The sequence below is a fragment of the Micromonospora wenchangensis genome, assembly GCF_002210435.1.
GTDB lineage: Bacteria > Actinomycetota > Actinomycetes > Mycobacteriales > Micromonosporaceae > Micromonospora > Micromonospora wenchangensis.
This window is the reverse complement of the sequence record NZ_MZMV01000002.1, coordinates 1-227,590: the sequence shown is the minus strand read 5'-3', so window position 1 is coordinate 227,590 and position 227,590 is coordinate 1. Positions and strand designations below refer to the sequence as shown.

The window sequence follows — 227,590 nt, the reverse complement described above, 5'->3', positions numbered from 1 at the left end:
CAGGCGACGGCAGCGACGACGGGTTCCGGTGATCTCCCCGGTGCTGCGTCCGGCGCTCTGGTCGGCCCTGCTCGGCGCGGTCGCCGCGATGGCCCTGGCCACCCCGGTCTACGCCGACCCGGCACTGCCCAACACCGTCCCGGACACCGGTTCCCGGCCGGTGGCGACCGGCGGGCTGCGGCTGCCCGGCGCGGCGGCCCCCGGCTACCCGACCGCCGGCCAGCCCGGCGGCCCGACCACGCTGCCCGTCGGTGGCCTGCCGACCAGCCCGCTGCTGTCCCAGATCGACACCCTGACCGCGCAGAACGGCCAGCTCGCCGACCAGCTCCTCCAGCTCGAGAAGCAGCGCGACGACGCCCGCGTGCAGCTCACCGGCGTGCAGGGCGAGCTGACCCGGGCCCGGGGCGCGCTGACCGTGGCCGAGCAGCAGGCCAACGCTGTCGCCGCGAACGCCTTCAAGGCCGCCGCCGCCCTGCCGCCCGGCGAGTTCGCCCGCGACCTGCACGGGCTGAGCGTCCTGCAACGGGTCTCCCGGGGTGAGCAGGCCGACGGCGAGACCACGGCGGCGGCCGGCGAGCTCTCCCGGGCCCGTACGGCCGAGCAGGTCGCCGCCCAGGCGGTGACCGCCGCCACCGACCGGGTCCGGCGTGCCGAGGAACAGTTCGCCGCGGTGCAGAAGGCGCTGCGCGACAACGACGCCAAGATCGCCAAGCTGCGGGCCGACAACCAGGCCCAGCTCATCGCGCTGGAGAAGCAGCAGGAGGCCGCCGAGCAGAAGCTCGGGTCGGCGTACGTCGAGGGGCAGAGCAGCAGCGGCCTGAACGCCAGCCCGCAGGCGCTCGCCGCCGTGCGGTACGCGCTGGCGCAGCTCGGTGACCCGTACCTCTGGGCGGCCGAGGGCCCGGACCGGTTCGACTGCTCCGGTCTGATGTGGGCGGCCTACCGGTCGGCCGGCTACTACGACCTGCCCCGGGTCGCCCGTGACCAGTACTACGCCACCCGCGGCCGGACGGTCTCGCAGAGCGCCCTGCTCCCCGGCGACCTGCTCTTCTTCGCCTCGGGCAGCAGCTGGACGACCATCCACCACGTCGCGATGTACATCGGCAACGGGCGGATGGTGCAGGCACCGCGCAGCGGGGACGTGGTCAAGATCTCCCAGGTGCGGTGGTCCGGCCTCTACGCCTCCACCCGGGTCGTCGGCGCGGTGACCAGCCCCGGGGCCCCGGTCACCCAGCCTCCGCCGCCCACCCCGAAGCCCACCACGGCCTCGCCGAAGCCGACCACCCCCACCCCGAAGCCCACCACGGCGTCGCCGAAGCCGACCACGCCCACGCCCCGGCCGACCGGAGGGTCGACCACCGCCCCGACGAAGCCGCCGCCCACCCCGAGGCCGTCGGTCACCTCCACGCCGCCGGCCCCCACGCCGACCAGGACCGCCGACCCGACGCCGAGCCTCACCGGTTCCGGCACCCCGGACCCGGAGGACAGCGGCACGGTGGAGAGCAGCCGGTCGGCGTCCGCCCCGGCGTCGGCGGGTGCCTCGGCGAGCACCGGGAGCTGACCGGCCGGCACCGTCCCGACCGTCCCGTCGGCACTCCGGCTGTGCCGACGGGACGAGATGTGGCACGGTGACACGAGGCACATCCGGTCACCGTTCGCGGGACGCGGGTGCGAGGGTGCGCGGAGGGCGATCATGGGCGAGCAAGAGGTTCCGGTGGGGCACGTCGACCAGGGACCGGTGCCCGATCCGGCCGGGCCCGCCGCCCGCGCCGACGACGCCGGGCGGGCCACCCCGGACCCCGTCGACGCCCCGCCCCGCCCCGACCGGGTCACCAGCACCCCGGCCTGGCCCGGCCCGACCGTCGACGGCACGGCCCGCGCCACGGCCAGCGTACGTACCGTGACCGCCCCGCCCGAGGGTGACGACCTGCCGGCGGGGCCGGCGACCGCGACCACCTACCGGGCCGGCACCCCCGCCGCCGAGCCGGCCGTACCGGCCTCCCGAACACCCGAGCCGGGCGGCTCCGCCGGCGGCGGCCCGACCCCGGGCGGCCCGGTCACCGCCCCGACCTCCCGGGCATCCGACCAGGGCGATCCCGTCGGCGGCAGCCCCGCCCAGGCCGGCACGGCGAGCGTTCCCGGGCAGCGCGACGGCTCGGACGGGGGCACGGCACGGGCCAGCGTCTCCGTCCCCGGGCTCAGCCGGGTCTCCGCCGCCGAGGCGGAGGGCGCGGCGGCCGACGCGGGCACCCGGCCCGGGGACGCGGCCCCCGGGGTGTACCGGTCGACGCCGGTCAACCCGGAGCCACCCGAGCCCGCGCAGCCCCCGGAGCCGGCCCAGCCCCCGACCCCGCCGACGCCGGAGCCGGAACCCGCCCCCGAACCGTCGCCGGCCCCCACGCCCGCGCCGGCCCCGGCCCCGACGCCGGTCACTCCCGAGCCGCCGGCCCCCGGCCCGTTCCCCGCACCGGTCCCGCCGCTGCCGGGTCCTGTTCCGGTCCCACCCGGACCGGTCCCACCCGTACCGGGGCCGCCGCTGCCGCCCCCGGGCCCGGCGGTGCCCCCACCCCCACCGCCACCCGGCCCGATGCCGGCACCCCCGTTCCCCCCGCCGCCGGCCGTGCCCGGCACCCCAGCGACCTTCCGGGCCAGCGCCTCCGTCACCGTGCCCGCGACCGGCGGCACCGTCGCCCCACCCACCTCGGCACCCCCGGCCGCCAGCCTCCCGGCCTCGGCACCCCCGGCTTCCGCGCCCCCGGCCCCGGCCTCCCCCGTCTTCCGGCCGCCCGCCTCCGCACCTCCAGCCGCGACGCCCGCCGCCTCCACCCCACCGGCCTCCGCACCTCCGGCACCCTCCGCCTTCGCCCCGGCCTCCGCGCCCCCGGCAACCTCCGCCTTCACCCCGCCGACCTCCGCGCCCCCGGCAACCTCCGCCTTCACCCCGCCGGCCTCCGCGCCTGTCGCCACGGCGGGTACCGGCCGAACGGATGCCGGCAGCGCGGGAACGGGCAGTGCGGCAGCCGGTACGGCCATGCCGACGTTCCGGGCCCCGGTCGTGCCCGACCCGGTGGGTGACGGCGCGACCTCGGCGCTGCCTGTGGTACCGGCCCCCGCGCTTCCCCACTGGCCGGCGTCCGGGTCCGCACCGCGTCGTACGGCAGGCGACAGCACCCGCTCCTCCTCCGGTACGCCCTACCGGGGCGGCCCGGACCTGGCCAGCGTCGGCTACGGCGGCACCGACGGCCCGGGGCACGCCACGGTCGCCTTCCCGGCCGCCAACCCGGTGGAGAACTCCGGCTCGCTGACCGGGCACATCCTGGCCCAGGGCTGGTCCGACACGCCGGCCCCGCGATCCCGGACCACCCGGGTGGTGATCGTGCTCGCCGCCTCGCTGGGGCTGCTGGTGGCGATCAGCGTGCTGGTCGTCCTGCTCGCCAACGACGTGATGGACGGGCTGGTCGGCGGCATGCTGTCCCAGTGAGGCCGGCCGACCGGGGCCCGACGGCGCAATGCGGTGGAGGGGGCCGCCGAGCAGGTGGGGATGCCCGGAACGGGTGAGTCCGCCCACTACCGGCTCGGAGCCCACTGGCGACGTCGCCGGAGCGCCGTACACTTGTCGGGATCACTGACCCGGCGCGCGTGGCGTGCCCCTGGGCGATCTTGCGGGCGATTCGGCGGCGTTCCCATGCTGCGGCGGGCCATCGCGAAGATGCGCCCCGCTCGAAAGGCATTTCTTGACCACCTCCGTTTCCCCCGGCACCAGTCCGTCCGCCCACGACCTCCCGACCGACGACGTCACCCCGGTCACCCCCGTCGGCTTCGCCGACCTGGGCCTGCCCCGGCAGCTCGTCGACGCCCTCGCCCGTCAGGGCATCACCACCCCGTTCGAGATCCAGCGGGCCACCCTGCCCGACGCCCTCGCCGGCCGGGACGTCCTCGGCCGGGGCCAGACCGGCTCCGGCAAGACCCTCGCCTTCGGCCTGCCGATCGTCGCCCGGCTGGCCGAGCTCAACCGGGCCCGGCCGCTGCACCCGCGCGCCCTGGTCCTCGTCCCCACCCGTGAGCTGGCGATGCAGGTCAACGACGCGCTGCTGCCGCTGGGCAAGGCCGTCGGGATCTTCCTCAAGACCGCCGTCGGCGGCGTGCCGTACGACCGGCAGATCGACGCGCTGCGGCGGGGCGTCGAGATCGTCGTGGCCACCCCGGGCCGGCTCGGCGACCTGATCAACCGGGGCGTCTGCGTCCTGGACGACGTCGAGGTGACCGTCCTCGACGAGGCCGACCAGATGGCCGACATGGGGTTCCTCCCCGAGGTCACCGAGCTGCTCGCCAAGACCCCGGCGGACGCCCAGCGGCTGCTGTTCTCGGCCACCCTGGACGGTGACGTCGACGCCCTGGTCAAGCGGTTCATGACCGACCCGGTGACGCACTCCACCGCGCCGTCGACCGCCTCGGTGTCCACGATGGACCACCACCTGCTGCTGATCCCGCCGCATGACAAGTTCGCCGTGGCGGCGTCGATCGCGGCCCGGTCCGGCCGGACGATGCTCTTCGCCCGCACCCAGCTCGGTGTCGACCGGCTGGTGGAACAGCTCGGCGCGGTGGGCGTACGGGCCGGTGGGCTGCACGGCGGCAAGACCCAGCGGATGCGTACCAAGACCCTCGCCGAGTTCCGTGAGGGACGGATGGACGTGCTGGTCGCCACCGACGTGGCGGCCCGGGGCATCCACGTCGACGGGGTGTCCCTGGTGCTGCACATCGACCCGCCGAAGGACCCGAAGGACTACCTGCACCGGGCGGGGCGTACCGCGCGGGCCGGCGAGTCGGGCGCGGTGGCCACGCTGGTGCTGCCCAAGCAGCGGCGGACCACGCTGGCGATGCTGGAGAAGGCGGGCGTGGAGCCGGCCGAGACCCGGGTGCGGGCCGGCGACGCGGTGCTCGCCGAGCTGACCGGTGCCCGTGAGCCCAGCGGTGTCCCGGTCCGCGAGGAGCCCGAGCCGCGCCGGCACGGCGACCGCCCGCGCCGCTTCGGCGACCGGGACGCTCGGGGCTACGGCGACCGGGGTCACGGCGGTCGGGACGGCCGTAGCGGCTACGGCGGGGAACGGCCGCGCGGCAGCTACGGCGCGGAGCGACCGGCCCGGGAGCGGAGCTACGGCGACCAGGGCGGCGACCGGCCGACCGGGGACCGCCGCTACGGCGACCGCCCGTCCGGTGACCGCGCCGCCCGGGACGACCGCCCCACCGGCGACCGGGGCTACGGCGACCGGACCGGGGGCGGCGACCGGGGCTACCGCGAGCGCACCGGCGGCTACCGCGAGCACAGCGACCGCAGCGGCGGCGAGCGGGGCTACCGCGACCGCCCCACCGGCGGGCCCGGCTACGGCGAGCGGACCGGCGGCGGGCAGGGCTTCGGCGAGCGGACCGGCGGGGGTTACCGCGAGCGGCCGAGCGGCGAGCGCGGCTACACCGAGCGTCCCCGGACCGACCGGAGCTTCGGCGACCGGGGCGACCGGGGTTACGGCGACCGGCGCTTCGGCGAGCGCAGTGAGCCGCGCTTCGGCGACCGGGACGCCCGGGGCGAGCAGCGGTCCGGTGAGCGCCGGTTCGGCGGCGGCGACCCGCGTGGCACCGACCGTCGGGGCGGGTTCCGCACCGAGGGACGGGTCCGGGACGACCGGCCGCGTGACGACCGGCGGGGTTTCGGCGGCCGGCCGCCGGCGCGTACCCACTGATCGGACCGGGAGCGGGCCGGCCCGGCCACGGTCCCCCGCGGTTTTCCGACGCCGCCCCGGAGCACCTGCTCCGGGGCGGCGTTCGCGCATGCGCTGCCGTCGACGCCCTGCTGGCGTAACGTCCGGACCATGCCGAGGTCACTTTTCTGGAGCCGGACCGACACCGCCGGGGCCGAGCACGCCGTCCTCGACGACGGGGCCGGATTCGCCGCGCACGGGACCCAACTGGCCGTCGACCCGATCCCCTACACCTGCCGCTACCGGCTGGTGACCGGTTCGGACGGGGCCACCACCTCGCTCGCCGTGGAGGTGGAGGGGGCCGGCTGGTCGCGGAGCGTACGGCTGGAACGCGGCGCGGACGGATGGCGGGTGCGCACCGGCGAGCAGGGTGACCTCGACGCGGCGCTGCGGGCGGTCGGGCAGCCACCGGCCGGGTTGCCCGGCATCGAGGACACCGACCGGCTGCACGCGGCGCTCGACGTCGACCTGGGCGGCTCGGCCCTGTTCAACAGCCTGCCGATCCGTCGGCTGGGGTTGGCGGGGGCCGCGTCCAGCACCGAGCACCGGATCACCGTGGCGTGGGTGCTGGTGCCCAGCCTGGAGGTGGTGGCCGGCGAGCAGGTCTACACCGCGCTCGGGCCGGGGCGGGTGGGGTTCACCAGCGACACCTTCCGCACCGAGCTGGAGGTGGACGGCGAGGGGCTGGTCCGGCACTATCCCGGGCTGGCCGACCGGGCCGACCTGGGCTGACCGGGGAACCAGGCGGGCACGGCCGCGCCGGGTGTCAACCGGGCCGGCTCCCGGTGCCCGCCGGGGTCAGCCCGGCCAGCTTCCGGTGCTGAGGAACCGGTCGATGGTGGCCAGGTGCGGGGCGAGGTCGAGGCCCTGCGCGGCCACCCAGTCGTCGTCGTAGTAGGTGTCGGCGTACCGGTCGCCGGCGTCGCAGATCAGCGTCACCACCGAGCCGGGCCGCCCCTGAGCGAGCAGTTCGGCGATCAGCCCGAACGCGCCCCACAGGTTGGTGCCGGTGGAGCCGCCGACCCGCCGGCCGAGCACCGCCGAGCCGGCCCGCATGGCGGCCAGCGAGGCGGCGTCGGGCACCTGGGTCATCCGGTCGACCACCGAGGGCAGGAAGGACGCCTCGACGGTGGGTCGGCCGATCCCCTCGATCCGGGAGCCCCGGCCGGTGCGTACCGACCAGTCGGCGGCCTGCCACGCCGGGTAGAACGCCGAGTTCTCCGGGTCGACCACGCAGAGTTTGGTGGGCAGCCGCTGGTAGCGGGCGTACCGGCCGATGGTGGCGCTGGTGCCGCCGGTGCCGGCGCCGACCACGATCCAGGCGGGCACGGGGTGCCGTTCCAGGGAGAGCTGGGCGTAGATCGACTCGGCGATGTTGTTGTTGCCCCGCCAGTCGGTGGCCCGTTCGGCGTAGGTGAACTGGTCCATGAAGTGCCCGCCGCTGTCCTCGGCGAGCCAGCGCGCCTCGACCACCACCTTGGCCGGGTCGTCGACCAGGTGGCAGCGCCCGCCGTGGAACTCGATCTGGGCGATCTTCTCGGGTGAGGTGGAAGCGGGCATCACGGCGACGAACGGCAGCCCGAGCATCCGGGCGAAGTACGCCTCGGAGACCGCCGTCGAGCCGGAGGACGCCTCGATCACCGTGGTCGCCGGCCCGATCCAGCCGTTGCAGAGCCCGTAGAGGAACAGCGAGCGGGCCAGCCGGTGCTTGAGCGAGCCGGTGGGGTGCACCGACTCGTCCTTGAGGTAGAGGTCGATCCCCCACTGCCGGGGCAGCGGGAACGGCAGCAGGTGGGTGTCGGCGGACCGGTTGGCGTCGGCCTCCACGGCGGCGATCGCCTCGGTCACCCACCCCCGGCTGGCCTCGTCGCACCGGTCGAGATGAGTCACGTCGGCAACGGTACAAGCGAGGTCGGCTCGGGTTCGGGCCGGCCTGGTGCCGTTGCCGGCGCTGCCGCACCAGCCCCTCGGTCAGGAGGCCGGCGGCTCGATCGGCTGGGGCCGGTTCTCCCACTTGGTCGACAGGGCGATGCCGGTGCGGGTGGAGGCCACCCCGGGGGTACGGCTCAGCCGCACGATCAGCTGTTCCAGCTCGGCGATGGTGCCCACCCGCGCCTTGAGCAGGAAGGATTCCACTCCGGCCATGAAGTAGCAGGATTCGATCTCGGGCATCTGCCGGAACGTCTCCAGCACGTCGTCGGTGTCCCCGCCGGAGTCCTCGACGATGCCGATGAGCGCGGTCACGCCGAGGCCGATCGCCTCCGGCTCGACCTCGGCTCGGTAGGCCCGGATGACGCCGCTGGACTCCAGCTTGCCGACCCGTTCGTGCACGGCCGGCGCGGAGAGGCCGACCTGCCGGGCCAGCTCGGCGTACGACAGGCGGGCGTTACCCCGCAGTAGTTCGACGAGGCTCCGGTCGATCGCGTCCACGGAGGGTGAGCCTATCCGTTGGGGCGTAACGTCCGGCGACCGGCATCCGTTGGATCTGACAGCAGGTGACAGTTCGCAGACCGACGGTCAAGGGAGTCCCGCGCCGGTACCATTTACTAACTTCCCACTCCGTGCGTTTTTCGCGTTTGGCGGACAGGCCAGTTCGCTGGTGCTGTAATTGCCATACGTCCCTCATGACGGCTCTGGGCTCGCACCGGCCGGGGGCAGTGTGTTCAGCCGAGGGCTTCGTCGACGCGAGGAGGGGGCTGTGGACACTGGAGATCGCCTGCTGACACCGGGTGAGGTCGCCGCACTGTTTCGGGTGGACCCGAAGACTGTGACGCGGTGGGCGGCGGCCGGCCGGATAGGCAGCATCCGGACTCCAGGCGGGCATCGCCGGTTTCGGGAATCCGAGGTGCGGGCCCTGCTGGAAGGGGAGGGCATGTTGGACGAGGCGGACGACATGGGCAAGCCACGCAACGTGGGCCCGGCCGCCTCGACCGGGCCGGGTCCGGCCAATGCCGGGATGTACTGAATGGTGCGAGACGGACGAGCGGGCCGGCCGACGAGGCCGGCCCGTCGCCGCTTGAACGGCTCCGGGCGGCGCGACCTGCTCGCCGTCCGGGTCCTGCGCCAGGGCCGGCCGGCAACCACCCGCGTGTGCTGATCCCGGGGCCGGCCGGCGGTCGGGGGCGGGTCAGCGGTCGGCGGCCAGCTCGCCCGACCAGCGGCGGAACAGGGTGTGCGGCACGCCCAGGGCGTCCAGCACCTTGCCGGCGACGAAGTCGACCAGTTGCTGTGCGGTGGCGGACGCCCCCGCGCCGTAGAAGCCGGGGCTGGCCGGCAGCACCACCGCGCCGGCGTCGTGCAGCGCGATCAGGTGTTCCAGGTGGCTGCGGGTCACCGGGGTCTCCCGGGGCACCAGCACCACCGGGCGTCGTTCCTTGAGGTTGACCTCGGCGGCGCGTTGCAGCAGGTCCTTCGACAGGCCGATGGCGATGCCGGCGCAGGCCGCCGTGCTGGCCGGCACGACCGCCATGCCGCGTACCCGGTAGGAGCCGCTGCTCGGGCCGGCGGCGATGTCGCCGGCCGGCCAGTGCCGCACGTCGTCGCCGGTGAGGTCCCGGCCCAGCCAGCCGGCGAGGTCCTCGGCCCAGTGGCCGTCCCGGAACGGCCGGCCGGTCTCGTCGAGGACGGTCAGCCGGGCGGCCCGGGACACGATCAGGTCCACCGGATGCCCGGCGTCGAGCAGCCCCCGGACGACGGCCGCCGCGTAGGGGGTGCCGGACGCCCCGGAAACCCCCACCACCCATGGTTCGCGCATACGCCCAGCCTGCCTGGTGTACGCCGACCGCCGACGCCCGCCCCCGCAATCGCCCCCGTCGGCACGGTGCGGGACCGGCCGGTCGACCCACCGTCGCCGTACCGGTGGCCGGGGCCTCCGGCGGCAGGCCCCGACGGCACGTCAGCGCCGGACCTGCGATGCTGCGCACGGATGATCCACACGGTACGGGGGAGACATCGGTAATGGTCGACGAGATCCTCTGGTCGTTACGGTCGGCGTGTCCGATCCCGTCCCGGCTCTCCCCGTACGCCGACGGGGTGCAGGAGTGGTTGCTGGAGCTGCTGCCCCGGCTGGGTCTGCCGTTGGGTGCCGAGGCGCTGCACCGGCTCGACCGGGCCGGCTTCGCCAGGTACGCAGGCCGCCTCTACCCGGACGCCAGCGAGCCGGACCTGCGTACCGTGTCGGCCCTGTTCACCTGGTTCTTCCTGGTCGACGACGCCTGCGACGGGCCGGACCGGCTGCCCTCGGAGCAGATCCGGGCGCTGCGCCGCGGGACGTTGACCCTGCTGCACGACGGGCCCCGACGGCGGCACCCGGGATTCGGGGGGCCGCTGCGCCGGCTGCTGGTCGAGGCGTGGCGGATGCCCCGCCGCCGGATGCCGGCCCGCTGGCGGCTGCGGTTCGCCGACGCGGTCGGCGACCACCTGGACGGCAACTGGCGGGAGGCGGTGGCGAAGGAGAGCGGCCGGACACCCGGCGTGGCCGAGTACGTGGCGCTGCGCCGGGCCACCTCGGCGGCGTACGTGTCGTACCCGCTGATCGAGTTCGTCGGGGGCCGGGCGCTACCGGACGCGGTCTACCACCATCCGCTGCTGCGCCGGATCGGTGAACTCGGCAACGACCTGCTCTCCTGGTACAACGACCTCGCCTCGATGGAACGGGACCGGACCACCTCCGGCGGGCACAACCTGGTGCTGGCGCTCGCCGACGAGCGGAACGTGCCGGTGGAGCGGGCCGCCGAGCTGGTCGCCGACCGCTGGCGGGACACGATGACCCGGTTCCAGGTGCAGTGCGGGGCCGTCCCGTCGTTCGGCCCGGCGTTGGACGACGCCGTCGCCGCCCACCTCGACGGCATCGCGAACGCCGTCCGGGGCACCATCGACTGGACCCTGGAAAGCGCCCGCTACCCCGTCCACCCCCACCCCTGACACCCCACCCCGCCCCGCCCCCCTGCCCCGCCTCACCCCGCCCCCCGCCCCGCCTCGCCCCGGTGATCAAGAGGTTTGCGTCAAGTTTGATCTCCACGTTGACGCAAACCTCTTGATCACCTGACGCAAACCTCTTGATCACCGAGGGCAGCGGACGGGGCGGGGCGCAGAGCAGGACCAGGACCGGGCCGGGTGGCGGCGGGGCGCCGGACCCGAGACGGGTAGCGGGAGAGAGCGTGGGGTCAGGCGCGGAGGTCGAGGCGGATCACCAGGTCGAGCAGGGCGAAGACGAACAGGGCGATGCCGACGAAACCGTTGGCGGTGAAGAACGCCCGGTTGACCCGGCTCAGGTCGGTCGGGGTGACCACCACGTGCTGGTAGCCGAAGGCGACCGCGGTGAGCGCCAGCCCGATCCACCAGGGCCAGCCGAAGCCGACCAGCGCACCGAACCAGATGAACAGCGCGAACGTCACCACGTGCGCCACGGTGGAGGCGTGCAGGGCGAACCGCCGGCCGTAGCGGGCGGGGACGCTGCGTACCCCGATCCGGCGGTCGACCTCGTCGTCCTGGCAGGCGTAGATCAGGTCGAAGCCGCCGATCCACAGGCCGACGGCCGCGCCGAGCAGCCAGGCCGGCCCCGAGCCGGCGAAGGTGCCGGTGACGGCGAGCCAGGCGCCGACGGGGCCGACGGCCTGGGCGACCGCCAGAATGGCGTGCGGCCAGTCGGTGAACCGCTTGCCGTAGGGGTAGACGACCAGCGGGATCACGGCGAGCGGGGCGAGCACCAGGCAGAGCGGGTTGAGCAGGGCGGCGGCGGCGAGGAAGACCACCAGGGCGACGGCCGCGCCGGTCCAGGCCGTCCGCACGCTCACCGCCCCGGTGACCAGTTCCCGCCCGGCGGTACGCGGGTTCCGGGCGTCGATCCGCCTGTCGAGGATGCGGTTGGCGGCCATGGCGAACGTCCGCGCGCCGACCATCGCCACGGTGATCAGCAGCAGGTCTCCCCAGCGCACCCGACCACCGTTGACCTGCATCGCGGTCAGCGCCGACAGGTACGCGAACGGCAGCGCGAAGACGGAGTGCTCGATCGCGACGAGCTTGAGGAAGGACTTGACCCGGCCGGGGCGGGCGGCGGGGGCGACGGCGGTGGCCATCAGAGCCCGTACTCCTTCCAGCGCTTGTCGACCAGCGAGGTGACCTCCGGGGACATGGTCATCTCCTCCGGCCAGCCCCGGGTGTAGCCCTCGGCGGGCAGCTTGCGGGTGGCGTCGACGCCTACCTTGCCGCCCCAGAACTGCTGGTAGGAGGCGTGGTCGAGGTGGTCCACGGGGCCCTCGGTGAGCAGCAGGTCGCGGGCGTAGTCGACGTTGCCGAAGGCGCGGAACGCGACCTCGTTGTAGTCGTGCACGTCGCAGTCGGAGTCGACGATCACGATCAGCTTGGTCAGCGACATCAGGTGCGCGCCCCAGATCGCGTTCATGACCTTCTGCGCGTGCTTGGGGTAGCGCTTGTTGATCGACACGATCGCGCAGTTGTGGAACACCCCGGCGGCCGGCAGGTCGTAGTCGACGATGTCCGGGATCAGCAGCTTGAGCAGCGGTTGGAAGATCCGCTCGGTGGCCTTGCCGAGGCCGTGGTCCTCCTGTGGCGGCTTGGAGGTGACGATCGAGTGGTAGACCGGGTTGCGCTGCATGGTCATCGTCTCGACGTGCAGCACCGGGAACGGCTCGACCGGGGTGTAGAAACCGGTGTGGTCGCCGAACGGCCCCTCGGGCAGCCGCTCGCCGGGTTCGAGGTAGCCCTCCAGCACGATCTGCGCGTGCGCCGGCACCTGCAACGGGACGGTGAGGCAGTCGACCATCTCGACCCGTTCGCCGCGCAGGAACCCGGCGAACAGGTATTCGTCGATGTCACCGGGGAGCGGCGCGGAGGCGGCGTAGCTGACCACCGGGTCGCAGCCGATGGCGATGGCGACCGGCAGCCGCTGGCCGAGCCGTTCGGCGACCGCGTGGTGGGCGGTGGAGTCCTTGTGGATCTGCCAGTGCATACCGAGCGTGTTGCGGGAGTGCTGCTGGAGCCGGTAGAGCCCCAGGTTGCGCTTGCCGGTTTCCGGGTGCTTGGTGTGGGTCAGTCCGTAGTTGTGGAAGATCCCGCCGTCGCCGGGCCAGACCTGGAGGCCGGGCAGCCGGTCGAGGTCGACGTCGTCGCCGGAGTAGACCACCTCCTGGCAGGGGGCGGTCTTCACCTTGCGCGGTGGCACCGACTTGAGCTGCATGACCTTGCCGAGGCCCTCGCGGATGCCGGACCAGCCGACCGGCAGCTCCGGCTTGATCAACGCGCCGATCCGGTCGCCGATCTCGTCGAGCGAGTCGACGCCGAGCGCCATCGCCATCCGCTTCTCGGTGCCGAACAGGTTGATCGCCACCGGCATCTCACCCCGGGTGGGCCGCTCGAACAGCAGCGCCGGCCCGCCGGCCCGGACCGTCCGGGTGACCACCTCGCTGATCTCCAGCGTGGGGTCCACCGGGACGGTCACCCGCCGCAGCTCGCCCGCGCGCTCCAGCGCCGCGAGGAAGTCCTTGAGATCGGTGTACGGGAAGCCACGAGCCGCCATACGGCCAGTCTCCCGCACCCCGACCGGCAGCGCCCACGCCGGGTACGCCCCGGCGGTGTGCGCCTGCCCACCCGGACCGGCACGCCAACCCGCGCGGGCGTGCGCGTCTCTCCGGCCGGCGGCTGCTCGTTGCACGGGTGACGGCCGGTCGGGCCGCGGCGTCGGGACGGGGGCGGGGATGGGCGACGGACGGGTTCCGGCGGGCTTCACCGAGCAGCAGGCGCAGGTCGGTGACGTGGCGATCAACTACGTCCGGGGCGGGCGGGGGCCGACCCTGGTGCTGCTGCACGGCTATCCGCAGTGCTGGCGGATGTGGCGGGCGCTGCTGCCGGAGCTGGCCGCGACGTACCAGGTGGTCGCCCCCGACCTGCGCGGTTTCGGCGGCAGCGACGCCCCACCCGGCGGGTACGACAAGAAGACCGTCGCCGCCGACCTGCACGGGCTGTTGACCGGGCTGGGCCTGGCCGACGACATCCGGCTGGTCGGTCACGACGTGGGCACCATGGTCGCGTACGCCTATGCCGCCGCCCACCCGGACACGGTGTTCCGGTTGGTGCTGACCGAGGCACCGATCCCGGACGAGAGCATCTACACGTTTCCCGCGTTGAGCACGGCCGGGCCGGCGGTGTGGAACTTCGGATTCTTCAACGTCATCAACGGCCTGCCGGAGGAGTTGGTCGCCGGCCGGGAGGCACGCTGGGTGGACCGCTTCACCGACTCGATCATGGTGAACAAGGGCAGTATCGGCCCGGACGACATCGCGGAGTACGCCCGGCACCTCACCGACCCGGCCCACCTGCGGGCCAGCTTCGACTACTTCCGGGCCTTCGCGCAGGACGTCGCGGACAACGCCGCGTACCGGAAGAACCCGCTGCCGATGCCGGTGCTGGCCGTCGGCGCGGCGGCCAGCCTCGGCGGCCAGGTCGCCGAGCAGGTACGCCGCTACGCCCGCACGGTCGACGGACGGGTGGTCGACGACAGCGGCCACTGGCTGTTCGAGGAGCGCCCCGCCGAGCTGACCGCCCTGCTACTCCCCTTCCTGCACGGCTGACAGCCCTCGCTCTGGCGGGAACTGCCCGCGACAGCGAGCCCTGTCGCGCTGAAGTGCGGGTTCGCGTCCCGCATGGTGTCAACGATCCGCTGTAGCACGAGCCTGCGCCCAGTGCCCTGAGATAATCTTGTGCGCCTCGACGGCAGACGTCACCGCCAGTCCGATCTCCGCAGCCAGGACTTCGTATCGGACGTTCCACGATGGTGGCGGTTCGGGCAGATCATCCGGCACGGTGTGGGTACCCCGGATGGAGAAGACGTGGTGGACTCGTCTGACCAGCGATTCGTCGGCCAGCACGCCGTCCTCCACCAGCAGGACGAGGTCGACCAGATCCCTGACCCGGGTGGACAGCCCGGTCTCGTAGAGCCGCGTCAGGGCATGCAGCTTTTCGGCGTACTGCTGCCGCAGGTCAGCTACCCAGATCACCCGGGTGGGGATGGCGGCGAACGCCAGGTCGTCCGGCAGTTCGAGCAGCTCGACGCCGCCAAGCTCCTCGGGACGCGCCACCACGTCCAACTTGAGTGTGGCGAAGAGTTGGCCGGCAAGGCGGCCCTCGACCGGGAAACGCCAGGCCGGACGGCCGTACGCGTCGTCGCGTAGCCGGGTCGGCGCGGCGGCCGAGTAGATGAACCCGTCACCGTCAGGGTCGGTGAGCAGTGCCTCGATGAGCGCCTCGTGGAGTTCCGTTCCGTCAGCCGGGTCCGCTACCAGGCCCGGCCTTATCACCAGGTCGACATCGCGGGTCGATCGTGCAAGCCCGGGCCGTCGCAGCTCGACCGCCATCCCGCCCTTGAGTACCCAGGCATCGGTGTTCTGGTGAACGAGGCGCACCAGGAGCCGGGTGAAGGCAAGGCGACGACGGAGCCAGTTGGGGTCCCTGCCGAGCAGTCGCGCACGTTCGAGGATGCGGTTGTCGACGGCAGCACGCAGCGCGGAAGCCGTCGAGTATCTCCTGCTCATCGACCTGTCGCCGCCAGGGCGATATGCGCACCCAGCTCCGCCGTCGGACCCAACTCCGTGGCGGCGGCACGCAGACGCCGTGCAGTGGTGAGGCCCCGGCTGAGCGCCTCGGCGACAGCACCGTCGAGCCACTGTTGCTCGATCCTTGCCTGTGCGCACTCGGCAAGTGCGCGACTCGGGGTCGTCACCCGGAACCCTTCTCGATCTTCGATGTCCGCCTCGGGGGGAAGCGGTCGGTGCAGGACGATCTCCGGAGCCGAGCGTCGGAACCGCGCGGGAACCGACAGATGCACCCTGGCCGGGTCGAGATCACCAAGGTCGTGCACGGAGAGCGCGCTGGCATGACTCACCACGCCCACCGCCCCGCTCCACAGCACCCAACGGACGAGATGGTCCGCCGGATGCGCCGGCCAATCCATCAGCCGGAAAACTCCCCGGTCGACCCGCACCCAGTTGCCGTGATCAACGTGGTGTTTCTGCGCCTGATACGAGTATCCAATTTCCCGAGCCTGCGCGGCGGTGACGTAGCCGTGCTGACGGGCAGCAAGCTGGAACAGCGCTCGCCGGTTCGATGTTGACACTCGCCAAGGCTACCAACCTAAAGAAAAGATTTAGTTTCCGGTCAGGTGAAGCCGAAGAACTAAAGTTGTTTTTTATTTTCGTGCCAGCGCAAGGTGTCCGTCCTCGACGGCAGCCGGTCGGTCAGGCCGCCGGCTCCCAGGCGTACGCGGCGAGGGGCGGGTCGAGCGGGGCGCGGGTGAGCCGGTTGGCGAGGGTCGAGATGGTGTACGTCCCGACCCCGAGCACCACGTCGAGGGCGTGCCGGGGCCGGTAGCCGGCGTCGAGGAAGGCGGTCAGTTCGTCGTCCGGCACGTCACCGGCGTGGTCGAGGACGGCGAGGGTGAACCGGCGCAGCGCCGCCAGCCGGGGTTCGGGCAGCTCGGTGCCGTCGCGCAGTGCGGCGATCAGATCAGCAGCGGCACCCAGCCGGTGCAGGGTGGCGGTGTGCATCGCCACGCAGAGGTGGCACCGGTTGCGGGTGGCGACGGCCAGCACCACCACCTCCCGTTCGACGGGCGCGAGGTCGGTGGTCTCGAAGGTCGCGGAGGCGGTCAGGAACCCCTTGAGTAGTTCGGGGGATTCGGCCATCAGCCCGACCGCGCCGGGCAGGTGGCCGAGCTTCCGCTGTACGCCGACCATGGTCGGCCGGGCGGCGTCGGGCGCGGTGTCGAGGGTGTGCGTGGTGAAGCCGGGTCGGGACATGGCGGTGTACCCCTCAAGTACGATAGTCAACGTGGTTGTCCAAACAGTAAACCAGGTTGTCGAACATGTCGACTGGTGACCCCGAGCGCCGCGGTTTCGTGTTGCCGCTGCTGCTGCTCGCCGGGTTCCGCAGCCTCGTCGACGACCTGCACGCCGAGTTGGCCCGACAGGGGCACCCCGAGCTGCGACCGGCACACGGCTTCGTGCTCCAGGCCGTCGGCGTCACCGGAACCACGGCGTCCGACCTGGGCCACCGCCTCGGCGTGTCGAAGCAGGCCGCCGGCAAGACCGTCGACCGGCTGGTGACCCTCGGCTACCTGGAACGCGCCGACGACCCGGCCGACGCCCGCCGGAAGCTGATCCGGATGACCGAAAAAGGCGTCGACGGGCTGCGCCGCTCGGCGACGATCTTCGACGCGCTACGGGAGCGGTGGGTGGGCCGGCTCGGCGCGGAGCGGGTGGCCGCCCTGGAGGACGACCTGCGGGCGGTCACCCCGCCGGATTCCTTCCGACTCGACGTCCCCGGCTGGTTCGGTAGCTGAAACGCCCTCCGGGCACACCTGCCCGACGACCGACGCGGACGTCAGGAACGCGCCCGGAGTCACCGGTGGGCCGGCCTGGGCGACGGGAGTGCCCGCCGGTCGGCGGACGGTCAGTGGCGGCGGGTCTGCGCGACGAAGGCCCGCCAGGCGGCCGGGGCGAAGGTCAGCACCCCGCCGTCGCGGTCCTTGGAGTCCCGGACGTGCACCCGACCGGGCAGGTTGTCGGCGACCTCGACGCAGGCGCCGGAGTCGTTGCCGCTGCGGGTGGCCTTGCGCCACCGGGCGTCGGTCAGATCCATGGCCTCACGATCTCCTCAAGCAGGTCGATCGACTGCTGTCGGGGCAGCGCCTCACTGCGCAGAGTTTCCCATCTTCCCAGCAGGGTCGCCACCCCGTCGATGTCGTCCACCACCGTGCCACCGGTCTGCGTGTCGAGAAAGCCCACCCAGTCGCCCTCGGCCGAGCAGCCGAGGATGAACGGCCCGAAAAGGCCCGCATGCAATCCGACCGTAGCCGGCAGGACGTGCACGTTGACGTGTGGCCGGCGGGCGCACTCGACCAGGTGCCGGAGCTGACCGGCCATCACCTCGGCGCAGCCCTCGGCGAACCGGCGGAGCGCGGTCTCCTCGATCACGGCGGTGAGCTGCGGCGCGTGCTCCCGGTCGAGGATCTCCTGCCGGACGAGTCGGGCTGCCACCAACTCCTCGATCCGCTCCGCGGTGTAGCTGAGATCGAGTCGGAAGCCTGCCCGCGCGTAGTCGGCGGTCTGCAACAGGCCCGGCACCATGGTCGCGCCGAAGCAGCGTAGCTGGGTCGCCGTCCGCTCGGCCTCCAGCCACGGGCGGAACCACACCGGCTCACCGTCGCGCCGCCCCAACTCCCGCAGGGCGACGAAGAGGCCGCCGCTGTCGAACACGTCGTCGGCACGCTTCAGGTAGGCGTGGTTCGGCACGACCTGCCCCAGCTCCACCGCCGACACCGTCGACGGGGAGTAGTGCACCCGGCGGCCGAACTCCTCCTGGGTCAGGCCGGCGGTCGCCCGCGACCGGCGCAACTGGGCCCGGATCAGCTCCGCCGTCGACACCTGCTCGCTCATCCGGCACTCCTATCGGGACGGCGACCGTCCACCCGGCAGCGGACGGAATCACCGTGTCGCAGAGTAGTCATCAGGAAGCGCCCTGTCAGACCCCGCCGCTCCACAGTCCCGCCAGCATTTCCCGACCCCGCTCCAGCACCGCTCCCGAATCCCCGGCATCCAGGGGAGGTCCGGCGACGCCCGCTCACCGATTCCGGGCTCTGCAATTCGTATAACTACACTTCTAAGAACTGTAGTTATACGTTCCGCAGGCCGTGGGGCGTCGACACAGCCCGCTTCTCCGGCGGAGGATGGGCGCATGGACGACGCGTACACGGTGGGCGATCCCGACGGCCTCTCCCCGCTCCAGCGGGAGATCCGCGACGCGGTGGCCCGGGAGCTGCACGCCCAGCTCGCCCTGCGGGCCGAGCGCCTCGACCTGGCCGACGTGCCGGAGGTCGCCTACCAGGTGACCCTGGGCGTCGACCGGGTGCTCACCGGCCGGCTCACTCCACCCCGGCGTACGAGTGCAGGCCGGTGAAGAAGAAGTTCACCCCGAACAGGTTCATCAGAACGGTCAGGAAGCCGAGCACCGCGATCCAGGTCGCCACGTTGCGCCGGACGCTGGGCGTGGCGCGGGCGTGCAGGTAGCCGGCGTAGACCACCCAGGAGATGAACGCCCAGGTCTCCTTCGGGTCCCAGCCCCAGGCCCGACCCCAGGCCGCCTCGGCCCAGATCGCGCCCGCGATCACCGCGAACGTGAAGATCGGGAACGAGAAGGCGTGCAGCGCGAAGGTCAGCCGCTCCAGGTCGGCCGCCCCGGGCAGCCGCCGGGCCAGCGTGTACGGGAAGCTGCGCCGCCCCTGCTCGTAGCCGTTGCGCAGCAGGAACGACACCGCCGGCACCACGCCCAGCAGGAAGATGCCCGACGAGAAGACGATCGTCGACACGTGGATGATGAACCAGTACGACTGGAGCGCCGGCATCAGCGGCACCACCGGGACGTAGAGCTTCAGCTCGGCGAAGGCCAGCAGCAGCACCATGACCAGGGTGAGGAACAGCCCGAGCCGGCGCAGTGACGGGCGCTTCCAGAGCACCACGAGCCAGGCGGCGGTCCCGATCCAGGTGACCGTCAGCACGAACTCGTACATGTTGCCCCAGGGCATCCGGTCGGCCGCGATGCCCCGGGTGACCAGTGCGCCCAGGTGCAGTGCGGCGGCGAGGACGGTCAGCCCGGCGGCGATCCGCCCGGCCAGCCTGGCCCGCCCCGCCGACCGGCTCGGCCTGGTCGACGGCGGCGTGCCTGCGGGGGCCGTGGTCGCGGGGGCGTCGACCACCGGCCCGTCGACCTTGTCGACACCCGCGCCGCCGACGCCCGCGCCGACCAGTTCCCGCGCCGGGGTGATCCGGGCCGACACCGCGCGGACGTTACCCAGGGCGTACTCGACGGCGTGGCTGATCATCGCGACCAGGTACACCAGGATCGCGAACGTCACCAACTGGTCGGAGACTGCGGACATCACTCGACTCCCTCTCGCGCCCGCCGGTCGGGCCGCCCGTCGTCGCGTACCGCAGCGACGAGAGACGCGAACTCCTCGGCGAACCCTGGATGCTCGGTGCGCGGCAGCCCACCGGCCGACACCAAGCTACTACCGCCCGTCGGAGATCCACTGTCGGGGGGCGTAACCCGGAACCAGACCCGCCGCCGACGGCCGAACAGCGAGCCCATCAGCCCGACCAGCAGCACCACGCAGGCCCCCAGCATCAGCTCCTCGCCCGGGTCGTGCCGGACGGAGAGGGTGACGTACCGCTTGGTGCCGAGGAACTCCAGCTTGCTGCCGTCGTCCAGGGTCCACGTCTCGCCCGGGGCCAGCTTTCTGTCGCCGACCTGCTTGAGCTTGCCGTTGGTCACCTGCCGCCGGTCGAGCTGGTAGACCGAGCCGGGGATGCCGGCGTCCAACCCCAGGTTGCCCCGGTAGGCGGCCAGCACCACGGCCGGGTTGCGTTCCTCGGGGAACCGCGACGAGACGAACGGCGCGGTGTCCGGGGCGGTCGGCAGGTACAGCCCCTCGAAGGCGACCTGCTGGTTCGCGTCCCGGCGGCCGGTCGCCGGGTCGACGTTGGCGTCCGGGAAGGCGGCCACCCCCTCGCTGGTGAGGTTGGCGTCGCCGCTGGTCAGGAACGGCACCGTGCTGGTCTGGCTGCGGCCGTACCGGTCGGTGTATTTCAGGATCGGGGCGTAGCCGTGGCCCAGCAGGTAGACGTTCGCCGAGCCGAGCCGCAGCGGCGAGTTGACCGAGAAGTCGGCGGTCCGCCGGTCCGAGCCGTCCGGCCGGTCGACGGTCACCGTGGCGCGGTAGCTCTCCGGCTGCCCGGACGGCAGGAACCGGGCGTCGAAGTTGTCCAGGGTGAGGCAGAACGGCGGCAGGTCGGCGCTGTCGACGCGCGGGCCCAGCTTCGCCTCGGCGTACTGCTGGCGGGTGTTGCAGAAGGCCTCGTCGGCGACGAGCAGGCGGTTGCCGTGCCAGCCGTACCACGAGCCGAGCGCGACCCCGATCAGCACGGCGACCAGCGAGGTGTGGAACAGCAGGTTGCCGGTCTCCTTGAGGTAGCCCTTCTCGGCGGAGACCTCGTTGCCGCGCACCTGCACCCGCCACCGGCGGCGACGCAGCACGGCGGCGATGGCCTGCGGGTCGGCGGCCCCCGGCGCTTCCAGCACGGTGTGCTGCGGCAGCCGGTCCATCCGCTTGGGCGCGGCCGGCGGCCGGGCCCGCAACGCGCGCACGTGGTCGCGCATCCGGGGCAGGATGCACCCCACCAGCGAGGTGAACAGCAGCAGGTAGATGGCGGAGAACCAGACCGAGCCGAACACCTCGAACGCGCCGATCCGGTCGAGCTGCGGGGCGAGGTCCGGGTGCTCGACGAAGTACCTGTCGACGTTCTCCGGGTTGACCCCGCGCTGCGGCAGCACCGAGCCGGGGATGGCCGCGACCGCGAGCAGGAACAGCAGGATCAACGCGGTACGCATGCTGGTGAGCTGCCGCCACGAGTTGCGCAGCAGGGCCAGCAGCGGATTCGGCCGGCGGCGGGGGGCCTCGGCGGGTGGGCTGGCCGGGCGGTCCTCGACGGTCGTCATCAGATGCTCACCTCGCCGGGGCCCACGGTCGTCTGCAACCAGATCACGAAGTTCTGCCAGCCGCCGGTGACCAGCGCCAGGCCGATCAGGATCAGCAGCACCCCGCCGATCCGGGTCACCCACCTGCTGTTGCGCCGGACCGCGCGGAACACCCCGAGCAGCCGGTGGAAGCCCAACCCGAAGACCACGAATGGCAACCCCAACCCCAGGCAGTACGCCACCGCCAGCACCACCGCCCGGTCGGTCTGCCCACCGGTGGCGGCCATCCCCAGCACCGCACCCAGCGTCGGGCCGGTGCACGGCATCCAGCTCAGCGCGAACACCGCGCCGAGCACCGGCGCGCCGAGCAGCCCGGCGGCGGGCAGCCGCCGGATGCGCAGTTCCCGCTGCATGCCGGGGAGCACCCCCAGGTAGCTCAGCCCGAGCAGGACGATCAGCGCGCCGATGACGACCTGGAAGGTGCGCTCGTAGTCGAAGAAGATCCGGCCGAACCCGGCGAACAGGATCGCGGTGGCGGTGAAGACGACGGTGAACCCGGCGATGAACAGCAACGTCCCGGCCAGCACCCGGCCCTTGACCGCCGCCACCGGCCGGGCCGCCGTCCGGGTCGCCGTCGCCGTCGCCGTCGCCGTCGCCGTCGCCGTCGTGCCGTCCGCGCCGCCGGCCGGTGCCGCCCCACCGCCGTCGGGGTCGGGTCCGCCGCCGGCCGGGGTGGTCGGCCGGGCGCGGCCCTCCAGGTCGGTGCCGGCCAGCCCGGTCACGTACGACAAATAGCCGGGCATCAGCGGCAGCACGCACGGGGACAGGAAGCTGACCAGCCCGGCGAGCGCCGCCGCGCCGATGGCCAGCAGCAGCGGGCCGGACTGGGCGAGTTCGCGGAACGTCTCGCCCATCAGCGGGAACCGGTCGACGCCGGCTCTTCGGCGGCGATCCGCTCGACGATCGGGCGCAGCCCGTCGGTGGTGACGGCGGCCCGGATCACGGTGGCGATCCGGCCCTGCCGGTCCAGCACGACGGTGGCCGGGATGGTGTTCGGCGGGATGTCCAGGGCCAGCGCCAGCCGGCTGGCCGGGTCGAACAGGCTCGGGTACGTGACCCGGCCCTCCTCGAAGGCGATCGCCTTGTCCCGGCTGTCCTGCACGTTGATGCCGAGGAAGGTCACCCCGGACGCCCTGGTGGCCTGGTAGGTGGCCTCCAGGTCGTCGGCCTCGGCGCGGCAGGGCGCGCACCAGGAACCCCAGAAGTTGACCACCACCACCTGACCCCGGGCCTGGGAGACGTCGTACCGGCCGCCGGTGAGCAGGTCACCGGCGATCGTCGGGGCGGCGGACCGTTGGTCGGGGGCGCACTCGACGATGCCGCCGTTGTTGGCGCAGCGGCTCTCCTCGCTGCCGGAGGAGCAGCCGACCAGCGCCGCCCCGGCGGTGACGGCGGCGAGCAGGACGGCCAGCGGCCTCCGGAAACGCATCTCAGGCCCCCTTGGCCGTCCGGGCTGTCGCGGACATGGCGATCAGGTGGGCGGCCGGTTCGGAGTACCCGATCCCGACCACCTTCGCCCCGTCGAAGTGGAAGGAGGTGAGGCTGGCCAGCCCGCACTGCCGGCGGCGCGGGTCGTGCCAGAGCCGCTTGCGCTCGACGTAGCGGCGCAGCGTCCAGATGGGGAGCTGGTGGGAGACGATGACCGCCTCGCGCCCCTCGGCGGCCACCCGGGCGGCGTGCAGCCCGGCGAACATCCGCTCGGCGATGGCCCGGTACGCCTCGCCCCAGCTCGGGGTCACCGGGTCGCGCAGCACCCACCAGTTGCGCGGGTCGCGGAACGAGCCGTCGCCGGGCGAGACCTTCTTGCCCTCGAACCAGTTGGCGCTCTCGATCAGCCGCTCGTCCACCCCGACCGGGAGCCCGAACTGGCCGGCGATCGGCTCGGCGGTCTGCTGGGCGCGTTCCAGCGGGCTGGCCACCACGTGCACGATCTCCCGCTCGGCGACCGCCTGGGCGGCGGCCTTGGCCATCTGCACGCCCAGCTCCGACAGCCGGAAGCCGGGCAGCCGGCCGTAGAGGATCTGGTCCGGGTTGTGCACCTCGCCGTGCCGCAGCACGTGGACGACGGTCTTGCTCATTGGTGTTTACCCCCCGCTGCCTGCCGCTGCCGCTGCTGTCGCCGCGCCGGGCAGGGCGGCGGCGATGTGCTCCAGGGCGGCGTCGTCGAGCGCCGCCGACACGAACCACGACTCGAACGCGCTCGGCGGCAGGTAGACGCCGGCGGCGAGCATCGCGTGGAAGAACGCCTTGAACGCGGGCACCTGCTGGGTGCGGGCGCTGTCGTAGTCCACCACGTCGGCGTCGGTGAAGAAGATCGAGAACATGCTGCCCGCGTACGACAGGCGGTGCGGGACCCCGGCGGCGGCCAGCGCGTCGGCGGCGAGCTTGCCCACGACGGCGGCGGTGTCGTCGAGCCTGCGGTAGAGGGCGTCGTCGGCGAGCCGCAGGGTGGCCAGGCCGGCGGCGCAGGCCAGCGGGTTACCGGAGAGGGTGCCGGCCTGGTAGACCGGGCCGGCCGGGGCGAGCCGGGACATGATCTCCGCGCGCCCGCCGAAGGCCGCGGCGGGCAGTCCGCCCCCCATCACCTTCCCGTACGTCCACAGGTCGGCGTCCGACGGGTCGAGGCCGTGCCAGCCGGAGCGGGAGACCCGGAACCCGGTCATCACCTCGTCGACGATGAGCAGCGCGCCGTGGGCGTGGGCGATGGCGGCGAGCCGGGAGTTGAAGCCGTCGCGGGGGGCGACCACGCCCATGTTGCCGGCGGCGGCCTCGGTGATGACCGCTGCGATGTGCGGGCCCTGCGCGGCGAACGCCGCCTCGACGGCGGTGAGGTCGTTGTAGGGCAGCACGATGGTGTCGCCGGCCGCCGCGCCGGTGACCCCGGGCGAGTCGGGCAGGCCGAGGGTGGCGACGCCGGAGCCGGCGGCGGCGAGCAGCCCGTCGGAGTGGCCGTGGTAGCAGCCGGCGAACTTGATGATCTTGGATCGGCCGGTGAAGCCGCGGGCCAGCCGGATCGCCGACATGGTCGCCTCGGTGCCCGAGTTGACCAGCCGTACCTGCTCGACCGGGGTGCGGTCGACGATCTCGGCGGCCAGCTCCACCTCACCCGGGGTGGGGGTGCCGAAGCTGGTGCCGAGGGTGGCGGCCTCCCGCACCGCCTCGACCACCTCGGGGTGGGCGTGGCCCAGGATCAGCGGCCCCCAGGAGCAGACCAGGTCGACGTAGCGTCGCCCGTCGGCGTCGTACAGCCAGGGGCCCTCCCCCCGGACCATGAAGCGCGGGGTGCCGCCGACGGCACGGAACGCGCGCACGGGGGAGTTGACCCCGCCCGGCACGATGGCGCGGGCGCGGTCGAACAGGGCCTCGGAGGCCGGCGCGTCGGCGGGGTAACGGCCGGTGCCGGCGGAAAAGGTATCGGTCACGATGCGGCCCATTGTGTCAGCGCCGGCCGGGGAATCCGCAGCCACCCCGGGGCCGGGTTACCCGGCTCACCTCACCCGACGCCGGTGCCGGAGCTGCCGCCCGCGCGGTGGTCGGCACGGCGGATCGTCTCACCGGGCCGGGTTGGCGGGATCGCGATAGGCTGACGGCGTGGATCGTGCCGAGCTGTCCATCACGGTACACCGGACGGGCGACGAAGTGGTGCTGCGCCTGGCCGGTGAGATCGACATGCTCACCGCCGCCCAGCTGTCGACCGTCGTGAACGAGGTGCTCGCCGATCCTCCGCCGCGCATCGTGCTCGACCTGGCCGGGGTGACCTTCTGCGACTCGCAGGGGCTGGGCACGCTGGTGGTGCTCAGTCGCAAGGCCAGCCACTCCCAGTGCCTGTTGATGCTGAGCAACGTGGGCGACTTCCTGCTCCGCGTCCTCGACATCACCGGCCTCCGTTCCGCCCTGATGATCCGTAACGAGACCCCCTCCGGCTGACCGGTCAGCCGACCGGGGTGTCACGGCGGCGGAAGGCGGCGACCCCGGCCGCGCAGAGCACCCCGGCCAGCGCGGTCAGGACCAGCAGCGGGGTCACGCTCCAGCCCGCCCGCAACACCTGCGGGGTGTGCGTGAACGGCGACAGGTCCAGCAGCCACTGGCTCAGCTCCAGCACCGCGCCGAGCTGACCGAGCAGCACCGCCGACGCGAGCACCGCCCAGGCCGTCGCGGCGAACCGGGGCAGCAGCCCGTACAGCAGCACCGCCAGGCCGGCCAGCACCCAGACCGCCGGCACCTGCGCCAGGCCGGCGCCGAGCATCCGGGGCAGCTCGCCCGGCACGTCACCCACGCTGAGGCCGTAGGTCAGTCCGGCCGCCAGGCCGGTCAGCGCCAGCGCCACCACCGGCCCCAGCAGGGCGAACACCAGGTGCGAGGCGAGCCAGGCCGACCGGTGCACCCCGGCGGCCAGCACCGGCTCGACCCGCCCGGCGGCCTCCTCCGACCGCATCCGCAACGCCGCCTGGACGCCGTAGCCGGCGGCGGCCAGCCCGGCCACCCCCAGCGACGCCCCCAGGTACGCCTCGGCCAGCCCCGAGGTGCCACCCAGCCGGGCCATCACCTGCTCCAGCGCGGCGTTGCCGGCGACCGACCGGCCGGCCGACTCGGCGGCACCGCCGACGACCAGCCCGAGCAGGCCGAAGCCCACCGACCAGCCCAGCAGTTGCCCCCGGTGCAGCCGCCAGGCCAGCCCGAACGGCCCGGACAGCCCCCGCCCGGCCCGCGCCGGGCCCGGCCGCGACGGCAGCACGCCGGCACCGAGATCCCGCCGCACCGACACCGGGTACGTCACCACGGCCAGCAGCACGGTCAGCGCGACCGGCAACGCCAGCACCCACCAACGCTCCCCCGCGTAGGCGCGGATGCGCGGGGCCCAGCCCAGCGGGGAGAGCCAACTCGGCCACCCGTGGCCGGAGGTGTCCCCGACCAGGCGCAGCGCGAACGCCACCCCGAGCACCCCGACGGCGATCCCGCGTGCCCCGGCGGCGGTCTGGGTGAGCTGGGCGGCCAATCCGCCCACCGTGGCGAACACCACCCCCACCAGCGCCGCCGACAGCCCGTACGCCAGCGAGCCGGCCACCGGTAGCCCGGCGGCGGCCAGCCCGGCGGCGGTGAGCAGGCCGAGCACCAGGCTGGCCGCGTACGTCACCAGTAGCGCGGCGGTGAGCCCGGCGTGCCGGCCGAGGACTGTCGCGCCGAGCAGTTCCCGCCGACCGGCCTCCTCCTCGGTGCGGGTGTGCCGGATGACGGTGAGCAGTGCGGCCAGTCCGACGATCACCTGGAGGAAGCCGCCCCGCTGGGCGGTCAACGCGCCGATGCTGTCCCCGTAGACGGGGCCGAGCAGGGCCACCACCGACGGGTTGCGGGCGGTGCCGTCGGCGTACGCGGCCCGCTCGGCGGCGGTCGGGAACAGCGCGAGGAAGCTGCCCGCGTACGACACCGGCAGGACGGTCAGCAGCAGCACCCAGAGCGGCAGGACGATCCGGTCCCGGCGCAGGATCAGCCGGGCCAGGTGACCGGTGCCGGTGAGGGTGCTCATCGCCGTACCCCCGCCGGCTGGTCGGCGTCCGACGCGGCGGCGGGGGCCGGGGGCGTCTCGTAGTGGCGCAGGAACAGCTCCTCCAGCGTCGGCGGCTGGCTGACCAGGCTGCGCACGCCGATCTCGGTGAGCCGGCGCAGCGCGGTGTCCAGCGCGACGGTGTCGACGGCGAACCGCACCCGTCCACCGTCGACCCGCAGGTCGTGCACGCCGGGCAGGTCGGCCAGGCCGTCGACCGGGCCGGCCAGTTCGGCGTCGATCGCGGTGCGGTGCAGGTGGCGCAGCTCGGTCAGGGTGCCGGTCTCGACGTCCCGGCCGTTGCGGATGATCGTCACCCGGTCGCAGAGCGCCTCCACCTCGGCGAGGATGTGGCTGGACAGCAGCACCGTGCGGCCGTCGCGCCGGGCCCGGTCGATCCAGTGCTGGAACACCTCCTCCATCAGCGGGTCCAGCCCGGAGGTGGGTTCGTCGAGGATGAGCAGTTCGACGTCGGAGGCGAGCGCGGCGACCAGGCCGACCTTCTGCCGGTTGCCCTTGGAGTAGGTGCGCCCCTTCTTGCGGGGGTCCAGCTCGAACGACTCCAGCAGCTCGGCGCGGCGCTTCGGGTCGAGCCCGCCACGCATCCGCCCGAGCAGGTCGATCACCTCGCCGCCGGAGAGCTGCGGCCAGAGGGTGACGTCACCCGGCACGTACGCCAGGCGGCGGTGCAGCGTGACGGCGTCGCGCCACGGGTCGCCGTCGAGCAGGCGGACGGCCCCCGCGTCCGCCCGCAGCAGCCCGAGCAGTACCCGGATGGCTGTCGACTTGCCGGCGCCGTTCGGGCCGAGGAACCCGTGCACCTCGCCGGAGCGCACGGTCAGGTCGAGCCCGTCGAGGGCCCGGGTGCGGCCGAAGGTCTTCACCAGGCCGGTCACCGCTATCGGGGTTTCCATAATTCGGAAGCTACACTCGTTTCACAAAGTTGTGAAGCATGTGTCCGGTACGGCACCATCACCTGCACCGCCCCGACCCGAGGAGCACCGAGCCGATGCCTGACGACCGTCGACCCGGCCACGACGACGAGGTCCACCTCTTCGTCGAACGGATGGCGATGGCTTTTGCCGACGTCGGCTTCCCCCGGATGGCCGCCCGGGTCCTGTTCTCCGTGATGAGCGCCGACGGGCCGCTGACCGCCGCCGAGATCGGCGAGCGGCTGGGGGTCAGCGCGGCGGCCGTCTCGGGCGCGGTGCGCTACCTGACCCAGTTCGGGATGCTGGTCCGCGAGCCGGTCCCCCGCTCCCGCCGGGACCGCTACCGGATGCCGGAGAATCCCTGGTACGAGGGGACCATCACCAAGACCGGCCTCTACAAGAACTTCATCGACATCGCCGACGCGGGCGTCGACGCGCTCGGCGGCACGGCCACCCCCGGGGGCGAACGGGTCAGCGAGATGCGGGACTTCTTCTGCTTCGTCCAGGAGGAACTGGACTCGCTCGGCGAACGCTGGCGGGCCCGCCGGGTCGCCACCGGCCACGCCGAGCCGCCCGCCGCCTGACCGTCAGGCGGTGCTGCCCCAGCGGGCCTGCTCCAGGACGTCCAGGGCGCGCTGCCGGGCCTCCGGGTCGTCCTCGACCCGCAGCAGCGCGCTCGCCTCGTCGACCGCGTCGGTGAGCACCCGCCACTGGGCGTCGCGCTCCCGCACCACGTCGGACTGCGCCGCCAACTGCCGGGTCTTCACCCACAGCTCCACGAAGACCGACACCTTGGCCCGCAGCACCCACGGGTCGAACGGCTTGGTGAGGTAGTCGACCGCCCCGACCGCGTAGCCGCGCAACGCCAACTGGGCGTCCCGGTCGGCGGCGGTGAGGAAGATGATCGGCACGTGCCGGGTCCGCTCCCGGCGCTTGATGTGACTGGCCGTCTCGAAACCGTCCATGTCAGGCATCTGGGCGTCCAGCAGGATGACCGCGAAGTCGTCCACCAGCAGTTGCTTCAGCGCCGCCTCACCGCTCTCCACGGCCACCGACTGGACCGGGAGCCCCTGGAGGATCGCCTCCAGGGCCATCAGGTTCTCCCGACGGTCGTCGACCAGCAGCGCCTTGGCCGTCTGCGTCACGAATTCTCCCTATCTCGGCGGCCGCTGATCCAGGACGCCATCCGCTCGATCAGCCCGTCCAGGTCCACCGGCTTGGTGATGTAGTCGCTACCCCCGGCCGCCAGCGCCGACTCCCGGTCACCGGGCATCGCCTTCGCGGTGAGGAAGACGATGGGCAGGTCGGCGAAGCGGTGGTTGCGGCGGATCTGCCGGGTCGTCTCGTAACCGTCCTGGTCGGGCATCATGGCGTCCATCAGTACGATGTCCACCTCCGGATGCTCGGCCAGCACGCGGACCCCGTCCGCGCCGTTGTCCGAGTACAGCACGGTCATCCCGTGCAGTTCCAACGCGCTGGTCAACGCGAACACGTTGCGTACGTCGTCGTCGACGATGAGTACGGTGGCACCGTCCAACTGCCGGGTGGCCGGGGCCTCCGGCGTGGCCAGCAGCTCCATCGGCGGCATCAGCAGCGACGACGGCAGGCCCGCCCGCTCCGGCGACGGCGACTGCGGGGCCACCACCGCGTCCGGTGCCAGCACGTCCGGTACGAAGAGGGTGAACGTCGAACCCTGCCCCGGCGCGGAGGTCACCGTGATCGTGCCGCCGATCAGCCGCGCCAGGTCCCGGCTGATCGACAGGCCCAGCCCGGTGCCGCCGTACCGCCGGCTGGTGGTGCCGTCGGCCTGCTGGAACGCCTCGAAGATGATGCTCAGCTTGTCGTCGGAGATGCCGATGCCGGTGTCGATCACGGTGAAGGCGATCACCTGCCGGGCGTTGGTCAACGCCGGCACGTCGAAGACCGCGTTCTCCGCCGCCGGGGCGATCCGCAGGGTGACCGCGCCGTTGTCGGTGAACTTCACCGCGTTGGAGAGCATGTTGCGCAGGATCTGCTGCAACCGTTGGGCGTCGGTCACCAGGGCCGGCGGCAGTTCCTTGGCCACCCGCACCTGGAAGTCGAGGTTCTTCTCCTCCGCCTGCGGGGCGAACGCCTGCTCCACGTAGTTGCGGATCTCGGCGAACCGGATCTCCGTCGGCTCGACGTCCATCCGACCGGCCTCGATCTTGGACAGGTCCAGGATGTCGTCGATCAGACGCAACAGGTCCGAGCCGGAGCCGTGGATCGTCCGGGCGAACTCGATCTGCTTCGGGGTGAGGTTGCGCTCCGAGTTCTCCACCAGCAGCCGGGCCAGCAGCAGCAGCGAGTTCAGCGGCGTCCGCAGCTCGTGGCTCATGTTCGCCAGGAACTCCGACTTGTACGCCGACGCCCGGGTGAGCTGCTGGGCCTTCTCCTCCAGCCCCAGCCGGGCCAGCTCGATCTCCCGGTTCTTGGTCTCGATGTTGCCCTTCTGCTCGCTGAGCAGCTTCGCCTTGTCCTCCAGTTCGGCGTTGGTGCGCTGCAACTCCGCCGACTGGTCCTGCAACTCCAGCGCCAGCCGCTGCGACTGGGCCAGCAGTTCCTCCGTACGCCGGTTGGCCTGGATGGTGTTGACCGCGATGCCGATGGTGAGCACCAGCCGCTCCAGGAACCCCAGGTGCAGCTCCGAGAAGCGGGCCACGCTGGCGAACTCGATCACCCCGAGCAGTTCGCCCTCGAACAGGATCGGCAACACCACCAGGTCGGACGGGAGCGTGTCGGCCAGCCCGGAGCGCAGGGTGATCCGCCCGTCGGGCAGCGCGTTGAGCCGGATCGTCCGCCGGGAGAGCGCGGCCTGACCGACCAGCCCCTCACCGGGCCCGAAGGTCACGTCGTGCCCCCGCGCCACGTACCCGTACGACGCGGTCAGCCGCAGCCGCATCACCCCCTCGGAGGTGTCCGCCAGGAAGAACGCGCCGAGCTGCGCGTCGACCAGCGGGGTCACCTCCATCATGATCATGCGGCACACCTCGCCCAGGTCCCGCTGGCCCTGGAGCAGGCCACCGATGCGGGCCAGGTTGGAGTCGAGCCAGCCCTGCTCGGCGTTCTTCTTGGTGGTCTCCCGCAGGGTGACGATCATCTGGTTGATGTTGTCCTTCAGCTCGGCGACCTCGCCCTGCGCCTTGACCGCGATCCGCTGGGTCAGGTCACCCCGGGTCACCGACGTGGAGACCTGGGAGATCGCCCGGAGCTGGGTGGTCAGGGTCGAGGCGAGCTGGTTCACGTTCTCCGTGAGGTCCCGCCAGGTGCCGCTCACGCCCTTCACCTGGGCCTGGCCGCCGAGCTTGCCCTCGATGCCGACCTCGCGGCCGACCCGGGTCACCTCGTCGGCGAACGAGGAAAGCTGGTCCACCATCGTGTTCACGGTGTTCTTCAGTTCCAGGATCTCGCCCTGCGCGTCGACCGTGATCTTCTGGCCGAGGTCACCCTTGGCCACCGCCGTGGTCACCGAGGCGATGTTGCGGACCTGGGAGGTCAGGTTCGACGCCATCGAGTTCACGTTGTCGGTGAGATCGCGCCAGGTGCCGGAGACGCCCTTCACCTGCGCCTGACCGCCGAGCTTGCCCTCGGTGCCCACCTCACGCGCCACCCGGGTCACCTCGTCGGCGAACGAGGAGAGCTGGTCCACCATCGTGTTGACCGTGTTCTTCAGCTCCAGGATCTCGCCCTGCGCGTCCACGGTGATCTTCTGCGACAGGTCACCCTTCGCCACCGCCGTGGAGACCTGCGCGATGTTGCGCACCTGACTGGTCAGGTTCGACGCCATCGAGTTCACGTTGTCGGTCAGGTCCCGCCAGGTGCCGGCGACCCCGCGTACCTGGGCCTGCCCGCCGAGCTTGCCCTCGGTGCCCACCTCACGCGCCACCCGGGTCACCTCGTCGGCGAACGACGACAACTGGTCCACCATCGTGTTGACCGTGGACTTCAGCTCCAGGATCTCGCCCCGGGCGTCGACGGTGATCTTCTGGCTGAGATCGCCCTTGGCCACCGCCGTGGTCACCGAGGCGATGTTGCGGACCTGGGAGGTCAGGTTCGACGCCATCGAGTTCACGTTGTCGGTGAGATCGCGCCAGGTGCCGGAGACGCCCTTCACCTGCGCCTGACCGCCGAGCTTGCCCTCGGTGCCCACCTCACGCGCCACCCGGGTCACCTCGTCGGCGAACGAGCTGAGCTGGTCCACCATCGTGTTCACGGTGTTCTTCAGCTCCAGGATCTCGCCCTGCGCGTCGACCGTGATCTTCTGCGACAGGTCACCCTTCGCCACCGCCGTGGAGACCTGGGAGATGTTGCGGACCTGGCTGGTCAGGTTGCCGGCGAGCTGGTTGACGTTCTCCGTCAGGTCCCGCCAGGTGCCGGAGACGCCGCGTACCTGGGCCTGGCCGCCGAGCTTGCCCTCGATGCCGACCTCGCGGGCCACCCGGGTCACCTCGTCGGCGAACGAGGAGAGCTGGTCCACCATCGTGTTCACGGTGTCCTTCAGCTCCAGGATCTCGCCCTGCGCCGCCACGGTGATCTTCTGGCTCAGGTCACCCCGGGCCACCGCCGTGGAGACCTGCGCGATGTTGCGCACCTGACTGGTCAGGTTCGACGCCATCGAGTTGACGCTGTCGGTGAGGTCCTTCCAGGTGCCCGCCACGTTTGGCACGTCGGCCTGCCCACCGAGCTTGCCCTCGGTGCCCACCTCGCGCGCCACCCGGGTCACCTGCTCGGCGAACAGGCGCAACGTGTCGGTGAGCGAGTTCATCGTGTCGGCCAGCTCGGCGACCTCGCCCCGCGCCCCGACCGTGATCTTCTGCGACAGGTCGCCCCGGGCCACCGCAGTCGCCACCTGCGAGATCGACCGCACCTGGCCGGTCAGGTTCGACGCCATGGTGTTCACCGAGTCGGTGAGGTCCTTCCAGGTGCCGGCGACGCCCCGCACGTCCGCCTGACCACCCAACTTGCCCTCGGTGCCCACCTCCCGGGCCACCCGGGTCACCTCGTTGGAGAACGACGAGAGCTGCCCGACCATCGTGTTGACCGTCCGGCCGATCCGCAGGTACTCACCGCGCAGCGGGCGACCGTCGATCTCCAACGCCATGTGCTGGGAGAGGTCGCCGTCGGCCACCGCCATGATCACCCGGGCGATCTCGGTGGTCGGCCGGCCCAGGTCGTCGATGAGCGAGTTGACCGCCCGCTGGCCCTCCGCCCAGGAGCCGTCCAGGCCCTCCTCGTCCAGGCGTTCGGTCAGCCGGCCGTCCCGGCCCACCACCCGGCTGATCCGGCGCAGGTCCAGGTGCTGCCGCTCCTGGAGCGACACCACCTCGTTGAAGGCGTCCGCCACCTCACCGGCCGCGCCCGCACGCCGGGGCAGCCGCACCTTGAAGTCGCCCCGGCCGACCCGCCGCAGCGCCTCCGCCAGCTCACCGAGGAGCGCGTCATGCTCGGAAGCGGACCCGTCCGCCGTCACCGACTGTTTCGCGGTCATCATTCCTCGCTCGACTCGGAGGGCTTCCGGCGTGCCGACACGCCGACTTCCCCTCATTGTGCCCGGATCGTCGCCGGGCCCCCGGATACGACGTGCCCAGCGACGACGCGGCGTCCGCCCCGCCGCGCACCGGCATGGTCCGGCACGCGCCCGCCGGCCCGCCCGCACCGCCACCCGACGGGCCCCGCCGGGCCGACGGCGGAGGGTGACCGCCACCGGCGGATCGGTGCGGCCGGTGTGACGGTACGTGGTGCGGCTTGGCACCCGGCCGGTGGCGGTAGAGGATACGGGGGTGTCAACGGAGCCGGGGGCCGGGACAGACGCGGGACGGGACGAGCACGTCCGGCGCGTCCGGCTGCCCGCCGACAACCGCACCCCGGCCGCCGCCCGCGCCGTGGTCCGCTCCGTGCTCGCCGAAGCCGACCTCGACGAACTGCTCAACGAGGCGCTGCTGCTGACCACCGAACTCTCCACCAACGCCGTCGAACACGCCCGCACCGAACTGGACATCGAGGTCGTCGCCGACCAGATCGGCCTGACCGTCACGGTCTCCGACTTCGCCGCCGGGCCGGTCGACGAACTGGTCGTCGGCATCCGCAACGACACCGACCAGATCGGCGAGGTCTCCGCGCGGGGGCGGGGACTGCTCCTGGTCGACCACTTCGCCAGCCGCTGGGGCACCACCTACCTGCCCACCGGCAAGGGGGTGTGGTTCCGGCTCGACCGGCACGGCGACCACGGCGACGCACCACGCTCCCCGTACCCGCCACCCGGGCGGACCGACAGCGAACCGGCGACCAGCGCGCCGAGCGCCGCCGCGATGAGCGAACTCACCCAGACCCGCCCCGACCCGTACGCCGACGAACCGCTCACCGAGTTCGCCACCGACCTGCTCACCCGGGTCGCCGAGATGGTGGGCGCGGCCGGCGGGGTGATCCGGCTGGACCGGGGCGAGGGGGAGGGCCCGCAGGTGCTGGCCCGCTACGGCCGGCAACCCCGCCCCGGCAACGAGCTGTTGCGGGTGCCGCTGGCCGTGCACCGGCCGTACGTCGGGGAGCTGGAGCTGGACGCGGCACCGTCGGCGTACGCCAGGCCGCTGGCCGTCCTCGCCGCCGAACGGCTCGCGCTGCACCTGGAGAACGACCGGCTGCGCCGGGCCGACGTCCGCCGCTCGGCCTGGCTGACCTTCCTCGCCGAGGCCAGCGAACTGCTCGCCCAGTCGCTCGACGTCGACCTGACCATGGCGCTGATCCCGCAGCTGGTGGTGCCCCGGCTCGGCCAGTGGTGCGCGGTGCACACCGCCGACGAGTGGGGTCGGCTCAGGCTCGCCGCGTCCAGTCACGCCGACGAATCCGTCCTGCCCCAACTGCACAAGGTGCTGGAGGAGTCCGGGCCGGACTCGGTCCAGGCCCGGCTGCGGGAGGCGTCGCGGACCGGGTCGCAGGTGCCGCTCGGCGGGCCGATGGAGGGCTTCGCCGTGCCGCTGGTCGCCCGCAGCCAGCGCCTCGGCACCCTGGCCGTGGGGCGGCACCAGCGGCACCGGCACGACCCGGACGAGGTCGCGGTGCTGGAGGACGTCGCCCGGCGGGCCGGTCTCGCCATCGAGAACGCCCGCATCCACGCCGAACGGCGTCGGGTGGCGCAGACTCTCCAGCAGTCGCTGCTGCCGCCCGTGCTCCCGGTCGTCGAGCGCATCGGTTTCGCCGCCGAGTACGTCCCGACCGGCGACGAGGCCGAGGTCGGCGGCGACTTCTACGACGTGGTGCCGCTGCCGGACGGGCGCTGGCTGGTGGTGGTCGGCGACGTGTCCGGCAAGGGCGTGCAGGCGGCGGCGGTGACCGGGCTGGTCCGGGACGTGATCCGGGTGCTGGTTGGGGACGGCAAGCCGCTGCCCGAGGCGCTGGCCCGGCTCAACGACACGCTCGTCGAGCGGGGTGGCGGGCGGTACTGCACGCTGGCCCTGGCGGCGGTCGGGCCCGGCGACGGCGACCGGCTCGACGTCTCGTTGCACCTGGCCGGGCACGACCGGCCGGTGCTGCTGCACGGGGCCGGTGGGGCCAACTTCGTCGGCATCGGGGGGACGGCGCTCGGTCTGCTCGACTCGATCACCTCCCCGGCGGCGGAGATCGTGCTCGCGCCGGGCGACGCGCTGATCTTCTATACCGACGGGGTGACCGAGCGGCGGCGCGGCCGGGAACTCTTCGGCACCGAACGGCTCCGGGAGGCCGCCGCACCGCTGGCCGGCTACTCCGCCGACGTGGTCGCGGCCCGGCTGCGGGCCACCGCGATCAACTTCTCGGTCGAGTCGCCCCGGGACGACATCGCCATCCTGGTGCTGCGCAACGACGCCCTCTGAGCGCCGGGCGCGCCGCTGGCGGTCAGAGGCCGCCGGGGAGGCGTCCGGGGGCGAGCCGGCGGTGCGGGTCGAGGTGTTCCTTCGCCTCGCGCAGCCGGGGGATCACCGCCGCCTCACCCCACACGTCGACCTCACGACGCACCGCCGGGGGCGCGGCGACCACCACGCACCGGCCCCGGCGGGTGAACAGCACCCCACGGACGGCGGCGAGGATGCCGGCCACCCGGTCGACCGGGAGCGACCCGGGCAGCGCGGCGTGCACCACGCCCAGCCCGGCGGAGCCGCGCACGGACAGCGGGGCGCCGGCGGCGTCGCGCAGCGCGTAGACGGCGGCGTGCAGGTCGGCGGCCGGGGCCTCGACCCGCAGCGCGGTGTCGCCCGGCGCGAACGGGTAGCGCCGCCACCAGGCCGGGGCGTCCGGGGCGAGGCTTGCCGTACCGCCGAGCAGGGCGAGCAGCCGGTCGGCCCGCTCGCCCACCTCGGACCGGCCGCCCTCCAGCAGGACGGCCAGCTCACCGGCGCTGCCCCGGGGAGGCGGCGGGGCGACCCGACGGCCGGCCATCGCGGGATGGTTGGCGCGGGCCGACGCCTCGGCGGCCGACATCGGGCGACCGCCCGGCCCCGACGTCGCGCCCGCCGCCGGGGCGGCGGCCGGACGTGGCGGTGACCCGGCGGCCGGCAGGTCCAGCTCGACGGCCGCCGGATCGAGGTCGGCCGCGAGCACCGCCCGGACCAGGTCGTGCACCTCCAACGGGCTCCACACCGGCCGGGTCACCCACACCCGGCTCGGCGGCAGGGCGTGCGCGCGCAGCGTCGCCGAGACGAGCACGCCCAGCCCGCCCTGCGAGCCGCAGAGCAGCCGGCCCAGGTCGAGGCCGACCGGTGGGGCCGCGCCGGCCAGCTCGGCCGCGCTGCGCCCGGCGCTGACCAGCTCACCGTCGGCGTCCAGCCAGCGCAGGCCGACGAGCTGCTCGCAGGCGGTGCCGTGCCGGTGCCGCAGCGGGCCTGACTCGTCGGCGGCGAGCACCCCGCCGAGGGTGGCCCCGGGCGACGGCGGATCGAGGGCCAGCCGGCGGCCGGTGCGTTCCAGGGTGGCCTGCACGGCCCGCAGCGGGGTGCCGGCGCCCACCTCGACGACCGGGGAGTCCGCCGGCCGGTGGCCGACCCCGGCGAGCCGGCCGGTGTCGAGCATGATGTCGACCCGGGCCGGTGCCGCACCCCAGTCGATCTTCGTGCCGGCGCCCCGGGGGACCACCGACAGGTCGTGCCGGGCGGCGAGCCGCAGCACCTCGGCCGCCGCCCGGGGCCCACCGGGGACGGCCACCCACCGGGCGAGCCGGCCGGCGACCTCGTCGGCCGCGCCCGCGAACCGGGCGAAGGAGGGACCGCAGATCGCGGCCAACCGCTGGGTGATCTCCGTTGCACCGATCGAACCCGCTCCCGTCGACATGGCAGTCATCGTACACATGTTCTAAAGCGGCGCGTGGTGGTTCGACCGCGCGGCGGAGCGCGACGGGCCGGTAACGTGACGCCGTGACCACCGAGACCACCCCGCCCGTCGCCCGACAGGTCCGCGCGGAGCGCACCCACCACGGCGACACCGTCGTCGACGAGTACGCCTGGCTGGCCGCCAAGGACGACCCGGCGACCATCGCCCACCTCACCGCCGAGAACACCTACACGGAGCAGCGCACCGCGCACCTGGAGGCGTTACGCGGCACGCTGTTCGCCGAGACGAAACAGCGCACCCAGGAGACCGACCTGTCGGTGCCCACCCGCAAGGGCGGCCACTGGTACTACACCCGCACCGTCGAGGGCCAGCAGTACGGCGTGCACTGCCGCCGCCCGGTCCGCGACGGCGAGACCGACCCGCCGGTCAGCGCGGACGGCGCCCCGCTCGACGGCGAGGAGGTGCTGCTCGACGGCAACCAGCTCGCCGAAGGACACGACTTCTTCTCCCTCGGCGCGTTCGACGTCAGCCCCGACGGACGCTGGCTGGCCTACTCGACCGACTTCTCCGGCGACGAGCGGTTCACCCTGCGGATCAAGGACCTGAGCACCGGCGAACTGCTCGGCGACGAGGTGCCCGACACGTTCTACGGCACCGCCTGGTCGGCCGACGCCAGCGTGCTGTTCTACATCACCGTCGACGAGGCGTGGCGGCCCAACCGGGTGTGGCGGCACACCGTCGGCACCCCGTCGGGCGAGGACGTGGTGGTGCACCAGGAGGATGACGAACGGTTCTGGGTGGGCGTCGAGCTGACCCGCTCCGAGCGGTTCGTGCTGATCGACAGCACCAGCAAGGTCACCAGCGAGGTACGGGTGATCCCGGCCGACAACCCGACAGGCGAGCCGGCGGTGATCGCCCCGCGCCGGCAGGGCGTCGAATACAGCGTCGAGCACCACGGGCACCGGTTCCTGATCCTGCACAACGACGGCGCGGAGGACTTCGCGCTGGCGTACACCTCGGCGGATGCGCCCGGCGACTGGGTGCCGCTGATCCCGCACAGCCCCGGCACCCGGCTGGAGTCGGTCGACGCGTTCGCCGACCACCTGGTCGTCTCGCTGCGCAGCAACGGGCTGACCGGGCTGCGGGTGCTCCCCGTCGGCGGCGGCGACGCCCACGACATCGAGTTCCCCGAGCCGATCCACAGTGTCGGCCTGGACGCCAACCCGGAATACCGCACCCGGCAGCTCCGGTTCCGCTACACCTCGCTGGTCACCCCCGACTCGGTCTACGACTACGACCTGGTCACCCGGGAGCTGACGCTGCGCCGCCGCAAGCCGGTGCTCCCCGGGCCGGACGGCCGCGAATACGACCCGGCCGACTACGAGCAGCACCGCGAGTGGGCGCTCGCCGACGACGGCACCCGGGTGCCGATCTCGCTGGTCTGCCGCCGGGACACCCCGCGCGACGGCTCCGCCCCCGCCGTGATCTACGGGTACGGCTCGTACGAGGCCAGCATGGACCCGTGGTTCTCGATCGCCCGGCTCAGCCTGCTCGACCGGGGCGTCGTGTTCGCCGTCGCGCACATCCGGGGCGGCGGTGAACTGGGCCGCCGCTGGTACGACGAGGGCAAGCTGCTGGCCAAGAAGAACACCTTCACCGACTTCGTCGCCTGCGCCCGGCACCTGGTCAAGTCCGGCTGGACGGCGGCCGACCGGCTGGTCGCCCGGGGCGCCTCGGCCGGCGGCCTGCTGATGGGCGCGGTGGCCAATCTCGCTCCGGACGCGTTCACCGGGATCGTCGCGCAGGTGCCCTTCGTAGACGCGCTCACCTCGATCCTCGACCCGTCGCTGCCGTTGACGGTCACCGAGTGGGAGGAGTGGGGCAACCCGCTCGCCGACCCGGAGGTGTACGCGTACATGAAGTCGTACACCCCGTACGAGAACGTGGCACCCGTGGACTATCCGGCGATCCTGGCGGTGACCAGCCTCAACGACACCCGGGTGCTCTACCACGAGCCGGCCAAGTGGATCGCCCGGCTGCGGGCGGTGGCCCCGCAGGGCGACTACCTGCTCAAGACCGAGATGGGCGCCGGCCACGGCGGCCCCAGCGGCCGGTACGACGCCTGGCGCGAGGAGGCGTTCATCAACGCCTGGATCCTCGACCGGCTGGGCCGGGCCTGACCACCGTCGTCGCGCACCGGCTGGCCCCGGTCAGCCGGTGCGGAGTTCCTCGACGGCAGTGCTCGTGCGCAGGAAGAGCAGCCCGACGCCGACCGTGACCAGCACGGCGGCCAGCGCGGTCGCGCCGACCCCGGCGAGCTGACCCCACGGCAGCTCGGGTGTCACCACGGATTCGGGCACCCACACGGTGCGCAGGGCCGAGGGGTCGGCGCAGCCTGCGGCATCACCGGGGCAGACCTGGGCGGTCTGCCCCCCGTAGCTGCGTGGGCGGCCACCGGTGGTCCAGGTGAGCAGCAGGCCGACGGCGAGTGCCAGCACCGTGGCCGGTACCGCCGGGGCCAGCGCCTGCCAGGCCACCGACCGGCCGATGACGCTGCGGGGCACCCCGGAGGCGACCAGCGCCGCGTACGTCCGGCGGCGGGCGACGATCCCCTCGACCAGGGCGACGACCAGGCCACCGGCGGCCAGCGCCACCGCCACCTGGACGGCCCGGTCGACCAGGTCCATCGTGTTCAGGTAGAAGTCGTCGCTGGCGGCGAAGCTCTGGCCGATGGCCCGGTTCGCCGTCATGTCGGCGAGCATGGAGGCCCGTAGCCCGGCCGCGCCCGCCCCCACGATCACCGCCGCCAGCAGGGCGGCCAGGGTACGGCTGCCGGCCCACGGGTCGGCGGTCAACCGGCGGGCGGCCAGCAGCGTGGCCGGCCCGCGACCCCACCGGTGCAGCAGCCGCCCGGCCGTGTGCGACAGCCAGCCGGTGCCGACCACCACCCCGACCAGTGCGGCCAGCCCACCGCCGAGCATCAGCAACGGTTCCAGCACCGCCGGCGGGTCCTGATCACGGGCGGCGTACCACCGGCCGACCGGGACGAGCAGACCGTACGCGGCCACCCCGGCCGCGATCAGCAGCCCGGCCCACGGCCCCGGGGGGCGCTCCCGACGGACCCGCCGGACCACCCCGAGCGGGGTCGCGGTGACCCGGCGCAGCAGGACGACACCGGCCAGCCCGGCCAGCACCGGCAGGCCGAGCACCACCGCCGCGATCGCCGACGGTGACGGCAGCACGTCGGTGGGCAGGGGCAGCAGTCCTCGCCCGTCGGGCCGGTGCAGCAGCACCCGGCCCGCCAGGTACGTCCCCAGGCCGACCAGGGTGCCCAGCAGGCCGGCCAGTCCCGCCTCCACCGCGACCAGCGCGGCCACCTGCCCGGGGGTGGCCCCCGCCAGCCGGAACGCGGCCAGCCGCCGGTCCCGGGCCGGCGCGCCGAGCCGGACGCACTGCCCGGCCAGGGCGAGCACCGGGACGGCGAGCAGCAGCAACGCGACAGCCGTCCCGCCGCGCAGGCCGGGCTCGCGCAGCAGCGCGTTGGAGTACTGCTCGGCGTTGTTGACGCCCCGCCCGCCCGGTGGGGTGGGGACGGCCAGCACGGTGAGGGCGGCCAGCGCGGCGAGCGCGGCCAGGGCGGCGCTGAGCGCGGTGAGGACGACCCGGACGGTGTCGGTGCGGTTGCCGGCCAGGGCGAGCCGCAGCGCGACGACCGGGGTCACCTGGCGACCGCGCCGGGCCCGGCCACCGGGACGAGGGGTTCGTCCAGGCCGAGGCCGGTCGGGTCGACCACGCCGTCGCGGAGCATCACCTCGCGGTCGGCGTACGCGGCGATCCGGGGCTCGTGGGTGACCAGGACGATGGTGGTGCCCTGCTCACGGGCGAGGTGCACGAGCCGGGTGAGGACCTCCTCGCCGCCGAGCGTGTCGAGCGCGCCGGTCGGCTCGTCGGCGAAGAGCACCCGGGGCCCGGTGACCAGGGCGCGGGCGGTGGCGCAGCGCTGCTGCTGCCCGCCGGACATCGCGCCGGGGCGGACGTCGGCGAGGTGGGCGACGCCGAGCCGGTCCAGCCATTCGCGCGCCGCCCGCCCTGCTCCTCGCCGCCCCGTGCCGGCGAGGAGCAGGGGCAGGGCGACGTTCTCCGCCGCGGTCAGCTCGGGGACGAGCTGACCGAACTGGAACAACACCCCGAACTCGGTACGCCGCAGCCGGGACCGCGCCGCCTCGGGCCAGGTGTCGATCCGCTCCCCCCGCCAGTGCACCTCACCCACGTCCGGGCGCAGGATGCCGGCGAGGCAGTGCAGCAGGGTGGACTTGCCGCAGCCGCTGGGCCCGGTCACCGCGACGATCTCCCCCTCGGCGACGTCGAGGCTGACCCCGCGCAGGGCCGGGGTCGGGCCGTACGACCGGACCACGCCGTGTGCCTGGAGTCCGCTCACGGGTGCACCTCCCGGTGCCAGTCGGCGACCCGGGCCAGGGTGGTGCGCAGCCAGCGCAGGTCGGCGTCGAGATGGGCGATGACGTAGTCGACGGCGACGACGTCGGCGAGGCTGGACGCGGGCGCCGTCTTGACGGCGGTGAGTTCGCGCAGCCGCTCGGTGTGCGCCCGCGCCTGGGCGACCAGGTAGGAGCGGGCCGCGTTGAGGTCGGCGACCAGCAACGCCACCGCCACCTTGGTGAACAGCGCGCTGGTCACGTACGGCATGGGTGGCTCGACGGCGGCGAGCCAGCCGGTGAGCGCGGCCCGACCCTGGTCGGTGAGGGTGTAGGCGGTCCGGTCGGGGCCGGCCTCGCGTTCCTGGCCGGCGCTGACCACCAGGCCGTCGCGTTGCAGGCGGCCCAGGGTGGCGTAGACCTGCCCGAAGGCGAGCGGCTTGGCCCGGGGCAGCCGGGTGTCGTGGGCCCGCTTCAGCTCGTAGCCGTGCTGGCTGCCGGCAGCCAGCAACCCGAGCAGCACGTGCGACGTGGACACCGGGCTAACTATTCATTTGGCGAATAGCCGGTGTCAAGCAGCCTGGTCGATGCGGTGGCGGTCGAGCGGCCCGGCCGGGCGCAGCGGTCTCCGCCATGCCCGACCGGCGATGAGGTCAGCCCGCCCAGGCCGGGTTCCGGCCGGTCCGACCGAGCAGCCGGTCCAGCTCCGTGCCGGCCGCGTCGACCGGCACCTCCGGCCCGAACGCGCCCATCTGCCGGCCCGTCGGCCCCATCTCGTCCATGAACCGGTGCAGCGCCCCGACGCTCTCCGGCGTCGGCTCGTACGGCTGGCCGGTGGCCCGCGCCAGGTCCCAGCCGTGCACCACCAGGTCCACCACACCCATCAGGCCGATCGTCGACCGGGGCAGCCCCATCGCCGGCGCGACGCCCTCCTCGCTGGCCGGGTCCTCCCAGGCGGCCACGAGCCGGTCGGCCTCGACGGCGAACCGGTCCCGCCAGCCCGGCTCGGCCACGTGGTCGGTCTTGACCGACCAGTCCGTCTCCTGCCCGGCGGCCAGCCGCTGGAAGTTGACCGCCACGTCGTACACGTGGTTGATCAGGCCCCCGACGGTGTAGTCCGCGCACGGGGTGGGCAGGTCGAGCTGGTCGTCGCCGGTCGCCCGGACCAACGCCACGGTCCGCGGGACGGCGACGCCCAGCAGCTCACTAGTCTTCGTTGCCATACGGCCAGCGTATGAAGGTGGTCTTGAACGAATGCGACAGCCACGCGGGGACCACCGGGGCATCCTCGATCCGGCCCGGCTGCGCCGGGAGTTGCGGTTCCGGCGGCACCTGCCGGACCCCGCGCTGCGCCCCTGGGTCGAGCACTACTGGCTCGTCGACTGGGCGCTGACCACGCCGTTCACGCAGCAGGTCGTGCCGCATCCGGCGGTCAACGTGGTGTTCCGCCGCGACGCCGCCGGCCCGGAGAGCGCCGAGGTGGCCGGGGTCGGCCGCACCCTGTTCACCGTCACCCTGGCCGGCACCGGAACGGTCAGCGGCATCCAGTTCCGCCCCGGGGGTTTCCGCCCGTTCTGGGGTCGCCCGGTCGCCGGTCTCACCGACCGGCACGTCCCGCTCGACACCGACCCGGCCGCCGCCCGCGCCGCCCGGTCCGTCGGGGCCGCACCCCGCTGCGACGGTACGGACGACGAGCGCCGCTGCGCGCTGGACGCGTTCCTGCTCGGCTTCGCGCCGCAGCCCGATCCGGCGACGGCCGAGGCGATGGCCCTCGCCGAGGCGATCCGCACCGACCGTGGCGTGCTGCGGGTCGACGATCTCGCCCGCCGGCACGGCCTGTCCGTACGGCGGTTGCAGCGGCTCTTCCTGGACCACGTCGGCGTCGGCCCTAAGTGGGTTATCCGCCGCTACCGCCTTCTGGAGGCGATCGAGCAGGCCGCAACCGGGATGCCCGACTGGGCCACCCTCGCCGCCGACCTCGGCTACAGCGACCAGGCCCATCTGGCCCGCGACTTCGCCGCCGTCACCGGCCGCACCCCCACCGGCTACGCCCGCTCCCTGCGCTGAACTCCCGCCCACCCCCCAGGGTCGGCGGCTCGCATCCGGACGGCGTCGGCCCGGGGAGCGCGGAGGGTAGGCGGTCAGCGCCGCCGCCGAGTTTGTGCCCACCACGCCTGCCCGCGCGCCGGGTCGCGCAGCCCGCCCGGGTGGCGGGGCCGATGACCCCACTGCCCGGGCCGAAGGGCGTCCGCACCGGTGCCACTCGAACTTCTGCGGAGAGTTCTCGTCGTCATGGCCGCAAGAACTCTCCCCGATCGCGCGCATGCGTTGCGCACCGGCACCGCATACGCCGCCCCGGCCGGTCGTGACGGCGGCCGGGTCCCGCAGCGGCCAACCCAGCCGAGAAGGCAACGTTTAGTAACCATGGCTTCCCCTACCCATGTCCCGCCCGCATCCTTTGCTCTGCTGCCATCGACGCGACAGCTACTCACCGTGCCTGACGGCATGTCGCGACATACTTCAGGCAGTTTTCGACGTTGCAGCTCAGAGCGCTGGTGCGGATAGGGCAGCAGAGCAAAGGACGAAGAAGGGAGTTGGTAGGGATCCGCGTGCGGTTACGGTGAGCAATATCGAGCGCGGGCCCAGCCTGAGCACTATCCGTAATCACGGCAGTAGTCGGGGTCGCCCGGGCTCGGTGGCACGGTGGAGGTCGCCGGGCGACCGCACAGGGCCCGGGGAGAGAAGCCGGGGGCAACGGGCCGGGAGCAGGGGAAAGGGCCGGGAGCCGAGGCGGGGGCGACCTCGGCCCACGAGGACACCCTCAGCGGCGGCGGACCGCCACCACCGCGACGTCGTCGTGGATCTCCGGCGGGGCCAGCTCCACCAGCAGCCGCTGGCAGAAGCCGTCCAGGTCGTCGTCGACCACCGTCGCGCAGGCCGCCAACGCGGCCAGGCCGTCGTCGATGGTGGTGTCCCGCCGCTCGATCAGCCCGTCGGTGTAGAGCACCAGCGTCGCCCCGGCCGGCAGGGTGAACTCCAGGTCCTCGGGGCGCTCCGCGCGTACCCCGAGCAGCGGGGCCGACTGCTGGACGAACTCCACCCGGCCGTCCACCGTGACCAACGCCGGCAGGTGCCCGGCACTGGCCAGCCTGATCCGGCCCGTCGACGGATGCAGCAGCAGGATGCACAGGGTCGCCAACTCGTTGCGCAGCAACGTACGCATCAGCACGTTGAGCCGGTCCACGATCACCCCCGGCTGGTGCCCCTCCACCGCGTACGCCCGCATCGCGTGCCGCAACTCGGCCATCACCGTCGCCGCGTGCAGCGAGTGGCCCGCGACGTCGCCGATCGCCACCAACAGGTGCCCGTCGAGCATCACCAGCTCGTAGAAGTCCCCGCCCACCTCGGTCTGCGCGCTGGCCGGCTCGTACCGCACCGCCAGGTCGAGACCGGCCACGTCGGGCAGCCGCCGGGGCAGCAGGCTCCGCTGGAGGGTGACCGCGATCCGGTGCTCCTCGTCGTAGGAGCGCTGCGCCTCCACCGCCGAGGCGACCGCCTGGGCGAGCTGCACCAGCACCGGGGTCCGGGCGGTCTGGGTGGCGGTGGGCACCACCACGTACAGCGGGGCGCGGTCCTCCCGCAGCTTCGCGGCGGCCACCGTCACCGTGTCGTCGGCCGGCCACCGCACCAGCGCCCATCCGTCGGGGGCGTCCACCCGGACGGTCGCGCCGGTCGGCACGCCGGTGTCGTCCACCACCCACGGCACGATCTCCGGCTCCGCGCCCGGACCGGCGGCGACCCCCGCCAGGCACTCCCCGTCGAAGGTCTCCGCGACCACCGCCGCCGGGCTGCGGAAGATCTGCGCCGCACCGGCCGCCGCCTCCAACAGCAGGCGGGCGAAGGTGGACGCGGCGTGCACCGCCACGGTGGTGTCGGCCAGCCCGGTGAGCCGCTCGGCGAGCAGTTCCGCCCGCTGCCGCGCCTGGTAGTAGCGCAGCACCGCGTGCGCGGTGGCGACCAGTTCCTCCGGCTCGATCGGCTCGGCCAGGTACGCGTCCGCGCCCCGGGTCAACCCCTGGGCCCGGTCCACCACGTCGACCGCGTGCGCGGACACGTGGATCACCGGGATCGCCGGATGGTCCGCCTTGATCCGCTCGCAGACCTCGAAGCCGCTGAGATCCGGCAGCCGGACGTCGAGGACCACCAGGTCGATCGGGTCCACGCCGACCCGGGCCAGCGCCTCCGTGCCGTTCTCCGCCTCCCGCACGGTGAACCCCGCCCGGGTCAGCCAACTCACCAGCAGGTAGCGCTTGGTGGGACTGTCGTCGACCACCAGGATCGTCGCCGGGGCGCCGGCCACCTCACACTCCCGCCACGGGCAGGTCCACCGTGAAACTGCTGCCCCGGCCCGGCTCGCTGGCCAGCTCCAGGGTGCCGCCGAGCAACGTCACCAACCGCCGCGCGTACGGCAGGCCGAGGCCGGTGCCGCTGCGCCGGCTGGTCCCCGGCACCTGGTAGAACTCCTCGAAGACCCGTTCGTGCAGCTCTGCGGGGATGCCCGGCCCGGTGTCCGAGACGCACACGCGGACCCGGCCGTCGGTGCGTTCGGCGCGCATCCGCACCTCACCCCGGTCGGTGAACTTCACCGCGTTGTGCAGCAGGTTGCGCAGCACCTGGGCCAGCAGCACCTCGTCGGAACGGAGCACGGTGCCCGGGGGCGGCTCCTCCACCACCAGCTCCACCTCGGAACGCAGGGTGAGCGCACGCAGCGTGCCGCGCAACTGCCCGAAGACCGCCCGTAGGTCGACCTGCGCCCACTCCGGCTCGATCCGGCCCGCCTCCGCCTTGGCCAGGTCGAGCAGGTCGTTGACCAGGGAGAGCAGGTCGGCGGCCGAGGACCGGATCAGCTCGACCTGCTGGGCCTGCTCGTCGGTGAGCGGGTCCGACGCCGAGTCGGTCAGCAACCGCCCCAGCCCGATGATCGCGGTCACCGGGGCCCGCAGCTCGTGGCTGACGTTGGCCAGGAACCGGCTCTTCGACTCGCTCGCCGCGCGGAGCTGGGCCGACTTCTCGTCCAGCTCGGCGTAGAGCGCCACCACGCCCCGGTTGGTCTCCTCCAGCTCCTCGGAGAGCTGGGTGTAGAGCGCCATCACACCCCGGTTGGTCTCCTCCAGCTCGGCGTTCAGCACGGCCAGCTCGTCCCGCTGGCGGCGTACCTCGTCGAGGGCGGCGATGAGCTGCCCGTTCTGGGCAGCCAACTCGTCCAGGGCACTGGCCGGTGCGCTGGCACCCAGTTCGGCGCGCAGCTCCGCCAGGCGCTGCGGAGTCAGCGCCGCAGCGGTGGGCGGGACACGTCGGGACATCCTCACGACGGTATCTCCCTGCGCGTCCGCCAGCCCCAGGGTGTCCACCAACCGCGCCACCGCGCCGGACTGCGGCTCGTACCGGTTGCCCGGCAACGGGCGCAGCGGGGCGAGGTCGACGCTGAGGAACCGCCGGCCGTCCGGCTCCGTCACGCAGGAGAAGGCGACGTCCGCGCCGTCCACCGCGCGCAGCAGGTCCCGGGCCACCTCGCTGAGCGCGGTGGCGAACCGGACCTGGTCCTGGTGCTCCAGCCCGATCGCGGCGGCCACCTCCCGGCCCCGCTGACGTACGCCGAAGATGTCCTGTTCCACCCGCAACGCCATCCGCAGCAGGGGTTCGTGGGCGGTCACGACGGGGTTCTCGCGACCAGCACGCAGGCGTCGTCCCGGCGTACCCCGGCGTCACGCAGCAGGGTCGCCGCGACGACGACCGGCGCCCGCCCGAACAGCCCCGGATAGTCCTCGGCGCGCCACCGGTCCACCACCCCGTCACTCTGCATCACCAGCGTCGCGCCGGACGGGAACGGGTAGTCGTACCCGCGTACCGTCGGGCGCTGGTGACCGGCGATGCCGGGCAGCGAGACCAGCCCCCGCCGGGTGCCGTCGGGGGCCAGCACGGTCCCGGTGATGTTGCCCAGGCCGGCGTAACGCAGCAGGCCCGCCGCCGGGTCCAGCTCCGCCACCGCCAACGCGGCCCCCCGGGTGTGCGACATCGCCCGGTGCAGGTGCGTCACCACTGCGGCGGGCGGCCCGTCCGGCGCGGACCGGAAGGCGGCCACGGCCGCCTCGGCGGCGACGTTGGCCAGCGGCCCGTGCCCCAGGCCGTCGCAGACGAGCACCTGGTGCCGGCCGTCACCGGTACGCACCGCGTGGCTGTCCCCGCTGACCTGCTCGCCGGTGATCGGGCGGGTCAACCCCGCCGCCCAGGCCGGGGTGACCCCGACCTCCTTCGCCCACACCTGCACCACGAACACGGTGCCGCGTCCCGGCCGGGACCAGGCGTCGTACCAGCTGGCCTGCCGGGTGATGGCGCCCAGCCCGATGCCCAGCGTGCCGGTGGTGGAGTGGCCGTCGCGGGAGGACACGGTCAGGTCGGCCATGCCGGGGCCGGAGTCGACGGCCACCAGTTCCACCCCGGCGGCGTCGGCGGTGCGCACCGGCCGCAGCAGCAGGACGCCCTCCTGGGCGTGCTTGACCAGGTTGCTGGTCAGCTCGGCGGCGACGATGGCCAGTTCGGCGAGCCGGTTGCCGCCGAGGCCGAGCTGGCCGCCGAGGCGTTCCGCCGCGCGCCGCACGGTGCTGGCGGCGCCGCCGCTCTCCACCCGGTACCAGTGACCCGCGTCCGGGACCACCTCGTGGTTCATCGGGACCACTTGGTCACGGTGATCCGGGTGCCCTCGCCGGGGGCGGTCTGGATGTCGAAGTCGTCGACCAGCCGGCGGGAGCCGCTCAGACCGAGGCCGAGACCGCCACCGGTGGTGTAACCGTCGGTGAGGGCGAGGTCCAGGTCGGCGATGCCCGGCCCGGAGTCGGCGAAGACGATCCGCACCCCGCGCCGCCGGCCGTCCTCGACGACCGTCACCTCGGCGGTGCCGCCACCACCGTAGATGAGGGTGTTGCGGGCCAGCTCACTCGCGGCGGTGACCAGTTTCGTCTGGTCGACGAGGGAGAGCTTCGCCGCCACCGCCACGGTACGCACCAACTGACGGACCCGGACGACGTCCTCGTCGCTGCCGATCGCCTGGGTCTTCGGCCCCAGGTCGACTCCCGCGGTCATGGCGATGTCGCCGCCGTCCCGGACTCGACGCCCTCGGGGTCGTCGTCGTACCCGGGGTCGTCGTCACGGGTCGCCGCGATCAGCTCCATGCCCCGTTCCACGTTCAGCGCGGTACGGATGCCGTTGAGCGACAGGCCCAGCTCGACGAGGGTGATGGCGACCGCGGGCCGCATCCCGACGACCACCGTCTCGGCGTCGAGCACCTTGGAGATCGAGGCGATGGTGGAGAGCATACGGCCGACGAACGAGTCGACGATGTCCAGCGCGGTGATGTCGATGATGACGCCGTGGCAGCCGGTCGCCACGATCCGCTCGGCCAGGTCCTCCTGGAGGGTGACCGCCGTCTGGTCGGACATGTCGATCTGGATGGAGACCAGCAGGATGTCGCCGATCTTCAGGATCGGCACCCGTTCCATCACGCCTCCCGGCGCGGGTGGCGGCGGGACGTCTCGACCCCGGTGAGGCGCAGCACGTGCCGCAGGGCGTCGGCCAGGCTCGCCTTGGTGGCGATGTCGCCGAACTCGATGCCGAGGGCGACGATGGTCTGCGCGATCTGCGGGCGGATGCCGGAGATGATGCAGTCGGCGCCCATCAGCCGGGCCGCCACCACCGTCTTGAGGATGTGCTGGGCGACCTGGGTGTCGACCGCCGGCACGCCGGTGATGTCGATGATCGCGTACGGCGAGCCGGTGTCGACCAGGGTCTGGAGCAGTCGTTCCATCACCACCTGGGCGCGGGCCGAGTCGAGGGTGCCGACCAGCGGCACGGCGACCACGCCGTCCCAGATCTTCACCACCGGGGTGGAGAGTTCGAGCAACTGCTCGGCCTGGTCGGCGATCAGCCCCTCGCGGGTCTGCACGTAGGTCTCGAAGGTGAGCAGCCCCATCCGGTCGACCAGCCCGGTGAAGTCCAGGACGTCCCGCAACGACAGTTCGACGCCGTCGGTCTCGGCCAACTCGACCAGGACGTCCTTGAGGGCGTAGACGCTGATCGCGGTCTCGGTGGCGGTGAAGCTCTGCCGGGCCCGGCTGCGGGACAGGTCGGCGAGCACCGCCCGCAGCTCGCCCGCCGCGGGTGCCTGGAGGTCGGCCAGGCCCGCACCGCCAGCGTTGATCATGCTAGCGTGCAGTTCCTGCACCTGGAGGCGCAGCTCGGCCTGGCTCAGCCGACCACGCAGCGAGGCGGAGACGAGTTCGGTCCACCGCTGCACGACCCGCTCACCGTGCTCACTCAGCAGCCCGACGAGCCGGTCGCCCCCGTCTGCGGTCAACGCCATGGTTACCTCCTGTGAGCTGGGCCGGCCGGACTCTATCACCGGAGGCAGACCCGGTAGTTGCCGCGCGGCAAAGGAATGATCGCTCCCACCGGAACCGCTCCCGTTCTGCGTGTCCCCCCGTTCGTGGGATACCGTTCCACCGATAACAGGAGGTCTGAATGTCCCTGACGGTGCATACGGAACAGCGCGGCGACGTGGTCGTCGTGTCGGTCGCGGGCGAACTCGACATGGCGACCGCACCGCAGCTGCAGGACCAGATCACCGACCTGCTCGACAAGGGTCGCAGCCGGCTGGTGTTCGACCTGGCCGAGGTGTCGTTCTGCGACTCGACCGGGTTGTCGGTCTTCGTCCGGGCCAAGAACAGCTGCGACGAGGCCGGCGGCGTGGTCCGGCTGGCCGCCCCGCAGCGCGGCGTGCTGCGCATCCTCGAGGTCAGCGGCCTGGTCGAGGTGCTGCACACCTATCCGACGGTCGAGCAGGCCGTCGCGGGTGACCCCACCCCCGCGTCGTCCTGACCGGTTTCCTCAGCGCTCGTCCTCGATGAACCGGGGACGGGCGATCACCATGCCCGCGGTCGTCTGCACCGCCAGCGCGGCGAGCAGGAAGCCCATCGGCGCGGTCCATCCGCCGGTCGCCTCGTAGAGCACCCCGACGAGCAACGGGCCGAGCGCGGCGATCACGTAACCGGTGCTCTGCGCGAAGGCGGACAGCGCCACCGTGCCGTCGGCCGTGCGGGCCCGCAGGCCGATGGTGGTCAGGATCAGCGGGAACGCACCCTGGCCGAAGGCGAGCAGCAGCACCCAGAGCAGCGCCCCGCCCCGTGGCGCGAACGCCAGCCCCAGGTAGGCCGCCGCGGAGAAGGCGGTCAGCCCGAACACCAGCGGGCGTAGCGTGCGGAGCCGTCCGGCCAGCGTCGGCATCAGCAGGGCCACCGGCACCCCGAGCGCGGTGACCCCGGCGAGCAGCAGTCCGGCGCTCTCCGGCCGGAAGCCGGCGTCCCGGAAGAGCTGGGCCAGCCAGCCCATCACCGCGTACCCGCTGAGCGACTGCGCGCCGAAGTAGACCGCCATCGCCCAGCCGAGCCGGGTGCGGGCGGGCCGGACCCGGGTGCGGGCGGCCGGGACCGCCGTCGGGGTCGCGGCCCGTCGGGCGGCGCGGGCCCGCAGCGCCAGCGGCACCCACGGGAGTACGGCCACCGCCGCCAACGCCGCCCACACGCCGAGCCCGGCCCGCCAGGAGCCGAAGGCGTGCGCCACCGGCACGGCGGAGGCGGCGGCCATCGTCGTACCCGTGGTCAGCGCCATCGTGTACGCCCCGGTGACCAGCCCGGTCCGGTGCGGGAAGTGCTGCTTGACCAGCATCGGCAGCAGGATGTTCGCCACCGCGATGCCGGCCAGGGCGAGCGCGCTGGTGAGCACGAAGACCGTCGCCGAGCCGGTGAGCACCCGGAGCAGTTGACCGACGGTGAGCGCGAGCATCGCGACCACCAGCACCCGGGCGGCCGGCCAGCGCCGGATCAGCCACGGGGTGAGCGCGCCGAGACCGGCGAACGCGATGGTGGGCAGGGTGGTGACGAACCCGGCCATCGCTCCGGAGAGCCCGAGTCCGGTGCGTACCTCGTCGAGCAGCGCGCCGAGGCTGGTCACCGCGGCCCGCAGGTTGAGCGCGACGAGCAGCATCCCGACCAGCACCAGCGCGCCACCGGTGACCGGCGACGGGGCGCGGTGGGCCGGTCGGTGGGCGAGCGGTTCGGGCGCCGCCTCGACGGCGGGAGCGGTTGGCGGGGTCATGACCTCGAACCTACAATCATGGGATGAATTTCGGCAGCTGGTGTAACCGGTGACACCGTCGGTCGATTCCCCGCCCGTGCCCCCGCGCGGTCGGCGGGTGCAGCAGACCATCGAGCAGCTCCGGGGGCGCATCCTCGGCGGTGAGTGGCCGGTGGGCGGGCGCATCCCCACCGAGCCGCAGCTCGTGACGGCGCTCGGGGTGGGGCGCAACACCGTCCGGGAGGCCGTCCGGGCGCTGGTGCACGCCGGGGTGCTGGAGTGCCGGCAGGGCTCCGGGACGTACGTGGTGTCGACCGACGAGCTGGCCCCGGTGGTGGCCCGCCGGCTCACCGACGACCGGATGGCCGAGGTGGTCGAGGTCCGCCGGGCGTTCGAGGTCGAGGCGGCCCGGTTGGCCGCGCTGCGGCGTACCCCGGAGGACCTGGTGGCGCTCGACGGCGCGCTCGCCGCCCGGGAGGCCGCCTGGCGGTCGGGCCGGGTCGCCGGGTTCGTGGAGGCCGACGTCGCGCTGCACACGGCGGTGGTCGCCGCCGCGCACAACGGCATGCTGGCCGAGTTGTACGCCTCGGTCGGCGCGGCGCTGCGCAGCACCGTCGCGTACGTGACGGGTGACTCCCTGCAACCACAGCGGTACGTCGACCACAGCCGGCTGGTGGCCGCGATCCGGGACGGCGATCCGGGGCGGGCGGCGATCGAGGCCGGTGCTTTTCTGGAGCCCCTGTCCGGGGCATAGGTTGTCCCCGACGGAGAATCGGACGGCACAGGAGTACGGATGCTCAAGGGCTTCAAAGACTTCATCATGCGCGGCAACGTCGTCGACCTGGCGGTCGGTGTCGTCATCGGCGCCGCGTTCACGGGCGTGGTCACCCAGCTGACCAAGTCGTTCCTCGAACCACTGGTCCGGGTCGTCATCGTGTTGATCACCGGCCAGAAGGACGGCCTCAAGGGCTCGACGCCGGAGTTCCGCGGCATCCCGTTCGACTGGATCGCCTTCGTCAACGCGGCGATCACCTTCGCGTTGACGGCGGCGGCGCTGTACTTCCTCGTCGTCTACCCGATGAACCGGCTCGCCGAGCGGCGCAAGCGGGGTGAGGAGCCGCCGCCCGCCGCGCCGAGCGAGGAGGTCAAGCTGCTCACCGAGATCCGGGACGCGCTGCTCGCCGGCGGGCACGCCACCCCGGGGCAGCGCGGCGCGCTGGACGACGTGCTCGGTCGGCGTCCGGAGCCGCCCGCCCCACGCTGACCCGACCGGCGCACACCGGCCCCCGCGGAACTCCCGCGGGGGCCGCATCCTGTCGTACACATGTTCGATAGAGTCCCGCCATGGAGCAGCGTAGGCACTGGTGGAACGGCAAATGGGGACGACTGGCGCGGCGGGACGTCTTCCTCCGCGTCGACGCCGACCGGTGGCACGTGGAGCAGCGGGCCGGCGGCGCGGAGGGCGTCTCCCAGTTCTACGAGTACGGCAGCGTCGACGAGGCCGAGGAGACCGTCCGGGCCCTACTGGAGGGGACTGACGCCTGGCGGGAGTTGTCCCCGCGTCCGCCCGGCGCCTGGGGCCCGGCGGTTTAGCGGTGGGTGGGGCAGGGAACCGCCCGGGGATGGAGCAGCAGGGCATGGCAGAGCAGGCGGTCATCTCCCGGATCACCACCGGCATGCGGGTGGTCGACACGGTCGGGGTCGAGATCGGCACCGTCGACCTGGTCCAGCGGGGCGATCCCAACGCGGTGACCGTGCAGGCGTCGACCGCCGATCCGGGCGGCAGCCTGGATGAGTTGATCGAGTCGGTGGCCGTCGAGGAGCCGGACGTCCCGGCCGACCTCGCCGCCCGCCTGCTGCGCACCGGCTACCTCAAGGTCTCCACCGAACTGGCCCGCACCGGCGCGGTGTACGTGCTGGCCGACCAGATCGCCACGGTCACCGACGACGAGGTACGCCTCAGCGTCCCCGTCGGCGACCTGCCGCCGGAGGAGTGACCCGCCCCCGCCCCTCACCACCTGCGCTGGCCGGAGACGCGCTGACGGCGGCCCGGCCGGCCGCGCCGGGCGTCGGCGCGCTGGCGTCACGCAGGGATCTCAGCCGCTCGCGTGCGCCGATCGATCCCACCGACTGGGGGCAACAACCCTGTCACGCATCCTTTAGAGCTGATGGCGTAAACGAATCATCGACGACCCGGCCGCCTCGGCGCGCAAGCAACCCCGCGGGTCACCCCGGCTTCCTCAGCCACCGTCTTGAGCGGGGTGATTCAGCGCCGTCCGGCGGGGTGGGAGTAGTTGAGCCGTCAACGTCATCAGCTCGAAAGGACCCGTAGAGGTATCACCGCCCGCCGAGGACTCACCTCCAGGATGCAGCGGGATGAGGTCCGGAACGAGCCGGAAGGAGTTGGTGCCGCATGGCGGAGCAGACCACGGACGGCAGAGGGGCTGCGGAACCGAAGTCGCGGGTTCAGTATGGACCGATGTACATGGTCGTCGGGGAGCAGCGGATGCCGGCTGGCACGGCGGAGGCGCGGCAGGCGCAGTACGCGCACATGGCGGAGGTGGTCCGGCAGGCCCCGGGGTTCGTCCGTGGCTGGTGGGGGCCGGGCGAGGCGGACCAGGCGACCGGGCACGCCCTGGTGTTGTTGGACAGCCGGGAGCACGCGCTGGAGTTCGCGGCGACCGTCGAACAGTACGTGCCGGACGCGCGACTGCGGGTGGTGGCGGTCGAGGCGACCGTCAGCGCCCCGTGACCTGCCTGGACTGACCCCCGGCCACCGGGTTCCCCTCCAGTTCCTGCGGCCCCGGTAGCCCCACGGCCGGAGCCTGCGTCCGGCGCCGGAAGAGCAACAGCATCAGCCAGCCTGCCAACAGTCCCCAGAACGCCCCACCCACGCCGAGCAGGCTCACCCCCGAGGCGGTGACCACGAACGTCACCACGGCGGCCTCCCGGCTCTGTGGATCGGACGCGGGGGCGGGGGCGAGCGCCGAGGAGAGGGCACCGGCCAACGCGCCGAGCAGCGCGAGCCCGGCGACCGCCTCGATGAGCACCGGCGGGGAGAGCAGCACCAGCGTGGTCGCCGCGCCCGCGCCGAGCCCGAGCAGCGCCAGGCCGATCCCGGCGGTCACCGAGGCGATCCAGCGCCGGTCCGGATCGGGGTGGGCGTCGGGGCCGGCGGCGAGGGCGGCGGTGATCGCCGCCAGGTTGACCGCGTGCCCGCCGGTGGCGGCACCGAGCGCAGTGGCCAGCCCGGTGGTGCGCAGCGCCGGGGCGAGCGGCGGCCGGTAGCCGAAGCCGCGCAGCACCGCCGTGCCGGGCACGTTCTGCGCGGCCATGGTGACCAGGAACAGGGGCAGCGCCAGGCCGATCACGGCGGGCAGGGTGAACGCCGGTACGGTCGGCGACACCACCGGCCGCAGGTCGCCGAGGGTGACCCCCGCGCCGGTCGTGGTGAGGGCGATCACCACCGCCGCCGCCACCAGCGCGGCCGGGACCGCCCACCGGGGGGCGAACCGGTGCAGCACCAGCCAGGTCACGATCACCGGGGCGGCCAGGGCCGGCACCTCGACCAGTGCGCGTACCGGGGCGGTGCACAGCGGCAGCAGCACCCCGGCCAGCATCGCGGCCGCCACCGGGGCGGGGATGGCGGCCACCGCCCGCCCCAGGGCGGGGAAGAGGCCGGCGGTGACGATGAGCAGCCCGCACAGCGCGAACGCGCCCACGGCGGCGGGCCATCCGCCGGGGACCGGCCCGGTGGCGACCAGCAGCGCCGCGCCCGGCGTGGACCAGGCGATCGCGATCGGCATCCGGTGCCGCAGCCCGAGCCAGGTCGCACAGATCCCGGCGGCGACGCTCACCGTGAGCAGCCCGGAGGCGGCCTGCGCCTCGCTGGCACCGACCGCCCGCAGTCCGGCGAGCACGACGGTGAACGAACTGGCGAAGCCGACCACGGCGGTCACCACGCCGGCCAGCACCGGTTGCAACCGATCCCCCACCACACTCCCCCTCGCGCCCCGCCACCATCGTTCCGTTTACGGAACAGCGCCGTGTAGCACCATAGCCGGATGACCCCGCCCCGCCCAGCCCGCCGGCCCGCGCCCGAAACCGACGCCGGGGCGGTCGGCCACCGGCTGCGCGCGCTGCGGATCGAACGCGGGGTCTCCCTCTCCACGCTGGCCCGTAGCGCCGGGGTCGGGAAGGCCACCCTCTCGGCGCTGGAGAACGGCACCCGCAACCCCACCCTGGAGACGCTCTACGCGATCACCGCCCAGCTCGGCGTGCCGCTGGCGGCCGTACTCGCCGGGCCCGCCGCCACCCCGACCGTGCGGGGCACCACGGTCGTCGCCACCCTGCTGGAGTCGTTCACCGAAACCGACGCCAGTTACGAGCTGTACCGGCTGCGGGTCCGCCCCGGTGGGGAGCAGGTCTCCCCCGCCCACCAGCCCGGGGTCACCGAACACGTCACGGTCTTCGCCGGGGTGCTCCGCGCCGGCCCGCTCGACGCCCCGCTGACCGCCGCCGCCGGCGGCCACCTGCGCTGGACCTCCGACGTGCCGCACGGCTACGCCGCCCTCGGCGACGAGGAGGTCGCCGCCAGCCTGCTGCTGCGCTACCCCCGCACCTGACCCGCACCGGGCACCCGGTGCTGCACCGCCCAGAGCGCCGCCTCGGTACGCGACGCCGAGCCGGTCTTGCGCAGCAGGTTCGACACGTGCACCGTCACCGTCCGCACCGAGATGCCCAGCGCCCGCGCGGCCTGCTTGTTGGACATCCCGGCGACCAGGCAGCCCAGCACCTCGACCTCCCGGCCGGTCAGCTCGGCCTCGGGCGGGGCGGCGGCCCGGGGCGACGGCATCCGCAGGTGCTCCGGCAACGGTTCCCGGACCAGCGCCTCCAGCCCCTGGCCGGCGTGCACCGCCAGCAACTCGGTGAGCGCGTACGGGTTGCCGCCGGTGCGTTGCCAGACCCCGGCACAGACCCGCGCCGTACTCGGGCTGTCGCCGTACACCTGGGTAAGGATCTCGGCCACCTCGGCGACGCCGAGCGGGCCGAGGTGCTGGCGCACCGCGCCGCGTACCCCGCAGAGGCGGGCCAGGACGCGGCGGGTGAGGTCCGGTGCGACCGCGTCGGCCGGCGGCCGGCTCGCCACCACCAGCAGCGCCGGCAACTGCGGCGCGGTGGCCAGCTCGACGACCAGGTTGAGGCTGGCCGGGTCGAGATCGTGCAGGTCCTCCACCACCAGCACGGCCGGGCCGGCACCCACCAGCGACCGGACGGTGCGCACGGCGAGCCGGAGCAGCGTGCCGGGGGCGTACCGCTCGCGCGGCGCGGCCGGGTGCTGGGCCAACCAGGCGAGCGCGTCGGACGGCAGGTCGAGCGCCCCGACGTCGCGGACGCTGAGGACCGCCGCCAGCCAGTCGTAGGGGGCCGGGTCGTGCACCCGTGCCGTCCCGGTGAGGACCGCCGCCGGGCGGGGCGAGAGACCCTCGACGGCCGCCGCGACCAGCCGACTCTTGCCCACCCCGGCGGCTCCGGTGATGACCGTGACGGCGGGGGCCGACCGGCCCGTACCGGCCACGGTGGACCACGCCCGGTCGAGCTCGGCGAGCTCTCCGACGCGACCCACCATGGACACCGGGATCATTTCTCCCACCCTACGTACTAGTGCGTAGAGACGGAGGGAGGGTGTATCCGGCAAGCTTGTCCCATGACGCTGATCCTCCGCTCGGCCATCCTCAACGACGTCGGCCTGGTCCGCACCAACAACGAGGACTCGGCCCTCGCCGGTGAACGCCTGGTCGCGGTGGCGGACGGCATGGGTGGGCTCCCCGCCGGCGAGGTGGCCAGCGAGATCGTCATCCGCATCCTGGACGAGCTGGTCCCACCCACCGGTACGGACGAGGCCGCCGAGGCGCTGCGGGCCGTGGTCTCCACCGCCAACCGGCGCATCCGGGCGGCGATCTCCGCCGACCCGGCCCGCGAGGGCATGGGTACGACGCTGACCGCCGCCCTGCTCGCCGGGGACACCCTGGTCCTCGCGCAGGTCGGCGACTCCCGCTGCTACCTGCTGCGCGACGGGGAACTCACCCAGCTCACCCGGGACGACACCTTCGTCCAGGCGCTTGTCGACCAGGGCGCGCTCTCCCCCGACCAGGCCCGCCACCACCCGCAGCGTTCCCTGGTCACCCGGGCGGTGCAGGGGGCGGACGCACCCCCGGCGATCGGCGTGCTGACCGTGTTCGCCGGGGACCGCGTGCTGCTGTGCAGCGACGGGCTCTCCGACTACGTGGCCGACGAGGCGATCCACGGGGCGCTCGTCACCTACCAGGACCGCCGGCACTGCGGTGAGCAACTGGTGAAGCTGGCCCACCAGGCCGGCGCGCCGGACAACGTCACCGTGGTGGTCTCCGACGTGACCGAGGGTTGAACCTGGCCAACCGGGTTGCGGCCGACCGCCGGCCGGGTTGGGATGGACGGATGCTCATCCGTCGCCTGGCCGCCGAGGAACGACTGACCACCAGCTTCCCGCTCCAGGCGTACGCCTTCGAGGCGACCCCGCTGAGCCGGGAGCGGGTCGACGCGTTCCACCGCTACCTGCCGTACAACAAGGGCAACCGGACCCTGGTGGTGGAGGAGGGCGGCGAGGCCCGGGCCACCGCCAGCGCGGTGCCGATGCGGCAGAACCTGCGCGGCGCGGTGCTGCCGATGGCCGGGGTCGCCGGGATCGCCACCCACCCGCTGGCCCGCCGACAGGGGTACGTCCGCGCCCTGCTCTGCCAGCTCCTCGACGAGATGCGCGACGGCGGGCACCCGGTGACCGCGCTGTATCCGTTCCGGGCCAGCTTCTACGAACGGTTCGGCTACGTGGGGCTGCCCCGGGCGCGTACCGTCCGGTTCTCCCCGGCCGACCTGGCCCCGCTGCTGCGCGCCGAGTTGCCCGGCACGGTGGGCTGGGAGCGGATCGGCGTCGGCTATCCGCACTACCGCTCGTTCACCGAGCGGTGCCTGCGGGAGCGGCACGGTTTCGCGATCTTCCCCGACTTCCGGGACGTGGGGCTGCGGGACCGGGACGACAGGTGGCTGATCACCGCGACCGTCGACGGCAGCGTGGTCGGTGCGCTCACCTACCGGATCGACGACCACGGTGGCGAACTGGTCGGCGACGACCTGCTCGCCGCCGACCCGTACGCCCGTGCCCTGCTGTTGCAGTTCCTCGCCCGGCACGTCGACCAGGTGGAGCGGATCAGCCTCCGGGTCCCCGCCGACGACCTGCCCGAGCTGTGGCTGACCGACCTGGCCGTGCACGTCGAGGCCCGGGTGTCCCGGCCCGGTTCGCCGGCGCCGATGGCCCGCCTGCTGAGCGTGGACGCCCTGGCCGGGCTGCCCGCCGGGCCGGGCCGGGTGCGGGTGGACCTGGTCGAGGACCGCTGGCTCGCCGGCACCCACCTGCTCGACGGCGTCGACGGCCGGTTGGCGTTGGCCCCCGGCGGCGGTCCGGCGGTGACCGCCGGCGGCCCGGTGCCGACCGCGACGCTCACCGCCGCCGGGTTGTCCGCGCTGGCGTACGGGGTGCTCGACCCGGCCGAGGTGCACATCAGGGGGTTGGGTGACGTCGGCCCGGAGGCGGCGGGGGAGTTGCGGCGGCTCTTTCCCCGCGCACTGCCCTACCTGTTCGCCGACTTCTGAGCGACCGGCCCCGGTGGGGCTGCCGGGTCTGGTTGACGCGGTGCGGGGGCGGGTACGGTCCCCGGAATGCCGCAGTGGTTGCAAGCCGGGGCGTGGGGCCTGTTGGCCGGGTCCGCGCTCCTGGTCGGGGCGGCCGCCGGGTTCTTCCTGCCGGTGCCCCGCAAGGTCGTCGCGTCGATCATGGCGTTCGGTGCGGGGGTCCTGCTCTCCGCCGTCTCGTTCGAGTTGATCGCCGAGGCGCACGAGCAGGGAGGGCTGCTGCCGACCGCGGTCGGGGCGGCGGGCGGGGCGTTGGCGTACACCGGGGCCAACCTGCTCCTCGCCCGACGGGGTGCCCGGCACCGGAAACGCTCCGGCGGGGAACAACCCTCCGAGCGGGAGCAGCCCGGTTCGGGCTCGGCGATCGCGGTGGGCGCGCTGCTCGACGGCGTACCCGAGTCGGTGGTGATCGGCGCGAGCCTGCTGGCCGGCGGCCCGGTCAGCCTGGTCACGGTGGTCGCGGTCTTCCTCAGCAACGTGCCGGAGGGTCTGTCGAGCGCCGCCGGCATGCGCCGCGCCGGCCGTTCCCGCCGGTACGTCTTCGGGCTGTGGACGGCGATCGCCCTGGTCAGCGGGGTCTCCGCGCTGCTCGGCAACACCCTGCTGGGTGGTGCGCCGCCGGAGCTGCTGGCCACCATCACCGCGTTGGCCGCCGGGGCGATCCTCGCGATGATCACCGACACCATGGTCCCGGAGGCGTTCGAGGACGCCCACCTGCTGGTCGGCCTGATCACCGTGCTCGGCTTCCTGACCGCCTTCGCCCTCTCCCACGCCTGACGGACCGACGGCCGGCGGCGCGGGTCAGTAGGGGTTGCCCTGCCCGGGGACGCGGCCCCGGAGCAGGCCGGCGGCCCGGCCGGGCAGGTCGCCGACGCCGGACATCGGCGGGCCGGCGGTGTGCGCGCCGTCGGCCATCCCGGCGAACAGTTCCCGCAGCGCGGTCAACGCGTCGACCCGCGGCTGCCAGCCGAGTTCGGTCTCGGCGCGGGCGCTGGACATCAGCGGCGCGGCGAGCCCCAGCTCGACCCAGCCCGCGTCCACGGGTTGCAGCCGGCACCGCCAGGTCAGCGCGGCGGCGGCGCGCAGCACCGGGGCGGCCACCGGTACCGTCCAGCCCTTGAAGTGCCGGGCCACCAGCTCCGGGGTCAGTACCGGGTCCGCGGCGACGTTGAACGCGCCGCGCGCCTCACCGAGGACCGCGCGGGCGTACGCGTCGGCGACGTCGTCGGCGTGCACCGCCTGCATCCGCAGCCGCCGGTTGGCCGGTACGAGCGGGATCCGCCCGTACCGCAGCAGCCGTACCGGGGCCAGCGGCCCGAGGAAGTACCTGGTGATCTCGGTGCCGGCGTCCCGTTGGAAGATCAGTCCGGGGCGCAGCCGGACCACCCGCAGCCGCGGATGGGCGGCCTCGACGGTGTCCAGCACGGCCTCCACCTCGGCCTTGTCCCGGCTGTACGAGGAGCCGGGCACCCCGGTCGCCGGCCACCGTTCGCTGACCGGGTGGTCCTTCGGGCCTGGCGCGTAGGTGCCGACCGACGAGGCGTACACCAGGGCGGGCACCCCGGCCCGGACGGTGGCTTCGGTCACCGCGCGGCTGCCGCCGACGTTGGTCCGGTGCAGGGTGCGCTGGTCGTGGCTGGGCTGGATCTGCCAGGCCAGGTGCACCACGGCGTCGGCCCCCGCGAAGATCGCGGTGAGCTGGTCGACCGCACCCGGCGCGCCGATGTCGCAGGAGTGCCACCGCACCCCGGCGTAGGGCGCGCCGGGGTCGGGGCCGGGCAGCCGGCGGGCGACGCCGACCAGGTCGAGTCCCGGTTCCCGACCCAGCCGGCGCAGCACCGCCGTGCCCACGTTGCCGGTGGCCCCCACGATCACGATCCGCATGCCGGGTCCGGTACCCGCTGGGCCGTCCGCCAACCCCGCCGGGGCGGATCGGGGGTCAGCCGCCGGCCGGGGTACGGGCCGGACCGTTGTCGACCAGCTTGAACGTGCTGCGCAGCGGCGCGTCGCCCAACTCTTCGAGGATCAGGCCCCGGCTGGGCGAGAACTGGAGGAACGCCGAGTCGTTGCTGATCGCGTACGCGCCCTTGCCCTTGCTGACGATGCTGAACAGCTGCGTCCGCTTACCCGGGTCGCAGGCCGTCCCCTCGACGGTGAGCGGCGTGCCGTCGCCGGGGTTGACCGCCTGCCAGCAGGCCGGGTCGTCGTTGGCGGGGTGGCCGTCGCGCCGGCCGTACGCCTTGATCAGGTACTTGCCGTCGCCGGCCGGTGTCGGGACGAACAACTGGCGTCCGCTGTCGTCGTCGACCTCGACGAGCGCGCCGCCGTCGAGGGCCACCCCGGACTCGGTCGCCTGAACCCGGACGATGGTGACCTCCCGCTTACCGGACAGCACCCCGCCGGCACCGGCCGTGGCCGACGGCTTCCCGGCGGGTCGGGTCGGACTCGTCGACGCCGGGGGCGCGGTCGGGTCGGGTGCCGTCGTGGCGGTGGGCGTCGCCGCGTCGGAGGGCGTCGCCGACCCCGACGGAGTGGCCGACCCGGTGGCGGCGGGCGTCCCGCTGCCGTCCCCGCAGGCCATCAGCGCCCCGGAGCACGCCAGCACCGCGACCCCGGTGGCCCACTTCAGCTTCGTCATGTTGTGCTCCTCGACCGGCGACCCCGCACGGGTGCGGAGTGTCCACTGCGCTCCACCCGGACGGTGGACGCGCCACAGCATCGAACTGGACGCCGGTGACCCCCCGGCGGTTTCCCCGTACCCGGAAGAAGCAGGAATCTATCCGCGCCGCCGGCATGCCGGAGTCGCCCGCCGGACCGCGACGGGGCCGGCCCCGTCGACCGCGTCCACAGTGACCCGCATCACGTCAATGCCGTGAATCCCATCGACCATGGCCCCTGCCAAATGGCTGACCAGTGCGAATAGCGCGACCGTCCACTGTCGTCGAATCGTGGTCGGGTGCGGGTCCGGATAGACGGTAGGGTTGGCACACATCGGCGTCGACCAGTGGCGTAGGACCGCCGCTGTCTATGGCTTGACCAGGATTGGATACGACGACTTTGGCGCACAAACAGGCCGACCGCGAAGAACCGCGCCGCGCCTCAGACGACCAGGCCGCACCGACGACACCGGGTCGCCGCGCCGGTCGACCGCAGTCGATCAAACGACGCGTGATCAGGCTGGTGCTCATTCCCAGCGTCGTCGCCCTGGTGGTCTGGCTCGTCGCCTCCGGCTATCTCATCTTCCAGGGTTTCTACAACCGGCAGGTCGCGAACAGCGTCCGGCAGGTGTCGATCCCGGCGGTCTCCGCGTTGTCCTCGATCCAGCAGGAACGGCGGTTGAGCGTCAGCTACCTCACCCAGCCGTCCCGGGACCTCAGCCGGCTCATCGAGCAGCGGCAACAGACCGACCAGCGGGTGGCCGCCCTGCGCCCCGCCGCCGACTCCGCGCTGGCCGGCGCCCCGGACTCGATCGTGACCCGGTGGGAGACGCTCGCCGGCCTGCTCGACGAATTGGCGAGCGTGCGGAGCACCATCGATTCCCGGTCGGCCAACGGGACGGGTGTCTACGATTTCTACAACCGCCTGCTCGACGCCGCGACCGACCTCTTCGACACCCAGGCGAGAATCGTCCCCGACCCCGCCGCGGCCCAGGGCGGCATCGCGGCGACCGAGGCTTTCCGCGCCAGTGACCTGATGTCCCGGGCCGGTTCCACCATTGACGGCGCTTTCGGTGCCCGTACCCTCAGTCCGCAGGACCATCTCGACTTCACCAACCTGGTCGGGGCCTATCACGCCGGCCTCACCAACGTGGCCCCGCACCTCGAACCGCAAGCCCGGGAACGCTTTGCCGCGATCACCACGAGCGACTCCTGGAAGGAACTCGTCGCGGCAGAGAACGCCCTGGTCAGCAACGGGCCGTGGCGGTCCGGCGCACCGCGTGCCCTGTCGTTCAACCGGGCCCGCTGGGAAGCCCTCACCCGGCAGGTGTCCGACGATCTGATCAACCTGACCGTGGTGCAGGCCGACACCGTCTCGGCGCGCACCCTGCGCACCGGCAACACCCAGCTGTTCACCGCCTCGCTGGGCAGTCTGGTCGCCCTGCTCGTCGTCATCGCCGCGATCATCTGGGCGATCCGGCAGTCGCAGATCCTGGTGGACCGGGCGTTGTCGGTCCGCCTGGCCCAGCTCGGCCGGGACGCCGAGGCGGTGGTCGACAAGCAACTGCCGGCGATGATGGACCGGCTGCGCCGACGGGAGAAGGTCGACCTCGCCTCCGAGCTGCCCCTGCCCGATTACGGCAGCGACGAGATCGGCCGGGTGGCCGAGGTGATCAACAGGTCGTTGCAGGCGGCGGCGGGTGCCGCGGTCGACGAGGCGAAGACCCGGGCGGCCGGTATCGCGATGCTGATGGGTGTGGCCCGCCGCCCGCAGCGCCCCCTGCAACGCGGCCTGAAGGTCATCGAGGACCTCCAGAACCGGATCGGCGACGAGAAGCTGCTGGCCGAACTGTTCGACATCAACCACCAGCTCACCCAGACGCGCCGGTTCCTGGAGAACCTGGTCATCCTGGCCGGTGGTCAGATCGGCCGCCGCTTCCAGAACCCGGTGCCGGTACGCCGGGTGCTGCTGGCGGCCTTCGCGGAGGCCCAGCAGTACCAGCGCATCACCCTGCGCAGCGCGCCGGACGTGGCGATCGCCGGGCCGGCGGTGGCCGGCACCGTCCACCTGATCGCCGAGTTGCTGGACAACGCGCTGGCGTTCTCGCCGCCCGAGACCACGGTCTGGGTGACCTGCATCGAGGTCAAGCGCGGCATCGCGGTGGAGATCGAGGACGCCGGCGTGGGGATGCGGGCGGACGCGTTGGAGCGGGCGAACGAACTGCTCGCCACCGCGCCGACCCCGGACGTGACGGCGCTGAAGGACGGCGCGCAGGTCGGCCTGCACGTGGTGGCGGAGCTGGCCAAGCGGGACGGCGTCCAGGTGAGCCTGCGCGCGTCGGCGTACGGCGGCCTGCTGGCGATCGTGCTGCTGCCCGACCGGGTGATCGTCACCGAGTCGTACGCCGCCGAACTGGACCGTACCGACCCCGGTGTCCTTCCGCTCGGCACCGTCGCCTCGGTGATGTCGCGCCCCGGCGTCGGCGCGGTGCTGCCGGTCGGCGGCGGCCGGCGGGAGCTGCACCCCGCGGCCGGGGCCCGGCCCACCGCCGTGGCGACCACGGCACCGGGCGGTGCCGGGCGGACGCCGGCCGATCCCACCGGGGAGCGACACTCCGACCGCAGCGGGGGCATCATGACCGAAGTTCCGGCGCAGCGTGGCGCGGCCCGCGGTGGCTCGTCCGGCCCGCAGGTCGCCGACCGGCCGCCCCTGCCGCACCGCCGGCCGCAGCAGCACCTCGCGCCCGAGTTGCGCGACGACGGCCTGCCGGGGCAGAAGTCCGACGCCACGCCGGCTCCCGCCCGGTCACCCGAGGAGGCCCGGGACCGGTTCAGCAGGTACCAGAAGGCCTGGGCCGCCGGCCGGGCGGCGAAAAACGGGGACTCCGCCAGCAGAGACGACCAAGGCAGGAACGTATGACCCACTCGGCATCGCAGAACGATCTGACCTGGATCCTCGACGATCTGGTGGAGGTCCCTGACGTGGTCTACGCGGTTGTCCTGTCCACCGACGGGCTGATCGTGCAGAAATCCACGTCACTCCCGCAGGACGCCGGGGAGCTGTTGGCCGCCGGCGCGTCGTCCCTGCACAGCATCGCCGCGGGGATGGGCCGCCGGTTCGACAGCGGCCCGGTCCAACAGGTCATCATCGAGTACGAGGGACGCACGCTGTTCGTCGCCGCCGCCGGCCAGAACGCGCGGCTCGCGGTGCTCTGCGAGCAGTCCGTCGACATGGGCACCGTCGCGTACGAGATGAGTCGCCTGGTGACCCGCATCGGCGACTATCTCGGCTCCGAGGCCCGCCTCGACCCCGCGTTGCTCGCCGACCGACCCGGGTCGAAACCATGAGTCACGACGTGTGGGACGGCGACGACGAGGCGGAGGCCGGCCGGCTGGTGCCGTTGTACATCCTCGTCAATGGGCGGACGAGCCCCCGCAACACCAGCCTCGACCTGGCCACCCAGGTCATCGCCCTGCCGGCCGACCAGACCCGGTTGGAGCTGGAGTACCGGGAGATCCTGCACCAGTGCACGGGGTGGATCTCCATCGCCGAGATCGGCGCCTACCTGCACCGGCCGCTCGCCATCACGAAGGTGATGGTCGACGTGCTGCACGAGCAGGGGTTTCTGGACATCGGCTCACCGGCGCAGGAGAAGATCGCCGACCGGTGGCTGCTGGAAACGGTTCTCGCCGGCCTACAGCGGATATAGAAGAGGGACTGATACGCGTGGATCGGAAATCGGTGAAGGTCGTCGTGGCGGGCGGCTTCGGCACCGGCAAGACCACCCTGGTCGGCTCGGTCAGCGAGATTCCGCCACTGGTCACCGAGGAGGTCCTCACCCAGGCCAGCATCGGGGTGGACGACCTCACCGGCGTGGAGGACAAGTCCAGCACGACCGTCGCCCTGGACTTCGGGCGGATCACCATCAGCAACGACGTGGTGCTCTACCTGTTCGGCACCCCGGGTCAGGACCGGTTCTGGTTCATCTGGGACGAGTTGGCCCAGGGCGCGGTGGGGGCGATCGTGCTCGTCGACACCCGCCGGCTCGGCACCAGTTTCCCGGCCGTCGACTACTTCGAGCGTCGGGGCATCCCGTTCGTCGCCGCCGTCAACCGGTTCTTCGGTGAGTGCCCCTACACCGAGGAGGAGATCCGCGCCGCGTTGGAGCTGGACGAGACCGTGCCGCTGCTGTGGTGCGACGCCCGGGACCGGGCCTCCAGCAAGCAGGCGCTGATCGAGCTGGTGCGGCACGCCCTGTCCCGGCTGCCCGCCACCGCCTGAACGACCCGGCGGCGTGCCGGCCGGCTCCGGCCGGGCGGACCGGAGCCGGGCGTAGCGGTTCAGTCGGTGCTGCCGCCTCCCGTCGGGAGCTGCGCCAACCGCACCTTGAAGTGGCGGAGCAGAGGCGGCGAGGAGACCACCCGGTAGCCGGGAACCCGTCCGGGTTCCTTGGCGATGTCGGCGAGCACGGCGGCCACGTACTCGAAGTGGGTGTCGGTGTAGACGCGGCGCGGGATGGCCAGGCGCACCAGTTCGAAGGGGGCCGGGGTGACCAGCCGGTGCCGGTCGTCCATCCCGCCGAGGTAGAGCGAGCCCAGCTCGGCGCAGCGGATGCCGCCGTCGAGGTAGAGCTGGCAGCCGAGGGCGTGCCCGGGGAACTCCGCCGGGGACAGGTGGGGCAGCAACCGGCCGGCGTTGAGGTAGAGGGCGTGGATGCCGGCGGGTTGCACGGTGTCCACCCCGGCCTCGTTGACCAGCCGGGCCAGCCGGGCGGTGGAGGCGGCCCGCGCCCGCAGGTACGCGGGGTCGACCACCTCGCGCAGCCCCTGGGCGAGCCGTTCGAGGTCGTGGCCGGCGAGCCCGCCGTAGGTGGAGAACCCTTCGGTGGCGATCAGGTTGGCCTCGCACCTGGCGAACAGGTCGTCGTCGCGCAACCCGATGAGCCCGCCGATGGCCGACAGGCCGTCCTTCTTGAGGCTCACCACGCAGCCGTCGGCGAGCCCGAAGGCGTGGGTGGCGATCTGCCGGGGCGTCCAGTCCCGGTAGCCGGGCTCGCGCTGCCCGACCAGCCAGGCGTTCTCGGCGAACCGCGCCGCGTCCAGGAAGAACGGCACCCCGTGCGCGCGGCACAGGTCGCGGACGGCGGTGAGGTTGGCCATCGACACCGGTTGCCCGCCGAGGCCGTTGTTGGTGATCGTGATGAGGACCAGGCCGACCCGGTCCCGCTCCGGCCCGGTGAGCGTGGCGGCCAACGCGTCGAGGTCGATGTCGCCCTTGAACGGGTCCGCGCTGTCGAGGTCGAACGCGGCCGGGGAGGGCAGGTCCCGGGCCTCCGCGCCGGCCAGCGTGACGTTGGCCCGGGTGGTGTCGAAGTGGGTGTTGCTGAGGCAGAGCTGGCCCGGTTCGAGCAGGCTGGTGAAGAGCACGCGTTCGCCGGCCCGCCCCTGGTGCACGGGGAGCAGGTGCGGATAGCCGGTGAGGTCGCCCACCTCGTCGCGGAACCGGAACCAGGAGCGCGCCCCGGCGTAGGACTCGTCGCCGAGCGCGGCGGCGGCCTCCTGCGCGGCCGAGGTGGCTCCGGTGCCGGAGTCCGACAGCAGGTCGATGGTGATCTGGTCGGCGCGCAGCTCGAACGGGTTGTATCCGGCGTCCGCGAGGGCCTCCCGCCGCTGCTGCGGGTCGAGGAAGGGGATCGGTTCGACCACCTTGATCCGGTACGGGGGCAACATCTCGTAGGCGTCGACGGCCACTACTCGCTCCTCTATGGACGGTCAGGGGTGTCCCGCGCCGGCCCGGCCGGTCGGGGTGGCCAGCGCCGTGCGGTCGACGGTCAGCGGGCGGCGTACCGGCGGGGTCACCTGGTACGCCTCGGCGGACAGGTAGACGGTCACCCCCGGCCGGGGTGCGCCCAGCCGCAGCGACAGGTGCGGGATCAGCCCGACGCCGTCGCGCAGCGGCCGCCGGGCCACCGCGGCGAGCGCCCGGTCCAGCACCGTGCGGCCGAAGCCGTAGCGGTCCAGCACCGCCACCACCCGGTCGTACGCCTCCTCGTCGTCGTCGACGTAGCCGCGGATCGGCACGTAGAGGCTGTAGCCGACCGGCCGGTCGACCCCCTCGACCAGGGTGTAGCTGCCCACCAGGGGAAGGCCGGTGAACCGGGTCCGGCCGTCACCGGCCATGTCGACGAACTCGGCGAGCCGGGTGGTGTCCGCGTCGTGGACCACACCGGCCGCCCGGACGACGTCGCGCACCCCGGCGTCGTGGTGGGTCAGGTAGACCTTGACCCGGGCCTGGGCACCGTCGTGCAGGTCGAGGGCGAAGAACGTCAGCCGGTCCCGGCGACCCAACTCGCCCGGCCGGATGCCGTGGTCGAGCATCGCCCGGAAGGATCTGCCGAGCCCGAGCCGGTGCAGCGCCTCGGCGACCAGGCCCGGTGCCCGGTCGACCCCCCGCAGCTCCGGATTGAGGTAGACCTTGAACTCGGGTCGCCGGCCGTTGCGGAACACCAGTGAGCACCAGAGCGCGAAGGCGCCCTGCGGATCGTCGGCGGTGAACAGGTCGCGCACCGAATCCAGCCGGGACGTGGACAGGCCGGCCCGGTGCGCCTGCCGGTCGAGGAAGCGCCGGGTGGCGGCCGTGTTGGCCGACCTGCCGGGTGGTGCGCCCAGGGTCTCACCGAGAATCCGTACGGTCGGCGGTTCGGTGGCGCTGAAGGCGATGGAGAACTCCACCGGGGTGTGGTCGTCGGCGATGTCGGACGGCCAACGGGGCGGGGCCGACAACGGCTGTGAACCGGCTGGTCCGAGCAGGTTCTCCAGCAGTTCCACCGGCTCTGCCGAGGCGATTCCGCCGGCCTCGCACAAACGCTTCAGCTGGTCGCCCAGACGATCGGAAAGGGACACCTCGTCCATCAATTCTCTCTCCCGATCAGGCTGACGACCAAAAGAGACCTTAAGAAGCATTTCACGACAAGGTCAAGATTGATCACAACTTGCAATGACATAACGGGAGCGAGACCGGCAAATCACCTCGATTAACTACCCAGAGTCGCGTACAGGATACGTCACATGGAGTTGATAGTTGCCCTAGGGTCGCCGCTGCGGGAACGACCCGGTCGTCGCCGCCCGGCCGGGCGACAACACCCGGCACATCCACCCGACACCGGCTGTCACGCTGCGAAACCCGGCGGTCCCGCATACCCCCACCGGTGCCCGTCCGGCAGCGGACCGGGGCCGCGCCGCCGCGGCTGGCCGGGGTGGTCGACGCGGCGGAGTGGGCCTGGGTCACTGCGGGGTCCGGGGCGGTGAGCTGCCCGGACGGGGCACGCTAGCCTCTGCCGGCATGTCAGCATTCGGCAACTCGCCCAACGTCCTGTTCGCGACGACCGTGACGGCGACCCGGCGGCTGTCGCCCGGGTTCGTCCGGGTGACGCTCGGCGACGAGCGGCTGCGGGAGATGGCCCCGTACCAGCTCGACCAGCGCATCAAGATCATGTTGCCGGTCGACGGCGACTACCCGGGCGAACTGCGGGCAGGACTGCCCGAGCAGACGTGGCGACGCGAGTGGCGGTCCATTCCCGGCGGTGTGCGCCCGAGGCTGCGCAGCTACACGGCGTACCGGACCCGGCCGGCGGCGGGCGAGCTGGACCTGGACTTCTACCTGCACCAGCCGCACGGCCCGGCGAGCGGCTGGGCGGCGGCAGCCCGGCCGGGTGACCGGCTGCTCCTGTCGGGCCCGCACGTGGCGGCCGGCCAACCCGGGTACGGCGTGCAGTGGGAGCCGGGGCCGGCGACGCGGGTGCTGATCGCGGCGGACGAGACGGCGTACCCGGCGGTGCGCGGCATCCTGTCCGGCCTCGGGCCGGGCGTGCGGGCGACGGTCCTGCTGGAGGCCGGCGACGCGGCGGACGCCGCGACCCTCGACGACGTGACCGCCGGCCACCGGGTCGAGGTACGGCTGCGGGGCGACGCCCGGGGCGGGACGACGCTGACCGGGCTGGTGGCCGACTGGCTGGCCGGTCACGGCAGGGCGGCGGCGACGGCGGGAACGGACTTCTACGCCTGGGCGGCTACGGAGAGTAGCAAGATTGCTGTCTTGCGTCGGCTGTTCACCGAGGCGAACGTCGATCCGGAGCAGGTTCACACCCAGGGCTACTGGCACGACCGGCCGGCCCGCGAAGAGATCGAAGATTAGGTAATGCTAACCTAAACATCGCCGTGAGTAATCACTGTCAGTAGCCAGACGGGAACCTGCACCATGCGCACGCCGACCCCTCGAACAATCCGCCGACGACTCCTCGCCCTCACCGTCGCCTCGGCGACCGTGCTCGCCGTGGCCGCCTGCGGCTCCGACGACTCCGACCCGGCGGGCAGCGTCGGCGACACCAGAACCGTCGAACACGCACGCGGCAAGACCGCCGTGCCGGACAAGCCGACCCGGGTCGTCGTCCTCGAACCGGTCCAGCTCGACACCGCCATCGCCCTGGAGATGACCCCGGTCGGCGCGGCCGTGCTCAACGAGGCCGCCGGCGTGCCCAAGTACCTCGGCGACAAGGCCGCCGGCATCACCACCGTCGGCACCGTCCAGGAACCCAACGTGCAGAAGATCGCCGCCCTCAAGCCCGACCTGATCATCGGCACCGAGTCCCGGCACTCCGCCCTCTACGACCAGCTCACCGACGTCGCCCCCACCGTGTTCATAGCGTCCCAGGCAGACCCCTGGCAGGACAACGTCAGGTTCACCGCGACCACGCTCGGTGGCGCGGACTCCGCCGACAAGCTCCTCGCCGGCTTCCAGCAGCGGTGCGCGGACATCGCCAAGAAGTTCGGCACCGCCGGGAAGACCGCGCAGCTCATCCGCCCCCGCGACGGCGTCCTCACCCTCTACGGGCCCACCTCGTTCGCCGGCAGCGCGCTGGAGTGCGTCGGCTTCACGACCCCCGAGCGCGACTGGGAGAACTCGATCTCGGTCGACGTCTCCCCGGAACGGGTGCTGGAGGCCAAGGCCGACCACGTCTTCGTCACCACCGTCGACGTCAACGACCGCAGCACCATCCCGGCCTCGGTCACCGCCAACGCCGCCGCCTTCCCCCGCCTGCACCTCGTCGACCAGTCGTTCTGGATCACCGGGGTCGGCACGGTCGGTGGGCAGGCCGTCCTCGACGACCTCGAACGCATCCTCACCGCGTCGAGTTGACCGCCACCACACCCGCCCGCGCGGTACGGCCGACCACCGGCCGTACCGCGCGTCGCCGTACCACCTGGCGGTGGCTGGTCGGCGCGGTCGTCGTACTCGTGGGGTCGCTGGTGTTGTCGGTCTTCGTGGGCGCGAACCCGGTGCCCCCGGCGGACGTCTGGGCGGCGCTGCGGGGCGCTGGCAGCGACACCGCGCAGTACGTCGTCTGGGGGCAACGCCTACCCCGCACCCTCGCCGGGCTGCTCGTCGGTGCCGGTCTCGGGGTCGCGGGCGCGCTGATGCAGGCGTTCACCCGCAACGCGCTCGCCGAACCGGGCATCCTCGGCGTCAACGCCGGTGCCGCCGCGTTCGTCGCCGCCGGCATCGCCTTCTTCGGGATCACCTCGCCTGCCGGCTACATGTGGCTAGCCCTGCTCGGCGCGCTCCTGGTCGCCGTCGCCGTGTACGCCGTCGGCGGTGCCGCCGACCTGCGGGCCACCCCCACCCGGCTGCTGGTGACCGGGGTGGCGACCGGTGCCGTGCTCGCCGGCGTCACCACCGGGATCACCCTCACCCACCCCGACACCTTCGACCGGATGCGCGGCTGGAACGCCGGCAGCCTGCTCGAACGCGACACCGCAGTGGTGCTGCCGGTGCTGCCGCTGATCGTGGCCGGGCTGCTCGCCGCGCTGGTCGCGGCCCGCAGCCTCAACGCGCTCGCGCTCGGCCCCGACCTGGCCGCCGCCCAGGGCGTCAGCCTGGTCCGGACCCGGCTGCTCGTGCTCGGCGCGGTGACCCTGCTCGCCGGTGGGGCCAGCGCCATCGCCGGCCCCATCTCGTTCGTCGGGCTCGTCGTGCCGCACCTGGTGCGCTGGGGCGTCGGCACCGACCAGCGCCGCATCCTCGCCGGGTCGCTGCTGGCCGGCGGAATGCTGGTGCTGCTGGCCGACGTGCTCGGCCGGATCGCCGTCCTGCCGAGCGAGATGCCCGTCGGCATCGTCACCGCGTTCGTCGGTGCGCCCATGCTGATCGCGCTGGCCCGACGCCGACGGGCGACCGCGCTGTGAACCGGCCGGTCCGTCGCACCGCCGGAGGCCGCCGGCTGCTGCTCGGCACCGACCACCGGCACGTGACCGTCGGCGTACGCGAAGCCGCCGTCTGCGCCGCCGCCGCGCTCGTCGTCGCGGCGCTGGCGGTGGTCGGCCTCTGGCTGGGTGACTTCCCGCTGCGCCTCGACGAGGTGCTCGGCGTGCTCGGCGGCCGGATCGACGGACTGACCCGCACCGTCGTACTGGAGTGGCGACTGCCCCGCATCGCCGCCGCCGTCGCCTTCGGCGCGGCCCTCGGCGTCGCCGGGGCGATCTTCCAGACCATCACCCGCAACCCGCTGGCCAGCCCGGACATCATCGGCCTGGCGAACGGCTCGTTCACCGGCATGCTGATCGCCCTGCTGCTGCTCGGCGGCGGCTGGCACCTGCTGATGCTCGGCTCGCTCACCGGTGGCCTGCTCGCCGCGCTGGCGATCTACCTGCTCGCCTACCGGGACGGGCTCTCCGGGTTCCGGTTCATCGTCGTCGGGGTCGGCGTCTCCTCGATGCTCGCCGCCACCAACACCTGGCTGCTGCTCCGCGCCGACCTGGAGACGGCGCTGTTCGCCGCCGCCTGGGGTGCCGGCTCGCTCAACGCGGCCACCGCCGACGTGGTCTGGCCGGCCGCCGCGATCATCCTGGTGCTGCTGGCGGTCACCCCGCTGTGGGCGGCGGCCCTGGCCCAACTCGAACTGGGCGACGACGTCGCCGCCGCCAGCGGAGTCGCGGTCGACCGCCACCGCGCCGTCCTCGTGGTCATCGCGGTCGCCCTGGTCAGTGCGGTCACCACCGTCGCCGGCCCGATCTCGTTCGTCGCCCTGGCCGCACCGCAGATCGCCCGCCGGCTCGTCAGGGCACCCGGACTGCCGCTCGCCGCCACCGCCGGGGTCGGGGCGCTGCTGCTGCTCGGTGCCGACCTGGTCGCCCAGCACGTGATCCCGCTGACCGTGCCGGTGGGGGTGGTCACTGTCACCCTCGGCGGCGCGTACCTGCTCTGGCTGCTCGTCCACGAGATCAGGAGGACCCGATGGTCGACCAGATGACCGCGCGGCTACGGGCCGAACACGTCACCCTCCGGTACGACCAGCGGACCGTCAGCGCCGACCTGTCGTTCGCCGTGCCCGACGGCTCGTTCACCGTGCTCATCGGGCCCAACGCGTGCGGCAAGTCGACGCTCCTGCGGGCGCTGTCCGGGCTGCTCCGCCCCGCCGAGGGCCGGGTCACGCTCGACGGATCGGACCTGGTCACCCTGCCGGCGAAGGAACGCGCCCGGCGGATCGCGCTGCTGCCGCAGACCATGACCGCGCCCGAGGGGATCACCGTCCGCGAACTGGTCGGCCGGGGCCGCTACGCCCACCAGCGGGTGCTGCGCCGCTTCTCCCACGCCGACGAGGAGGCCGTCGAGTCGGCGCTCGACTCCACCGGCACCACCGACCTGGCCGACCGGCGGGTCGACGAACTCTCCGGCGGGCAACGCCAGCGCGCGTGGATCGCCATGGTGCTCGCCCAGGAGACGCCCCTCGTCCTGCTCGACGAGCCCACCACCTACCTGGACGTGGCACACCAGATCGACGTACTCAACGTGCTGCACCGCCTGGTCACCCGGGGACGCACCGTGGTGGCCGTGCTGCACGACCTCAACCACGCCGCCCGATACGCCACCCACCTGGTGGCGATGCGCGACGGCCGGATCGTGGCCGAGGGGCACCCGGCGTCGACGGTCGGCGCCGGGCTCGTCGCCGAGGTGTTCGGGATGCCGAACCAGGTGGTCCCCGACCCGGTCACCGGAGCGCCCATGGTCGTACCGGCCGACACCCGGGAACCGGCCGTCGGCTGAGGTGCGCGACCGCCGCCCGGCCGTCGGGGCTGCCCGCAGGCGTACCCGACCCGGAGGACGTGGTCGGGTAACCTGTGGGCCGACGGGCCGCTAGCTCAATGGCAGAGCTGAGGACTTTTAATCCTTAGGTTCAGGGTTCGAGTCCCTGGCGGCCCACCGCATAACGTGATGTCGCTGTTGACCTGCGCTTCCGTGGTCCGCATGACCGGGACATGGCCTCGTAAGTAAGGGTTCTGCCCTTTTTGCTGGATTGGTCATGGCAGGGACGGGCCATGTATAGCCTGAGCTATAGTTGTCCCGTGACCAATGGGCCAGCCCACCGCTGGGCGATCAGGACGACGGGCGATGTCCGTGATTGGTTACGGGCCCTGCGTCAGACCGACCCGGCGGCGTACCGGTCAGTGAACGCAGCGATCGACATGCTCGCCGAGACCGGTCCGGGTCTGGGGCGTCCGCTGGTCGACACTCTTCGGGGTTCGAGCATCAGCAACCTCAAGGAGCTGCGGCCGAGATCCGGCCGCGACGTCGCCATCCGGCTTCTGTTCGTCTTTGATCCATGGTCACAGGCGGTGCTGTTGGTCGCCGGCAACAAGGCCGGAGACTGGACGCGGTGGTACGAGAACGCGATCCCGATCGCCGAGGTCGCCTACGAGGGTTGGCTAGCCTTCGAGAGGAAACGGAGGGAGGGCTGATGGTCGACTTCCATGACTGGGACGACATCCGCGCCGAGTTGCACGACGGGGACGACGACGCGCTCGACGCCGAACGTGCCCGCACCGAGGCGTGGGTAGGCGCGTTCCACCTCGCCGAGGAGCGCAAGCGTCTCGGTCTCACCCAGCGGCAGGTGGCCGAGCTGATGGGAGTCACGCCCGGTCGGGTGAGCCAGATCGAAAACGGCGACCTGGACGCCAACGAGGTGGCGACCCTCAGCCGGTACGCACGAGCGCTCGGTGCCCGGATGCGGATCATCTTCGACTACGGCAGCGACCTCCGTCAGATCGCCTGAACCCCGCGAGCCTCAGCCGACATCACGTACGACGAGGCGAGTCGTTCCGGCGAACCGCACGGGTCGGCAAGCCGAGGTCATCGAGCGCCGTTCGACGCCCGCAGGCTGGGCAGACCTAGGGGCAGCGGGTTGCCGGCGATCGTGACGGTGTGGTTCGCATGGTGGTGCCTCCGCCCCATCACCTGAACTGACAAACAGGCCCTCATCGCCTTTCGCGTTCACCCCTTACAACCGCCCTGTGCCGGGCTGGGGCTTGGCGGCCGACCAGACGCAGCCCGACTCCCGGGGCGGCGGCCCGCCGTCCGTCCCGGGAGCGACCACGGTCCGGTCAACGCCACTGCATGAGATTGTTGACGATCTCGGGCGTGATCCGGGTAGCGATGTTGTTGGCGAGGCTGGGCCCGGTGGCGTACGGGTTGGTGGTGAGGATCGCCGCGACCGTGATGGGTGGGCAGTCGCCACAGGGGGGCGGCGGCGGCGGGCACGGGCATGGTTTCACCAGTACCGGTGGCCGGGGGCACAGCTCGTCCCAGTCCGTTGCGGAGAACAGCGCCGACACCGGCGGCTGGGCGAAATAGATCGGGCTGCCGTCCTGCCCACTGGTGAAGGGGTGCCGGACGTAGAGGAAGTTCGCGTCCTCGGCGCGGACGGAGTCGCTGCTGGTCCACTGCCCGGGCCGGTCGGACGGATATCCCTGGGTCGTCGTGCACGACCCGGTCGTGGTTTGTGTCGGGTAGCCCAGGCCGAACCAGCCGGTCCTGGTGCCGACCGTGCAGTTGAGCCGGGCCGCCCCGTAGTCGTGGGCCGGATCTCCCCCACCCGGGGCGTTGGAACGCCCGGTCCAGCCCACTGGCGCGAACAACTGGACGGCGGCGCACGAACCGAACGGCGCGTTGCTGCCATCGGAGCCCGGGTACGCCACGATGTTGGGACGCCACGTGCCGCCCGGACCGGTGTGCAGGCAGTGGCCAGCAGACGCGACCGTACGTTCACTGATCATGAAGCCCGTGCACTGGCCACCGGGGAACGTCAACCGGACGGTGGCGCTGGCCGGATACCCGGTGGTCGGGCTGACCGGTGTCCGTGTGTCGGGACCGAAGATCGCGGCGGACGCCGGACTCCCCGGAGGTGCCGCAGCACCGACAACCACCGCGACAAGGGCTATCAGCAACCATCTCTTTTTCACCATGGCTCTCCTCTGGCCGGGCGGGGGTGTTCCCCTTGTCCACCAGGCTGCGCCGACGCGACGTGTCCGGCCGATTCCCGGAAGCCCCCGGACGACGATCAGCACGAAGAGCCCATCGGCGCGATGAGGCCCGATCCGCCGAGTTCCACTGTGGACGTACGCTATGCTCTCCGCTCGGGCTGGCCCGGGCCGGGCGGTGCAGGCACCGGAGGCACCCGTCGAGGCCCCCGACAGACCCGGGTTGACCTGCGGCGACTCCGCACCACGGCGGGCGGGTCCGCGCCCGCCGCCCACCCCGGAAGGACCGAGGCAGATGTACGACGCCATCGTGATCGGTGCCCGCTGCTCGGGCGCGTCCACCGCGCTGCTGCTCGCCCGGCAGGGCCACCGGGTGCTGGTGGTGGACCGCGCCTCGTTCCCCAGCGACGTCATCTCGACACACTTCCTCTGGCCGCACGGGATGTCCTACCTGAACCGGTGGGGGTTGTTGGACGAGGTCCTCGCGGTCACCCCGGCGCACACCACGGTCGAGGTGGTCAACGACGGCATCTCGCTGACCGGTTCGGTGCCGGTCGAGCTGCTCCGGGAGTACTTCCGGGACCTGCACGGCGACGACTCGGGCGTGGTGCAGAGCTACGCCTCGGTGCGGCGTCGGGTGCTCGACCAGATCCTCGTCGACGCGGCGGCCGGGGCCGGCGCCGAGGTGCGCACCGGGTTCACCGTCCGTGAGCTGGTCGTGGAGGACGGGCAGGTGGTCGGCGTACGGGGGCGGGGAGCCGACGGGGAGCAGGTCGAGGAGCGGGCCCGGATCGTGGTCGGTGCCGACGGCCGGAACTCGTTCGTCGCCCGTACCCTCGGGTTGCCGAAGTTCGACGAGCGGCCCCGCTGCACCTTCGCGTACTGGAGCTACTGGTCGGGTTTCGACCTCGGCCCGGCGCAGCTGCACCGGCGCGGCCGGCTGGCGTGCGCGGTGGTGCCGACGAACTTCGACCAGAACATGGTGCTGGTCTGGGGGCCGAGCGAGTGGTCGCGGGAGTTCCGCGCCGACGTGCCGGGCAACTACCAGCGGACGCTGGACTTCGTCAGCCCGGAGTTGGGCGAGACGGTACGGGCCAGGGGGGTCCGCGAGGAACGCATCTACGGCACCCTGGACCAGTCGGCCTTCCTGCGACCGCTGCACGGGCCCGGCTGGGTGCTGGTCGGTGACGCCGAGTCGGCCAAGGACCAGTGCACCGCGATCGGCATGACCCACGCCTTCCGCGACGCGGAACTGGTCAGCGCCGCGCTGGACCGGTGGCTGCGCGGCGCGGTGTCGATCGACGAGGCGATGGCCGCCTACGAGGGCCGTCGCCGCAGCCAGAACGCCGCCGCCTACCACGACTACGTCTGTACGCTGGCCGAGATGCGGCCGTACCGGCACGACGAGTTGCAGTTGTTCGTCGCGTTGCGGGGTAACCAGCAGGAGACCGACCGGTTCATCGCCACGCACGCCGACGTCGCCCCGGTGTCGGAGTTCTTCCAGGCGTCGAATCTCTTCCTGCTCAACGACGCCGCGAAGGAGTCGTCGGCCGACCACGCGGTGTTCGCCGACTTCGCCGGGACGTCCCGCTCGTACCAGCAGAACCTGTTCGCCTGATGACTCACCCGGGAGACGGCACCGTGACCATCGAGCTGGACCAGCGTGACGACGGCGAACTGATCGGGATCATCCTGGCGGCGGCCCGGCGCGGAGACGTGGCGACCATGGCGCGTACGGCGTCGGAGGTCTCCGAGATGACCCGCAACTGGGCCACCCACATCCCGTGGGACGACTTCGCCGCACTCGACGGTGCCGACGACGAGCTGGCCCGGGTCGTCGCGGACCTGACGGAGATGTGGGAGCCGGCCCACCTGCGCAACCCCGTCGACCCCGACGAGGAGTACGCGCTGGACAAGAACGCGTACGACTTCTACCGGCCCGCCGGGCGCAACCTGCTGACCCGTACCGAGGACTTCTACGACTGGGTGCAGGCCCGCCGCCGTACCGAGACGTGGCAGTACTCCCGGGTGCTGGAGGCGGCGCCGGACAGCGTCGCCCAGATCACCAACGACCTGGGCCGGCGGGCCCGGGGCATCAACTTCAACTCGCAGGACTACCTGTCGTTCAACACCCACCCGGGGATCCGGGAGGCGGCGGCGAAGGCGATGCACGACTACGGGCCGCACAGTGCCGGCTCGCCGATGGTGCTCGGCAACACCCGCATCTCCGACGACCTGGAGGCGGCCCTCGGCGACCTGGTCGGGCTGGAGCACGTGACGCTCTTCCCGACCGGCTGGGCGGCCGGTTTCGGGGCGGTCGTCGGCCTGGTCCGGCAGTCCGACCACATCCTGATCGACCGGCTCGCCCACTCCTGCCTCCAGCAGGGGGCACGGGCGGCGACCCGCAACGTGGTCCGCTACGAGCATCTCAACGTCGAGGCGGTCCGCCGGCACCTGGCCGGTATCCGGGCCACCGACAGCCGCAACGGCATCCTGGTGGTCACCGACGGCCTCTTCTCCGTGGACGCCGACTGGCCGGACCTGGTCACCCTGCAACAGGTCTGCCGGGAGTACGACGCCACGCTGCTGGTCGACGTGGCACACGACCTGGGCTCGATGGGGCCGGGCGGCACGGGCGTGCTGGGGATGCAGGGCCTGCTCGGTGCGGTCGACATCGTGATGGGGGCGTTCTCCAAGACGTTCTGCTCCAACGGCGGCTTCGTGGCGTCCCGGTCACCGGCCCTCAAGCAGTACGTGAAGATGTTCGGCGGTTCGCACTTCTTCTCCAACGCCCTCTCCCCGGTGCAGACCGCGGTGGTGCGGGAGGCCGCCCGGATCATCAGGTCGGCCGAGGGGGACGCGCTGCGGGCGCGGCTCTTCACGGCGATCCACGCGCTGCGCGACGAGCTGACCGGGCGGGGCCTGACCTGCATGGGTGAGCCGTCCCCGATCGTGCCCCTGCTGATCGGCAACGAGAAGCTGGCCCGGACGGCGAACCGGCTGCTCTTCGACCGGGGGGTGCTGGCGTTCATGGTCGAGTTCCCGGTGACCCCGACCGGGTCGTCGCGGTTCCGGCTCCAGGTGCAGGCCGGGCACCGGCCCGAGGAGGCGCGCGAGGCGGCCCGGATCATCGACGGTGCGCTCGCCGACTCGCGGGCCTACCTCTCCAGCGCGTTCGGCAGCGCGCCCCGCTGACGGGCGCGCTACCGCTGCGGGCCCGTCCACAATGGCGTAACGTGTCGATCCGGTCGCCGTGCGGAGGTGAGGGGCGTGCCACCACGCAGACCCAGACGGAGCAGGGGCCAGCGCAGACCGGAACCGCCGCAGCAGGCGACGGCCCCGCCCCGGGAAGCGGTCACGCCGCCGCAAGGAGCCGAGCCGCCGGAAGCAGCCAGGCCCCGGGAGGCGGCTACGCCGCAGCCGGCGGGACCGCAGCCGGGGCCGGCCGCACCGTCGGCGGACGGGCAGCCGGATGTCGCCGCCGACCGGTCCACCCGGCGCAAGCTGCTGCTGGCGGCGGGCGGGGCGGCGGCCAGCGCGGTGATCGGCACGGTGATCGGCGCGGTCGCCAACCGGATCACCTCGGCGGAGCAGGCGGTACGCGACGACCGCGCGGTCGAGCAGGCAAAACGGGCCGACGCCCGGCGGAAGCCGCCGATCGCGACCAACGCCTACTACTACGACCGCTCCGACGAACCGGTGCTCTGGGTCCTGGCCACGCCGCTGACCGGCGACCAGCGGCAGCGGCTCCTCTCCCGGTCGCTGCCGGCCGAGGGTGAGGTCGCGGACACCTTCCCGGACGTCGTGTACGGGGTGGTGCGCTTCACCGACGAGCGGCTGACCCGGGTGCTCACCCGGCTCCGCGTCTCCGCGGTCGGCCAGTGGACCGGCCCGGTGTTCGTCAGGCAGATCCGCGCGCGGGTGCTCAAGCGTTCCGCGCCGCTGTCCGGCGCTCTCCTCCTGCGGGGGAGCCAGGGCGACGGGGAACCGCTGAGCATCGGTTTCGACCTGGACGAGCCGGAGAGCGTCGCCCGGGTGATCGATCCGCGGGACGAGACGCTCGGTGCGGCCTACGTGGACCGCCGCGCGCTGACCCTCGCCCCGGGTGAACCGGTCACCATCGACGTCCAGGCGTACACCGACCGGTCGTACTGCGAATGGGTCATCGAGCTGGAACTCGACCTCGGCGGTGAGAGCCGCGTCCAGGTGGTCGACGACCACGGTCGGCCGTTCCGCAGCACCGGCCTGGCCGCCCGCTACCAGGACCGGTACCACGCGAGCCTGCTTGACGGCTGGACCGCGGACGGCGCCGGACCGCCGGTGTGGAAACTGTGAACACCGGCCGGCGGCGGACCGCCCTGCTCGTGGTCGTCCTGATCCTGCCCGCCCTGCTGGCCTTCGGGGTGGTCCGGTTGCTCGGGGCGCGGGACGGGACGGGACACCGGGCCGCCCCGCCCCCGCCGTCGGGCCCGGCCAGCCCGTCCGACGCGGTCGGCATCGGCCCGGTCCTCGACGTGAGCGCCCGGATCACCGGCACCGAGGACGGCACCGAACTGACGTTCCTGACCACCCGGGCCCGCGCCGAGGCGGGACCGCCGGCTGCGGTCACGGACTGTCGGCGGTTCGCCGAGTGGGCGCAGCGCGACGGCGGCATCCCGGTGGGTGTCACCCCGGTGCACGCCCTGTCGGTACACGCGCGGCGCACCCTCGACATCGGTGGTGTGGCCGTGGCGGCGGTGTCGGTCACCGACGTCGACCTGTCGGGCGGGGACGGTCCCTGGGTCGAGTTGGCCTGCCGGGACGACGCCCCGGCCCCGGCCACCACCCCTTCCGGCAGCGGACGGCCGGCGGGGACGTGGCAGGGGGACCCGGACCGGCCGCGCGTCCTCGTCGCCGGGCAGACGATCGAGCTGCCGGCCCCGCTGGGCCCGCCGTACGACGGCGGCGAGGTGTTCCCGCACGGCACGGTCGACTACCAACTCCGGGTACGGATGGAGGTCGACGGGGTGGTCGAGGAGCACCGGCTGCGCAACGGTGACGTGCCCTTCCGGTGCTGTGGACGGGTCACCCACATGGGTTTCCAGGCGGCCCGCTACGAGTGGCGGGTGTCGCCCGCGCGCTCGCTGCGGTACTGCGCCGAGCTGCGGTGGACCGGGCAGCCCCCACCGCCGAAGTGTGAACTCAGGCGCGGCTGAGCCGGACCTGACGCAGCCGTACCGGCTCCGGCAGCCGGAGTGTCGCTGTTGACGTGGACCGGGTGACGTGGTGTGCTCCCTGCGTTAGCGCTAACGACAATCATAATCATTATCAGCATGAGGAGCACCCATGTCTCTCACCGTGCCATCCGCCCTGCTGGAAGCCGCCGAGGCGGGCCCCGTCGACGACCGGGACTTCGTCGCCTGCGTCCGGGAATCGCTGCCGTACGCCTGGCAGACCGTGAGCCGGGTCGTCGCCGACCTGGAGTCGTCAGGCGCCGACCGGGCGGACAACGTCGTACCGCCGCCCGGGGACGCGGAGCGGGGGCAGTTGCTGCGCGCGATGGCCAGCGACGCCATCCGGGCCAGCCTGGAACGCCACTTCGGGGTGAAGCTGGCGTTCCAGAACTGCCACCGGGTCGCCGCGTTCCGTCCCGCGGCGGTCGACTCGGAGCCCTACCGCCGGTTCGTCTCCACCCGGGGTCAGCTCCTGAACCAGTCGCCCGAGCTGCGCAACTGCTGACCCGCCGCCCGGGTGCGCCGGACCGGGAAGAACCCACCCGGTCCGGCGCACCCGGTGACGCGGGGCCGGGCCCGGGTCGTCAGCGGGCGCACTCCGCGCAGGTGCCGAAGATCTCGAAGGTGTGCCCGACCTCGGTGAAACCGTGCTGGGCGGCGACCTGGTCGGCCCACCGCTCGACCGCCGGCCCGGCCACCTCGACCGTGCTGCCGCACCGGCGGCAGACCAGGTGGTGGTGGTGCCGGCTCTGGCTGCACCGGCGGAACAACTGCTCACCGCCGGGCAGCCGGGTGGAGTCGATCTCCTGGGCGTCGACGAGCAGTTGCAGGGTGCGGTAGACCGTGGTCAACCCGACCCGGGCCTTGCGGGCCACCAGCATCTGGTGCAGTTGCTGCGCGGTGTGGAAACCGTCGACCTCGCGCAGCAGCGCCAGCACCTCGCCGCGCTGACGCGTGTTCCGGGTCACGTTCGGCATCGCCTGGGTCACCGTACCGCCGTCTCCGCTCGTCGCCCCGGCCCCGCCCGGCGGCCGTCGCTGCTTCCCGCCCCCGCCGGTCCACGCGGAGGCCGTACCCATTATGCGCTGCGGATACGGGCACCCCACCGCCCGTGGTGGGCCCGGGACGACGACCGCCGGGGGCGGGTCAGGCCACGGCCGCGACCGTGGTGAGGGCCACGTGCCGCGACCGGGCGGCCACCGCCAGCTCGGTGGCCGGCACCAGCTCGTACTCGGGCACCCCGGCGCGCAGCACGGTGAGCAGCTTCTGCCCGGTCACGGTGCAGGCCCGGCCCCGCGCCGCGAGCAGCGCCGGCACGTCCGCGAACGAGCCGGTCGCCACCACCGCGCCGGCCACCCGGAGGGTGGCCAGGCCCTCGGCGGCCAGCACCGCCTCGACGGCGTCCGGGTCGTCGCCGGTGAGCACCACCGAACGGGCGTCGGCCACCACCGCGTACGCCGGGTCACCGGTCGGGCCGATCACCGAACCGACCCGGAAGTCGCCGGTGTTCAGCCGGCAGGTGACCGTCACACCGTGCCGGGCGGCCAGCTCCACGGCCCCGGAGTGCAGCACCTTCGCGCCGGCCCGCGCCATGGTCACCACGTCGGCGTACGCCAGGGTCGGCAGCAGTCGCGCCGCCGGGACCTGCCGGGGATCGGCGTCGTAGACGCCCTCCACGTCGGAGTGGATGTCGCAGCCCGGCAGCCGCAGCGCGGCGGCGACCGCGACGGCGGACAGGTCGGAGCTGTTCTTGCCCAGCCAGGTGGGGCGCTGAAGGGCGTCGGCCGCCTGACCACCGGGCAGCACCAGCGCGTCGGCGGCGGCCAGGTGCCCGTGCAGGTAGACCGGGTCGACGCCGGTGAGCGCGGCGGCCTGCCCACCCGCCGGGCTGCTGGCCAGGCCGATGTGGTGCGGCGGCAGCAGTTCGGCGCGCAGACCGGCGCGTTCCAGCGCGATCCGCAGCAGGGCCGCGCCGACCGTGTCGGCCAACGGCAGCAGGCCGAGCAGGGCCGGGCTGCTGACCTCGGGGTGCAGTTCGGTGGCGAGGCGACGCAGTTCCTCGGTGGCCCCGGGCATCCCGCTGGTTACCACCACCAGTTTCTCGCCGTCACGGACCCGCCCAGCGAGGTGGGCGGCGACGGTGTGGAAGTGCTCCGGACCGGCGAAGCTGGAACCGCCGAACTTGACCACCCGAACCCGGCTCACCGGACCCCCCTCGCCACCAGCACCTCGGCGATCTGCACCGCGTTCAGCGCGGCACCGATCCGCAGGTTGTCCGCCACCAGCCAGAACGCCACCCGGTTCGGGTGCTCCGGGTCGACCCGGATCCGCCCGACGTGCACCAGGTCGGCGTCGTCGAGGGTGCGCGGGGTCGGCGGCCGGTCGGCCCACACCCGGACCTCCGGCTCGCCGGCCAGCAGCGCGGCCAGCTCACCGGCGTCGACCGGCGCGTCGCAGTCCACCACCACGGTCTCGCTGTGCCCGTTGAGCACCGGCACCCGGACGCAGGTGGCGGTCACGTCCAGCGTCGGGTCGCGGAGGATCTTGCGGCTCTCCTGCCGCATCTTCTGCTCCTCCAGCGTGAACCCGTCGGCGAGCAGGGTGTCGATAAGCGGGATCACGTTGTACGCCAGCGGCACCCCGAACGCCTCGACCGGGCCGGTCCGGGTCGGGTCGTCGGTCGCGGCGGCGGCCTGGGCGCGCAGTTCCGCCATCCCCCGGTTACCCCGGCCGGAGGCCGCCTGGTAGGTGCTGACGGTGACCCGCCGCAGGCCGTACCGCCGGCGCAGCGGGGCGAGCAGGCGCACCAGGGGAATGGTGGAGCAGTTCGGGTTGGCGATGATGCCGCTGTCCGGCCGCCGGTCCAGCACGTCCGGGTTGACCTGCGGCACCACCAGCGGCACGTCCGCCGCCATCCGGAACGCGTTGGTGTTGTCGATGACCAGTGCGCCCTGGGCGGCGGCGCGACGGGCGTGCCGTTCGCTGGTCCCGGTGCCGGCGGAGAAGAACGCCAGCCGTACGCCGGAGAAGTCGTACCGGTCGAGGTCGTGGACGGTGGCGGTGCCGCCCGGCACGTCGATGCGCTGCCCGGCGGAGCGCGCCGACGCCACCGGCACGCACTCGCCGACCGGGAAGCCCCGCTGGACGAGCAGGTCGATCAGGGTACGGCCCACCGCGCCGGTGGCCCCGACGACGGCGATCGGCACCGCGGCGCCGGTGGCGGCCCGCGGGTCGGTCTCGGGCAGAGCGGGGGTGTCGGTGGAGGATGTCACGTCAGCCCTGCTTTCGAAGGACGGAGTGGGGTGACCCGGCCTCGTCGACGGTCACCAGAGGAGTGGGTGCCCCGGCCGCCACCGGCACCTCGGCCGGTGCGGGCACCTCGGCCGGTGCGGGCACCTCGGGCCCGGCCGACGCGTCGCCGGGCGCGGGGTCCGGCCGGCGGGCGGCCAGCGGTTGCCAGCGCAGCGTCACCCCGAGGCTGGACAGCACGATCAGCACGATGCCGACGATCTCGGCCAGGGTGGGCCGGTGGGCGTAGACGACGACGTCGCAGACGATCGCCACCGCCGGGTTCACGAACGCCACCACCGCGATGGTGGAGCTGGGCAGGTGCGGAACGGCGGAGTAGAGCAGGTGGTAGAGCACGCCGGTGTGGAACACCCCGAGCACCGCCAGCCAGATCCAACTGCTCGCGCCCGGCGCCGGCAGCGCCGCGAAACGGACGAACGGCAGCAGCAGCGGAATGCCGATCAGCACCTGGATCAGTGCGGTGATCTGCGGCCGTACCCCCTTGAGCTGCTTCGCGGCGATGGTGGCCAGGGCGTAGAGGACGGCGGCGGCCAGCGCGTTGAGGATGCCCAGAAGCTGCCGGGAGTCCAGCCCTTCGCCGCGCAGCGCCGTCCACAGTTCGGTGGTCAGCACCAGCCCGACGAAGGCCAGCACCACCCAGCCGACGTTGGCCCGGGTGAGCCGTTCCTTGAACAGCAGCGCGCCGAGGAACAGCACGTAGAACGGCTGGGTGTGGTAGACGACGGTGGTGATGGTGATCGACGTCTGCTCGAACGAGGAGAACAGGAACACCCAGTTGAACACCAGGCAGACCCCGCCACCGGCGGCGAGCAGCAGGTTGCGCCGGGTCAGCCCGGTGTCGCGGAAGTAGCCGCCGACCAGGCAGGCCACGGCGAGGGCGACCGCGCCCAGCACGCACCTGGCGAAGACCACGTTGAACGCCGGCTGCCCGGATTCGAGGACGAACACCCCGATCGTGCCCCAGCCCGCCATCGCGACGATGATCTGGACCATCGGTGTCCTGCTGCTGCGGTGGTTCTCCATGGTGTCCCTTCCGGTTGCGGTCGCCGCCCCCTCGGCTGCGGCCGTGCTCAGGCGAACGGCGGGGCGTACATCAGGCCGCCGCGCGTCCACAGGTCGTTGAGGCCGCGGGGCACGTCGAGACCGCTGGCCGCGCCGAAGCTGCGGTCGTACACCTCGCCGTAGTTGCCGACCTGGCCGACGGCGTCGCCGATCCAGGTCCGCGGCAGGCCGAGCGTGTCGCCGAGGTGGGCCTGCGCGTCCAGCAGCGCCGACGCCGCGCCCTGGCCGACGGTGGCCGAGGTCAGGCCCTCCTCCTCGGCGGCGATCAACGCGAAGATGATCCAGCGGACCGTCTTGAGCCAGTGCGAGTCACCGTCGGCGACCGCCGGGCCCATCGGCTCGCGGGAGATCAGCTCGGGCAGGACGACGTGCGCGTCGGGGTCCGGCAGCCGGGTCTTCTCGGCCGCGAGCACCACCCCGTCGCAGACGTACGCGTCGACCGCGCCGTCGCGGTAGCCGACGAGCGCGTCCGCCGCGTCCGGGTACGGCACCACCTCGACCTCGGCGCCCAGCGGCGCGTAGTAGCGGGCGAGGCTGGCGGCGCTGCTGGTGCCGCCGAGTACCCCGATCCGGCGTCCGGCGAGCTGCGCGGCGGCGGTGACGCCGGCCGACCGGGGCACCAGGAACGCCCCGCCGTCATAGCAGGTGGTGGCGACGAAGGTGGCCCCGAAACCGGCCTCCCGGCTCACCGTCCAGGTGGCGTTGCAGGTGAGCAGGTCGATGTCGTCGCCGGCCAGGGCGGGCATCCGCTGGTCCGGGGTCAGCGGCACGAACTCGACCGCGTTGGCGTCACCGAGCACGGCGGCGGCCACCGCACGGGCGGTGTCCACGTCCAGGCCCTGCCACCGGCCGTCGGTGTCGGGGGCGGACAGGCCACGGATGCCGGTGCTCACCCCGGCGCGTACCGCGCCGTGGCGGCGGACCCGGTCGAGGCGGGCGGTCGTGCTGGTCAGGACCGAGGTCATCGGGTCTCCCTGTCAACGGGCCGGGCTCAGGGCCGGCGTGGTCGGCTCGGTGGTCGGGGTGTCGAAGCGGCGCTGGTTGAAGGCGAGCATGTCGATCAGTTCGGCCGAGCCGAGGTCGGCGGCGTGGCCGGTGGCGGGCCGCAGCGGCATCCGGCCGGTCCGGGTCCAGCGCAGCGTCCCGTCGGGGTCGACCCGGCTGCGGGCCTGGTTCGCGTTCTCCGGGTGCAGGCAGAACGGCACGTCGAGCAGGCCGGTGCCGAACGCCTCGGCGAGGGCGGTACCGGGCTCCGGGTGCAGGTCGAGCACGGCCTCGACGAGCAGCCGCGCCTCCGCGTACGCCGGGGAGGCGGCCGGGTCGAAGGACCGCCGGGCCGGTGCGGCGCAGCCGGCCGCCTGGGTGGCGGCGAACTCCAGTGCGGCGACGTTCTCCGCGACGGTGGGGATGCGGAACGCCTCGGCCGAGGTCTTGACGATCAGCCGGGCGGCCCCGCCGGCAACGGCGAGCCGGACGCTCTCCGCCAGGATCGCGGCGGCACCGGCCGGCGTGCGGGGGAACAGCCCCATGAACGTGTAGACCACCAGGTGCACGTCGCAGTCCGGCAGGAACTCGGCGGCCAGGTGCCGCAGGGCAAGCAGCGCGTCCAGGTCCTGACCGGGGTTGGTCTGCTGGGCGAAGCTGAGCGACAGGCTGCGTACCCCGTGCCGCCGGAAGAACAGGCCCTCCAGGATGCCCAGCGCGACGAGCAGGGACGGCGGGCAGAGCTGGCCGAGCATGCAGCCGGCGAAGCTCTCCAGGTGGGCGCCCCGTCCGTCGCCCACGCTGGCGAGCAGTTCGCAGCAGGCCGCCCACTCGTCGATCGCCGCCCGCAGCGGCACCCGGCTGTAGGGCAGGCAGTACGAGACGGGCCCGCCCTCGGTGGCGTCGAGGCCGGCGTCGAGCAGGGCGTGGAAGATGCCCAGCGGCAGCGCCGAGCCGTGTCGTACCTGGACCGGGAAGTCGTCGGCGGCGATGTCCTCCAGCATCGCCCGGGTCATCACCGCCCCGTGCGCGACCAGCGGATAGCCGTTGAGGTCGTGGCCGTGCACCAGGGCGCGGGCGGCGCTGGCGTGGTCGCCGACCCGGGTGAAGCTGTCCAGGGTGAGGGTGCCGGCGGTGGTGGCCCGGGCGGCGCGGACGGCGAGCAGGCCGCCGCGCATCTGTTCGGTGGTGGCGAAGCCCATCCTGGGCTGCACCACCAACCGACCGGCGGCCTGGTTGTCGGCCACGTACGACGCGAACCGTCCCCGGGTCACACCGGGCTCGCGGCCAGGTGCGGACGGGCGTGCAGGGTGCGCAGGTGGGCGCGGAAGTCGTCGACGGCCCGGTCGCCGACGAAGACGCCGGTGTACCCGGCTTCGAGCAGGGCGGGCACGTGCCGTTCGTCGGCGGACCCGGCGACGCCGAGGTTGCCGCCGATCACGACGGGGGTGGTGCGGTCGTGCCGGCGCAGCCGGCGGACCAGTTGCTCGCCCTCGACCGCGCCGTGCCCGTTGACGGTGCTGACCACGACCAGGTCGGGCAGGTGCCGTAGGTGGGCGGCGACGAGTTCGTCGATCGGCGTGCAGGCGCCGAGGTTGACCACCCGGAAGCCGTGCTCCTCCAGCAGCAGGTGGAGGTAGACCAGGTTCCAGGTGTGCGAGTCGGAGGGAATGGTGGACAGGACAGCGACCGGTGCGTTGGCCGTTGAGAGGCGCATGCCGAACTCCAGGACACTTCGCTAGCGGAAAATCGTCACGGAAAATGGGCACGGCTGGGTCGCCGCAGCCTCCGGGCGGAAGCTCGGCGTAATGTGCCGTTCCATGGTCAGAGAAAGATGATCTGGCTAGCGCAGGCCCGCCATTGCATTGAACACCGCAACTCCCCGTAAGTGGGTGTCTCACACATCTGTCGGTCGCCGAGTCTAGGACGCGACCAGAACCCTGACAAGCAATGTCCCGGTTGACTTCCGACGGGTCGCCGGCCTTGGACACGGACGGTAGCCAAATCGCCACCGGCATCCCGGGCGCGACCCGCCCGCGCCGCCCACGGGCCGCTTCCGACCAGCACCGCCCGCCCGACAGACCCCCACCCACCGTGGCTCAGGGTGACCGGGACAATCTATCCCTGCGTTCCATATCCTGGGAAGCAGCCGGCGGACACGCCCACCGCGCACGGCGACCACCCCGCTGGAGTGATCCAGGTCATTCCCGTCGCCACCCACTCCCCCGCCGCTCACCCGGGGGAGCCTGATCGTCGATCCGACACGTGTTCGGCCCGGTCGATGACGACCCACGGGGTCGGACACCCGCCGTCGCCGATATCCTTCCCACAATTCGGGACACTTGAACAGGTCAATTGATAACTAGGGGTTACGGATGGCGGCGATCGGCACCCCGCCGGTGGCCTGGGGATAGATAAGGCACGATGGGTCACTGCACACGGTTACGGAGTGACCCCGGCCCACCGAGATGCGTTGCACGGCCCCCGCGACCGACCTATGGTCTACCCGCACGCCTGATCGACAGTGATCATTGCGGCACTCATAGTCACCGGCACCGCCGCGTCACGGGGGTTCCCCGCACCGCGCAGCCGGCGGACGTCCTGGTCGTCGTCGACCGTTCCCGTGCCGTCGCCGCCATTGTGGCGGTGACTCGGCACGCCCTCGCCGAGGAGGTTTCCGTGTTGGGTGCGAAAGGCCATCGCGAATTGTTCGCGGTGCACGGTGAAATCGAGGTGAACGCCACCGGGCAGCACATCTACGAGGTGGTCAGCGACCTGCCCGCCAGCGGTCGGTGGAGCCCGGAATGCCGGGGCGGGAAATGGATCTCCGGCACCCCCGGCGCGGTCGGTGCGGTGTTCCGGGGCGACAACGTGCGCAGCGACGACGTGGTGCCCTGGGCGCCCGTGGTCCGGGGCGAGTGGCAGACCACCGCCGAGGTGGTACGCGCCGCACCCGGCCGGATGTTCGCCTGGGCCATGCGCAACAGCGCCGGCGAACGGCAGGAAAGCGTCTGGTCGTACGAGATCAACGCCGTCCCGGGCGGCGGCAGCCTGCTCATCCACCGGTTCCGGATGGGCGAGGCGACCGAGGGCATCCGGGGCATCACCGCCGGCCTCGACGCCGAGGCCACCGAGCGGTTCTTCACCCAGTGGACCGACAAGCTGCGCGGCGACATCGAGCTGACCCTCGCGCGGCTGAAGACCTACATCGAACAGTCCTCCGGAGGACGGTAGCCATGCTGCTGCAACGCGTCGCCAACCAGGGAATCCGACTCGGCACGGTGTTCGACCGGGCACTCGCCCGGCACCCCGCCAACCTGCTCATCCTCGACCACGACCTGGACGTCGCCCCGGAACTCGGCCGCCGGATCGCCATGGCCGAGCTCGCGGACCTCGTCGACGACCTCGCCTCCCGGCTGTGGGCGGCGCGTATCCGCCCCGGCGACCGGGTGGTCGTCCACAAGTCGGACGGGTTCGACATCCCGCTGCTCGCCGTCGCCGTCGCCCGCATCGGCGCGGTACCGGTGCTGCTCTCCCCCAAGCTGGACGGCGCGACGGTCGCCGAGCTGCTGCGCCGGGCCGCCCCGGCCTACCTGCTCACCGACGAGACGAAGCTGACCGGCAGCCTGCCCGAGGGCGTCGGCGAGCTGGCCGACGGGGTGCTGCTCGCCGCCGGCACCCACCCGGCGGGCACCGCGCTGGCCGAGCTGGCCGGCGCACCCCGGGTCGCGCCGGTGACCATGCCCGCCGACCATCCGTCGCTGGTCACCCACACCTCCGGCACCACCGGCATCCCCAAGATGGCGGTACACACCGGGTGGTCGCTCCAGGCCCGGTACCGGCCGCAGGCCACCATCGCCGCGCTGGTCCGCCGCCGGGAACCGCTGCTGCTGCACGTGTCGTTCGTGCACTCCCGGGCGATCAGCGCGATGACGCTGGCGCTGTCGCGCGGCGTACCGCTGATCGTGCTCGCCGACGACGACCCGGCGCGCGCCGCCGAACTGCTCACCCGGTTCCGGCCCGGCGTGATCGAGGCGCACCCCAACTCGTTCCTGCGCTGGGAGGAACTGGCCGACGACCCGCGCCGGCCGCTGGCCAGCGTCCGCTACTTCAGCAGCACGTTCGACGCGATCCACCCGCGCACCATCCGCCGGATGCTCGCCGCCTCCGACCACCGCAACCCGAAGTTCGCCCAGCTCTACGGCCAGAGCGAGACCGGCCCGGTGGTCGGCCGGACGTACAGCAGGCGGTGGGAGCCGGAGCACGACGGACGCTGCGTCGGCGTGCCGTTCCCCGGGATGACCGACATCCGGGTGGTGTCGGTCGACGGCCGCCCCCCGACCCGGGAGTCGCCGGGGCGGATCGAGGCCCGCAGCGACGGGCGGGCGATCACCTTCCTCGGCGAGCCGGAACGCTACGCGGCCCAGGTCGAGGGCGGCTGGTGGAAGATGGGCGACGTCGGCTACCGCACCCGGTGGGGCTGCCTGCACCTGCTCGACCGTGAGGTCGACGTGGTGCCCGGCTTCGGCAGCACACTGGTCGCCGAGGACCACCTGCTGGCCCGGATGGGCGACCTCACCGAAGTGATCATCGTGGGCACCGAGGGCCGGCCGGTGCCGGTGGTCTGCACCCGCGACGACAAGCCCCTCGACCTCGACGCCTGGCAGGCGGCGGCCCGGGGGTTGCCGCCGATGGCCGACCCGGTGCACCGCCGGCTGGCCGACCTGCCGCACACCGCCACCACCAAGATCAAGCGGCTGGAGCTGGCCCGGGCGCTCGTCGCCGAAGGTGTCGGTCGGTGAGCACCGTCGGCACCGCCCTGGTCACCGGCGCGGCCGGCGGGATCGGCGCCGAGGTGGCTCGGGCACTGGCCCGCCGTGGCACCCCGGTCGCCGCCGTCGACAGCGACGCCGACCGGCTGCGGGCCACCGTGGACGAGGCCCGTTCCGCCGGGCTGCCGCTGACCGCGTACCCGGTCGACGTCCGCTCGGGTGCGGCGGTACGCGACCTGGTGGACACCGTCGAACGGACACTCGGACCGATCGACGCGCTGGTCAACGCCGCCGGGGTGCTGCGCCCCGGCGAGGCCCGCACGCTGACCGAGGAGGACTGGCAGCTCACCTTCGCGGTCAACGCGACAGGGGTGTTCCACACCTGCCGGGCGGTGGCCGACCGGATGGTGCCCCGACGGCGCGGCACCATCGTCACCGTCGCCTCCAACGCCGCCGGCACCGCCCGCGCCGGCATGTCGGCGTACGGGGCGTCCAAGGCGGCGGCCACCGCGTTCACCAAGGCGCTCGGGCTGGAACTCGCCGGGTACGGCATCCGGTGCAACGTGGTGGCCCCCGGCTCCACCGACACCCCGATGCTGGCCGCGCTGCTGCCCGACGACGCCGCCCGACGCTCCACCATCGGCGGGGTGCCGGAGGCGTACCGGGTGGGCATTCCGCTCGGCCGGATCGCCGACCCGGCCGACATCGCCGCCGCCGTGCTGTTCCTCATCTCCGACGACGCCCGGCACATCACCATGCAGCACCTGACCGTCGACGGCGGCGCCACGCTCGGCGTCTGAGCCCGACCGAGGAGGCAACCGTGGGCATCCCGGACACCATCCGGTACGACCTGCCCGAACTGCCCCGCAACACCGTCGGCTGGGTGCCCGACCCGGCCCGCGCGGTGCTGCTCGTCCACGACATGCAGGGCTACTTCCTGCGCCCGTTCCCGCCCGACGCGCAGCCGGGCCGGGCCCTGCGGCACAACGCGGCCCGGCTGCGGGCCCGCTGCGCCGAGCTGGGGGTGCCGGTGGCGTACACCGCGCAGCCGGGTTCGATGACCCCCCTCCAGCGGGGCCTGCTCGCCGACTTCTGGGGGCCGGGGATGACCGCCGAGCCGCAGCAGCGCCGGGTCGACCCGGCACTGGCCCCCGCCGTCGGGGACTGGGTGTTCACCAAGTGGCGGTACAGCGCGTTCCACCGCACCGACCTGCTGGACCGCATCCGCGCCGCCGGCCGTGACCAGCTCGTCGTCTGCGGCGTGTACGCGCACGTCGGCGTGCTGGCCACCGCCTGCGACGCGTTCTCGCACGACATCGAGACGTTCGTCGCCGCCGACGCGGTGGCCGACTTCACGGCCGACGACCACCGGATGGCCCTGACCTACGCGGCGAACCGGTGCGCCGTGGTCGCCGACACCGACACCCTGCTCGCCGCGCTGTCCGTCACCACCGCCGCCCACGCCTGACCGCAGGCCGGGCCACCCACCCACCCGCCCGTCCCGACCGGCCGGCCCCTGCGCCGGCCGGTCGGCCACCCACCACCACGAGAGGAGGCGACCGATGTCCGCGGAGCACCGACCACCGTCGTCCGACCCGGTCACGCTGCCCCCCGCCGACCGGGCCGGGTGCCACGGACCGTTCGCCCTGCTGCACCGGCCGTACGCGCACGAGTACGGCTGGGTCGACGTGCTCGCCGGGCCGGTCGCCCCGGTCGACCGGCTGGCCGAACTGCCCCTGCCCGGACCCGCCGGTTCCCCGGCCGGTGAGGACCTGCTGGTGCTGATCCCCTACCGGCAGCTCGCCGAGCGGGGGTTCGACGCCCCCGACGACGGCACCCCGCTGCTGGCGATGCGGGTCGACCAGCAGGAGGTGCTGCCGCTGGCCGAGGTGCTGCGGCGCATCCCCGACGGCGAGATCCCGGTCGGCCCCGGCGACTACGACCTGTCCGACGCCGCGTACGCCGGGCTGGTGCGCGCGGTGCTCGACGCCGAGATCGGCAGCGGCCAGGGGGCCAACTTCGTCCTCAAGCGCACCTGGATCGCCGACCTGGGCGGGGACCCGCTGACCGCCGCGCTGCGGTTGTTCCGTCGGCTGCTCGCGGCGGAGAACGGCGCGTACTGGACGTTCCTGGTGCACACCGGCGACCGGACGCTGGTCGGGGCGAGTCCGGAGCGGCACGTCAGCCTGGCCGGCGGGCGGGCCGTGATGAACCCGATCAGCGGCACCTACCGGTACCCGGAGTCCGGGCCGACCCTGCCCGGCGTGCTCGACTTCCTCGCCACTTCCAAGGAGACGGCCGAGCTGTTCATGGTCGTCGACGAGGAACTGAAGATGATGGCCCGGATCTGCCCGGACGGCGCCCGGGTCCGGGGCCCGTACCTGCGGGAGATGGCCCGGCTCGCGCACACCGAGTACCTGGTCGAGGGGGGCACCGACGCGGACGTGCGGGACGTGCTGCGGGAAACGATGTTCGCCCCGACCGTGGTCGGCAGCCCGTTGCAGAACGCGACCCGGGTGATCGGCCGGTACGAGCCGACGGGCCGCGCCTACTACAGCGGCGCGCTGGCCCTGATCGGCCACGACCGGGACGGCCGCCGGACGTTGGACTCGACGATCGTGATCCGGACCGCCGACATCGACTCCGGTGGCCGGCTGCGCCTGTCGGTCGGTGCGACGCTGGTGCGCGACTCGGACCCGGTGGCGGAGGCGGCGGAGACCCGGGCGAAGGCCGCCGGCCTGCTGACCGCCCTGCACGCCCAGCCGGCCGGTGGACTGGCCGGCCATCCGGGGGTACGCCGGGCGCTGCGGCAACGCAACGAGCGGGTCGGCCGGTTCTGGTTGGCGTCCGACCAGCCCGACGCCGGGGGCCCGAACCGGGCCGGCGACGCCGATCCGGTGCTCGACGGCCGGCGGGTGCTGGTGGTCGACGCCGAGGACACCTTCGCCGTCATGCTCGGCCAGCAACTGCGCTCACTGGGGCTGGACGTGACGGTACGCCGGCACGACGAGCCGTTCACCGTCGACGCGTACGACCTGGTGGTGCTGGGGCCCGGTCCGGGTGACCCGCGTGACGGCGCCGATGCGAGGGTGCGGCTGCTGCGGGACACGATCGGCACGCTGCTGGCGGGTCGCCGCCCGTTCCTCGCCGTGTGCCTGAGCCACCAGGTGCTGTGCGACCTGCTGGGCATCCCCCTGCACCGGCTGCCGGTGCCCAACCAGGGGGTGCAGAAGGAGATCCGGCTGTTCGGCGTGCCACACCGGGTCGCCTTCTACAACACCTTCACCGGGCGCTGCCCCACCTCGCTGCTGCCGCAGGGGCGGCACGCCGAGACGGTGCAGGTGAGCCGGGACCCGGCGACCGGCGAGGTGCACGCCCTTCGGGCGGCCGGGTTCGCCTCGGTGCAGTTCCATCCGGAGTCGATCCTGACCGAGGACGGGGTGGGCATCCTGCGGGAACTGCTGCGCGTCCTGCCGCAGCCGGGGGCGGGACGCACGTATTCGGCCGTCGGCGTCGACTCCCGAAGCTAACCAGGACGTGTACTATCCAGGTTATGCGGATGAGCGAGCAGGTCGAGTGGGGGCTACACTGCTGCCTCACCCTCGCCTGGATCGGCGGCGAACACCCGATGCCCGCCGTCCGGCTCGCCGAGTGGTTCGAGCTGCCCCCGGCCTACCTCACCAAGTGCCTCCAGGCCCTGACCAGGGCCGGCATCCTCCAGTCGGTGCCCGGCGCGCGCGGCGGGTTCCGGCTCGCCCGCCAACCGGCGGACGTGACCGTGATGGACGTGACGGTGGCGATCGAGGGGGCCGACAACCCGTTCCGGTGCACCGAGATCCGCCAGCGCGGCGCGGGGGTCGACCCCTCCGCGCCGGAGTTCCGCACCCCCTGCGCGATCAGCACCGTCATGCACCGCGCCGACCTGGCCTGGCGGCGCGAGCTGGCCGGTCACACCCTGGCCGACCTGCTCGCCTCGGCACCGGCGGAGGCGGCCGAACGCACCCGTCGCCGCTACGCGCTGCTGCGCGGCTGACGCCCCGCCCACCCCCTCCGCGGCCGCCGACCGACCGTCGGCCCGCGCACCCGCCGGCCACCGGTCCACCCGCGACCGGCCGGAGGCCACCCGCGCCCGCACCACCGGCCGCCGGGCCGGACCGACCCCCCGCCGCCCGCACCCGGTGGTCGTCCACACCCGAATCCCCGTGCCCGGCGCGCTCCGCCGCGCCGCCGCATGCCGTCCCGCATCCCGGAGACCTCATGTCCCACCTGCACACCCGTACCGGCCCGGGGCCGGACACCGCCGCCGGGCCCGGCCGGGGCCTGCGCTTCACCCTGATCCTCGCGGCCGGCACCTTCGCCGTCGGCACGGACGCGTTCGTGGTCGCCGGACTGCTCCCCGACATGGCCGCCGCGCTGCGGGTCTCCACCGCCGCCGCCGGGCAGTCGGTGACGGTCTTCGCCATCTCGTACGCCGTCCTCGCCCCGGTGCTGTCCACGCTGACCGCCCGGCTGCCACGCCGCACCCTGCTCGTCGCCGCGTTGCTGGTGCTCGCCGCCGGCAACCTGCTCTCGGCCGCCGCCGAAACGCTGCCGGTGCTGATCGTCGGGCGGATCGTCGCCGCCGCCGGTGCCGCCGCGTACACCCCGAACGCGGGTGCGGCCGGCGCCTCCCTGGTCCCCCCGGCGCTGCGCGGGCGGGCGCTGGCGGTGGTGATCGGCGGGCTCACCGTCGCCACCGCGCTGGGCGTCCCGTTGGGCGGGCTGACCGGCCGGTGGCTCGGCTGGCGGGCCGCACTCGTCGCGGTGGCCCTGCTGGCGCTGGCCGTGGCGGTGGCCGTCCGGCTGGCGATGCCCGCGCTACCCGGCGCGGCGGCGGTGCCGCTGCGCGCCCGGCTGACCGCGCTGCGCCAACCGGCCGTGCTCGCCGTACTGCCGCTCACCGTGATCGGCATGGCCGCCTGCTACACGGTGTACGCCTTCGCGGTGCCCACCCTCGGCGCGCTCGGCGTCGGCGCGTACCAGGTCAACCTGATGCTGCTGCTCTACGGGCTGGGCGCGGTCGCCGGCAACGTCGCTTCCGGCTACGCCACCGACCGGTGGGGTGCGGTGCCGGTGCTGGTGGTCGGGTACGCCGCGATGGTCGTCGCGCTGGGCGTGCTCGGCGCGCTCAGCACCGCCGGGTCCGCGCCGATCCTCCTGGTCGGACTGCTGGTCGCTGCGTGGGGCGCGGCGAGTTGGTGCCAGACCCCGGCGCAGCAGCACCGGTTGATCGCCGCCGCGCCGCAGCAGGCCCCGCTGGTGGTGTCGCTGAACTCGTCGGCCATCTATCTCGGCATCGGCCTGGGCACCACCGCCGGCGGTGCGGCCCTCACCTCCGGCGTGCCCACCATGTACGCCCTCGGCGCGGCCGGGGCGGTGCTGGCCCTGCTGGTGCTCCACCTCGGACAGCGGATCACCAGGCGTACCCCGGCGGTGGCGTCGTGACCGGCGCGACCGGGCCCGGCCGGGGCCCCACCACCCGACCGACGCCGGGCGTGGGCAGGTCGACCCCGCCGGTGCCCCGGTCCGGCGCGACGGACACCACGACCGCCGCGTACGTGGACCGCCCCGGGCCCGCCGGGACGATCCGGGTCGGCCCGCTGCCCGCACCCGAACCGACGCCGACCGAGGTGCTGGTCAGGGTCGAGGCGAGCCCGGTGAACCGGGTCGACACGTTCGTCCGCTCCGGCGCGTTCCGTACCCCGCTGACCTTTCCGTTCGTCATCGGGCGGGACCTGGCCGGCACGGTGCTGCGGGTCGGCGCGGCCGTCACCGGTTTCGCCCCGGGGGACCGGGTGTGGTGCAACAGCATGGGTCACGCCGGCCGGCCCGGTGCCGCCGCCGGGCGGGTGGCGGTGCCCGCCGACCGGCTCTACCCGGTGCCCGCCGGGGTGGACCCGTTGACCGCGGTGGCGGTGGCGCACCCGGCGGCCACCGCCTACCTCGGTCTGGTCACCCACGCCCGGGTCCGGCCGGGCGAGACGGTGCTGGTGATCGGCGCGGGCGGCAACGTGGGCAGCGCCGCGGTCACCCTGGCCCGCGCCGCCGGGGCCCGGGTGGTGGCCACCGCGCACCCCCGCGACGCCGACCACTGCGCCGGCCTCGGCGCGGAGCCGGTGGTCGACTACCGGGACGCCGACTGGGCCGCGCAGGTCCGCCGGGCCTGCCCGTCCGGGGTGGACGTGGTGCTCGACGCCGCCGGGGTCAACGACCTGACCAGCACCGTCGGCCTGCTCGCCCCCCGGGGCCGGGTGCTGGTGCTGGCCGGCCTGGGCACCACCCCGACGCTGCCCGCCGGTGAGCTGTACCTGCGTGACGGCGCGGTGCTGGGCTTCGTGATCTCACACGCCACCGTCGCCGAACTGGCCGACGCGGCGCGGGCGATCAACGCGTTGCTCGCGGACGGCCGGCTGCGGGCCCGCACCGTCGAGACGCTCCCGCTGACCGCCGCCGCCGAGGCGCACCGCCGCGCCGAGGACGGCCTGCACGGGGTCCGCACCCTCCTGCTGCCCACCCCACCCTGACCGCCACCGGGCCGGCCGGGCCGGTGGCTGCCAGGGGTGGCGGACCGGGTCGGCCGGCCCGTCGTGCGGCCGGCCCGGGACGGCGGTCAGCGGCGCAGGCCCATGCCGGCGTAGCCGTGGGAGATCCGCTCCCGGGGTTCCCCGTCGGGTCGCCACTCGGCCACCCGCACCAGCCCCGGATCGACCAGGTCGTAGCCGTCGAAGAAGCGCAGCACGTCGGCGTGCGGGCGGGGCACCAGCGGGGCGCTGCTGCGTTGGTAGACCGCCCGCCCCTGCTGGGTGGGCAGCGGCGGGGCCCCGTCGGTGGTGAGATGGGAGACCACCAGCGGGCTACCGGGGGCGGTCGCGTCCCGCAGCCGGGCGACGGCGTCCCACGGCTGCTCGGCGTCGGTGACGAAGTGCAGCACCGCCACCAGCAGCACGGCCACCGGGCGGTCGAGGTCGATCGCCGCCCGGACGTCGGGGTGGGTCAGCAGTTCGTCGGGCCGGCGCAGGTCACCGTGGACGACGGTGGTCCGTCCGTCGGCCGGCAGCAGCCGCCGGGCGTGCGTGACGGCGACCTCGTCGTAGTCGACGTAGACCACCGCCGAGTCGGGGGCGACCTGACGGACGATCTCGTGCACGTTGCCCTGGGTGGGCAGCCCGGCACCGATGTCGAGGAACTGGCGTACGCCCAGCTCGGCGGCGTGCCGGACGGCCCGGCGCAGGAAGTGCCGGTTGGCCTGGGCGGCGATCCCGGTGTCCGGGAAGATCCGCAGGATCTGCTCGGCGGCGGCCCGGTCGGCGGCGAAGTTGTGGCACCCACCGAGGTAGTAGTCGTACATCCTGGCCACGTTCGGCCCCTGCTCGGCGTCGGTCGGCGCGGTCACCGGCCCTCTCCCTCCACTCGCGTCGTCGCTGCGGGACGGCCCACCGCCGGGCGGCGGGCACCCCGCGCCCTGATGTCTAGCACCCGGGGCTACGACATGTTGACCCCCCGTGTCGGCGAGCCGGCTGCACGCGACCGTCACCTGCCGGTATGACGGTGACACCGACTGTCGGCGAGGAGGCATCCGATGAACACTGCCCGGGAGACCGTGGAGGTGGACCCGGCCCTGTTCCGGGCCGTGTACGACTCACCCGCCTCACTGCCGGGGCGGCACCGCTGGACCACCCCGGAACACGACGTACGCCGGCTGGAGAAGCTGCTCGGGATGCCGGCGCAGAGCATCGGCGCGCCCCTGTGGGTCAGCGGCGACGAGCCGGACTGCCCCAAGTGCGGACGCCGGACCACCTGGCTGGACATCGTCGCCTCGGCCCTCAAGGGCGTGCACGACCCGCTGATGATCGCCACGGTGATCCTCGGTGACCGCCGGTACGTCAACACCGAGATCCCGGACGCGATCGCCGGGGTGCACTGCCTCGACTGTCACACCCCGGTCACCGGCCTGCGCAGCTTCAAGTGCCACAACTGGGCGTACGCCTTCGAGGAGCTGGCGGTGGTGCGGGAGCGGATGCGGGGCGGGTCAGGCCCGGCGGGCGGGCCGCCGGCCGGGCGGTGACGGCGGTTCCGGCCCCGGGTCGGGCACCTGCGGCAGGGGCCGGGTGACCGCCGCCGCGCCGGTGACCGTGACCGCCTCCCCGGCGTGCCGCAGGTCGAGCGTCGTCTCCGGGTCGGCGTCGGGCAGCTCGTAGCGGGCCCCGTCGCGGGTCAGCGTGACCCGCAGCCGGTGCCCGTGCCAGCGCAGGTGGAAGGCGAGCCGGTCGATCCGGGCCGGCAGCCGGGGGTCGAACGAGAGCACGCCGGTGTCGTCACGCAGTCCGCCGAAGCCCTCCACCGCCGCCGTCCACGCCCCGGCCAGGGCCGCCAGGTGCAGCCCGTCGCTCGTCTTGTCGCCGAGGTCGGCGAGGTCGTGCAGGGCCGCCTCGGCGAACAGGTCGTACGCCAGGTCGAGGTGGCCCAGTTCGGCGGCGAGCACCGCCTGGGAGCCGGCGGACAGCGACGAGTCGCGGACGGTGCGGGCCTGGTAGTAGGCGAAGTTGCGGGCCTTGTCCTCGGCGGTGAACTCCCCCGGGCAGCGTTGCATGGCCAGCACCAGGTCGGCCTGCTTGACCACCTGCCGCCGGTACAGCTCCAGGTAGGGGTAGTGCAGCAGCAGCGGGTAGTCGTCGTCGGTCGTCGCCGCGAAGTCCCACTCGGGTTGCTCGGTGAAGCCCGCCGCCTGCTGGTGCACGCCGCGCTTGCGGTCGTACGGCAGGTGCACGGCGTCGGCGGCGGCCCGCCAGGCGGCGGTCTCGGCCGGGTCGACGCCGAGCGCGGCGGCCCGCTCCGGGTGCCGTCCGGCGGCGTCGGCGGCGCCCAGCAGGTTGCGCCGGACCATCAGGTTGGTGAAGACGTTGTCGTCGACCAGGGCGGCGTACTCGTCGGGGCCGGTGACCCCGGTGACGTGGAACGCGCCGTCGTCGGACCAGTGGCCGTAGCCGGCCCACAGCCGGGCCGTCTCCACCAGCAGTTCCAGCCCGGTGTCGGCGAGGAACTCCTGGTCACCGGTGACCGTGACGTAGCGCAGCACCGCGTCGGCGATGTCGGCGTTGACGTGCAGGGCGGCGGTGCCGGCCGGCCAGTAGCCGGAGCACTCCCGGCCGCCGATGGTCCGCCAGGGGAAGGTGGCCCCGGTCAGCCGCAGCTCGGCGGCCCGTTCCCGGGCCTGCGGCAGGTGGGCGTGCCGCCAGCGCAGCGCGCCCCGGGCCACCTCGGGCAGCAGGTACGTCAGCACCGGCAGCACGTAGCTCTCGGTGTCCCACAGCACGTGCCCGTCGTAGCCGTTGCCGGTGAGCCCCTTCGCCGCGATGGTCCGGTCGCCGTCGGCCCGGCCCGCCTGGAGCAGGTGGAACACCGAGAACCTGACGGCCTGCTGGAGTTCCGGGTCGCCGTCGATCTCCACGTCGGCGGTGCGCCACCGCTCGTCGAGCACGGCCCGCTGGTCGGCCAGGAGCGCGTCGAACCCGTGCCGGTGGGCGGCGTCGGCCTCGGCGGTGACCAGGTCGGCCAGTTCGTCGGGGGTGCTGTCGTCGACCGGCGCGCACTCGTACGCGGCGTACTTGGTCAGTCGGAGCCGCTGCCCGGGGGTGAGCCGCCCTTCGAGGGTCGTCCGCAGCCGGTCCGGGGTGTGGTCGTCGCCGTCGGTGAAGCCCGCCGGCGCGTCCGTCCCGTGGGTGACCGCGACGGCGACCCGTTGGGCGCTGCGGTCGGTGCGGTGCACCAGCACGCCCCGGTGGCCGTCGGGGCGGTGCAGTTCGGCGTCGAGCGGGTCGTGCACGATCGAGGCGGCCCGGGGGTCGTCGGCCCGTTCGGGCACCCGCTCGTTGGCGAGCACGTCCGAGCAGACCCGGATCTCGACCGGCCGGTCGTCCAACGGTTCGACCTCGTAGCGGACGGCGGCGACGGCGTGCCGGGGCAGCGAGACCAGCCGGGTGCTGCGGACCCGTACCCCGTGCCCGGCCGGTGAGATCCACTCGGTGTGCCGTTCCACCACGCCGGCCCGCAGGTCGAGGGTGCGTTCGTGGGCGCGGACGGTGCCGGTGCGCAGGTCGAGGGGTTCGCCGGCCACCCAGAGCCGGATCAGGGCGGCGTTGGGCGCGCTGATCACGGTGTCGCTCTCCTGCGGGAAGGCGTACCCGTCCTCGGGGTAGCTCTGTCGCCGCCGTTCGTGGAACCCGTTGAGGTAGCTGCCCGGCATGCCGTAGGGCTGGCCCTCGTCGAGGGTGCCCCGCCAGCCCACCCAGCCGTTGGACAGGGCGAAGACCGACTCGGTCTCGCCGAGCCGGTCCAGGTCGGTGGCGGTCCGCCGGATCTGCCAGGTCTGGTCCATCTGCACGGCGGGGAGGTACCCGGTGGTGGTGGGCGGCCAATCGCGGGGACCGCTGTGAACTCGCTGTGACGGGGGCGGGCATCCGCCCCGGCATCGCGCACCATGTGACCGGTCCACCCGGTTCCTACACCTCGATGGGACTAAAAGGGGTATGACACTTTGGTGAGGTGAGCAATGATTCAGATGATTACCACAGACATTCCCGATATCAGCGAGGAGTGGTACCGCGACGTCGTCGACGTGGCCGATGCCGCCCCGGCCCCGGTGCAGTGGTTCGCGGTGCACTTCACCGAGGCGGTGATCCTGCTGCTCGGCCTGATGCTGGTGGCCGTCGCCGTGCCCCGGCTGCGCCGTGCCGACCCGTGGGGCCGGGCCCTCGCCCTGGTCGCGCCGGCCACCGTCGTCCTGGCGTACGGGTGCAGCGAGCTGCTCAAGTCGCTGATCGACGAGGAGCGGCCCTGCCGGGGGGCGGTCACCATCCTGGCCGCACCGTGCCCGCCGACAGGTGACTGGTCCTTCCCGAGCAACCACGCCACGATCGCCGGGGCGCTGGCCACCGCCGTGCTGCTGCTGTCCCCCCGGTGGGGTCTGCTGGCCGCCCCGCTGGCGCTGCTCGCCGCGTCCTCCCGGGTCTTCGTGGGCGTGCACTACCCGCACGACGTCCTCGCCGGCCTGCTGCTCGGCCTGGCGGTGACCCTGCTGGTCAGCCTCCCGGCGGCCCGGCCCCTCGCCGAGATGCTGCGCCGGCACTCCGGTCCGGCCACCCGGGAGGTCGACCGGGGTCAGCGGGTCGGCTGAGCGGGATCAGCCGGTCAGCAGGAGCGTCGCGCAGGTGCCGGCGACCAGGAACGGCCCGAACGGCAGGTGGCTCGACCACCCGACCCGGCGGCTGGCCAGCAGCACCACCCCGACCAGCGCCGACAGCAGGAAGGTCAGCACCAGCCCGGTCACCACCGCACCCCACCCCTGCCAGCCGAGCAACGCCCCCACCCCGAGCGCCAGTTTGGCGTCGCCGAGGCCGAAGCCCCGCCGGCCGAGCAGCAGTGTGGTGGTGGCGAAGGCCAGACCGAGCGCCACCCCGGCGGTCACCGCCCGCAGCCACGCCCCGGCACCCGCCCCGGCCGCCACGGCCACCCCGAGCAATGCCCAGGTGCCGACGGCGGCGGGCCAGGTGAGCCGGTCCGGCAGCCGGTGCACCGCCAGATCCACCAGCACGAGCGGGATCGCGCAGCCGAGCCACCAGGCCAGCGCGACCCGCTCGGCCACCGGGCCGTCGACCAGCGCCAGCACCGCCACGGCCACCACCAGCAGCGCCTCGACCAGGAACGGCGCGGCGCCGACCCGGCCCGCGCAGTCCGGGCAGCGGGCCGTCGGCCCGAGCGCCGGCAACGGCCGGTCCAGCCCGACCGCGACGCCGCAGCCGTCGCATCCGACCCGGTCGGCCACCCCCGGGGGTACGGCGTACCGGGCGACCGCGAGCCGCAGCACCGGTACGACCGTCAGCAGCCCGGCCAGTCGCCGGACAGCGGTCACGGAGCGTGACGGCCGGACGGGGTCGACGTAACGGTCCGATATCAGGTCGGCGTCCCCAGTGGAGACCTGAGCGTCCCCCGCCCCGCCGGGCGCTTCCGGGACATCGACGGCGACCTTCGGGGAACGGATCGGACCAGCCCGCTCGACCCGTCCCATATCCTCCGGCGACGCAGGGTGTTCGCCGACCGGACCGACCCGGTCGGCGGACACCGACCCGCGATCGGCGGGCACCGGTGACACCGGCCGGACACCCTGGACATCGTCCACCTTCGGTCACTCCTGCCCATCACGGTGAGTGCTCGGATGAATTGCCTCTGTTGCATCGGCGCACGTCAGCCTATGCTCGCCCCTTGGGTACGACGCAACCCCGAGCAGCCGCGTCGGACGCCAGACCCCACCCATTCGCAGAAGATCCGCACAGGTAAATGCCGCAGCACCCGGAACTGTCCGATCGACATCATCCCGGAGTACCGCCGCATGCCCGGAGGCCGCCACGATCGTCGCCACCGGGCGCCACCGAGGAGGGCACGGCAATGCGTACAGGGCGATCGCGCCACTGGACCAGCTGCCTCGTCGTCGCCGTGGTGGCCGCCCTCGCCGGCTGCGCCGACCCGCCGGAGACCACCTCCGCCCCCGCCCCCCGACCGGCCAGCGACGACCGCACACCCACCGAGGCGGAGCAGGCGGCCGGACGGGCCGCGCTGGCCGCGTACGCCGGATATCTGGAGGCCTCCCGGGAGGCGAGCCGGGACAGCGATCCCCGCCATCCGAAGCTGACCCGGTTCCTGGGCGATCCGCTGCTCACCCGGGTCCGGGTGGCGATCGACGACGCCCGCCGGCACGGCGCGGTCCGCACCGGGACGTTGAAGTCGGAGCCCTCCGTCACCTCGGTCAGCCTCGACGGCGACCCGCCGACCGTGGAGATCCAGGACTGCCTGGACGCCACCGGCTACCGGCTGGTCTACCGCAAGGACAACCGGGTGGTGCCCGGCTCGGCCGGCACCCGGCACCTGGCGACCGCCACCGCGACCCGCTACCCGGACGGCCGCTGGCTGATCAACTCCGGTGCCGCCCACGAGGACCAGCCATGTTGACCCGGGAAGGAACGCCCGTGCCGACCCATTGCGCCACCCTGCCCCCGGCCGGCCCCGAGCCCGCCGCCCCCCGTCTGCTCCGACCCGTCGGCGGCGTGCCCCGCCGGGTGCTCGCCGGCCTGCTGCTGGCCGTGCTGGTCGCCGTGGCCGCGCCACCGGCCCCGGTGCAGGCCGCCGGCCCGGGGGTGGAGTGCCCGCCGGGCCAGAACGACTGCAGCGTCTGGGACGACGACCCGGGCACCCCCGGTGACCCGGGCGGTGGCACCGGGCCGGGCAGCCCGAACAGCCCCGGCGCGGCCCCGAAGTGCCAGTGGAACGGCAAGCCGCTGCCCTGCTACAACCCGAACCTCGGCTGGTTCGACAACTCCAGCGGCTGCTACTACAAGGTCGCCGAGCCGCAGGAGGAGGCCCCCGAGGGTCAGGTGTGGTACGTCCAGACCTGCAACGGCGGTGACCTGGGCGCGCAGTCGATGGTGCTGCTCGACGGGCCGCCGCCCGGGTTCGGCACCCCGCCCGACCCGGAGGAACTGGCCCGGCGGGCGCTCGCCTCGATCAGCCTGCTGCCGCCCCGGGCGTCGGTCGCCCCCCGGCGCAGCCTCGGCCCCGGCCTGGTCGGTCTGCCGGTCTGGATGTGGGCCAGCAGCGGCCGGAACTACTTCGGCCCGCTCCACGCGTCGGCCAGCGACCGGGGACTGACCGTACGGATCACCGCCCAGGTCCAGCGGATCGTGTGGGACATGGGCAACGGCAGGAAGATCACCTGCAAGGGGCCCGGCACGCCGTACAAGTCGACCGGCCCGAACGCCGGCAAGAAGTCCCCGACCTGCGGCTACGACGGCTATCCCAAGGTCGGCAACTACCGGGTCAGCGCCACCACGTTCTGGAACGTGCACTGGGAGGGCGGTGGCCGCAGCGGCGACATCGCACAGACCCGGACCAGCGGCGTCGTCGACATCCAGATCAAGGAACTCCAGGTGGTGACCCGATGAGCGCCCCGCACGCCACGGTTTTGCGAGCCCCGCAGTCGCGAACGGAGATCGTCCAGTGAGCGCGAGGAGTGAGCCGGTTTTGCGAGCCCCGCAGTCGCGAACGGAGATCGTCCAGTGAGTCTGGCCACCCGCGATGGAGTTCCGGTGGATGCGCCGATCGCCCCGCCCAAGGTGGTCCGGCAGCGCCGTACCCGGCCCGGCCTGCTCGGGCTCGCCGTGCTGCTGATCGCGTTGGGCGGCCTCGGCGCGGCCTTCGCGGTCACCTCGGTGCGGGCCACCGGCAGCTACCTGGCCATCGCCCGACCGGTCGAGGTGGGTCGCATCCTGACCGCCGACGACCTGGTCAGCGTGCAGGTCTCCGGGGGTGCCGGGCTGTCCCCGGTGCCGACGAAGAAGCGCGACGAGGTGGTCGGCAAGCGGGCCGCCGTGTCGCTGGTCCCCGGGTCGCTGCTCACCATGGCGCAGCTCACCGACGCCCCGCTGCTCGGCCAGGGGCAGCAGCAGATCGCGCTGGGCCTGGAGCCGAGCAAGGTGCCGGCCCGCAAGCTGCACCCCGGCGACAAGGTGCTGCTGGTCAGCACCCCGGACGAGGACTCCGACAACTCGCCGTCGTCCACCCGGTTCACCGCCACGGTGATCGACACCCTCACCCCGGAGAACGACGACGTGGTGATCTACCTGGCGCTCGCCGTCCGGGACGTCCCGGCGGTGGTGGTGCTGGCCGCGCAGGAGCGGATCGCCCTCGTGCTGACCGAGGCGGCCTGACCATGGCCATCATCGCGCTGGTCTCGGCGAAGGGGTCGCCCGGCGTCACCACCACGGCGCTGGCCTGCACCCTGAGCTGGCACCGGCGGCTGGTGCTCGCCGAGTGCGACCCGGCCGGCGGCTCGGTGCTCGCCGGTTTCCTGGGCGGTCAGCTCGACGGGCCGCGCGGCATCGGCGAGCTGGCCGTGGGTGAGCTGCGCGACGGCAGCCTGGAGTCGACGTTCTGGTCGCAACTGGTCGACCTGGACGCGCCGAGGCGGGAGCGGCTGCTGCTGCCCGGCGTGGTGGACCCGGCGCAGGCCGGCAGCGTCGCCCCGCTGTGGCAACGGTTCGCCGACTTCTTCCGCACCCTGGAGAAGGGCCGTCCCGGCTACGACGTGATCGTCGACTGTGGACGCCTCCAGGTCTTCGGGCCGCCCTGGCCGCTGCTGCGCGCCGCCGACGTGGTGCTGCTGGTGACCCGGGCCCAGCTACCCGGGCTCTCCGGCACCCGGTCGATGATCCGGGCCATCGAACGGGACTTCACCCACCACCGGGTGCCTCCGGGCACGCTGCGGCTGGTGGTGGTCGGCGACGGGCACGGCAAGGCCGAGATCGGCAAGGCGTTGGGGGTGCCGGTGATCGCCCGGTTGCCGGAGGACCCACGTACCGCGCAGGCGCTCAGCTTCGGCGGCACGGTCCGCGCCGGACGGCCGCTGATGCGCGCGGCGGCCGGATTGGAGGCCCCGGTACGGGAGATCCTGGAGCAACGGCGGGCCCGGTTGGCCTGGCCGGCCCCGGCGCAGGGGGTGCCGGATGCGGTTTGAACCGGTCTCCCACGACCCGCGCACCCCGCCGCCGGGGGTCACCTCGACGATGCCGCCGCTGGCCCCGGTGAACGGCAGGCACTACGCCCCCGCCCCGGCGACGCCGCCGGCCGCCGCCCCACCGACGCCCGCGCCGACCGCGCCACCCCGGCCGAAGGTGGACTTCGCGGTGGTCCGCGAACTGCGCCGGGAGCTGAGTGAACGGCTGACCCAGTGGCAGCGCGGCCGGGAGTTCGACGCCGACGCCGAGGAGGTCGAGCGCGCCCGGCTCGCCGTCGCCGTGGTCTCCGGTTACGCCGACGCGGTACGCCGGGCCGGCACCCCGCTCAGCGCGGACGAGGAACGGACCCTGCTCGACCAGGTGACCGCCGAACTGGTCGGGCTGGGCCGGCTGCAGACCCTGCTGGTTGACGACACCATCGAGGAGGTGCACATCCTCGGCTGCGACCAGGTGCGCATCACCCGGCACGGCGGTGGCGTCGACTGGGGTGAGCCGATCGCCGACAGCGACGACGAGCTGGTGGAGATCCTCCAGGCGGCGGCCCGGCGGGCCGGCGCCACCGAGCGGTCGCTGTCCACCTCGAAGCCGACGCTGGACCTGCAACTGCCCGACGGCAGCCGGTTGGCGGCGGTGTTCCTGGTCAGCCACCGCCCCTACGCGGTGATCCGTAAGCACAACACGCTCGACGTCAGCCTCGACGACCTGGCCGGCAGCCGCCCCGACCTGGACGAGATGATCGACCCGCTGCTGCGCGACTTCCTCCGGGCGTCCATGCGGGCCGGGTTGAACATCATGGTCGCCGGGCTGGCCGGGGCCGGCAAGACCACTGTCATCCGGGCGTTGATGGACGAGATCCCGCCCGACGAGCCGTACGTGCTGCTGGAGGAGAGCCGGGAGCTGCTGCCGGCCCGGCGCGGGGACAAACACCGGGCGGTGATGAGCTTCGAGGCCCGGGAGGGGCACGGCGAACGCGGCCTGGACGGTCGACCCGCCGGTGAGGTGAGCATCGCCGACCTGATCCCGGTGTCGCTGCGGATGGGCGTGCTGCGGATCATCGTCGGTGAGGTCCGGTCCCGGGAGATCGTGCCGATGCTCCAGGCGATGACCACCAGCCGTGGGTCCATGTGCACCATCCACGCCCGCACCCCGGCCGGGGTGAGCGAGCGGATCATCGAGCTGGCCCTGGCGCACGGCCGGGAGATGACCGTCGACCAGGCCCGCCGGATGGCCGGCAACGCCCTCGACCTGATCGTGTACGTCACCGTCGAGGACGAGACCGCGATCGGCGGACGCAAGCACCGGTTCGTCTCCCACGTCGAGGAGGTGATCGGCGTCGGCGACGCCAACCGGATCACCACCACCACCGTCTTCGGGCCCGGCCCCGACGGTCGGGCCGTCCCCCGCCACCTGCCGGAACGGGTCCGTGGGCAACTGCTGCGGGTCGGCTACGACGCCCGGCTGCTGTCCCGCTTCATCGAGGCCGGCGCGGGCGCGTGGCGTCGGCCCCGGCACAGCCGCCTCGCCCCGGCGGTGCGCCGATGAGCACCGTCGAACTGCTCGCGGTGGTCTCCGGCGCGGCCTGCGTCGGCGGGATCGTGCTGGCCGTGGTGGCACTGTTCGGCACTACCAAACCGACCCGTCCGGCGCGGAGTTCGACCACCGGGCTGCGCCGGCTCTGGCTCGGCTCCGGCACCAACCGGAGGGACCAGCGGACGCACCAGATGACGTTGGGCGCGGCGGCGGTGGCGGGGGCGCTGGCGTTCCTGCTGACCGGGCTGCCGGTGGTGGGGTTGATCGTGGCGGTGGCGGTGCCGGGGGTGCCCTGGCTGTTCGCGGTGGGCCGGGCCGAGGAGCGGGCGATCACCCGGATCGAGGCGGTCGGCGAGTGGACCCGCCGGCTCAAGGACGTCTCCAACACCGGGCAGGGCCTCCAGCAGGCGATCGTCACCACCATCGCCACCGTCCCGGAGGAGATCCAGGAGGAGGTACGGCTGCTCGCCGCCCGCCTCCAGGCCGGCTGGACGGCCCGGTCCGCCCTGCTGGCGTTCGCCGACGAGATCGGTGACCCGGTCTGCGACCAGGTGGTCGCCGCGCTGATCCTGCACCTGACCGACCGGGGCGAGCGCCTCGGCGACGTGCTCGGTTCCATCGCGTCGGCCGCCTCCGCCGAGGTGGCCACCCGGCGCGAGGTGGAGGCCAAGCGCACCCAGCCCCGGTTCGCGGTCCGCTTCCTCACCGGGATGACCCTGGCCGTGCTGGCGTACGGGCTGGTCAACACCGAGTACGTCAGGCCGTACGGGACGTTCTTCGGCCAGCTGCTGATGGCGGTGCTCGCCACGGCGTTCATCGCCCTGCTGGCCTGGGTACGCGCGATGAGCCAGCCCCCGCCGCCGCCCCGGTTCCTGCCGAGGCCCGACCCGGCGGAGGTGGTCGCGTGACGCTCAACTGGCAGCTCACCATCGCGGTGCTGGGCGGGGCGACCATCGGTCTCGGCCTGTTCCTGCTGGTCCGGGAGGCGTTGCCGGCCTCCCCGGCGCTCGGCCCGGCGCTGCGCCGGCTGCACCAGCCCGCGGGCACCGCCGTCACCGCCGGACGCGGGCCGGACTGGCTGGGGGGCTTCGCCCGCTGGCTGCGCCCGCCGCACAGCCAGCTCGCCCTGCTCGACCAGACCCCCGAGCAGTACACGATGTCGATCCTGCTCTCCGCGCTGGTCGGGTTGGCCACCCCGACGGTGGCGGGGGCGCTGCTCTTCCTGGCCGGGGTGAGCATGCCGGTGGTCGTACCGGTGCTGGGCAGTCTGGGGTTGGCGCTGGTCTGCGCGCTGCTCGCGCACCGGTCGGTGCTGGCCAAGGCGGAAACCGCCCGGGAGGAGTTCCGCGCGGCGGTCTGCACCTACCTGGACCTGGTGGCGTTGCAGTTGTCGGCGGCGCACGGCCCGGTGCAGTCGCTGGAACGCGCGGCGGCGGTCTGCGACGGCTGGGTCTTCGCCCGCATCCGGGAGTCGCTGCGGATCGCCCAGATGCAGATGCACTCGCCCTGGGACGAGTTGCAGGAGCTGGCCGAGAAGATCGGCATACCGGAGCTGGGCGACGTCGGGGCGATCATGCGGTCCTCCGGCAGCGAGGGCGCCCAGGTGCACGAGACGCTGCGCAGCCGCGCCGAGTCGCTCCGGGACCAGATCCGCACCGACAACCTGGCCCGCGCCGAGGGCGTCACCAGCCGGCTGGACATTCCCGGCTCGCTGCTGGTCTTCGTGCTGCTGGCGTTCATCCTCTATCCGTTCGTCGCCCGCCTCTGAGTAATCCGCCCTCCCCAAGGAGTCCCGCCATGCACCTCGTCACCTTCCTCTACGTGGCCACCACGGCCCGCCTGGCCGAGCTACGCCGCGAGGCGGAGCGGGGCGACAGCCCAGTCCCGACCGCCGTGATCATCGCCGGCCTGGTCGCCGCCGGCATCGCCGTCACCGTCCTGGTCAAAGAGAAGGCCGAGACCTGGATGAACGGCATCCCGACCAAGTGACCCGCGTCCCCCTGGTCGGCGCGTGCCGGGACCGGACGGCCCCCACCGCCCGGTTCCGGCGCGCACCCCTGCGCGCACCCGACGCCGGCCGTGCCGTGCCGGCCCGGCTCCGTGCCGCCGGCTGGGCCGCCCGTCGCCGGCTCACCGACGGGGGTACGGACCGGGGGGCCAACCCCGTGGAACTGGCCGTGGTGATGCCGGCGGTGCTGGTGCTGCTCTTCGGCTCCATCCAGATCGCCGCCTGGTTCGTGGCCCGGTCGACGGCGATGCACGCCGCCCAGAGCGGGGTGAACGCGCAACGGGTCCTGGAGGCGCCGGCCGGGGCGGGGGAGGCCCGCGCCAAACACTTCCTGGGTGCCGCCGGGGACTGGCTGGTCGGCGCGCGGACCACCTGCGCCACCACCGCGACCGAGGTGACCTGCACGGTCACCGGGAAATCCCTGAGCGTCATCCCGGCCGTCCGGTTCGACGTGCGGCAGACCGCCCACGGCACCGTCGAACGGTGGACGAACCCGTGACCGGCCACCCGCCCCCGCGCACCTGGCGAACCTGGCGTGACCTGCTGACCCGGCCCGCCCGGGGGGAGCGGGCCATGGCCCACGCCCCGCGGTCCGGCTGCCCCGCCGAGACGGTCGTGCACGCCGGGCGCACCCCGGGCGACGTGCCGGCCGACCGTGCTGCGGGGCGTACCCGGGGGTCGGTGTCGGTGGAGGTGGCGGTGCTGGCCCCGGCGTTCCTGGCGCTGCTGATGCTGGCCGGGGTAGCCGGTCGGGTCGCGGTCGCCGACGAGGCGGTGGAGGCGGCGGCGCACGACGCCGCGCGGGCCGCCTCGATCGTCCGCGACGCCGGCACGGCGGAGAGCGCCGCCCGGTCGGCCGCCCGCCGGCAGCTCGACTGGCGGGGCCTCAACTGCGCCAGCGCACCCCAGGTCACGGTCTGGGGTTCCACCCGCAACTCCGACCACACGTCGCTGGGCGCGGCGTTCCGCAGCGAACTCGGCGAGCCGGCGAGCGTCTGGGTCCGGGTGAGCTGCACGGTCTCGTTCGCCGGGATGCGCTTCCCCGGCCTGCCGATGGGCGACAGGCGGGTCGAGGCCACGTTCGGCTCCCCGCTGGACCGCTACCGGAGCCGGCAGTGACCGCCCGCCCCACCGGCGACGAGGGCCGGATCAGCCTGTTCCTGGCCGTCGCCATGATCGGCGTGCTGGCGGTCATCGGCGTCGCGTACGACGGCGCGGGTCAGCTGCGTACCCTGCAACGCGCCGACGACCTGGCCGCCGAGGCGGCCCGCAGCGGCGGCCAGGTGATCGACCGGGCCGCCGCGATCGAGGGCCGGCCCAAGGTGATCGACGAGCCGGGTGCCCGCGCGGCCGTCACGCAGTACCTGCGGGGCAACTCCGACGTGACCGGGCAGCAGGTCAGCTTCCCGGTGGTGGCCGGCGAGAAGCAGATCCGGGTACGCGTCACCGTCGTCTACCGCCGGCACCTGCTCGGCCTGATCGGCATGGACCGCACCGTCACCGTGGCCGGCGAGGCGACCGCCCGCACCCTCACCGACCGACCATGAACCCGCTGGCCCGGCGGACCCGTCGGCCCACGCACCCGGTGCCCCCGCACCGGCAGACCGTAGGAAGGAGGGCAGCATGACCACACCGCGTGGTTCCACCGCCCGACGAACCGGCCAGTTGCTCACCGGCTTCGGGTCGCTGGTGGTCCTGGTGGCGTTGCTGGTCGGCGCGCCGGTGGCGCTGCTCGCCTTCGCCGGCAACCCGCTGCCCGACCACCTGCCCACCCTCACCGAGATCGGCACCGTACTGACCAGCCGGGACGACGGTCAGCTCTTCATCCGGGCGCTCGCGCTGGTCGGCTGGTTCGGCTGGGCGACGTTCGCCTTCTCGGTGCTGGTGGAGATCGGTGCCCAGGTGACCCGCCGGCAGACGCCCCGGCTACCCGGTATGCGCCGGCAGCAGCGGGCGGCGGCGGCCCTGCTGGGCTCCGTCGCGCTGATCATCGCGGCGAGTCCGGCGGCGAGCGCGGCGGTGACGCTGACCCACCCGATGCCGGCCGCCGCCGGCACCGGGGTGGCGACGACGCTGGACGCCTCGCGTACCGGCCTGGGGGCCGCCCCCAGCGCCGGCATCGGCGGTGCCGCCCTCGGTGCCGTCCCCGGCACCGGTCTCGGTCCCGTGCCCGGTGCCGACAAGCCGGCCGCGAAGCCGGTCTACCGGGTGGCCCGGGGCGACTACCTGGGCGAGGTGGCCGAACGCTACCTGGACGACTTCGACCGCTACCCCGAGGTGGCCCGGCTCAACGACCTGCACGACGCCGACCGGATCAGGCCGGGTCAGCTCATCAGGCTCCCCACCGAGGCCGACGACACCGGTGCCCGACGGCACGCCAGCGGCCACCTCGTCCCGGGTACGCCCCGCAAGCCGTCGCCGCGCCCGCCCGCCACCACCCCCGGCGGCCAGGCCGACCCGCAGCACCAGGGTGCGCCTTCCACCCCGGGCAAGCCGACCGGACCCGCCGCCCCGAAGCCGACCGGTCCGGCCACCCCGAAGCCGGGGAAGATCGGGCCGGCCACGCCGCAGACCGCCACCCCGCAGACCGCCCAACCGCCCGCCGAACGACCGGTCGGGGTGCCACCGGCGATGGCCGCCGGGGCGTCCCGGGCCACTCCGGCCGACACGATCAACAGGCCGCTGGCCGTGTCGGCGGTACTGGCCGTGGCGAGCATCGTCGGCGCGCAGATCGGTGCGGTGCTCGGCCTGCGTCGCCGCCCCGTCCGGGTGACCGCCGGCCGCACCTCGGCCGCCCGGATCGCCGCCGCCCGGACGTCCACCACCGGTCGCACCCCGGGCCGCTCGATGGGCAGCCGCGCCTCCGCCGCCCGGGACCTGGTAACCGGCCGCCACCGCCGCGACTGACCCGATTCCCCTTCGCCCCCCACTCGCCCCACCCCGGCCAGCTCCCCCCGACAGGGTTCGCCCGACAGGGTTCGCCCGACAGGCTCGCCCCGGTGATCAAGAGGTTTGCGTCAAGTTGGAGATCGACTTTGACGCAAACCTCTTGATCAACACTGTGGGTGGGGTGGGGTAGGGGGACGACGGGAGGGTGGGGTTAGGGGAGGCGGGTTTGGAGGGTGCCGTCTACCACGCGGGTGGGGAGGATCTGCTGGTCGGTGGCGGACGGGCCGTGGACGACCTCGCCGCCGTTGAGCCGGAACGCCGAGCCGTGCCAGGGGCAGACCACGCAGGCGTGTCCGTCGATCTCCTGCACCTCGCCCTCGCCGAGCGGGCCGCTCTGGTGCGGGCAGCGCTCCAACATGACGGTGACCTCGTCGCCGTGCCGGTAGAGGATCACCGAGACGTCGTCCACCTCGCGGGTCACCAGCTTGCGTTGCGGCAGCCCGGCCAGGTCGGCCACCGGCCGCCACCCGTCGCCCATCCGGTGCAGCTCGGAGACGCTCTGGCTGACCTGCGCCCCCTGCTTGTACGCCAGGTGCCCGCCGAGGTACGCCCCGGCGCTCGCCGCGCCCAGCCCCAGGTAGGCCAGGGCCCGCCCGACGCCGTGCCGGCCGGTCAACCGGGCCGCGAGGGAGCCGGCATAGAGGGTCAGGCCGACGGTGTTGGCGGCGGCGTGGACCAGCCCCACCCGGCGCTGGTCCCGGGAGAGTTCCGCCCAGTCGTTGAGCCCGGCCACGGCGGCGGGAACCGCGCTCACGGTGCCCAGCGCGACCAGCGTGGTGGCCGCCCGACGCTGGCCGGGGAGCAGGTCGACCACTGCGGCGCTGATCCAGGCACCCACCGGCACCTGCACCATCGCCGGGTGCAGCGGATGGCCCAGGAAGACGCCGTGCAGCAGGTCGCGTACCCGCTGCAGGCGCAGGGTCGCCTGGACGGCACGCTGCAACCGGTCGCCGGTGCGGTCCAGCGCGGTGGCCTGTTCGAGTTTCGTCATCAACGCTCGCACCCTGTCCGACTTCCCGGCTGACCGGGTCGCAAACCGGGCGACCGGCACCAATCCGGTGTTCCCCGGCTCGATCGACCCAACGGCGGCCAGGTAGCGGTACCGACGCCGCCCGGACACCGCACCATCGCCCCACCAGCGTCGACGGACGGACCCGGGGAGGCCGCGCCAGCGGACGGGGTCAGGACGATCCCCGCGCTCGGGCCCAGCCGAGGAATCGGGCCGTCAGGTTCTCGGGGACGACGTGCCCGTTGAGCTGGGAGAGTTGCGCACCTGCCTCCGCCATCAGGGTGCTCAGGTAGACGAGCAGGCCGGTCCGGTCCTCGCGGTACTCCACCAGCAGGGCGAGCCGGGCGGGTTGGCACGGCCACTCCGCGCCGCAGCCCCGGCACCGCCACAGCGGGCGCATCGGCAGGTGCGGTCGGCCCGCCCGGCTCACGCCGACACCCCACGCCGCAGGCCCAGCCGGAACAGCCGCAGGCCCCGCCGGAACAGCAGCCACCAGGACGGAAGCCACCCGGACGGAAGCCACCCGGACGAGAGCCGCCCGGATGACGACCGCCCAGACAGGGGCCGTCCGGACAGGGACCGCCCGGACAGGGACCGTCCGAACGGGGGCCACTCGGACGAGGACCGCCAGAACACGGGCCGCCAGAACACGGGCCGCCAGAACACGGGCCGCCAGAACACGGGCCGCCGGGACAGCAGGAGCCAGGGCAGCAGCCGCCCGGACGGGTCCAGGCAGGACGGAGGCCGTCCGGACGGGCGACGGCGACGGGTCGGGGCCTCCGGTCGGCGGTGTGGTCGGCTGTGGTGCGGGCAGCGGTGTCGCACTGTGGTCTCCTTCCGGGTGGATCGGGGCCGCCCCACCCGTCCTCGATGGGGCGGCCCCGGGCTGGACGTCGACCACCGGGTTCCCTCACCTCCACCGGTCGCGCCGCCCTCCGCCACAGCCTGTCTCTTCGTGGTCGGACAGATACACCGCGTAGGCGTATGGTAAGCGGAAATCTGAGACGTCCAATGGAGGAGTCGTGAACGATGCGCTGCGCGCGGCACTCAACGAAACCGGCTACACCGCCGAATCTCTCGCCGAGCGGGTCGGTGTCGATCCCAAGACGGTGGGTCGCTGGCTGAGTGAGGGGCGGATACCACATGCCCGGCACCGGGTGGCCGCAGCGGAGGCGCTCCGGCGGGACATCGTGGACATCTGGCCGGACACTTCAAGACGTCGTGAGCCGGTGTGGTTCCGTCCCTGGCAGGAGATCGAACGCGACGCGCTGTCGCTGCGCTCATTCGAGTCCACCGTGGTTCCCGGCCTGCTCCAGACCGAGGCGTACGCCCGGGCCGTCCTGCTCGGGGCCGGCACCCTGCCCCGGGGCGACGTCGACAGGCACCTCACGGCCCGGCTCGCCCGCCAGTCCATCCTGAAACGCGACGATCCGCCGCAGCTCACGGTGGTGCTCGACGAGACGGTCCTGCACCGGCCGGTCGGCGGCCGGCAGACCATGCACGATCAACTGCTCGCCCTCGCCACGGCCTGCGACCAACCGCACGTCCGGGTGCACGTCGTGCCGGCCACCGTCGGCGAGTACGCCGGCCTCAACGGGCCCTTCGTGATCGCCACCAACCCGGAGCACCGGATGGCCGGCTACCTCGACAACCAGCTACAGGGGCAGGTGATTAGCGATCTCGATGACCTCGCCGCCATGATGACAGCGTGGGAGAACGTGCGCGGCGAGGCGTTGTCCCACCGGCAGTCCGTCGATCTGATCACGAAGGTGGCCCAGACATGGAACTGAACCAGGCCCGCTGGCGCAAGAGCACCCGCAGCAGCGGCAACGGCGGAAACTGCGTCGAGGTGGCCGGCAACCTGCCCGGGTTGATCGCCGTACGCGACTCCAAGGACCCCGCCGGCCCCGCCCTGACCTTCACCCCCACCGCCTGGCGCTCGTTCCTCGCCCGGGTCGCCGACCGCCCCTGACCCACCCCGTCCCGCCCCACCGTCGCGCCCGTCGCCCGGTCACGGAGATCCGCTCGACGGCGGCCAGGTAGCGGCATCACCCTGCCCCGGACACCGCAACACCGCCCCACCAGCGCCAGCCCCCGCCGGCCCCCGCGCGCCCCGCGCGTGCGGGATGCTGGGGGGATGGCGGTGCATGTTGTCCGGGACGGGGCGGTGACCACGGTGATCCTCGACCGGGCAGCGTCCCGCAACGCCGTCGACGGGCCGACCGCGCGGGCGCTCGCCGACGCGTTCCGCGCGTTCGAGGCCGACCCGGACGCCCGGGTCGCGGTGCTGTGGGGCGCGGGCGGCACGTTCTGCTCGGGTGCCGACCTCAAGGCCATCGGCACGCCGAGCGGCAACCGGGTCGAGCCCGACGGCGACGGCCCGATGGGTCCGACCCGGATGGCACTGTCCAAGCCGGTCATCGCGGCGATCTCCGGGTACGCGGTGGCCGGCGGCCTGGAACTGGCGCTCTGGTGCGATCTGCGGGTCGCCGAGTCGGACGCGGTGCTCGGGGTGTTCTGCCGACGCTGGGGGGTGCCGCTGATCGACGGGGGCACCGTACGGCTGCCCCGGCTGATCGGCCAGAGCCGGGCGATGGACCTGATCCTCACCGGCCGTCCGGTGCCCGCCGACGAGGCGTACGCGATGGGGTTGGTGAACCGGGTGGTCGCGCCGGGTGAGGCACGGGCGGCGGCCGAGCGGCTGGCCGCCGAGATCGCCGGGCACCCGCAGACCTGCCTGCGCAACGACCGGGCGTCGGTGCTGGCCGGGGCCGACCGGCCCGAGCCGGAGGCGCTCGCCACCGAACTCGCCTACGGGATGGACTCGCTCGCGGCCGACGCGCGGGCCGGCGCGGCCCGGTTCGCCGCCGGGGCCGGCCGCCACGGCGAGTGACCCGGCCCGCACCGCAACCACCCGCCAGCCGGCCCGCACCGACCGGAAGCGCCAGCCGGCCCGCATCGACCGGAAGCGCCGCCCGGCCCGCACCGACCGGGAGCGCCGCCCGGCCGGAACCGGGCGGCGCGGTGGCTCAGCCCAGGTCGTCCAGGGCGCTCTGGATGGCCCGGTGGAACGTCGGGTACGCGTAGATCATGTGCCTGAGCTGGCTGACCGGTACGGCCGCGTGCACCGCCACCACCAGCGCCGAGAGCACCTCGCCGCCGGCCGGGCCGACCGAGGTCGCCCCGATCAGCACCCCCTGGTCGGCGTCGGCGATCACCTTGATGAAGCCGCCCGGCTCGCTCTTGTGGATCCAGCCCCGGGTGGACGACGACAGCTCGGTGAACCCGACCTGCACGTTGATGCCCCGCTCGCGGGCCTGCCGTTCGGTGAGCCCGACCGCGCCCACCTCGGGGTCGGTGAAGGTGACCCGGGGCAGCGCCCGGTAGTCGGCGCGGGGCACGGTGCCGGCGGCACCGCTCGGGCCGGCCGCGCCCATCGACCCTCCGACGGCGCTGGCCGCGCCCATCGCACCGCCGACCACGCTGGCGGTGCCGCTGGCGTCGGGACCGGCCTGGGCCCGCCGGACCCGGTCGAGCACGTCGGCGACCACGATCGACGCCTGGTACATGGCGATGTGGGTGAACGCGCCCTCGCCGGTGACGTCGCCGACCGCCCATATCCCGTCGGTGACGTGCATCCGGTCGTCCACCGGCAGGTAGCGCTGCCCGGCGTCGATCCCGACGGTGTCCAGCCCCAGCTCGTCCAGGTGGGCCCGGCGGCCGGTGACCACCAGGAGCTGGTCGGCGCTGAACGACCGGTCGCCGGCGTGCACGGTGAACGTGTCGCCGTCGTGGTCGATCCGCTCGGCCTTCACCTCGGTGGCGATCTGCACCCCGTCGGCGCGCAACGCGGCGGCGGCCACCTCGGACGATTCGGGTTCCTCAAGGGCGAGGATCCGGCCGGACGCCTCCAGCACGGTCACCCGGACCCCGAACCGGGCGAAGACCTGCGCCAGCTCGACCCCGATCGCCCCACCACCGAGGACCAGCAGGCTCGCCGGCAGCTCCGCCACCTCGATCGCCTGGTGGTTCGTCCAGTACGGGGTGTCGGCCAGCCCGTCGATCGGCGCGATCGAGGGGCGGGTGCCGGTGCCGAGGACGATGCCGTGCCGGGCCTGGAACACCTGGTCGCCGACCCGGACCCGGCCGGGGCCGTCCAGCCGGCCGCTGCCGCGCAGGAAGCGGCCGCCCTTGCCGGTGAACCGGTCCACGGCGGCCCGGTCGTTCCAGGTGTCGGTGGCCTCCTCCCGGATGCGTTTCGCCACCGGGGCCCAGTCGGCCCGGACCTGCGCCGACCCGGCCAGCCCGTCGACCCGTCGCGCCTCGGCCAGGGCGTTCGCCGCCCTGATCATCATCTTGCTCGGGATGCAGCCCCAGTACGGGCACTCCCCGCCGACCAGGTCCCGTTCGACGCCGACGACGCTGAGGCCGGCCTCGGCGAGTCGCCCGGCCACCTCCTCGCCGCCCACGCCGAGCCCGACCACGACCACGTCCACCAGTTCCGGCTCTGCCATCCCGCCAGCATTCCGCACGGTCCGGGCCCCGGCCACCGCTCCACCCCGGAATTCCCGCCCCGGTGCACCGACCGCCCCGGGTCAGCGACCGGACCGTACCGGCGAGCCAGGCCGGGTCAGCGGAGCCAGACCGGGTCGGCCCCGGGCACCTCCAGCGGTGGCGGGTAGTCGAGGGTGCGGCGTACCTCGGGGGGCAGCCGCCACGGCTGGTGCACGGCCTTGCCGGCCACTGCCGCCAGCTCGGGCACCCAGCGCCGCACGTACCCGCCGTCGGGGTCGTAGCGTTCGGCCTGGCGGACGGGGTTGAGTCCCCGGTAGGGGCGGCTGTCGTTGCCGGTGCCGGCCACCCACTGCCAGTTGCCGGAGTTGTCGGGCACGTCGCCGTCGAGCAGCCAGCGGGAGAAGACCGCGAGGCCGGGCCGCCAGTCGAGGCCGAGCACCTTGGTCAGGTAGCCGGCGGTGATCAGCCGGGCCCGGTTGTGCATCCAGCCCTCGGCGTGCAGTTGGCGCATGCCGGCGTCCACGATCGGCATCCCGGTGCGGCCGTCGGTCCAGGCGTCCAGCGCCGCCGCGTCGTACCGCCAGTCCTCGGTGGCCCCGCGCCGGTACGCCTTCGCCGCGATCTCCGGGAAGGCGGCGGTGACCTGGTGGTAGAAGTCCCGCCAGCAGAGCTGCCTGACGAACGGGTGCCCCCGGTCGTCGGCCCGGTTCGCCACCGTCAGCGGGGAGAGGCAGCCGAACCGCAGGTACGGGCTGAGCCGGGAGGTCTCGTCGGCGGCCAGGTCGTCGTGGATGTCGTCGTACCGGGGGAGGGTGGGCAACCACCGGGTGAGCCGGCGCTGCCCGACGGACTCGCCGCCGACCGCGGCGTCCGGCGACTCCCCCTGCGGCGTCGCCGGCAGCCGACCGACCGCGATCCCGTCGGGCAGCGTGACCCGCCGGGGCGCGGCCAGTTCCTCCCGCCACCGCGCCCCCGACCAGACCCGGTGGTAGGGCGTGAACACCCGGTAGTGGTCGCCGCCGCCGGGCCGCAGCTCCCCCGGTTCGACGACGGTCACCCCGGGGAACAGCCGCAGGAACATCCGGTGCCTGTCGCACTCGGCGCGCAGCCGCCGTTCCCGGCGGTGGGCGTAGCGGCTGACGTCGGCGGACAGCCCGATCCCCTCGGCGTCGACCTCGCGGGCGAGCCGGATCGTCTCGGCGACCGGGTCGCCCCGGCGGATCACCAGGTCACCGCCGAGCGTGCGCAGGGTGTCCCGCAGTTCGGCGAGGCACTGGTGCAGGAAGCGGTTGCGGTTGGGCGAGTGGCCGGCCAGCGCCGGGTCGAGGACGTACAGCGGCACCACCCGGTCGAACGCGGCGCAGGCCGTCGCCAGGGCCGGGTGGTCGTGCACCCGCAGGTCGCGGGTGAACAGCACGACCGCCGTACGGCCGCTCACGACACCGCCGGGCCGGGCACCACGACCGGGGTGCCGGTACGGGTGAGCAGTGCCTTCGCCGCCACCGCGAGCCGTCGCCGCTGGGGCACCACGGCCCGCCTGGCGAACACGTCGTAGTCCTGGGCGGTGACCTCGTCGAGGATGCCGCCGTAGAGGGCGTAGGCGGTGCGCATGCACGCCTGGGAGGCGGGGGCGAGCAGGGTGATGCCGGGCGCGGCGGCGGCGTAGTGGGCCTGGGCGCGGGTCACCTCGTACTCGACGAGGTCACGGATGCGGTCGGTGCTGCGACCGGCAGCCCGCGCGGCGAGCAGGTCCTCGCGGGTGACGTTGAACTTGGCCAGATCCTCGTCGGGCAGGTAGGTGCGGCCCCGGTCGAGGTCCTCGGCGACGTCCCGGATGAAGTTGGTGAGCTGGAAGGCGAACCCGAGCTGGCGGGCCGGCTCCCGGGCGGCGGCCGGGTCGGAGCTGCCGAGGATGGGCAGCATCATGGTGCCGATGACCGCCGCCGACCCCTCCATGTAGTCGAGCAGGTCGTCGTAGGTCGGGTACGCCATGACGGTCAGGTCCATCGCCATGCTGCGCAGGAACGACGCGAAGTCGGCGCGGTCCAGGTCGAACACGGCGATGGTGTGCAGCACCGCCGGCAGCAGCGGGTCGTCGACCGGTTCGCCGTGCAGGCCGGCGACGAAGCGGGAACTCCAGGCGTCCAGGAGGGCGGCGCGTTCGGCGGGTGGCAGGTCCTCGGTGCGGTCGACGATCTCGTCGGCGTAGCGGGTGAATCCGTACAGGGCGTGCACGTGCCGCCGTTTCCAAGCGGGGAGCAGCCGGGTGGCGAGATAGTAGGTGCGGCCGTGGTGTCTGTGCAGCTCCTGGGAGCGGGCATAGGCGGCGGTGAGATCGGTGTCCACCCGGGCCTCCTCGGATTCGACGCAGCAATCGACGCAACTCGTAACCCTAGGGTACGCTCCCCCACATGGCCAACGACGCAGTTGCGGGTAATGCGCTCCGCGTCGCGCCGGCTCAGCCGGGAGCGACGGACGATCCGGTCCGCGGCGTACTGGCCGCATACGCCCGTGACCTGGTCAACGGCGTCGACGAGACCCTGTCGGCGTTCCTCGCCCGCGAGGTCGACGCGCTGACCGAGATCGACGCAGCGATGGGTGGTTTCGCCGCGACGGCACGCGACTGCGCGCTGGCCGGCGGCAAGCGGGTACGCCCGACCTTCGCCTACTGGGGCTGGCGGGGGGTGGTGGGCGGCGACGAGCCGCTGCCCACGGTGCTGCCCGCGCTCGCCGCCCTGGAACTGCTGCACACCTTCGCCCTGGTGCACGACGACGTGATGGACGCCTCCGACACCCGGCGCGGCCTGCCCACCGCGCACCGGGCCGCCGCCGAGCGGCACGTCACCGCCGGCCACACCGGCGACCCGCACCGGTTCGGCGAGTCGGTCGCCGTCCTCATCGGCGACCTCTGCCTGGTCTGGGCCGACCGGCTGCTCGCCCACGCCACCGTGCCGCCGTCCCGGCTGATGGAGGTGCGACGCTGCTACGACCAGATGCGCGTCGAAACCATCGCCGGGCAGTACCTCGACGTGCTCGGCGAGAACGACGCGGCGAACTGGTCGGTCGACCGGGCGCTGCGGGTGGCCCGCTACAAGACCGCCAGCTACACCGTGCAGCGTCCCCTGCTGTTCGGCGCCTGCCTGGCCGGCACCGACGCCGACGCGCCGCTGATCGCCGCGTACACCAGGTACGGGCTGGCGGTCGGCGAGGCGTTCCAACTCCGCGACGACCTGCTCGGCGTCTACGGTGACCCGGCCACCACCGGCAAGCCGGCCGGCGACGACCTGCGTACCGGCAAGCCGACCACGCTGCTGATGCTCGCCCGGCAGCTCGCCACCGGCAGCCAGCGGCGGGCGTTGGAGCGGGCCGGCAACGCCGTCGGCGGTCGGGAGCTGGCCCGGCTGGCCGACCTCGTGGCCGACACCGGGGCGGTCGCCCGGGTGGAGAGCATGATCTCCGACCGGATCGCCGACGCGCTGGCCGCGCTGGAGACCGCGTCGATCGACGAGACCGCGCGCACCGCGCTGACCGGTCTCGCCACCGCCGCCACCATGCGGCGGGCATGATGGGCAACTTCGTGAAGGAGGTGGTCGCGTGCGGACCGTGACGGGACGTACGGACCGGGTGGTGGTCGTGGGCGCGGGCCTGGGCGGGCTGGCGTGCGCGCTGCACCTGGCCGGCAGCGGCCGGCAGGTGACCGTGCTGGAACGCGAACCGGTGCCGGGCGGGCGGGCCGGGCGGCTCAGCGTCGACGGCTACGAGTTCGACACCGGCCCCACCGTGCTCACCATGCCCGACCTGATCGCCGAGGCGCTCGGCGCGGTCGGCGAGGAACTGCACGACTGGCTCGACCTGACCCCGCTCGACCCCGCCTACCGGGCCTACTACCCGGACGGCTCCACCCTGGACGTGATCACCGACACCACCCGGATGGCGGCCGAGATCTCCCGGGTCTGCGGCCCCCGCGAGGCCGACGGCTACCTGCGGTTCGTCGAGTACGCCCGCAACCTGTGGAACTGGGAGCGGGCCGACTTCATCGACCGCAACCTGGACGCCCCGACCGACCTGCTCACCGGCAACCTGCTGAAGTTGCTGACCAACGGGGCGTTCCGCCGGCTCCAGACCAAGATCAACCAGTTCTTCTCCGACCCCCGCACCCAGCGGATCTTCTCGTTCCAGGCGATGTACGCCGGGCTCGCACCGCACGACGCGCTGGCCATCTACAGCGTCATCGCCTACCTCGACTCGGTGGCCGGGGTCTACTTCCCGCGCGGCGGCATCCACGCCGTCTCCAGGGGGATGGCCGGCGCGGCCGAGAAGCACGGCGTGCAGATCCGCTACGACACCACGGTCAGCCGGGTGGAGACCGTCAACGGCCGGGCCACCGGCGTGGTGACCGCCGACGGCGAACTCGTCCCGGCCGACGTGGTGGTGCTCAACCCGGACCTGCCTGTCGCCTACCGCGACCTGCTGCCCGAGGGCCGACGCCGGAAGCTGACCTACTCGCCGTCCTGCGTCGTCCTGCACGTCGGATCGACGCAGGGGTATGGGAAGATCGCTCATCACAACATCCATTTCGGACGGTCGTGGAAGGGCACCTTCGACGAGGTGATCGGGCGCGGCGAGCTGATGACCGACCCGTCGCTGCTGGTCACCAACCCGAGCCGGACCGACCCGTCGGTCGCCCCGGCCGGCCGGCACACCTACTACGTGCTGGCCCCGGTGCCCAACCTCGACCGGGCCCCGTTCGACTGGCGGGGCGACCTGAGCCGGCGCTACGCCGACCAGCTCGTCACCACCCTGGAGGAACGCGGGTACGTCGGGTTCGGCGCCGGCATCGAGGTGTTGCGTACGATCACCCCCGCCGAGTGGGAGGAGCAGGGAATGGCCGCCGGTACGCCGTTCGCCGCCGCGCACAGCCTCTTCCAGACCGGGCCGTTCCGCCCGTCCAACCTGCACCGCAGCCTGCCCAACGTCGTCTTCACCGGCTCCGGCACCCAGCCCGGCGTGGGCGTGCCGATGGTGCTGATCTCCGGCAAGCTCGCCGCCAACCGCATCACCGGCGCGGGTCGGTGACCGCGTGAAATCCCGGGAGGGCCACCTCGTCGAGCTGGTCGACGACACCGGCCAGGTGCTCGGCGAGGCCACCGTCGCCGCCGCCCACCAGGCGCCCGGACGGCTGCACCGGGCCTTCTCGGTGCTGCTGGTCGACCCGGACGGCCGGGTGCTCCTGCAACAACGGGCCCCGGTCAAGACCCGGTTCCCGCTGCGCTGGGCCAACTCCTGCTGCGGGCACCCGCTGCCGGGCGAGTCCCTGGCCGAGGCGGCCAACCGCCGGCTCGCCGAGGAGCTGGGCACCGGGCCGGTGTCGTTGACCGAGGTCGGCGTCTACCTCTACTACGCCGAGGACCCGGCCACCGGTCGGGTCGAGTTCGAGTACGACCACGTGCTCCGGGCCGACGTGCCGGACGACCTGCCCCTCGGACCCGACCCCGACGAGGTGGCCGAACTGCGCTGGGCCGACCCCACCCGGTTGATGACCGAGATCGAGGCCGACCCGCGCACGTACTCCCCCTGGCTCGGCGGGGTGGTGAGCCGACTGCTCCACCCGACCCCGACCGGCCCCGACGCCCCCACCGGCGGTCCCCGTACCGCCTCCGCCACCCCGTCCGGCCACCGGGTGCACGACGCGTCGGAGCGGTCGGGTGGTCGATGAGCCGCTGAGCGCGGGGGCCGTGGCACGCCGGCTGGGTGTGGCGGTCACCACGCTGCGCACCTGGCACCAGCGCTACGGCCTCGGCCCCAGCCAGCACGTCCCGGGCCACCACCGGCGCTACACGCCTGCCGACCTGGCCCGCCTGGAGATCATGCGCAAGCTCACCGCCGAGGGGGTCACCCCGGCGGAGGCGGCCCGCTGGGCGAAACAGACTCCGGTCGTCCCCGGTCCCGGGGGCGCCCCCCGGCTGCGGGCGGGTGCCGGCCGCGACGGCGGCGGGCAGACCATCCCGGTCGGCCGGGCCGGCCCGGCGGCCCGGGGACTCGCCCGCGCCGCCATGCGGCTGGACGCGGAGGTGATCAGCGACACGATCTCGCACGCCCTGGCCGCCGACGGGGTCGTCGCCACCTGGGAGGGACTGCTCCGGCCGGTGCTGGCCGGCATCGGGGAACGGCACGTCGCCACCGCCGGGCTGATCGACGTGGAACACCTGGTGTCCCGGTGCGTCTCCGAGGCGTTCGCGGCCGTCGCCCGGTCCGGCCGGGCCACCGGGCCGGCCCGCATCCTGCTCTCCTGCGCCGACGAGGAACAGCACACCCTGCCGCTGGAGGCGCTCGCCGCGGCGCTCGCCGAGGCGGGGGTGACCTACCGGATGCTCGGGGCCCGGGTGCCGGCGGCGGCGCTGGTCGAGGCGGTCAACCGGACCGGGCCGGCGGCCGTGGTGGTCTGGTCGCACACCCGGCCGACCGCCGACCCGGCGCAGCTTTCCGCACTGCTCGCGGTGCCCCGCCGGCCGCTGCTGGTGCTCGCCGCCGGGCCGGGCTGGCGGGCCGACATGCTGCCCGCCGGGGTGGTCCGCCCGGTCGACCTGGCCGAGGCGGTCTCGCTCGCGCTGGCCGTGCGGGACTCGCTGGACCAGTCGACGGGGGCCGACCGGGCCTGACACATTTCGCTTTCGTGAACTACCGTCGGGGCCGTCCGCGTACCCCATCCCCCGGAGTGACGATGCGTTCACGCCCCGTTCTGGCGGTCGCCCTCGGCCTGCTCCTGCTGGTCGCCGGCTGCGGCGACCAGCACCGGAACGTCCGGCCGGCAGCGGCGCCCGCCCCGACCACCACCGCACCGGAGCCGGCACACAGCCCGTCCCCGAAGCCGTTGCCCACCACCAAGCCGAAGCCCCGGCTCCGGCCGAAGCCCAAGACGCTCCCCGCCGGGCTGCGCAAGGCGACCGGGGTACGCGCCGTCGCGTTGACCTTCGACGACGGCCCCGACCCGACCTGGACGCCCCGGGTGCTCAACCAGCTCCGGGCGAACAAGGTGAAGGCGACGTTCTGCGTGGTCGGCACCCAGGTGCGCAAGCACCCGGAGCTGGTGGCCCGGATCGTCCGGGAGGGGCACCAGCTCTGCAACCACAGCTGGCACCACGACGTCGACCTGGGCCGCCGGCCGGTCGCCGACATCCGGGCCGACCTGGTACGCACCAACCAGGCCATCACCAAGGCCGTCCCGGGCGCGAAGGTACCGTTCTACCGTCAGCCCGGTGGCCGCTGGACGCCGGAGGTGGTGCAGGTCGCCAAGGAACTCGGCATGCGGTCGCTGCACTGGACCGTCGACCCCCAGGACTGGGCGAAACCCTCCGCCGGGATCATCTCCGGGCGGATCAGGAGCGCCTCCCGCCCCGGTGCGGTGGTGCTGATGCACGACGGCGGGGGTGACCGGAGCCGCACCCTGAGCGCGGTGCCGCACGTCATCGGCGACCTCAAGCGCCGATTCGGCATCGCACCACCTCGCTGACCTGCTACTTTGCCGGGCCGCACCCCGGCGGGCATACCGGTTTGGCCGACCGCCGGGGCATGGCATATGCTTCTCATGCCTCCGGCGGGGCCGGATGGGAGCAAGTCCGCTTGAAGTTGCGAGTGTGCAATGATGGCGGGGCCGCCCTCATCGTCTAGCGGCCCAGGACGCCGCCCTTTCAAGGCGGTAGCACGGGTTCGAATCCCGTTGGGGGCACGATCCGGCCCAGCCGGAGGCAACAGAGCAAGGTCCTGTGGAGCAGTTGGAGTGCTCGCCGCCCTGTCAAGGCGGAGGTCGCGGGTTCAAGTCCCGTCAGGACCGCCAGCGCCGACGCCGCGTGTACCAATGCGCGGCGTTCTGCGTATCGGGACGCGGCACCCTGTCGGCGGAAACCCCGCCCTCCGGGTACCATGACCCGAAGTACCAGGCCAGGTAGCTCAGTTGGTACGAGCGTCCGACTGAAAATCGGAAGGTCGGCGGTTCGACCCCGCCCCTGGCCACATAGCCTTTCGCCGGGCTACAGAGAGCGGTGACCTGCGGAAACGCGGTCACCGTTTTCGTGTGTCCGGGCCCTGTCCGGCATCGACCACCGCCGTGGCCCGCCCACCCCGGGACATCCAGGAGCCTCGCTGGGTCGGGGGCGCCCACTGACCGGAAAGAGCCGGTACGGGGCGCTGCGCAGCGCACCCCCAGCCGGTATGGTCCGGGCCTATGGGACAGCAGAAGCCAGATCCGGAGGGCGTCCATCAGGACGTCGACCGGTACTCGCTGCGCTGCACCCTCCTCGTCCCCGCCCCGGCGGAGCAGGCGTTCGCGGTCTTCACCGGCTCGCTGGCCGACTGGTGGGTCCGCGAGTACACCTGGTCCGGGCCGGCGGCGCTGGCCGAGCTGGGGATGGAACCCCGGGCCGGCGGCATGCTCTACGAGATCGGCCCGTACGGCTTCCGGGGCGACTGGGGGCGGGTGCTCACCTGGGACCCGCCACGTCGGCTCGTCTTCACCTGGCAACTCGGCCCCGACCGGGTGCCGGTGCCCGATCCGGCGCGGGCCAGCGAGGTGGAGGTGCTGTTCCTGCCGGACGAGTCCGGGCGGACCCGCATCGAGCTGGAGCACCGCCACTTCGACAGGCACGGTGAGGCCGCCGAGGGCTACCGCGCGGCGTTGACCGCCGGCTGGCACGAGCTGCTCGGCCGCTACCTGGACACCGTCACCCGGACCGCCCCCGACCCGCACTGAGCGACGCCGCGCAGCCGGGGTCCACCAGCGCCACGCGGGCGGGCCGGGCCGGTCAGCGGGGCGGGCCGCGCAGCGGCGTCCGGCCGGTCGGGCGGTCCACCGGATCGGGGCCACCGAGGTCGGCGCGGTGGCCGGCCGCCGCGCCCGCGCCGAATCCGGAGCCGGCGAGCCGGCGGGTCGGCGCGGTCCGCAGCCGGGGGTAGACCTCGGCGACCCGACGGGCCACCCGGTCCGAGCGGTCGGCCAGCACCAGCGCCACCGACGGGGTGCCGCGTTCCGCCGCCGCGCCCGCCTCGGCGGCCCGCAGCCGCTCGGCGACCACCCGGGCGAAGCCGGCCAGCCAGGAGCGGCGGAAGGCGGCCGGCTGCTCACCGGGCGGCACGGCGGTGCCGGCGAGCCCGTGCGCGGCCTGCACGAGCAGCGAGGTGAACAGCAGGTCGACCCGTTCCAGGTCGCTGGCGAAGCCGAACAGGTGCAGCGTGAACCCGCTGCCGTCCGGTCGGCGTACGCAACGGCAGCGCAGCGGGTCGGCCACCGCCGCGAGCAGCCCCGCCTTGTCCCTGGCGTACGGGGCGACGACGTCGACCACCCGGTCGCCGACCGGGTCGGTGGTGGGGTCGCGGGCGGCCAGCAGGGCCCGGTCGACGCCGTACCGGGCGATCAACTCGGTGGCCTTGGCGGTGAACGCGGCCGACTCGGCGGGGGTGCAGGCCGGGTCCTCGGCCTGGGCCAGGAGCTTGCGCACCTTGCTGAGCATCGCCTCGGACATGCGTCACTGGTACCACAGAAGGTTCACCGCCCTGTCACAGCGGGATCGGAGATCGACAGATATCATCGCCACTCACCGCACCCTGTCCGCGACTCAGGGTCTCCCTCTTCCCCTGGAGGCACCGCCATGACATCCCGGCCCGCCCGACTGACCGCGCTCGTCGCCACCCTGCCCCTGTTCTGGTTCGGCACACCCGCGCAGGCCGCCGGGGAGACGAACCTCTCCGCGTCGGCCGCCACCTGCTACGGCGGAGCGGTCCGCTCGTACTTCCAGGTCGGCGGGTGGGGCGGGGACGCCGGGCCGTACAAGGCGAGCACCAGGTGCAAGGACGTCAACGTCAGGAACAGCAGCGAGTTCGGCACCGAGGCGTGCGTGGTCTTCATCGACAAGACCAACAAGTGCAACTACCTCACCTACCTGCCGGCGAAGTCGGACTGGATCACCGTCGCCACCAACGTGCGCGACGGCGCGAACTTCAAGGTCCGCTTCACCAACCTGCGCTACGAGTACGAGCCGCTGGTGGCGTACCACGCGTACTGAGTCCCGCCGCCGGCCCTGCCACCACCGACGGGCGGTGGGGCCGGGCGGGTCAGCCGGCCCGGCTGCGCAGGGTCGCCACCGCCGAGCCGGCGAGGGTGAGCAGGCAGTCCGGCAGTTGCCCGTCGGCGACCGCCGCCCCGAACAGCGCCTCGCCGGTGTCGGCGTCGTGGTTGGCGTACGCGCTGACGAACCGGGCCACCCAGCGGGTGTCGTACCCCGCCTCGTCGATGCCGGGGAAGTCCAGCGCGCACGTGCCGGGCGGCGGCGGGTCACCGACCATCGTCGCGGCCAGGGTCCAGGCGACCGTGTACGCCCCGGCGAGCCCCGACCGGTCCACCACGGCGTCGAATGTGCCGACCACGGCGGCGCCGTCCCCGGTCAGCGCCGAATGGAGTACGGCGGTAGCGTCGGCGAGCGTCTGATCCGGTACGTCGGTCACCTGCGGCACAGTAGGACGCCAGGTCAAGCGGGCGGGCACCGGAAACGGTGACCACCTGCCGGGACAGCGTGACGCAGCGTGCGTTGCACTGTCGGGCCGACGACGAGGGCCGCCTCCCTGGTCCCACGGTCCCCGCCGGCACGCTATGGTGCGCACCGGACCTGCGCCGGAGGAAGGACCACCATGCTCGTAACCCGCGGCCCGCGCGCGGCCATCCTGGCGGCCTGTGCGTCGTTGCTGCTCGCCGTCAGCGCGTGCGGGACGACCGACAAGCCCGAGGAGGCGGCCACCCCGCAGGTGCGTCTGTACGGCACCGACGGCAACATGCAGAACTCCTTCGCCGCCGAGCTGAAGGACCGGGCCGACCTCGTCGACGGCATGAAGGGCACCACCCCGCTCACGCCGCTCAGCGACGACTTCAAGCAGCGGCTGCGCACCGTCGACTCGAAGCTGACCGACTACCTCTACGCGGCGGAGTCGTACGACGCGGTCATGATCAGCGCGCTGGCCGCCCAGCTCGCCGGCAGCACCGATCCGGCCGACATCGCCAAGCAGATCGTCGGGGTGACCACCAACGGCCAGCGCTGCACGGACGCGGCGAGCTGCCTGGCCCTGGCCCGGGACGGTCAGGACATCGAGTACCGCGGCCCGTCGCTGAACCGGGCCGGCTTCACCGATCTCGGTGAGCCGGCCACCGCCAGCTACGCCACCCTGCACTTCGACAACCAGAAGATCAACGACGCGAAGACCGAGTTCGTCGGCGCCGGGGACGAGTCCGGGGTGAGCACCAAGGCCGCCCCGAAGCCGAAGAAGCAGCGGGGCGGGCGCAACGACCGCAGCGACGGCTCCCCGCTGATCCTCGGTGGCCTGCTGCCCAAGACCGGCGACCTGGCCCTGGCCTATCCGCCGCTGGCCGCCGGCGTGGCGCTGGCGATCAGGGAGATCAACGCCGCGGGCGGGGTGCTCGGCGACCCGGTGACCTGGTTCGACGGTGACGACGGCACCAACCCGGCCGTCGCCAAGGCCACCGTGGCCTCGCACGTCAAGAACAAGGTGCAGGTCATCATCGGTGCCGCCGCGTCGGGGATCTCCGCCGCCGTGCTGCCGGACGTGGTGGCGGCCGGCAAGATCCTGTTCTCGCCGTCCAACACCGACGCGGGGTTGAGCCAGGCCGACGACAAGGGCCTCTACTTCCGGACCGCCCCGCCGGACAGCCTCCAGGGCCGGGCGCTGGCCGACGTGATCCTCCGCGACGGCCCGCACAGGATCGTGGTGGTGGCCCGCAAGGACTCCTACGGCGAGGGTCTCCAGGAGACCGTCCGCGCCGAGCTGGAGCGGGCCGGCTTCGGCAGCGACCGGGTGAAGCTGCTCACCTACGAGCCGCCGGCCGACGCCAAGGCCCCGCCCGTCGACTTCGGCAGCCTGGCCGGCGAGATCAAGAACTACAAGCCGGAGGCGGTGCTGGTCATCGGCTTCGGTGAATCCGCCGGGCTGATCAAGGCGCTGGCCGACGCGGGCGTACCGATCCGGCACTGACCCGACGGTGGGGCGGCACCGGCTCCGGTGCCGCCCGTTCCGGCTCACCGGGGCCGGCGACGCTCCAGGAAGTCGGTCATCCGGCGGTGCTTCTCCTCGTCCTCGAAGAGCACCGCCTGGCTGACCAGGTCGAGCTGCGGGTGGGCACCGGGCGGGGCGTCCACCGCGAGCTTGGTCAGCCGCAACGCCAGTGCGGAACCCTTCGCCATCTCGTCGAGCAGCCCGTGCGCGGTGGGCAGCAGCTCGGTCGGCTCGGCCACCACCCGGTTGACCAGGCCGATCCGCAGCGCCTCGTCGGCGTCGATTCGGCGGCCGGTGAACAGCAGTTCCTTGGCCAGACCCTCGCCGACCAGGGCCGGCAACCGGTGGGTCGCCCCCGCGCCGGCCAGGATGCCCAGTCGCACCTCCGGCTGCCCGAAGACCGCCCGTGCCGTGCACACCCGCAGGTCGCAGGCGTACGCCAGTTCCGCGCCGCCGCCCAGCGCGGGGCCGTCCACGGCCGCCACGCTCGGCATCGGCAGCGCCCGGAGCCGGGCGAAGGCCGCCGAGTTGATCGCGGCGAGCGCGTCCAGCCGGCCCCGCTCGCGGAGTTGACCGATGTCGGCCCCGCCGGCGAAGAGCCCGTCGGTGCCACCGGTGAGCAGCAGCAGCCGGGGCCGGGCCTCCAGCGCGGCGCAGACGTCGTGCAGCGCGCCGATCAGGTCGGCGTCGATGGCGTTGCGTTTCTCCGGCCGGTCCAGCGTCACCACCACCCGGTCGGGCAGCTCCTCCACCCGTAGCCCGCTCACTGCCGGCGACCGTCCTTCCACGTGTAGAAGCCCTGGCCGGACTTCTTGCCGAGCTTCCCGTCGGCGACCATCTCGACCAGCAGCGGCGGTGGGGCGAACCGGTCACCGTAGGCGGCCTGGAGGGTGCGGGCGATGTCCAGCCGCACGTCCAGCCCGACGAGGTCGGTCAGCTCCAACGGGCCGACCGGGTGCCGGTAGCCGAGCACCATCGCCTTGTCCACGTCGGCCGGTGCGGCCACCCCGTCGGCGACCATCCGGATCGCCTCCAGGCCGAGGGTCACCCCGAGCCGGGAGGTGGCGAAGCCGGGCAGGTCGCGTACGACGACGGGGTCCTTGCCCAGCCGGCCGGCGAGCGTGACGGCCGCCGCGGTGGTCTCCGGTGCGGTGGCCGCGCCGACCACCACCTCCAGCAGGGCCATCGCCCAGACCGGGTTGAAGAAGTGCAGCCCGAGGAAGGACTCCGGCCGGGTCAGCCCCTCGGCCAGCTCACCGATGGGGATGCTGGAGGTGTTGCTGCCCAGCAGCGCCGGGCGCAGCCGTTCGGCCTCGGCGAGCACCGACCGCTTCAGGTCGGGCCGCTCGGGCACCGCCTCGACGACCACCTCCGGTGCCGGGGCGACCTCGGCGAGCGCCCCCCGCAGGGTGATCCGGTCCCGCTGCGCGGCGGCCTCGGCGGCACCGAGCTTCCCCCGCTGCACCGCCCACGCGCACAGCTCGTCGAGGCGGGTGGCGGCGGCCTCGGCCCGCCCCCGGTCCACCTCGACCAGTTCGACCGCGTAGCCCGCGCCGGCCGCCACGTAGGCGATGCCGAGCCCCATCGTGCCGGCCCCGACGACGACAAGACGACTCATGGACGCTCCCTCACTGCGTACGGCGGCGTGCGGGGTCTCCGACATGCCCTGCCGCTCGCTCCGCTGGCTCATGGGTGCGACCCTATGCAGCACCGTTCCCGGCGGCATGCGTGGGGGACCGCCGCACCGGGTACAGACGGCCCCAACGTCAAGGGAAGGAACCAGTCGACATGAGCCAGGCACCGGAGACCGTGGACAGCGGCACCACCGACGGCACGGCGGTCGTGGAGACGCGCGGCGACGAGCGCGTCGACCTGCTCCGCGCCGACACCAACAACGACGGCAAGACCGACGTGTGGGTGGTGGACACCGACGGCGACGGCCGGGCGGACCTGTTCCAGTTCGACACCGACGGCGACGGCAAGGTCGACATCACCATGGTCGACATCGACGAGGACGGCACCCCGGACGAGGTGGTCGACGGCGACGGCGGCCTCCCCCCGGAGCAGCTCCCGCCGACCGTCCAGGTCTGACGCGGGCGCGGGGGCCCGACCGGGCCCCCGCTCACCGCCCGGCGGCCAACCGCAGGGTGGCCAGATAGTACGGGGCGTCGCGGTCGTCCACGTCGGTCAGCCGCCATCCGGTGCCCCGGACCAGCTCGGCCAGTTCCTCGGCGGAGCAGACCAGGTAGTCGAACCACTCCGTGCCGAGTTCGCGGTAGCGCAGCCGCAGCCGCAGTTGCCCGCCGAGCCGCCCCCGCCGCCGGTTGTGCTCGTGGTAGCCGGTGTGCACCGGGTCGGTGGTGCCGTACGGGTCGGTGCCGTGCGCGATGACCTGCGCGCCCGGCCGGGCCAGGGCGGCCAGCGCGGCGAGGAACGCCGGTGCCCGCTCCCGCCCCTCGAACAGCCCCAGGTTGTTGCCGAGCAGCAGGAACGTGTCGTAGCGCCGGCCGTCGGCGACGTGCTCGTCAACGGTGCCGAGGACGAGGTCCCGGACGCCCCGGTGCCGGCTGACCCGCAGCGCCCCGGGCGAGGTGTCCAGCCCGGTGACGGGGATGCCGCGTTCCTGGAGCACCAGCGCGATCCGCCCGCCCCCGACGCCGACGTCCAGGGTGGCGCCCCGGGTCCGGTCCACGGCCCGGTGGTCGTACGGCTGCCAGTGTTCCGGCCCGTCCAGGTAGTGCGCGGCGGGGGCCCCGTTGACCAGTCCGTCGTCCCGCTCGATGATCTCGATGACCGGTCGGGGCAGCCGCCCGCCGACCAGCGGCCGGGGGCCGATCCCGGTGTGCACCGCGTACGCGTCGCGCAGCAGTTCTCCGAACACGTCGCCGAGTCGAGGTTCTCCGGTCACGACCTGCACGGTATCCGGGTCCGTCCGCCGTATCCTGGGCGGCGTGACCGACCTGGACCGCCTGGCGGCGGAGAAGTACGTCCTGCTGACGACGTTCCGCAAGGACGGCCGTGCGGTGTCCACCCCGGTCTGGGCGGTCCGCGACGACGACACGCTGGCGGTCTGGACGGTCGCCGACTCGGGCAAGGTCAAGCGGATCAGGCGGGACGGCACGGTGACGGTGGCCCCGTGCGACGTGCGGGGCCGTCCGCTGGGTGAGGCGGTGCCGGGTCACGCGGTGCTCTGCGGCCCGCAGGAGAGCGGCCGGGTACGCGACCTGCTCAAGCGCAAGTACCGGCTGCTGGGGCGGTTGACCCTGCTCGGCAGCCGGCTGCGCCGGGGCGAGGCGGGCACCGTCGGCATCCGGATCAGCCTGACCGACCCGCCGGGCTGACCGCTCCGGCCGGCGGGGCCCGCCGGAGCGGTCCGGGGGTGGGGACGACTCAGGGGCGGTGGTACGTCGCTGCTGCGACGTCCGCCCGCCCCTGAGGTCCGTAACGTTCTGACCGGGTCAGTCCCCCTGGCGCTGCTGGGGGATCTGGCCCTGTAGCAACGCCCGCACCTCCGACTCACGGTACCGACGGTGTCCGCCCAGGGTTCGGATCGCGCTGAGCTTCCCCGCCTTGGCCCACCGGGTCACCGTCTTCGGGTCGACACGGAACATCGACGCCACCTCGGCCGGCGTGAGTAGCGGCTCTGGTTCGTGCGTTCGCGATGCCATCGGTCACTCCTCCACATGGATAGACATCGGCCGGGGTCCCGCCGGCCGACGCGTCTCCCATGGTCCGGCTAGTCCCCGATGTCCGACATGGGCCGAACGGCCGAAGGTCCCTAGACGGACGGATGAACCATGCCCGATTTATCTGACTTTTACACGGCAGAAAGTACCTTATTCGGACTCATGATCACGGTTCGTGATGCGTCAACTACGAGCGTGACTCATAATTGACAGCGCGAATGGGCGGTATCCGGTCAATTGCACCGCTCCAGCAACTGGATCGCGCGCCACCGCGCGACCAACCGGTCGTACGCCGCCGACGCCTCGTCCGTCTCGCCCCGGGAGAGCCCGGCCAGACCGCCCGCCACCAGCTCCGGCGAGTCGTCCGCGGCCAGCGTCTCGTCGGAGAGCAGCTGCACCAGGCCGCCGTAGTCCAACTCGACCACCGAGCGGGGGTGGAACTCCTCCAGCCACCGGGCGGCCTCCTCGACCGCCTCGGTGATCGGCGCGGCACCTATCGACTTCCTGAGCACCGCCAGCGCCCGCGAGGCCCGTCGGCGGGCCTTGGAGATCTCCGTGCGGTAGCGCAGCGCCCGCCGGTCCGGCCGGGTGACCAGCTCCCGCTCGCCCGCCTCGACCAGCACGAACCACCGCAGCGGCACGCCCCAGGTGGCGATCTGCTCGTGCAGTCGGGGCACCCCGTGCTCCAGCACCCGGGCGCCGCTGCGCCAGTCCTCCACCACGGTCTTGGCCTGCCCGGCCAGGACCGGCGGGACGAACGCGTCGGCGATCACCGACGGCACCCCTTCCCGGGCGCTCAGGGCCGCCTCGGCCACCCGGACCCGCAGGTTCCACGGGCAGACCAGCAGCGCGTCGTCGACCTCCAGCACGTACGCCTCGTCGGGCAGGTCGGGCAGTCGCGTCCAGCCCGCGCCGAGCGCCGCGATGACCGCGCTCCGTTGCCGGCCCGGCCCCTCCAACGGGGCCACCGCCCGCCCCTCCCGCACGTAGCGCCGCCAGTACGACTGACGGTCCCGGTCGAAGGCGGTCAGCGGCTCGTACACGCGCAGGTAAGAAGCGAAGAGCGACGGCACCGCGCGATCCTCCCACGAAACCCCGTGCCGGTGCCGCTGCCGTCGGACGCGACCGGAACGCCACCGACGGGCGACTCCCGGACGTCCAGGTCGCGCGACGTGGACGACGGCACGGTTCCCGACCGATATTAGGCTGACCAGCGCCGGCAGCATCCCCGCCGGCCGACCAGGTCCGCGCCTCACAAGGGCGCACACCGACACAGGAGCGAGCCATGGGCGTATTCGTGAGCACCGACGACCCCGGACCGGCCGGTCACGAGCAGGTCGTCTTCTGCCAGGACAGGCAGAGCGGCCTCAAGGCGATCATCGGCATCTACTCGACCGCGCTGGGGCCCGCGCTGGGCGGCACCCGCTTCTACCCGTACGCCAGCGAGGAGGCGGCGCTGGCCGACGTGCTGGACCTCTCGCGCGGGATGGCGTACAAGAATGCGCTGGCGGGGCTGGACCTGGGCGGCGGCAAGGCGGTCATCTGGGGCGATCCGGACCAGGTCAAGAGCGAGGCGCTGCTACGCGCGTACGCGCGGTTCGTGCAGTCCCTGGGCGGGCGCTACTACACCGCCTGCGACGTGGGCACCTACGTGGCCGACATGGACGTGATCGCACGGGAGACCCGGTACGTCACCGGCCGCAGCGTGGAGCACGGCGGGGCGGGTGACTCCTCGGTCCTCACCGCCTGGGGCGTCTTCCAGGGGATGCGGGCCGCCGCCGAGCACGTCTGGGGCAGCCCCAGCCTGCGTGGACGCCGGGTCGGGGTGGCCGGGCTGGGCAAGGTCGGCAGGCACCTGACCGGGCACCTGGTCGACGACGGGGCCGAGGTGGTGGCGACCGACGTCGACCCGCGGGCGCTGGAGTGGGCGCGGACCAACCATCCCGGGGTCGCCCTGGTCGCCGACACCGCCGCGCTGGTCGCCGCCGACATCGACGTGTACGCCCCGTGCGCGCTGGGCGGCGCCCTGAACGACGACTCCGTGCCGGCCCTGCGGGCCCGGGTGGTCGCCGGCGCGGCCAACAACCAGCTCGCCCATCCCGGCATCGAGAAGCTCCTCGCCGACCGGGGCATCCTCTACGCCCCCGACTACGTGGTCAACGCCGGTGGGGTCATCCAGGTCGCGGACGAGATCGAGGGCTTCAACTTCGACCGGGCCAAGCTGCGGGCCACCCGGATCTTCGACACCACCCGGCAGATCCTCCGGCTGGCCGACGACGAGGGGGTGCCCCCGGCGGTGGCCGCCGACCGGCTGGCCGAGCGCCGGATGGCCGACGTGGGTCGGCTGCGCGCCATCCACCTGGGCTGAGCGCACGTCCCGGGCGCGGCGACGGTCCGCGCCCGGGACGCCACCGGCCGTACCGGCCCGGTTCCGGAGGGCCGCCGGCACCGGCTGGCACAGCACGCGGTAACGTGGCCTTTCGCGGCTTTTCTAGCGGTTTGACCGGTGTCATGAGCAGTCCAACGCTGACCCCTTACCGGGTACACTCGGTGACTGCCGGGTGACTGCGACGCGCAGGGCCGGCAGACGGTAACCCGAGGTGCCGAACGGTGGCATCCCCATGTACCGTAAGAGCCACGAGAGATGCCTGACGTCATCGGGGCCCGCCTTCGGGCTGCCCCGCATTCTGTGCGAGGGGGTCGAGCCATGGGGCGCGGCCGTGCTAAGGCCAAGCAGACGAAGGTGGCGCGGGAGTTGAAGTACCACTCCCCGAACACCGACCTCACCGCCTTGCAGCGCGAACTGGCGGGTGCTGGTGGGAAGTCTGAGCAGCACTTCGACGACGACTACAAAGAGTATGTCGACGACGACGATGAGGATCATGCGGACGACGACCCGGACCCCTGGGCTCCTCCGACCCGCTGACCTCCGGTCACACTGAGCACGCGGCAACTCTCCGCGTGCTCACGCATGTGCCCGACCAGAGCAGCGTGACCACCGACGATCAGGGACCCCGCCCTCCCGGAGCACACTCCGGCCGGTCGGCGTGGTCCCTGATCGGGGTGGCCGTGGCCGTCACCGTACGGCGAGGCCGGTCACCCTCCGCTCAGCGCGGCCGGTTGTTCCAGTTGTAGAAGGTCGGGATGTTCTCGAAGTGGTTCCAGGCGCAGACCGCGCCGGCACCCTCCGCGCCGGACACCTCCGCCCGGTGACGACGGGCGGCCTCGGCCTCGTGGAGCAGGGCGGAGAGTCCGCCAGCGGCCTCCCGCACCCGGTCGGCGACCTGGTCCGGGCCGGTCCCGACCCGCTCAGTCGGCCGGTGACTCGTGGTCTCGGGCATGCTCCAACACTCCCTCCAGTAGGCGGATCTTGCTGTTGCGGCAGTGCTCGGTCTCCGTACCGTCGAACCGCCCCTGCTCGAAGTAGCGGTTGGCCGCGTGGCCACCGCCGCAGAAGCCGAAGTACGGGCAGGACGACCGGCACGCCTCGACGCCGGTGAGGAACTCACCCACCCAGCCCGTGCCCGCCGCCCCGGCCAGGATCTCGGCCAGCGGGGTGGCCAGCACGTTGCCGCTGCTGAAGTCGCCGTAGCGGGCGTCGGTGAAGCCGGCCAGCTCGGGAGAGAGCACGGTGACCGAGCCGTCGTACCCGATCGTCGGGATCGGGTCGAGCTGCCGGGGCAGCAGGTCGCCCTCCGCACCGGCCAGCACCGCCGCCGCGTACCGCAGCGACCACTCGACCTCCCGCAGGTGCACCCGGGGCGCCCGCCGCCAGGCCGCCACCAGCTCCGCCCAGAACGCGGTCACCGCCGCCGCGTCGTGCGCGTTGCTGCGGGTGTTGACCCCCTCGGTCTCCTCGATGTTCAGCCCGAGCACGTCACAACCCAGGTCGAGGAAGTAGTCGTACAGCTCGGTGGCGAGCCCCGGCGTCGGCCGGCTCACCACCGCCAGCGCCGAGAACGGCAGGCCGTGCCGGCGCAGCGCCGCGACCCCCCTGACGATCCGGTCGTACGCCGGCCGGCCGGCCCGGGTCACCCGGTCGCCGTTACGGGCGGCCGGGCCGTCCACGCTCACGCTCACCCGAACCCCGTGCGCGGCGAAGAACGCGCACCAGGCGTCGTCGATCAGGGTGGCGTTGGTCTGCACGTGGTGTTCCACCCCGGCCGGGAACGCGGCGATCAGCGCCGCCAGGTGCTCCCGGCCGGCGGCGAGCGGCTCACCGCCGTGCCACACCACCGAGAACCGGCCCCGCGCCGCCCACGGGGTCACCGCGGCGGCGACCGCCTCGGCCACCGGCACCGGCATCCGCCGGTCGGCCGCCCGGTGCGGCAGGTAGCAGTACGCGCAGTCCAGGTTGCACAGCGTCGTCGGCTGCATCACCACGTACGACGGGACCGCCGCGATCCCCCGCATGCCCGTCACGGACCGGCACCGAGCAGCCATCGACCCTCCTCCCCGTGCCCGAAGTGTCCTTCAGGCTAGGCGGCGACGGCCGCTCGGGTGAACCCCCGACCAGGCATCCGGCCGAGCGGCCCCGCCGATCAACCCCGGGTGTGCTGGCCGATCATCTGCACGTTGCCGGTGCCCTCGATGATCTCGCCGGCCTGCCAGGCGTCCACGCCCCGGCCGGCGAGGGTGGCCAGCGCGCGGTCGGCGTCCTCGGCGGAGACGATGGCGAACATGCCGACGCCCATGTTGAACGTCGACTCCATCTCCGGGTCCTCGATCCGGCCCTTGGACTGGATCAGGTCGAAGATCGGCTGCGGCTTCCAGGTGGCCCGGTTGACCACCGCGTCGACGTGCTCGGGCAGCACCCGGACCAGGTTGCCGGGGATGCCGCCGCCGGTGACGTGGGCGATCGAGCGCACCTCCGCCTCGGTGATCAGCTTCAGGCAGTCCTGCGCGTAGATCTTGGTCGGGGTGAGCAGCTCCTCGCCGAGCGTGCGCTGCCGGCCGAAGTCGTCGATCACCACGTCGAGCCGCATCCGGCCGGCGCCGAGCAGCACGTGCCGGACCAGTGAGTAGCCGTTGGAGTGCAGGCCGGACGAGCGCATCGCGATCACCACGTCGCCCACCTCGACCCGGTCCGGGCTGAGGATCTCGCTCTCCTCGACCACGCCGACCCCGGTGGCGGAGACGTCGTACTCGTCGGGACGCAGCACGCCCGGGTGCTCGGCGGTCTCGCCACCGAGCAGGGCGCAGCCGGCGTACCGGCAACCGTCGGCGATGCCCGCGCCGATCTCGGCGACCCGGTCCGGCACGACCTCGCCGGTGGCGATGTAGTCGAGCAGGAACAGCGGCTCGGCCCCGCACGCCACCAGGTCGTCGACGACCATCGCGACCAGGTCGATGCCGATCGTGTCGTGGATGTCGAGCTGCTGGGCGATGACCAGCTTGGTGCCCACCCCGTCGGTGGAGGACGCCAGGATCGGGTTCTTGTACTTCTTGGTGTCCAGCCGGAACAGGCCCGCGAAGCCGCCCAGGTCACCCATGACCTCCGGCCGCCGGGTCTCCTTCACCTTGGACTTGAGCAGCTCGACCGCCCGGTCCCCCGCCTCGATCGACACCCCGGCGTCGGCGTACGAGACCGAGCGTTTGCGGGTGGTGCGGCCGGTCCCCGCCGTCCAGGGCTGGCGGTCGCCACCGGCGCCGCTCGGGCTGCTTCCTGCGCCGCTGCGCTCGGACACGTAGGTCACGGTTCTCCCCTTTGTGGTTCTCGGTGCCGCGCCGACGGTGGCCGGACGACCCCGGTGTGCTACGGGCGGTGGGCGGTCGCGCCGCCCGGAGTGGCGACGAGCGGTGTGTGCTGCTCGGAGGCGGTGTCCGGGGCGTCGGCGACCCGCCGGCCCACCCCTTCGAGCACGTGCTTGCCGATCAGGTTCCCGGCCGGCAGGTCGATCGGGTACTCCCCGTCGAAACAGGCCCGGCAGAGCCTGCTCCTGGGCTGTTCGGTCGCGGCGATGAGACCGGGGAGCGAGACGTAACCGAGGGTGTCGGCACCGATCGAACGCCGGATGCCCTCGTTGTCCAACCCGTTGGCCAGCAGTTCGGCCCGGGTGGCGAAGTCGATGCCGTAGAAGCACGGCCAGTTCACCGGCGGGGAGGAGATCCGGACGTGGACCTCCAGCGCGCCCGCCTCGCGGAGCATCCGGACGATCGCCCGCTGGGTGTTGCCGCGCACGATCGAGTCGTCGACCACGACCAGCCGCTTGCCCCGCACGTTCTCCCGCAGCGGGTTGAGCTTGAGCCGTACGCCGAGCTGGCGGAGGGTCTGCGACGGCTGGATGAAGGTGCGCCCGACGTACGGGTTCTTCATCAGGCCGGCGCCGTAGGTGATGCCGGACGCCTCGGCGTAACCGATGGCGGCCGGCGTGCCCGACTCGGGCACCGGGATCACCAGGTCGGCCTCGACCGGGTGCTCCTTGGCGAGTTGCCGGCCGATCTGCACCCGCGCGGCGTGCACGTTACGGCCGGCGATGGTGGCGTCCGGGCGGGCGATGTAGACGTACTCGAAGAGGCAGCCCTTGGGCTCCGGCGCGGCGAACCGGCTGGACCGCAGGCCCTCCTCGTCGATCGCGATCAGCTCGCCCGGCTCGACCTCCCGGACCACGCTCGCGCCGACGATGTCCAACGCGGCGGTCTCGCTGGCCACCACCCAGCCCCGTTCCAGCCGGCCGAGCACCAGCGGGCGGACGCCGTGCGGGTCGCGGGCGGCGTAGAGGGTCGACTCGTCCATGAAGACGAAGCTGAACGCGCCGCGCAGCTGCGGCAGCACCTCCAGCGCGGCGGCCTCCACCGACAGGTCGGGGCGACCGGCCAGCAGCATGGTCACCAGGGAGGTGTCGTTGGTGGCCCCGTCGTCGAGCAGGCCGCGCTCGGCGACCTCCTTCTGCAACTCGGCGGTGTTGACCAGGTTGCCGTTGTGCGCCAGGGCGATCGTGGTGCCGGAGGTGGTCGACCGGATGGTCGGCTGGGCGTTTTCCCAGGTCGAGCCGCCGGTGGTGGAGTAACGCGCGTGCCCGATCGCCAGGTGGCCGCGCAGGCTCTTCAGCGTCGGCTCGTCGAACACCTGGGCCACCAGGCCCAGGTCCTTGTAGACCACCACTCCCGAGCCGTCGCTCACCGCGATGCCGGCGGCCTCCTGGCCACGGTGCTGGAGTGCGTAGAGTCCGAAATAGGTGAGGTTGGCGACCTCTTCACCCGGGGCCCAGACGCCGAAGACGCCGCAGGCGTCCTGGGGGCCGGGTCGCTGGGGGTCAAGGTCGTGGCTCAGCCGGCCATCGCCTCGGGGCACTGCCGCTCCCTCATGCTGGTCTGGACTGGCCTGGCGGAGCCGGGGGCTGCTCCGCGCCTTTCGGCCCTGGACCACTGTCGTCGCCTGACAGTGTACGCGAACACGAGTCGATACAGAAAGTCACGATCCGCCTCCACCCCGTCACCCCTTCGGGCGGAACGGTGCAGCTAGAGCGGCAGATGGTCGGCGAGATCCGCCCGGTTTCCACTCACCTGTACGCGACCGTCCGTGACCGCCCGCGCCCACGACAGCCGTCCGGTGGCCAGCGCCAGCCAGGTGTCCGGCGTCATCTCCACCACGTTCGGCGGGGTGCCGCGGGTGTGTCGGGGCCCCGGGACGCACTGAACTGCACCGTAAGGTGGGACACGCACCTCCACCGATCGGCCGGGGGCACGCTCCGCGAGGGCGGTCAGAAGGGTACGGACCGCCTCGCGGTACACCTGCCGTTCGGGCGTACGCCCCTCATCGAGCGCCGTCAGCGCCGCCAGCACCACGGCGGACTTAATGTGCGGAGAGGACACGACGGGACGATACGACCCGGGGCCGCCGAGCGCCACGCTGGCCCCTGGGTCGCGCCGATCCGGTCAGACAAGGCATAGTTGCCGACGGCGTATTCGTACCGTGATGATCCCCGGCCCCCGCCGGGGAGGTCAGACCGGAAGGCGGTGGACGTGTCAACACACCGACGTGCCTGGACGCAGCGGGCCGGTGTGGTCGTAGCGCTGGTGGCCGGCGCCCTGCTCACCGTCCCCGCCACACCCGCTTTCGCCGCTCCGAGCGTCAACAACGTGTCGGCGTCCCCGAGCTCCGTCGAGGCCGGGAAGACCACGCGGGTCAACTACTCGCTCACCGTGGGTGACGGCTCCCCGGTCGACGTCTCCGTCACCTCCAGCAACGGCAAGCTCCGCTGCGTCGACGGTTGCAGTCGCAACAAGGTCGACCAGAGCGGCGGCTCCAGCGCCAGCTTCGCCCTCGCCGACGACGCCTCGAACGGCTCCGCCACGATCACCGTGAAGGCCGTCGACGCCAACGGCGCCGAGAACTCGGCCAGCACGACCGTGACCCTGGTGGCCAAGGCCGCGCCGCAGACCACCGCGCCGCAGGACAAGCCGACTGTCAAGTCGATCTCCGGCAAGGTGGTCGTGGCGGCCACCGGCGACGCGGTGCCCAACGCGGTGGTGGGGCTGGAGGACTCGACCGGCAAGCAGTTCAACACCACCAGCGACGGCAGCGGCAACTTCCGGATCACCGGGTCTAGCTCCAACCCGATCGCGCCCGGCTCGATGGTGCTCGGGGCCAGCAAGGACGGCGTCGTCGCCACCAAGCCGATCAGCGCGGGGGCCGGGCAGAGCCTGAGCAACCAGCGGATCAGCCTGGCGTTGAAGGTCGAGGTGAGCCCGAGCGCCACCCCGTCGACCTCCGTCGAGCCGACCCCCTCGGAGGAGACGACCGAGGAGACCACCGAGGAGACGACCGAACCGACCGGCGGGCAGCAGCAGGCCGCGTCGCAGGACGACGACAGCGGGTTCGGCTCCTTCCTGATCATCCTGCTCGGCGGTCTGCTGGTGGCGGCCGGCGTCGGCACCATCGTGCTGCTCTGGATCCGCCGCAAGAACGCCGACGACGACGGGAACGGACCGGCCGGCGCCGCCGCGGCCGGTGACGTCCCCGGCCCCCGGAGCCCACGCGGCACCGACGACCAGACCCGGGTGGTCAACCGGGTCGGTGCCGGCCCCGACCCGACGATGGTCGGCAGTTCCGCGCTGAGCGACGCGCCGACGATGTTGCAACGACCTGTCGTCGACGACGTCCCGCCGGACCCGTACGGTGCGCCACCGCAGCCCTACGGCGCACCGCAGGACAACTGGGCCGGCGCCGGCGGCTACGCCGACGAGCCCGGCGGCCAGGGTGGCTACGGCGGCCAGCCGGGCGGCTACGGTGCCGCACCCGCCTCCGGCGGCGGCTACGGCGCGGCCGGAGCGGCGGGTGCCGCCGCAGGCGCGTACGGCGCGGCGAACCCGGCCGGCGGTGGCTACGGCAACGCGCCGTCCTCCGGGGGTGGCTACGGTGCCGCGCCCGCCTCGGGCGGCGGCTACGACAACGCGCCCGCCTCCGGGGGTGGCTACGGCAACGCCCCCGCCTCGGGCGGCGGCTACGGCAACGCGCCCGCCTCCGGCGGCGGATACGGCGGTCGGGACTACGGCGCGACGGCCGGTGCCGGCTACCCGGCGCAGGAGCAGGCCGGCGGCTACGGCGGCGACCAGCGCTACGACGAGCCCACCGGCCGGTACACCGGCGACAGCACCTCGTACGCGCCGGCTGCCGACCCGTACCCGACGAGCACCTACCAGCCGGAGCCGGACGCGTACGGCCAGCCGGGCGCGGGCGGCTACGGCCAGTCCGAGCAGGGCGGCTACGGCCGGGGTGCCGAGCCGACAGGTGGTTACGCCGGCGGTGGCTACGGCCAGCAGGCCGGGTACGACGCCGGCCCGGCCCAGGGTTACGGCGGCGGCCAGCGCGGCGGCTACGACCAGCCGACCGGTGCCCACCAGGGCGGCCAGCACGGTGGCTACGACCAGCAGGCCGGATACGACCAGCCGGCAGGTGCCCACCAGAGCGGCTACGACCAGCGCGGCGGCGGCTACGACCAGCGGGGTGGTGCCCACCAGGGCGGGTACGACCAGCCGGGCGGCTACGACCAGCGCGGCGGCGGGTACGACCAGCAGCCCGGTGGCTACGGCTCCCCGCAGGGCGGCTACGGCCAGTCCGGTGGCTACGGCGGTGAGCAGCCGCAGGGCGGCTACGGCCAGGAACCTCCGCAGCAGCGCACCGGCGGCTACGACCAGCAGGGCTACGACCAGCAGGGTGGCTACTACGGCGAGCAGGGTCAGCCCGGCCGCGACCAGCCCCCGTCCGGTCGGGGCCGGCCGGACGGCCCGCCCCCGGAGCGTGGCGGACGCCGCCTCGACTGGCTGGACGACTGACCCGCACCGGCGACAGTGAACGACCGTGGGCCGCCCCGACGCGCATCGGGGCGGCCCACGGTCGTCGCGGGACGGGTCAGGTCGGCACGGGTCCGTGCAGGCAGGGTCGGGTCGGTCGTCGCGGGCCGGGTCAGCCGGCTGAGAAGACGCCCTGGCGGAGGACCGGCACCACGGTCGAGACGTCCCGCTGGACGGCCGCCTCGACGTCCCCGGCGAAGCCGCTCTCGATCAGCTCCCGGCCGGAGACGCAGCCGCGTACCGCCGCCGGCACGTCCGGGGTGCTGGCCAGGGCGGCGAGCGCCATCGCCGCCTCCACGGACAGCCCACCGGGCACCCCGGAGACGGCATCCAGCACACTCGCCGCGCCCAGCAGGTCCTCCACCGAGGGGCGCAGGGTGCCGTCCGGCCAGCGTTCACCGGCGGCGATCACCCCGACCGGGGCGTCCGTCGTGCCGTACCCCCGGTGGTGCAGCCACCGCCCGACGGCGCGGGCGTTGCGCAGGCAGGCCGCGACCACCGGCCGGCCGGTGGCGCTGGCGGCGGCGCTGATCGCGGAGCCGTTCGGCGACGGCAGCACCAGGTCGGCGACGACGGGCGCGCTGGCCAGGGCCGCCGGGGACAGCGACCACGGATGCGCGGTGGTGGTCTGCCGACGACCCACCGCCGCCACCGCGCCGACGCGTACCGCGTAGTCGGCCGCCTGCTCGCCCCAGGGGAACGGGTGGACCCGCACCCCCCGGGCGACCGCGACCTCGACGGCGGTGGTGAACGAGAGCACGTCCACCACCACCAGTACGGCACAGACCCGGCCGAGTTCCGCCGCCCCGGTCAGCCCCCAGTCGAAGCGGGCACCCGATCCGGGTTGGACGTGGACGGCCGAGGCCACCGCCTCAGCGCTGATCGGGCGTCGGGCGCTGCCCGTCACCCTCGCCGGTGTCGGAGGTCGCCGCGTCGGCCTGCGGAGCGGGCCCGGTCGCCGGCACGTCGGCCGGCCCGGCGGGGGCGTCCGACGTCGGCGCGGTCGCCGCCGGGGCGTCCGGTGCCGGCGTGGAGCCCGCGGAGTCGTCCGACGCGCTGGCGCGGGCCTCCGGGTCGTCTGGCACCGGGCCCGTCGACGTGGGCCCACCCGACACCGGGGCACCGGTCGTCGGGGCGGCCACCGCCTCGGCGGCCGGGTCGTCCGCGTCCGCCGGCTGCTGCCGTTGCGGCACGTCGACCGGCTGCGTGGCGGTGGCCGGCGCGATCGTGGTGGTGCCCGTCCGGACCGCCTCGACCTGCACCTGGGCCGCCTCCGGCCCGCCGAAGAGCCGGGGCAGGGTCGCGGTGTACGCGGCCCGCAGCTCGTCCAGACCGATCCGGAACTGGCCGTGCACGTCCAGAGCGCCGCCCGCCGGGTCGGTCACGCCGATCTGCTCCCACGGCACGCCCCGCTCGTCGCAGAGGGCGGTGAACGCCTTCTCGTGCCCCCGGGGCACGGTCACCAGCGCCCGGCCGGCGGACTCGCTGAACAGGAAGACGAACGGCAGCGAACCGTCGGCGAACCGCTCCGGCACGCCGATCCGGACCCCGACGCCCCGACGCAGGCTCGACTCGACCAGGCTCTGGGCCAGGCCGCCGTCGGACAGGTCGTGCGCGGAGCTGAGGTGACCCACCCGGGCCGCCTCGGCCATCAGCTCGGCGAGCTGACGCTCCCGGCCCAGGTCGACCTGCGGCGGCATGCCGCCGAGGTGCTCGTGCGTCACCCAGGCCCACTCCGAGCCGGACAGCTCCACGTGCGTGTCGCCGAGCAGGTAGACCTGGTCGTGGTCGCCGTTGGCCCGGGGGACGAAGCCCATCGGCACCCGGTCGGCCACGTTGTCCAGCACGCCCAGCACGCCGACCACCGGGGTCGGGTGGATGGCGGCGGCACCGGTCTGGTTGTAGAAGCTGACGTTGCCACCGGTCACCGGGATGCCCAGTTCCAGGCAGCCGTCCGCCAGGCCCCGGACGGCCTCGGCGAACTGCCACATCACGCCCGGGTCCTCCGGGGAGCCGAAGTTGAGGCAGTTGGTCACGGCGATCGGCTTCGCGCCGGTCACCGCCACGTTCCGGTACGCCTCGGCGAGCGCCAGCTTCGTCCCCTGGTAGGGGTCGAGGCGGGCGTACCGGCCGTTGCCGTCGACGGAGAGGGCGACCCCGAGGCCGGTGCTCTCGTCGATCCGGATCACGCCGGAGTCCTCCGGCTGGGCCAGCACGGTGTTGCCCAGCACGTACCTGTCGTACTGCTCGGTGACCCAGGTCTTGTCGGCCAGGTTCGGCGAGGCGATCATGCGCAGCAGGGTCTCCCGCAGCGCGTCCGGGTTGCTCGGCCGGGGCAGCGTCTCGGCCCGGTCGGCCTGGAGCAGGATCAGGTCGGCCGGCTCCCGCATCGGGCGGGCGTAGACGGGGCCGTCGTCGACCAGCGAGCCCGGCGGCACGTCGACCACCACGTGGTCGTTCCAGGTGACCAGCAGCCGGCCCGGCCGGCCGTCGGGCGCGGGCGGGGTGACCTCACCGATCGCGGTGGCCAGCACGCCCCACTTCTCGGCGGTCTTGAGCACCGCCTCCAGCTTGTCCGGGGTGACCACCAGCAGCATCCGCTCCTGGGACTCGCTGGCCAGGATCTCGTGCGGCTCCATCGACGGCTCGCGCAGCGGGACCCGCTCCAGCCAGACCCGCATCCCGGTGCCGGCGGACGCGGCGGTCTCGGTGAGCGCGCAGGTCAGGCCCGCGCCGCCGAGATCCTGGATGCCGACGACCAGCTCGGCGTCGTACAGCTCCAGGCACGCCTCGATCAGCAGCTTCTCGATGAACGGGTCACCGACCTGCACCGACGGGCGGCGCTGTTCGCTGCCCTCGTCGAAGGTGGCGCTGGCCAGCACCGACACGCCGCCGATGCCGTCCCGGCCGGTCTTCGCGCCGAGCAGCACCACGACGTTGCCGGGGCCGGCGGCGTCCTTCTTCTGCAACCGGTCGACCGGCAGCACGCCGAGGCAGAGCGCGTTGAGCAGCGGGTTGCCCTGGTAGCACGGGTCGAAGACCAGCTCACCGCCGATGTTGGGCAGGCCGAGGCAGTTGCCGTAGCCGCCGACGCCGGCCACCACGCCGGGCAGCACCCGGGCGGTGTCGGGGTGGTCGGCGGCACCGAACCGCAGCGGGTCCATCACCGCGACCGGGCGGGCGCCCATCGCGAGGATGTCCCGGACGATGCCACCGACGCCGGTCGCCGCGCCCTGGTAGGGCTCGACGAAGCTCGGGTGGTTGTGCGACTCGACCTTGAAGGTGACGGCAAGCGTGTCGGAGACCCGGACGACGCCCGCGTTCTCCCCGATGCCGGCGAGCAGCCGGTCGCTGGGCGGGGCCTTCTCGCCGAACTGGCGCAGGTGCACCTTGCTCGACTTGTAGGAGCAGTGCTCGCTCCACATGATCGAGTACATGGCCAGCTCGGCCTGGGTGGGGCGGCGGCCGAGGATGTGCCGGATCCGGTCGTACTCGTCGTCGCGCAGGCCCAGCTCGGCGTACGGCTGGAGTTCGTCGCCGGTGCCGGCGGCCCGCTGCACGGTGTCCACGCCGTCGGCCCAGTCGGTGGCCGGCGTCGGACCGCTGTGCCGGCCGGCGTCGGCCGGCGGCGCGACAGCCGCGTGCGGTTCCGCCGGGGCGACGCCCGCGGCTGCCCGAACGGCCGGGTCCTGGTGGGTGGTCATGACCTCTCCTCGCTGCGCTCGTACCCGCCGGTGGGGCGGTGGAGCCGACCGATGTTGCCGCCGAGCACCGTCACGCCGGTGTCCCCACCAGGTGCTTGAGCACCGAGGTGAAGAAGCCGAGGCCGTCCAGGGAGGGGCCGGTGAGCGCCTCGACCGCGTGCTCGGGGTGGGGCATGATGCCGACCACGTTGCCGGCGGCGTTGGTGATCGCGGCGATGTCCCGCTGCGAGCCGTTGGGGTTGCCGCCGACGTAGCGGGCGACGATCCGCCCCTCGGCCTCCAGCGCGTCGAGGGTGGCGGTATCGGCCACGTAGCAGCCCTCGCCGTTCTTGACCGGGATGAGGATCTCCTGGCCGGGCTGGAAGGTGTTCGTCCAGGCGGTGCCGACCGACTCGATGCGCAGGACCTGGTCGCGGTTGCGGAAGTGCAGGTGCTGGTTGCGGGTGAGCGCGCCGGGCAGCAGGTGGGCCTCGCAGAGGATCTGGAAGCCGTTGCAGATGCCGAGCACCGGCAGGCCGCCCCGGGCGGCGTCGACCAGGGTCTCCATCACCGGGGCGAACCGGGCGATGGCCCCGCAGCGCAGGTAGTCGCCGTAGGAGAAGCCACCGGGGAGGACGACGGCGTCCACCCCGTGCAGCTCGGGGTCACCGTGCCAGAGCCGGACCGGCTCCGCGCCGGCGATCCGCACGGCGCGGGCGGCGTCCCCGTCGTCCAACGAGCCGGGGAAGGTCACCACTCCGACGCGGGCGGTCACGAGTTCGCGTCCGCGGTCTCGTCGGCCTCGACCCGGACCGTGAAGTCCTCGATGACGGGGTTGGCGAGCAGCTTGTCGGCGATCTCCCGGGCCCGGTCCAGGTCCGGTTCGCCGGTGAACTCGATCTCGATCCGCCTGCCGATGCGGACGGAGGCGACGTCACCGACGCCGAGCCGCGGCAGCGCGTTTGCGACGGCCTGGCCCTGAGGATCGAGGATCTCGGGCTTGAGCATGACGTCGACGACGACGCGAGGCACTGGGCACTCCTGACTGTGTACGCAGTTGGGTGCCGGCCCACTACGGGCGAGCGCAGCCAGCGTACCTGGCAGATTCCGGTCCGGACGCACCGGCCGGGCGCAGTTCAGGCAGTGATCGACATTACCGCCCGCGGGGACGTGTGGTCGAGATCCGTTCGTTGCCGCTCTGATACGGATTTGTTGCCGATCGTCGCCGCGTCGCTCCGACACACCCTACCTGAGCAGGCAATACGCGGCTCAACGCCAGATTTGCGACCGGTATCCGACAAACAGGGACGAGCACATCCGGGTCATTCCTGTCACATTGGTTGATCTCGATGGTGGTCTTGTGAAGCCGCTCACCGCCCCCTAGCCTCTATCGTCAACCGTCGATGTCTGGTCGGCGTCCCCGAAGGGCCACCCCCGCCCCGACGCCCGACCCCGCCCGGCCACCCCGGGCCCCACCCCCGAAGGAGTCCCCCAGATGCGTCTCCGCTCCACGCTCGCGGTGCTCACCACCGCCCTCGCCGGTGTCCTCGTCGCCGCCTCCGGGGCCACCGCCGCCCCGGCCGGCCCGCAGCCGATCATCGGCGGGAGCACCGTCTCCTCCGCCCCCTGGGCCGCCGCGGTCTTCAGCAACGGGTCGTTCACCTGCTCCGGCAGCGTCATCTCCGCCCAGTGGGTGCTCACCGCCCGGCACTGCGTCAGCGGCACCATGTCCGTCCGGGTCGGCAGCGTCTACTACGCCTCGGGCGGCACCACCCGCACCGTGAGCGCCTCCTACACCCGCAACGACCTCGCCCTGCTGCGGCTGTCCAGCACGGTCAGCACCACCGCGGTCAGCCTGGCCAGCAGCAACCCGCCGGTCGGCTCCACCAACACCATCTACGGCTGGGGCATGACCTGCTACAGCGGCTGCGGGGCGTCCAGCCAGCTCAAGACCGCCTCGGTGCAGGTGACCAGCACCAACGCCACCGACGCGTACGGCGGGCAGGCGATCCGCAGCACCCGGATCAACGGCAACGCGTGGCGCGGCGACTCGGGCGGCCCGCAGTTCTACAACGGCCGGCAGGTCGGGGTCGCCTCCACCGCCGACGGGTCGAGCATCCAGAACTACGGCAGCGTCGCGTACAACCGGGCCTGGATCACCTCGACGGCCGGTGTCTGACGGTTACCACCGCAGGCGGTGCGGATGGCCGGTCGCGTGCCGGCCGTCCGCGCCGCCTGGTTTTGCAGCATCCGACCAGGTGCGTACGGCACGCTTCGACGCCGTACCGCTGCTGACAGCATCGGAACCGTGCTGGTCGTGACGACGGATCAACTGCCCGGCTACGAGATCCGCCAGATCCTCGGCGAAGTGGTGTCGTCGATGGCGCGGACCCGGAACCCGTACCGCGAGGGGGTCAAGAACCTGCGCGGTGGCGCGTACGACCCGATGGCCCCGGACAACCTCACCCGCTGGCGCACCGACTCGGTGGCCCGGCTCGGCGAGGAGGCCCTGCGTATCGGGGCCAACGCCGTGGTGGGGATGCGCTTCGACAGCCGGGACTGCGGCGAGATGTGGATGGAGATCTGCGCCTACGGCACGGCGGTGATCGTGGTACCCAAGGTCCCCGACGTCATGCCGCACGACCAGCCCCTGGTCGCCGCCGAGACCGCACACGACCCCGGGTTCACCGAGGCCCCCGGTGGCATCGCCGAACCGGCGAGCGCCCCCAACCTCTCCTCCGCCGCCGAAACCCCCACCCGGGACTCCTGACCCGCCTCCACCCGGCTTCCGCCCACCCTCTCGGCTCCGGTGATCAAGAGCTTTACGCCAATTCGATCTTCATTGGTGACGCAAACCTCTTGATCACGGGGGCGAGCCGACGCCCGGCCACGCCTGCGGGGCGTGATCAAGAGGTTTGGGACTGGTTGATCTTCATTGGTGACGCAAAGCTCTTGATCACCGGGGCAAGGGTGGGCGGGGCGGGCGGGGGAACGCGCGGGGCGGAGGCGGTTAGAGGATGGGGGGTGGGGAGTAGGTGGCGGCTTCGGGGTGGGTGGTGACGACCGTGGTGATGCGGCGGGTGATCGCGTCCACCTGAGCCTGGGCGGCGCCGGTGAAGGTCGTCGGGTCGGCGACCAGGGTGTCGATCTCGCCGCGGGTGAGGCCGAGGCGGGAGTCGGCGGCCAGCCGGTCGAACAGGTCGTTGTCGGGGGCGCCCTTCTCGCGCATCGCGAGGGCCACGGCGACCGCGTGCTCCTTGATCACCTCGTGGGCGACCTCCCGACCGACGCCCCGGCGCACCGCCGCGACCAGGATCCTGGTGGTGGCCAGGAAGGGCAGGAAGCGCTCCAGCTCCCGGCTGATCACCGCCGGGTACGCCCCGAACTCGTCGAGCACGGTGAGGAAGGTCTGGAACAACCCGTCGGCGGCGAAGAAGGCGTCCGGCAGGGCCACCCGGCGGACCACCGAGCAGGAGACGTCCCCCTCGTTCCACTGGTCGCCGGCCAGCTCGCCGACCATCGACAGATAACCCCGGATGATCACCGCGAAGCCGTTCACCCGCTCCGACGAGCGGGTGTTCATCTTGTGCGGCATCGCGCTGGAGCCCACCTGGCCCGGCTTGAAGCCCTCGGTCGCCAGCTCCTGACCGACCATCAGCCGGATCGTGGTCGCCAGCGACGACGGCGCGGCGGCCACCTGCGCGAGCGCGGCGAGCACGTCGAAGTCCAGCGAACGCGGGTAGACCTGCCCGACGCTGTCCAGCACCCGGGAGAAGCCGAGGTGACCGGCGACCCGACGCTCCAGCTCGGCGACCTTCTCCGCGTCGCCGTCGAAGAGGTCGAGCTGGTCGGCGGCGGTGCCCACCGGTCCCTTGATGCCGCGCAGCGGATAGCGGCCGATCAGGTCCTCCAGCCGCTCGTACGCGATGAGCAGTTCCTCCGCCGCCGAGGCGAAGCGCTTGCCCAGCGTGGTGGCCTGCGCGGCGACGTTGTGCGAACGGCCGGTCAGCACCAGGCCGGAGTGCTCGTGGGCGAGCCAGGCCAGCCGGGCCAGCGCGGCGACCACCCGGTCGCGGATCAGCTCCAGCGAGGCGCGCACCTGGAGCTGCTCGACGTTCTCGGTGAGGTCCCGGGAGGTCATCCCCTTGTGCACGTGCTCGTGCCCGGCGAGCGCGCTGAACTCCTCGATCCGGGCCTTCACGTCGTGCCTGGTGACCCGCTCCCGCTCGGCGATCGAGGCCAGGTCGACCTGGTCGACCACCCGCTCGTACGCCTCGACCACGCCGTCGGGCACCGCCACGCCGAGGTCCCGCTGGGCGCGGAGCACGGCGAGCCAGAGCCGCCGCTCCATCCGCACCTTCTCCTCCGGGGACCAGAGGGCGACCAGTTCGGGTGAGGCGTACCGGTGGGCGAGCACGTTCGGGATCGTCACGTACCCCATTGTCCGCCACCACGCCGCGACGACCTCGACCGGGCCGGCGGCCCCGCCCGGGGCGTACCCACCGGTCGCACCGGCACCCGACCCGCGCTCCACCTCAGCCGGCACCCTCGGGCCGACCGGTCAGCGCCCGCCACAACCCCGCGCACGCCTCCTGCTCGGTGTCGCAGGTCAGGCGGACGTCGTACACCCCGCGTTCGTACGCCCCGATCTCCCACCGCCCGTCGGCGGAGCGGCGGAGGAACCAGAAGTCGGGTGGCAGGGGAACGTGCTCGTGTACCCCCTCCAGTTCGAAGGCGTCCGGGGAGATCCCGGTCGCGAAGAGGGCGTTACGCAGCTCGTGCCGGTCCACGGTGACCTCCAGGGTGCGTCAACAGGCCGGCCGGGCCGGGCACGACAGGAACCGACCGGGTCGCGGCGGCGACGGATCAGCACACCGGGGCGGTACGCGGTCCGCCGCCCCGCCCACTCTGACGCGGCACGGTGTCGGCCGCGCACGGCGGGGTGCTCCCCCCGAGATACTCCTCGACGATGACGTGGTGGTCGAGGAGCCACTGCACGGTGAGCAGGTTGCCGGCCTCCGGCACGTACGCCGGGTTGAGCTGGAACTGGGTGCCCATGCCGGGTTGGGCGAACCAGGGGGCGATCGGGCCGGAGTCCACGTCGAAGGGCGTCAGCACGCAGTAGGTGTGGTAGTTCGCCAGGGGCGCGGCGGGCGTGGTGGCCGGCGGGGTGGGCGGGGTGTTCAGGCTCTGCGGGGCGAGGGAGCGGGAGCTGAACGGGGTGCCGAGCGGGGCCAGGAAGCTGCCACCGGTGAAGCCGAACCGGTCGAGCCGGTAGCCGGGCAGCATGGTCTGCCGTTGCTTCACCGGTTTGCCGTCGGGGCCGAGGAAGAAGCCGTTCTCGGGCGGGAAGACCAGCGTCGTGCCGGCCCCGTTCACCGTGTAGTTGCCGATCCACTGCGCTTCGGTCTGCGCACCGAACCGCCGGTAGCCGGCGAGCAGCGGGCCGACCGGGCTCTCCGTCGGCAGCACGGCCGGCCCGAGCAGCCGGTTGTCGTCGTAGAACCGGGTGGTCTGCGGGGCGTCCGGCGGCAGGCCGGGCCGGCACAGGCCCGGTGTGTCGGGCGGCGGCTGCGGGGTGCGGGGTCGGCTGTGCTCGGCGCGGGCGGTGGGCTGCCCGCCGTGGCCGGAGCGGTCGCCGTCCGCCCCCGGAGAGCCGGAGCGGTTGCCCTCCGACCCCCGGGAGGCGTCGTCGACGAGCGTGGCGGCCCGGGGCGTGCTGCCCGGCGTACCGGCCGACGGGGCGGCCCCGGGGATGAGGGCCAGGGCCGCGCTGGAGAGCACGGCGAGAAGCCAACGGCTGCGTTTCACCACAAACCTCCCAGAACAGGACGAGTAGCGCCCTCATCCTGCGGAGGTCAGCACGTAAAAGTGAGACTTTGGGTGGTTCGTCCCCCGATGGGGGCCGCCGGGGTCAGCGCTCCAGGATGGCGGTGACGCCCTGCCCGCCGGCCGCGCAGATCGAGATCAGCCCCCGACCGCCGCCCTTCTCGGCGAGCAGCTTCGCCAGGGTCGCCACGATCCGGCCCCCGGTGGCGGCGAACGGGTGCCCGGCGGCCAGCGACGAGCCGGTGACGTTGAGCCGGTCCCGGTCGATCGCGCCCAGCGGGGCGTCCCGGCCCAACCGGTCCTTGCCGAACTCCGGCGACTCCCAGGCCGCCAGGGTGGCCAGCACCTGCGACGCGAACGCCTCGTGGAGCTCGTAGAAGTCGAAGTCCTGGAGGGTCAGCCCGGCCCGGTCCAGCATCCGGGGCACCGCGTACGCGGGGGCCATCAGCAGCCCCTCGTCGCCGTGCACGAAGTCCACCGCCGCCGTCTCCGACCAGGAGAACCAGGCCAGCACGGGCAACTGGTGCTCGCGCGCCCACTGCTCGGAGGCGAGCAGCACGGTGGACGCGCCGTCGGTCAGCGGGGACGAGTTGCCGGCGGTCATGGTGGCCTGCTCGGCGTCCGGGCCCCGGGTGCCGAAGACCGGCCGGAGCGCGCCGAGCTTGTCCAGGCTGGTGTCGGGCCGGAGGTTCTGGTCCCGGGTCAGCCCCAGGTACGGCGTCATCAGGTCGTCGAAGAACCCCCGCTCGTACGCGGCGGCGAGGCGCTGGTGCGAGCGCAGCGCCAGCTCGTCCTGCGCCTGCCTGTCGATCTGCCAGCGCAGCGCCGTCCGGGCGGCGTGCTCGCCCATGGACAGTCCGGTGCGGGGCTCGGCGTTGCGCGGCAGTTCGGGCCGGAACGGCTGGTGCGGGCGGAGCTTCGCGGCGATTTTCAGCCGCTCGCCCAGGGTCCTGGCACTGTTGAGCTTCAGCAGGGTGCGGCGCATGTCCTCGTTGATCGCCAACGGCGCGTCGGAGGTGGTGTCGACCCCACCGGCGATGCCCACGTCGAGCTGCCCGAGGGCGATCTTGTTGGCGACCAGGATGGCCGCCTCCAGGCCGGTGCCGCACGCCTGCTGGATGTCGTACGCCGGGGTGTGCGGGTCGAGCTTCGAGCCGAGCACCACCTCCCGGGTCAGGTTGAAGTCCTTCGCGTGCTTGAGCACCGCCCCGGCCACCACCTCGCCGACCCGCTGCCCGGCCAGCCCGAACCGGGCGACCAGCCCGTCCAGCGCCGCGCCGAGCAGGTCGGCGTTGGACGCGCTGGCGTAGCGGGAGTTGGACCGGGCGAAGGGGATGCGGTTGCCGCCGATGACCGCGACCCGCCGGATGCTCTGCACGATCCCGCCTCCGTTTCAGGACTTGCCCACAACCTACTGGCCAGTAGGCTACGCCTATGACCGACAGGTACGCGAGCTTCGTCCAATCGGGGGCCGGCCGCGCGCTGGTCAAGCGCCTCGGGCTGCCCGACCCACCCCGACTGCGCCGGCACACCCCCGGCGACCCGCTGCTGCCCGGCCCGGTCCTGCTCGGCGCGGCCACCGGCGGCCGGCTCGCCGACCCGGTCGCCGCCCTGCTCACCGCCGCCGGGGTCGACGTGCGCACCGCAACCGGCACCACCCCACCCGCCGCCGGGCACGACGACTCCGCCGCAGCCGACGGACCCGCCGACCCGGCCGGTCGGGACGAGCGGGCCGGCAACGGCGGCGCACCGGCCGGGAGCGGGACGCCCGCCCGGTTCGGCGCCCTGGTCTACGACGCCACAGGCATCACCGACTCCACCGGCCTGCGCCAGCTCTACGACTTCTTCCACCCGCAGGCCCGCTCGGTGCTGCCCAGCGGTCGGGTGATCGTGCTGGGCACCCCGCCGGCCGAGTGCGGCCCGGCCCGGGAGGCCACCGCGCAGCGGGCCCTGGAGGGGCTGACCCGCAGCATCGGCAAGGAGTTCGGTCGCGGTGTCACCGCCCAACTGGTGTACGTCACCCCGGACGGGGACGCCGGCACCACGACCAGCCTGGAGGCGACCCTGCGGTTCCTGCTCTCCGGCCGGTCGGCGTACGTCTCGGGGCAGGTGGTCCGGGTCGGCACCGGGCCGGCCGCCGTCCCGGCGGACTGGGACCGGCCGCTGGCCGGGCAGGTCGTGCTGGTCACCGGCGCGGCCCGGGGCATCGGCGCGGCGGTAGCCCGGGTGCTGGCCCGCGACGGCGCGCAGGTCGTCGCGCTGGACGTCCCGGCGGCCGGCGACGCCCTCGCGGCGGTCGCCAACGAGATCGGCGGCACCGCCGTACAGCTCGACCTGACCGGCGCGGACGCCCCCACCCGGCTCGCCGACCACCTGGCCGACCGGCACGGCCGGGTCGACGTGGTGGTGCACAACGCCGGCATCACCCGCGACAAGACGCTGGGTCGGATGGACGCCGACCGGTGGGACGCGGTGCTCGACGTCAACCTCTCCAGCCAGGAACGGATCAACGACGTGCTGCTGGAGCGGGGGTTGATCCCCGAGGGGGGCCGGCTGGTCGCCGTCTCGTCGATCGCCGGGATCGCCGGCAACCGGGGGCAGACCAACTACGCGACCAGCAAGGCCGGGGTGATCGGCCTGGTCGACGCGCTCGCCCCGGCGCTGGCCGGGCGGGGGATCAGCGTCAACGCGGTCGCACCCGGGTTCATCGAGACCCGTCTGACCGCCCGCATCCCGCTGGTGATCCGGGAGGCGGGTCGCCGGATGAACAGCCTGGCCCAGGGCGGCCTGCCGGTGGACGTCGCCGAGACGATCGGCTGGTTGGCGTGGCCGGCCTCGGTGGCGGTCAGCGGTAACGTGGTCCGGGTCTGCGGCCAGAGTCTGCTGGGGGCGTGATGGCACGGCGCAGGAACCGGCCCGAGGAGTCGGGCGACGGCGAACTGTCGGTCGGCGACCTGATCGAGGGGCCGACCGAGGTCATCTCACCGGCCGCGCTGGCCGCCGCCCGCGCCGCCGGCCCGGGACCGGACCGCAGCGTCGACGAGACCCACGACCTGTCGGCGTACGCCGGCCGGGACCTGACCTCCACAGCCGACACGGCCGGCACCGAGGACCTGACGGACCGGTCGGGCGACCACCACGGCGGGCCGGCGGTGCGGCCCCGGGTGGTGCTGCCGGGGCTCCCCCGACCGGGTGCGCTCCGCCGGCGGGCGCTGCGCGACGCGCTGCCCGGGATCGGCCGCGCCCGCCGGCCGGACGCCGCGCCCCCGGTCGAGCTGGCCGTCGCCGGGGTCACCGTGGACCGGGCCCACCTCGCGGAGTACGACCGGGTGTGCGGTTTCCGGTTGGCCGACACGCTGCCGGCGACCTACCCGCACGTGCTGGGGTTCCCGCTGGCGCTGCGGTTGATGACCCTGCCGGAGTTCCCGTTCCCGCTGGCCGGGGTGGTGCACGTGGGCAACCGGATCACCGTCCACCGGCCGGTTCCGGCCGACGTGCCGTGGGACTTCGTCGCGTACGCCGAGAACCTGCGGCCGCACGCCCGGGGTCGGCAGGTCGACGTCGTCCTGGTCGGCTCGGTCGACGGTGCGGAGGTGTGGCGCGGGGTGTCGACGTACCTGGGCCGGGAGCGTGGGGCCGGCGGGGGTGCCGGGCGCGACCCGGGTGAGCGGCCCGCGCCGCCGGCCGCCACCGCGCACTGGCGGCTCACCCCCCGGGTGGGTACGGACTACGCCCGGGTGTCCGGGGACCACAACCCGATCCACACCTCCCGGCTGGGGGCGCGGCTGTTCGGTTTCCCCCGGCCGATCGCGCACGGCATGTGGAGCAAGGCCCGCTGCCTGGCCGCGCTGGAGAGCCGGCTGCCGGAGGCGTACACGGTCGAGGTGGGGTTCAAGCTGCCGGTGCCGCTGCCCTCGACGGTGGCGTTCAGCGCCGTGCCGGGGTGGGACTTCGCCCTGCACGACGCCCGGACCGGCCGCCCGCACCTGGTGGGCACCGTCCGCTGAGGCCGCCCGGCCCCCGTCCCGGCACGGGGGCCGGGCGGCGCCGTGCCGGAACGCACAGCGCCGGTCGGCTGCTGCGCCGAAACCACCGGTTGCGCAGCACTTCTTCGTGAGCTAAGTTGTTCTCAGATCGAGTAATTCTCAACCTGAGAGGGACGCCGTGAACGAGCAGGACTTCCTCGCCGGGTACGACCCCAGCGCCTACCCCGCGACCGCGATCACCGTGGACGTGGTGGCGCTGACCATCCGCGAGGGCGCGCTGCACCTGCTGCTGATCCGGCGTGGCCAGCCCCCGTACCAGGGGCACTGGGCGCTGCCCGGCGGGTTCGTCCAGCCCGACGAGGACCTCGCCACCGGGGCCCGCCGGGAACTCGCCGAGGAGACCGGCCTCGGCGGCGACCGGCTGCGCCGCGTCCACCTGGAACAACTCGCCAGCTACGGCGCGCCGGACCGGGACCCCCGGATGCGGATCGTCTCCGTCGCCCACCTCGCCTTCGCCCCCGACCTGCCCGACCCGGTCGCCGACAGCGACGCCGACGAGGCCGGGTGGTTGCCGGTCACCGCCCTGCCCAGCCGGCAGCTCGCCTTCGACCACGCCCGGATCGTCGACGACGGCCTGGAACGGGCCCGCTCCAAGCTGGAGTACACCCCGCTGGCCACCCGCTTCCTCGGCCCCGAGTTCACCATCGCCGAGCTGCGCGGCGTCTACGAGACGGTCTGGGGGCACCCGCTGCACGCCGGCAACTTCCACCGCAAGGTGCTCTCCGTCCCCGGCTTCGTCGAGAGCACCGGCGGCAGCACCGAACGCGGCGGCGCCCGGGGCGGTCCCCGGGCCCGGCTCTACCGGTCAGGCGACGCCCGACTGCTGCACCCGGCGCTGCTGCGCCCCGCCCGGGAGGAGACCGTCAGGTGAGGACCGACGAGGCGATCCGGCTGGTCGCGGCGGCCCGCACCGACACCGACCTGTTCGGCGTCGACGCCCCGGCCCGGCGCTACCGCGAGCTGGTCGCGGCCCTGCACCCCGACCGGCTGGGCGCGCTCGACGCCCGGGTACGCGCCGCGGCCACCGACGCCTTCGTCCAGGTCACCACCCGCTGGCAGGCGACCGGCACCGCCGACCCGGCGACGGTCGTGCTCGGCGGGTACCCGCTCGGGGCGCTCGCCCACGCCGGTGACCTCGCCGACCTCTACGACGTCGGGGCGGACCGGCTGCTCAAGCTGCCCCGCGACCCGGCCGACAACGACCTGATGGCCCGCGAGGCGTACGCGCTGCGGCAGATCGAGGACCGCGGCGACCCGCGCCACCTGCCGTACGTGCCCCGGCTGGTGGACAGCTTCCGGCACCGCGACGCCGCCAGCGGGGCGGAACGCCGGATCAGCGTGCTCGCCGCCGTACCGGGGCTGCACGACCTCGACGCGGTACGCCGGGCGTACCCCGACGGGCTGGACGCCCGGGACGCGGCCTGGATGTGGCGGCGGCTGCTGGTCGCCCTCGGCCTGGCCCACCGGGCCGGCGTGGTGCACGGCGCGGTGCTCCCCCGGCACGTGCTGATCGAGCCGGACGCGCACGGCGTGGTGCTCGTCGACTGGTGCTTCTCCGCCGTCGACGGCGGCACCGTCCCGGCGCTGGTCCCCGGCCACGAGGACTGGTACCCGCCGGAGGTCACCGCACGGCGACCCGCCGGCCCCGGCACCGACCTGGCGATGGCCGCGGCGTGCATGAGCTGGCTGATGGGCGACCGCGCCCCCCGTGAACTGCGCGCCTTCGCCGACGGCTGCCGCCGCCCGGCGCTGGCCGCCCGACCCGACGACGCCTGGCGACTGCTCGGCGAACTCGACGAGGTGCTCGACCGGCTCTACGGGCCGCGCACCTTCCGACCGTTCACCCTCAACCCCTAGGGAGGCTGCCATGGGCAGCGGAATCTGGTCCACCGACGTGTACGACGCCGCCGACCGCTACCGGAAGAAGAAGGGCAAGAGCGCCTTCTCCTACAGCGACGGCGGGGCCCGGACCGTGCACCCGGCGCTCGACCCGCGCGGCGCGGTGCGGGAGAGCCGGGACTCGGCCGAGCACCCGCAGTCGACACCCATCGCGGTGCTGTTCGACGTGACCGGCTCGATGGGGCACGTGCCCCGCACCCTCCAGGCCAAGCTGCCGCAACTGCTCGGGCTGCTGCTGCGCCAGGGCTACGCCCGCGACCCGCAGGTGCTGTTCGGCGCGATCGGCGACGCCACCTGCGACCGGGTGCCGTTGCAGGTGGGGCAGTTCGAGTCGGACAACCGGATGGACGACGACCTCGGCCGGATCGTGCTGGAGGGTGGCGGCGGCGGTCAGATGACCGAGTCGTACGAGCTGGCGATGTACTTCATGGCCCGGCACACGGTCACCGACAGTTGGGAGAAGCGGGGCCGGCGCGGCTACCTGTTCATCATCGGCGACGAGCTGGCGTACCCCCGGGTGAGCCGGCGGGAGGTGAGCCGGCTGATCGGCGACGACCTCGGCGAGGACGTGCCGCTGCGGCAGATCGTCGACGAGGTGACCCGCCGCTGGGACACCTACTACCTGCTCCCCGCCGGCAGCCACTACGCCGGCAACGCCAAGGTGCTCGACTTCTGGCGGGACCTGCTCGGGCAGCGTGCCGTCGTCCTCGACGACCTGGACGCGGTCTGCGAGACCATCGCGCTCACCGTCGGCCTCGGCGAGCAGGCCATCGACCTCGACGAGGGGCTGCGCGACCTGGACCGGGCCGGCTCCACCGCCGGCCGAACCGTGTCCAAGGCGCTGGCCCCGCTGGGCGGCGGCCGGCGGGCCGAGGTCTCCACGCTGCCGGCCACGTCGCGCCGGGCCGGTGGGGTGACCCGGCTGTGACCGCCCTCCCCGACCCCGGACAGCCCGGCCGGCACGTGATCGTGGTCGACCTCGGTTACGGCGACGCCGGCAAGGGCACCGTCGTGGACTGGCTCTGCGCGACCCGCCACGTGCACACCGTGGTGCGGTTCAACGGGGGTGCGCAGGCCGCCCACAACGTGGTGCTGCCCGACGGCAGGCACCACACGTTCGCCCAGTTCGGGGCGGGGACGTTCCGTCCGGGGGTGCGTACCCACCTGGCCCGGCAGCAGGTGGTGGACCCGCTGGCGCTGGCCGCCGAGGCCGACCACCTCGCCTCGGTCGGGGTGCCCGACGCCCTCGACCGGCTGACCGTCGACGGGGAGGCGCTGCTGGCCACGCCGTACCACCGGGCCGCGAACCGGCTCCGGGAGATCGCCCGGGGGGCCGCCCGGCACGGCTCCTGCGGGCTGGGGGTGGGCGAGTCCGTCCGGTACGGGCTCGCCCACCCCGACGAGGCGCCCCGGGTGGCCGACTGCCGGGACCGGGAGCTGCTGCGCCGCCGGCTCACCGCCCTGCGGGACCGGTTGACCGCCGAACTCGGCCCGCTGGACGCCCCGCCGGTGGCGGACTGCCTGCCGGCGTTCACCGCCTTCGCCGACCGGGTGGCGATCGTCGACCGGTCGTACCTGGCCGGGGTGCTGCGGGCGGGGACGGTGGTGTTCGAGGGGGCGCAGGGGGTGCTGCTGGACGAATGGCACGGCTTCCACCCGTACACCACCTGGAGCACCACCACCTTCGCCAACGCCGAGACGCTGCTCGCCGAGGCGGGGGCGGCCGGGTCGGCGTACCGGCTGGGGGTGGTGCGGACGGTGACCACCCGGCACGGGCCCGGTCCGCTGGTCACCGAGGACCGGACGCTGCCGTTGACCGACCCGCGCAACCCGACCAACCCGTGGCAGGGCCGGTTCCGGTTCGGTCACTTCGACGCCGTCGCCCACCGGTACGCCCTGGACGTGGCCGGCGGGGTGGACGGCCTCGCCCTCACCCACCTCGACCTGACCCGCCCCGACCCGGCCCGCCCGGCGTTGAAGCTGTGCCGCCGCTACGACGGGACCGACCGGTTGCGCCCCGGCCCGCCCGGTGACCTGGAGCGGCAGGCGGCCCTCACCGCCCGCCTGCTGACCACCCGCCCGGTGTACGACGCCCCGCCGACCGACTGGCCGGCGGCGGTGTCCGAGGCGCTGGCCGCCCCGGTGGTGCTCACCTCGCACGGCCCCACCGCCGCCGACAAGCGGGAGCACGGCAGGTCGGCCGCCGACCCGCTGCCGGCTCCCCAGGAGGTGGGCTGAGCCGGGGCGGCGGCCTGATCCGGCGACTGGGCCCCCGACCGGGGGCCCAGCGTCGAGCATGAGGGCATGCAGTCGGTGCTCGACCTGCTCCACCACACCGTCACCTCACCCTGGGTGTACCTGGTGATCTTCGTGGTGACCGCGGTCGACGCGTTCTTCCCGGCGGTGCCCGGCGAGACCGTCCTGATCACCGCCGGGGTGTTCGCGGCAAGCGGCCACCCGAACCTGGTGGCCGTGATCGCGGTGGCGGCCCTCGGCGCGCTCGTCGGCGACCACGTGTCGTACGGCATCGGCCGGGGCGGCGGCGCGGAGCGGCTGGCCCGGCTACCCGACGGCAGCCGCCGCCGCAGCGGCTCGGACTGGGCCCGGCGGGCGGTGGACCGGCGGGGCGGCTCGATCCTCACCACCTCCCGCTTCGTGCCCGGCGGCCGGACCGCCGTCACCCTGACCATGGGTGCCGTCCGGTATCCGCTGCTGCGCTTCCTGGTGTTCGACGCCGTCGCCGCCGCCGTCTGGAGCCTGTACTGCGGGCTGCTCGGCTACTTCGGCGGGCTGGCCTTCGAGCGCGATCCGGTCCGGGGGCTGCTCGTCGGCGTCGGGCTCTCGCTGGCCGTCACCGGGTTGTTGGAGCTGGTCCGTTGGCTGCGCCTGCGGGCCCGCCGCCGCGCCGCCGCCCACCGCTGACCCCTCGGAGCCGGGACCGGCGGGCGGGGGCGGTCAGTCCGCCGGGGGTCGCCAGGTGACGCCGTCGAGGAGCTGGGCCGCGCCGAGCCAGGCGACGTTCATCATCCGGGTGGCGGTCTTCTCCGGTTCGGCCTCGGGGTGGTCGGCGAGCCAGTCGGCCAGTGACTCGCTCGCACCGACCAGGGCGTACGCGACGACCTCCAGCTCGGTCGCGGCGACCTCCCGGCCCCGGGCCCGCAGCGCGTGGTCGAGCATCCCGGCGACCACGTCGACCAGCCGGGCGCGCATCGCGGCCAGCTCGGCGGCGAACGGTTGGGAGCCCCGGGCCTGCCGGTAGAGCACGGCCCAGCCGTCGCGGTGCGCCCCGACGAAGCCGAAGAAGGCCCGCAGGCCGCGCCAGAGCCGCTGGTCGGGCGGGAGGTCCGGGGCGGCGGCCCCGGCGATCGCCAGCACCATCCGGGCGGTCTCCCGGTGCAGGCAGGCGATGAAGAGTTCCTCCTTGGTGCCGAGGTAGGCGTAGACCATCGGCTTGGAGATGCCCGCGTCCTCGGCGATCTCGTCCATGCTGGCGGCGTGGAAGCCGCGCCGGGAGAAGACCTTGACCGCCGCGTCGAGCATCTGCTGCTCGCGTACGGCCCGGGGGAGGCGCTTGAAGCTCGGCGTGCTGGACACCCTTGCGAGCATACCTACTCGTGCGTAAGGTTACGCCAGAGTAACCAGAACCGGTCCGTCCCGAGAGGTGCACCTACCATGACTGACTTCGACCCGGCCAACTTCGCCCACTACGGCCCGAAGGAGTTCGCCCAGCTGGTCAAGTCCACCCCGGACGACAAGATCGCCGAGGTGATGTCCGGCGACCTGCGCGGCAAGGTGCTCAGCGAGGTCTTCAGCCGGATGCCGCAGATCTTCCGCGCCGACCGGGCCGGCGCCACCAACGCGGTCATCCACTGGAACATCACCGGCCGCCCCGACAGTGGCGCCGACACCTACGAGATCGTCATCGAGAACGGCACCTGCACCGTCTCGGAGACCCCCACCCGCGACCCGAAGCTCACCCTCAGCATGGGCCCGGTCGAGTTCCTGAGGATCGTCTCCGGCGGGGCCAACCCGGTGATGATGTTCATGACCGGCAAGCTCAAGGCCAAGGGTGACCTGGGCCTGGCCGCCAACATCGCCAACCTGTTCGACATCCCCAAGGCCTGATGATGGCCGAGTTCTCGCTCGACCTGAACGAGGAACAGCGGGACCTGCGGGACTGGGTGCACGGCTTCGCCGCCGAGGTCGTGCGCCCGGCCGCCGCCGAGTGGGACGCCCGGGAGGAGACCCCCTGGCCGGTCATCCAGGAGGCGGCGAAGATCGGCCTGTACGGCTTCGAGTTCCTCGCCACCTGCTGGGCCGACCCCACCGGGCTGTCCCTGCCGATCGCCAGTGAGGAACTCTTCTGGGGCGACGCCGGCATCGGGCTGAGCATCTTCGGCAGCTCGCTCGCCGTCGCCGCCATCTACGGCACCGGCACCCCCGACCAGATGGTCGAATGGGTGCCGCAGTGCTTCGGCACCGTCGACGCCCCCGCCGTCGCCGCGTTCTGCACCACTGAACCGGAGGCCGGCTCCGACGTCGCGGCCATCCGCACCCGCGCCGTCCACGACGAGGCCACCGACGAGTGGGTGCTGAGCGGGCAGAAGGCGTACGCCACCAACGGCGGAATCGCCGGGGTGCACGTGGTCACCGCCTCCGTCGCGCCCGAGCTGGGCTCGCGCGGGCAGGCCGCGTTCGTCGTACCGCCGGGGACGGCCGGGCTGCACGCGACCCGGAAGCTGAAGAAGCTGGGGCTGCGCGCCTCGCACACCGCCGACGTCTTCCTCGACGACGTCCGGGTGCCCGGACGCTGCCTGCTCGGCGGGAAGGACGCGCTGGACGAACGGCTGGCCCGCGCCCGGTCCGGCCAACGGGCCAGCGGCCAGGCCGCGATGCGCACCTTCGAGCTGTCCCGGCCGACCGTCGGCGCGCAGGCGCTCGGCGTCGCCCGCGCCGCCTACGAGTACGCCCTCGACTACGCGAAGGACCGGGTCCAGTTCGGCCGGCCGATCATCTCCAACCAGGCCGTCGCGTTCGCCCTGGCCGACATGAAGATGGAGATCGACGCCGCCCGGCTGCTGGTCTGGCGGGCGGCCTGGATGGGCCGCAACAACCGGCCGTTCACCGCCGGCGAGGGCTCGATGTCCAAGCTCAAGGCGGGCGAGGTGGCCGTCGCGGTGACCGACCGGGCCGTGCAGCTCCTCGGCGGGGCCGGCTTCCTGCGCGACCACCCGGTCGAACGCTGGTACCGGGACGCCAAGATCTACACCATCTTCGAGGGCACCTCCGAGATCCAACGGCTGGTCATCTCCCGCGCCATCTCCGGCGTCCAGATCCGCTGACCGTCGCCACCGGTCGACCGCCCGGTCACCGCCCGTCCACCACGGGCGACGCCGACTGGGCGGTCGGCCGGCCACGACGCATGATCGGAAAGGAATCCCTGGTGAGGGCCCCGGCCGGCCCCACGTCGTACCCCGAAGGAGGTCGCCGGATGGACCTGCCGTTCATCGTGGCCACACTGACCAGGCGGGGACTGCTCACCCCCGGGCACCCCGTCCGGGTCGCCTCGCAACTCGCCGCGCTACGCCAGTGGGGCTGGGGCATGGCCGGCGAACTGCGGCAGGCCGCCGCCCGCGACCCGGGCCGGGTCGCCGTCGTCGACGAGCACGGCCACGAACTCACCTACCGGGAACTGCTCGACCGGGCCGAACGGCTCGCCCGGTCGATGCGCAGCGTGCTCGGCGTACAGGCCGGGGACCGGGTCGGGCTGCTGTGCCGCAACCACCACGGGCTCATCGAGGGCATCGTCGCCGCCACCCTGATCGGCGCCGACGCGGTGCTGGTCAACAGCGGACTGTCCGCCGCACAGCTCGCCACCGTCGCCGAGGAGCAACGGCTGCGGGTACTGGTGCACGACACCGAGTTCGCCGAGCGGGTCCTCGCCGTCCCCGCCGAGGTGCACCGGGTCGACGAGGCCGACCTCGACGCCCTGGTCGCCGCCGCGCTCCCCGGCGACCGGCTCACCCCGCCCGCCCACGACGGCCGGACCATCGTGCTGACCTCCGGCACCACCGGCACACCCAAGGGGGCCCGCCGGCCCGTCCCGAACGGCTTCGGCCCGCTGGTGTCCATCATCGACCGCATCCCGCTGCACACCCACGACACCGTGCTGATCGCCGCCCCGATCTTCCACACCTGGGGGTACGCGGCCCTCCAGGTCGCCTTCGCGCTGCGCGCCACCATCGTGCTGCACCGCCGGTTCGACCCGGCCGCCACGCTGGCCGCGCTCGTGACGCACCGGTGCCAGGCGCTGTTCGCCGTACCGGTGATGGTGCAGCGCCTGCTCGACGTGCCGCCGCCGGAGCCCCGGCCGGCGCTGAAGGTGGTCGCGGTCAGCGGCTCGGCGCTGCCCGGCGGCCTCACCACCCGGTTCATGGACACCTACGGCGACGTCCTCTACAACCTGTACGGCTCGACGGAGGTCTCCTGGGCCGCCATCGCCGGCCCCGCCGAGCTGCGCCGGGCCCCCACCACCGCCGGTCGCCCCCCGCACGGCACCCGCCTGGAGATCGTCGACGACGACGGGAAACCGGTGCCGGCCGGGCGGGTCGGCCGGATCCTCGTCGGTAACGAGATGCTGTTCGAGGGCTACACCTCAGGGGCCCGCCGGGAGACCCACGACGGGCTGCTCGACACCGGTGACCTCGGCCGGGTCGACGCCGACGGGCTGCTCTTCGTCGACGGCCGCGCCGACGACATGATCGTCTCCGGCGGAGAGAACGTGTTCCCGTCCGAGCTGGAGGACCTGCTCGCCCGGCTGCCGCAGGTACGCGAGGCCGCCGTGCTCGGCGTGCCGGACCCGCAGTACGGGCAACGGCTGGCCGCGTTCCTCGCCCTGCACCCCGGCGAGACCCTCGACCCCGAGGCGGTACGCGAGTACGTCCGGCGCTACCTGGCCCGGTTCTCCGTACCCCGGGACGTGGTCTTCGTGAAGTACCTGCCCCGCAACGCCACCGGCAAGGTGCTCACCCGGGAACTCCGCCGCTACTACGGCTGATCCGCCGGCGACGCCCGGTTCCGGGTGGACGATCACCAGCACCGACCGCCCATCGGGTCATCGCCGCCGCGCCGTCCCTGCTCTGACTGTGAGCGGTCGGGCCGGCGGGGCTCGTCAGTCGGGGACGGTGATCCGGCCGTCGATCGCGGTGGCGGCGATGTCGTTGCGGTGGTGCGAGCCGGCCAGCTCGATGCCGCGTACCAGGGCGTAGGCGGCGTCGCGGGCGGCGGTCAGGTCCGGCCCGGTGGCCGTGCCGCAGAGGACCCGGCCGCCGGCGGAGAGCAACGCGCCGTCGGCGGCCCGGCGGGCGGTGCCGGCATGGATGACGCCCGGATGGTCGGCGCCGGTGATCACGTCACCGGTACGCGGGGTCGCCGGATACCCCTCGGCGGCCACCACCACCGTGACGGCCGCACCGTCCCGCCACCGCAGCGGCGGGTGCGCGGCCAGCGTGCCCGTCGCGGCGGCGTGCAGCAGCCCGCCCAGCGGGGTCTCCAGCAGCGCCAGCACTACCTGGGTCTCCGGGTCGCCGAAGCGGGCGTTGAACTCGATCACCCGGGGGCCGGCGGCGGTGAGTGCCAGCCCCACGTAGAGCAGCCCCGCGAAGGGGGTGCCCCGGCGGCGCATCTCGGCAAGCGTCGGGTGGACCACGTCGGCCAGCACCTCGTCGACCAGGCCCGGCGGTGCCCACGGCAGCGGCGCGTACGCCCCCATGCCGCCGGTGTTCGGGCCGCTGTCGCCGTCGCCGGCCCGCTTGAAGTCCTGCGCCGGCAGCAGTGGCACGGCGGCCTCGCCGTCGGTCACCACGAACAGGGAGACCTCGGGGCCGGAAAGGTACTCCTCGATCACCACCCGGCCGCACTCCTGCGCGTGCCGCAGCGCGACGTCCCGGTCGTCGGTGACCACCACGCCCTTGCCGGCGGCCAGCCCGTCGTTCTTCACCACGTACGGCGTGCCGAACTCGTCAAGCGCCCGCCCGACGCTCTCCGCGTCCGTGCAGGTGTACGCGCGGGCGGTCGGCACCCCGGCCGCCGTCATGACCTCCTTGGCGAAGGTCTTGGAGCCCTCCAACCGGGCCGCCTCGGCCGACGGCCCGAACGCGGGGACGCCCTTGGCGCGTACCGCGTCGGCCACCCCGGCGACCAGCGGTGCCTCCGGCCCGATCACCACCAGGTCGGCACCGACCTCCACCGCCAACCCGGCCACCGCGGCGGGATCGACCGGATCGACCTGCCGCAGCTCCGCCACACCCGCGATCCCCGGGTTACCGGGTGCCGCGAACAGGACCTCGACCGCCGGATCCTCGACCAACCCCAGCGCGAGCGCATGCTCCCGCCCGCCACCACCCAGAAGAAGTACGCGCACGGCGACGAATCCTACCCACCACCCCCACCCTCCCCCGCCCCTCCCCTTCCCACCCAGCTCCCCTCCCCACCGCGCCTCGCCCCGCCCGCCTTACCCCGGTGATCAAGAGGTTTGCGTCACGTTGAAGATCGACTTTGACGCGAACCTCTTGATCAACTGACGCAAACCTCTTGATCACCGGCCGAGGAGGGGTGCTGAGGATGGGGGCGAAGGGATGGGGGCGGGAAGAGGCGGGTGGGGTGGGCGGGTCGGCGTGCCGCGTCGAAGGCCCTACCGCAGCGGGCGGGAGCGGGTGAGGGCCATGGCCTGACGGACGGTGTGTGGGATGTAGTCCGGGCGCAGCGCATCCGACCAGGTGAACCGGAGCACCCGCCAACCCGCGTTGACCAGGCGGTTCTGCCGGCGACGGTCGGCGAACAGGGCCTCCGGGGTGCCGTGTGGGCCCGCCCCGTCGGCCTCGGCGATCAACCGCGCCGCCCGCCACCCGAGGTCACCGATGCCGAGCAGGTGACCGTCGCCGTCCCGGACCTCCTGTTGCAGCACGTCGGGCGGGACTCCGCCGTCGACGCAGCGCAGCCGCGACCAGGTCTCCAGCGGTGACTGGGCGCGACCGTCCACCTCGGCGAGGTGACTGCGGGCGGCCGGGGCACCCCGGCGGCCCCGGACGATCGCCGGCGCGGTGGCCAGGTCCTCCGGGGTGACGAGCCCCCGGTTCAGTGCCGAGTCGAGCACGGACACCGCCGGGTACCGGTCGAGCCGGAGAATCATGTCCGTCACCGTGCGCAACGGCGAGGTCGTGGGAACGCCGGCCACGTCGACGACGTCGCCCGGGGCCACGGTGAACTGGTGGACGACGAGCATGGGGTCGGTGTGCCGTTGCGGCCGGGGCCGGTCCACCGGCACCGACACGTGGACGGCGGATTGGCGTGGCCCGGCGATCTCGTGCAGCGCGAGGGCGCTGTCGAGGACGGCGAAGGCCCCGGGGCCTAGGCTCGTCACCGCCGCCCGGATGCGGGCCCGCCGGGCGAGCGCGTCCGGTGGCTGCCCGGCGGGGGCGTAGCAGCCACGGGACAGCCGCGTCCACCGCCCGGAGCGGCAGAGTTGCCGGACGTGGTGCCGGGTCAGCCCGGCCGCGAGGGCCTGCGACATGGTGACCATGCCGTCCTGCCCGAGGGCGACCCGACGGAGAATTTCGAGCGGCATCACCCCGCCACCCTCACGCCCTACCCGCCCCCACTTCCACCCCTGTGGATAACCCTGTGGACAACCCCCGGATTTCCACAGGCGATCAAGAGGTTCGCGTCACCGGAGGGCGAATCCGTGACGCAAACCTCTTGATCACCGGGGCACAGCGGGAGCGGGGCGCGGGAAGCGGGGGAGGGCGGAGGGGGATCGTCAGGGGAGGAGAGGGTGGCGGACGACGTTCTCCTCGCGGCCGGGGCCCACGCCCACCACGCTGACCCGGGTGCCGGTGATCTCCTCGATACGGGCGATGTAGCGGCGGGCGTTCTCCGGCAGCTCGTCCTCGGTGCGGGCCTTGCTGATGTCCTCCCACCAACCGTCGTGCTCTTCGTAGATCGGGGTGGCGTGGTGGAAGTCGGTCTGCGTCATCGGCATGTCGTCGAACCGCTCGCCGTTGATCTCGTACCCGACGCAGAGCGGGACCTTGGGCAGGCCGGTGAGCACGTCCAGCTTCGTGACGACCAGGTCGGTGACGCCGTTGAGGCGGCACGCGTACCGGGCCACGACGGCGTCGAACCAGCCGCAGCGGCGTTCCCGGCCGGTGGTGGTGCCGTACTCGTGGCCGACCTTGCGCAGGTGCTGGCCGTTGTCGTCGAACAGCTCGGTCGGGAACGGGCCCGACCCCACCCGCGTGGTGTACGCCTTGCTCACCGCGATCACCCGGTTGATCGCGGTCGGTGGGATGCCGGCCCCCACGCACGCCCCGCCGGCCGTCGGGTTCGACGAGGTCACGAAGGGGTACGTGCCGTGGTCCATGTCGAGCATGGTGGCCTGGGCACCCTCCAGCAGCACCGTCTCGCCCCGGTCCAGGGCGTCCCAGAGCATCACCCGGGTCTCGGCGATGTACGGCCGCAGCCGCTCGGCGTACCGCAGGTACTCCTCGACGGTCTCGTCGACGTCGATCGCCTTGCGGTTGTAGACCTTGAACAGCAGCTGGTTCTTCTCGCGCAGCGCGAGTTCCAGCTTCTTGCGCAGGATGCCCGGGTCGAGCAGGTCCTGGAGCCGGATGCCCATCCGGGCGACCTTGTCGCCGTACGCCGGGCCGATGCCGCGACCGGTGGTGCCGATCCGGGACGAGCCGAGGTAGCGCTCCACCACCCGGTCCAGCGCCCGGTGGTGCGGCATGATCAGGTGCGCGTCGCCGGAGATCCGCAGCCGGGACACGTCGACCCCCCGCTCGGCGAGCCCGTCGATCTCGGCGAGCAGCACCTTCGGGTCGACCACCACCCCGTTGCCGATGACGATCATCGCGCTCGGGGAGAGCGCGCCTGACGGCATCAGGTGCAGCGCGTACTTCTGGCCGTCCGGCGTGATCACCGTGTGGCCGGCGTTGTTGCCGCCGGAGTAGCGCACGACGTAGTCGACCCGCTCACCCAGCAGGTCGGTAACCTTGCCCTTGCCCTCGTCGCCCCACTGAGCACCGATGAGCACGATCGCTGGCATCTTTTCCGCCTCCAGAAGGCTCGGGTGCCAGGTGGCGACCGGTTGGCGAGCCCGGGGTGTCAGGCTAACAAGTAGAAACGGCGTGGCCGGCAGGGGTTCACGTCGCGAGGCAGGAGGCCCGGAGTGTACGACGTGGTGCTGCTCACCCTCGGCTCCGAGCGGGACGCTCCCGGTGGGGGCTGCGGCGACGGCGACGCCTGCTGCGGCGGTGCTCCCGAGGCCACCGGGAAACCGGCCGGCCCGCCGGACGGACAGCGCTGCGAGACGCCCCGCGTACCGGTGCTGGCCTGCGCGGACGCGCTGACCGCGCGGGGCGCCCGGGTGGAGACCGTCGTCGCCCGCTCCGACGCCGAGGTCGACGAGGTGCTGGCCCGGCTGGACGCCCCGGCCCGCCCCGACGGCCTCGCCTGGCCCGACCCGGACAGCAAGGTCCGACTCGTCGTCGCCGTCGCCAGCGACGCCCAGTTGCGCGCCGTCGTGCGTCGGCTCGTCCGCCGGTACGCCCCACCGCCCAGCCGCCGTCCCGCCGAGCTGGCCGGCGACCGTACGGTGCCCGACCTGCCGCCGGTGGGCGTACTCCCGCTCGATCCGGCCCGGGGTGGCCCGCACCGGGACCTGGCCGCGCAGCTCGGCCTGCCCCGGGACCCGGCGGCGGTGGCGGCGGCCGTGCTCGACGGCGGGGTACGCCGGCTCGACCTGCTGCGTAACGACGGCGGTTCGGTGACCCTGGACGGGGCGCTGCTCGGTGCCGCCGACGAGGCGGGCCGCCCGCTGCACTGGCGTGGCCGGGTCGAGGTGGACGACGCGGTGCTCTCCGACGGTGCGGACCCGATCCTGGCCTGCGCGATCGGCAACGCCGGCGGCTACGCCACCCTCGACTCGCTGCCGCTGCTCACCGCCCCCGATCCGGCCGACGGTCGGGTGGAGGTCGCGGTGGTCGTTCCCGTGCCGACGCGCCCGAGGTTGGGTAGGAAGAAGAAGATCCGGTACGAGGTCCGGCGGGCCCGGGGCCGGGCGGTGGCGGTGATCCCCCGGGACGAGCGGGTGCCCTTCCTCGACGACGGGGTCGAGGGTGAACTGAGCCGCAAGCGGTCCTGGTGGACCGAGCCCGGGGCCTGGGCGGTCTTCACCGGCTGACCGCTCCCCACGTCCGTCACCCGGCGTAACGGGAACGGGACGGCCTATCCTCGGCGGAAGGAGTGGGGAGGATCCGTGGTGGACGACAACGCCGACCGGGCCGGACAGCCCGGCCAGCAGCCGGGGCCGGAGCGGGACATCGAACCATTCTGGCCGCCCGACCCCGTCGAGCCGGTGCCGCACTGGGCCGCCGAGCCCACGCCGGTCTACCCGCCGACGGCGTACCCGTCGCTCGCGGCGGAGGTCGCGCCCCTGCCGCCCGACGGCGGCTGGACCCCGCCCGGTGACGGCTGGGTGCCCGACCTGCCGGACCCGACCCCGTCGACCCACCTTCCCCCTCGGTACGACGACTCCCCGAGATACGACGACTCTTCCCGCTACGACCCTCCTCCCGGCTACGACCCTGACGGGTACGCCGTCCCGGCGGATCGTGGCGGTGCGGGCCGGGCGACCGCGTCGGCCGGTGGAACGGGGCCGGGCCGGAGCGGGCGGGTGGATCTCGACCTGCCCTTCACGTTGGACCCGTCGCTCGCCGGCCCCCCGGCACCGCCGGCCGGGGCCGGTCGCGGGGTCGGACCGTCCACGCCGGCGGCTCCGACGCCCCCGCCGAACAGCCCGCCGAACAGCCCGTCGCACCCCGCCCCACCATCCCCTCCGCGCAACGGGAGCGTCGTGGCCCACGGAGATGACCCGAGCGAGTTGAATCTTGGAAGATTCGGGCCCCCGACGGGGCCGAGATCCTCCAAGATCCAGGAGGCCGACCCGGCGGTCGTGGCGGCGGTGCCGGCGCAGTCCACGGGGCGCGGCGAGTCACCCTGGGCGTTGCCGCCCCAGCGGCTCTCCACCGGGACCGACGAGCCCGACCGGCCCACCGGTCCGGCCACCGCACCGGTACGCGGGACCGACCACCCAGCGGCAGCGGCACCTGGATTTGTCGGGCCCCACCCGGCACCCGTCGGACCGCCACCGCCCCCTCCGGCCGCCGCCGGCCCCGAACAGTTCCGCCCCGGGGACACCGGTCCGGACCGACCGGAACCGACGGACCCCGGCGGCCCCGGGCTGCCCACCCAGCCGGCACCCGGCCTGTCACTGCCCGAGCCGCCGGCACCCGCCCTCCCACTGCCTGAACAGCCGGCACCTGACCTGTCGCTGCCCGAGCCGTGGGAACCCGGCCTGTCGCTGCCCGAACAGCCGGTCCACGGGTACCCGGCACCGGGACAGCAACCCGGAGCCGGCGAGCCGGTGCCCGGACCGCCGCAGGCAACAGGGCAACAGGCCGCACCGCCGCAGGCAGAAGGACAGCAGGCCGGACCGCAGCAGGCGACGGGTCTGCCGGTTGCGGGACCGCAACCGGCAGCGGAACCACCCGCACCGGGGCAGCAGGTGACCGGCGGGTGGTACCGGTCGTCCTGGCCGGAGCCGTCGGCCCCCGGCGGGACGCCTCCGACGCCGACGCCCGCGCCGGTCTATCCCGATCCGCTCTCCCCGGCCGGCTACCCCGAGATGGGGTGGTCGCCGGAGAGCGGGATCGCGCCGACCGCCGAGGACTTCGCCCGCCGCCGGCAGATCCGGCCGGCCGAGCCGATCGCCACGATGGGCGTGCGGGCCATGGTCAACAGGATCGGCCTGGTGAAGCTCCCCCCGGGGCAGCACGAGCAGGAGGTGAAGCGGGACATCGAGATGGTGCGCCGCAACTTCGGCGGGCTGCGCCAGGTGACGGTGGTCAATCCCAAGGGTGGGGCCGGCAAGACGGTGGCCATCCTGCTGCTCGCGATGACCTTCGGGCAGAAGCGCGGGGGTTACGTGCTGGCCTGGGACAACAACGAGACCCAGGGCACCCTGGGGATGCGGGCGCAGCAGGACTTCCACTCCCGTACGGTGCGCGACATGCTGCGGGACCTCGGGCAGTTCCAGGGGCCGCACGGCCGGATCGGCGACCTGTCGCAGTACGTCCGCTCGCAGGGCGAGGGGATGTTCGACGTGCTCGCCTCGGACGAGTCGGCCACCGGGGGCGAGATGCTGACGGCGGCGGCGTTCGCCGAGATCCGCGAGGTGGTGAGCCGGTTCTACAAATTGATCTTCGTGGACACCGGGAACAACGTCCGGGCACAGAACTGGCAGGCCGCGATGGATGCCACCGACCAGTTGGTGGTCACCATGTCGGCCCGTAACGACTCGGCGGAGACGGCCGCCCGGATGCTCGACCACCTGGAGCAGAGCGGCCGGCACCGGCTGGTCCGGCAGGCGGTGACGGTGGTGTCGATGCCCCCGTCACGCAAGGAGATCGACCTGCCGGCCATCCAGGAGCACTTCGCCGCCCGGACGAGGGCGGTGCTGCTCGCGCCGTACGAGCGGTTGATCGACACCGGCGAGCCGATCCGGTACGGCGGGCTCTCCTCGGCCACCCGGGACGCCTGGCTGAAGATCGCGGCAGCGGTGGCCGAGGGCCTCTGACCCGTCGGCCGGTCCGCCCCGACGACCGTCGGGGCGGACCGGAGACGCGCCGGTCAGGCGCTGGCGAGGGCGTCCCCGGCGGCCGGGTCACAGTCGCGGAGGAACTGGGCGCAGCGGGCGGCCTCGTCCGCCTCGCCGATCTCCCCGGCGGCCCGGGACAGGACGTAAAGGCAGCGCAGGAAGCCCCGGTTCGGGGTGTGCGACCAGGGGACCGGGCCGTGCCCCTTCCAGCCGCTGCGTCGCAGCTGGTCCAGGCCACGGTGGTAGCCGGTGCGGGCGTACGCGTACGCCGCGACCACCTGGCCGCCGTCCAGGGCCCGGGTGGCCAGCGCCGCCCAGGCCGCACTGTGCGTCGGGAAGCGGGCCGCGACCTCGGCGTACGCCTCGTCGGTGCCCTGCTCTGCGGCGGCGGCCAGCGCCGCGTCCGCGTCGTCGTGCGCGGACAGGAGAGTGGCCGGAGGCTCAGGCAACAGGTTCTGCATCGCCCCATTCAACCCGCTTCGCCCCGCGGGGCGCGAGGGGGTCGGGTGGGTACGCTGACTGAACGGTGGAGGTCTACGTCACGTCGGGACCCTACCGGGTGAACCCTCGGCCCTGTCGGGTGAACCCTCGGCCGACCGTACCGGCCCTGCGGCCCATGCCATCCGAAGATATTTTCCACTACAACTATTGGTCCGGAGCCTCCCCAGGACCCGGTTACGCAGGAGCCCGGCGGCCTCGGTCGCCGGGCTCCTGTCGTCGGTACCCCTGCCCCGGTGCGCGGTGGCGGGGTGGGGGCAGGATGGCGGGGTGCCCACCCCACCTCCGGCGGACGTCATCGCGCCGCACGACACCAGTCATGACGAGATCGAGACCCGGGCCGAGTTCGACAGGCACCTGGCCGCCGACAGCCTCGCCGGGCTGACCGTGCAGGGGCTCCGCCTCGACCTCGACCCGGTTCCCGACCTCACCGCCACCGACGTGGCCGGCACCCTCTTCGTGGGTTGCCGGTTCGCCGGCCGGGAGGTCGGCGCGGACCTGGTCCGGCGCGGCGCGAACGTGGTGCCGCCCTTCTCCGGCCTGCCGTACCCGACCCAGCCGGCCCACCTCTACACCCCTACCGACCTGGCCGAAGGGTTCGCCACCGCCGGGTTCGCCGGGATGTACGACACCCGGGTGTACGACCACTTCCGCGCCCACGGTGGCGCGCTGCCGGACGTGAAGGAGGCACTCGGCCAGCGGCTGCACGACCACGGCGTGGACAACGCCCTGGCCGACGCGACCCGGACCTGGCTCGCCACCCACGGGCCGCAGTCGGTGGTGGGGGTGATGGGCGGGCACGCGGTGCCGCGCGGCAGTGTGCCGTACCGGATGGCGGCGGTGCTGGGCTGGGAGCTGGCGCGGGCCGACCGGCTGGTGGTGACCGGCGGCGGCCCCGGGGTGATGGAGGCGGCCAACCTGGGCGCGTTCCTGTCGGCCTGGCCGGCGCAGGAGCTGAACACGGCGATCGACCTGCTGGCGGTGGCCCCCGACTTCACCGACCACGACCGGTACACGGCCGCCGCGCTGGCCGTGCGGGACCGCTACGCGGCGACCGTGCCGCAGCAGCGCGGCCCCGGGCTGGACTGGGCCCGTTCCGGCGGGCTGGCCATCCCCACCTGGCTGTACGGGCACGAACCGGCGAACCTGTTCGCCGGGCGGATCGCCAAGTACTTCTCCAACGCCATCCGGGAGGACACCATCCTGCGGCTGGCCCGGGGCGGGATCGTCTTCGCGCCCGGCCGGGCCGGCACCGTGCAGGAGGTGTTCCAGGCGGCCACGAAGACGTACTACGGCACGGACGGGGCGAGCGGCGCGTACGTCTTCCTCGACCGGGCGTACTGGACCCGGGAGCTGCCGATCGAGTCGCTGCTGCGGCCGTTGTTCGCCGGTTCGCCCTTCGGCGACCTGTCCGGCAGCATCCACCTCACCGACGACGTACGGGAGGCCGTCCGGGTGCTCACCGCGACGGCCTGACGCCCGGCCCGGCCGGCCGGGCGCGACGGCGACGGCCGGCACCCCGGGTGGGGAGCCGGCCGTCGACGGGGTACGTCAGGGTCACTTCATCCGGGTGCCGGTGGAGCGCAGGTGCTCGCACGCCTCGACGACCCGGGCGGCGAGACCGGCCTCGGCCAGCTTGCCCCAGGTACGCGGGTCGTACTGCTTCTTGTTGCCGACCTCGCCGTCGATCTTGAGTACGCCGTCGTAGTTGCGGAACATGTGGTCCGCGACGGGCCGGGTGAAGGCGTACTGGGTGTCGGTGTCGATGTTCATCTTCACCACGCCGTAGTCGAGCGCCTCCCGGATCTCCTCCAGCAGCGAGCCGGAGCCGCCGTGGAAGACCAGGCTGAGCGGCTTGTCCTTGCCGTACTTGGCGCCGACCGCCTCCTGGATCTGGTTGAGGATCTCCGGCCGGAGCTTGACGTTGCCCGGCTTGTAGACGCCGTGCACGTTGCCGAAGGTCAGCGCCGCCATGTAGCGGCCCTTCTCGCCCAGGCCGAGCGCCTCGACCATGGCCAGGCCGTCCTCGACGGTGGTGTAGAGCTTGTCGTTGATGGCGTTCTCGACGCCGTCCTCCTCGCCACCGACGACGCCGACCTCGATCTCCAGGACGATCTTGCCCTTGGCGGCCTCGTCGAGGAGCTGGGCGGCGATCTCCAGGTTCTCCGCCACCGGCACGGCCGAGCCGTCCCACATGTGCGACTGGAACAGCGGCTCCTGGCCGCCCTTCACCCGCTCCTGGGAGATGGCCATCAGCGGCCGGACGAACCCGTCCAGCTTGTCCTTCGGGCAGTGGTCGGTGTGCAGCGCGATGTTGACCGGGTACTTCTTGGCCACCTCGTGCGCGTACGCGGCGAACGCCACCGCGCCGGTCACCATGTCCTTGACCGACGGGCCGGACAGGTACTCCGCGCCACCGGTGGACACCTGGATGATGCCGTCGCTCTCCGCGTCGGCGAAGCCCTTCAGCGCCGCGTTCAGGGTCTGCGACGAGGTCACGTTGATCGCGGGGTACGCGTACCGGCCGGCCTTGGCCCGGTCCAGCATCTCCGCGTAAGCCTCGGGGGAAGCGATGGGCATGTGAAACGCTCCTTACTTACCGCTCTCGGCCGCGCTGGCCGCTGTCTTCCGTCGGTGCGCCGGACCGCGCTGTCCACCGTCGGCAGTATCCCGTAGGAGGCGTCGGCGGACACAACCGCCCCGGTGACCGTCCACCGCCCGGCCTCACCGGGCCTCCCGGCCGTCCGGCACGGCGACGCTGATCAGCCAGGTCACCACGGCCATCACGATGGCCCCCCAGAAGGCCGGCCAGAAACCGTCCACCCGGAACGACAGGTCGACCGCGCGCGCGATCCGGTCGGTCAGCAGGAACAGCAGGGCGTTCACCACCAGCGCGAACAGCCCGAGGGTGAGCAGGTAGAACACGCAACCGACCACCTTGATCACCGGTTTGAGCACCGCGTTGACCGCACCGAAGATCAGCGCCACCACCAGCAGGGTGAACACGGTGTTCGCGCCGTTGCGCCCGGAGACGTCGACCCCGGGCACGATCAGCGTGGTGACCCACAGCGCGATCGCCGTGATCACCAACCGGATCAGGAAGCCCACCGGCCCATCCTGACACCGCCAGGCGTCCCCGGTGGGACGTTCCCGCGTTCCCGCGCCCAGCGGGCGACCTCCGCCACCAGCCCGTACGGTGGGGTGGACAGGCCGCCGCAACCAGGGAGGGACGATGGGTCAGCCCGACGAGGAGTTCACCCCGAGCGACCACCTCGACCCGCAGGAACGCGACCTGGAGGCCGAGCCGGCCGACGCGGTCGAGCAGGCCGCCGTGATCGGCCCGGACGAGACCGACGCCGAGCCGCACCGGGGCTTGGAGGTCGCCGACTGGGACGCCATGGAGCAGGCCCGGGTGGTCACCGCCGACGAGGACGACTACCGCTGACGGTGCGGCCCGGCCTCCGACGGCGGGCGGCCACGGGAAATGAGGACGACGCCGGATCGACCACGCTGGGATCATGGGCGCGTGCTGCTCACCCTGACCACCACCCACGAACCGGCGACCGACCTCGGTTACCTACTGGTCAAGCACCCCGACCGGGTGCAGGAGTTCGACCTGCCGACGGGCACCGCGCACGTGTTCTACCCGGAGGCGACGGCGCAGCGGTGCACGGCCGCCCTGCTGGTCGAGGTCGATCCGCAGCGCCTCGGGGTGGGTCGGCGGCGGGCGGCGTCCACCCCGGAGAGTTTCACCCTCGGGCAGTACGTCAACGACCGCGCCTACGCCGCGTCCAGTCTGCTCTCCTCGGCCCTGTCGACGGTGTTCCGCTCCGCGCTGCGCGGGGTGTCGCGGGACCGTCCGGAGCTGGCCGGCTCGGCGATCCCGCTGAGCATCCGGGTGCCGGTGCTGCGCTGCCGGGGCGGCGCGGACCTGGCGGTACGACTGTTCACCCCGCTCGGCTGGACGGTCACCGCAGCCCCGCTCCCGCTCGACGAGCAGCACCCCGAATGGGGTGACAGCCGGTACGTCGACCTCTGCCTGACCGGCACGGTCCGGCTCGCCGACGCCCTCAACCACCTGTACGTCCTGCTGCCGGTGCTGGACGACGCCAAGCACTACTGGGTCGCCCCGGACGAGATCGACAAGCTACTGCGGGCCGGGGCGGGCTGGTTGGCCGACCACCCGGAACGGGCGCTGATCACCAGGCGTTACCTGGCGCACCGGCGGGCGTTGGCCGGGCAGGCGATGGCCCGGCTGGCCGAGTTGCGGCTGGCCGACGTACCCGTGCCGGACGACAGTGTCGACGGGGTCACCGGCCCGGCGGACGGCGCGACGCCGGTCGCCGACCCCAGGCGGGCGTCCCTGGCGGTACGACGGCGCGAGGCGGTGCTCGCCGCGCTGGCGGCCAGCGGGGCGACCCGGGTGGTGGACCTGGGGTGCGGCGGTGGCGCGCTGCTCACCGGACTGCTCGCCGACCGGCGTTACACCGAGGTGGTGGGGGTGGACGTCTCCACCCAGGCGCTGACCGTGGCCGCCCGCCGGCTGCGGCTGGACCGGCTGCCCCAGCGGCAGCAGGACCGGGTCCGGCTGTGGCAGTCGGCGCTGACCTACCGGGACGACCGGTTGCGCGGCTACGACGCGGCGGTGCTGATGGAGGTCGTCGAGCACCTGGACCCGGCCCGGCTGCCCGCGCTGGAGGACGCCGTGCTGGGTCACGCCCGACCGGGAACGCTCGTGGTGACCACCCCGAACGCGGAGTACAACGTGCGTTACGAGGGGCTGCCGGCGGGCCGGTTCCGGCACCCCGACCACCGGTTCGAGTGGACCCGTGCCGAGTTCGCGGCGTGGGTCGACCGGGTGGCCGCCGACCACGGTTACACGGCCACGATCAGCGGGGTCGGTGACCACGACCCCGAGCTGGGCCACCCCACCCAGCTCGCCGTCCTCACCGCCGTGGCCAGCCGGGAGACGACCCGATGAGCATCCTCGACATTCCCGAACTCGCCCTGGTGGCGTTGGTCGGCGTCTCCGGCTCGGGCAAGTCCACCTTCGCTGCCCGGCACTTCGCGCCGAGTCAGGTGCTCGCCTCGGACGCGTTCCGGGCGATGGTCGCCGACGACGAGAACGACCAGTCCGCCTCCGCCGACGCGTTCGGGGCGCTGCACCACGTGGCGGGGGTCCGGCTGCGGCGGGGCCGGCTCACCGTGGTCGACGCGACGAACCTCCAGCCGCACGCCCGCGCCGGGCTGGTCAGGGTGGCCCGGGACCACGACGTGCTCCCGGTGGCGATCGTGCTGGACGTGCCGGAGGCGTTGGCCTGGGAACGGACCCTGTCCCGCGCCGACCGGACGCACGGCCGGCAGGTGCTGGCCCGGATGCAGCGGGACCTGCGCCGGTCGTACGGGCAACTGGAGCGGGAGGGGTTCCGCAGGGTGCACGTGCTGCGCGGGGTCGAGGAGATCGACGCCGCGCGGATCCGGCTGGAGAAGCTGTTCAACGACCGGCGGGAGCTGACCGGGCCGTTCGACATCGTCGGTGACGTGCACGGATGCCGGGCGGAACTGGAGGCGCTGCTGACGCGGCTGGGCTTCGTGCTGCACCGCGACGACGCGGGTCGCCCGGTGGACGCGTTGCACCCGGCTGGTCGTACCGCCGTCTTCGTGGGTGACCTGGTGGACCGCGGCCCGGACTCGCCCGGCGTGCTGCGCCTGGTGATGGGCATGGTGGCGGCCGGGCACGCGATCTGCGTGCCGGGCAACCACGAGCACAAGCTGCTGCGCAAGCTGCGTGGCCAGGACGTCAAGCTCACCCACGGCCTGGCCGAGACGATGGCACAGCTCGACGCCGAGGACCCGGCGTTCGTGGCCGGGGCGGCGACCTTCATCGACGGGCTGGTCAGCCACTTCGTGCTGGACGGCGGCCGGCTGGTGGTGGCGCACGCCGGCCTGAAGGAGGCCTACCACGGCCGCGCGTCGGGCCGGGTCCGCTCGTTCGCGCTCTGGGGCGAGACCACCGGCGAGACCGACGAGTACGGCCTGCCGGTGCGCTACCCGTGGGCGCGCGACTACCGGGGTGCGGCGATGGTGGTGTACGGGCACACCCCGACCCCGACCCCGGAGTGGGTCAACAACACCATCTGCGTCGATACCGGTTGCGTCTTCGGCGGGAAGCTCACCGCGCTGCGCTATCCCGAGCGGGAGCTGGTCGCGGTCGACGCCCAGCGGGAGTGGTACGCCCCGGCGCGGCCACTGTTCGACACCCCGACCCGCCCGGACACGGTGCTCGACCTGGCCGACGTGACCGGGCGGCGGCACCTGGAGCACGCCTACGGCACGCTGACCGTGCCGGCGGAGAACGCCGCCGCCGCGCTGGAGGTGATGAGCCGGTTCGCGGTGGACCCGGCCCGGCTGGTCTGGTTGCCGCCGACGATGGCCCCGTGTTCGACGTCGACCGTGCCGGGGTTCCTGGAGCACCCGACGCAGGCGTTCGACGACTACCGGTCGGCCGGCGTGCAGCGGGTGGTGTGCGAGGAGAAGCACATGGGTTCCCGGGCGGTGGTGCTGGTCGAGCGGGAGGCGGGCCGGTTCGGCGGTGGGGTGGTGCACACCCGTACCGGCCGGCCGTTCTTCGGTCCGCCACTGGACGGGGAACTGCTCGACCGGGTCCGGGCGGCGGTCGGCGCAGCCGGGTTGTGGGACGAGTTGGGCACCGACCGGCTGCTGCTGGACTGCGAGCTGCTGCCCTGGTCGGCGAAGGCGGGCGGGCTGATCCGCGAGCAGTTCGCCGGGGTCGGGGCGGCCGGGCGGGCGGCGCTGCCGGCGGCCCTCGCCGCGCTGGACACGGCGGCGGCCCGGGGCCTGCCGGTGGCCGCGCTGCGGGACCGGATGGCGGCCCGACGGGCGGAGGTCGACGGCTACTCGGCGGCCTACCGCGCGTACGTGGCACCCACCGACGGGCTGCGCGGGATGACCCTGGCGCCGTTCGCGGTGCTGGCCGGGGCGACGGTGACCTTCACCGACCGGGACCACGGGTGGCATCTGGCGTTGGCCGACCGGCTCTGCGCGGCCGACCCGGAGTTCTTCACGCCGACCCGCCGGCAGGTGGTGGAGTTGGACGACGAGGCGGCGGTGGCGGCGGCCACCGGGTGGTGGTCGACGCTGACCGCGGCCGGCGGCGAGGGGATGGTGGTCAAGCCGTACGCCGGTCCGGCCGCCCGGTCGGCGCGCGGTTCGCTGCTCCAGCCGGGGATCAAGTGCCGGGGCCGGGAGTACCTGCGGATCATCTACGGTCCCGGCTACACCGATCCGGCCCAGCTCACCGCGCTGCGTCGCCGTTCGCTGGGGCGCAAGCGGGGGCTGGCGCTGCGCGAGCACGCGCTCGGCCTGGCCGCCCTGGACGCCTACGCCGCCGACGCGCCGCTGTGGCGTCGGCACGAGCTGGTCTTCGCGATCCTCGCCTGCGAGTCGGAGCCGGTCGACCCCCGGCTCTGACCGCCCCGCCCACGGCGGGACGGCCGGGCGGGGTGGGCCTTCGGGGTGGATCCGTCAGCCGTTCGGCCCATTCTGCCGCCACCCGTCGGCGTGGGACGCCCCGACGGGGACGAACTCCTTAGGCTGCGGCGACCGCCGTAGCACTTCCTCGGGACAGGATCCGCTGATGCGCAAGCACGCGACGCGCCGTTGGCTGGCCGGACTCGCTGTGGTGGGCGCGTGTGTCGCCGCCTCCGCAGCTCCCGCGCCGGCCGCCCCCGCCAGCCCCGGGGCCTCCCCCGACGCGGTGGTGACGGCCGGGTTCACCACGTCCGCCAACAACGTCACCCTGGCCCCGGGTGGGCCCGGTCGGACGGTGGTGCTGCGGGTGCCGGGCGACAGACTCCGGGACAGCTACACCATCACCGTCGACTACGGCGCGGTCGACGCGTTCGCCGAGGTGAGCGGTCCCGCCGCCCCGGCCTGCACCCGCGCCGGCACCGTGCTGACCTGCCTGGCCTACGAGGAGGACGCACCGGACCTGCTCTCGTTGTCGGTACGCCCGCGTGCGGGTGCCCCGGTGGGTCGACAGGGTCTGCTCCGGTTCACCGTGGCCACCGGCAGATCGGGTACGAGCACCACCACGTCGACCGTCCTCGTGGGCGAGGGGGTCGACCTGGTGGCGGGTCCCGCGGTGACGTTGACCGGTGGTCCCGGTGCCAGGCTGCCGGTGGGGCTGTCGGTCGGCAACCAGGGGCAGGAGACCGCCCGGGGCGCGGTGCTCCTCGTGTCGGCGATGTACGGCCTCACCCCGTCGCAGCGCTACCGGAACTGCCGTTACGGCAGCAGGGGCGGCCTGAGCAACTGGACGCCGAACCTGTTCGTGTGCACCTTCGACGACGAGATCGCGCCGGGCCGGGTGTTCCGGATCGGCGGCGGTTTCGGTGTCACCGTGCCCGGCGACGTCTCGGCACCGAACACCCAGACCGGCACCGCCACCTGGTTCACCCCGCAGGACTGGGCGGACCAGCAGCCCAGGTACACGCTCGACCAGCAGGGCACCGGTGAGGTGTTGCGGCTGGAGCAGGTCGCTACCCGACTGCCCGTCGGCGCGTCCCGGGCACCGCAGACCGACGTCGACCCGGCCGACGACGACACCGCCATCGAGTTGACCGTCACCGGCGACCAGCGGGCCGACCTGGCAGCCGACGAGGTGCGGATCACCGCCAAGGTGGGCGAGACCGTGCCGGTCACGATCGGTTACACCAACCGGGGGCCGGCCTCGTCGTCCAACGGCGGTCGCGACTTCTACACGATCGTCAAGCTGACCGTGCCGAAGGGCGTCACCGCCGTGAAGGTGCCCAAGAACTGCCTCGACGCCGACATCCAGGACGAGGAGGGCGGCCGGCCGGGTGCCCGCGCCTACCTCTGCTACCAGTACGACGTCGTCCGCAAGGGCGGGAAGGTGGCCCTGCCGTTCTCGTTCCGGATCGACCGGGCGGGTGCCCTGACCGGCCGGACCGAACTGCTCTACGGCCCGACGGCCACGACGGACCTGGACCCGCGCAACGACACCGCGAAGATCCTGGTCAACGCCGGCTCGGGTGGGCAGGGCGGGGACGACGGCACGCTGCCGATCACCGGTTCCCCGACCGTCCTGGTCGCCGGCGTCGGCGGGGTGCTGCTGCTGGCCGGGGTGGGCAGCTACCTGGTGGCGCGGCGTCGCCGGGCCCGCTTCGTGGCCTGACCGGGCGGGTGGCGGCGATATCCCGGTCGAAGGGGCGCGTGCCGCGACCGGCGGTTCGTGGGCTCGGTATGGTGTGTGGCCGTGGACACAGGTGAGAAGACGAGGGTGGTCGCCCAGACGGTCGCGCTGAACCCGCTCGACCCCAAGGATCTGCTCCAGACCTTCGGTCTGATCGGCGTGTGGGTGATCCTCTTCGCCGAGACCGGTCTGCTGGTGGGGTTCTTCTTCCCCGGTGACTCACTGCTCTTCCTGGCCGGGGTCGCCGCCTCGCCGGTGGCCGACGCGATCTTCGGCGACGGCACCCGGCTCTCCCTGGCGGGGCTGCTGATCGGTGGGCCGGTCTGCGCGATCGTCGGGGCGCAGCTCGGGCACTGGCTCGGCGCCCGGTACGGCCGGCGGATGTTCGACCGCCCCAACTCCCGCCTCTTCAAGAAGGAGTACGTGGAGAAGGCGGAGTACTACTTCCAGAAGTTCGGCCCGGCCAAGGCCGTCGTGCTGGCCCGGTTCATCCCGATCGTGCGGACGTTCCTCAACCCGGTGGCCGGGGTGCTCGGCATGCCGGCGAAGCAGTTCTTCCTCTGGAACGTCGTCGGCGCGATCCTCTGGGTGGACGGCATCCTGCTGATCGGCTACCTGCTCGCCGACCGGATCTACAACGCCATCGGCGACAAGATCGACAGGTACATCCTGCCGGTCGTCGCGCTGATCATCCTGCTCTCGGTGCTGCCGATCTTCTTCGAGTTCCTCCGCGACCGCAGGGCGCGTCGGCGGGGTGAGGCCGTGGCCGTGATCACCGCCGCGACCGCGGTCGGCGCGGTGGAGGCCGTCCGGGACGCCGTCGAGCACCACCACGACCAGCCCCGGCAGCCGCACCCCGGGCAGCCCTCCGGCGGCGCGCAGCCGTACGGCCAGCAGCCCGGCCACGACCAGCGGTTCCCGCCGCAGACCTACGGGCAGCGCCCGCCGCGCGACGGCGGGCGGTACCCGGAACACGGGCAGGACCGCTGAACGGCGGACGACCAACGGCCGGCCCTCGGGGAGAGGACCGGCCGTTGCGTACGCGTACGCCACCGCGGGCACGGTGGTGGATCAGCAAACTGACCGGTGACGGACAGCCGTCACCACCCGATGGCGCCACCCCTGGCCCGCCATCGGACGCCGCCCCTGGACGGGACGAACGGGTGCAGTCAGCGGGCCTTCTTGGTGGCCCGCTTGCGCGGCGGCGTGAGGAGGTCGGCGATCGTGGCGATCGCCGACGGCACCAGCCGGTAGTAGGCCCACACACCACGCTTCTCCCGCTCCAGCAAGCCGGCCTCGGTGAGGATGCGGAGGTGGTGGCTGACCGTCGGCTGCGAGAGGCCGAGCGGCGCGGTGAGGTCACACACGCACGCTTCGCCCTCGGGCGCCGACTGGATCAGGCTGAGCAGCCGCAGCCGGGCGGGGTCGGCGAGGGCCTTGAGGACCCCCGCCAGCCGCTCGGCGTCGGCGCGTTCGATCGGCTCGCCGGCAAGCGGCGAGATCTGAGGCATGGTCATTTCAGCCAACGCAGTTCCCACGTATTCCATCCTTCCACCAGCAGCATCGATCCGCCTGCATATCAGCAGATCCGAATCGGCAAATTTTTACGCCACAAGGCCGAGGTCAGCCAACGTGTAGGCCGCCCGATACGGCAGTCCGGCGGCACGTACGACGTCGCTGGCGCCACGGTCGACGATCACCGCCACGCCCACGACCTCCGCCCCGGCCTCGCGTAGAGCTTCGACGGCCGTCAACACGCTGCCGCCCGTCGTCGAGGTGTCCTCCACCGCCAGTACCCGCCGGCCGGCCACCTCAGGACCCTCGATCCGCCGTTGGAGACCGTGCGCCTTGCCGGCCTTGCGGACGACGAAGGCGTCCAGGGGTCGATCGGTCTCTGCGGCGGCGTGCAACATCGAGATGCCGATCGGATCGGCACCCAGGGTCAACCCACCGACCGCGTCGTAATTCCAGTCGGCGGTCAGCTCCCGCATCACCCGACCGACCAGGGGAGCGGCCCGGTGATGGAGAGTCACGCGACGCAGATCGACGTACCACTCCGCCTCCCGCCCTGAGGAGAGCACGACCCGGCCATGGACCACAGCCAGGTCAGTGATGAATTTACGCAGGTCGTCGTGGTCCCCCATGGCGATAGAGGGTACTGCTCAAGTCTGTGGGTCGTGTGTGCGGCCCACCCGGACCGACCATGCGGGCGCTCGATGACTGGCGATGGACGGCTACGCTGCGCGATCGCACCGGCAGAGTTGCGCTGCCCCGCCGGGCCACCGGCGCGTCGGCCGACGCCGCCGTCCGGTCACCGCCCGGCCGGGTCGACCTGCCCGCGCCGGTCCCGGAAGGCACCGCGCAGCAGCCGACGCGGCACGTGCCGCAGGCTCGCCACTGCCAGCTTGTACTTCCAGTCCGGAACGCTTACGGTTTTGCCTTTTCGCAGGTCACGAAGGGCTTCGGCGACCACGTCGTCGGCCTTGAGCCAGATCCACCGCGGCATGGCGGACATGTCGATGCCGGTGCGTTCGTGGTAGCCGGTGCGGGTGTAGCCGGGGCAGAGCGCCATCACGTGCACCCCCGCCGCGCGGGCCGACTGCCCGATCGATTCGCTGAAACTGGTGACCCATGCCTTGCTGGCCGGATAGGTGGAGCCCGGCATCACCGGGCCGAAGGCAGCGACCGAAGAGACATTTATCACTGTCCCATTACCGCGCCCCGTCATGGGCCCGAGCGCGGCGTGGGTCAGCCGCAGTACGGCGTGCACGTTCAACCGCAGCAGCCGCGTCTCGTCGGCGACGGTGGACCGCAGAAACGGCTGGTTGAGGCTCAGTCCGGCATTGTTGACGAGCAGGTCCACCGGGTCGCCGGTGGCCAGTCGCCGTTCCACCCGGGCGCATCCGTCGTCGGTGGACAGATCGGCGGAGATGACTTCCGTCCGGTTGCCGTACCGGCCGGTCAGCTCGGCGGCGGTGGCGTCGAGCCGGGCGGTGTCCCGGGCCACCAGGACCAGGTCCCAGCCCTCGGCGGCGAGTTGCCGGGCGAAGGCCGCGCCGATGCCGGCGGTGGCACCGGTGATCAAAGCGCACCGGCCGGGCACGGGTCGGTCGACGGTCACGATTGCTCCTCGGCGGGACGACGGACCACATCAGGCCCGGACGCGGTCGACCCGGCACCGGGATCAGGTCGCGGCTCGGTCGGCACGGCACCCGGCGGCGCGGTCGGCACGACACCCGGCGGCGCAGTCGGCACGGCACCCGGGGCGGCTGCGGACCCGGACGCGGACCCGGGCCAGGACGGCACCGGCGCGACGGCGGCGGGGCCGGGCTCCGGCGGCGGCGCCGTCACCGGGGACGGGTAGGGCGCGGCGGTGAACACGGCGGGCCCGGGTCCGGGGCGCGCCGGCCGCCGGCCGGTGAACCAGGTGTTCGCCGGCGGCAGGGCCAGCAGCACGGCCACCGCGAGGTAGCCGAGGGCCTGGGCCGCCGAGACGCCCGCGTTCACCGGCACCCACCACGAGGGGTAGGCGTCGTCGAGGATGGTGAAGAGGTCCGCCACCCCCTGGTCACCGCTGCCCAGCCGCAGCGGCCTGACCCGCTGGCCGACCAGCACGGCCAGGGCGCACCCTCCGGCGAGCAGGCCCAGCCCGCAGACCACCCAGACGCCGACCCGGGCCGCCCGACGCCGGGCGAGCAGCCCGCCGGCGAGGCCGACCAGCAGCAGCGCCACCAGCACCGTCAACACCGCCGCGCCGACCGTGCCGAGCCGCAGCAGCCGGACCAGCCCGTCGACGTCGCCCGGGTCGGCGGCGGTACCGGCGGCGGCGCCCCGGAACCGGTCGACCGTGCCGCCCAGGGCGAGCAGGCCGGTGACGGCGTAGACCCCGGCGGCGAGCGCCATCAGCCCGAGCAGCGCCGCCGCCACGGTGACCACCGGCGGGCGACGGTCCGGCACCTGATCCGGGTACGACACGACGATTCCCTCCGGTAGGCGTCGGTGTGCAACCTACTCGGAGGGAATCGTCGGTGTCGCTGTTACGCGCCCGTCAACTGCCGGCGGGGCGCTGCGGGTCGTCCGGGCCGCTGCCTCCGGTGGGCCGGTCGGGTTCCCCACCCGACGGCGGCGACCAGGACGGGCCGTCGGACGACTGCGGCTGGTCCGGCACGCCGGGGGTGGCCGACGACGGGCCGGGCTGACCCGGGGTCGACGACGGGCCGGGGGTGCCGGGCTGACCGGGCGCACCGGGCTGGGGGTAGTCCGGGGTCGCCGGGTAGCCGGGGGTGGGCGGGTAGCCGGGCGCGGCCGGGTAGGCGGCACCCGGGACCGGCGGCTCCCAGCCCGCCTTGGGCTTGCGGAAGAACTCGTTGGACTGCGGCAGGGCGAGCAGGATCAGCGCCGCCAGCAGGGCGAGCAGGCTGACCACCCCGAGCAGGGTGCTGACCGGGTTGTACCAGGACGGCAGCACCGCGTTCATGCTGCGTTCCAGTTCGTCGGCGCTCGGCGCGTTCCCGGAGGTGGAGCCGGTGGAGCCGCTGAAACCCGCGGCACCGTTGACCAGCCCACCGCCGACGCAGCAGACCATGATGCCGCCGACCACCCAGGTGGCGATCCGGCTGCCGTTCTTCCCCCGGTTGTTGAAGATCGCCAGGACGACCAGGGCGAGCGCGATCAGCAGCAGGACGGCGGACGCGCCGACGGCGAAGACCACGACGGCGGTGCCGAGGCCCTCGACCTCGCTCGCGGTCCCCTCGAAGGCGTCCTCGAACGCCTGGCGCAGCTTCCCGCTGATCGCGAGGGTCAGGATCAGCCCGATCAGTTGGAGCACCGCGAAGAACATCAGCAGGTAGCTGGAGAGCGTCACCAGACCCGGACGGGTCCGGGCGGGCGTGCTGTGGGAATCGACCATGATTCTCCTTCCTAGATCACCGCACCACGGTAACGTCCGCAGTCCCGTCGCACCGGGTACGACGGAGCCGTACCCGCTGGTCGAACCGCCGAATCACCGGCCGCGTCACGACTGGCGGACCAACCGGCGGTGTTCGGCGGTCACCACGGCGAGCAGGAGCAGGTCCACCGCGAGCCCGGTCACCGCGTCGAACTGGTTGACCGTGAAGTTGAAGATCTGCCCGAACAGCAGGTCGACCAGGAGCGCCAGCTTGAACAGCCGGAACGCGGCCCGCCGGTCGTTGCGGAGCAGGAACGCGGCGCGGATGCTCAGCACCCCGGCGACCACCGCCGAGGCGGACACCCCCAGCACCGCGCCCCACTCGCCGGCCTGGTCCAGTTCCCCGGTCACCCCCTCGGTGGCCACCGCCACCACCGTCGCCACCGGCTCGACGACCAGGTAGGCCACCACCAGCAGGACCACCCAGCGCTGGGCGGTCAGCCGGATCAGCGCGTCGCGCAGCCGGTGCGCCCAGGGCTGCCAGAACCGCCGCGGCGGTGGTTCCCGGCGCGGCACCACGTCCAGCAGCGCGGAAACCGCCGACTCGACCTCCGGGCCGGCACCCCGGACCAGCCGCAGGGTGGCCACCCGCCGCCGGTCGGTGAGCCCCCGGCCGACGCCGCCGACGATCACGTCCAACGCGTTCGCCACCCGTTCGCCGGGGGTCAGGCGCATCCGTTCGCGCAGCGCCTGGGTGATCACCACCAGCAGGGCGAAGACGGCGTAGATGATCCCGGCGGCCGGCCGGTAGAAGTAGTCGGTGCCGGCGGTGACGAACTTGCCGACCTCGTCGATGAACAGCCCGAAGCCGATCCCGGCGAGCACCGCCCCGGTCATCCGGGCGGCTCCGCCGAGGAAGACCAGCGCGACGCCCAGGCCGACGGTCATCAGCAGGCCACCCCAGAGCACGTGCGCGATGTGCAGGCCGCCGCCACCGAGTTGCGGGTAGCCGGTCGCCCGCAGGAACGCCCTGGTGACCAGCACCGTCGCCACCCCGGACAGCACGAACGCCTGGAGGTACGCCGCAGCGTCCACCGCACGCGGTGGCAGCCGGCGGCGCGACGACGGTGACATCGTTCCGAGGCTAGTAGCCGCGCCACTCGCTACGGGCGTAGTCGAGCACCCTGGGGCGCAACAGGGTGGAGGCGGGCACGTCCAGCCGGCCCCGGTCGGCGGGGAAGGCCGCCGCCGCCCGCAGCACCGCCGGGTCGAGGAAGCGCAACCGGGGCGCGTCGGCCGGCAGCTCCAGCGGCGGCGGGGTGCCGCCCGGAACGGCGAGCACGAACCCCCAGTCACCGAACGACGGCACGTCGACGTGGTACGGCACGGTGGCGAAACCGGCCTCGCGGATCGACGCCTCGATCGACCAGTACGACCGGGGCGCGAAGTACGGCGACCCGGACTGCACCACCAGCCGGGCGCCCTCGGCGAGCACCGAACGGATCAACGCGTAGAACTCGACGGTGTAGAGCTTGGCGGTGGCCGTCTCGTCCGGGTCGGGCAGGTCGGCGACGACCACGTCGAAGCGTTCGCCGGCGGTCCGCAGCCAGCCGAACGCGTCGGTGTTGAGCACCCGGACCCGGGGGTCGTCGAGGGAGCCGCCGTTGAGCGCGCGTAGCTGCGGCTCGGAGCGGGCCAGCGCCACCACCGCCGGGTCGAGGTCGACCACGGTCACCCGGCGCACGTCCGGGTAACGCAGGATCTCGCGGACGGCGAGGCCGTCGCCGGCACCGAGGACCAGCACCTCACCGCGCGGACCGCGCATCGCCGGGTGCACCAGCGCCTCGTGGTAGCGGTACTCGTCGATCGAGCTGAACTGGAGGTCGCCGTTGAGGAACAGCCGCAGGTCGGTGTCGGGGTGGCCGATCTCGCGTACCGACCTGGTCAGCACGATCTCCTGGTAGCGGGAACGTTCGGCGTGCACCACCGGGTCCCGGTAGAGCTGCTGGCGGCTGGTCACCTCGAAGTCGGCGGCGGTGACCCAGGCGTACCCCAGGCAGAGGGCGACCACGACGGAGCCGACGCCCAGCACGAGCCGGGCCCGGCGGCTCAGCTCGGCGCGGAACACCGTGCAGACCAGAGCCAGGCCGGCCACCGCGTTCACCGCGCCGACCACCAGCGCGCCCTTGAGCTGGCCGAAGACGGGGATCAGCAGGAACGGGAAGGCGAGCCCACCGAGCAGCGCGCCGACGTAGTCGGCGGCGAACAGGTCGGCGACCGCGCTGCCGGCGGCCTGCTCGCGGATGCGTTGCAGCATCACCATCAGCAGCGGGATCTCCGCGCCGATCAGCAGACCCAGCACGAACGCGGTGCCGACCAGCGCCGGACCGTACAGGTCGAGCCAGGCGAACGCGGCGTAGAGGCCGAGCACCGACAGGCCGCCGAGCAGGGCCAGGGTCAGCTCGATCACCGCGAACGCGGCGGCGGCCCGGGGTTGCAACGGCTTGGCGACCAGCGCACCGATCCCCATCGCGAAGACCATCACGCCGAGCACGATCGACGCCTGCCCGACCGTGTCGCCGATCAGGTAGCTGCCGAGCGCGACCAGGGCCAGCTCGTACACCAGGCCGCAGGCGGCGCAGACGAAGACCGCGAGCAGCACCGACGCGCGGGCCAGCCGCCAGCGCGGCCGGACCGCCGGAGTGTCGTCGAGCGTGGTCACCGCGCCCCCCGGGTACGCCCGGCCGGTGTCGCCGCCCGCTGCCGGCCACGCTGGACGAACCCGACGGTGATCAGCAGCGCGGCGACCAGCAGCAGGCCGGCGGTGGCGAGCAGCCAGCCCCAGCGGTCCCGCCAGAAGTCGCTCCCGGCGTCCGGCAGCGCGCCGGCCGGCGCGGCCGGGTCGGCGGACGGGGTGGCGGCGGGCGGGGCGACCCCGGCCTCGGCGACCAGCAGCGGCAGGGTCACCGCGGCCCGGCAGATCGCCCAGCCGGGATCGTCGACGAACGTGTCCGTGTCCAGCCCGAACCGGTCCAGCCCGGCGTCGACCGCCCACAGGTCGGCCCGGTCGAGGTCGTCGGAGCCGGAGACGGTGACGGTCGCCCAGTCGTTGCTCTCGCTGCTGGACGAGGTGTACATGATCCGGGCCCGGACCTCCACCCACCGGGGGCAGCGGGCGTCCCCGGTCACCGGCACCCCGTCGCCGAGGTTGGAGCCGACGCTGACCTCCGCGCCGGACGACCGCTCCAGCCGCCAGCCGTAGCAGATGCCCTGACTCTCGGCCGCCTGCACCAGTAGCGGCACGGTGTCGGCGCGTTCGTCGGCCGCCGGGCCGGGCACGGTGGTGCCGCCGGAGTCCCGGTTGAGGATGCTGCTGCCCACGCAGACCAGCACCGTCGCACCGAGGACGAGCCAGACGACCCAGGCGCCCGCGTTCTGCTTCGCCTTCGCCGGCTGCTTCGCCGTGGTCATCAGCTGATGGCGGCGGCGATGATCGCGCCGGTGGCGAGGTGCACCACCGCCGACACCCAGACCGCCGGGTGCGGCTGCGGGTCGACCAGCAGCGTGCCCAGCTTGCCCGGGGTCAACGCGTCGAGCAGTACGAACGCCAGGGCCATGATGACCAGGCCGACGATCCCGTACGCGGCGGAACCGACCAGGCCGAGCAGGAAGTCGTCCTCGCTGGCGGCGATCGCGGCCACCACGATGATGCCGACGCCGGCCAGGTTCGAGGTGAGCAGCAGCGCGGCGTTCCGGTTCCGTTCGGTCCAGATCAGCTCGTGGAGCTTGCCCGGGGTGGCCACGTCGACCAGCACATAGCCGACGGCCATCAGGACGACACCGACCACCCCGTAGGCGAGGGTGACCAGCAGGTCGGTGACCAGGTTCTGCACAGCGTGCTCCAGGGGTTCGTTCGGTCGGGGTCGGTACGCGTCACTTGCCGGAGCCGGGGCCGCCACCGCGAACCGTGCTGCCCCGTCCCCAACCCCAGTGGTTGCCCACCGTCGAGTGGTACCGCGGGTAGGCGGTGCGCATCCGTTCCAGCAGGATCAGCGAGCCGGCGGCGATCGGCAGGATCACCAGCGAGTCGTCGTCGTAGCGCAGGTAGACGCCGCTGCCGTCGACGTACTGGTCGGCCGGCTTCCAGGCGTCGGTGACGTCCTTGGCCACCTGGCTCGGGGTCCGGTTCGAGGTGTACGCGATGGCGTCCCGCCCGATGTCCCGGCTCGCCGCCCGGGTGTAGCGGTCCTCGATGTAGCCCCGGGGCGAGAAGTTGCCGTAGAAGATCGCGAAGGCGGCGACCAACGCGCCGACGACCGCGAAGGCCACCCCCACCACGAACCAGCGTCGGTACGTCACGGTGCCTCCTTCTTTCGCGACTGCGGGGCTCGCAGAACCGGCTGTGGGGCTCGCAGAACCGGCTGGGGGGTGCGCGGGAGCGTCACCACCGTCTCGGTCAGGACCAGTTCGTTGGTCTGGGGGTACGCGTGCCAGGTGCGCCAGCCCACCGTCCCGTCCGGCGCGTCGGGGCGTACGGCCAGCGCGGTGACCGCGTCCGGGTCCCCGGGGAACACCCCGACCAGGGCGTACGGGTCGTCGGCCAGGTCGGCGCGGAGCGCGGCGATCCGGGTGTGCAGCTCTCCCTCGGCGGGGCGCAGCACGGTGGCGGTGAACCGGTAGCCGCCCGCCTCGTCGTGCAGGTCGCCGGGCAGGTGCGGGGGTCGACCGGGCAGGCAGGCGACCGTCTCGACCAGTCCGTCCGCCCCGCCGGGCCACCCGGGGGCGGTCGTGTCGGCACCAGCGGCCGGCACGGCGAGGACGACCTGGTGGGACGCGCCGAGCAGGCGCAGCCGCAGCCGGACGTCACCGGGCAGGGTCAGGTCACGGACGTGCAGGGCGGGGCGTTCCGGGCCACCGAGCGCCAGGCTCAGGTCGGCGGCGCACGTGTCGACGTACGGGGTGTCCAGGCTGACCAGCACGATCAGGACCCCACCGGGCCGGACTGCGGGTACACCATCACGTCCGTGCGGTGCAGCCGCTCGCCCCGGCCCACCTCCCAGCCGGCCTCCCCGTACGCCTCGAAGGAGAGCCGCTCGCCGCCCTGGCCCCGGTAGTCCTGGTAGCGGACGGTGCCGTACGGGTCGAGGCCGGTGCTGCCGGTGGCCGAGTAGCGGGCCTGGCCGGACTCCTCCCAGGAGTAGCGGCGGCCGGCGAAGTCGAGGGTGGGTGCGCCCGGGGTGATCGTCGCGGCCGGCTCGGCCGTCCAGAGCACCAGTTCCAGGTCCGGGTCCTCCTCGACGGAGAGCCAGCGCTTGTCGCCCTCGACGGTGTCCAGCAGGTGCTCGGCCCAGCTCCACCCGCCCTCGACCAGGTGCACCGAGCCCCGGACCGCGTAGGAGACGCCGCGGATCTCGACGATGTCGCCGGGCTTGAGCTTGCGGGGGTCGCCGCGCAGCGCGTCGGAGTCGGTGTCGCGGAACGGGTCCTTCGCCGGCGTCGGGCGGTTCGGCTTACGGCTCCGGCTGAACGCCACCGCCGCCACCACGATCCCGGCGACCCCGATCAGACATCCCAACGTCGCCACGACGTACGCGACCGAACCGTTCACCCCGACCACCTCCCCAAGTGCGTCGGCGGAGACGGTAACAACCCCGCGCACCCCGCGCACCTGGGGAAACTCAGCGAATTCTGAGTAAGCGGTCAGCTACTGAGCGTCCCCTTCGGGGTGTGGGCCGGCCAGCCGGTCCGCCGCGTACCCGCGCAGGCTGGTGGTGCCCATCGTGCAGCCGGTGAACGTGGTGAACTCGCCGTCGTCGTCGCCCAGCGCCGCCCAGGCGTCCCGGGCCGCCGCCGGGTCGACCCGCTCCAGCAGCGTCGCCGCGTACGCCCGCCCCGCCGGCGAACCGTGCCGCAGCAGCCAGTCGACCTGCTCGCGGGCCTGTCGGGGGCGCTGCGCGAACGCCTCCTCGACCCGCCGGTACGCCTCGGTCGCCGGCAGCAGCGTGCCGGCGAACCCCACCCCGCCGAAGGCGACGGTGTCCGCCCCGGCGAGTTCCCGCACGGCGGCGTCCAGCTCCGGATCGCCGCTCTTCTTCCGCATCCCGAACATGCTCCCTTCCTTTCCCCACCCCACCCCCGCACTACCCCACCCACCCCACCGCGCCCCGCACTCAGCCCCGCCCAACCGCAGTGATCAAGAGGTTTGCGTCACCGGAGAGCGCTCCCCTGACGCAAACCTCTTGATCGTCGGGGCGGGAGGGCCGGGGCAGAGGGCGATCAAGAGGTTGGCGTCAGGGGAGGGCGCTCTCGTGACGCGAATCTCTTGATCACCGGGGCGGGAGGGGCGGGGCGGGGGGTCGGCGGGGCGGGGCAGCGGTGGATGGGCCGGCCCCGCCGGGGTGGCGGGGCCGGGCCGGTGGGTCACTGTCAGGCGGCGGTGACGGTGAGGCCGTCCTTGTCGTCGGACAGGTCGACCCGCACCGTGTCGCCGTCCCGGACCACGCCACCCAGCAGGGCCTTGGCGAGTTGGTCGCCGATGGCCGACTGGACCAGGCGGCGCAGCGGCCGGGCACCGTAGATCGGGTCGTACCCGTGCTCGGCGAGCCAGGTCCGGGCGGCTTCGCTGACGTCCAGCGCCAGCCGGCGGTCGGCGAGCCGACGGCGCAGCCGGTCGAGCTGGATGTCGACGATCGACCGCAGGTCGTCCCCGCGCAGCGCGGCGAAGACCACGATGTCGTCGAGCCGGTTGAGGAACTCCGGCTTGAAGTGCGAGCGGACCACCGCGAGCACTCCCTCGCGGCGCTGCTCGTCGGTGAGCGTCAGGTCGCTGATCACCGACGACCCCAGGTTGGAGGTGAGGATCAGGATCGCGTTGCGGAAGTCGACCGTACGACCCTGACCGTCGGTGAGCCGGCCGTCGTCGAGCACCTGGAGCAGGATGTCGAAGACGTCCGGGTGGGCCTTCTCCACCTCGTCCAGCAGGATCACCGAGTACGGCCGGCGACGCACCGCCTCGGTGAGCTGCCCGCCCTCCTCGTAGCCGACGTAGCCGGGCGGGGCACCGACCAGGCGGGCGACGGAGTGCTTCTCGCCGTACTCGCTCATGTCGATGCGGACCATGGCCCGCTCGTCGTCGAACAGGAACTCGGCGAGCGCCTTGGCCAGCTCGGTCTTGCCGACGCCGGTCGGGCCGAGGAACAGGAAGCTGCCGGTGGGGCGGTCCGGGTCGGCGACGCCGGCCCGCGCCCGGCGTACCGCGTCGGAGACGGCACCGACGGCCTCGGCCTGGCCGACGACGCGGCTGCCCAGCGACTCCTCCATCCGCAGCAGCTTGGCGGTCTCGCCCTCGAGCAGCCGGCCGGCGGGGATGCCCGTCCAGGAGGCGACGACGGCGGCGATGTCGTCCGCCCCGACCTCCTCCTTGAGCATCGCGCCGTCGGCCTGGAGCCGGGCCAGTTCCTCCTCCGCCGTCGCCAGGTCGGCCTTGAGCGCCGGAATCCGGCCGTAGCGCAGCTCGGCGGCGCGTTCCAGCTCGCCGTCGCGTTCGGCCCGCTCGGCCTCGCCGCCGAGGCGTTCCAGCTCCTCCTTGGCGGTGGAGAGCTTGGTGATGTGGCTCTTTTCGGTCTGCCAGCGCTCGGACAGCGCGGTGAGCTGCTCACGCTTGTCGGCCAGCTCCTTGCGCAGCCGGTCCAGCCGCTCGGCGGAGGCGGCGTCGGGCTCCTTGGCCAGCGCCATCTCCTCGATCTCCAGCCGGCGCACCGCCCGCTCGATCTCGTCCACCTCGACCGGCCGGGAGTCGATTTCCATCCGGAGCCGGGACGCGGACTCGTCGACCAGGTCGATCGCCTTGTCCGGCAGGAACCGGTCGGTGATGTACCGGTCGGACAGCGACGCGGCGGCGACCAGGGCGGCGTCGGTGATCCGGACGCCGTGGTGCACCTCGTAGCGCTCCTTGAGGCCACGCAGGATGCCGATGGTGTCCTCGATGGTCGGCTCGCCGACCAGCACCGGCTGGAACCGGCGCTCCAGGGCCGGGTCCTTCTCGATGTGCTCGCGGTACTCGTCGAGGGTGGTCGCGCCGACCATCCGCAGCTCACCCCGGGCGAGCATCGGCTTGAGCATGTTGCCGGCGTCCATCGAGCCCTCGCCCTTGCCCGCGCCGACCACCGTGTGCAGCTCGTCGAGGAAGGTGATGACCTGCCCGTTCGAGTTCTTGATCTCCTCCAGGACGGACTTCAGCCGCTCCTCGAACTGCCCCCGGTACTGCGCACCGGCGACCATCGCGCCGAGGTCGAGCGAGACCAGCTTCTTGTCCCGCAGCGACTCCGGCACGTCGCCGGCCACGATCCGCTGGGCCAGGCCCTCGACGATCGCGGTCTTGCCGACGCCGGGCTCGCCGATCAGCACCGGGTTGTTCTTGGTACGCCGGGAGAGCACCTGGATCACCCGACGGATCTCCGAATCCCGCCCGATCACCGGGTCGATCTTGCCGTCCCGGGCGCTGGCGGTGAGGTCGACGCCGTACTTGGCAAGCGCCTGGTAGGTCTGCTCCGGGTCGGCGGTGGTGACCCGCCGGTCCCCGCCGCGCACCGTCGGGAACGCGGCGACCAGGTTCTCCTCGGTGGCCCCGGCGGTCTTCAGCGCGTTGGACACCGCGCCGCCCACCCGGGCCAGGCCGGCGAGCAGGTGCTCGGTGGAGGTGTACTCGTCGCCGAGCGGCCGGGCGATCTGCTCGGCGGCGCCGATGGCGTTGACGAACTCGCGGGCGAGGGTGGGCTCGGCGATGCTGGACCCACGGGCGGCGGGCAGCGCGTCGACCGAGCGCTGCGCGACCCGGCGCAGCTCGGCGGGGTCGGCACCCACGGCGCGCAGCAGGCCGGCGGCGGTGGAGCCGTCGGTGTCGAGCAGGGCCAGCAGCAGGTGCCAGGGTTCCACGGTGGCGTGACCACGCTGGTTGGCCAGCGCGACCGCACCGGTGATGGTTTCGCGGCTCTTAGTGGTGAGTCGTTCCGTGTTCATGGGCTCCCCCGGGATCGGCGTGTCCACTAGTAAGAGACACCACCAGAGTTGAGCCTATTCCGCTCAACTCTGCCAACGTGGCGTGGGTCACATTCTTCGCCGGGACGCCCGATCTCGCCCCAACGTCGGTACCGCGACGGGGGTGTCGCGGGCGGGGGGCTCGCGAGCAGGGCAGACGTCCGACAGGCCGAGGTGGAGGGCAGGGTATAGCCTCTCGTCCGTGCGAGTACGTGTCGAACAGACCGCCCTACCGGGAATCGGTGTCCGTCATGACCTGATGACGGAGTCCGGCCGCCGGCTCGGGGTGGTCTCCCACCGCAATGGCCGCCGCGACCTGGTCCTCTACGACCCAGACGACCCCGACTCCTGTCAGCACGACATCCCGCTGACCGACGACGAGGCCGAGGCACTGGCCGACATCCTCGGCGCGTCGCTGATGCTGGGTCAGCTTTCCGGCCTGCGCGAGCAGGCGGCCGGGCTGCTCACCGAGCAGATCGCCATCCCGGCCGGGTCGAAGTACGTCAACAAGCGGCTCGGTGACACCAAGGCACGCACCCGTACCAGCGCCTCGATCGTGGCGGTGCTCCGGCAGGGCGAGGTCAACGTCTCGCCCGATCCCACCTTCCGCTTCGCGGCCGGTGACGTGGTGGTCGTGGTCGGTACCCGACAGGGTCTCGACGGGGTGACCGCCATCCTCGCCGACAGTGACCCGGACGGCTGAGGCGGATGCACGAAACCACAACTCTACTGGTCGAGGTCGGCGCGCTCCTCCTGCTGCTCGGGCTGCTCGGTCGGCTCAGCCGCCGGTTCGGCGTCTCCCCCATCCCGCTCTACCTGCTCGCCGGCCTCGCGTTCGGCCACGGCGGTCTGCTGCCGCTGGCCGCGAGCGAGGAGTTCTTCGCCGTCGGCGCCGAGATCGGCGTCATCCTGCTGCTGGTCATGCTCGGCCTGGAATACAGCGCCAACGAACTGGTCGGCAACCTGCGCTCGGCGGCCCCGGCCGGCCTGATCGACGCGGTCCTCAACGCCCTGCCCGGGTTCGGCTTCGCGCTGCTGCTCGGCTGGGGCTGGGTGGCGGCCGTGGTGCTCGGCGGCATCACCTGGATCTCGTCCTCCGGGGTGATCGCCAAGGTGCTCGGCGACCTCGGCCGGGTCGGTAACCGGGAAACCCCGGTCATCCTCTCCGTGCTGGTCATCGAGGACCTGGCGATGGCGCTCTACCTGCCGCTGGTGACCGCGCTGCTGGCCGGCGTGGGCCTGGTCAAGGGCGGGATGGCGCTGGGCATCGCGGTGCTCACCGTGGTGGTCGTGCTGGTCGTCGCCATCCGCTTCGGTCACCTGATCTCCGCCGCCCTGTCGGCGAAGGACCCGGAGGCGCTGCTGCTCGGGGTGCTCGGCCTGACCCTGCTGGTGGCCGGGATCGCCGCCCGGCTCCAGGTCTCCGCCGCCGTCGGGGCGTTCCTGGTCGGCATCGCCCTGTCCGGGCCGGTGGCGCACCACGCCACCGAGCTGCTCTCCCCGCTGCGGGACCTGTTCGCCGCCGTCTTCTTCGTCTTCTTCGGCCTGGTCACCGACCCCCGGGACATGCCGCCGGTGCTGCTGCCCGCGTTGCTGCTGGCCGTCGTCACCATGGGGACGAAGCTGGTCACCGGCTACCTGGCGGCCCGGCGGGCCGGGATCGCCGAGCCCGGCCGTTGGCGGGCCGGTTTCGCCCTGATGCCGCGCGGTGAGTTCTCCATCGTCATCGCCGGTCTCGCGGTCGCCGCCGGCACCGTCGAACCCAAGCTGGCCGCGCTCGCCACGGCGTACGTGCTGATCACCGTGGTCACCGGCCCGATGCTCGCCCGGCTGCCCGACATGCCCTGGTTCAAGCAGCGGCTCCGGCGCAGGATCGCCGCCCGCCAGCCCCGGCCGGTGCCCGCCACGGATTGAGTTTCGCCTGGCCAGGCCGACCGCACGGGTCGGCCTGGCCAGGGCATCCGTTGCCGAATTGCTTCCCGGCAGGTCTTCCGCCGGCCGGGTGGCGGCGGCTAGCGTTGCGCCCCAGCAGGCCAGGGGCTCGCGGGCGGACGGAGGCATCCCGCGGGCGTGAGCGGGAAGGTTGCCGGGTGAGCGCGCACGGTCCGACGTTCCGCGGCTTCGCCAACCCCGTCGACCCGTCACCGGCGGAGTTGCGGGCCTGGGCGTACCAACCCGACTCGGTGCCGTTGACCTCGCTGCCCCAGGACTGGGACCTGCTGGTGGCGGGTGACCACCTGGTGCTCACCCTCTTCGAGCTGGCCCGGGACCCGGCCTGCCCGGCCCGCCGCTTCGCCCTGCACTGCCTCTACATCTACGCCGCCGACGGCATCCGGACGAAGTTCCGCGCCCATCCCCGGCGTCGGTTCCGCAAGCTAATGGAGCAGGCCGAGCGCGACGGCGACGAGTTGGTGCGCAACTGGGCGCACAACAGCCGGATGCTGCTGGCCCGGCAGGAACTCTTCACCTACCACGACTGGTGCGAGGGCGGCCTGGTCCGGGACAACCGCCGCCTCGGCTGACGTCGCGGTCCGCGCCGGGCCCGGCCCACTGCGCCCGTACGGCGAACGGGCCGGGACCCCCCGTGGGTCCCGGCCCGCACGTCGGCGGATCGTCAGCGTGGCGATCCGCCCTGGTTGCGACGCTTCGGCTCGGCCTGCCCCCGGTCCGCCCCGGCGGCGTTCCGGTCGGCGAACCTGCCGTCCTTCACCGTGTCGGAGAACTTGCCCCGGGTGACCCGGTCGAACTTCTCCCGGACGTTCTCGGCCACCCTGTCGAGCCGCTCCTCCGTCTGCCGGGCTACCTTTTTCGCCGATTCCGCCACGGTTCCCCCCGCCGTCGGAGTCCGGATTGGTCCGCTTACGCCTGATTCACAGGTTAACGGGACAGCCCTGCCCCCGGCGGGGGAATGCATGAACCCCGCTGGCCAGAGTCCCGCCTCGAAGAGATTCCCCCAGACACGCCGAATAGCGGCATCCTGTCGACGGGATGCCGCTATTCGCGCCCAGAAGTGTTGATCATGTCGGTCCGGTGCGGCGGGGACGCCAGACCACCAGAGCCGTCGAGGTGCGGCTGGTGGGCACCAGGTCGCCCCGGGAGAACCCGCTGGCCAGCGTCTCCAGCTCGGCGATCCGCCGGTACGCGGCGTCCAGCTCCGCCTCCAGCCGGGCCACCCGCTGCTGGGCCTGCTCCACCAGGCGTTCCAGCCCGATGATCCGCTTCACCCCGGCCAGGTTGACACCCTCGTCCTGGCTGAGCCGCTGCACCTCGCGCAGCAGGACGACGTCCCGCACGCTGTACCGTCGACCGCCACCGGCCGCCCGGCCGGCCTGCACCAGGCCGAGCCGGTCGTACTGGCGCAGCGTCTGCGGGTGCATTCCCGCCATCCGTGCCGCAACCGAGATCATCAGCACCTTGGCCTCGTAGGCAGGGTCACCCGAACCGACGAACCCGTCCGACATCCCACTCACCTCCGCACCCGTCCACCGGTCAACCGACCCGACGCACCCGCGCGTCGAGATGTTCCCGGGCCGCCGGCGGTGTCGCGTCGGCGAACGACTCCAGCGCCGCCCGCGCCTCGTCCGACACCGTCGCCGGCACCACCACGTCCAGCGTGACCAACAGGTCGCCGGCCCGCCCGTCCCGTCGAACGACACCCTTGCCCCGGGCCCGCAGCACCCGCCCGGACGGGGTGCCCGGCGGGACGCGCAGGGTCACCGCGCCGTCCAGCGTGGGCACCCGCAGGTCGGTGCCGAGCACCGCCTCGGCGAAGGTGATCGGCACGGCCAGCGTCAGGTCGTCACCGGTACGCCCGAACAGGTCGTCCGGCCGGACCTTCACCTGCACGAACAGGTCGCCCGCCGGCCCACCGCGTTGCCCCGGCTCGCCCCGCCCGGCCAGCCTGATCCGCTGGCCGTCGGCCACCCCGGCGGGGAACCGGACGGTGAGCGTGCGGGTCTTGGTGACCCCGCCGGTGCCCTGGCACTCGGGGCACTTCTCCTCGACGACCGTCCCGACGCCCTGGCAGTTGCGGCACGGCTCGGAGAAGCTGAACGACCCCTGGTCCCGGTTGGTCACCCCGGCACCGTGGCAGACCGGGCAGGCCGTCGGCTGGGTGCCCGGCTTCGCGCCGTTGCCGTGGCAGGTGTCGCAGACCCCGGGCGCGCGCAACGTCAACGGCAGGGTGACACCCCGGACGGCGTCGCCGAAGTCGAGCGCGACCTCGGCCTCCACGTCCCGGCCCCGGGCCGGGCCGCGCGCCCGGGTCGGGCCGGCGCCACCGCCGCCGGAGAAGATCGAACTGAACAGGTCGGTGAAGCCGCCGCCACCGAACCGGCTGTCCCCGCCGGCACCGCCGCCGAACAGGTCGGAGACGTCGAACGGGGCCCCACCGGGCTGACCCGCGCCGCGGGCGCCCCGCCGGAACGCGCCCGAGCCGAACAGCGAGCGCATCTCGTCGTACTCGCGGCGTTTGGCATCGTCGCCGAGCACCGCGTACGCCTCGGAGACGGCCTTGAACCGTTCCTCGGCCTTCGGGTCACCGGGGTTGTGGTCCGGGTGCGACTCCCGGGCCAGTTTCCGGTACGACTTCTTGATCTCGTCTGAGGAGGCGGACTTCTCCACGCCCAACGTGGCGTAGAAGTCCTTCTCGATCCAGTCCTTGGAACTCACCGGTCCACCCCCTTCCGTGAGATGTGGCCCGGTCGCCCCGCCCGCCTCGGAAGGCGGGCGGGGCGACCGGATGGCCGTGCACTATTCCGGGTCGGCGACCGCGACCATGGCCGGCCGCAGCAGCCGCTCGCCGAGCAGGTAACCCCGACGCATCACCTGCACGCAGGTGGGCTCGTCGACGTCCGGTGAGGTCTGGTGCGCGACCGCCTCGTGCCGGGTCGGGTCGAACGGGTCGCCCTGCTCGCCGAAGGGCGTCAGGCCGAACTTGCCCAGCGCCGTGGTGAGCTGCTCGGCCACCGTGCCGAACGGCCCGACCAGGTCGCCGTGTTCCCGGGCCCGGTCCAGGTCGTCCAGGATGGGCAGCAGCGCGGCGAGCACCGAGCCGGTCGCCTGCTCCTGGACCACGCCCCGGTCCCGGTCCACCCGCTTGCGGTAGTTGGCGTACTCCGCCGACACCCGTTGCAGGTCCCGGGTCCGCTCGTCCAGCTCGGCCCGGAGTGCTTCCAGCTCGGCACCGAGCGGGGAGCCCGTGGCGCTGCCATCGACCGGCTGCGCGGGGGCGTCCACCACCGGCGGACCGGTCGGTGCCGGGTCGTCGAGGGTGGTGGCCTCCGCCTCGATCTCGTCGACCACCACCTCGGACTCCTCGACCAGCCCCTCGGCCGGGACGTCGGCCCCGGCGTCGGCGGCGGCGGGCGTCTCCTCGGTCTTGCCGAGCTTGCGGTTGTCCCGGATGACGACCCGCGGCCCGTCGTCGGCGGGCGCGGAGCCACCCGGCGTCGACCCGGAGGTGCCCGGGTCGGCGGCTCGTGGCTTCTCCGTCATACGACTACCTCGTTCCCTGTGCGGTGGCGCGGACCGTCACTTCTTGTCCTCGTCCACGATCTCCGCGTCGACCACGTCGTCCGGGCCGCCCGCCTTCGGGGCCCCGGCGGCACCGGCGGCACCCGCGCCGGCTCCGGCACCCGCGCCCGCACCGGCCGCGCCCGGCTGCTCCCCCTGCTCGGCCTGCTGCGAGTAGAGCAGCGAACCGGCCTGCTGGGAGACCTGGGCGAGCCGCTCGTGGGCCGCCTTGATCTTCTCGATGTCCTGGCCGCCGAGCGCGCCGCGCAGCTCACCGAGGGCCTCGTTGAGCTGCTCCCGGTTCTCCGTGGGCAGCTTGTCGCCGCTCTCGGCGAGAAACTTCTCGGTCTGCCACTGGAGCGCCTCGGCCACGTTGCGGGTCTCGGCCTCCTCCCGGCGACGCTTGTCGTCGTCGGCGTGCTCCTCGGCGTCCCGGCGCATCCGCTCGATGTCGTCCTTCGGCAGCGAGGAGCCGCCGGTGATCGTCATCTTCTGTTCCTTGCCGGTGCCCAGGTCCTTGGCGTGCACGTTGACGATGCCGTTGGCGTCGATGTCGAAGGTGACCTCGATCTGCGGCACGCCGCGCGGCGCCGGCGGGAGGCCGGTCAGCTCGAAGGTGCCGAGCTTCTTGTTGTACGCCGCGATCTCCCGCTCGCCCTGGAACACCTGGATCAGCACCGACGGCTGGTTGTCGTCGGCCGTGGTGAAGACCTCGGAGCGCTTGGTCGGGATGGTGGTGTTGCGCTCGATGAGCTTGGTGAAGATGCCGCCCTTGGTCTCGATGCCCAGGCTCAGCGGGGTCACGTCGAGCAGCAGGACGTCCTTGACCTCGCCCTTGAGCACGCCGGCCTGCAGGGCCGCGCCGACGGCGACGACCTCGTCCGGGTTGACGCCCTTGTTCGGGTCGCGGCCGGTGAGCTGCTTGACCAGGTCGGTCACGGCCGGCATCCGGGTGGAGCCGCCGACCAGGATCACGTGGTCGACGTCGGCGATCTTGATGCCGGCGTCCTTCACGGCCTGCTCGAACGGGCCCTTGCAGCGGTCCAGCAGGTCCTGCGTCATCCGCTGGAACTCGGCGCGGCTGAGCGTGACGTCCAGGTGCAGCGGGCCGGCCGACCCGGCGGTGATGTACGGCAGGTTGATGTTGGTGGTGGTCGCCGCCGACAGCTCGATCTTGGCCTTCTCGGCCGCCTCGCGGAGCCGCTGCAGCGCCATCTTGTCCTGGCCCAGGTCGATGCCGTGCTCGCCCCGGAACGTCTTCACCAGGTGGTCGATGATCCGCTGGTCCCAGTCGTCGCCGCCGAGCTGGTTGTCACCGCTGGTCGACTTGACCTCGACGACGCCCTCGGCCAGCTCCAGCAGGGACACGTCGAAGGTGCCGCCACCGAGGTCGAAGACCAGGACGGTCTGCTCCTTGGAGCCCTTGTCCAGCCCGTACGCCAGGGCCGCCGCGGTCGGCTCGTTGACGATCCGCAGCACGTTGAAGCCGGCGATCTCGCCGGCCTCCTTGGTGGCCTGGCGCTGGCCGTCGTTGAAGTAGGCGGGCACGGTGATCACCGCGTCGGTGATCTGCTCGCCCAGGTAGGCCTCGGCGTCCCGCTTGAGCTTCATCAGCGTGCGCGCCGAGATCTCCTGCGGGGTGTACTTCTTGCCGTCGATGTCGACGGTCCAGTTGGTGCCGATCTCCCGCTTGACCGAGCGGATGGTCCGGTCCGGGTTGGTCACCGCCTGGCGCTTGGCGACCTCACCGACGAGCACCTCGCCGTTGCGGGCGAACGCGACGATCGACGGGGTCGTCCGCGAGCCCTCAGCGTTGGCGATGACGGTGGGCTCACCGCCCTCGAGAACGCTGACGCAGGAGTTCGTCGTGCCGAGGTCGATACCGACCGCACGTGCCATCTTCGCTTCCTCGCTTCGTAACGGGTGGGCAGGTCAGAGGGCCTACCCGGCGGGCCGCCCGGAGCGGCCGCACCACAAGTTGAGTGAACTTGACTCAATAGTGCCACGCGATCGCCAAAGCGCAAGTCGAGTTGAGCCGACCCGACGCAACCTGACCGTTACTACCCTCCGGTTGTCTCTGTTGCATCGGTCGGGCACGCTTTAGCGGTGACGACGCACGGCGATCCCGCCACCCGGTCCGGCGCGCCCACCGTCGCCGCCCGCACCGGGTCGTCGGAGACCGACGAGACGCCGCCCGGCCCCACCGGAGACGGCCTGCCCGCCGCCCTCACCGGCCTGCGGGCCGCGATCGGCGCGGCCCGGTTCCCGCTGGCGCTGCCCTCGGCCGAGCCGGCGCGGCACACCGGCCGGGCGCTGACCGACCAGCTCGACGACTACCTGCTGCCCCGGCTGGCCCGGCTCGACGCCCCGCTGCTCGTGGTGGTCGGCGGCTCCACCGGCGCGGGCAAGTCCACCCTGGTCAACAGCCTGGTCCAGGCCCGGGTGAGCGCCGCCGGGGTGCTGCGCCCCACCACCCGCTCCCCGGTGCTGGTCTGCAACCCCGCCGACGCCGCCTGGTTCCGCCAGGGCGAGCTGCTGCCCGGCCTGACCCGCACCAACGAGCCCAGCGAGGACCCGGGCACCCTGCACCTGGTCACCGCCCCCGCGCTCGCGCCGGGGCTGGCCTTCCTCGACGCCCCCGACATCGACTCGGTGGTCGACGCCAACCGCGCCCTCGCCGGCCAACTGCTCGCCGCCGCCGACCTCTGGCTCTTCGTCACCACCGCCGCCCGGTACGCCGACGCCGTCCCGTGGGAGCTGCTGCGCACCGCCCGCTCCCGGGGGGCGTCGATCGCCATGGTGCTCGACCGGGTGCCCCCCGAGGCCGCCGACGAGATCGCCGCCCACCTGTCCGAGATGCTCGCCGCCCAGGAGTTGGGCGCGGCGCCGCTGTTCGTCCTGCCCGAGACCTGGGTCGACGGCCAGGGCCTGCTGCCCGACCGGGTGACCGCGCCGCTGGGCGGCTGGTTCGCCCGGCTCGCCGCCGACGCCGAGGCCCGCGCCGCCGTGGTCCGGCAGACCCTCGACGGCGCGCTCGCCTCCCTGCACCCCACGGTCGAGGCGCTCGCCGACGCCGCCGACGAGCAGGTGGCCGCCGCCGACGCGCTGGACGACCGGGTCCGGGCCGCCTACCAGGGCGCGCACCGCACCGTGGCCGAGGGGATGAAGGACGGCCGGCTGCTGCGTGGCGAGGTGCTCGCCCGCTGGCAGGAGTTCGTCGGCACCGGCGAGTTCTTCCGGACCCTGGAGGCCCGGATCGGCCGGCTGCGCGACCGGCTCGTCGCCGCGGTCACCGGCCGGCCCGCCACCCCCGCCACCGAGCTGCGCAACGCCATCGAGTCGCAACTGGTCACCCTGCTGCGCGGGGTCGCCGCCGAGGCGGCGGAGCACACGTACACGGCCTGGAAGGCGCACCCGGCCGGGGCCGCGCTGCTCGAACCGCCGCTCGCGCACGCCTCGGCCGACCTGCCCGAACGGGCCGAACGGCTGGTCCGGGACTGGCAGCGGGCCGTGCTGGAGCTGGTCCGGGAGGAGGGCGGCGACCGGCGGTTCGTGGCCCGTACGGCCGCGTACGCGGTCAACGCCACCGGGCTGGCCGTGATGATCGCCGTCTTCGCCTCCACCGCGTTCATCCCCACCGGTCTGGAGGTGGCCACCGGGGCGGGCACCACCGTCGCCGCGCAGGCCGTGCTCCAGGCGATCTTCGGCGACCAGGCGGTGCGTACCCTCGCCGCGAAGGCCCGGGGCGACCTGCTGGAGCGGGTCCGCGCGCTGCTCGACGAGGAGGCGGCCCGCTACCTGGCCCGCACCGACGCCGCCCGGCCCGGTCCGGAGGTCGCCGCCGGCCTGCGCCGGGCCGCCGCCCGGGTCGAGGTGGCCCGGCACCGCAGCGGCCTCGCCGACCAGGCCGGCCCGGCGCTACCGACCCCGACCCCGACCCCCGAGGACGGCACCCGGTGACCAACATCGTCGGCCGGATGCGCGAGGCGCTCCGGGGTGACCAGCGTGTCGACGCCGATGCCCTGGTGGCCCGGCTCGACGCGGTGCGCCGCTTCCTCGACGCGGTCGACGGCGAGGTGCCCGACACCCGGCTGGTCGGCGCGCACACCCTGGTCGAGCGGGCAGGTACCCGGCTGTCGCTGTCCCGGGACCACACCGTCGTGGCGCTGGCCGGGGCCACCGGCAGCGGCAAGTCCAGCCTGTTCAACGCCCTGGCCCAGCTGGAACTCTCCCCGGTCGGGGTGCGCCGGCCCACCACCGGCGTCGCGCACGCCTGCGTGTGGGGGCCGCTGGACGGCGGCAACCGGCTGCTCGACTGGGTGGGTGTGCTGCCCCGGCACCGGTTCGTCCGGGAGAGCGCGCTGGACGGCGACGACGAGTCCGCCCTGCACGGGTTGATCCTGCTCGACCTGCCCGACTTCGACTCGGTGCAGCGGTCCCACCGGCTGGAGGTGGACCGCCTGCTCGGCCTGGTCGACCTGGTGGTCTGGGTGGTCGACCCACAGAAGTACGCCGACCGGGTGATCCACACGAGCTACCTGCGCGAGTTCCACAGGCACCGGGACGTGACGGTGGTGGTGCTCAACCAGGCCGACCGGCTGCCCCCGGCCGAGCTGCCCCGGGTGCTGGCGGACCTGCGTCGGCTGCTCGACGTCGACGGGCTCGACGGGGTGCCGCTGCTGGCCACCACGGCGGTCGAGCCGGAGGGGATGACCGGGCTGCGGGAGGCGCTGGAACGGGCGGTGTCGGACCGGCAGGCCGCGCTGCGCCGGCTCTGGGGCGACGCCGACACGGTGACGGCCGCGCTGGGGGAACTGGTCGCCGTCGAGGCCCCCGGGCACACCCCGGACGCGGAGACGATCCGCACCCTGGACCGGGCGCTGGCCGACGCGGCCGGGGTGCCCACGGTGACGGGGGCGGTCGAGGGGGCGTACCGGCAGCGGGCCGGTGCCGCGACCGGCTGGCCGCTGGTCCGCGGCTGGCGGCGGCTGCGACCCGATCCGCTGCGCCGGCTGCACCTGCCCGGCCCGGCGACCGACCCGCAGCAGCCGGCGCAGGCCCCGCTCGCGGCGACCTCGGTGCCCGAACCGACGGCCGCCCAGCAGTCCGCCCTCGGGCTGGCCATCCGCGCGGTCGGCGACCGTTCCGGCGGAAGCCTGCCCGCCCCCTGGCCGGCAGCGGTGACCGCCGCCGCCCGGTCCCGCCTGGCCGACCTGCCGGACGCGCTGGACGCGGCGGTCGCCGGCACCGACCTGGGCATGGAACGCCGGCCGCTGTGGTGGCGGCTGGTGGGCGGCGTCCAGTGGCTGGTCACCCTCGCCGCCGTGGTCGGGCTGGGTTGGCTGGTGCTCGGGTACGCGCTGCGCGCCCTCGGGCTGCCGGCGCTGGACTACCCCCGGGTGGGCGAGACGCCGCTGCCCACAGTGCTGCTGCTCGGCGGGTTGCTCGCCGGTCTGCTGGTGGCGGCGGTGACCGGGCCGGTGATCCGGTGGGCGGCCCGGCGGGCCCGCCAACGGGCCGAGGGGCGGCTCACCGAGGAGGTCGCCCGGGTCGGCGCGGAGTACGTCCTCACCCCCGTGCGGGACCTCGTCGACAGGTACGCCCTCGCCCGCCGCGCCTGGCAGGACGCCGCCGGCTGAATCCCGGCGGGGCAGGCCCGGCGTCCATCGACGGACGCCCGGCCACCGGCCGGTGAACGCGGACGTCGGCACGGGTGTCCGGGGCGGCGCGGCGGCGTAGGGTCGTGCCATGGCCACGCCACAGACCCCCTACGACGCGGTGCTGTCCGCCGCCCGCGACGTGACCAGGCTGGACTGCGCGCTCGACGCCGAGATGCTCGGCACGGCGCTGCTGGGCAGCGTCTACGCGATCGCCGAGACCGACCGGGAAACGGCGGTCCGGGAGTTCGTCTCCGGTTTCCTCGCCGCCACCTCCCGCCGCCGCACGGCCGCCGCCACCACCATCCGGCAGGTCTTCGCCGCGCTGGTCCCGACCGCCGAGGGCGCGGCGAAGGTCCGCCCCGGCGCGCAGGCCCCGGCCTGGGCCGGCCAGCTCGGCCGGGTGCACCTCACCGGCACCTGGTCCTACGGCGACGTGTACGGCGACCAGACCTCCTACCTGGCCACCTTCGCCTACGACGACGAGTCGGGTGGCCCGGAGCACGCCCTGGTCGCGCTGGTCGACCACAACATCGGCATCACCAAGGACGTCTTCGTCGGCGGTCCGGCCGAACGCATCCTCGCGCAGGTCCGGCAGATGTGCGCCGACGACGACCTGACCTGGTTCCGGGAGGAGGACCCGGCCCGGATGCACGGCGAGGTGGGCCGCCACCTGGAGATCACCGACGACCTCGGCGACCTGCCCGCCGAGGGTTCGCTCGCCACCGACCGGGCGCTGGTCGGGGCGCGGCTGGCGGTGTTGCCGCAGGCGAGCGCCGACACCACCGGCTGGCCCACCGAACCGCTCTCCACCGACGAGCGCACCGCGCTGGTCCGGGCCTTCCTGGCGGCCCCCGAGGCGGCCCGGTACGGGCTGAACACCCTCGACGGCGATGCCGAGCTGGCCTCGCTGCACTTCTGCCTCGGCCTGCTCTTCGACCACTCGGCGAGCTTCCCGGACGCCGACCCGCTGCGCTGGAGCCCGGCGGTGGCCGGGCTGTTCCTGCTCGACTGGGTGCACCGGCGGGCGGTGCTGGACATGGACGACGCGGCGATGCTGCCCCGGGTGCTGCGCGCCTGGACGGCGTTCGCGGCGCGGCGACGGGGGCTGCCCGAGCGGGCCGTCACCCAGACCGACGAGGCGATCGAGGAACTGGTGCCGGAGTTCGCCAGGCTCTATTCGACAGGTGAGCGGCGCAGCCCGGCGACGGCGGCGGTGGCCCAGTTGATGGCCGACGGCGTCGACCCGGACGACCTGGTCGCGCTGGACGCCTGGATCGAGGCCAACCGGCAGCGCCTCGGCGACGACACCCCCTGACCGGCCGGCCGCCGGTCAGGGTTCGACCAGGGCCAGCCGGCCGGGGGCGACGTCGAGGCGGACGCGCTGGCCCCAGCGCAGCGTCAACCGGTCGGTCTCCAGGCCGTCGGCGAAGGCCACCAGGCCGTCGGACTCGGCGGTCAGCTCCAGCGTGTCGGTGCCGTCGAGGCGGCCGGCGACCAGGTCGGCCCCGGTGACCGGGGACGGCCACGCCTCCCGGACGAACCAGCACAGCGCCGGTTCCTGCGGGGCGGGGAGCGCGACGGCGGCCGGTCGACCCCTGGCGATCGAGGCGCACCAGCCGGTCGCCCCGGTGCCGGTGCCGACGACCACCCCGGAGGACGACTGCCGCTCCCGGCGGGGTCGGCCGTCGGAGGTCACGTCGAGCAGGTAGCGGGCCGACTGGTGGGAGGGGTGCCCGACGTACACCTCGTTGAGGCCGACCAGTTCCTGACCGTCGTCGAGGGTGGCCCGGACCATGGCCCGGTGCCGCAGCGGCGCGGCCCCGGCCGCCACCGCCGGCAGCAGGGCGGCCACCTGGTCGCCGGTGCACCGGACCAGCACCCCGGCGTTGCGGCCCGGCTCCGGGTCGACGCCGACGACGGGTTGCCCGCCGAGGTACTTCGCCACGTTGGCGACCAGTCCGTCCGGCCCGACGGCGACGACGACGTCCTCCGGCCCGAACAGGAACCGGGGCAGGTCGTCCCGGTTCACCGTGCCGCGTCGCCAGTCGGCGGGGACGGCCGCCGCGACGGCGGTCAGCGCCGCCTGGAGGGCCTCGTGCCGGTCCACCACCTCGGCCAGGTCCCGCCCCCGGGCGCGCAGGTACCACTGGGCGGCCGCCCGGGTGCCGTGCCGGGCGAGCAGTTCGTCCAGCTCGCTGGGGCGGCGCACGACCACCACCCGGGGGGCCAGGGTGGCGCTCACCGGTCGCCCGCCCCGGTCGGGCCGGTGAGCGTCCCGGTCGGGCCGGTGAGCGTTCCGGTCGGGCCGGTGAGCCGGCCGAGCAGGTCGGCGAGCAGGTCAGGGGTGACCGTGAGCTGGCCGATCGGGGGGAGCTGACCGGCGAGTTCCCGGACGGTGAGGGCCTGCAGGACGGCCGGCGGCAGTTCGGCGTACGTGGCCAGCTTCGCCGCCTCCGCCTCGGCCTCGGCGGCGCCGACGGCGCGTACCGTCTCGGCCTTGGCCAGGGCGAGCGTCCGTTCCTTGTCGGCGGCACCGGCGGCGAGCAGGCGTTCCTTCTCCGCCTCGGCGGTGGCGAGCACCCGGGCCCGCTCGGCGGCGGCGGTGTTGGCGACCTGTTCCCGTTCCGCCTTGCCGTGGGCGCCGGCCAGTTCGGCGGCGGCGTCGAGTTCGGCCCGGCGACGGGCGTTCGCCCCGTGCTGCTCGACGAGCTGCTGTTCCCGACGGGCCAGTTCGATCTTGTTCTGGAGTTCGTTCTCGGCGATGCCGCGTTCCTACTCGACGGCCTGGGCCCGGCGCGCGTACGTGGCCCGGTCGGCCTGCACCTGCACGGCCTCCCGGGTGGGGGTCTGCAGGGCGCGTTCCAGTTCCGGTTCGGGCCGGACGGCGACGACCCGGGCGCTGACCACGGCGACGCCGATGTCGGCGAGCCGGGGCTCGGTGCCGAGCGCGGCGGAGACCGCCTCCCGTACGGGTGCCACGGTGGTCAGCGCCTCGGCCAGCGGCACCCGGGCGAGCAGGTCGAGGGCGGGTTGCTGGGCCAGCTCGGCCAGCAGCGTGGCCACCTGGTCGAGGGGGCGGGAGCGGGCCCGGCCGGTGCGCGGGTCGACCGAGAAGTCGAGCCGGGCGGCGGCGAGCGCCGGGTCGGCCACCCGGTAGGTCACGGTAGCCTGGACGGTGATGTCGGCGAAGTCACCGGTACGGGCGTGGAAGAGCAGCGGCAGTTCCCGGTCGTCCACCGGCACCTCGCTCAGCACGGCGGTCAGCGGCCGGTACCAGAACGACTGGCCGGTCCCCTCCCGCCGGACCCGGCCGGCGACGTGCAGCCGTACCCAGTTGGTAGGTGTCCCGCGCAGGTGGCGCAGGAAGAGTCGTCGCGTCACGTCGGCCATGGCTTCACCCTCCCCTTTTTCGTCGCTACGACGATAACCGCTCTGCTAAGTTATCGTCAAGGTGGTGATAAAACGATGACCGACTACCCGCCCTTCGCCGTGACGGTGGACCTGGTGGTGCTCACCGTGCGCGCCGACGCGTTGCACCTGCTGCTCGTCCGCCGGGGCGTCCCGCCGGACCGGGACCGGTGGGCACTGCCGGGCGGCTTCGTCCACGTCGACGAGGACCTGCCCGACGCCGCCGCCCGGGAGCTGACCGAGGAGACCGGACTACCGGAGCCGGTCGGCCACCTGGAACAGCTCGGCACGTACGGCCGACCCGGCCGCGACCCGCGCGGACGGGTGGTCACCGTGGCCTGGCTGGCGCTGCTGCCCGACCTGCCCACCCCGGTGGCCGGCTCGGACGCCGCCTTGGCCGAGTGGGTGCCGGTCACCCGGATCACCCCCGGTCAGCTCGCCTTCGACCACGACCTGATCGTCGCCGACGGCCTGGAACGGGCCCGCGCGAAACTGGAGTACACCCCGCTGGCCAGCGCCTTCTGCCCGCCCGAGTTCACCGTGGCCCAACTGCGGGCGGTCTACGAGACGGTCTGGGGAACCCGGCTGGACCCGCGCAACTTCCACCGCAAGGTCACCGGCACCCCCGGCTTCGTCAGCCCCGTCGGCCGGGCCACCGAGGGCGAACGGGGGCGACCCGCCCAACTGTTCCGCCGGGGGCCGGCGACCCGGCTCCACCCGCCCATGCTCCGTCCCGAGCCCTGACGACCCCCGCACACCGGCCGGGCCGACAGCGGCTCAGGACAGCGCCGCGAAGACCAGCCCGGCCACCAGGGCACCCACCAGCCCGCCGGCCACGACCTGCGCGACGGTGTGGTCGCGCAGCCGGACCCGGGACCAGCCGACCAGGCCGAGCAGCGGAACGGCCGGCAGCAGCCGGGGGCCGAAGGTGAGCACCAGCACCACCAGCGTGCCGGCGGCCACCGCCGAGTGGATCGACATCTTCCACCAGTGGCTGACCGACACCGCCACCACCAGACCGACCACCCCGGTGGCGACCAGCGCCAGCACCGGGCGCGGCGCACCGAGCGCCGCGAGCAGGGCCAGCCCGGCGGCGGCCGACACCAGGCCGAACAGCAGCGGCACCCGGCGCTGCTCACGCCGACCGATGTGGTGGTCGGTGAACCGGCCCCGCCGTACCCCGCTGAGGACGTACGCGAACGGGATGACGGCGGCGAAGACCGTGGCCAGCAGCCCCCAGGCCAGCCCCCGTACGCCACCCGCGCCGTGCCAGCCGATCACCACGGTCAGCCCGGTGACCAGCACGGCCGGCGCGGTCACCTCGGTCACCCACCGGGCCACCCGGGTAGCCGCCCCCACCGGCCCGACGGGAACCGGATCGCCGGAGGACGGGACGTCGCGGGTCGGGGAGGGTCCGGGGTCGCCCGCCGGCCGGTCCCCGCCCTCGTCGCGCGTACTCAGCGTTCCGCCCCCGCATGTCGTGCCGACCGGTCCGTCGCGCCGGGGGGTGGCCGGCCGTCGGCGTCCGCACCGCGGGCGGTTCAGCCGGCGTCGTTCGTCACCGTACCGTCCGGGTCGGTGCCGTCGTGGCCGGTCGGCGCGGGTACCGCGGGCGTCTGCGGCGTGGGGGCCGGGGTGGCCGGCGGGCGGGCGGCCGGGGTCGACGCACCCACGGGTGGCGCTCCGACGCGCGGCACGCGGCGCACCTCGTCCGGCGGCCGGACGGGACGGGGGGCGCGGGTCGGGACGGCCGTCACGGTGGGCCGGGGGCGCGGGGTGGGGACCACGGTGACCGTGACGGTGGGGCACGGTCCGACCGTGGGCCCCGGCGTCGGGTCGGGTTCCAGGGTCGACGTCGGGCCGGGGGTCGGCTCGGGCGTGGGTACCGGCGTGGGGGTGTCGGAGGGGGCCGAGGTCGGCGACGGGTCCGGTGGCGGTTCGGAGAAGGTGGCCGTCGGCTCGACGCTCGGTTCGGCGCTCGGGCTCGGTTCGGCGCTCGGCGAGGGGGTGGGAGCGGGGTGGACCGGGGTGGCCGGCGCGTGCGTCCGGGGGACGGGACGGGGGGTCGCGGCGGGGGCCGCCGGGGGCGGCGCGGGACGGCGGGTGACGCCGGTGCCGTCGTCACCCGGGGTGGGGGCCGGCGTGGGTGGCGGGGGCGCGCCGGTCGGGACGGTCGGCGGCAGGGCCGGCTGGCCGGTGGCGGGCACCGGGACGACGACCGGCCCGACCGACGGGGTGGGCAGGAACGGGGTGCCGCCGTCCGGCAGCGCGGTGCTGCCCACGGTGGCGGAGCCGGCGCTGATCGCGGCGAGGACCGGCATGGAGGCGGCCCCGGCGAGCAGGGCGACGGTGAACAGGTAGCCCCGGTGCGGCCCGCCCAGGCCCGGGGCCCGGTGGACGCCGATCATCCGCCGGTAGCTGCCGCCGCCGGCCCGGTGCCGCCCGAGGAGGGGGACCGGAGGACCGTCACCTGGCTGGGACACCGCACACTCCCTCGTCGACCTGGACGTGTTCGCCGGTGGGCAGCACGGATCAGAACGGACATTATTCGCCAAACGCCCACCGATACCGGTCAGCTTGACCCAGTGACGCCCAGTTCACCAGGCACCACAGCGTGTCGACACACAAAAAGTCCGTCACCCGACCGGCACACCGCGACCGCTTGACCGGGCGATGACAAAAAAGTCCACGGGTCACCAAGCGGACATGTCGCCACCAGCGGGAGGGCCATACTGTGGGGCCGCTCACCTCCTCTGCAATCATTCAGGCACGACGGCAACGCAGCCGCCCTCCGCGTACCCGTGGCAGGCGTGGCTGGTGGCCGACGCTCCCGAACCGGGTTCGACCCATGGATCCGGCTCAGGTCGTGCGGCAACCCCCACCGGGGCTAGGCACGACCGCCAGGAACCAGTCCGGCAACAGCCGGGCCGGCGCACGTTGTGCGCGGACGGGTGACCCCCCGGCTCGGGCACAGACACGACAGGGAGAGACGGATGGCAAAGGGCGACCCTGCGGTCTCCAGCCGCGGCCGGCGAGCCGCACCCCGGTCCCGGCGGGCCACGACCGGCGAGCCGGAACTCGTACAGCTGCTCACCCCGGCCGGCGAGCGGATCGAGAGCGCGACCGGCCCGGACGGCACCGAGTACCGCGTCGACTTCACCGACGAGGAGTACCGCGGCCTCTACCGCGACCTGGTGCTGGTCCGCAAGCTCGACGCCGAGGCGACCGCGTTGCAGCGGCAGGGCGAGCTGGGCCTGTGGGCCTCGCTGCTCGGCCAGGAGGCGGCCCAGGTCGGCTCCGGGCGGGCGCTGCGCAGCCAGGACATGGCCTTCCCGACCTACCGGGAGCACGGCGTCCTCTACTGCCGGGGCATCGACCCGATCATGCCGCTCGGCCTGTTCCGCGGCGTCGACCAGGGCGGCTGGGACCCGAACGAGTTCAAGTTCAACATGTACACGATCGTCATCGGGGCGCAGACCCTGCACGCGACCGGGTACGCGATGGGCGTCCACATGGACGGCAGGACCGGCACCGAGGACGGCGAGGCGGTGATCGCCTACTTCGGCGACGGCGCGACCAGCCAGGGCGACGTCAACGAGGCGTTCGTCTGGGCCAGCGTCTTCAACGCCCCGCTGGTGTTCTTCTGCCAGAACAACCAGTACGCCATCTCCGAGCCGCTGGAGCGGCAGACCCGGGTCCCGCTCTACCGGCGGGCCGGCGGTTTCGGCTTTCCCGGCGTCCGGGTCGACGGCAACGACGTGCTCGCCTCGTACGCGGTGACCCGGCACGCGCTGGACAACGCCCGGCTCGGCCAGGGCCCCAGCCTGATCGAGGCGTACACGTACCGGATGGGGGCGCACACCACCTCCGACGACCCGACCCGCTACCGGATCGCCAGCGAGGTCGAGGCCTGGCAGGCCAAGGACCCGATCGCCCGGATGAAGGCGTTCCTCGACCGGCAGCAACTCGCCGACGAGGCGTTCTTCGCCGAGGTCGACGAGCAGGCCCGCGCCGAGGCGGTGCACCTACGCGAACGGGTGCTGAACCTGCCCGACCCGCAGCCGGTCAGCATGTTCGACCACGTCTACCCGCACGGCTCGCCCGAGTTGGACGCCCAGCGGGCCCAGTTCAGCAGGTACCTGGAGTCGTTCGAGGGGAGCGCGCACTGATGGCCACCGAGACGCTCACCATGGGCAAGGCCCTCAACACCGGCCTTCGCCGCGCCCTGGAGAACGACCCGAAGGTCGTCATCATGGGCGAGGACGTCGGCAAGCTCGGCGGCGTCTTCCGGATCACCGACGGCCTCCAGAAGGACTTCGGCGACCAGCGGGTGATCGACACACCGCTGGCCGAGTCCGGCATCATCGGCACCGCCGTCGGCCTGGCCATCCGGGGCTTCCGGCCGATCTGCGAGATCCAGTTCGACGGCTTCGTCTACCCGGCGTACGACCAGATCGTGTCGCAGGTGGCCAAGATGCACTACCGCTCGCAGGGCAAGGTCACCATCCCGATGGTGATCCGGATCCCCTACGGCGGCGGCATCGGCGCGGTCGAGCACCACTCCGAGTCGCCGGAGGCGTACTTCGCGCACACCGCCGGGCTGAAGGTGGTGACCTGCGCCAACCCGCAGGACGCGTACGTGATGATCCAGCAGGCCATCGCCTCCGACGACCCGATCGTCTTCCTGGAGCCCAAGCGCCGCTACTGGGAGAAGGGGCCGGTCGACCTGGACGCCCCGCTGTCCGGGGCGTACCCGCTGCACGCCGCCCGGGTGGTGCGGCCGGGCACCGACGCGACAGTGCTCGCGTACGGCCCGATGGTGCGCACCGCGCTGGACGCGGCGACCGCCGCCGCCGAGGACGGCCGGGAGGTGGAGGTCGTCGACCTGCGTACGCTCTCCCCGCTGGACCTGACCGCCGCGTACGAGTCGGTGCGGCGCACCGGGCGGTGCGTGGTCGTCCACGAGGCCCCGGGCAACCTGGGGCTGGGCTCGGAGATCGCGGCGCGGATCACCGAGGAGTGCTTCTACTCCCTGGAGTCCCCGGTGCTGCGGGTCACCGGCTTCGACACCCCCTACCCGGCCAGCCGGGTGGAGGAGGAGTACCTGCCCGACCTCGACCGGGTGCTCGACGCCGTCGACCGCACCTTCGGCTGGTGAGCGCGATGTCCCGGATCAAGGAGTTCAACCTGCCCGACCTGGGCGAGGGGCTGACCGAGGGCGAGATCCTCGCCTGGCTGGTCAAGGTGGGCGACGTCATCGAGCTGAACCAGCCGATCGTCGAGGTGGAGACGGCCAAGGCGGCCGTGGAGATCCCGGCGAAGTGGGCCGGCGAGGTGCGCTCGATCTTCCACCCGGAGGGGAGCACGGTCGAGGTCGGCACCCCGATCATCGCGATCGACACCGACCCCGGTGCCGGCCCGGTGCCGGAGTCGACGACCTCCGCCGCCACGTCCGACCTGCCCACCCCCTCGGCCGCCTCCCTGGCCGCAGTCCAGGTGGCCCCGCCCGAGGGCATGGTCGAGCCCGGCCTGATCGGCGGCGTAACCCCGGGCGGCCGCACCGCCGTCCTGGTCGGCTACGGCCCCCGCACCACCCCCGCCAAACGCCGCCCCCGCAAACCCCCCGCCCCCACCCGCGCCGATCATGGAGTTGTGGTGGGGGGCAAAAACCTCCCTGTCACCGCAAAGCCGGCACCACAAGTCCATGATCGACCGAGGGTGGGTGGCCCGGTGCTGGCGAAGCCGCCGGTGCGTAAGGTCGCCAAGGATCTCGGGGTGGACCTGGCCGCGCTGGTGGGGTCGGGGCCGTTGGGGTCGATCACGCGGGAGGACGTCCAGCGGGCGGTGGCCGGGAGCACGGCGGTGGCCGAGCCACTGGCAGCGGCACCGGTCACCTCGGGCGCCAGCTTCGGCGCGGACCGCGAGCAGCGCATCCCGGTCAAGGGGGTACGCCGGCTGACCGCCGAGAACATGTCCCGCTCGGCGTTCACCGCCCCGCACGTCACGGAGTTCCTGACCGTGGACGTGACCCGGACGATGAAGGCGCTGGACCGGCTGCGCGGGCGGCGGGAGTGGCGCGACGTGCGGGTCTCGCCGTTGCTGCTGGTCGCCAAGGCGGTGCTGCTGGCGGTCCGGCGACACCCGATGGTCAACTCGACCTGGGCCGGCGACGAGATCGTGGTCAAGGAGTACGTCAACCTGGGCATCGCGGCGGCCACCGAGCGCGGCCTGATCGTGCCGAACATCAAGGACGCGGGTCGACTCACGCTGCGTGAGCTGGCGGATGCGCTGACGGGTCTGGTGCAGACGGCCAAGGCGGGGAAGACCTCCCCGGCGGACATGTCCGGCGGCACCCTGACGATCACCAACGTCGGGGTGTTCGGAGTGGACACCGGCACCCCGATCCTGCCGCCTGGCGAGTCGGCGATCCTGGCCTTCGGCGCGGTCCGTGAGCTGCCGTGGGTCCACAAGGGCAAGGTCAGGCCGCGTCAGGTGACCACCCTGGGGCTCTCCTTCGACCACCGGATCATCGACGGCGAGCTGGGGTCGAAGTTCCTGCGGGACATCGGGGACTTCCTCGCCGACCCGGAGGCGGCGTTGCTCGCCTGGACCTGACCTGTGACGTCCGGCGACGGCCGGTGTGCCCTGGGTGAACGCCCGGCACACCGGCCGTTGCCGTTGGGGGAAGAAAGAGTGGCCCAGATCGCTCTTTGACCTACGATCCTTAGGCCCGTGTTGCAGCTCACCTAATAATCGATGGCGATCGCCGCCCGATGGGTGTTCAATGGACTCATCAGGGGCTGACAACCGAATAGCCGGAGGAGAGACCACCATGAGCATGATCGAGCGAATCCGCACCCGTCGTGACGCCAACCGTCGGGCCCGCGCCATCGAGCACGCGCTGCGCTCCGCCAACTCGCCGGCGGTCCGCGAGGAGATCCTCGCGATCGCCCAGCGTCACATGAGCTGACCCGGCACCTACTTTCCTCTCCCTCCTCCAGATCGATGACCCGCCCGGGCCCCGGGCGGGTCATCGGCGTTCCGAACCCGCTGAGACCGGGATTCCACCTCGCCACGACGCCCGGTACGGTGGTTCCGGTCGCCACCCGCCGACCCGGACACCGATCGCGACGAATGGAAGCCGATCGACACCGTCCGGCGACGCGGAGTGACGGCCGGTGCTGCATGGGGGCCGCGCGCGCGTACCGGATACCGTGCGGGGAGACCGCACGGCCGAACCGCCGGGCACCGGCGACACGGCCGACCGGACGGACGGCATCGGCGGCCGACATGTGATGGAGGAGGCGCACCCATGACGTCCGAGGGCCAGCACCGTCCCGGCCAGGAGCCGGGCGAGGCGCCGCCGGGCTCCGGTGGACCGGCGCCGTACGGCGACCGGCAGCCCCAGCAGGACCAGGGGTACGGCGTCCCCGCCACCCCCGACCTCGGCTGGGCCCCACCACCCCCCACCGGCCGGGCCAACCCGCCCGGTCCGTCCTGGCCGGCACCCGACCAGCCGGCGGCGTGGGGCGGCGCGCAGGTTCCGCAGCAGTCCGAGCCGACCGAGGCGTGGACGCCACCGGCCGGCGCGGCACCGCCCACCGAGGCGTGGACCCCACCGACCGGCCCGCCGCAGCCCGCCTGGGCCGGGCAGCCCGAGCAGCCCGCCTGGGCCGCCGCGCCCGCGCCGGCCGCCGGCAAGCCCGACTCCTCCGCACAGCCTGGTTGGGCACCGTCATCCGAGCCCGGCTGGGCGCAGGCCGAGCAGCCCGCACCGGCCTGGGCGCAGCCCGAGGCCGGAGCCCGGGGCGCCGCCCGGGTGCCGCAGCCGGCCAACCCGGCCGCCGGTGGCTGGTCCCCACCGGCCGACCCCGCCCCCACCTCTCCCGCCGGCTGGTCCGGTCAGGACGCCGCAGCACGGGAGGCGACCCCGGGCACCAACGGCTGGGGCACCGCCCCCGCACCGCAGCAGGACGACCCGGCCCGCTCCGGCGGCTGGCCGGCCGACGACCGCGCCGACGCCGACCGGGGCAATGCCGACCGGGGCAATGCCGGTCAGGGCAACGGCTGGCCGGCCGACGACCGGGCCGGGGCCGACCCGGCGCGGGGTGGCTGGCCGGCCGGCCCGCAGGACGGGACCGGCAACTCCGGCGGCTGGTCCACCCGTGGGCCGTCCCGCCCCGACGAGGCGCACCGCCCCGCCGGCCGGGCCTCGGTGCCCGTACCGGCCCCGGCGGAGCCCCCGAACCAGCCGGCGGCCTGGCCGCAGCCGGAAGCCGGCGCGCAGGCCGTGGGCAACGCCCCGGGTGCCGAGGGCCGGTCCACCGAGGACGATCCGTCCCGCTCGGGTGGCTGGGCCGCGAACCGGCCCGGCCCGGACGACGCCGGCCGCTCCGGTGACTGGCCGAACGGCACGCGGGACGACCGGCAGCCACAGTGGGGCGCGCCGGACGAGCCCGCCACGGCCCGCTGGGAGGGTCAGCGCGAGCAGGCCACCCCCGACGGCTGGCCGGGCGGCGCTCCCGCCCGCGCCGACCAGTCGCGTCAGGACGACCCGGCGTCGGGTCAGGAGTGGCCGGCACCGACCGCGCAGCGGGGTGCGGCCTCCGTACCGTCGCCGGAGCGCCCGGAGTCCGGGGCCGCCTGGGCGGCACCGGAGCAGCCCGCGCGCACGTCCGCGCCGGACGGTCCGCCCGCCTGGGCCGGCAACGACCACCAGCAGCCGCCGTGGCCCGGGGCCGAACGCCCGGTCGTGCCGGAGGGTGAGCCGTGGGCACCCGAGCAGGCGTGGGGTCGCGCCGAGCCCGCCGGCCAGCCGGCCGAGGGCGGCTGGGAGCCCCGCCGTGGCGACGACCAGCCGATCTACCAGCCGGGGCCCGCACCCGGCATCTCCCCGGCCAACAAGGTGCCGCTCCCGCCGCAGGAGCAGCGCGTTCCGGGGGCCAGCCTGGCCGCCGCGCCGCCTGCCGACTACGTGCCGCCGGCCCCGTTCGGGGGCCCCGGCGACCAGCAGCCGCACGGCCGCGAGGCCGCCGGTTGGGGTGCGCCGGAGCAGCCGCAGTTGCCGGCCGGCCCGGCACTGCCCGCGCAGCGGCTCGCGCCCGAGTCCGAGGGTGCCGGCCGCGCCCCGGTGCCGACGGCCGACGCCGGTGAGCCCGGTGCGGTCGGCCGCGCCTCCGCCAGCGCCTCGGTGCCGACGGCCAGCCGGGTCGCACCCCCGAGCGACCAGGCGGCACATCCGGCCGCCCCGGTCGTTCCGCAACCCCGGGTGTACGGCCGACCGGCCCGCCCGGAGCCGCCGGAGGAGGCCGACGAGCACGACCCCCGCCGGCCCGAGCAGCACGACGCCCGGTTCGCCGACCAGGACCGCGCCCGGTTCGACGGCCCCGAGCAGCCCCGCTTCGACGACCAGGACCGGACCCGGTTCGACGGTCCCCGCTTCGACGACCAGGAGCGGCAGCACGGCTTCGGCGGTGACGCGCCGTCGTCCGCGCCGCCGGCCGCCCCGCCCGTGTTCGGCGGCGGCATCCCCGCCTTCGCCGACCCGGCGGGCAGCAACCGCCCGATGAACGGCACCCGTCCGCACGGTCCGGCGGACCGGCCGGCCGAGCCGTTCGGGGCCGGCCCGACAAGCGGCGCACCGGCCGGTGCCGCACCGGTGCCGGGGTACGGCCACCCGGCGCACGACCCGGCCCACGGTGGGTACGCCTCCCCGTTCCCGCCCGCCGGGCAGCAGTTCGGGCCGGCCGGGCAGCCGTCCGGCTCCACGGGTTGGCCGGGTGAGCCGGAGCAGGAGCAGGGGCGTTTCGACGCGTTCAAGCCGGAGGCCGAGCCGGAGCAGAAGGCCGAGCAGCCCACGCCGAAGGTACGCAACGGGCGGGTGCTCGCCCTGGTGCTGATCGCGGCGGTGCTGATCCTGGCCGTCCCGCTGGGTCTGCTGATGCTGCTCGGCAAGATCGGCTCGGACGACGACAAGCCGGCCCCGTTCAACCCGGCCGTCGGCTCCTGCGTCAAGCAGTCCGGTAACGGCGCGAGCGCGGCGAAGTGTGACGAGCAGGGTGCCTTCACGGTCGTCTCCAAGGTGGACGCCAAGGAGAAGTGCACCGACCCGACCCAGCCGCACGTGGTGTTGCAGGGCGGCGGGGTCGACCGGGTGCTCTGCCTCAAGCCGGCCGGCCAGTAACGGCGTACCGACGGCGGGGGCCCGGGTGGACCGGGTCCCCGCCGTCGGTGTTTCGGGCCGTGCGGACTGGGCAGTCTAAGAGGACATTGACGTAGCCCGAGGAGGTCACCCCATGGCAGGCAACGAGAACGAGGTCAACCGCAGCGCCCGCAGCGGCCGCTTCGTCACGGAGGGCACCACCGAGCGGGACCCCCGGCACACGACCACGGAGCAGGTCGGCAACGGCGGGGAGCAGGAGGTCAACCGCAGCGCGAGCACCGGCCGGTTCGTCACGGAGACCACCGCCGAGCTGCACCCGTCGACGACCGAGACCCAGCACGTCTGACCGACCGGCCCACCACTGCCCTCCGCACCGGCGCGGGGGGCAGTGTCATGTTCGGGCACCGAGCTGCACGCACGGGGTACGCGCGCTGGCCAGGACGCTGCGGTTGTCGGCGGCGGTGATGTCGACGGTAACCGACACGCAGCCCCTCGTGGTTCGCAGCACGTTGCCGAACACGCTGTACACCTGACTTTTGATCATGAACGGGTAGTCGAACCGGCTGGCCGCGCCGTCGACGGGGCGGGTGGCGGCCAGCCGGATGGTCGCCCCGGTGGGCACCCGCTCGGTGGAGACGAACAGCGGCCAGGCCGCCCGGCAGCGCGGGGAGTAGCGCAGGGTCAGGTTGCCGTAGGTCGGCCGGGTCGGGTCGGGGTCGGGCACCGGGACGGTCTCCGCGCTGACCGCGTCCACCTGGCAGCGTTCCTCCTGCGGGTCCGCACCGTCGGGGACAGGTGTGCCGGCGCCGGCTGCGGCGTCGGTGGGTGCCGGACCGGACGCGTCGACCGCCCGCTCCGCGGGTCGGTCCGTCCGGGGCTCCCGGTCGGCGAGCATCGGCACGACCGAGCCGACGACGAGCACGGTGACCCCGGCCGCCGCGACCAGGGCCCACCGGGGCACCGGTGTACGCCGGGGCGGTGACTGCGGAACCTCCGGTGTGGACCGTCCCGGCGGTTCACCTGCCGACCCGTCGGGGGCCGGCGCGGCGGGCTGGTCCAGTGCGGCCTCCCGGTGCCACCGGTCCCGCCAGGCCGCCTCGTCGCCGCCGCAGGCCCGGACGAAGGCCAGGGTCAGTTCCAGCGACGGCAGGCGGGTGCCGGACAGCACCCCCGCCAACGCGGTGTGCGAGTAGTGGGCGGTCGCCGACATCCTGCGCAGTGACGGCTGCCCGGCAGCGCGCCGGAGCCGGGCGAGATCAGCGACGAACTGGTGGTGCCGGGCTTCGCCGGAAACCTGCTCGCCGACTCGTCCGCTTCGACCCGTCATGGACCCTCCCCTGCGTGTAAACCCTGGTGTCAACGCACGTCAAGCCAGTGCTTTACAGGCGGGTGCCACGACAGGATCGACCCCGGAGCAGCCACCCGCCGGATAGGTGCCGGTGAATATGATCTCACGGCGAGTGTCGGGCCTGACACGCATCCGTTCGGCTCGAAATCGACGTTCGCCCCGGGGATACCGGACCGCACGGACCACCGTCCGACGGGTACGCCGCACCACTTCCGGTGCGGCGCCGACCTCTCGACAGGAGAACCGCGTGTACCAGCCGAACGGCTCGAACCCCCCGGGTCGCACATCCCGCCGGGCACTGCCGAGACTCGCCGTACGGGTCCTCGCCGCCTGCGGCGTCACGGCGATGGTCCTGGTGGGCACGGCCGCACCGTCGTTCGCCGGCATCACCGGCTACAGCGTCGCCGGTACGGGCGGCGCCGGCCTGATGGTGCGCACCAGCCCGTACGACGCCGGTGCCGGCTCGGTGGCCCTCCTCGCCGACGGGACCCGCTTCACGGCCGAGTGCGCGGTGCGTGGGCGCAACATCTCCGGCAACTCCGTCTGGCACCGGATCAGCTCCCCGGCCAGCGGCTGGATCAGCGACTACTACACCAACACGCCGGGGTTCAACCAGTACCTGCCCGGTGAGCCGGAGTGCTCCACCACCCCGCCGCCCACCGGCACCCGCGAGGACCGGGCACTGGCCTGGGCCCGGTCGGTCATCGGCCAGGCGTACACCAACGGGGACCTGGGCGACTCCAACCACGCGTGGGACGGCTGGTGCGACAACTTCGTCGGGCACGCCTACGGTCGGGCCGCCAGCGGCTACGCCTCGGCCATCGTGCACTACAACTCGCTGTACTCGCGTGGCCTGATCCGCACCACGGGCACCCCACCGGCCGGCGCACTGGTCTTCTACGCCGCTGCGCCGATCAACGGGAACTACGGCCACGTGATGCTCTCCGAGGGCAACGGCAGCTACATCACCTCGGCGGCCACCGTCCGTCGCGTCGACCTGAGCTGGCCCAACGCGCCGTACCTCGGCTGGTCCTACGCCGACCCGGAGTGGACCGGGCGCTGACGCCCCATCCCACCCGGCTCCCCTTCCGGTCGTCCGCTGAAAGGATCCTGATGCGTCTCCCCCTTCCCACCCGCGCGGCCCGGCGTGCCCTGCGCCTGGCCCTCGGCCTGACGCTGGTCGCCACCGTCGGCGTCGGCGTCATGCCCAGCCCCGCCACCGCCGCACCCGCCGCCACCGGCCCGGCCGCCCAGGCCGCGCCCGCCCCCCGCCCGGCCGACCAGGCCAAGCCGGCCAGTGTCGGTGGCCCCGCCATCGGCGCGAAGGCGAGCCGGGTCGGCGTCAACGCGGTCGGTATCGACCTGTGCGCCCAGGTGGCGTACGCCGCCGGCTTCCGGAACAACCCGCTGGTCACCGCCGTGGCCGTGGCGATGGCCGAGTCCTCCTGCAACCCGTCGGCGGTCGGCAGCAACGGCCCCACCACCGGCTGCTCGAACGGTTCGCTGGACCGGGGGCTGTGGCAGATCAACAACTGCTACCACCCCACCGTCACCGACAGTTGCGCCTACAACGCCCAGTGCAACGCCAACGCCGCCTACAGCATCTCCAGCGGTGGCAGCAACTGGCAGCCCTGGTCGACGTACAACAACGGGGCGTACGCCGGCTACCTGTCCGCCGCGCAGGCGGCGGTGGCCCGCCTGGGTGGTGGCCCCGGCGACCCGCCGCCCGGCGTGACCGGCACGATCCTGGCCAACCCGTCGCTCAACATCCGCACCGGGCCCGGCACCACCTACGGCATCGCCGGCTCCGTCTCCTACGGCGCGACGGTGAACATCGCCTGCTACACCTTCGGCGAGTACGTCAGCGGCGGCTACTGGCCGTCGTCCACCTGGGACCGGATCACCAACCCGGCGACGGGCGTGACCGGCTACGTGGCCGACACCTGGGTCAACACCACCTACGACGTGAAGACGATGGTCGGTCGCTGCTGACCGTCCCGTCCGGGGCCGCGCGGGTGGGGTCCGACCCTCCCGCGCGGCTCCGCCGTGACCGCCCTCTTGCCCTTCCCGCTGGCGCGGCGGCCGCACCCCGCCGGGCGTGGCGGCGGCGACCCATGCCTCACCTGGAGAGCGGTATTCCTGACAGTCATATTTGTGGATCTTGTGTCGGGTTTGTGGGTTGTGGGTGGGGTAGGTGACGGCGCATGCCGTTGTTCCGTTGGAGTTT

General features: G+C 73.5%; 218 protein-coding genes, 4 tRNA genes and 1 pseudogene (1 of these 223 cut by a window edge). 117 read left to right on the top strand and 106 right to left on the bottom strand.

The genetic code is table 11. From position 1 onward, the window contains the following. From B5D80_RS02410 to B5D80_RS02395, 4 genes are all read left to right on the top strand, one after another. Positions 1-1,561, top strand: partial view of a C40 family peptidase gene (locus tag B5D80_RS02410; RefSeq protein WP_088642072.1) — the 3' portion only. Its footprint begins 17 nt before the window's first position; 1,561 of the gene's 1,578 nt are visible here — the last part of the coding sequence; the start codon falls outside the window, past its left edge; the stop codon is at positions 1,559-1,561. Between the two features lie 132 nt (positions 1,562-1,693). Beyond that, positions 1,694-3,481, top strand: a complete 1,788-nt coding sequence (locus tag B5D80_RS34080; RefSeq protein WP_144081541.1) for a hypothetical protein — start codon at positions 1,694-1,696, stop codon at positions 3,479-3,481. A gap of 253 nt (positions 3,482-3,734) precedes the next feature. Beyond that, entirely contained in the window at positions 3,735-5,735 is a 2,001-nt protein-coding gene (locus B5D80_RS02400) for a DEAD/DEAH box helicase (RefSeq protein ID WP_088642070.1), read from the top strand. 129 nt (positions 5,736-5,864) lie between these two features. Then, positions 5,865-6,485, top strand: a complete 621-nt coding sequence (locus B5D80_RS02395; RefSeq protein WP_088642069.1) for a putative glycolipid-binding domain-containing protein — start codon at positions 5,865-5,867, stop codon at positions 6,483-6,485. Between the two features lie 66 nt (positions 6,486-6,551). Here B5D80_RS02395 and cds1 read toward each other — a convergent pair whose 3' ends face one another. Together cds1 and B5D80_RS02385 are read right to left on the bottom strand one after the other, a co-directional pair. Beyond that, positions 6,552-7,643, bottom strand: a complete 1,092-nt coding sequence (gene cds1 / locus B5D80_RS02390) for an L-cysteine desulfhydrase Cds1 (protein WP_088642068.1) — start codon at positions 7,641-7,643, stop codon at positions 6,552-6,554. An 81-nt stretch (positions 7,644-7,724) separates the two neighbouring features. Continuing rightward, positions 7,725-8,183, bottom strand: coding sequence for an Lrp/AsnC family transcriptional regulator (locus B5D80_RS02385; RefSeq protein ID WP_088642067.1), 459 nt, complete (start codon positions 8,181-8,183; stop codon positions 7,725-7,727). A gap of 268 nt (positions 8,184-8,451) precedes the next feature. Here B5D80_RS02385 and B5D80_RS02380 point away from each other — a divergent pair, with 268 nt between their 5' ends. Continuing rightward, a complete protein-coding gene (locus B5D80_RS02380) occupies positions 8,452-8,718 on the top strand; it encodes a BldC family transcriptional regulator (RefSeq protein WP_084261470.1) in 267 nt (88 codons plus the stop codon). A gap of 162 nt (positions 8,719-8,880) precedes the next feature. Here B5D80_RS02380 and B5D80_RS02375 read toward each other — a convergent pair whose 3' ends face one another. Continuing rightward, a complete protein-coding gene (locus B5D80_RS02375; RefSeq protein WP_088642066.1) occupies positions 8,881-9,507 on the bottom strand; it encodes a UbiX family flavin prenyltransferase in 627 nt (208 codons plus the stop codon). A gap of 203 nt (positions 9,508-9,710) precedes the next feature. On the opposite strand from B5D80_RS02375, the gene B5D80_RS02370 reads away from it, so the two are divergent. After that, positions 9,711-10,676 (top strand): terpene synthase family protein, encoded by a 966-nt coding sequence (locus B5D80_RS02370; protein WP_088642065.1) that lies wholly within the window; start codon positions 9,711-9,713, stop codon positions 10,674-10,676. Between the two features lie 242 nt (positions 10,677-10,918). Here the strand turns inward: B5D80_RS02370 and mqnP are convergent, their stop codons facing one another. Both mqnP and B5D80_RS02360 read right to left on the bottom strand, forming a co-directional pair. After that, a complete protein-coding gene (mqnP, locus tag B5D80_RS02365; RefSeq protein ID WP_088642064.1) occupies positions 10,919-11,830 on the bottom strand; it encodes a menaquinone biosynthesis prenyltransferase MqnP in 912 nt (303 codons plus the stop codon). Beyond that, a complete protein-coding gene (locus B5D80_RS02360) occupies positions 11,830-13,290 on the bottom strand; it encodes a menaquinone biosynthesis decarboxylase (protein WP_088642063.1) in 1,461 nt (486 codons plus the stop codon). The genes mqnP and B5D80_RS02360 overlap by 1 nt, the downstream gene beginning before the upstream one ends. A 178-nt stretch (positions 13,291-13,468) precedes the next feature. Between B5D80_RS02360 and B5D80_RS02355 the strand changes: the two genes are divergently transcribed. Beyond that, positions 13,469-14,341 carry an alpha/beta fold hydrolase gene (locus B5D80_RS02355; RefSeq protein WP_088642062.1) on the top strand — a complete coding sequence of 291 codons (873 nt, stop codon included), beginning with the start codon at positions 13,469-13,471 and terminating at the stop codon, positions 14,339-14,341. A 78-nt stretch (positions 14,342-14,419) separates the two neighbouring features. Here the strand turns inward: B5D80_RS02355 and B5D80_RS02350 are convergent, their stop codons facing one another. The 3 genes from B5D80_RS02350 to B5D80_RS02340 all read right to left on the bottom strand — a co-directional run bounded on the left by B5D80_RS02350 (position 14,420) and on the right by B5D80_RS02340 (position 16,594). After that, the gene (locus tag B5D80_RS02350; protein ID WP_088642061.1) at positions 14,420-15,301 is read right to left on the bottom strand and encodes a nucleotidyl transferase AbiEii/AbiGii toxin family protein; all 882 of its coding nucleotides are present in this window, start codon (positions 15,299-15,301) and stop codon (positions 14,420-14,422) included. Continuing rightward, a complete protein-coding gene (locus tag B5D80_RS02345) occupies positions 15,298-15,882 on the bottom strand; it encodes a type IV toxin-antitoxin system AbiEi family antitoxin domain-containing protein (RefSeq protein ID WP_088642060.1) in 585 nt (194 codons plus the stop codon). The genes B5D80_RS02350 and B5D80_RS02345 overlap by 4 nt, the downstream gene beginning before the upstream one ends. Before the next feature lie 121 nt (positions 15,883-16,003). Next, on the bottom strand, positions 16,004-16,594 hold the full coding sequence (locus tag B5D80_RS02340) for a carboxymuconolactone decarboxylase family protein (RefSeq protein WP_245854169.1): 591 nt from the start codon (positions 16,592-16,594) through the stop codon (positions 16,004-16,006). 35 nt (positions 16,595-16,629) lie between these two features. On the opposite strand from B5D80_RS02340, the gene B5D80_RS02335 reads away from it, so the two are divergent. After that, positions 16,630-17,106 carry a MarR family winged helix-turn-helix transcriptional regulator gene (locus B5D80_RS02335; RefSeq protein WP_088642058.1) on the top strand — a complete coding sequence of 159 codons (477 nt, stop codon included), beginning with the start codon at positions 16,630-16,632 and terminating at the stop codon, positions 17,104-17,106. A 110-nt stretch (positions 17,107-17,216) separates the two neighbouring features. Here B5D80_RS02335 and B5D80_RS02330 read toward each other — a convergent pair whose 3' ends face one another. Continuing rightward, positions 17,217-17,405 carry a DUF397 domain-containing protein gene (locus B5D80_RS02330; RefSeq protein WP_088642057.1) on the bottom strand — a complete coding sequence of 63 codons (189 nt, stop codon included), beginning with the start codon at positions 17,403-17,405 and terminating at the stop codon, positions 17,217-17,219. After that, positions 17,396-18,202: a helix-turn-helix domain-containing protein gene (locus B5D80_RS02325; RefSeq protein ID WP_088642056.1), complete on the bottom strand. Its 807-nt coding sequence runs from the start codon at positions 18,200-18,202 to the stop codon at positions 17,396-17,398. Before B5D80_RS02325 ends, B5D80_RS02330 begins: the two co-directional genes overlap by 10 nt. A 298-nt stretch (positions 18,203-18,500) precedes the next feature. Here B5D80_RS02325 and B5D80_RS02320 point away from each other — a divergent pair, with 298 nt between their 5' ends. Next, a complete protein-coding gene (locus B5D80_RS02320) occupies positions 18,501-18,722 on the top strand; it encodes a hypothetical protein (RefSeq protein ID WP_088642055.1) in 222 nt (73 codons plus the stop codon). On the opposite strand, the gene ccsB is transcribed toward B5D80_RS02320, so the two are convergent. The 6 genes from ccsB to hemL are packed head-to-tail and all read right to left on the bottom strand — an operon-like array spanning position 18,688 to position 24,778. Next, entirely contained in the window at positions 18,688-19,701 is a 1,014-nt protein-coding gene (ccsB, locus tag B5D80_RS02315; RefSeq protein WP_088642054.1) for a c-type cytochrome biogenesis protein CcsB, read from the bottom strand. The genes B5D80_RS02320 and ccsB overlap by 35 nt on opposite strands. After that, on the bottom strand, positions 19,701-21,317 hold the full coding sequence (resB, locus tag B5D80_RS02310) for a cytochrome c biogenesis protein ResB (RefSeq protein ID WP_088642053.1): 1,617 nt from the start codon (positions 21,315-21,317) through the stop codon (positions 19,701-19,703). Before resB ends, ccsB begins: the two co-directional genes overlap by 1 nt. Then, positions 21,317-22,210: a cytochrome c biogenesis CcdA family protein gene (locus tag B5D80_RS02305; protein WP_088642052.1), complete on the bottom strand. Its 894-nt coding sequence runs from the start codon at positions 22,208-22,210 to the stop codon at positions 21,317-21,319. Before B5D80_RS02305 ends, resB begins: the two co-directional genes overlap by 1 nt. Beyond that, positions 22,210-22,785, bottom strand: a complete 576-nt coding sequence (locus B5D80_RS02300) for a TlpA family protein disulfide reductase (RefSeq protein WP_088642051.1) — start codon at positions 22,783-22,785, stop codon at positions 22,210-22,212. The genes B5D80_RS02305 and B5D80_RS02300 overlap by 1 nt, the downstream gene beginning before the upstream one ends. Position 22,786: 1 nt before the next feature. Then, positions 22,787-23,434, bottom strand: coding sequence for a histidine phosphatase family protein (locus B5D80_RS02295; protein ID WP_088642050.1), 648 nt, complete (start codon positions 23,432-23,434; stop codon positions 22,787-22,789). A gap of 6 nt (positions 23,435-23,440) precedes the next feature. Next, positions 23,441-24,778 carry a glutamate-1-semialdehyde 2,1-aminomutase gene (gene hemL, locus B5D80_RS02290; RefSeq protein WP_088642105.1) on the bottom strand — a complete coding sequence of 446 codons (1,338 nt, stop codon included), beginning with the start codon at positions 24,776-24,778 and terminating at the stop codon, positions 23,441-23,443. Positions 24,779-24,947: 169 nt separating this feature from the next. On the opposite strand from hemL, the gene B5D80_RS02285 reads away from it, so the two are divergent. Further along, the gene (locus B5D80_RS02285; protein WP_088642049.1) at positions 24,948-25,283 is read left to right on the top strand and encodes an STAS domain-containing protein; all 336 of its coding nucleotides are present in this window, start codon (positions 24,948-24,950) and stop codon (positions 25,281-25,283) included. 4 nt (positions 25,284-25,287) lie between these two features. Here the strand turns inward: B5D80_RS02285 and B5D80_RS02280 are convergent, their stop codons facing one another. Continuing rightward, entirely contained in the window at positions 25,288-26,880 is a 1,593-nt protein-coding gene (locus tag B5D80_RS02280) for an ABC transporter permease (RefSeq protein WP_088642048.1), read from the bottom strand. Then, on the bottom strand, positions 26,877-27,812 hold the full coding sequence (locus tag B5D80_RS02275; protein WP_088642047.1) for an ABC transporter ATP-binding protein: 936 nt from the start codon (positions 27,810-27,812) through the stop codon (positions 26,877-26,879). The genes B5D80_RS02280 and B5D80_RS02275 overlap by 4 nt, the downstream gene beginning before the upstream one ends. 95 nt (positions 27,813-27,907) lie before the next feature. Here B5D80_RS02275 and B5D80_RS02270 point away from each other — a divergent pair, with 95 nt between their 5' ends. After that, the gene (locus tag B5D80_RS02270) at positions 27,908-28,414 is read left to right on the top strand and encodes a GbsR/MarR family transcriptional regulator (RefSeq protein ID WP_088642046.1); all 507 of its coding nucleotides are present in this window, start codon (positions 27,908-27,910) and stop codon (positions 28,412-28,414) included. A gap of 3 nt (positions 28,415-28,417) precedes the next feature. Here B5D80_RS02270 and B5D80_RS02265 read toward each other — a convergent pair whose 3' ends face one another. Continuing rightward, complete coding sequence (locus tag B5D80_RS02265; protein ID WP_088642045.1) at positions 28,418-28,975, bottom strand: response regulator; 558 nt, start codon at positions 28,973-28,975, stop codon at positions 28,418-28,420. Further along, entirely contained in the window at positions 28,972-33,339 is a 4,368-nt protein-coding gene (locus B5D80_RS02260) for a HAMP domain-containing protein (protein WP_088642044.1), read from the bottom strand. Before B5D80_RS02260 ends, B5D80_RS02265 begins: the two co-directional genes overlap by 4 nt. Positions 33,340-33,628: 289 nt before the next feature. Here B5D80_RS02260 and B5D80_RS02255 point away from each other — a divergent pair, with 289 nt between their 5' ends. Continuing rightward, on the top strand, positions 33,629-35,692 hold the full coding sequence (locus B5D80_RS02255; RefSeq protein WP_088642043.1) for a SpoIIE family protein phosphatase: 2,064 nt from the start codon (positions 33,629-33,631) through the stop codon (positions 35,690-35,692). A 22-nt stretch (positions 35,693-35,714) separates the two neighbouring features. Here the strand turns inward: B5D80_RS02255 and B5D80_RS02250 are convergent, their stop codons facing one another. Beyond that, complete coding sequence (locus tag B5D80_RS02250) at positions 35,715-37,142, bottom strand: FAD-binding oxidoreductase (protein WP_245854168.1); 1,428 nt, start codon at positions 37,140-37,142, stop codon at positions 35,715-35,717. An 83-nt stretch (positions 37,143-37,225) separates the two neighbouring features. Here B5D80_RS02250 and B5D80_RS02245 point away from each other — a divergent pair, with 83 nt between their 5' ends. After that, positions 37,226-39,322, top strand: a complete 2,097-nt coding sequence (locus B5D80_RS02245; RefSeq protein ID WP_088642041.1) for a S9 family peptidase — start codon at positions 37,226-37,228, stop codon at positions 39,320-39,322. 30 nt (positions 39,323-39,352) lie between these two features. Here the strand turns inward: B5D80_RS02245 and B5D80_RS02240 are convergent, their stop codons facing one another. From B5D80_RS02240 to B5D80_RS02225, 4 genes are all read right to left on the bottom strand, one after another. After that, positions 39,353-40,864 (bottom strand): FtsX-like permease family protein, encoded by a 1,512-nt coding sequence (locus B5D80_RS02240; protein WP_088642040.1) that lies wholly within the window; start codon positions 40,862-40,864, stop codon positions 39,353-39,355. Beyond that, entirely contained in the window at positions 40,861-41,580 is a 720-nt protein-coding gene (locus tag B5D80_RS02235; protein WP_088642039.1) for an ABC transporter ATP-binding protein, read from the bottom strand. The genes B5D80_RS02240 and B5D80_RS02235 overlap by 4 nt, the downstream gene beginning before the upstream one ends. Continuing rightward, on the bottom strand, positions 41,577-42,113 hold the full coding sequence (locus B5D80_RS02230) for a PadR family transcriptional regulator (RefSeq protein ID WP_088642038.1): 537 nt from the start codon (positions 42,111-42,113) through the stop codon (positions 41,577-41,579). Before B5D80_RS02230 ends, B5D80_RS02235 begins: the two co-directional genes overlap by 4 nt. 115 nt (positions 42,114-42,228) lie before the next feature. Beyond that, the gene (locus B5D80_RS02225) at positions 42,229-42,798 is read right to left on the bottom strand and encodes a TIGR03086 family metal-binding protein (protein ID WP_088642037.1); all 570 of its coding nucleotides are present in this window, start codon (positions 42,796-42,798) and stop codon (positions 42,229-42,231) included. Positions 42,799-42,829: 31 nt separating this feature from the next. Between B5D80_RS02225 and B5D80_RS02220 the strand changes: the two genes are divergently transcribed. Next, positions 42,830-43,642, top strand: coding sequence for a helix-turn-helix domain-containing protein (locus tag B5D80_RS02220; RefSeq protein ID WP_088642036.1), 813 nt, complete (start codon positions 42,830-42,832; stop codon positions 43,640-43,642). 754 nt (positions 43,643-44,396) lie between these two features. Here the strand turns inward: B5D80_RS02220 and B5D80_RS02215 are convergent. Genes B5D80_RS02215 through B5D80_RS02190 form a run of 6 tightly spaced genes read right to left on the bottom strand, consistent with a single transcriptional unit; the run spans position 44,397 to position 49,991 of the window. Then, a complete protein-coding gene (locus B5D80_RS02215) occupies positions 44,397-45,935 on the bottom strand; it encodes a SpoIIE family protein phosphatase (protein ID WP_088642035.1) in 1,539 nt (512 codons plus the stop codon). A 1-nt stretch (position 45,936) separates the two neighbouring features. Then, positions 45,937-47,262, bottom strand: coding sequence for an ATP-binding protein (locus tag B5D80_RS02210; RefSeq protein ID WP_088642104.1), 1,326 nt, complete (start codon positions 47,260-47,262; stop codon positions 45,937-45,939). Between the two features lie 23 nt (positions 47,263-47,285). Next, the gene (locus B5D80_RS02205; RefSeq protein WP_088642103.1) at positions 47,286-48,302 is read right to left on the bottom strand and encodes a SpoIIE family protein phosphatase; all 1,017 of its coding nucleotides are present in this window, start codon (positions 48,300-48,302) and stop codon (positions 47,286-47,288) included. Beyond that, a complete protein-coding gene (locus B5D80_RS02200) occupies positions 48,299-48,715 on the bottom strand; it encodes an anti-sigma regulatory factor (RefSeq protein WP_088642034.1) in 417 nt (138 codons plus the stop codon). The genes B5D80_RS02205 and B5D80_RS02200 overlap by 4 nt, the downstream gene beginning before the upstream one ends. Continuing rightward, positions 48,712-49,131 (bottom strand): STAS domain-containing protein, encoded by a 420-nt coding sequence (locus B5D80_RS02195; protein ID WP_088642033.1) that lies wholly within the window; start codon positions 49,129-49,131, stop codon positions 48,712-48,714. The genes B5D80_RS02200 and B5D80_RS02195 overlap by 4 nt, the downstream gene beginning before the upstream one ends. Continuing rightward, positions 49,131-49,991 carry an STAS domain-containing protein gene (locus tag B5D80_RS02190; protein ID WP_088642032.1) on the bottom strand — a complete coding sequence of 287 codons (861 nt, stop codon included), beginning with the start codon at positions 49,989-49,991 and terminating at the stop codon, positions 49,131-49,133. The genes B5D80_RS02195 and B5D80_RS02190 overlap by 1 nt, the downstream gene beginning before the upstream one ends. A gap of 158 nt (positions 49,992-50,149) precedes the next feature. Here B5D80_RS02190 and B5D80_RS02185 point away from each other — a divergent pair, with 158 nt between their 5' ends. Beyond that, on the top strand, positions 50,150-50,506 hold the full coding sequence (locus B5D80_RS02185; RefSeq protein ID WP_088642031.1) for an STAS domain-containing protein: 357 nt from the start codon (positions 50,150-50,152) through the stop codon (positions 50,504-50,506). A gap of 9 nt (positions 50,507-50,515) precedes the next feature. Here B5D80_RS02185 and B5D80_RS02180 read toward each other — a convergent pair whose 3' ends face one another. Next, entirely contained in the window at positions 50,516-51,670 is a 1,155-nt protein-coding gene (locus tag B5D80_RS02180) for an MFS transporter (protein ID WP_245854175.1), read from the bottom strand. 160 nt (positions 51,671-51,830) lie between these two features. Here B5D80_RS02180 and B5D80_RS02175 point away from each other — a divergent pair, with 160 nt between their 5' ends. The 5 genes from B5D80_RS02175 to B5D80_RS02155 all read left to right on the top strand — a co-directional run bounded on the left by B5D80_RS02175 (position 51,831) and on the right by B5D80_RS02155 (position 54,512). Then, a complete protein-coding gene (locus B5D80_RS02175) occupies positions 51,831-52,514 on the top strand; it encodes a FadR/GntR family transcriptional regulator (RefSeq protein WP_088642029.1) in 684 nt (227 codons plus the stop codon). Positions 52,515-52,553: 39 nt separating this feature from the next. Further along, entirely contained in the window at positions 52,554-53,024 is a 471-nt protein-coding gene (mscL, locus tag B5D80_RS02170) for a large conductance mechanosensitive channel protein MscL (protein ID WP_088642028.1), read from the top strand. A gap of 80 nt (positions 53,025-53,104) precedes the next feature. Beyond that, on the top strand, positions 53,105-53,353 hold the full coding sequence (locus B5D80_RS02165) for a hypothetical protein (RefSeq protein ID WP_088642027.1): 249 nt from the start codon (positions 53,105-53,107) through the stop codon (positions 53,351-53,353). A 44-nt stretch (positions 53,354-53,397) separates the two neighbouring features. Further along, on the top strand, positions 53,398-53,757 hold the full coding sequence (locus B5D80_RS02160) for a hypothetical protein (RefSeq protein ID WP_088642102.1): 360 nt from the start codon (positions 53,398-53,400) through the stop codon (positions 53,755-53,757). A 482-nt stretch (positions 53,758-54,239) separates the two neighbouring features. After that, complete coding sequence (locus B5D80_RS02155) at positions 54,240-54,512, top strand: hypothetical protein (protein ID WP_144081540.1); 273 nt, start codon at positions 54,240-54,242, stop codon at positions 54,510-54,512. Here B5D80_RS02155 and B5D80_RS02150 read toward each other — a convergent pair. Further along, positions 54,499-55,755 (bottom strand): benzoate/H(+) symporter BenE family transporter, encoded by a 1,257-nt coding sequence (locus B5D80_RS02150; RefSeq protein WP_088642025.1) that lies wholly within the window; start codon positions 55,753-55,755, stop codon positions 54,499-54,501. The genes B5D80_RS02155 and B5D80_RS02150 overlap by 14 nt on opposite strands. A 69-nt stretch (positions 55,756-55,824) precedes the next feature. Between B5D80_RS02150 and B5D80_RS02145 the strand changes: the two genes are divergently transcribed. Then, a complete protein-coding gene (locus B5D80_RS02145) occupies positions 55,825-56,385 on the top strand; it encodes a helix-turn-helix domain-containing protein (protein ID WP_088642024.1) in 561 nt (186 codons plus the stop codon). On the opposite strand, the gene B5D80_RS02140 is transcribed toward B5D80_RS02145, so the two are convergent. Continuing rightward, the gene (locus B5D80_RS02140; RefSeq protein WP_088642023.1) at positions 56,370-57,404 is read right to left on the bottom strand and encodes a response regulator transcription factor; all 1,035 of its coding nucleotides are present in this window, start codon (positions 57,402-57,404) and stop codon (positions 56,370-56,372) included. The two genes, B5D80_RS02145 and B5D80_RS02140, sit on opposite strands and share 16 nt — an antisense overlap. 63 nt (positions 57,405-57,467) lie before the next feature. Here B5D80_RS02140 and B5D80_RS02135 point away from each other — a divergent pair, with 63 nt between their 5' ends. The 3 genes from B5D80_RS02135 (at position 57,468) to B5D80_RS02125 (ending at position 60,262) form a co-directional block, all read left to right on the top strand. Further along, positions 57,468-58,187 carry a PP2C family protein-serine/threonine phosphatase gene (locus tag B5D80_RS02135; protein WP_088642022.1) on the top strand — a complete coding sequence of 240 codons (720 nt, stop codon included), beginning with the start codon at positions 57,468-57,470 and terminating at the stop codon, positions 58,185-58,187. 50 nt (positions 58,188-58,237) lie between these two features. Further along, positions 58,238-59,446 (top strand): GNAT family N-acetyltransferase, encoded by a 1,209-nt coding sequence (locus B5D80_RS02130; protein ID WP_088642021.1) that lies wholly within the window; start codon positions 58,238-58,240, stop codon positions 59,444-59,446. A 66-nt stretch (positions 59,447-59,512) separates the two neighbouring features. Continuing rightward, on the top strand, positions 59,513-60,262 hold the full coding sequence (locus B5D80_RS02125; RefSeq protein WP_088642020.1) for a ZIP family metal transporter: 750 nt from the start codon (positions 59,513-59,515) through the stop codon (positions 60,260-60,262). A 24-nt stretch (positions 60,263-60,286) separates the two neighbouring features. On the opposite strand, the gene B5D80_RS02120 is transcribed toward B5D80_RS02125, so the two are convergent. Then, positions 60,287-61,369, bottom strand: a complete 1,083-nt coding sequence (locus B5D80_RS02120; RefSeq protein ID WP_088642019.1) for an NAD-dependent epimerase/dehydratase family protein — start codon at positions 61,367-61,369, stop codon at positions 60,287-60,289. A gap of 55 nt (positions 61,370-61,424) precedes the next feature. After that, on the bottom strand, positions 61,425-62,123 hold the full coding sequence (locus B5D80_RS02115) for a hypothetical protein (protein ID WP_088642018.1): 699 nt from the start codon (positions 62,121-62,123) through the stop codon (positions 61,425-61,427). Between the two features lie 530 nt (positions 62,124-62,653). Here B5D80_RS02115 and B5D80_RS02110 point away from each other — a divergent pair. Genes B5D80_RS02110 through B5D80_RS02095 form a run of 4 tightly spaced genes read left to right on the top strand, consistent with a single transcriptional unit; the run spans position 62,654 to position 66,424 of the window. Next, the gene (locus tag B5D80_RS02110; RefSeq protein ID WP_245854167.1) at positions 62,654-65,062 is read left to right on the top strand and encodes a sensor histidine kinase; all 2,409 of its coding nucleotides are present in this window, start codon (positions 62,654-62,656) and stop codon (positions 65,060-65,062) included. Next, a complete protein-coding gene (locus B5D80_RS02105) occupies positions 65,059-65,490 on the top strand; it encodes a roadblock/LC7 domain-containing protein (RefSeq protein ID WP_088642017.1) in 432 nt (143 codons plus the stop codon). The genes B5D80_RS02110 and B5D80_RS02105 overlap by 4 nt, the downstream gene beginning before the upstream one ends. After that, positions 65,487-65,852, top strand: coding sequence for a DUF742 domain-containing protein (locus B5D80_RS02100; RefSeq protein WP_088642016.1), 366 nt, complete (start codon positions 65,487-65,489; stop codon positions 65,850-65,852). Before B5D80_RS02105 ends, B5D80_RS02100 begins: the two co-directional genes overlap by 4 nt. An 11-nt stretch (positions 65,853-65,863) precedes the next feature. Beyond that, positions 65,864-66,424, top strand: coding sequence for a GTP-binding protein (locus tag B5D80_RS02095; protein WP_169733023.1), 561 nt, complete (start codon positions 65,864-65,866; stop codon positions 66,422-66,424). Positions 66,425-66,483: 59 nt separating this feature from the next. Here B5D80_RS02095 and B5D80_RS02090 read toward each other — a convergent pair whose 3' ends face one another. Beyond that, entirely contained in the window at positions 66,484-67,893 is a 1,410-nt protein-coding gene (locus B5D80_RS02090; RefSeq protein ID WP_245854163.1) for a tryptophanase, read from the bottom strand. Between the two features lie 21 nt (positions 67,894-67,914). Further along, positions 67,915-69,054: a tryptophan dimethylallyltransferase family protein gene (locus B5D80_RS02085; RefSeq protein ID WP_088642015.1), complete on the bottom strand. Its 1,140-nt coding sequence runs from the start codon at positions 69,052-69,054 to the stop codon at positions 67,915-67,917. Positions 69,055-69,484: 430 nt separating this feature from the next. Between B5D80_RS02085 and B5D80_RS02080 the strand changes: the two genes are divergently transcribed. The 8 genes from B5D80_RS02080 to B5D80_RS02045 all read left to right on the top strand — a co-directional run bounded on the left by B5D80_RS02080 (position 69,485) and on the right by B5D80_RS02045 (position 75,248). Then, positions 69,485-70,336, top strand: coding sequence for a siderophore-interacting protein (locus tag B5D80_RS02080; protein ID WP_088642014.1), 852 nt, complete (start codon positions 69,485-69,487; stop codon positions 70,334-70,336). A gap of 63 nt (positions 70,337-70,399) precedes the next feature. Then, on the top strand, positions 70,400-71,338 hold the full coding sequence (locus B5D80_RS02075; RefSeq protein WP_088642013.1) for an ABC transporter substrate-binding protein: 939 nt from the start codon (positions 70,400-70,402) through the stop codon (positions 71,336-71,338). Next, positions 71,335-72,384: a FecCD family ABC transporter permease gene (locus tag B5D80_RS02070; RefSeq protein WP_088642012.1), complete on the top strand. Its 1,050-nt coding sequence runs from the start codon at positions 71,335-71,337 to the stop codon at positions 72,382-72,384. Before B5D80_RS02075 ends, B5D80_RS02070 begins: the two co-directional genes overlap by 4 nt. Next, complete coding sequence (locus B5D80_RS02065) at positions 72,381-73,448, top strand: FecCD family ABC transporter permease (RefSeq protein WP_211291357.1); 1,068 nt, start codon at positions 72,381-72,383, stop codon at positions 73,446-73,448. Before B5D80_RS02070 ends, B5D80_RS02065 begins: the two co-directional genes overlap by 4 nt. Continuing rightward, on the top strand, positions 73,445-74,242 hold the full coding sequence (locus tag B5D80_RS02060) for an ABC transporter ATP-binding protein (protein ID WP_088642097.1): 798 nt from the start codon (positions 73,445-73,447) through the stop codon (positions 74,240-74,242). The genes B5D80_RS02065 and B5D80_RS02060 overlap by 4 nt, the downstream gene beginning before the upstream one ends. An 84-nt stretch (positions 74,243-74,326) precedes the next feature. Beyond that, a tRNA-Lys gene (locus B5D80_RS02055) sits at positions 74,327-74,398 on the top strand. A gap of 143 nt (positions 74,399-74,541) precedes the next feature. Continuing rightward, positions 74,542-74,934: a type II toxin-antitoxin system RelE/ParE family toxin gene (locus tag B5D80_RS02050; protein WP_176734081.1), complete on the top strand. Its 393-nt coding sequence runs from the start codon at positions 74,542-74,544 to the stop codon at positions 74,932-74,934. Continuing rightward, complete coding sequence (locus B5D80_RS02045) at positions 74,934-75,248, top strand: transcriptional regulator (protein WP_088642010.1); 315 nt, start codon at positions 74,934-74,936, stop codon at positions 75,246-75,248. The genes B5D80_RS02050 and B5D80_RS02045 overlap by 1 nt, the downstream gene beginning before the upstream one ends. 328 nt (positions 75,249-75,576) lie before the next feature. On the opposite strand, the gene B5D80_RS02040 is transcribed toward B5D80_RS02045, so the two are convergent. Next, positions 75,577-76,437 carry a trypsin-like serine peptidase gene (locus tag B5D80_RS02040; protein WP_342747070.1) on the bottom strand — a complete coding sequence of 287 codons (861 nt, stop codon included), beginning with the start codon at positions 76,435-76,437 and terminating at the stop codon, positions 75,577-75,579. A 310-nt stretch (positions 76,438-76,747) separates the two neighbouring features. Here B5D80_RS02040 and B5D80_RS02035 point away from each other — a divergent pair, with 310 nt between their 5' ends. The 5 genes from B5D80_RS02035 to B5D80_RS02015 all read left to right on the top strand — a co-directional run bounded on the left by B5D80_RS02035 (position 76,748) and on the right by B5D80_RS02015 (position 82,170). Then, a complete protein-coding gene (locus B5D80_RS02035; RefSeq protein WP_088642009.1) occupies positions 76,748-78,070 on the top strand; it encodes an NAD(P)/FAD-dependent oxidoreductase in 1,323 nt (440 codons plus the stop codon). Positions 78,071-78,093: 23 nt separating this feature from the next. Then, positions 78,094-79,647, top strand: coding sequence for an aminotransferase class I/II-fold pyridoxal phosphate-dependent enzyme (locus B5D80_RS02030; RefSeq protein ID WP_245854160.1), 1,554 nt, complete (start codon positions 78,094-78,096; stop codon positions 79,645-79,647). 75 nt (positions 79,648-79,722) lie between these two features. Further along, positions 79,723-80,787, top strand: coding sequence for a hypothetical protein (locus tag B5D80_RS02025; protein WP_144081539.1), 1,065 nt, complete (start codon positions 79,723-79,725; stop codon positions 80,785-80,787). Further along, on the top strand, positions 80,775-81,647 hold the full coding sequence (locus B5D80_RS02020; RefSeq protein WP_144081538.1) for a hypothetical protein: 873 nt from the start codon (positions 80,775-80,777) through the stop codon (positions 81,645-81,647). The genes B5D80_RS02025 and B5D80_RS02020 overlap by 13 nt, the downstream gene beginning before the upstream one ends. A gap of 130 nt (positions 81,648-81,777) precedes the next feature. Continuing rightward, on the top strand, positions 81,778-82,170 hold the full coding sequence (locus tag B5D80_RS02015; RefSeq protein WP_088642005.1) for an SCO5389 family protein: 393 nt from the start codon (positions 81,778-81,780) through the stop codon (positions 82,168-82,170). 79 nt (positions 82,171-82,249) lie between these two features. On the opposite strand, the gene B5D80_RS02010 is transcribed toward B5D80_RS02015, so the two are convergent. The 7 genes from B5D80_RS02010 to B5D80_RS01980 all read right to left on the bottom strand — a co-directional run bounded on the left by B5D80_RS02010 (position 82,250) and on the right by B5D80_RS01980 (position 88,737). Next, positions 82,250-82,642 carry a Fur family transcriptional regulator gene (locus B5D80_RS02010; RefSeq protein WP_211291356.1) on the bottom strand — a complete coding sequence of 131 codons (393 nt, stop codon included), beginning with the start codon at positions 82,640-82,642 and terminating at the stop codon, positions 82,250-82,252. A 169-nt stretch (positions 82,643-82,811) separates the two neighbouring features. Further along, positions 82,812-83,870, bottom strand: a complete 1,059-nt coding sequence (locus B5D80_RS32700) for an amino acid kinase family protein (RefSeq protein ID WP_158224100.1) — start codon at positions 83,868-83,870, stop codon at positions 82,812-82,814. Beyond that, complete coding sequence (locus tag B5D80_RS02000) at positions 83,867-84,937, bottom strand: aspartate-semialdehyde dehydrogenase (RefSeq protein WP_245854159.1); 1,071 nt, start codon at positions 84,935-84,937, stop codon at positions 83,867-83,869. Before B5D80_RS02000 ends, B5D80_RS32700 begins: the two co-directional genes overlap by 4 nt. A 1-nt stretch (position 84,938) precedes the next feature. After that, positions 84,939-85,967: a DMT family transporter gene (locus tag B5D80_RS01995; RefSeq protein WP_211291355.1), complete on the bottom strand. Its 1,029-nt coding sequence runs from the start codon at positions 85,965-85,967 to the stop codon at positions 84,939-84,941. 77 nt (positions 85,968-86,044) lie between these two features. Continuing rightward, a complete protein-coding gene (locus B5D80_RS01990) occupies positions 86,045-87,001 on the bottom strand; it encodes an amino acid ABC transporter substrate-binding protein (RefSeq protein ID WP_088642003.1) in 957 nt (318 codons plus the stop codon). A 12-nt stretch (positions 87,002-87,013) separates the two neighbouring features. Next, positions 87,014-88,294: a methylaspartate mutase gene (locus tag B5D80_RS01985; protein ID WP_088642002.1), complete on the bottom strand. Its 1,281-nt coding sequence runs from the start codon at positions 88,292-88,294 to the stop codon at positions 87,014-87,016. Beyond that, positions 88,291-88,737, bottom strand: a complete 447-nt coding sequence (locus B5D80_RS01980) for a cobalamin B12-binding domain-containing protein (RefSeq protein WP_088642001.1) — start codon at positions 88,735-88,737, stop codon at positions 88,291-88,293. The genes B5D80_RS01985 and B5D80_RS01980 overlap by 4 nt, the downstream gene beginning before the upstream one ends. A 707-nt stretch (positions 88,738-89,444) precedes the next feature. On the opposite strand from B5D80_RS01980, the gene B5D80_RS34705 reads away from it, so the two are divergent. The 8 genes from B5D80_RS34705 (at position 89,445) to B5D80_RS01940 (ending at position 98,355) form a co-directional block, all read left to right on the top strand. Further along, positions 89,445-90,254, top strand: coding sequence for an SRPBCC family protein (locus B5D80_RS34705; RefSeq protein WP_088642000.1), 810 nt, complete (start codon positions 89,445-89,447; stop codon positions 90,252-90,254). A 2-nt stretch (positions 90,255-90,256) separates the two neighbouring features. Further along, the gene (locus B5D80_RS01970; RefSeq protein WP_088641999.1) at positions 90,257-91,822 is read left to right on the top strand and encodes a class I adenylate-forming enzyme family protein; all 1,566 of its coding nucleotides are present in this window, start codon (positions 90,257-90,259) and stop codon (positions 91,820-91,822) included. Next, complete coding sequence (locus B5D80_RS01965; protein ID WP_088641998.1) at positions 91,819-92,592, top strand: 2,3-dihydro-2,3-dihydroxybenzoate dehydrogenase; 774 nt, start codon at positions 91,819-91,821, stop codon at positions 92,590-92,592. The genes B5D80_RS01970 and B5D80_RS01965 overlap by 4 nt, the downstream gene beginning before the upstream one ends. 20 nt (positions 92,593-92,612) lie before the next feature. Next, complete coding sequence (locus tag B5D80_RS01960; RefSeq protein ID WP_281253430.1) at positions 92,613-93,260, top strand: isochorismatase family protein; 648 nt, start codon at positions 92,613-92,615, stop codon at positions 93,258-93,260. A 94-nt stretch (positions 93,261-93,354) separates the two neighbouring features. After that, on the top strand, positions 93,355-95,322 hold the full coding sequence (locus tag B5D80_RS01955) for a chorismate-binding protein (protein WP_088641997.1): 1,968 nt from the start codon (positions 93,355-93,357) through the stop codon (positions 95,320-95,322). 29 nt (positions 95,323-95,351) lie between these two features. After that, positions 95,352-95,825, top strand: a complete 474-nt coding sequence (locus B5D80_RS01950; protein ID WP_204958567.1) for an RrF2 family transcriptional regulator — start codon at positions 95,352-95,354, stop codon at positions 95,823-95,825. A 224-nt stretch (positions 95,826-96,049) separates the two neighbouring features. Next, complete coding sequence (locus B5D80_RS01945) at positions 96,050-97,276, top strand: MFS transporter (protein ID WP_088641995.1); 1,227 nt, start codon at positions 96,050-96,052, stop codon at positions 97,274-97,276. Then, the gene (locus B5D80_RS01940) at positions 97,273-98,355 is read left to right on the top strand and encodes an NADPH:quinone reductase (RefSeq protein ID WP_245854155.1); all 1,083 of its coding nucleotides are present in this window, start codon (positions 97,273-97,275) and stop codon (positions 98,353-98,355) included. Before B5D80_RS01945 ends, B5D80_RS01940 begins: the two co-directional genes overlap by 4 nt. An 86-nt stretch (positions 98,356-98,441) precedes the next feature. On the opposite strand, the gene B5D80_RS01935 is transcribed toward B5D80_RS01940, so the two are convergent. Further along, on the bottom strand, positions 98,442-99,224 hold the full coding sequence (locus tag B5D80_RS01935; protein WP_245854154.1) for an SAM-dependent methyltransferase: 783 nt from the start codon (positions 99,222-99,224) through the stop codon (positions 98,442-98,444). A 186-nt stretch (positions 99,225-99,410) separates the two neighbouring features. Between B5D80_RS01935 and B5D80_RS01930 the strand changes: the two genes are divergently transcribed. After that, positions 99,411-99,896: a hypothetical protein gene (locus B5D80_RS01930; protein ID WP_088641993.1), complete on the top strand. Its 486-nt coding sequence runs from the start codon at positions 99,411-99,413 to the stop codon at positions 99,894-99,896. Here the strand turns inward: B5D80_RS01930 and B5D80_RS01925 are convergent. Further along, positions 99,861-102,206: a glycoside hydrolase family 65 protein gene (locus B5D80_RS01925; RefSeq protein WP_088641992.1), complete on the bottom strand. Its 2,346-nt coding sequence runs from the start codon at positions 102,204-102,206 to the stop codon at positions 99,861-99,863. The two genes, B5D80_RS01930 and B5D80_RS01925, sit on opposite strands and share 36 nt — an antisense overlap. 183 nt (positions 102,207-102,389) lie before the next feature. On the opposite strand from B5D80_RS01925, the gene B5D80_RS01920 reads away from it, so the two are divergent. Then, positions 102,390-103,004, top strand: a complete 615-nt coding sequence (locus B5D80_RS01920; protein WP_245854153.1) for a phosphatase PAP2 family protein — start codon at positions 102,390-102,392, stop codon at positions 103,002-103,004. Positions 103,005-103,010: 6 nt separating this feature from the next. Here the strand turns inward: B5D80_RS01920 and B5D80_RS01915 are convergent, their stop codons facing one another. Next, complete coding sequence (locus B5D80_RS01915) at positions 103,011-103,739, bottom strand: prepilin peptidase (RefSeq protein WP_245854152.1); 729 nt, start codon at positions 103,737-103,739, stop codon at positions 103,011-103,013. A gap of 533 nt (positions 103,740-104,272) precedes the next feature. Here B5D80_RS01915 and B5D80_RS01910 point away from each other — a divergent pair. From B5D80_RS01910 to B5D80_RS01855, 12 genes are all read left to right on the top strand, one after another. After that, positions 104,273-104,833, top strand: a complete 561-nt coding sequence (locus B5D80_RS01910) for a hypothetical protein (RefSeq protein WP_088641989.1) — start codon at positions 104,273-104,275, stop codon at positions 104,831-104,833. A 17-nt stretch (positions 104,834-104,850) separates the two neighbouring features. Continuing rightward, positions 104,851-105,822: a hypothetical protein gene (locus B5D80_RS01905; protein ID WP_425437140.1), complete on the top strand. Its 972-nt coding sequence runs from the start codon at positions 104,851-104,853 to the stop codon at positions 105,820-105,822. A 114-nt stretch (positions 105,823-105,936) separates the two neighbouring features. Next, positions 105,937-106,587, top strand: a complete 651-nt coding sequence (locus B5D80_RS01900; RefSeq protein ID WP_088641988.1) for an SAF domain-containing protein — start codon at positions 105,937-105,939, stop codon at positions 106,585-106,587. Positions 106,588-106,589: 2 nt separating this feature from the next. Beyond that, positions 106,590-107,393 (top strand): CpaE/TadZ family protein, encoded by an 804-nt coding sequence (locus B5D80_RS01895; protein ID WP_088641987.1) that lies wholly within the window; start codon positions 106,590-106,592, stop codon positions 107,391-107,393. Continuing rightward, on the top strand, positions 107,383-108,936 hold the full coding sequence (locus tag B5D80_RS01890) for a TadA family conjugal transfer-associated ATPase (RefSeq protein WP_088641986.1): 1,554 nt from the start codon (positions 107,383-107,385) through the stop codon (positions 108,934-108,936). Before B5D80_RS01895 ends, B5D80_RS01890 begins: the two co-directional genes overlap by 11 nt. Then, on the top strand, positions 108,933-109,832 hold the full coding sequence (locus B5D80_RS01885) for a type II secretion system F family protein (RefSeq protein WP_088642090.1): 900 nt from the start codon (positions 108,933-108,935) through the stop codon (positions 109,830-109,832). Before B5D80_RS01890 ends, B5D80_RS01885 begins: the two co-directional genes overlap by 4 nt. After that, positions 109,829-110,692 carry a type II secretion system F family protein gene (locus tag B5D80_RS01880; RefSeq protein WP_088641985.1) on the top strand — a complete coding sequence of 288 codons (864 nt, stop codon included), beginning with the start codon at positions 109,829-109,831 and terminating at the stop codon, positions 110,690-110,692. Before B5D80_RS01885 ends, B5D80_RS01880 begins: the two co-directional genes overlap by 4 nt. 29 nt (positions 110,693-110,721) lie before the next feature. Beyond that, entirely contained in the window at positions 110,722-110,913 is a 192-nt protein-coding gene (locus B5D80_RS01875; protein WP_088641984.1) for a hypothetical protein, read from the top strand. Positions 110,914-110,981: 68 nt separating this feature from the next. Next, complete coding sequence (locus tag B5D80_RS01870) at positions 110,982-111,431, top strand: TadE family protein (protein ID WP_425437146.1); 450 nt, start codon at positions 110,982-110,984, stop codon at positions 111,429-111,431. 143 nt (positions 111,432-111,574) lie between these two features. Further along, complete coding sequence (locus tag B5D80_RS01865) at positions 111,575-112,051, top strand: TadE/TadG family type IV pilus assembly protein (RefSeq protein ID WP_245854172.1); 477 nt, start codon at positions 111,575-111,577, stop codon at positions 112,049-112,051. A 53-nt stretch (positions 112,052-112,104) separates the two neighbouring features. Further along, positions 112,105-112,479, top strand: a complete 375-nt coding sequence (locus B5D80_RS01860) for a hypothetical protein (protein WP_088642087.1) — start codon at positions 112,105-112,107, stop codon at positions 112,477-112,479. 76 nt (positions 112,480-112,555) lie between these two features. Continuing rightward, positions 112,556-113,839, top strand: coding sequence for a LysM peptidoglycan-binding domain-containing protein (locus B5D80_RS01855; RefSeq protein WP_088641983.1), 1,284 nt, complete (start codon positions 112,556-112,558; stop codon positions 113,837-113,839). 193 nt (positions 113,840-114,032) lie between these two features. On the opposite strand, the gene B5D80_RS01850 is transcribed toward B5D80_RS01855, so the two are convergent. Both B5D80_RS01850 and B5D80_RS01845 read right to left on the bottom strand, forming a co-directional pair. Continuing rightward, on the bottom strand, positions 114,033-114,872 hold the full coding sequence (locus B5D80_RS01850) for a Rieske (2Fe-2S) protein (RefSeq protein WP_245854150.1): 840 nt from the start codon (positions 114,870-114,872) through the stop codon (positions 114,033-114,035). Between the two features lie 190 nt (positions 114,873-115,062). Beyond that, positions 115,063-115,320 carry a flavin reductase gene (locus tag B5D80_RS01845; protein WP_308447882.1) on the bottom strand — a complete coding sequence of 86 codons (258 nt, stop codon included), beginning with the start codon at positions 115,318-115,320 and terminating at the stop codon, positions 115,063-115,065. Positions 115,321-115,912: 592 nt separating this feature from the next. On the opposite strand from B5D80_RS01845, the gene B5D80_RS01835 reads away from it, so the two are divergent. The 3 genes from B5D80_RS01835 (at position 115,913) to B5D80_RS01825 (ending at position 117,783) form a co-directional block, all read left to right on the top strand. After that, positions 115,913-116,680: a helix-turn-helix domain-containing protein gene (locus B5D80_RS01835; protein ID WP_088641980.1), complete on the top strand. Its 768-nt coding sequence runs from the start codon at positions 115,913-115,915 to the stop codon at positions 116,678-116,680. After that, a complete protein-coding gene (locus tag B5D80_RS01830; protein ID WP_088641979.1) occupies positions 116,671-116,862 on the top strand; it encodes a DUF397 domain-containing protein in 192 nt (63 codons plus the stop codon). The genes B5D80_RS01835 and B5D80_RS01830 overlap by 10 nt, the downstream gene beginning before the upstream one ends. Before the next feature lie 165 nt (positions 116,863-117,027). Continuing rightward, positions 117,028-117,783, top strand: a complete 756-nt coding sequence (locus tag B5D80_RS01825) for a crotonase/enoyl-CoA hydratase family protein (RefSeq protein WP_088641978.1) — start codon at positions 117,028-117,030, stop codon at positions 117,781-117,783. A gap of 136 nt (positions 117,784-117,919) precedes the next feature. Here B5D80_RS01825 and B5D80_RS01820 read toward each other — a convergent pair whose 3' ends face one another. The 3 genes from B5D80_RS01820 to B5D80_RS01810 form a co-directional block, all read right to left on the bottom strand. Then, entirely contained in the window at positions 117,920-119,404 is a 1,485-nt protein-coding gene (locus B5D80_RS01820) for a dihydrolipoyl dehydrogenase family protein (RefSeq protein WP_088641977.1), read from the bottom strand. 116 nt (positions 119,405-119,520) lie between these two features. Beyond that, entirely contained in the window at positions 119,521-120,843 is a 1,323-nt protein-coding gene (locus tag B5D80_RS01815) for a cryptochrome/photolyase family protein (RefSeq protein ID WP_088641976.1), read from the bottom strand. After that, positions 120,840-121,751: a phytoene/squalene synthase family protein gene (locus B5D80_RS01810; protein WP_088641975.1), complete on the bottom strand. Its 912-nt coding sequence runs from the start codon at positions 121,749-121,751 to the stop codon at positions 120,840-120,842. Before B5D80_RS01810 ends, B5D80_RS01815 begins: the two co-directional genes overlap by 4 nt. Before the next feature lie 65 nt (positions 121,752-121,816). On the opposite strand from B5D80_RS01810, the gene B5D80_RS01805 reads away from it, so the two are divergent. The 9 genes from B5D80_RS01805 to B5D80_RS01765 all read left to right on the top strand — a co-directional run bounded on the left by B5D80_RS01805 (position 121,817) and on the right by B5D80_RS01765 (position 128,151). Then, positions 121,817-122,971, top strand: coding sequence for a polyprenyl synthetase family protein (locus tag B5D80_RS01805; RefSeq protein ID WP_088641974.1), 1,155 nt, complete (start codon positions 121,817-121,819; stop codon positions 122,969-122,971). Positions 122,972-122,999: 28 nt separating this feature from the next. Continuing rightward, entirely contained in the window at positions 123,000-124,481 is a 1,482-nt protein-coding gene (gene crtI, locus B5D80_RS01800; protein WP_088641973.1) for a phytoene desaturase family protein, read from the top strand. A 4-nt stretch (positions 124,482-124,485) separates the two neighbouring features. Next, entirely contained in the window at positions 124,486-125,121 is a 636-nt protein-coding gene (gene idi / locus B5D80_RS01795; RefSeq protein ID WP_088641972.1) for an isopentenyl-diphosphate Delta-isomerase, read from the top strand. Then, entirely contained in the window at positions 125,111-126,064 is a 954-nt protein-coding gene (locus B5D80_RS01790) for a MerR family transcriptional regulator (protein WP_088641971.1), read from the top strand. The genes idi and B5D80_RS01790 overlap by 11 nt, the downstream gene beginning before the upstream one ends. Positions 126,065-126,126: 62 nt before the next feature. Continuing rightward, positions 126,127-126,915 (top strand): polysaccharide deacetylase family protein, encoded by a 789-nt coding sequence (locus B5D80_RS01785; RefSeq protein WP_088641970.1) that lies wholly within the window; start codon positions 126,127-126,129, stop codon positions 126,913-126,915. 143 nt (positions 126,916-127,058) lie between these two features. Continuing rightward, a tRNA-Glu gene (locus tag B5D80_RS01780) sits at positions 127,059-127,131 on the top strand. A gap of 31 nt (positions 127,132-127,162) precedes the next feature. Continuing rightward, a tRNA-Asp gene (locus B5D80_RS01775) sits at positions 127,163-127,239 on the top strand. Between the two features lie 102 nt (positions 127,240-127,341). Beyond that, positions 127,342-127,415 (top strand) — tRNA-Phe (locus B5D80_RS01770). Between the two features lie 211 nt (positions 127,416-127,626). Continuing rightward, entirely contained in the window at positions 127,627-128,151 is a 525-nt protein-coding gene (locus B5D80_RS01765; RefSeq protein WP_088641969.1) for an SRPBCC family protein, read from the top strand. A 52-nt stretch (positions 128,152-128,203) separates the two neighbouring features. On the opposite strand, the gene B5D80_RS01760 is transcribed toward B5D80_RS01765, so the two are convergent. Then, positions 128,204-128,920 carry a DUF2786 domain-containing protein gene (locus B5D80_RS01760; protein ID WP_088641968.1) on the bottom strand — a complete coding sequence of 239 codons (717 nt, stop codon included), beginning with the start codon at positions 128,918-128,920 and terminating at the stop codon, positions 128,204-128,206. Positions 128,921-129,046: 126 nt separating this feature from the next. Between B5D80_RS01760 and B5D80_RS01755 the strand changes: the two genes are divergently transcribed. After that, positions 129,047-129,460, top strand: a complete 414-nt coding sequence (locus B5D80_RS01755; RefSeq protein WP_088641967.1) for a hypothetical protein — start codon at positions 129,047-129,049, stop codon at positions 129,458-129,460. Between the two features lie 49 nt (positions 129,461-129,509). Here B5D80_RS01755 and B5D80_RS01750 read toward each other — a convergent pair whose 3' ends face one another. Next, positions 129,510-129,899, bottom strand: coding sequence for a hypothetical protein (locus B5D80_RS01750; protein WP_088642085.1), 390 nt, complete (start codon positions 129,897-129,899; stop codon positions 129,510-129,512). Positions 129,900-130,082: 183 nt separating this feature from the next. Here B5D80_RS01750 and B5D80_RS01745 point away from each other — a divergent pair, with 183 nt between their 5' ends. Further along, complete coding sequence (locus B5D80_RS01745) at positions 130,083-131,435, top strand: ABC transporter substrate-binding protein (protein ID WP_088641966.1); 1,353 nt, start codon at positions 130,083-130,085, stop codon at positions 131,433-131,435. A gap of 44 nt (positions 131,436-131,479) precedes the next feature. Here the strand turns inward: B5D80_RS01745 and B5D80_RS01740 are convergent, their stop codons facing one another. Then, entirely contained in the window at positions 131,480-132,223 is a 744-nt protein-coding gene (locus B5D80_RS01740) for an enoyl-CoA hydratase/isomerase family protein (protein ID WP_088641965.1), read from the bottom strand. Then, positions 132,220-133,074: a 3-hydroxyacyl-CoA dehydrogenase family protein gene (locus B5D80_RS01735; protein WP_088641964.1), complete on the bottom strand. Its 855-nt coding sequence runs from the start codon at positions 133,072-133,074 to the stop codon at positions 132,220-132,222. Before B5D80_RS01735 ends, B5D80_RS01740 begins: the two co-directional genes overlap by 4 nt. 170 nt (positions 133,075-133,244) lie before the next feature. On the opposite strand from B5D80_RS01735, the gene B5D80_RS01730 reads away from it, so the two are divergent. Further along, on the top strand, positions 133,245-133,547 hold the full coding sequence (locus B5D80_RS01730) for a hypothetical protein (protein WP_088641963.1): 303 nt from the start codon (positions 133,245-133,247) through the stop codon (positions 133,545-133,547). Positions 133,548-133,578: 31 nt separating this feature from the next. Here B5D80_RS01730 and B5D80_RS01725 read toward each other — a convergent pair whose 3' ends face one another. After that, on the bottom strand, positions 133,579-134,364 hold the full coding sequence (locus B5D80_RS01725) for a class I SAM-dependent methyltransferase (protein WP_088642084.1): 786 nt from the start codon (positions 134,362-134,364) through the stop codon (positions 133,579-133,581). A 43-nt stretch (positions 134,365-134,407) separates the two neighbouring features. Between B5D80_RS01725 and B5D80_RS01720 the strand changes: the two genes are divergently transcribed. Beyond that, the gene (locus tag B5D80_RS01720; protein WP_088641962.1) at positions 134,408-134,797 is read left to right on the top strand and encodes a PPOX class F420-dependent oxidoreductase; all 390 of its coding nucleotides are present in this window, start codon (positions 134,408-134,410) and stop codon (positions 134,795-134,797) included. A gap of 117 nt (positions 134,798-134,914) precedes the next feature. On the opposite strand, the gene B5D80_RS01715 is transcribed toward B5D80_RS01720, so the two are convergent. Next, a complete protein-coding gene (locus B5D80_RS01715) occupies positions 134,915-135,124 on the bottom strand; it encodes a BldC family transcriptional regulator (protein WP_007073996.1) in 210 nt (69 codons plus the stop codon). A 251-nt stretch (positions 135,125-135,375) separates the two neighbouring features. Continuing rightward, positions 135,376-136,215 carry a DUF8083 family protein gene (locus tag B5D80_RS01710; protein ID WP_088641961.1) on the bottom strand — a complete coding sequence of 280 codons (840 nt, stop codon included), beginning with the start codon at positions 136,213-136,215 and terminating at the stop codon, positions 135,376-135,378. A gap of 212 nt (positions 136,216-136,427) precedes the next feature. Between B5D80_RS01710 and B5D80_RS01705 the strand changes: the two genes are divergently transcribed. Further along, positions 136,428-137,510, top strand: a complete 1,083-nt coding sequence (locus tag B5D80_RS01705) for a Glu/Leu/Phe/Val family dehydrogenase (protein ID WP_088641960.1) — start codon at positions 136,428-136,430, stop codon at positions 137,508-137,510. Between the two features lie 339 nt (positions 137,511-137,849). Beyond that, positions 137,850-138,068 carry a DUF3073 domain-containing protein gene (locus B5D80_RS01700; protein ID WP_088641959.1) on the top strand — a complete coding sequence of 73 codons (219 nt, stop codon included), beginning with the start codon at positions 137,850-137,852 and terminating at the stop codon, positions 138,066-138,068. A gap of 181 nt (positions 138,069-138,249) precedes the next feature. Here the strand turns inward: B5D80_RS01700 and amcA are convergent, their stop codons facing one another. From amcA to B5D80_RS01675, 5 genes are all read right to left on the bottom strand, one after another. After that, positions 138,250-138,483, bottom strand: coding sequence for a multiple cyclophane-containing RiPP AmcA (gene amcA / locus B5D80_RS01695; protein WP_088641958.1), 234 nt, complete (start codon positions 138,481-138,483; stop codon positions 138,250-138,252). Beyond that, positions 138,452-139,555 (bottom strand): cyclophane-forming radical SAM peptide maturase AmcB, encoded by a 1,104-nt coding sequence (gene amcB, locus B5D80_RS01690; RefSeq protein ID WP_342747069.1) that lies wholly within the window; start codon positions 139,553-139,555, stop codon positions 138,452-138,454. The genes amcA and amcB overlap by 32 nt, the downstream gene beginning before the upstream one ends. A 128-nt stretch (positions 139,556-139,683) precedes the next feature. After that, a complete protein-coding gene (gene purM, locus B5D80_RS01685) occupies positions 139,684-140,838 on the bottom strand; it encodes a phosphoribosylformylglycinamidine cyclo-ligase (RefSeq protein ID WP_088641956.1) in 1,155 nt (384 codons plus the stop codon). Between the two features lie 59 nt (positions 140,839-140,897). Next, positions 140,898-142,436, bottom strand: a complete 1,539-nt coding sequence (gene purF / locus B5D80_RS01680) for an amidophosphoribosyltransferase (protein ID WP_088641955.1) — start codon at positions 142,434-142,436, stop codon at positions 140,898-140,900. A gap of 167 nt (positions 142,437-142,603) precedes the next feature. After that, entirely contained in the window at positions 142,604-142,927 is a 324-nt protein-coding gene (locus tag B5D80_RS01675) for a sterol carrier family protein (RefSeq protein ID WP_425437145.1), read from the bottom strand. A gap of 180 nt (positions 142,928-143,107) precedes the next feature. Between B5D80_RS01675 and B5D80_RS01670 the strand changes: the two genes are divergently transcribed. Further along, positions 143,108-145,420: a carboxypeptidase-like regulatory domain-containing protein gene (locus tag B5D80_RS01670; RefSeq protein ID WP_088642083.1), complete on the top strand. Its 2,313-nt coding sequence runs from the start codon at positions 143,108-143,110 to the stop codon at positions 145,418-145,420. Between the two features lie 130 nt (positions 145,421-145,550). Here the strand turns inward: B5D80_RS01670 and B5D80_RS01665 are convergent, their stop codons facing one another. The 4 genes from B5D80_RS01665 to purS form a co-directional block, all read right to left on the bottom strand. Beyond that, positions 145,551-146,306 (bottom strand): 2-phosphosulfolactate phosphatase, encoded by a 756-nt coding sequence (locus tag B5D80_RS01665; RefSeq protein WP_088642082.1) that lies wholly within the window; start codon positions 146,304-146,306, stop codon positions 145,551-145,553. Between the two features lie 4 nt (positions 146,307-146,310). Continuing rightward, on the bottom strand, positions 146,311-149,142 hold the full coding sequence (gene purL, locus B5D80_RS01660) for a phosphoribosylformylglycinamidine synthase subunit PurL (protein ID WP_088641953.1): 2,832 nt from the start codon (positions 149,140-149,142) through the stop codon (positions 146,311-146,313). A gap of 70 nt (positions 149,143-149,212) precedes the next feature. Further along, positions 149,213-149,896, bottom strand: coding sequence for a phosphoribosylformylglycinamidine synthase subunit PurQ (purQ, locus tag B5D80_RS01655; RefSeq protein WP_088641952.1), 684 nt, complete (start codon positions 149,894-149,896; stop codon positions 149,213-149,215). Beyond that, positions 149,893-150,153, bottom strand: coding sequence for a phosphoribosylformylglycinamidine synthase subunit PurS (purS, locus tag B5D80_RS01650; protein WP_088641951.1), 261 nt, complete (start codon positions 150,151-150,153; stop codon positions 149,893-149,895). The genes purQ and purS overlap by 4 nt, the downstream gene beginning before the upstream one ends. Positions 150,154-150,616: 463 nt before the next feature. Between purS and B5D80_RS01645 the strand changes: the two genes are divergently transcribed. Continuing rightward, complete coding sequence (locus B5D80_RS01645; RefSeq protein WP_088641950.1) at positions 150,617-151,300, top strand: S1 family peptidase; 684 nt, start codon at positions 150,617-150,619, stop codon at positions 151,298-151,300. 24 nt (positions 151,301-151,324) lie between these two features. Further along, positions 151,325-151,891, top strand: coding sequence for a YbjQ family protein (locus B5D80_RS01640; protein ID WP_088641949.1), 567 nt, complete (start codon positions 151,325-151,327; stop codon positions 151,889-151,891). Between the two features lie 240 nt (positions 151,892-152,131). Here B5D80_RS01640 and purB read toward each other — a convergent pair whose 3' ends face one another. The 4 genes from purB to B5D80_RS01620 all read right to left on the bottom strand — a co-directional run bounded on the left by purB (position 152,132) and on the right by B5D80_RS01620 (position 156,328). After that, the gene (purB, locus tag B5D80_RS01635) at positions 152,132-153,562 is read right to left on the bottom strand and encodes an adenylosuccinate lyase (protein ID WP_088642081.1); all 1,431 of its coding nucleotides are present in this window, start codon (positions 153,560-153,562) and stop codon (positions 152,132-152,134) included. A 94-nt stretch (positions 153,563-153,656) separates the two neighbouring features. Then, positions 153,657-153,911, bottom strand: coding sequence for a hypothetical protein (locus B5D80_RS01630; RefSeq protein ID WP_088641948.1), 255 nt, complete (start codon positions 153,909-153,911; stop codon positions 153,657-153,659). 76 nt (positions 153,912-153,987) lie between these two features. Then, positions 153,988-154,932 carry a TNT domain-containing protein gene (locus B5D80_RS01625; protein WP_144081536.1) on the bottom strand — a complete coding sequence of 315 codons (945 nt, stop codon included), beginning with the start codon at positions 154,930-154,932 and terminating at the stop codon, positions 153,988-153,990. A gap of 103 nt (positions 154,933-155,035) precedes the next feature. After that, a complete protein-coding gene (locus B5D80_RS01620) occupies positions 155,036-156,328 on the bottom strand; it encodes an acetyl-CoA C-acetyltransferase (protein WP_088641946.1) in 1,293 nt (430 codons plus the stop codon). Between the two features lie 56 nt (positions 156,329-156,384). Here B5D80_RS01620 and B5D80_RS01615 point away from each other — a divergent pair, with 56 nt between their 5' ends. The 7 genes from B5D80_RS01615 (at position 156,385) to B5D80_RS01585 (ending at position 163,817) form a co-directional block, all read left to right on the top strand. Continuing rightward, positions 156,385-157,845: a 3-oxoacyl-ACP reductase gene (locus B5D80_RS01615; protein WP_088641945.1), complete on the top strand. Its 1,461-nt coding sequence runs from the start codon at positions 156,385-156,387 to the stop codon at positions 157,843-157,845. Beyond that, positions 157,845-158,957: a MaoC/PaaZ C-terminal domain-containing protein gene (locus B5D80_RS01610; RefSeq protein WP_088642080.1), complete on the top strand. Its 1,113-nt coding sequence runs from the start codon at positions 157,845-157,847 to the stop codon at positions 158,955-158,957. The genes B5D80_RS01615 and B5D80_RS01610 overlap by 1 nt, the downstream gene beginning before the upstream one ends. A gap of 157 nt (positions 158,958-159,114) precedes the next feature. Further along, positions 159,115-159,867: an NUDIX hydrolase gene (locus B5D80_RS01605; RefSeq protein WP_088641944.1), complete on the top strand. Its 753-nt coding sequence runs from the start codon at positions 159,115-159,117 to the stop codon at positions 159,865-159,867. After that, complete coding sequence (locus B5D80_RS01600) at positions 159,864-160,853, top strand: serine/threonine protein kinase (RefSeq protein WP_088641943.1); 990 nt, start codon at positions 159,864-159,866, stop codon at positions 160,851-160,853. Before B5D80_RS01605 ends, B5D80_RS01600 begins: the two co-directional genes overlap by 4 nt. A 10-nt stretch (positions 160,854-160,863) precedes the next feature. Then, complete coding sequence (locus B5D80_RS01595; protein ID WP_088641942.1) at positions 160,864-161,823, top strand: hypothetical protein; 960 nt, start codon at positions 160,864-160,866, stop codon at positions 161,821-161,823. Further along, positions 161,820-163,133 carry an adenylosuccinate synthetase gene (locus B5D80_RS01590; RefSeq protein ID WP_088641941.1) on the top strand — a complete coding sequence of 438 codons (1,314 nt, stop codon included), beginning with the start codon at positions 161,820-161,822 and terminating at the stop codon, positions 163,131-163,133. Before B5D80_RS01595 ends, B5D80_RS01590 begins: the two co-directional genes overlap by 4 nt. A 66-nt stretch (positions 163,134-163,199) precedes the next feature. Next, a complete protein-coding gene (locus B5D80_RS01585; protein ID WP_088641940.1) occupies positions 163,200-163,817 on the top strand; it encodes a DedA family protein in 618 nt (205 codons plus the stop codon). Positions 163,818-163,850: 33 nt separating this feature from the next. On the opposite strand, the gene B5D80_RS01580 is transcribed toward B5D80_RS01585, so the two are convergent. Beyond that, positions 163,851-164,489 (bottom strand): TetR/AcrR family transcriptional regulator, encoded by a 639-nt coding sequence (locus B5D80_RS01580; protein WP_211291353.1) that lies wholly within the window; start codon positions 164,487-164,489, stop codon positions 163,851-163,853. A gap of 78 nt (positions 164,490-164,567) precedes the next feature. Here B5D80_RS01580 and B5D80_RS01575 point away from each other — a divergent pair, with 78 nt between their 5' ends. The 3 genes from B5D80_RS01575 (at position 164,568) to B5D80_RS01565 (ending at position 167,952) form a co-directional block, all read left to right on the top strand. After that, entirely contained in the window at positions 164,568-165,020 is a 453-nt protein-coding gene (locus B5D80_RS01575; protein ID WP_088641938.1) for an SCP2 sterol-binding domain-containing protein, read from the top strand. Between the two features lie 2 nt (positions 165,021-165,022). Beyond that, complete coding sequence (locus B5D80_RS01570; RefSeq protein WP_088641937.1) at positions 165,023-166,237, top strand: acyl-CoA dehydrogenase family protein; 1,215 nt, start codon at positions 165,023-165,025, stop codon at positions 166,235-166,237. Between the two features lie 149 nt (positions 166,238-166,386). Then, positions 166,387-167,952, top strand: coding sequence for an AMP-binding protein (locus B5D80_RS01565; RefSeq protein ID WP_088641936.1), 1,566 nt, complete (start codon positions 166,387-166,389; stop codon positions 167,950-167,952). A gap of 114 nt (positions 167,953-168,066) precedes the next feature. On the opposite strand, the gene purD is transcribed toward B5D80_RS01565, so the two are convergent. The 3 genes from purD to B5D80_RS01550 all read right to left on the bottom strand — a co-directional run bounded on the left by purD (position 168,067) and on the right by B5D80_RS01550 (position 172,002). After that, a complete protein-coding gene (gene purD / locus B5D80_RS01560; RefSeq protein WP_088641935.1) occupies positions 168,067-169,317 on the bottom strand; it encodes a phosphoribosylamine--glycine ligase in 1,251 nt (416 codons plus the stop codon). A 270-nt stretch (positions 169,318-169,587) separates the two neighbouring features. Beyond that, positions 169,588-170,520, bottom strand: a complete 933-nt coding sequence (locus tag B5D80_RS01555; protein ID WP_088641934.1) for a type IV toxin-antitoxin system AbiEi family antitoxin domain-containing protein — start codon at positions 170,518-170,520, stop codon at positions 169,588-169,590. A gap of 192 nt (positions 170,521-170,712) precedes the next feature. Continuing rightward, entirely contained in the window at positions 170,713-172,002 is a 1,290-nt protein-coding gene (locus B5D80_RS01550; RefSeq protein WP_088641933.1) for an adenylosuccinate synthase, read from the bottom strand. Positions 172,003-172,125: 123 nt separating this feature from the next. Here B5D80_RS01550 and B5D80_RS01545 point away from each other — a divergent pair, with 123 nt between their 5' ends. Together B5D80_RS01545 and B5D80_RS35025 are read left to right on the top strand one after the other, a co-directional pair. Further along, the gene (locus B5D80_RS01545) at positions 172,126-173,139 is read left to right on the top strand and encodes a diacylglycerol kinase family protein (protein WP_088641932.1); all 1,014 of its coding nucleotides are present in this window, start codon (positions 172,126-172,128) and stop codon (positions 173,137-173,139) included. 1,332 nt (positions 173,140-174,471) lie between these two features. Further along, positions 174,472-175,593, top strand: a pseudogene (locus B5D80_RS35025) (MinD/ParA family ATP-binding protein); the annotation flags it as partial. Positions 175,594-175,646: 53 nt separating this feature from the next. Here the strand turns inward: B5D80_RS35025 and B5D80_RS01535 are convergent. Next, positions 175,647-176,075: a DUF3151 domain-containing protein gene (locus B5D80_RS01535; protein ID WP_088641930.1), complete on the bottom strand. Its 429-nt coding sequence runs from the start codon at positions 176,073-176,075 to the stop codon at positions 175,647-175,649. A gap of 307 nt (positions 176,076-176,382) precedes the next feature. On the opposite strand from B5D80_RS01535, the gene B5D80_RS01530 reads away from it, so the two are divergent. Further along, positions 176,383-177,588, top strand: a complete 1,206-nt coding sequence (locus B5D80_RS01530) for an LOG family protein (protein ID WP_211291352.1) — start codon at positions 176,383-176,385, stop codon at positions 177,586-177,588. Positions 177,589-177,669: 81 nt separating this feature from the next. Here the strand turns inward: B5D80_RS01530 and fbaA are convergent, their stop codons facing one another. Then, entirely contained in the window at positions 177,670-178,692 is a 1,023-nt protein-coding gene (fbaA, locus tag B5D80_RS01525; RefSeq protein ID WP_088641929.1) for a class II fructose-bisphosphate aldolase, read from the bottom strand. A 144-nt stretch (positions 178,693-178,836) separates the two neighbouring features. Continuing rightward, entirely contained in the window at positions 178,837-179,220 is a 384-nt protein-coding gene (locus tag B5D80_RS01520; RefSeq protein WP_088641928.1) for a phage holin family protein, read from the bottom strand. A 124-nt stretch (positions 179,221-179,344) separates the two neighbouring features. On the opposite strand from B5D80_RS01520, the gene B5D80_RS01515 reads away from it, so the two are divergent. From B5D80_RS01515 to B5D80_RS01495, 5 genes are all read left to right on the top strand, one after another. Continuing rightward, on the top strand, positions 179,345-179,557 hold the full coding sequence (locus B5D80_RS01515; RefSeq protein WP_088641927.1) for a hypothetical protein: 213 nt from the start codon (positions 179,345-179,347) through the stop codon (positions 179,555-179,557). Positions 179,558-179,638: 81 nt separating this feature from the next. Beyond that, positions 179,639-181,093 (top strand): 3' terminal RNA ribose 2'-O-methyltransferase Hen1, encoded by a 1,455-nt coding sequence (locus tag B5D80_RS01510; RefSeq protein ID WP_088641926.1) that lies wholly within the window; start codon positions 179,639-179,641, stop codon positions 181,091-181,093. Further along, positions 181,090-183,603 carry a polynucleotide kinase-phosphatase gene (locus B5D80_RS01505; RefSeq protein ID WP_088641925.1) on the top strand — a complete coding sequence of 838 codons (2,514 nt, stop codon included), beginning with the start codon at positions 181,090-181,092 and terminating at the stop codon, positions 183,601-183,603. Before B5D80_RS01510 ends, B5D80_RS01505 begins: the two co-directional genes overlap by 4 nt. Before the next feature lie 166 nt (positions 183,604-183,769). Beyond that, the gene (locus tag B5D80_RS01500) at positions 183,770-185,329 is read left to right on the top strand and encodes an LPXTG cell wall anchor domain-containing protein (RefSeq protein ID WP_144081534.1); all 1,560 of its coding nucleotides are present in this window, start codon (positions 183,770-183,772) and stop codon (positions 185,327-185,329) included. Positions 185,330-185,404: 75 nt separating this feature from the next. Then, the gene (locus tag B5D80_RS01495; RefSeq protein ID WP_211291351.1) at positions 185,405-186,337 is read left to right on the top strand and encodes a VTT domain-containing protein; all 933 of its coding nucleotides are present in this window, start codon (positions 185,405-185,407) and stop codon (positions 186,335-186,337) included. Between the two features lie 179 nt (positions 186,338-186,516). Here the strand turns inward: B5D80_RS01495 and B5D80_RS01490 are convergent, their stop codons facing one another. The 14 genes from B5D80_RS01490 to clpB form a co-directional block, all read right to left on the bottom strand. Then, positions 186,517-186,894, bottom strand: a complete 378-nt coding sequence (locus B5D80_RS01490; RefSeq protein ID WP_007454255.1) for an ArsR/SmtB family transcription factor — start codon at positions 186,892-186,894, stop codon at positions 186,517-186,519. A gap of 57 nt (positions 186,895-186,951) precedes the next feature. After that, a complete protein-coding gene (pyrE, locus tag B5D80_RS01485; protein ID WP_088641922.1) occupies positions 186,952-187,491 on the bottom strand; it encodes an orotate phosphoribosyltransferase in 540 nt (179 codons plus the stop codon). A gap of 167 nt (positions 187,492-187,658) precedes the next feature. Beyond that, positions 187,659-188,468 (bottom strand): SDR family NAD(P)-dependent oxidoreductase, encoded by an 810-nt coding sequence (locus B5D80_RS01480; RefSeq protein WP_088641921.1) that lies wholly within the window; start codon positions 188,466-188,468, stop codon positions 187,659-187,661. Next, entirely contained in the window at positions 188,465-189,322 is an 858-nt protein-coding gene (locus B5D80_RS35020; RefSeq protein ID WP_425437139.1) for a hypothetical protein, read from the bottom strand. The genes B5D80_RS01480 and B5D80_RS35020 overlap by 4 nt, the downstream gene beginning before the upstream one ends. Before the next feature lie 73 nt (positions 189,323-189,395). Then, the gene (locus B5D80_RS01470; RefSeq protein WP_211291350.1) at positions 189,396-190,256 is read right to left on the bottom strand and encodes a hypothetical protein; all 861 of its coding nucleotides are present in this window, start codon (positions 190,254-190,256) and stop codon (positions 189,396-189,398) included. Positions 190,257-190,361: 105 nt separating this feature from the next. Continuing rightward, positions 190,362-191,345 carry a hypothetical protein gene (locus B5D80_RS01465; RefSeq protein ID WP_169733022.1) on the bottom strand — a complete coding sequence of 328 codons (984 nt, stop codon included), beginning with the start codon at positions 191,343-191,345 and terminating at the stop codon, positions 190,362-190,364. 34 nt (positions 191,346-191,379) lie between these two features. Continuing rightward, positions 191,380-192,957, bottom strand: a complete 1,578-nt coding sequence (locus tag B5D80_RS01460; RefSeq protein WP_088641919.1) for a polyamine aminopropyltransferase — start codon at positions 192,955-192,957, stop codon at positions 191,380-191,382. Further along, positions 192,954-193,706: a hypothetical protein gene (locus B5D80_RS01455; protein ID WP_088641918.1), complete on the bottom strand. Its 753-nt coding sequence runs from the start codon at positions 193,704-193,706 to the stop codon at positions 192,954-192,956. Before B5D80_RS01455 ends, B5D80_RS01460 begins: the two co-directional genes overlap by 4 nt. Continuing rightward, positions 193,706-194,128, bottom strand: a complete 423-nt coding sequence (locus B5D80_RS01450) for a DUF350 domain-containing protein (protein WP_088641917.1) — start codon at positions 194,126-194,128, stop codon at positions 193,706-193,708. Before B5D80_RS01450 ends, B5D80_RS01455 begins: the two co-directional genes overlap by 1 nt. Positions 194,129-194,168: 40 nt before the next feature. After that, complete coding sequence (locus B5D80_RS01445) at positions 194,169-194,594, bottom strand: DUF4247 domain-containing protein (RefSeq protein ID WP_088641916.1); 426 nt, start codon at positions 194,592-194,594, stop codon at positions 194,169-194,171. After that, positions 194,591-195,214 carry a DUF2617 family protein gene (locus B5D80_RS01440; protein WP_088641915.1) on the bottom strand — a complete coding sequence of 208 codons (624 nt, stop codon included), beginning with the start codon at positions 195,212-195,214 and terminating at the stop codon, positions 194,591-194,593. Before B5D80_RS01440 ends, B5D80_RS01445 begins: the two co-directional genes overlap by 4 nt. 2 nt (positions 195,215-195,216) lie before the next feature. After that, entirely contained in the window at positions 195,217-195,843 is a 627-nt protein-coding gene (locus tag B5D80_RS01435; RefSeq protein ID WP_088642078.1) for a DUF4178 domain-containing protein, read from the bottom strand. A 96-nt stretch (positions 195,844-195,939) separates the two neighbouring features. Further along, positions 195,940-196,344 carry a hypothetical protein gene (locus B5D80_RS01430; RefSeq protein WP_088641914.1) on the bottom strand — a complete coding sequence of 135 codons (405 nt, stop codon included), beginning with the start codon at positions 196,342-196,344 and terminating at the stop codon, positions 195,940-195,942. A gap of 317 nt (positions 196,345-196,661) precedes the next feature. Continuing rightward, complete coding sequence (clpB, locus tag B5D80_RS01425; RefSeq protein ID WP_088641913.1) at positions 196,662-199,253, bottom strand: ATP-dependent chaperone ClpB; 2,592 nt, start codon at positions 199,251-199,253, stop codon at positions 196,662-196,664. Positions 199,254-199,473: 220 nt separating this feature from the next. On the opposite strand from clpB, the gene B5D80_RS01420 reads away from it, so the two are divergent. From B5D80_RS01420 to B5D80_RS01410, 3 genes are all read left to right on the top strand, one after another. Continuing rightward, positions 199,474-199,974, top strand: coding sequence for a cation:proton antiporter regulatory subunit (locus B5D80_RS01420; protein WP_088641912.1), 501 nt, complete (start codon positions 199,474-199,476; stop codon positions 199,972-199,974). A gap of 5 nt (positions 199,975-199,979) precedes the next feature. Beyond that, on the top strand, positions 199,980-201,185 hold the full coding sequence (locus B5D80_RS01415) for a cation:proton antiporter (RefSeq protein ID WP_088641911.1): 1,206 nt from the start codon (positions 199,980-199,982) through the stop codon (positions 201,183-201,185). A 176-nt stretch (positions 201,186-201,361) separates the two neighbouring features. Next, entirely contained in the window at positions 201,362-201,793 is a 432-nt protein-coding gene (locus tag B5D80_RS01410) for a hypothetical protein (protein WP_088641910.1), read from the top strand. A gap of 92 nt (positions 201,794-201,885) precedes the next feature. On the opposite strand, the gene B5D80_RS01405 is transcribed toward B5D80_RS01410, so the two are convergent. The 5 genes from B5D80_RS01405 to dnaK form a co-directional block, all read right to left on the bottom strand. Beyond that, on the bottom strand, positions 201,886-202,041 hold the full coding sequence (locus B5D80_RS01405) for a hypothetical protein (protein ID WP_425437138.1): 156 nt from the start codon (positions 202,039-202,041) through the stop codon (positions 201,886-201,888). 247 nt (positions 202,042-202,288) lie between these two features. Then, on the bottom strand, positions 202,289-202,732 hold the full coding sequence (locus B5D80_RS01400) for a heat shock protein transcriptional repressor HspR (protein WP_088641908.1): 444 nt from the start codon (positions 202,730-202,732) through the stop codon (positions 202,289-202,291). Between the two features lie 28 nt (positions 202,733-202,760). Then, complete coding sequence (gene dnaJ / locus B5D80_RS01395) at positions 202,761-203,942, bottom strand: molecular chaperone DnaJ (RefSeq protein WP_088641907.1); 1,182 nt, start codon at positions 203,940-203,942, stop codon at positions 202,761-202,763. A gap of 81 nt (positions 203,943-204,023) precedes the next feature. Further along, positions 204,024-204,767, bottom strand: a complete 744-nt coding sequence (grpE, locus tag B5D80_RS01390) for a nucleotide exchange factor GrpE (protein WP_088641906.1) — start codon at positions 204,765-204,767, stop codon at positions 204,024-204,026. 36 nt (positions 204,768-204,803) lie between these two features. Next, a complete protein-coding gene (gene dnaK / locus B5D80_RS01385; RefSeq protein WP_088641905.1) occupies positions 204,804-206,684 on the bottom strand; it encodes a molecular chaperone DnaK in 1,881 nt (626 codons plus the stop codon). 207 nt (positions 206,685-206,891) lie between these two features. On the opposite strand from dnaK, the gene B5D80_RS01380 reads away from it, so the two are divergent. From B5D80_RS01380 to B5D80_RS01370, 3 genes are all read left to right on the top strand, one after another. Next, positions 206,892-208,745 (top strand): GTPase domain-containing protein, encoded by a 1,854-nt coding sequence (locus B5D80_RS01380; RefSeq protein ID WP_088641904.1) that lies wholly within the window; start codon positions 206,892-206,894, stop codon positions 208,743-208,745. A 17-nt stretch (positions 208,746-208,762) separates the two neighbouring features. After that, the gene (locus tag B5D80_RS01375) at positions 208,763-210,424 is read left to right on the top strand and encodes a GTPase (RefSeq protein WP_088642077.1); all 1,662 of its coding nucleotides are present in this window, start codon (positions 208,763-208,765) and stop codon (positions 210,422-210,424) included. A 109-nt stretch (positions 210,425-210,533) separates the two neighbouring features. Next, complete coding sequence (locus tag B5D80_RS01370) at positions 210,534-211,760, top strand: hypothetical protein (protein ID WP_088641903.1); 1,227 nt, start codon at positions 210,534-210,536, stop codon at positions 211,758-211,760. A 15-nt stretch (positions 211,761-211,775) separates the two neighbouring features. On the opposite strand, the gene B5D80_RS01365 is transcribed toward B5D80_RS01370, so the two are convergent. The 3 genes from B5D80_RS01365 to B5D80_RS34070 form a co-directional block, all read right to left on the bottom strand. Then, positions 211,776-212,687 (bottom strand): hypothetical protein, encoded by a 912-nt coding sequence (locus tag B5D80_RS01365; RefSeq protein ID WP_088641902.1) that lies wholly within the window; start codon positions 212,685-212,687, stop codon positions 211,776-211,778. After that, the gene (locus B5D80_RS34075; protein ID WP_245854148.1) at positions 212,684-213,025 is read right to left on the bottom strand and encodes a hypothetical protein; all 342 of its coding nucleotides are present in this window, start codon (positions 213,023-213,025) and stop codon (positions 212,684-212,686) included. Before B5D80_RS34075 ends, B5D80_RS01365 begins: the two co-directional genes overlap by 4 nt. 192 nt (positions 213,026-213,217) lie before the next feature. Further along, positions 213,218-213,835 carry an SPFH domain-containing protein gene (locus tag B5D80_RS34070; RefSeq protein WP_245854147.1) on the bottom strand — a complete coding sequence of 206 codons (618 nt, stop codon included), beginning with the start codon at positions 213,833-213,835 and terminating at the stop codon, positions 213,218-213,220. Between the two features lie 75 nt (positions 213,836-213,910). On the opposite strand from B5D80_RS34070, the gene B5D80_RS01355 reads away from it, so the two are divergent. Next, positions 213,911-214,597 carry an NUDIX hydrolase gene (locus B5D80_RS01355; protein WP_088641901.1) on the top strand — a complete coding sequence of 229 codons (687 nt, stop codon included), beginning with the start codon at positions 213,911-213,913 and terminating at the stop codon, positions 214,595-214,597. Positions 214,598-214,630: 33 nt separating this feature from the next. On the opposite strand, the gene B5D80_RS01350 is transcribed toward B5D80_RS01355, so the two are convergent. Both B5D80_RS01350 and B5D80_RS33255 read right to left on the bottom strand, forming a co-directional pair. Then, positions 214,631-215,212 carry a phosphatase PAP2 family protein gene (locus tag B5D80_RS01350; protein WP_088641900.1) on the bottom strand — a complete coding sequence of 194 codons (582 nt, stop codon included), beginning with the start codon at positions 215,210-215,212 and terminating at the stop codon, positions 214,631-214,633. 182 nt (positions 215,213-215,394) lie between these two features. Next, on the bottom strand, positions 215,395-216,336 hold the full coding sequence (locus B5D80_RS33255) for a hypothetical protein (RefSeq protein ID WP_088641899.1): 942 nt from the start codon (positions 216,334-216,336) through the stop codon (positions 215,395-215,397). Positions 216,337-216,846: 510 nt separating this feature from the next. Here B5D80_RS33255 and pdhA point away from each other — a divergent pair. From pdhA to B5D80_RS01320, 6 genes are all read left to right on the top strand, one after another. Beyond that, positions 216,847-218,022: a pyruvate dehydrogenase (acetyl-transferring) E1 component subunit alpha gene (gene pdhA / locus B5D80_RS01340; protein WP_088641898.1), complete on the top strand. Its 1,176-nt coding sequence runs from the start codon at positions 216,847-216,849 to the stop codon at positions 218,020-218,022. Further along, positions 218,022-219,011 carry an alpha-ketoacid dehydrogenase subunit beta gene (locus B5D80_RS01335; protein ID WP_088641897.1) on the top strand — a complete coding sequence of 330 codons (990 nt, stop codon included), beginning with the start codon at positions 218,022-218,024 and terminating at the stop codon, positions 219,009-219,011. The genes pdhA and B5D80_RS01335 overlap by 1 nt, the downstream gene beginning before the upstream one ends. A 5-nt stretch (positions 219,012-219,016) precedes the next feature. Beyond that, on the top strand, positions 219,017-220,468 hold the full coding sequence (locus tag B5D80_RS01330; protein WP_088642076.1) for a dihydrolipoamide acetyltransferase family protein: 1,452 nt from the start codon (positions 219,017-219,019) through the stop codon (positions 220,466-220,468). A 217-nt stretch (positions 220,469-220,685) separates the two neighbouring features. After that, positions 220,686-220,823: a hypothetical protein gene (locus tag B5D80_RS33605; protein WP_168222356.1), complete on the top strand. Its 138-nt coding sequence runs from the start codon at positions 220,686-220,688 to the stop codon at positions 220,821-220,823. A gap of 342 nt (positions 220,824-221,165) precedes the next feature. Beyond that, positions 221,166-224,036 carry a hypothetical protein gene (locus B5D80_RS33250; protein WP_088641896.1) on the top strand — a complete coding sequence of 957 codons (2,871 nt, stop codon included), beginning with the start codon at positions 221,166-221,168 and terminating at the stop codon, positions 224,034-224,036. A 112-nt stretch (positions 224,037-224,148) separates the two neighbouring features. After that, the gene (locus B5D80_RS01320) at positions 224,149-224,361 is read left to right on the top strand and encodes a hypothetical protein (RefSeq protein WP_088641895.1); all 213 of its coding nucleotides are present in this window, start codon (positions 224,149-224,151) and stop codon (positions 224,359-224,361) included. Positions 224,362-224,406: 45 nt separating this feature from the next. Here the strand turns inward: B5D80_RS01320 and B5D80_RS01315 are convergent, their stop codons facing one another. Continuing rightward, positions 224,407-225,342, bottom strand: coding sequence for a DUF2690 domain-containing protein (locus tag B5D80_RS01315; RefSeq protein WP_088641894.1), 936 nt, complete (start codon positions 225,340-225,342; stop codon positions 224,407-224,409). 268 nt (positions 225,343-225,610) lie between these two features. On the opposite strand from B5D80_RS01315, the gene B5D80_RS01310 reads away from it, so the two are divergent. Together B5D80_RS01310 and B5D80_RS32685 are read left to right on the top strand one after the other, a co-directional pair. Beyond that, positions 225,611-226,426 carry a hypothetical protein gene (locus B5D80_RS01310; protein WP_088641893.1) on the top strand — a complete coding sequence of 272 codons (816 nt, stop codon included), beginning with the start codon at positions 225,611-225,613 and terminating at the stop codon, positions 226,424-226,426. Between the two features lie 50 nt (positions 226,427-226,476). Then, positions 226,477-227,355 (top strand): transglycosylase SLT domain-containing protein, encoded by an 879-nt coding sequence (locus tag B5D80_RS32685; RefSeq protein ID WP_144081532.1) that lies wholly within the window; start codon positions 226,477-226,479, stop codon positions 227,353-227,355. Positions 227,356-227,590 lie beyond the last annotated feature (235 nt).

Coding starts and splice junctions, on each gene's coding strand:
- B5D80_RS02395 (WP_088642069.1), top strand. CDS start 5,865: ATGCCGAGGTCACTTTTCTGGAGCCGGACCGACACCGCCGGGGCCGAG.
- B5D80_RS02210 (WP_088642104.1), bottom strand. CDS start 47,262: ATGGCGTTGCGGGTGGAACAGGACATCTTCGGCGTACGTCAGCGGGGC.
- B5D80_RS01615 (WP_088641945.1), top strand. CDS start 156,385: ATGACCGACAGGTACGCGAGCTTCGTCCAATCGGGGGCCGGCCGCGCG.
- B5D80_RS02075 (WP_088642013.1), top strand. CDS start 70,400: ATGCGCACGCCGACCCCTCGAACAATCCGCCGACGACTCCTCGCCCTC.
- B5D80_RS01455 (WP_088641918.1), bottom strand. CDS start 193,706: ATGACCACGGCGAAGCAGCCGGCGAAGGCGAAGCAGAACGCGGGCGCC.
- B5D80_RS01470 (WP_211291350.1), bottom strand. CDS start 190,256: ATGGTCGATTCCCACAGCACGCCCGCCCGGACCCGTCCGGGTCTGGTG.
- B5D80_RS01855 (WP_088641983.1), top strand. CDS start 112,556: ATGACCACACCGCGTGGTTCCACCGCCCGACGAACCGGCCAGTTGCTC.
- B5D80_RS01705 (WP_088641960.1), top strand. CDS start 136,428: ATGGGCGTATTCGTGAGCACCGACGACCCCGGACCGGCCGGTCACGAG.
- B5D80_RS01805 (WP_088641974.1), top strand. CDS start 121,817: ATGGCCAACGACGCAGTTGCGGGTAATGCGCTCCGCGTCGCGCCGGCT.
- B5D80_RS01555 (WP_088641934.1), bottom strand. CDS start 170,520: ATGCCGCTCGAAATTCTCCGTCGGGTCGCCCTCGGGCAGGACGGCATG.
- B5D80_RS02120 (WP_088642019.1), bottom strand. CDS start 61,369: ATGCGGATCGTGATCGTGGGGGCCACCGGCAACGTGGGCACGGCGGTG.
- B5D80_RS01820 (WP_088641977.1), bottom strand. CDS start 119,404: ATGGCAGAGCCGGAACTGGTGGACGTGGTCGTGGTCGGGCTCGGCGTG.
- B5D80_RS01850 (WP_245854150.1), bottom strand. CDS start 114,872: ATGACGAAACTCGAACAGGCCACCGCGCTGGACCGCACCGGCGACCGG.
- B5D80_RS02375 (WP_088642066.1), bottom strand. CDS start 9,507: ATGCGCGAACCATGGGTGGTGGGGGTTTCCGGGGCGTCCGGCACCCCC.
- B5D80_RS01585 (WP_088641940.1), top strand. CDS start 163,200: ATGCAGTCGGTGCTCGACCTGCTCCACCACACCGTCACCTCACCCTGG.
- B5D80_RS01925 (WP_088641992.1), bottom strand. CDS start 102,206: ATGGACCAGACCTGGCAGATCCGGCGGACCGCCACCGACCTGGACCGG.
- B5D80_RS01890 (WP_088641986.1), top strand. CDS start 107,383: ATGCGGTTTGAACCGGTCTCCCACGACCCGCGCACCCCGCCGCCGGGG.
- B5D80_RS33605 (WP_168222356.1), top strand. CDS start 220,686: ATGAGCATGATCGAGCGAATCCGCACCCGTCGTGACGCCAACCGTCGG.
- B5D80_RS02220 (WP_088642036.1), top strand. CDS start 42,830: ATGCGACAGCCACGCGGGGACCACCGGGGCATCCTCGATCCGGCCCGG.
- B5D80_RS02165 (WP_088642027.1), top strand. CDS start 53,105: ATGGAGCAGCGTAGGCACTGGTGGAACGGCAAATGGGGACGACTGGCG.
- B5D80_RS34070 (WP_245854147.1), bottom strand. CDS start 213,835: ATGGCCGACGTGACGCGACGACTCTTCCTGCGCCACCTGCGCGGGACA.
- B5D80_RS01930 (WP_088641993.1), top strand. CDS start 99,411: ATGAACACTGCCCGGGAGACCGTGGAGGTGGACCCGGCCCTGTTCCGG.
- B5D80_RS02160 (WP_088642102.1), top strand. CDS start 53,398: ATGGCAGAGCAGGCGGTCATCTCCCGGATCACCACCGGCATGCGGGTG.
- B5D80_RS02130 (WP_088642021.1), top strand. CDS start 58,238: ATGCTCATCCGTCGCCTGGCCGCCGAGGAACGACTGACCACCAGCTTC.
- B5D80_RS02190 (WP_088642032.1), bottom strand. CDS start 49,991: ATGGCGTTGACCGCAGACGGGGGCGACCGGCTCGTCGGGCTGCTGAGT.
- B5D80_RS01415 (WP_088641911.1), top strand. CDS start 199,980: ATGCACGAAACCACAACTCTACTGGTCGAGGTCGGCGCGCTCCTCCTG.
- B5D80_RS02135 (WP_088642022.1), top strand. CDS start 57,468: ATGACGCTGATCCTCCGCTCGGCCATCCTCAACGACGTCGGCCTGGTC.
- amcA (WP_088641958.1), bottom strand. CDS start 138,483: ATGCCCGAGACCACGAGTCACCGGCCGACTGAGCGGGTCGGGACCGGC.
- purB (WP_088642081.1), bottom strand. CDS start 153,562: ATGGGGTACGTGACGATCCCGAACGTGCTCGCCCACCGGTACGCCTCA.
- B5D80_RS02180 (WP_245854175.1), bottom strand. CDS start 51,670: ATGCTGCTCGTCGCGCTCAACCTGCGGGCCGCGGTGACCAGCCTCGGC.
- B5D80_RS01315 (WP_088641894.1), bottom strand. CDS start 225,342: ATGACGGGTCGAAGCGGACGAGTCGGCGAGCAGGTTTCCGGCGAAGCC.
- B5D80_RS02080 (WP_088642014.1), top strand. CDS start 69,485: ATGTCAGCATTCGGCAACTCGCCCAACGTCCTGTTCGCGACGACCGTG.
- B5D80_RS01830 (WP_088641979.1), top strand. CDS start 116,671: ATGGAACTGAACCAGGCCCGCTGGCGCAAGAGCACCCGCAGCAGCGGC.
- B5D80_RS01595 (WP_088641942.1), top strand. CDS start 160,864: ATGGGCAGCGGAATCTGGTCCACCGACGTGTACGACGCCGCCGACCGC.
- B5D80_RS02280 (WP_088642048.1), bottom strand. CDS start 26,880: ATGAGCACCCTCACCGGCACCGGTCACCTGGCCCGGCTGATCCTGCGC.
- B5D80_RS01715 (WP_007073996.1), bottom strand. CDS start 135,124: ATGGCATCGCGAACGCACGAACCAGAGCCGCTACTCACGCCGGCCGAG.
- grpE (WP_088641906.1), bottom strand. CDS start 204,767: ATGACGGAGAAGCCACGAGCCGCCGACCCGGGCACCTCCGGGTCGACG.
- B5D80_RS01990 (WP_088642003.1), bottom strand. CDS start 87,001: ATGACCTCGGTCCTGACCAGCACGACCGCCCGCCTCGACCGGGTCCGC.
- B5D80_RS02100 (WP_088642016.1), top strand. CDS start 65,487: ATGAGTCACGACGTGTGGGACGGCGACGACGAGGCGGAGGCCGGCCGG.
- B5D80_RS02295 (WP_088642050.1), bottom strand. CDS start 23,434: ATGAGCAAGACCGTCGTCCACGTGCTGCGGCACGGCGAGGTGCACAAC.
- B5D80_RS02300 (WP_088642051.1), bottom strand. CDS start 22,785: ATGCGTTTCCGGAGGCCGCTGGCCGTCCTGCTCGCCGCCGTCACCGCC.
- B5D80_RS01760 (WP_088641968.1), bottom strand. CDS start 128,920: ATGTCCGAGGCGATGCTCAGCAAGGTGCGCAAGCTCCTGGCCCAGGCC.
- pdhA (WP_088641898.1), top strand. CDS start 216,847: ATGGCAAAGGGCGACCCTGCGGTCTCCAGCCGCGGCCGGCGAGCCGCA.
- B5D80_RS02205 (WP_088642103.1), bottom strand. CDS start 48,302: ATGAACCACGAGGTGGTCCCGGACGCGGGTCACTGGTACCGGGTGGAG.
- B5D80_RS02225 (WP_088642037.1), bottom strand. CDS start 42,798: ATGGCAACGAAGACTAGTGAGCTGCTGGGCGTCGCCGTCCCGCGGACC.
- B5D80_RS01645 (WP_088641950.1), top strand. CDS start 150,617: ATGCGTCTCCGCTCCACGCTCGCGGTGCTCACCACCGCCCTCGCCGGT.
- B5D80_RS01505 (WP_088641925.1), top strand. CDS start 181,090: ATGAGCATCCTCGACATTCCCGAACTCGCCCTGGTGGCGTTGGTCGGC.
- mscL (WP_088642028.1), top strand. CDS start 52,554: ATGCTCAAGGGCTTCAAAGACTTCATCATGCGCGGCAACGTCGTCGAC.
- amcB (WP_342747069.1), bottom strand. CDS start 139,555: ATGCGGGGGATCGCGGCGGTCCCGTCGTACGTGGTGATGCAGCCGACG.
- B5D80_RS02155 (WP_144081540.1), top strand. CDS start 54,240: ATGTACATGGTCGTCGGGGAGCAGCGGATGCCGGCTGGCACGGCGGAG.
- B5D80_RS01330 (WP_088642076.1), top strand. CDS start 219,017: ATGTCCCGGATCAAGGAGTTCAACCTGCCCGACCTGGGCGAGGGGCTG.
- B5D80_RS02270 (WP_088642046.1), top strand. CDS start 27,908: ATGCCTGACGACCGTCGACCCGGCCACGACGACGAGGTCCACCTCTTC.
- B5D80_RS01885 (WP_088642090.1), top strand. CDS start 108,933: ATGAGCACCGTCGAACTGCTCGCGGTGGTCTCCGGCGCGGCCTGCGTC.
- B5D80_RS02350 (WP_088642061.1), bottom strand. CDS start 15,301: ATGAGCAGGAGATACTCGACGGCTTCCGCGCTGCGTGCTGCCGTCGAC.
- B5D80_RS02195 (WP_088642033.1), bottom strand. CDS start 49,131: ATGGAACGGGTGCCGATCCTGAAGATCGGCGACATCCTGCTGGTCTCC.
- B5D80_RS02010 (WP_211291356.1), bottom strand. CDS start 82,642: ATGCCGAACGTGACCCGGAACACGCGTCAGCGCGGCGAGGTGCTGGCG.
- B5D80_RS01920 (WP_245854153.1), top strand. CDS start 102,390: ATGATTACCACAGACATTCCCGATATCAGCGAGGAGTGGTACCGCGAC.
- B5D80_RS02260 (WP_088642044.1), bottom strand. CDS start 33,339: ATGATGACCGCGAAACAGTCGGTGACGGCGGACGGGTCCGCTTCCGAG.
- B5D80_RS02125 (WP_088642020.1), top strand. CDS start 59,513: ATGCCGCAGTGGTTGCAAGCCGGGGCGTGGGGCCTGTTGGCCGGGTCC.
- ccsB (WP_088642054.1), bottom strand. CDS start 19,701: ATGTCCGCAGTCTCCGACCAGTTGGTGACGTTCGCGATCCTGGTGTAC.
- B5D80_RS02035 (WP_088642009.1), top strand. CDS start 76,748: ATGTACGACGCCATCGTGATCGGTGCCCGCTGCTCGGGCGCGTCCACC.
- B5D80_RS34080 (WP_144081541.1), top strand. CDS start 1,694: ATGGGCGAGCAAGAGGTTCCGGTGGGGCACGTCGACCAGGGACCGGTG.
- B5D80_RS01575 (WP_088641938.1), top strand. CDS start 164,568: ATGACTGACTTCGACCCGGCCAACTTCGCCCACTACGGCCCGAAGGAG.
- B5D80_RS01610 (WP_088642080.1), top strand. CDS start 157,845: ATGGCACGGCGCAGGAACCGGCCCGAGGAGTCGGGCGACGGCGAACTG.
- B5D80_RS01970 (WP_088641999.1), top strand. CDS start 90,257: ATGCTGCTGCAACGCGTCGCCAACCAGGGAATCCGACTCGGCACGGTG.
- B5D80_RS01730 (WP_088641963.1), top strand. CDS start 133,245: ATGAGCCAGGCACCGGAGACCGTGGACAGCGGCACCACCGACGGCACG.
- B5D80_RS32685 (WP_144081532.1), top strand. CDS start 226,477: ATGCGTCTCCCCCTTCCCACCCGCGCGGCCCGGCGTGCCCTGCGCCTG.
- B5D80_RS02140 (WP_088642023.1), bottom strand. CDS start 57,404: ATGATCCCGGTGTCCATGGTGGGTCGCGTCGGAGAGCTCGCCGAGCTC.
- B5D80_RS02200 (WP_088642034.1), bottom strand. CDS start 48,715: ATGACCGCGGGAGTCGACCTGGGGCCGAAGACCCAGGCGATCGGCAGC.
- purL (WP_088641953.1), bottom strand. CDS start 149,142: ATGACCACCCACCAGGACCCGGCCGTTCGGGCAGCCGCGGGCGTCGCC.
- B5D80_RS01370 (WP_088641903.1), top strand. CDS start 210,534: ATGGCCACGCCACAGACCCCCTACGACGCGGTGCTGTCCGCCGCCCGC.
- mqnP (WP_088642064.1), bottom strand. CDS start 11,830: ATGGCCACCGCCGTCGCCCCCGCCGCCCGCCCCGGCCGGGTCAAGTCC.
- B5D80_RS01950 (WP_204958567.1), top strand. CDS start 95,352: ATGAGCGAGCAGGTCGAGTGGGGGCTACACTGCTGCCTCACCCTCGCC.
- B5D80_RS02275 (WP_088642047.1), bottom strand. CDS start 27,812: ATGGAAACCCCGATAGCGGTGACCGGCCTGGTGAAGACCTTCGGCCGC.
- B5D80_RS01400 (WP_088641908.1), bottom strand. CDS start 202,732: ATGTCGGACGGGTTCGTCGGTTCGGGTGACCCTGCCTACGAGGCCAAG.
- fbaA (WP_088641929.1), bottom strand. CDS start 178,692: ATGCCCATCGCTTCCCCCGAGGCTTACGCGGAGATGCTGGACCGGGCC.
- B5D80_RS02145 (WP_088642024.1), top strand. CDS start 55,825: ATGACCCCGCCCCGCCCAGCCCGCCGGCCCGCGCCCGAAACCGACGCC.
- B5D80_RS02105 (WP_088642017.1), top strand. CDS start 65,059: ATGACCCACTCGGCATCGCAGAACGATCTGACCTGGATCCTCGACGAT.
- B5D80_RS01860 (WP_088642087.1), top strand. CDS start 112,105: ATGATCGGCGTGCTGGCGGTCATCGGCGTCGCGTACGACGGCGCGGGT.
- B5D80_RS01765 (WP_088641969.1), top strand. CDS start 127,627: ATGGGACAGCAGAAGCCAGATCCGGAGGGCGTCCATCAGGACGTCGAC.
- clpB (WP_088641913.1), bottom strand. CDS start 199,253: ATGAACACGGAACGACTCACCACTAAGAGCCGCGAAACCATCACCGGT.
- B5D80_RS34705 (WP_088642000.1), top strand. CDS start 89,445: ATGGGTCACTGCACACGGTTACGGAGTGACCCCGGCCCACCGAGATGC.
- B5D80_RS01895 (WP_088641987.1), top strand. CDS start 106,590: ATGGCCATCATCGCGCTGGTCTCGGCGAAGGGGTCGCCCGGCGTCACC.
- B5D80_RS01335 (WP_088641897.1), top strand. CDS start 218,022: ATGGCCACCGAGACGCTCACCATGGGCAAGGCCCTCAACACCGGCCTT.
- B5D80_RS01945 (WP_088641995.1), top strand. CDS start 96,050: ATGTCCCACCTGCACACCCGTACCGGCCCGGGGCCGGACACCGCCGCC.
- pyrE (WP_088641922.1), bottom strand. CDS start 187,491: ATGGGGGACCACGACGACCTGCGTAAATTCATCACTGACCTGGCTGTG.
- dnaK (WP_088641905.1), bottom strand. CDS start 206,684: ATGGCACGTGCGGTCGGTATCGACCTCGGCACGACGAACTCCTGCGTC.
- B5D80_RS02305 (WP_088642052.1), bottom strand. CDS start 22,210: ATGGGCGAGACGTTCCGCGAACTCGCCCAGTCCGGCCCGCTGCTGCTG.
- B5D80_RS01550 (WP_088641933.1), bottom strand. CDS start 172,002: ATGCCAGCGATCGTGCTCATCGGTGCTCAGTGGGGCGACGAGGGCAAG.
- B5D80_RS01565 (WP_088641936.1), top strand. CDS start 166,387: ATGGACCTGCCGTTCATCGTGGCCACACTGACCAGGCGGGGACTGCTC.
- B5D80_RS01355 (WP_088641901.1), top strand. CDS start 213,911: ATGACCGACTACCCGCCCTTCGCCGTGACGGTGGACCTGGTGGTGCTC.
- B5D80_RS01875 (WP_088641984.1), top strand. CDS start 110,722: ATGCACCTCGTCACCTTCCTCTACGTGGCCACCACGGCCCGCCTGGCC.
- B5D80_RS02115 (WP_088642018.1), bottom strand. CDS start 62,123: ATGACGAAGCTGAAGTGGGCCACCGGGGTCGCGGTGCTGGCGTGCTCC.
- B5D80_RS02085 (WP_088642015.1), bottom strand. CDS start 69,054: ATGGACGAGGTGTCCCTTTCCGATCGTCTGGGCGACCAGCTGAAGCGT.
- B5D80_RS01490 (WP_007454255.1), bottom strand. CDS start 186,894: ATGGAATACGTGGGAACTGCGTTGGCTGAAATGACCATGCCTCAGATC.
- B5D80_RS02355 (WP_088642062.1), top strand. CDS start 13,469: ATGGGCGACGGACGGGTTCCGGCGGGCTTCACCGAGCAGCAGGCGCAG.
- B5D80_RS02335 (WP_088642058.1), top strand. CDS start 16,630: ATGTCGACTGGTGACCCCGAGCGCCGCGGTTTCGTGTTGCCGCTGCTG.
- B5D80_RS01785 (WP_088641970.1), top strand. CDS start 126,127: ATGCGTTCACGCCCCGTTCTGGCGGTCGCCCTCGGCCTGCTCCTGCTG.
- B5D80_RS02040 (WP_342747070.1), bottom strand. CDS start 76,437: ATGGTGAAAAAGAGATGGTTGCTGATAGCCCTTGTCGCGGTGGTTGTC.
- B5D80_RS02045 (WP_088642010.1), top strand. CDS start 74,934: ATGGTCGACTTCCATGACTGGGACGACATCCGCGCCGAGTTGCACGAC.
- B5D80_RS01375 (WP_088642077.1), top strand. CDS start 208,763: ATGCGCGAGGCGCTCCGGGGTGACCAGCGTGTCGACGCCGATGCCCTG.
- B5D80_RS02370 (WP_088642065.1), top strand. CDS start 9,711: ATGGTCGACGAGATCCTCTGGTCGTTACGGTCGGCGTGTCCGATCCCG.
- B5D80_RS01825 (WP_088641978.1), top strand. CDS start 117,028: ATGGCGGTGCATGTTGTCCGGGACGGGGCGGTGACCACGGTGATCCTC.
- B5D80_RS02015 (WP_088642005.1), top strand. CDS start 81,778: ATGTCTCTCACCGTGCCATCCGCCCTGCTGGAAGCCGCCGAGGCGGGC.
- resB (WP_088642053.1), bottom strand. CDS start 21,317: ATGACGACCGTCGAGGACCGCCCGGCCAGCCCACCCGCCGAGGCCCCC.
- B5D80_RS01700 (WP_088641959.1), top strand. CDS start 137,850: ATGGGGCGCGGCCGTGCTAAGGCCAAGCAGACGAAGGTGGCGCGGGAG.
- B5D80_RS01500 (WP_144081534.1), top strand. CDS start 183,770: ATGCGCAAGCACGCGACGCGCCGTTGGCTGGCCGGACTCGCTGTGGTG.
- B5D80_RS01535 (WP_088641930.1), bottom strand. CDS start 176,075: ATGCAGAACCTGTTGCCTGAGCCTCCGGCCACTCTCCTGTCCGCGCAC.
- B5D80_RS02060 (WP_088642097.1), top strand. CDS start 73,445: ATGACCGCGCGGCTACGGGCCGAACACGTCACCCTCCGGTACGACCAG.
- B5D80_RS01430 (WP_088641914.1), bottom strand. CDS start 196,344: ATGTTCGGGATGCGGAAGAAGAGCGGCGATCCGGAGCTGGACGCCGCC.
- B5D80_RS02360 (WP_088642063.1), bottom strand. CDS start 13,290: ATGGCGGCTCGTGGCTTCCCGTACACCGATCTCAAGGACTTCCTCGCG.
- B5D80_RS02250 (WP_245854168.1), bottom strand. CDS start 37,142: ATGTCGACGGGAGCGGGTTCGATCGGTGCAACGGAGATCACCCAGCGG.
- B5D80_RS02320 (WP_088642055.1), top strand. CDS start 18,501: ATGGACGACGCGTACACGGTGGGCGATCCCGACGGCCTCTCCCCGCTC.
- B5D80_RS01955 (WP_088641997.1), top strand. CDS start 93,355: ATGTCCGCGGAGCACCGACCACCGTCGTCCGACCCGGTCACGCTGCCC.
- B5D80_RS01755 (WP_088641967.1), top strand. CDS start 129,047: ATGACATCCCGGCCCGCCCGACTGACCGCGCTCGTCGCCACCCTGCCC.
- B5D80_RS02325 (WP_088642056.1), bottom strand. CDS start 18,202: ATGAGCGAGCAGGTGTCGACGGCGGAGCTGATCCGGGCCCAGTTGCGC.
- B5D80_RS01745 (WP_088641966.1), top strand. CDS start 130,083: ATGCTCGTAACCCGCGGCCCGCGCGCGGCCATCCTGGCGGCCTGTGCG.
- B5D80_RS01735 (WP_088641964.1), bottom strand. CDS start 133,074: ATGAGTCGTCTTGTCGTCGTCGGGGCCGGCACGATGGGGCTCGGCATC.
- B5D80_RS01640 (WP_088641949.1), top strand. CDS start 151,325: ATGGCCGGTCGCGTGCCGGCCGTCCGCGCCGCCTGGTTTTGCAGCATC.
- B5D80_RS01570 (WP_088641937.1), top strand. CDS start 165,023: ATGGCCGAGTTCTCGCTCGACCTGAACGAGGAACAGCGGGACCTGCGG.
- B5D80_RS02330 (WP_088642057.1), bottom strand. CDS start 17,405: ATGGATCTGACCGACGCCCGGTGGCGCAAGGCCACCCGCAGCGGCAAC.
- B5D80_RS01320 (WP_088641895.1), top strand. CDS start 224,149: ATGGCAGGCAACGAGAACGAGGTCAACCGCAGCGCCCGCAGCGGCCGC.
- B5D80_RS02185 (WP_088642031.1), top strand. CDS start 50,150: ATGTCCCTGACGGTGCATACGGAACAGCGCGGCGACGTGGTCGTCGTG.
- B5D80_RS01910 (WP_088641989.1), top strand. CDS start 104,273: ATGCGTACAGGGCGATCGCGCCACTGGACCAGCTGCCTCGTCGTCGCC.
- B5D80_RS33250 (WP_088641896.1), top strand. CDS start 221,166: ATGACGTCCGAGGGCCAGCACCGTCCCGGCCAGGAGCCGGGCGAGGCG.
- B5D80_RS01995 (WP_211291355.1), bottom strand. CDS start 85,967: ATGGTCCAGATCATCGTCGCGATGGCGGGCTGGGGCACGATCGGGGTG.
- B5D80_RS01515 (WP_088641927.1), top strand. CDS start 179,345: ATGGGTCAGCCCGACGAGGAGTTCACCCCGAGCGACCACCTCGACCCG.
- B5D80_RS01980 (WP_088642001.1), bottom strand. CDS start 88,737: ATGCGCCTCTCAACGGCCAACGCACCGGTCGCTGTCCTGTCCACCATT.